Origin of the sequence: Paenarthrobacter sp. Y-19 (genome assembly GCF_029223985.1) — a bacterium.
Classification (GTDB): Bacteria; Actinomycetota; Actinomycetes; order Actinomycetales; family Micrococcaceae; genus Arthrobacter; species Arthrobacter nicotinovorans.
The window spans coordinates 852,632-1,083,317 of record NZ_CP119414.1; the positions used below are offsets into that span (position 1 = coordinate 852,632).

The window sequence follows — 230,686 nt, forward strand, 5'->3', positions numbered from 1 at the left end:
GGCAAGGCAATGAGCTACAACAACTTCGTCGACGCCGATGCCGCCCTCCGCGCAGCGTTCGACTTCGCCGAGCCGGCTGTCGCAGTGGTCAAGCACGCCAACCCGTGCGGTGTCGCCGTCGGTTCCGCTGACGCGGCCGACCCGATCGCTGACGCCCACGCCAAGGCACACGCCTGCGACCCCGTCTCCGCTTTCGGTGGCGTCATCGCTGCCAACCGCACCGTGACTGCAGGCATGGCCCGCACCGTTGCCGACATCTTCACCGAGGTCGTCATCGCACCTGACTTCGAGCCCGAAGCCGTGGAGATCCTCTCCAAGAAGAAGAACATACGCCTGCTCGCCCTGCCCGAGGGCTATGGCCGCTACCCGTCCGAGATGCGCCAGGTTTCCGGTGGTGTCCTGGTCCAGATGAGCGACAAAGTGGACGCCGAGGGCGACAACCCCGCCAACTGGACCCTCGCTGCCGGCGAAGCCGCTGACGCCGCCACCCTCGCGGATCTCGCATTTGCCTGGACTGCCTGCCGCGCTGCGAAGTCCAACGCCATCCTGATCGCCAACCACGGTGCTGCCGTGGGCATCGGCATGGGCCAGGTCAACCGCCTGGACTCCTGCCGCCTTGCCGTGGAGCGCGCCAACACGCTGGGCGTCCAGGTGGAGTCCGACGTCGAAGGTGCCGGCGGCGCGTCCAACGCCAGCGGTGCCAACGCACCGGAACGCGCACGCGGCGCGGTTGCGGCCTCCGACGCGTTCTTCCCGTTCGCTGACGGCCTGCAGATCCTGATCGACGCCGGTGTCCGCGCCGTCGTCCAGCCCGGTGGCTCGGTCCGCGACGAGGAAGTCATCGCCGCAGCCAACGCTGCCGGCATCACGATGTACTTCACCGGCGCACGCCACTTCTTCCACTAGTCCCCACCGCCGCCCTAACCTCGCTGCGCTTCGGCCAGGGAACCCGGGCGGCGTGGGCCCACAACGGAAACGGCGGCCGCCCCCGGAAGGGGACGGCCGCCGTCGTTGTTAACAGGGACTTGCTACATCAGTTACGAAGCCGCAGCGGTGTTGTAGGTGGACTGGATTACTGTGCCCCAGTAGGGCCCGTACATGGTGCTGGAGTTGCTGCCGTAGCCGTAGCTGTTGACGGAGTTCTGGTAGCCGCTGGAGCTGTTGCCGATGAACCACGGACCGCCCGAGGAACCACCGGTCATGTTGCAGGGGATGCCCTGCGTGGCGAACTGCGGGTTGTAGGGATCGTTGGTGGCGGTGCCGGAGCAGCTCTTCAGCGATTCGCCGTTGAAGGGTGAGGCTGCCGGGTAGCCGAAGGACTTGTAGCTCAGGCCGCGGGCGGCGTTGAACTGGACACCGGAGGAGCCCACGACGTCGGCGAGCTTCTGGCCGTTGAGGGTGTTCATGACGGCGAAGGCGGTGTCGTACTGCATGTTGCCGTTCGATGCCCACTGGGTGGGGGCGTACAGCGCCTTTGCCGTCCACTTCCCGTAGGGTGCTGCACCGTTGAGGTAGGCGGGCACGAAGACGAAGTTGGTTGCGTAGGCGCCCGGACCTTCGTTGAGGCAGTGGCCGGCGGTGGACACTGTGCTCTTGTTGGCCGCTGTCACGGAGTTGCCGGAGCAGACGTAGTTGGAGCCGCCCAGGGTGAAGAAGATCTTGCCGATGTGCTTGACCGGCGTTTCGCTTTGGTTGACCTTCCGGTCGATCGTGGTGGAGTCGGTGGCCGCAGGCTGGCCGGCGATGCTGCTGATGGCGCCCGGGGCTTCGGTGGCTGGCGCTTTGCCCAGGTTGAGGAGCCGGCCGCGTTCCAGTGCCTTTGCGGCCAGGATGTCGCCGGACTTGGCGTTCTTCATGCGTTCCGGTGTCCAGTAATCTGCAGCGCCGGCGTCGGAGACTGCATGGCTGCTGACCGCTGCGCCGCTGGTGTCCGCGTCCTTTGACGGTGCTGCGTTGGCGCTGGTTGTTCCTACCAGCGCCAGGATTGCGGCAGCGGACAGACTCAGCAGGCTTGTGGCCAGGGTCTTGGTTTTTGTCACGTTGTTCCTACCTATCGAGGGAGTGAGGCGGCCAGTGATGGCGACCGCCGACTGACGGAATCGAAGCTACCCAACGTATGACAAGTTTGTAAAGAGATGTTTCAGAGTTTGTGATAATTTGCTGTCATTTCCTTGTCGTGCTGTGGGGGGGAGTACACGACGGCGGCAGGCAGCTGCGGCGGTCAGGTCGCCGTCGGGGGTAAATCGCTTTCCCGGGCGGTAACCCACAGAGTGATCCCGGACACGAAGGGCCGCCAAAACGGTCTACTCGGGTAAGTTAGGAGTGTTGAAATCTGCAGACTTTCAGGGAGAACCCCGCCAATGGCCAAGATTATCTATACCCACACAGACGAAGCGCCGATGCTGGCAACCTACTCATTCCTGCCGATTGTGGAAGCGTATGCCTCGACCGCAGGTGTAGAGGTGGAGACCCGCGATATTTCGCTGGCCGGCCGCATCATCGCCGTCTTCGGCGATTTCCTGACCGAAGAGCAGCGCACGGGCAACGCCCTTGCCGAACTTGGTGAACTGGCAAAGCAGCCGGAAGCCAACATCATCAAGCTGCCCAACATCAGCGCCTCCGTGCCGCAGCTCAAGGCTGCCATCGCCGAGCTCCAGGCCCAGGGCTTCGCCCTCCCGGACTACCCGGACAACCCCTCCTCGGACACCGAGACGGACATCCGCTCGCGCTACGACAAGATCAAGGGTTCCGCCGTGAACCCGGTGCTGCGCGAAGGCAACTCCGACCGCCGCGCACCCCTGTCGGTCAAGAACTACGCCCGCCAGAACCCGCACTCCATGGGTGCCTGGTCCGCTGACTCCAAGACCAACGTCGCCACCATGGGCCAGAACGACTTCCGCTCCAACGAGAAATCCGTCGTCCTCGACGCCGCCGACTCCCTCAGCGTCCAGCTGGTCCGTGAAGACGGCACCACCAAGGTCCTCAAGAAGGACTTCCCGGTCCTGGCCGGCGAAGTTGTTGACGCCACCGTCCTGCGCGCCGACGCCCTGGACGAGTTCCTCAAAGCACAGGTTGCCCGCGCCAAGGAAGAGGGCATCCTCTTCTCCGCACACCTGAAGGCCACCATGATGAAGGTCTCCGACCCCATCATCTTCGGCCACGTGGTCAAGGCTTACTTCTCCGAGCTGTTCGACACCTACGGCAAGCAGCTGGCAGCCGCCGGCATCAGCCCGAACAACGGCCTCGCCGCCATCCTGAGCGGCCTGGAAGACCTGCCGGAGGACGTCCGCGAAGGCGTCAAGGCAGCCATCACCAAGGGCCTCGAAGAGGGTCCCGCGCTGGCAATGGTTGATTCCGACAAGGGCATCACCAGCCTCCACGTTCCCTCGGACATCATCGTTGACGCCTCCATGCCGGCCATGATCCGTTCCTCCGGCCACATGTGGGGCCCGGACGGCAAGGAAGCCGACACCCTGGCCGTCATCCCGGACAGCTCCTACGCCGGCGTGTACCAGGTTGTGCTGGACGACTGCCGTGCCAACGGTGCGTTCGACCCCACCACCATGGGCACTGTCCCCAACGTGGGCCTCATGGCGCAGGCAGCCGAGGAATATGGCAGCCACGACAAGACCTTCGAGATCCAGGCAGCGGGCACCGTCCAGCTCGTGGACAGCAAGGGCAACGTCCTGACCGAACACCAGGTCTTCCCCGGTGACATCTGGCGCGCTTGCCAGACCAAGGACATCCCCGTCCGCGACTGGGTCAAGCTGGCTGTCACCCGTGCACGTGCTTCCCAGACCCCGGCAGTGTTCTGGCTGGACGAGGGCCGTGCACACGACGCCAACCTCATCGCCAAGGTCAACGAGTACCTCAAGGACCACGACACCGAGGGCCTTGAAATCAAGATTCTCTCCCCGGTTGAGGCCACGGCCTTCACCCTGGAGCGCATCCGCAAGGGCGAGGACACCATCTCCGTCACGGGCAACGTCCTCCGCGACTACCTCACGGACCTGTTCCCGATCCTCGAGCTCGGCACCAGTGCCAAGATGCTCTCCATCGTTCCGCTCATCAACGGTGGCGGCCTGTTCGAGACCGGCGCCGGCGGCTCCGCTCCCAAGCACGTCCAGCAGCTGGTCAAGGAAAACCACCTCCGCTGGGACAGCCTGGGCGAGTTCCTGGCCCTGGCCGTGAGCTTCGAGCACCTGGCCACCACCACCGGCAACGCGCGGGCACAGGTTCTTGCTGACACGCTGGACCGCGCCACGGGCACGTTCCTGCTGGAGAACAAGTCCCCGCGCCGCAGCGTCGGCGAGCTCGACAACCGTGGAAGCCACTTCTACCTGGCCATGTACTGGGCACAGGAACTGGCCAAGCAGACCGAGGACGCCGAGTTGGCCAAGGACTTCGCCGGTATCGCCGAAGCCCTGACCTCCAACGAGGAGACCATCGTCGGTGAGCTGGCAGCCGTGCAGGGTCCCGCCGTCGACCTCGGCGGTTACTACCGTCCGGACGCCGCCAAGGCTGCCGAGATCATGCGCCCGTCGGCTACGTTCAACAAGGTCGTTGCGACCCTGAAGTAGTCACCGCGAAAAGACCCCGCGAGCATCACGCTTGCGGGGTCTTTTTCGTCCACATTGGAGTTTTTGTACACATAGCGACCTTAAAAGCCCCTCTAAAGGGCATTAGGTGTACAAAAACTCCTAGCGGTCGGCCAGGAACCGGTCAGGTGCCACGCCGCCGTCGACGATGTCCTTCAGCACCCGGCCAATGGCCGGCGTGAACTTGAAACCGTGCCCCGAGAATCCGGCGCCCACCACCAACGGGCCGAAACCGTCCAGGACGAAGTCCTCCGTGGGGGTGGTGGTGTAGGTGCAGCTGATGGGAACCGCAGTGGAAGGATCGACGCCGGGGAGCCACTCTTCCGCGTACCGCACCAGGGCTTCGAGCTGCTGGGGGATGGGCTCGAACGTGCGCTCATCAGGGTCCATGACGGGCCCGACGCCGTGCCAGCCGGCCTTGACGCCCTCTCCAGGGGTGAGCATGCCGTAGACCGGGCTGAACCAGTATTCGTAGAGTTCGTTGTTCGGGTCGGGGTCCGGATTGTGGTTGAAGCTCGGCCACACCAAGGTGTTATCGGTCGGGGTGAAGTGGGCGGGCTGCTCCTGGGTGACCACCAGTGCGGGCAGCTTGACGAGGTCCTTCAGGACTTTGGGGGTCCAGGCTCCGGCCGTCACCACCACGCGGTTGGCTGTGTACTCGGTTTCCTCCGTCACCACCACCACCGAATCGGCGCCGTCCACCCGGATGTCCCGGACCGGCGTCGAATACTTGAAGACCGCGCCGTGCGACTCCGCCGATTTCCGCAGCGCCACCAAGGCGTCAGCCGAGCGGATCCGGCCGGATCCTGGCACAAAGAGGACATCGGTGGAGAAGTTCATGCCCCGCCAACGGTCCGCGGCCTCGTCGGCGGACATGAAGTAGCTCTCGATGCCGCGTTCCTGGTGTGCTTCCCGCACCAGTTCCAGCTTGGGGATGTTGCCATGGTTGGCCAAGCCCACGAGGTCCAGCAGCGGCGCCCCGTTTTCTGCCGCGAGCTCGTCCCAGAGGGTCTTGGACTCTGCGAGGAGGTCAAGGTAGTCGGCCTCGGCGTAGGCGGTGTTGAAGTTGCGGGTTGCTCCGTGGGAGGCGCCGATGTGGTGGCCGGCCTCGAACTGTTCCAGCAGGACCACCGAACGTCCGGAGCGGGACAACTGCCATGCAGCGGCCGATCCCATGGCTCCTCCGCCAACAACTACAACATCAACCTGCATGCCTGCTCCATCCACAACGTCCGCGAGACCAACCGTGGCTCCAAGAAGAGCCACCTCCCATTCTGCCCCCAGTTGGGTTGGAACGTGGATTGGGCCGGAATGCGGGTTACGCAGCCAACCGCCGGCGGATCCACGCGGAGAACTGGTCCACCACGACGATCAGCACCAGCACGATCAGGATGTGCGTGAGCATGGAATCGAACTGGAAGGACTTGATGGACTGGTTGATCAGCAACCCGATGCCACCGGCGCCCACCAGGCCAAGGACCAGCGAGGACCGCACGTTCACGTCGAAGCGGTACAGCAGCAGGCCCACGAATTGCGGGATCACCATGGGCAGCGTGGCATTGGCTGCCTGGTGGATCCGGTTGGCGCCGGCGGTCCGCAGTGCCTCCTGCGGCCCGGCGTCGATCTCTTCCATGGACTCGGCCCACAGCTTCCCCATGACACCGGTGTTGTGGCAGATCAACGCGAGGACGCCCGCGAACGGACCCAGGCCCACGGCGGTGACAAAGATCAGGGCAAACACTATGTCCGGAACCGCCCTGAAGAAGGACAACACAGCCCGGGCAGCTTGGTACACCGAAGGATGCGGACTGGTGTTCCTTGCCGCAAGCGAGGCCAGGAGCAAGGCGAACGGCACGGAAAACGTGGTGCCGAGCAAGCCGATCCACAGGGTCACGAGCGTCGCTTCCAGTCCGGGCTTCACGGTCCGTTCCCAGCTCAGGTCCGGCGGGAAGGCATCGCCGATGAACGCCGCCATGCCTCTCCAACCGTCCACCAGCAACTCGGGTTTGAAGCCCGTCCCTTGGATGGCCACAGCGTGAAGTCCGACGACGACGGCCGCCACTGCCGCCGTCGTGATCCACCGCAGGGGCTTCTTCGGGCGGACCAGAGCCACGCGGCTTTTGCTTGTTGAGTCCCGGCGCGCGACGGCGGGAGTCAAGGTATGGGGTGTCATGCTGCGATGTTCCTGTCCGGGGCATACAACGTGTTGAGGTGTTCGGCGGTGACTTCCGTGGAGGGAAGGTCGAAGTTCACGGAGCCGTGCAGCAGCCCGATGGACCTGTCCGCGTAACGCAGTGCAAGGTCCGGCTGGTGCAACACGGCCGCGACGGCAAGGCCTTCGGTGTGTGCGAGTTCGCGCAGCAGTGCCATGACTTGTTCGGCGGCGTGCGGGTCCAGTGCGGAGACCGGCTCGTCAGCGAGTACGACGTCGGCACGCTGGCACAGTGCCCGGGCTACTGCCACGCGTTGCTGCTGTCCGCCGGAAAGCCGGCCAACTCGGTCGAAGGCACGGTCCGCCATGCCAACGCGGTCCAGGCAGTCCAGGGCTTCCTGCTGGACTTCGGCGGGGAACAGCAGCGGAGTGAGGGAACGGACTGTGGGGATGCGTGCCAGGGCTCCGGCGCAGACGTTATCCAGGGCCGTGCGGCGCGGAATCAGGTGGATCTTCTGGAAGATCATGGCCATCCGCTGCCGCGCCTGCAGGAGTTCGCGGCCCTGGAGACGGTCCAGTGCCATGCCGTCAATGCTGATGCTTCCGGCATCGGGAGCGGTGATGCCCATGACGCAACGCAGCGTGGTGGACTTGCCCGAGCCGTTGGCGCCGAGGAAGGCAACCAGTTCACCGGGGGCGACGGAGAAGTCGACACCCTGAAGGACGGTCCTGCCGTTGAAGGACTTACCCAGCCCTTGGACGGAGAGCGGCATTACAGATCCTTCTCCGTGAGGTGCATGGTCTTGGCGAGCTCGAACAGGGGCGTGTAGTTGTCCTTGGTGACCTCCAGCAACGGGCCGGGAGGGGTCACGTCCAGGAACTCTCCAACCTTGGCAACGTCGGCGGGCTCCAGTGACAGGAACGCCTCCTTGACGGCTTGTTTGAAGGCGGGATCGGCGTCGCCGCGAACGGTGATGGGATCGTTCGGGATGGGGTTGGACGTCCAGACCTGGCGGAAATCGTCCCTGGCGAAGGTTCCCGCGGCGATCGCCGTGGCCAGCGTCTGCGAGTTGATCTCGGCCGCGTCCACCTTCCCGTTGGTCAGGGCAAGGAGTGCCTCCGGGTGGCCGCCGGTGTAGTCCATGGTGAGGTCGGCGTCAGCGATGCCTGCCTCACGGAGACCGAACCGGGGCAGGACATCGCCGCTGGTGGATCCGACGCTGCCCAGGGCCAGGGACTTGCCCTTGAGATCGCCGATTGCCTGGATGGGGCTGTCCTTGGGTACCCAGATTCCGGCCGTGTAGCTGCTGAGCTCCTTTTCTGCCGTGCCGAATGAAACCAGTGGTTCTGCGCCTGCCTTGGTGTCGGCGAACACGTAGCCCAGCGGCCCGAACTGCCCCAGGTCCAGCTTGCCGTTGCGCATGGCGAGGACTTCGGCTGCGTAGTCCTCCACCACCTGGACTGTGACCGGGCATTCGAGCTTTTTGGAAAGGGCAGCGGCCAGGACGTCGTAGGCGGGCTTCAGCTTGGCCGGGTCCTCGTAGGGCTCGATGCCGAACTTGATCCCGCCGTTGGGGCAGGTGGCCGACGCCGTCCCGGGGGAGGACTGGTCTGGAGAGGACTGGGCGAGCCGCCGCATGCGGTCAATGCCAAAGCAGCGGCGAGGGCAAGCGCGGAGCCGGTGAAGAGCGTGGTTTTCATGGGAATCCTTAGGCGAAGGGAGGGGTGGGGGAACGGAGGAACTCAGGACAGACGCGACACATTGCGGTGTGCCAGGCCAAAGGACAGGGTCATGCCGACGCCGGAGGTCACGGACACCACGGTGACGCCCGGTTGGATGTTGCGGACCAGGATCGGGGCAACGTCCGAGGACGCGTAAATGCCTTGCCAGCGTTCGATGATTTCCAGGGGCCGGCCGATCCTGCCGCTGATGTCGTTGTTCAGGGCGTCGGTGACTGCCTCGTCCAGGAACGGGTCGGCGGTGCGGTGGTAGTGGTGCGAGTCGCCCAGGATGATGGTGCCGTCGGGGCGTTGGGTGAACATGACGTTGGCGCCGATGTCCAACAGTTCCGGCTGCTTGGCTTCCACTTCGGAGCGCAGGGCCTCCGCCGCGGGCATATCGGTGAAAGCCGGGTAGCGGAGCATGGACGTTGCGGTGAGCACAGCCGGTGTGAAGCGGACTCCGGCTGGCCCGGCAGCCAATGACATCTGGAGCGCGCACCGCTGGATCCTGTGTTCCGCAGCGAGGTCCGGGAACAGGTAGTCGACGTCGTGGCCCACGCACACGAACACTTGCTTCGCCTGCAGCGCGCCGCGCGATGTCTGCACGGTCACGCCGTCCGGCGATTGGCTGAAGCCCAGTGCCGCGGTGTTCCAGTGAAGTTCGACGCCGGACTGCCGGCTCAGCCATTCGGCCAACTTTGCGACGGCGGTCCGGGGATCGACGCGGAGGTCGTCGCGGAGGAAGGCTCCACCGACCAGGCCGGGCCAAACGCTTTGGCGGGTGCCGCCGTCGGGCAGTCCGGCCGCAACCGGGTCCAGGCGCTCCCGTGTCGCGGCAGGGGAGAGCAGTTGAACTTGGCCGGGCTCCCGGGCTGCGGAGAGTTCGCGCAGGACAGCCATTTCTGCATCGGTACGGGCAAGGACCACTGCTCCGGATTCAACGGCCCAAAAACCTGCCTGCTCGGCGAACTCGAGCCAGTACTTCCGGGACGTCCTTGCGAGCTCGTACAGATCGCCGGACTGCGCCGTGATGCAGCAGTGGCCGAAGTTCCGTACCGAGGCGCCGGCGGCGTGGTGGTCGCGTTCGATGATGGTGACAGTCAGTCCGTTGGCAACAGCGTGGGCGGCATGCGCCAGGCCGATGATGCCGGCGCCGACGACGACGACGTCGACGGCTTGGCCGGGGCTGTTGCCGGTGGCTGAGGTGGGGTTGCTTGCGTTGTTCACACTATCGACCTTGACGGCACGCAAGAAGCGAATCAAGCTACATCGCCACTTGTATATACAAGTTAATCAGAATTTAACCTCCGTTCATGTTTGTTCACGCCGGATTCATGTGGAATGTGGCGAAAGAGGCCTTTTTGGTACTGGCAACTTGTATTATCAACTGGTGAGTACTCAGCAAAACGCACCCCTCCATGTCCGGCTCAGCGAGGAATTCATGCGCCGCATCACTGACGGTGAGTGGCCGCCCGGTTTCCAGCTTCCAAGCGAGGCGGAGCTGTGCCGGGAGTTCGGAACCTCCCGCGGACCGATCCGCCAGGCGCTCGCCTTCCTCCGTTCCGAAGGCGCGGTTACAGGTGGCCGCGGCCGTCCCCCGATGGTCCGCTCGTCCGTGCCGTCGCAGTCGTTCTCCACCTTCAACTCGTTCACCGAGTGGGCGCTGGGGATCGGCAAGAAGCCCGGCCAGCGAACCCTGGAGGTGGCACGACGCGAAGCGAGCCCGGAAGCTGCGGAAGCGCTCGGACTGGTGCCGGGTACAACGGTTGTGGAAGTCCTGCGGGTCCGCTATCTGGATGAAGCTCCGGCCATGATTGAGCGCACCACGTTCGTCCTGGACGTAGGCCGGAAACTGTTCGACTTCGACACCGACTCGGGATCCATTTTTGCGTTCCTCAAGGACCAAGGCGTGGATCTGCACAGCGCACGGCACACCATCGACGCAGTAGCGGCCAGCGACGAGGACGCCGAACTCCTGGAGCAACCCGAAGGAATTCCGCTCCTGCGCGAACGCCGCATCACCCGTTCCGGTGACGGCCAGCCCCTTGAATACTCAGAGGACCGCTACCTGCCGGCCCTTACCAACTTCACCATCGACAACACCGTGGAGCGCAGGGCAGCCCTGGTCCGCATCCACACCGAAGGAGCCACCCCATGATCAAGCTCGTAGCCTGCGATATGGCCGGAACCACCATCGACGAACACGGTGACGTCTATGTTGCCCTGGCCCGCTGCGTCGAAGAAACCGGAGCCGCCACCAGCCCCGAGGCCGTCCAGGAGTGGATGAGTGCGGACAAAGTGGAGGCCATTACCGCTTTGATCGAAGCCGGGGGAGGAGCCGCAACGGAGGACGCAGTGACCGCAGCGTTCGCGCGGTTCAAGGAAATCCTGGGCGGGTTCTACGATGCCAACCCGCCCGTCCCGCTGGAAGGCGTCGAAGACGCGTTCCGCGAACTCCGCCGCCAGGGCGTCAAGGTGGCCCTGACGACAGGCTTTTCACGCGACGTCGCCGAGCCGCTTCTTGAGCGGCTGGGGTGGGGCGTCGGCGACGGCAACCTGCTGGACGCCGTCGTGTGCTCCGACGAAGTAGCCGCCGGGCGTCCGGCGCCGTTCATGATCCACCGCGCCATGGAGCTGACGGGAGTCCAGGATGTCCGCTCGGTCATGGCAGCGGGCGACACTGTCAACGACCTCGCTGCGGCCAACAACGCAGGGGTCCTGGCCGTCGGCGTACTAACCGGCAAGCTCGGGCGCGACGAGCTTGCCGCGCACCCGCATCACCACATACTGGCCGGAGTGAAGGACATCCCGGCGCTGCTGTCCTAGCTTCTCTTTCCAAGGTCGCCGGATTGCGGGCGTTTGGCCGGGAGCGCCGGGCATGGAAGATTGGACTGCGTGAAATTTCTTCACCCTTCACCCAAGTCCTCCGCCCGTGGCGTCACGATACTCCGCGTGGTCTTCGGCGCGCTCATCATGGTCCACGGCTTCCAGAAGTTCATGGCCGGCCATGCCGCGTTCGCAGCATCCGTTGCTGCCATGGGTGTGCAGAAGCCGGAAATCGTTGCGTGGCTGGTGATCGCCGGTGAGCTGGGGCTGGGGCTGCTGCTGGTCCTCGGAGCGCTGACCCGCGTGGCAGGGTTCCTGTCGGCTTTGATGTTCGCCTCGATCTGGTTCGTGACGGAAGCGGGCAAGCCCCTGCTCACGGACAAAGCGGGCGTGACGGCGGAGCTGCTCATCATCTACTTCGCCGTGTCCGTGGCCTTCGTTTTCCTGGGCTCCGGGGCCTTCTCGCTGGACCGCAAACTGGCCAGGCAGCCAGGCCGCAAGGGGTCTTAACCCGTCCTGGTTAAATCACCGGGCGTCATTGGGGTAACGGACGCCCAGCTGGGAACGGACGCCGTCGAAGAGGCGCATCACATTGATGGAGTCTTCCAGCGGCATCACCGGGCTCTCGAGGAGTCCTTGCTGAACACAGCGGGTCACCTCGCGCAGTTCATAGGTGTAGCCGATGCCTGCAACGTCGAAGTGCTCGTGACGGGGCTCGTCCCAGCCGACCCTGACCAGCAGCTCACGCGGATTGTTTACCGATCCCACTGTCTGCAAGTAGCCAAGGCCGCCGGCAACAGTGGCTGTCCTTGGCCCATGGGCCATCAGGGACGACGTCAATTGCGCCTGTGCGCCCGTGTCATATCCCAGCGTCAGTGCGTTCTGCGTGTCCACGCCGTCCTCATTCAGCGATCCGATCGCCGTGACCGACTGCGGGAAGCCCAGCGTCCCCAAGGCCCAGAGCAAGGGATACACCGTGATGTCCAAGAGCGCTCCGCCGCCGTCGTTCAGGGCCCAGATGCGGGCCGAAGGATCGTACGGTGCCGGGAATCCGAGATCCGCGGTAACCCACTGGATTTGCCCCAGCTCACCGGACGCTGCGATCTCGAAAGCCCGCTGCATGCTCGGCAGGAAGCGGCTCCACACCGCCTCCATGAAGAACACGTTCTGCTCACGCGCGATCTTCACCAGTTCCATGGCCTCACGGGCATTGATGGTGAGGGCCTTCTCGCATAAGACGTGCTTCCCGGCCCGCAACGCCGCAGAGGCGATCTGGAAGTGCTGGGCGTGAGGTGTCGCCACGTAGACCACGTCCACCGCAGGATCCTCGAACAGACGCTGGTAGCCGGGAACACCGGCGTCGTTCCCATATCCCTTGGCGAAACCCGAAGCGTTGGCGAAGGCATCCGCGGCAGCCTGGGTCCGGGAACTCACGGCGTAGAGTTCCGCGTCCTCCAAGAGGGCCAGGTCCTGAGAGACGCTCTTGGCGATATTGCCCGTGGACACCACGCCCCACCGCAAAGGTTGCCCGGTGGCAGCGCGAGGATCCTGGTTGTCCTGGGTTGTGAGCCACGGCACGGCAATAGGAAGAGTCATGCCAGCCATCCTCTCATTCCGCGCAGGCGTTGGCGGCCAGGGGCACAGCCGTCCTTGTGGGCGCACTCGCCGGAGCCATTCCGGCGCTCGTGGCGGTGCGCGTCAAGGTCATCGACGCGATCCGGTTCTGAGCTCCTCGGTCAGCCGGCCCTGCTGGAGGCGGAAGCAGCGTTCGGTTTTCTGAGCCAGGCTGCGGTCGTGCGTGACCACCAGGATGGTGGTGTTGTAGTCGCGGCTCAGGGAGCTCAGGAGTTCGATGATGTGCTCGCCGGTCTGCTCATCGAGGTTTCCGGTGGGCTCATCGGCGAGGATCAGCTTGGGCTCGTTGGCCAGCGCCCGGGCAATCGCCACACGCTGCTGCTCCCCACCGGACAACCGGTTGGTCCGCCGCGAATGCTTCTCCGGATCCAGCTGAACCTGCTCAAGCAGTTCCTTAGCCCGCTTCAGCCTGGCCGCTTTACGGACTCCGGCGAACTCCATGGGCAGCATGACATTGTCCACGGCACTGAGGTTGGGGATCAGGTTGAATTGCTGGAAGACGAAACCGATGTCGCGGCGGCGGTACTCGGTCAGCTTGCCGTCCGGCAGCCCCGCCAGGCTCACGCCATCGACAACGACGTCCCCTGAGGTGGGCTTGTCCAATGCGCCCAGGAGGGACAACAGTGTGCTCTTGCCGCTGCCGCTCTTGCCCACGATGGACGACAACGAACCCTTTTCGAGCTCGAAGCTCACGCCGTTGACGGGCTTGATGGTCCGGTCACCGGACTTGAACTGACGGACCAGGTCCTTGACTTCAATCACGGCTATTCTCCTCGGAGTACTTCGATGGGACGGATGCGGGCGGTCAGCAGCGCCGGAACCAGCGCACCGATGATGGCGACGGCGAACACCGCGGCGATGCCGGCCGCGAGGACGCCGGGGGAGACGCTGGCCGTGACGGAGCTGAGCAACTGTGAGGCCCCGCCAAACGGACCTCCCTGCCCGCCGCCGGGGAAGCCGCCACCACCGGGTACCGCCCCGTTTGGCATGGCGCCGGCAAGGCCGCCGCCGCGCTGGTTGGTGGGGGCCGCCGTCGTGGTTGTGTTTGAACTGATCAGTGCCGAGGCGATGCCGCCACTGGCGAACGATGCAATCACCGCGCCCACTACGCTGCCCATGGCAACGAGAACCAGGGACTCGAGGACAAATTGCAGGCCGATGGTGCGGTTGGGAGCACCGATGGCCTTCAGCACGCCGATTTCGCGGCGGCGTTCACGGACCAGCATGACCATGATGAGCAGGATGATGATCCCCGCCGTGGCGAGGGCCGCAATGAAGGCGACCATGGAAATGTTCTTCACGCTGTCCAAGGAGCTGACGGCTGTTTCAAGGTTGCGCTGGCCTTGGGTGACGTCGGCTTTATCCGTGCCGAGAGCCGATTGGACGGCCGTTTTGGTGCTGTCGACGTTCTCCATGCTGTTGACCGTGACGATTATGCTGGAGAGCTCGTCCGGTGTTGACGCCAGGGTCTGGGCTTCGGGGAGCGTCAGGTAGACGGCATTGTTGCCGAACGCGGTGCCGGCGTCGAAGATACCGGCCACTGTGAACGTCTTGTCCTGCACGGTGAAGGTGGACCCGACACTCAGGCTGTTCTTTTCTGCCAAGGACTTGCCTACCAGGGCCTTCCCACCGGCAGCCGTGTATTCGCCCAGCCCGGTGCCGCTGGTGATATTCAGTGCTTTGCCGGTGCTGTCGACCTCCGCACCGATGCCCGTTGCCGTGATCGGAAGGGCCCGGGCGGGCAGGGCGGTGGTGCCCGTTCCCGAATTTCCGTTGGCATTGTTGCGGTTGCCCAGGGTGCCGGCGTCGATGGCCGCTGTCAGGTTGGTGCTGACCGTAGCCTGCTGGCCGCCAGGGCCGAAGCCGCCTCCAGGACCCGCCTGCTGCGTGGTTCCTGTGGTTCCTGTCGTTGCAGTCTGCAGGCGCAGGGCCTTGGTTCCGACTACCGAGGTGACATTGGCGACCGACGCCACGGTCCCGGCTTCCGCCGTCGTGAGGGGTTCGCCGCCGCCTTCGAAGCCTTGCCCGCCGGCCGGGTTGACCGTCAGGGTGGTGCCTACGGAGGCGTTGAGCTCCTGCACTTTGGCGCCCACCGCCTGGTTCGCAACGAGCATGGCCAAAGCCAGCCCGATCGCTACGGCGAGGACGGCGACCACCGCCGCTGTTCTGATTTTGTTGCGGAAGGCATTGCCTACGCTTCGGGCAAGGACGCTCACGTTTCTCCTCTGGACCTGCAAGTTCGTGGCCCACGGGACGCGGGCTGCAGGTCCAACATTGCTGAGCGCTGCTGTGCGGCACTCCAGCCGAAGCTATGTGTGGGCTGTGAAAGCCTGGGGTCACGAATTCTGCTGGATCATTCACTTTCGCTGTTACCCGGAACCCCGAATTCCGGAGCTCTGGCCCGCCCCGGGGGCTCGATGATCCAGCAGAACCTGAGCAAGCAAAAGCCCCGGCCCGCCTGCTGGCGGACCGGGGCTTGCTGTATTACTTGGTGCTCGGGTGTTACTTGGTGATCGGGCCGAGTACCGGATCGTCGACGTAAGCCGTCTTGACGTTCTCAGCCGTAACGATCTGCGGCGGCAGGAGGAACGCAGGAACGGTCTTGACGCCGTTGTTGTAGGAGTCCTTGTCGTTGATCTCCAGCTGCTTGCCGGCCTGGAGGTCCTTCACCATGGTGATGGCGTGCTCAACGAGCTTGCGGGTGTCCTTATTGATGGTGGAGTACTGCTCGCCGGCCATGATGGACTTCACGGACTCAACTTCGGAGTCCTGGCCGGTGACCACGGGCAGCGGCTTGCCGGCGGCCTTGACGGACGTCAGCACTGCACGGGCCAGGGTGTCGTTCGGGGACAGGACGCCGTCGAGCGAAGCGGTGCCGTAGCTGCCGGTGAGCAGCGTGTCAGCGCGACGCTGTGCGTTTTCTGCCTTCCAGCCCTGGGTAACGGCCTGCTCGAAGGAGGTCTGGCCGGAGACAACCTTGAGGGTGCCGTCGTCGATCTTCGGCTTCAGGACGCTCATGGCGCCGTCGAAGAAGACCTTGGCGTTGGCGTCATCAGGGGAACCAGCGAAGAGCTCGATGTTGTACGGGCCGGAAGGCTTCTTGGCCTTCAGTCCGTCCAGCAACGCCTGGCCCTGCAGGACACCGACCTTGAAGTTGTCGTATGCCACGTAGTAGTCCACGTTGTCCGTGTTCAGGAGCAGCCGGTCGTAGGCGATAACGGTGGCGCCGGAGTCCTTGGCCTGCTGAAGCTGGGTACCCAGCTGGGCGCCGTCGATGGCTCCCACGATGATGACCTTGGCACCCTTGGTGACCATGGCGCTGATCTGGTTCTGCTGCTCGGACACGCCGCCGTTGGCGAACTGGACGTCGGCCTTGAAGCCGGCGCCGGAGAGGCCATCGTTGAACAGCTTCTCCGCGAGGACCCAGTTTTCACTGGTCTTCTGCGGAAGTGCGACGCCGATCAGCGAGTCCTTGGGGAACGCTTCCCCGCCTGCCGTGCTGCTGCTTGAGCCGCTGTCAGTGCGGCCGCAGGCTGTCAGCGCCAGTGCCGCGATGGCAGCGACTGCTGCTGCCTTTCCTGCTTTACCAAACATTCGCATATCTTGGTTCACTTTCTGTGTGGGTGGGGTGGAGCGAGTCGAGCGGAAGCGGGATTACGCTTCCTTGGAGATGACCTCTTTGGTGGAGGTGGTTTCGTCGGGCTTGAGTTCGTTGTTGTTGCGCTGGAAGTTCTTCAGCAGCAAACCGGTGATCGAACGCTTTCCCTGGGACTTGTTGTAGACGTCGAAGGCAACTGCGGCCAGGAGCACCAGGCCCTTGATGATCTGGGTGAGGTCGGCGCCGACGCCCAGAAGCTGCAGGCCGTTGTTGAGGACGGCCATGACAAGGCCACCGACGATCGAGCCGATCACGGTACCGACGCCACCGGTAACGGCTGCGCCACCGATGAAGACGGCTGCGATGGCATCCAGTTCCCAGCCAACGCCATCGAACGGGCCCGATGCCGTGGAGCGGCCAACGAAGATCATGCCGGCCAGGCCTGCCAGGACGGACATGTTCATCATGACCATGAAGTTGACCTTCTTGGACTGCACGCCGGACAGCTCGGCTGCGTGGCGGTTGCCACCCACAGCGTAGACGTGGCGGCCAAGGACCGTCTTGTCTGCGATGAAACCGTAGATGAGGACCAGGACGGCCAGGATCAGGCCGGGGATGGGGAAGGACGTTCCGGGGCGGCCGGTGGCGAACAAGTACGTGGCGTAGAGGATCGCTCCGCAGATGAGGACCAGCTTGGTGACCTCAACCCAGAGCTCGGGAACGTCTGCGCCCAAAGCCTTGTTGGCAGCGCGGGCACGCAGCGACATGATGACGACGAATGCCGCAGCAACGATGCCCAGGAGCAAGGTGAGGTTGTTGAAGCCGGTGTTCGGGCCGATCTCCGGAAGGTAGCCGGAACCGAGGTACTGGAAGTCCTTGGAGACCGGGATGGTGTTGGACTTGCCGACAAACTGGTTGAAGCCGCGGAACAGGAGCATGCCGGCCAGCGTCACGATGAAAGCGGGTATGCCGACGTATGCCACCCAGAACCCTTGCCAGGCACCGATCACGGCACCAAGGAGCAGCCCGAAGAGCACACCGGCCCACCAGGGCAGGCCCCAGTCACGCATTGCGAGGGCCACGAACACGCCCACGAATGCTGCCACTGATCCCACGGAGAGGTCGATGTGGCCGGCGATGATAACCAGGACCATGCCGATGGCCAGGATGAGGATGTAAGAGTTGCCGTTGAACAGGTTGATCACGTTGCCGGGCGTCAACGTGCGGCCGTCCGTGAAGATCTGGAAGAAGACGATAAGTGCCACCAGGGCGAAGATCATGCCGAACTGGCGGGTATTGCCACCAAATAGCTTCTTGAGCGCGTTCATTGTTTTGGTCCTTGTGTCAGGAAGGGGCGGGGCTGGGCCAAAGGGTCAGGCTGCTTTGCGGGAGGAAGTCATCAGCTTCATGAGGCTTTCCTGGCTTGCTTCGTTCTTGTCCAGGACGCCGGTGATGGCGCCTTCGAAGATGGTGTAGATACGGTCGGACAGGCCCAGGAGCTCCGGAAGCTCCGAGGAAATGACAATCACTCCCTTGCCCTGGTCGGCCAGCCTTTGGATGATGCCGTAGATCTCGTATTTGGCGCCCACGTCAATGCCGCGGGTGGGTTCATCCAGGATCAGGAGGTCCGGGTCGGTGAACATCCACTTGGCCAGCACCACCTTTTGCTGGTTGCCACCGGAGAGTTTGGCTACGCCCTCTTCAACCGATGGGGTCTTGGTCCGAAGCGACTTCCGGTATTCCTCCGCGACGCTGAACTCCTTGCGGTCATCAACTACGGTGTAGTTGCTGATGGCGCGAAGGTTGGCCGCAACGGTGGTCGTCTTGATGTCGTCCAGCAGGTTCAGCCCGAGCGACTTCCGGTCTTCGGTCACGTAGCCGAGTCCGGCGTCGATCGCGGCCCTGACGCTGCGGAGCTGGATCGGCTTGCCGTCCTTGAAGATCTGGCCCTTGATGAACCGGCCGTAGGAGTGGCCGAAGACCGACCTGGCAAGTTCCGTGCGGCCGGCACCCATAAGGCCCGCGAAGCCGACGATCTCACCGCGGCGTACAAAGAAGTTGGATCCCTTGCAGATGAGGCGGTCCTGGATCTGGGGGTGACCCACTGTCCAGTCCTTGACCTCGAAGAAGACTTCGCCGATTTTGGGCTCGTGGTCCGGGAAGCGGGACTCGAGCGTCCGGCCGACCATGCCTTTGATGATGCGGTCCTCATCCACGCCATCGCGTTTGACGTTCAGCGTTTCGATCGACTTGCCGTCGCGGATGATGGTGATCTCGTCCGCGATCTGTTCGATCTCGTTGAGCTTGTGGGAAATGATGATCGAGGTGATGCCGCGGCCTTTGAGGCCAAGGATCAGGTCCAACAGGTGCTGGGAGTCCGATTCGTTCAGTGCTGCGGTGGGCTCGTCCAGGATCAGGAGCTTCACGGACTTGTTCAGCGCCTTGGCGATTTCCACCAGCTGCTGCTTGCCGACACCGATTTCCTTGATGGGGGTGTCGGGGTCTTCACGGAGGCCTACCCGAGCAAGGAGTTCGAGGGACCGCTTACGGGCCTCGGCCCAGTCAATGACACCCCACTTAGTCGGTTCGTTGCCCAGGAAGATGTTCTCCATGATGGACAGTTCCGGGATCAGTGCCAGTTCCTGGTGGATGATCACGATGCCGGCCGCTTCACTGGCGCGGATGTCCTTGAACTGCTGCGTTTCGGCCTGGTACACGATGTCGCCGGTGTAGCTGCCGTAGGGGTAGACCCCGGACAGGACCTTCATCAGCGTGGATTTGCCTGCACCGTTCTCACCACAGATTGCGTGGATCTCGCCGGCCATTACGCGCAGGCTTACGTTCGACAAGGCTTTCACTCCAGGGAATTCCTTGGTGATGGAGCGCATCTCCAAAAGGATGGGCTCGCCTTGCGTGTCGAGGGTTGTCATCAGCCCTTACGCCTCCAATGCATGACTTCGTTGTCGGCCCCGCAAACGGCGGAGCTGTCTGATGAAAAAGTAAACTGGATCACCTATCTTGTCGTCAAGACTTGAACGCATGATCCAGCTAACGATTTCGTTACCTACCAGTAATACCGGCGTGCTGGAACACCAAAGCGGCCGCTCCGAGGGCCTCTGCCCGGGCGCCGAGGGAGGACATTGCCAGGTGCGTCGTTTCGCCCACCACGGGCACGGCATGGCGTACCAGGCCCCTGCGGATGGGGTCCAGGAGCAGGTCGCCAAGACCAGCCAGCGGGCCACCGACAACAATGACCTCGGGGTTGATCAGGTTGGAAACGTTCCCCAGTGCACGTCCCACGGCCAGGCCGGCGTCGTCCACGACGCGCTGTGTCGCGGAGTCCCCGGCGAGGCAATTGCGCACGATGTCCTGGGGCGTCAGCAATGTCTCCTGGCCGCGGCCCAACAGCTCGATCATGGTGGTGGTGGACGCTATCGTTTCCAGGCAACCCCGGTTCCCGCAGCGGCACACGAGGCCGTGTTCATGGATCGTCGCGTGGCCGATTTCACCGGTGATGCCGACGTTGCCGTAGTACGGGAATCCGTTGAGGATCAGGCCGGCGCCAATGCCCGAACCGATCTTGAGGAACATGAGGTTGGAGACCCCGCTGTGCGGTCCCCAGGTCACTTCGGACAGCGCGCCAAGATTGGCGTCGTTGTCAACAAAGACGGGGCAATTCAGTGCTTCCTCCAGCCTGTGGAGGATGTCGATGCCCACCCATTCGGGAAGGATGGCGCCTTGCGCGACGGTGCCGGATCTGCGGTCGATCGGGCCGGGAATGCCGGCTCCTGCGCCGACTACGGCCGTTCGGTCGATGCCGTTCTCACGGAGCAGTTTCTCCAGCAGGCGGACCGCAGCGGCGATGCCCTCTTCCGCCTGGTGACCCAAGGGCAACTCGATGTAGTCCTCGGCAATAACGTGGTAACCCAGCGAGGCCAGAACCACCCGCAGGTGGCGGCGTCCGAAGTCGATTCCGACGGCGACAGCCCCGTTGCTGTTGAGCCGTACGTTGGTTGCGCGGCGGCCGGAGCTCGTGGTCGGTTCGGTGGACACCAGGCCGGCGTCCTGCATGATTTTGACGATGTTCGAGATCGTGGCGGTGGAGAGGCCGGTCTGCCGCGAAAGCTCGGCTTGCGTGGACGGTCCGCTCAGCAAGCACTCGATGATGCGCTGCTGATTGAGGTGGCGGAGCGCGGACTGCGAGCCGGGTTTTCTTGGGTGGCTCTTCGTTGAGCGCTGCGTAGCGGGCATGACAAGAAGATTGCCCCAGAAGATGCGTTGTAGTCAAGAAGTGAACACAGCGAGTCAAGCATCACTGACATACTCCAACGCAAGGACACTCTCTAAGTACCCCTTGTGAGGCCCGATATGCGCCCTATCCCCAACTTTTTAGGCGCAGAGCGGGCTCGGCAACGGGGGAGGCGCGTGCAATGCGTCCCGGGTTCGCGGCCCGCAGGTCCAATTGCATCGCCGCATGCAACGGAGCGAAGCCTAGGCTTGAACCAAGAAGATGTCCCATGCCCACGGACGGCAGGGATCAGGTGAAACAAGGTGGTAATGATGCTGCTCGCAATCCTGCAGGCGAACGCCTCCGTCATGGACGTGGACGCCAACCTGCGCACAATCGAGGACGCAGCCCAGCGTGCTTCCAGCGCGGGAGCTGCTCTGCTGCTCACCCCGGAGCTGTTCCCTGTTGGTTACGCGCCACTGCGCCTGCATGCCGAGTTGGACCCCGCCACTTTGCCGGCAGTTCGCGAACGCTTGGCCGGGATCGCGCGCACTCACGGCATTGGCTTGGTCTACAGCCTGCCGGCCGTCGCCCCCAAGGAGGCAGCACACGACGACGCCGCGCAGCCGGCTTTGGCCGGCGACGCCTGGCACATCACGGCCACTTTGCTGGACGCTTCGGGCGATGAAATCCTCAATTACGCCAAGGTCCACCTCTTCGGTCCGGAGGAACACAAGGCGTTCGTCGGCGCCCAGGTACCTCCCGCCGTCGTGGATTTCAACGGAATCCGCACGTCGATGCTGATCTGCTACGACGTCGAGTTCCCTGAAGCAGTGCGTGCCGCGGCCACCCGCGGTGCTGAACTCCTGCTGGTGCCGACAGCCCTTTCCGCCGGGTTCGAGAACGTGCCGCAAGTCCTCATCCGCGCCAGAGCGTTGGAAAGCCAGCTCAACGTGGCCTACGCCAACCATTCCGGCCACGAGGACATCTACAACTTCCTGGGCGGCAGCGTGGTGGCCGGTCCTGACGGTTCGCTGCTCGCCGCCGCGGGGGAGGGCGCAGCGTTGTTGTTCGCGGAGGTCGGTACGGAAACGGTCAAGGCCGCCCGTGACGAAGTCCCGTACCTGCGCGAACGCAGGCCGGAACTGTACAGCGAGTGGGAGCAGCAGGCCTAGGCAGTGGCCTCCCGGTCCGCCGTCACCAATCCGTCCACGTACTGCAGCGCGAACCACAACTCTGCCCGTACCTGCGCCTGGTTGAGGTCCATGTCCAGCAGCTCCCCGAGGACGCCGATCTGCCGGCGCACACTGTTCCGGTGCAGGCCGAGCAATTTGGCGGAGCCGTCCCAACTTCCGTTTTCGCTGAGCCATCCCCGCAGCACGGACAGCAGCGGATCCCTGCGGTCCGGTTCCAACGCCAGCACGGGCGCCAGAAGCCGCTCGGCCAGCATGGTCCCCGCTTCGCGTCCCAGAAGGCCGGTGACCGACCACGTCACCTCGTCCACGCGTGCGCTCATGCCACTGGAGACAACCCGGGACCGCAGGGAGCTTGCCCGCTGGTAGGCCGCTGAGAGCCCGTGAAGTTCCGTCGGTTCGCCAATCACCAGGCGCCAGCCCAGTTTTTCGATGTCGGCCAGCAGCGAATCATCGACCCTCAAACGGGTGATCGCCGCGAAACCGTACTCGGTGATCTCCACCAGCTTGGTGTCGAGCAGACGCCGCCATTGGAGCACCTCGCGGACGGGACCGTCGTCGGCCGCCCCATCCACCCGGACACCCTGCACCACCCGCATCTGCGCCGACCTGGTGGACGACAAACTCTGTGCCAGCAGGTCCTTGAGGCCGTTGACGTGCTTGGTCCCGCCGGTAGCCAGGGAGTCCGGATGAAGCAACACCGCGGTGGCGAGCTGGCTCGGAGCCAGGGATCCGCTGGTTCGTTGCCGCACCAGCAGTTCCAGCAATCCCACGGCCGACTGCACCACGTTGTTCTGCGCAGGTGTCAGCGGCGCGTCCGAACCGAGGATCAACGCGCCAAGGTTCGCGTCTTTGGTACTCCGCAGGGGGTGCCCAAACACCAGCGCCGATCCCGGCTGCTCAAAGCCGTCCATCTCCACGCGGGGACCGCTGCCGGACAGCAGCCGCTCCAGCATCGGTGCCAGCAGTGAATGCTCGACGCCGTTGCTGCCGCCGGCATTGTGCCCGCGTGCCCTGACCCGCCCGTCCGCCCCCACCAGCAGCGCCCACACCGGTACGCGCTGGACGAGGGCTGCCAGCAGTTCGTGTTCCGGCCTGGGGGAGAGGACCGCGCGCATGAGCTGCCGGTTGGTCTCGGCGAGCTGCCGGAAAACGCGTGCGTTGTCTGTCTCCAGAAGCTGCGAGAATTCAAGACCGATCGCGGCGAACGGGACGGACTCCGGTACCTCGAAAAGGGTGAGGTCGTGGGTGCGGCACGCTTCGACCAAGGCCTCAGGTACGGCGTCGAAGTAGGGCCTGATGCCGAACCCCAGTGCAGCGACCTTGGCGTCCACGAGCCGGCGGACGTAGGCGTCAACCTTCGCCGCCGTGCCGCCCTCCCCAAGGAAGGGCAGCCCGGCGGTGAGGAGGAATTCGCCCTCGGGCAGGTAGGGCGTGGGGTCTTCGAGCTCACTGGGTTCCACCCACCGCAGCAGCGAGCCGCCGCTGCCGCCGTCGTGAATCATTTTCAACTCGGGCGGCAGCTGCTCCAGGAACTGCTCAAGCGTGACGAAGCTCAGGCGGGCGGTGGCGGGTTCAGGCGACATTGCCTTGCCCGGCGGCTGCCGGCTCCTGGTAGTCGGGGCATTGGTAGGCGGTAGTCGAGTAGGCACGGGGGAGGCGCGGTGCGATCCTGTTGATGATCTCGTCTCCATGGCTGCCGATCGCGGCACCCCAGTCGTCGGCGCTCGCCGCTCCGCTGGAGGGATCGCCGAACAGCACGGCGGTGTCTCCCACTGCGATTCCGGACGCATCCGGCCCGAGGTCCACCATGAACTGGTCCATGCAGACCTTGCCGATTACCGGCACGCTGCGGCCAGCGATGTTCACCACCGAGCGTCCGCTGATGCCCTTGGGAATGCCGTCCGCGTAACCGAGCGGGATGAGCCCCAGATACCGGGGTTCGTAGGTGATGGCCTGGTGTTCGTAGCTGACCCCGGTGCCCGCTGGGACCTTTTTCACCATGACCAGCGGCGCAGTCACGCTCAGCGCCGGGCGCAGCCCGAAGTCCGCCGGGTTGAGGTGGTCCGCCGGAGCGAGGCCATAGATTGCCAGCCCTGCGCGGACCATGTCGAAGTGGAATTCGGGGCGGTCCAGGATGTTGGCGGAGCTGGAAACGTGCCGCAGTTCCGGGGTCAGCCCGGCGTCACGGGCTTCACGGACGGCGTCCTCGAACTCGGCGACGGCGGCTGCGTTGCCAGGGTGTGCCGGGACATCGGCCCAGGCCAGGTGGGTCCAGAGGCCGCGGACGCGGAGGGTTCCGTCGATTTCGGCTTGCCGCGCGTGCGCCACGAGTTCCGCCCAGTCTTCCTTGCGCGCGCCGCCACGGCTGAGGCCGCTGTCCAGTTCGAGATGGACGACGGCGGGGCGGCCAAGGCGGCCGGCGATACCCGCCAGGACCTCCAGTTGGCCAACGCTCCCGAGGGACACGTCGATGTCGTTTTCCAGCGCCTCGAGAATGGTGGCACTTGTCTGGGATGCCAGATAGAGCCAGGAAAGGATGGGTAGGGTGATGCCTGCTTTGCGGAGGGCGATGGCTTCCGTGAGTTGGGCTGTTCCCAACCAATCGGCCCCGGCATCGGCAGCAGTTTGGGCGACTTCCACCAGGCCGTGCCCATAGGCGTTGCCCTTCACCACGGCCATGAAGAACGGCGCCTCGGTGCGCTGTTTCAGGGCCTTGACGTTGTCTGAAATGGCGGACAGGTCAACGGTGACCTGTCCGGAGAGGGCTGCTGCAGCAGCCTCTTGATAGTGTGCATTACGTCTCATGGTTGAACACTATAGGTCATTTTGCACCGTGGTGAGAGGTGGCTCACATGCCAGTCTTGTGGAGGGGAAATCGAAACTACTTTGAAGGGACGTCAAGGGTGACTGTGCCTGTGAACACCGAAAATCCAGCGGCGGTGGGCGCTGCGAGGCCGAGCCTCGGAGCCCAGTTGCTGCGCCGAAAGCCCATTGGGCAGATGGTCAGCGAGTCCGGCAGCGGCGAAGGCGGCACTCCGCTGGTCCGCAGCTTCGGCGTGCTGCAGCTGACCATGATCAGCGTTGGTGCCACGCTCGGCACCGGCATCCTCGTCATTCTCGGCGAATCCGTTCCGCTGGCAGGTCCGGCCATCTGGATCTCCTTTGTCATCGCCGGCCTTGCTGCGCTCCTCTCCGCTGTTTCGTATGCCGAGATGGCGGGCCTCGTGCCGGTTGCCGGGTCAAGCTACTCGTACTCCTACGCCACCATGGGTGAGGGCATGGCGTGGATCTGCGGCTGGTGCCTGGTGCTGGAGTATGCCGTCTCCGTGGCAGCAGTTGCCGTCGGCGCCGGACAGTACGTCAATGAGACCCTGGCCGCCTTTGGGCAGGTCCTTCCGGACGCGTTGTCCCAACCTCCGGGGGATGGCGGGCTGGTCAACATACCGGCCGTGGTGATCGTGGTCTTCGCCATGATCCTGCTGGTCAGGGGTGCCCGCGAGAGTGCGTGGATCAACACAGCGATTGTCATCATCAAGGTGGGCATCCTGATCTTCTTCTGCGCAGTGGCTTTCACGGCTTTCAATGCCGGCAACTTCGAGCCCCTGCTGCCCATGGGCGCCGCAGGTGTTTCGGCAGCGGCCTCCAGCGTCTTCTTCTCCTACATCGGCTTTGACGCCGCCTCCACGGCAGGGGAAGAGGCCAGGAACCCCAAGCGTGACCTTCCCAGGGCCATCATGCTGTCCATGGTGATCGTCACCAGCATCTACGTCCTCGTATCCGTGGCCGCCATCGGCGCCCGCCCGTGGGGATGGTTCGACGGTACAGAAGCGGCCCTGGTGCAGATCCTGCACGAGATCACCGGCCAGCCTTGGATCGCCCTGGTCTTCTCCATCGGTGCTGTGCTCGCCATCGCCAGCATCGTCCTGACGGTCCTCTACGGCCAGACGCGCATCATGCTGTCCATGTCCCGCGACGGCATGGTGCCCAAAATCTTCGGCCGCGTCTCCCCGCGGACCGGCACTCCGGTGGCGGGAACGCTCATCATCGGCACCGCCGTCGCCCTCACTGCGGGCCTTGTCCCGCTGGGCGCGCTGGCGGACGCCACCAGCATCGGCACGCTGTTTGCCTTTGCCCTGGTCAACGTCGCCGTGATCTACCTGCGACGCAACCGCCCGGACCTCGAGCGAAGCTTCCGCGTTCCCCTATACCCGGTCACGCCGATCCTGGGCGCCCTGATGTGCGCCTACCTGATGCTCAACCTCGGCGCAGATACCTGGATCACCTTTGGGGTGTGGATGCTGGTGGGCATCGCCGTCTACTTCGGCTATGGACGCCGGAACTCCAAGGTAGCCGCGCTCAGCGAGCAGGACTACCGTGAAATGACCACCAGGGCCATGAGCCCGGAACCTGTGAAAGCAGCAAAACCATGACCATCGCCACCGAACTTCCCCTCGCCGGGGAACCCGCAGCACCCGGCGCCAGTGAAGCGCCGATCACCATGCTGAACCCGGACTTCCCCTTCAGCTACGACCACTACCTGGCACACCCGGACGGGCTTGGCTCCGTCCCGGAGGAAATGTACGGCACCGAAGTCGCCGTCATCGGTGCGGGCCTCTCCGGACTCGTGACCGCCTACGAACTCATGAAGCTTGGCCTCAAACCGGTCATTTACGAGGCCGACCAGATCGGTGGCCGGCTCCGGACCGCGAGCTTCCCGTCCGCGCCCGGCGTCGTAGCCGACCTCGGCGGCATGCGCTTCCCGGTTTCCGGCAAGGCGTTCTACCACTACGTGGACCTCCTGGGGCTGGACACCAACGAATTCCCCAACCCCATGGCACCGGCAACATCCAGCACCGTGATCGAGCTCGCCGGTAAGAAGCATTACGCCACCACCGCCGACGAACTGCCCGTGTTCTTCCGCGAAGTTGCCGATGCCTGGAAAGCCGCGATCAACGACGGCGCAGCCTTCGCGGAGATGCAGGAAGCCATCAAGGCCCGTGACACCAAGCGGATCAAGGAACTGTGGAACGCGCTCCTGCCCGAACTCGACGAGCAGACCTTCTACGGCTTCATCGCTGCCAGCAAGTCCTTCAAGGAAGCCGGCTTCGCCCACCGCGAGGCATTCGGCCAGGTCGGCTTCGGCACGGGCGGTTGGGACACCGACTTCCCCAACTCCATCCTTGAGATCCTGCGCGTCGTGTACACCGACGCCGACGACCAGCACCGCTCCATTTCGGGAGGTGCGCAAAGGCTCCCGGAGGCACTTTGGAACCACGCGCCGTCGGGCCTGAAGCACTGGCCGGAAGGAACCTCGCTGGCCTCCCTGCACTCAGGTTCGCCGCGCGGTGCCGTGGACAACATCCGCCGGGCAGAGAACGGCGACCTCGTGGTGCGGGAAAACTGGGGACGTGAAGCCAGCTACCAGGCCGTGGTCACCACATGCCAGTCGTGGCTGCTCTCCACCCGTATCCACACCGAAGAGGCACTGTTCCCCGCGGAGATGTGGACCGCGATTGAACGCTCGCACTACATGCAGTCGTCCAAGACCTTCGTGATGGTGGACCGGCCGTTCTGGAAGGACATCGACCCGGAGACCGGGCGTGAAGTCTTGTCAATGACCCTCACCGACCGCCTCAACCGGGCAACGTACTTGCTCGACGACGGCCCGGACAAGCCCGCCGTCATCCTCTTGTCCTACACGTGGAACGACGACGCCCTGAAGTGGCTCGCCCTCACTGCGGAGGAGCGCGTCAAGTTGATGCTCCACTCGCTGGAGCAGATCTATCCGGGCGTTGACATCGCGAGCCACATTGTGGGGCAGCCGATCACCGTCTCCTGGGAAGCGGACCCCAACTTCATGGGGGCCTTCAAGGCCAACCTGCCCGGACACTACCGCTACCAGCAGCGGCTGTTCACGCACTTCAAGCAGGACAAACTGCCCGGGAACCAGCGCGGCATCTTCCTCGCCGGTGATGACGTGTCCTTCACCGCCGGCTGGGCCGAGGGCGCCGTCACCACGGGCCTGAATGCCGTCTGGGGCGTGGTGAACCACCTGGGTGGCTCGTCCGCCGCCGGAAACCCCGGCCCGGGTGACCTGCTGGACGAGCTCGGCCCGATCAGCTTGGACTAGTCCCTTTTGCATTGCGAGGCCCGCTCTACGCCCCAAACCCACCGCAGGGGACGCAGAGCGGGCCTCGCATTCGGCGTTAAGCGTGCATGTCCCGGTGCGCCGCTGCGAGTTCCTTGTAGTGGGCGGCGTTGTGCTTCACGCCCTCCAATTCTTCGTCCGTCAATTCGCGGCGGACTTTGGCAGGAACGCCCGCTACGAGGGAGCGCGGGGGAATGACGGTGCCTTCCAACACGACGGCGCCGGCAGCAATGAGGGAACCCGTGCCGATCACCGCGCCGTTGAGGATGGTGGCACTCATGCCGATGAGACAGTCGTCCTCCACTGTGCAGCCGTGGACCACAGCGCTGTGCCCCACGGAGACGCGCTCGCCGACGGTGCAGGGAAAACCGGGATCGGCGTGAAGGACCACGTTGTCCTGCAGGTTGGAACCCGCCCCCACCTTGATCGCGGCTGTATCAGCGCGGACGGAGACGCCGTAGAAAGCGCTGGAATCCTGGGCCAAGGTGGCCTTGCCGATGATGGACGCGGTGGGCGCCACGAAGGCGGTTTCATGGATGTCCGGAGTGTCCCCGGCAAAAGTGTAAGAAGGAGCCATGAAGCCCAGCCTAGTTGGCTGAAGGGGTGCGGAGCACCAGGAATTGGTAGTGCTGCTCCCAGTTTCCCGCGCCGGGGCCGGACTCAACGCCCACACCTTCCGGCCACGTTCGGAAATGCTCCACCACGCCGTGTTCCCCAAAAATCCGCTGCACGGTTTCGTCACTGCGGCGGCTGAAGAAACGCCGCGGTTCTTCCAGGTCCTCCGGGTTCAGAACTTCGTCGTCGTCACCGGACCAGAGTCCGACGGCGATTGGCGCACCCGGTGCGGTGACCCGCACGAGTTCGCGGACGACGTCGTGAATCCCGCTGTTGGGGACATGTAACAGCGTGCTCATGGTCCACGCCGCTTCGAAGGCCGAATCCGCAAACGGCAGGTCCCGCCCGCTCGCAACCGAGGCGTCGAGTCCTGCGGCGCGGGCCACGTGGACGCTCTCCGGCGACAGGTCCACACCCGTGTAGTGCAGCCCGGCGCGGACGAACTCCACGCCTTCAACACCGGTGCCACAGCCGAGCTCCAGCAAGGAACGACGGTGTTCGGACTTGAGCAGCCGGATGAACCACTCCCGGCACTCAACCCGGTGGGGAGTCAGCGAGCGGGTATTCCGTGCGGCGGCATGGCGGTCGTAATAGACGGCGAGGTCGCGCTCCGGATCAGGAAGGCCCTGCATACCCCCAGCTTAGGAGTGGTGTTAGTTGAACACCACGGTCCGGGTGCCATCCAGGAGGACGCGGTGCTCGGCGTGCCACTGCACTGCCTGGGCCAGCGTGCGGCCCTCCACGTCGCGGCCCATCTGGACGAACTGGGCCGCCGTGCGCGCATGGTCCACTCGGATGACCTCCTGTTCGATGATCGGCCCCTCGTCCAGGTCTGCGGTCACGTAATGTGCCGTGGCGCCGATGATTTTCACTCCGCGGGCGTGCGCCTGGTGGTAGGGCTTTGCGCCCTTGAAAGAGGGGAGGAACGAGTGGTGGATGTTGATGGCTTTGCCGTTCAACTCCGTGCAGAGATCGTTGGAGAGGACCTGCATGTACCGGGCCAGGACGGTCAATTCGACGTCGTGCTCGGCGATCAGCTTCAGCAGCTCAGCCTCGGCCTGCGGCTTGGTTTCCGGTGTTACGGGGATGTGGTGGAACGGGATGCCGTAGAAGTTGGCCAGTTCCTCCAGGTCGCGGTGGTTGGAGACGATGGCCGGAACCTCGATGGGCAGGGTGCCTGTGCGCTGCTGGAACAGCAGGTCGTTGAGGCAGTGGGCGTCCTTGGAGCACAGGATGATGGTGCGCACCTTCCGGCCAACGGGGTTGATCTGCCACGTCATGCCGAAGGTATCGGCCACCGGCTGCAAGGCGGCGGCCAGTTCCGTCTGGGTGCTCGACGTCGTCGCCTCCACGCGCATGAAGAAGTTGCCGGTGGTGGGGCTTCCGTATTGTTGCGAATCGGCGATATTGCACCCGGCGTCAAGGAGTGCGCCGGCAACAGCGTGCACGATGCCGGGGCGGTCGGGGCAGGAGAGGGTCACAACAAAAGCGGTGGAGTCAGTCACACGGACAAGCCTACCGGTGCTGCCTTGTTGTACTGTTAACGGGTCGCAACTGGCGTTGGGTGGACTACCACCAGGGAGCGGCAATCACGAAGACCACGGATCGTACGCCTGGGCCGAGGGTCATGTCTTACCGTCGCACGCAAGTGACCGATGCCTCCTGTCATCAAGGGGACGCGGGAATGCTGCTGCCGGTAGCCTGACCTGTAGCACCACCCGTTCCCTAGCCAGGAGATCTCCGTGACTACCACCACTTCAGCGTCTGTCAGCAACCAGTCGCTCGCCGAACTCGATCCCGAGATCGCAGCAGTCCTCGACCAGGAGCTTGGCCGCCAGCGCGGCACCCTGGAAATGATTGCCTCCGAAAACTTCGCCCCCCGCGCCGTGATGGAAGCCCAGGGCTCCGTCCTGACCAACAAGTATGCCGAGGGTTACCCGGGCCGCCGCTACTACGGCGGTTGCGAATACGTCGACGTCGCTGAGCAGCTCGCCATCGACCGGGTCAAGGAACTCTTCGGCGCCGAATACGCCAACGTCCAGCCCCACTCCGGTGCCCAGGCAAACGCTGCAGCACTGTCCGCCATGATCAACCCGGGCGACAAGATCCTCGGCCTGTCCCTGGCCCACGGCGGACACCTGACCCACGGCATGAAGCTCAACTTCTCCGGCAAGCTCTACAACGTAGCGGCTTACCAGGTGGAAGAGGACAACTTCCGCATCGACATGGACAAGCTCCGCGAGCAGGCCATCGCCGAGAAGCCGCAGGTCATCATCGCAGGCTGGTCCGCCTACCCGCGCCACCTCGATTTCGCAGCTTTCCGTTCCATCGCCGACGAAGTCGGTGCGCTCCTGTGGACCGACATGGCGCACTTCGCAGGTCTTGTAGCAGCAGGACTGCACCCGAGCCCGGTGCCGCACTCCGACGTCGTCACCTCCACGGTCCACAAGACCCTGGCAGGTCCGCGTTCCGGCGTGATCCTGGGCAAGCAGGAGTGGGCCAAGAAGCTCAACTCCAGCGTCTTCCCGGGCCAGCAGGGCGGCCCGCTCATGCACGTCATCGCAGCCAAGGCCGTTGCCTTCAAGATCGCCGGCGGCGAAGAGTTCAAGGAACGCCAGGAGCGCGTCCTTGAGGGCGCCAAGATCATCGCTGACCGCCTCAACCAGGCCGACGTCGCCGAAGCCGGCGTCTCGGTCCTGACCGGCGGCACCGACGTCCACCTGGTCCTGGTTGACCTGCGCAACTCCCAGCTGGACGGCCAGCAGGCCGAAGACCTCCTGCACTCGGTGGGCATCACCGTGAACCGGAACTCCGTTCCGTTCGATCCCCGCCCGCCGATGGTCACCTCCGGCCTCCGCATCGGTACGCCCGCCCTGGCTACCCGCGGTTTCGGTGCCGACGAGTTCACCGAGGTTGCCGACATCATCGCCACCGCACTCGTAAAGGGCGCCGCCGGCAGCGTTGATGCAGAGGCCCTCCAGGCACGCGTCGACAAGCTCGCCGACAACTTCCCGCTGTACCCGCAGCACGAGCAGTGGTAACCAGCGGTTCCTGCGACAACAAGCGCTGAACACGCATTACCCCGGCACTGAACCGGAGCCAACGGGATCCGCCGCCACACCTACGGCGGCGGGTCCCGTTGGCATGAGCCTCCCAGCAGAAAGAGCAGATGGAATGACACAGTCCACCGCACAGATCCTTGACGGCAAGGCCACCGCCGCTGCCATCAAGGCAGAACTGACCACCCGCGTTTCTGCCCTTGCCGCCAAGGGCATCGTCCCCGGCCTGGGCACCATCCTGGTGGGCTCCGACCCCGGCAGCACCTGGTATGTCGGCGGCAAGCACAAGGACTGCGCAGAGGTGGGCATCCAGTCCATCCGCCGCGACCTCCCCGAGGACATCTCCCAGGAAGACCTCCTGAAGGTCGTCCAGGAACTCAACGAGAACCCCGAGTGCACCGGCTACATCGTCCAGCTCCCGCTTCCCAAGCACATCGACCAGGACGTCATCCTGGAAGCCATGGACCCGGAGAAGGACGCCGACGGCCTGCACCCCATGAACCTTGGCCGCCTGGTGGCCAACGTGAACGGTGAAATGAAGTCGCCGCTGCCCTGCACGCCCAAGGGCTGTGTGGAGCTGCTTCGCCGCCACGACATCGACCTCAAGGGCAAGCGCGTCCTGGTGGTTGGCCGCGGCGTGACCATCGGCCGTCCCATCGGACTGCTGCTGACCCGCAAGGAAGTCAACGCAACGGTGATCCTGGCCCACACCGGAACCGTGGACCTGCCCGCGGAACTCAAGCAGGCCGACGTCGTGATTGCCGCCGCCGGCGTGCCGCACATGATCAAGGCGGAAGACCTCAAGCCGGGCGCAATCGTGCTCGACGTCGGCGTCAGCCGCGTGGACGACGGCAACGGCAAGGCTGTTGTCACCGGCGATGTGGACCCGGCAGCTGCCGACGTCGCCGCCTGGTTGTCCCCGAACCCGGGCGGCGTGGGTCCGATGACCCGCGCCATGCTGCTTGCCAACGTCGTGGAGAGCGCCGAGCGCCAGGCCGGCATCGCGTAACCTCGCTGAATGCAGAAAGGGCGCCTGCTCCCGTTGGGAGCAGGCGCCCTTTTCCGTCCCGCGGGGAGCGCCCCAATGGACCTCGGTCATGGTGTTTTCGCTGCGAAGACGACGCGGTACAGGGCGGCTGCAGCGATGGCTCCGGCGATGGGGGCAACGATGAAGACCCAGAGCTGGCCCAGCGCCCAGTTGTCGGCATACAGGGCCGTGGCGATGGAACGGGCCGGGTTCACCGAGGTGTTGGTCACGGGAATGCTGATGAGGTGGATGAGGGTCAGGCTGAACCCGATGGCAAGTGCGGCGAATCCGGCCTGTGCACGCCGGTCAGTGACGCCAAGGATGACCAGGACGAAGACAGCGGTCAGGACGAATTCGGTCATCAGCGCCGAACCAAGGCCAAAGCCCCCGGGGGAGTGGTCGCCGAAACCATTGGAGGCGAATCCGGCTGCCCGGGCGGCAGTGAAGAAGCCGTCGGAGCCGCCGGCAGCGATGACGGCCAGCACACTGGAGCCTGCCGCGCCGCCCACAAGCTGCGCCCCAATGTAGGCCGCTATGTCCTTGGCCGGAAAACGCCCGGCGACTGCCAGGCCGATCGTCACCGCAGGGTTGAAGTGCCCGCCTGAGACGTGACCGAAAGCGTAGGCACCGGCGACGACCGTCAGGCCGAAAGCCAGGGACACGCCCAGGAATCCAACCCCCAAGGCGTTAGCAGGATCCGGGAAGCTTGCTGCGAACAGCGCAGTTCCCACGCCACCGAAAACCAAAATAAATGTGCCCAAAGCTTCAGCGCCGAGCCTGGAGACCAAAGCCGGGCCGGCACCGGGATCCGTGGGTCGTGGGATGGTCTTGGTATTGCGGCTGGCCATGCTGAGCCTTTCAGTTTTGGAGGTTGTTTGCGTTGGGGGCGGTTCACCCCAAGAACGTCGTGCGGCTGCTCGCGCGTTTGTGACGCGATTCCGGGCCTGTCTTTCGGGAAGGACAGCTGGTTGCGGGCGCAGGTCCCCGGTGCCTGCATCGGCTAAATCCAGAAAGTTGCGGAACACATCTTTCACATGTCGACGGGCGCTACTAGTCTGCTGAGGGTGCACAATGAAGCAATCCGTTCCCCGTCACCGTCACCGACACCGTCACCAACACAGTCACCAACACAGTCAGAATCACTGCAACCCGGCTTCGACATGAACCGACCCACCGTCATCAGTGCCCGGAACCTCACCAAGGCCTACGGTGACCTCACCGCCGTCGACAACATCTCCTTCGACGTTCCGGCGGGGGAGTCCTTCGGCCTGCTCGGGCCCAACGGCGCAGGCAAGTCCACCACCATGAAAATGATCGGTGGCGTCTCCCAGCGCACGTCGGGCTCGCTGAGCATCATGGGCCTGGACCCCGAAACGCACGGCCCCGAGGTACGGGCGCATCTGGGCGTGGTGCCGCAGCAGGACAACCTGGACGAAGAACTCAAAGTCCGCGAGAACCTGATTGTGTACGGCCGCTATTTCGGCCTGCCCCTGCGCTACCTGCGTCCGAAGGCGGACGAGTTGCTCGAGTTCGCGCAATTGACGGACAAAGCCAATTCCAAGGTGGACGCGCTCTCCGGCGGCATGAAGCGGCGATTGACCATCGCCCGCTCGCTGATCAACGAGCCCCGCATACTCCTCCTGGACGAACCCACCACCGGCCTTGATCCGCAGGCCCGCCACATCCTCTGGGACCGGTTGTTCCGGCTCAAGGAAAGCGGCGTCACCCTCATCCTGACCACCCACTACATGGACGAGGCGGAGCAACTCTGTGACCGTCTGATCGTGGTGGACAAGGGCCGGATCATGGCGGAGGGGTCGCCTGCCAACCTCATCCGCGAGCACTCGTCGCGAGAAGTACTCGAGCTCAGGTTCGGGTCCGAGCGGAACGCGACCATCGGCGTCGAACTTGAAGGCATCGGTGAGCGGCTGGAGACCCTCCCGGACCGCGTACTGATCTACGCGCACGACGGCGAGGCCGCGCTGGAGCAGGTGTCCGCCCGCGGACTGCGGCCCATGACCTCGCTGGTCCGCCGCTCGTCGCTGGAGGACGTGTTCCTGCGGCTGACCGGCAGGAGCCTCGTTGACTGAGAAGCAAAGCACGACGACGGAGCAGCCTTTGCGGGCCCACTCGCCGCAGGTTTCGGCCGCCAGGGCTCGCCGCTGGGGTTCCTTCTACTATGCGGAGCAAGTCCTCCGCGTGATGCGCAACTACGGCTGGTCCGTGGTCCTCTACAGCGTGGGGCAGCCCGTTGCGTACTTGTTCGCCATGGGAGTCGGGCTGGCCACGTTGGTGGACGCCAACAGCGTGTCGGCGTTCGGCGGCGTCAGCTACCTGGAATTCGTTGCGCCGGCGCTGCTGGTCTCCGCAGCGGTGATGACGGCGTCCGGGGAGTTCTCGTACCCCGTCATGGATGGCTTCAAATGGCGCCGGGTGTTCTATGGCCCGCACGCCTCGCCGTTGATTCCGCAGCAAATCGCCAGCGGGCACATCATGGCGAGCTCCCTGCGCTTCCTCCTCCAATCAGTGGTCTACTTCGCGGTAGTGGCCATCTTTGGAGCTTCACCGAGTCCGTGGGGCTGGGTCTCTGCGCTGGTGGCGACCGTGGCGGCGCTGTCCTTTGGCCTGCCCCTGATGGCCTATGCGGCAAGCATCACTCAGGACAAAGGGCAGTTCGCGCTGGTGCAGCGGTTCATTGTGATGCCCTTGTTCCTGTTCTCCGGGACCTTCTTCCCGCTGGATACCCTGCCGTTGGCTGTCCGCTGGATCGGCTGGATTTCGCCGGTCTGGCATGGAACCGAGCTGGGCAGGGTGTTCACGTACGGACTGGATGAACCGCCGTTGCTGACCATCACCCACGTGGTGTTCCTGGTGGCGGCTGCCGTTGGGGGCTGGGTGCTCGTGCGCCGGCAGTTCGTGAAAAGGATGGGTTCATGAGTGTCCTCACGGGTGGCCACAGCGCCACCGACCTTGCCCGCGAACGCAAGTTTGGTTCCCTGTACTCCCGCAACGCAAGGGCTGTTGTGGGCCGTGGGCTGATGGCGGCCAAGAGCAGTACTTGGCTGGTCCTGGTGTCCGGGTTCTTTGAGCCCGTGCTGTTCCTGCTGGCCATGGGCGTGGGCATGGGCTCGATCGTCGGAACAGTCGAAGGCCCAGGCGGCCAGGAAATCAGTTACGCGGCCTACATCGCACCGGCGCTCCTCGCCGTGTCCGCCATGAACGGCGCCATTTACGACTCCACCTGGAACGTCTTCTTCAAGATGAACTTCGCAAAGCTCTACCAGGGGATGCTCTACACCTCCTTGGGGCCGCTGGATGTCGCCATTGGCGAGATCTTCCTGGCGTTGCTGCGGGGACTTCTCTATGCCACAGGGTTCACCGCGGTCATGGGTGTCATGGGCCTGCTCACCAGTTGGTGGTCCCTCCTGGTCATCCCGGCGTCGGTGCTGATCGCCTTCGGATTCGCAAGCTTCGGCATGGGCATCACCAGCTTCATGAAGACGTTCCAGCAAATGGACTGGATCAACTTCTTCCTGCTGCCCATGTTCCTGTTCAGCGCCACGTTCTACCCGCTCAGCGTCTACCCGCAGGTCATCCAGTGGTTTATCCAGGCCATGCCGTTGTGGCACGGTGTGGAGTTGCTGCGGCAGATCAGCGTGGGGTCTTTCAGCCCGGCCACGGCCATCCATGTGGGCTACTACGTCGTGATGATTGCGCTCGGCATCATGCTGACCACCGGAAGGCTGCGCCGGCTGTTCCTCAAGTGATGGAGTTTTTGTACACCTCCTGCCCGTAAAAGGGCGCGTTGAGGGCATCTGGTGTACAAAAACTCCCACGGAAGGGGGCTCGTGTTCGCCGTCCGTGGAAGAGTCCCGGGCACCTTTCGGGGTTTGAGAGAATGGGCTCATGCAATCTCTCGGTGACCCGCACCCGTCCACGTCCCCCGCCGGCAAAGGCATGTTCAAGGGCTTCCGCATCGGCGGCCTGGGGATGACCGTTGTCATCATCGCCTTCCTGGTGGCCGTCATCTTCGCGGCAAACCAGAACGACGTGGTGGGCTGGGTAGTTGCCGTCGTCGCCTTCGGTTGGCTGGCCCTTGCCACCTTCGTGGTGTTGAGCATCCGCAGGGCTGCACAGCGGGCCGGGGCAAAGCTGAGCGAAGCCCAAGCCGCCTTCAACTCGGCAACCGGCCGCGCGCCGTCGTCGAACGTTGCGGACAACGGTGGCACGCGGGTGGTGGCCGAGCGCAGCCAGGCCGATGAGGTTCGTGACCTCAAGCTGGACCACTCGTTCAAGATCGTGCAGGTGCAGGTGCGCGTGGTTGACGGGGAGCGTGCAAAGGGCGCTGCCGCGGACCAGGACACCATCGACCGCGCGTTGGAAACCATCGCCATTACGGCCACCAACGCCAGGGATATGATCAAGTCTTCCGGCGGCTCGGACGAGCCCGTTGCCGGCACCATCATCGACTAGAGTAGAGCGGGTGAGTACGGCATTGAAGAAGGACTTCCTTCGCATCGCATCAGTCAACGTAAACGGCCTCAGGGCTGCCTACAAGAACGGCATGGCGGAATGGCTGGAGCCCCGCGAGGTTGACATTCTCTGCCTGCAGGAAGTCCGCGCCCCCGATGACATCGTCCGGAAGCTGATCGGCGAAGGCTGGCACATCCTCCACACCGAAGCTGAAGCCAAGGGCCGTGCCGGTGTTGCCGTTGCATCCCGCGAAGAGCCCACGGCCACCCGGATCGGCATCGGAGATTCCTACTTCGACACTTCCGGTCGTTGGGTCGAAGCGGACTTCAACGTCAAGAACAGTGCGGGGGAGTCCACCACCCTCTCCGTGGTCAGCGCCTATGTGCACTCCGGCGAAGTGGGAACCCCCAAGCAGGACGACAAATTCCGTTTCCTGGACGCCATGATCACCCGGCTCCCTGAGCTCGCCAAGCACAGCGACCACGCCTTGGTGGTCGGCGACCTCAACGTCGGACACACGGAACTCGACATCAAGAACTGGAAGGGCAACGTCAAGCGTGCCGGCTTCCTCCCGGAGGAGCGCGCCTACTTTGACCGCTTCCTCGGCGAAGAAATCGGATGGAGGGATGTCCACAGGGGCCTGGCAGGAAATGTCGCCGGCCCCTACACCTGGTGGTCCCAGCGCGGTAAGGCCTTTGACACTGACACTGGCTGGCGCATCGACTACCACCTGGCTACGCCGGACCTTGCTGCAGCTGCTTTCTCCGCTGTGGTGGACCGGGCGCCTTCGTGGGACACCCGTTTCTCCGACCACGCACCGCTGGTAGTCGACTACCGGCTCTGAGCTCCCTAAGGTATTTCTCCATGACAAGTTCCACCACGACTGAAACCGATCCGGTGGCCGCACCGGAAGCCGCCACGTCCACCAAACCGGCAGTCGGCGCCAAGCACCGTGTCCTGTCCGGCATGCAGCCCTCCGCGGACTCCCTGCACCTGGGCAATTATCTCGGCGCCTTGGTCAACTGGGTCCGCATGCAGGATGAGTACGACGCCGTCTTCTTCATTCCGGACCTGCACGCCATCACCGTGCCCCAGGATCCTGCGGAACTCGCACGACGCACCCGCGTTACTGCCGCCCAGTACATCGCCGGTGGCGTGGACGTGGACAAGTGCACCTTGTTCGTCCAGTCACAGGTACCCGAGCATGCGCAGCTGGCATGGGTCCTGAACTGCATCACGGGCATGGGCGAGGCCGCCCGGATGACCCAGTTCAAGGACAAAGCCCAGAAGCAGGGATCAGACCACGCCAGTGTAGGTCTGTTCACCTACCCCATCCTGCAGGCGGCCGACATCCTCCTGTACCAGCCGCACGGCGTACCGGTGGGCGAAGACCAGCGCCAGCACGTGGAACTCAGCCGCGACCTCGCCAACCGCTTCAACAGCCGGTTCGGGGAAACGTTCCAGGTCCCCGAGGCCTTCATCCAGAAGGAATCGGCCAAGATCTACGATCTCCAGAACCCCACGGCCAAGATGTCCAAGTCCGCGGAATCACCGGCGGGACTCATTAACCTGCTGGACGACCCCAAGACCGTGGCCAAGCGGATCAAATCCGCCGTCACGGACACCGAAACTGAGATCCGCTATGACCGCGAGAACAAGCCCGGCGTTTCCAACCTGCTGACCATCTACTCGGCCATCAGTGGTACGCCGGTGGAGAAGATCGTGGCCGACTACCAGGGCAAGATGTACGGCCACCTGAAGGTCGACCTCGCGGAACTGGTCTCGGGGCACCTCGCTCCCATCCGTGAACGCGCCAACGAACTCCTGGCCGATCCCGCGGAACTGGACCGGCTCCTGGCACACGGCGCGGACAAGGCACGGGAAATCGCCTCAGCCACCCTGACTGACGTCTACTCCAAGGTCGGCTTCCTGCCGTACCGCGGGACTGCCAACGGTGAGCAAGGGGTCCGCTAACTCCATGTGCTCTGCTGGCCAGCTCAACGTCAAGACCGACACCCGTAAGGGTGTTGGTCCTGACGACTCTCGCCAGCCTGCTGTCACCGGCGCCGACTGCGGCGCCGGTGACGCCATGTGCGTTGGAGTGATCCTTGGCTTCCCCCCGGAGATAGCCCGCGAACTCCAGCAATGGCGGGCTTCCTTCGGCGATCCCATGGCCGAAGTCATCCCGGCCCACATCACCTTGATCACCACCACTCCCACCCAGGACTGGGACGCCACCCGGGAACACGTCAGGGAAGTAGCCCGCACACAGGAGCCGTTCCACATTACGATTTCCGGCACTGGTTCGTTCCGTCCGGTGTCGCCGGTAGTGTTCGTCAACGTCGAACAAGGCTTTGAAGAATGCGTGCAGTTGCACGAGAAACTTCAAACCGGTCCCCTCGAGCGGCGGCTGCCCTTCCCCTATCACCCGCACGTCACTGTGGCTCACGATGTCGCCCAGGAAAATCTTGATGAGGCCGAAACGGTCCTCAGAGATTACCGGGCCACCTTCCCTGTGGTTAGCATGGGACTTTACGAGCACGACACCAACGGAATATGGCAGCTACGGGAAGAGCTCGACTTTGGCGGCGATACTGACGAAGAACAGCAAGCGGATTCAGGCCACGGAGGCGGACACTCCTCCACTGCCAACTGAGCTGGCAAAGCTCAAGCTTGAGCTGCTCCGGAAGCGGCAGGACTGGGGCCATGCCAAGCGTGCCGGCGACGGCGCACTGAAGAAGGCCGGCGCCTTCTTTGCGTTGTTCATGGCGCGGCTGAACACCAATCGCGTCATGCGCTCCTTCCAGCACTACACCCGACAGCACGGGCCCCTGTTGAGTGCGGGCATCGGTTTCAACATGTTCTTCTCGGTGACAGGTTTGCTCACCACGGGCTTTGCCGTCGCAGGGATTGTCCTGGGCGGAAATCCGATTTTGGAGGACGCCGTGATCGGCAGCGTTGCCTCCGCGGCGCCCGGCTTGCTTCAGGTCAATGGCGGTGAGGGCTTGGTGGATCCGCAGTCCCTGCTGAACCCCTCCGGCCTGGGCTGGACCGCGGTCATCGCCGCCGCCGTCACGATCTTCACGTCGCTGGGCTGGATCGCAAGCGTCAGGGAGGGGCTGCGCGGAGTCATGGGTTTGGGCCCCTTGGTCCGCAACGCCATCCTTCAAAAACTCATCGACGCCGGAACCCTGCTGCTCCTTGGCGTGATCCTGGTGGTCAGCGCCGGGGCATCCCTGATTTTCGGCACCGCGGCCGACTGGTTCTTCGACCTCCTGAAGCTCGACGAAACCGTCGCGGCCCCCATCGCGGCGGTTGTCAAGATCGTCGTCCCCCTCCTTCTGAACTGCGCGACGGCGGCCGTCCTGTTCCGCGTCGCCGGCAGCCTGGCGTTGACGCGCCGGGCGTTCCTCGAAGGCGTGGTGCTGGCCGGCGTCGGGACAACGGTTCTGCAATTCTTCAGTACGGAACTTCTGGCCCGCTCCGGCAACAACCCTGTCCTGGCTTCGTTCGCCATCATCATCGGCTTGCTGATCTGGTTCAACCTGGTGAGCCAGGTCTACCTCGTTTCAGCGTCCTGGTCAGCCATCCGCGAGGCCGACCTCGCATCGGGGGAGACCCCGCGCAAGAAAGTCCTCGGTTCGCGTCGCGTAGCACCGCGTACCTGAGCATCCAGTGGAGGCGCAATGAACAATCAGCTGTGGATCGCCTGCCTCCTGGGCGCTGCCGCGGGCTTGATAACAGGGCAGCTGATCTTCAATTCGCCTTTCCTGGGCATCCTGATCGGCGTTGGCCTCGGAGCGCTCGTGGGCGCAGCAGTGGGCCCCCGCCGCGGTTAGGAGCAGTGCCCTCCAGCTAGGGCGATTGCACCAGCCCTTCCCACGTCACGGTCCAGTCTTCGGGGAACCCGGGAGCGTTCCGCTCGGGTCCGTTGTCCCAGCCGGCCGCCATCAGTGCCACGGCGGCCAGGAGACCGCCGTTGCCCGGCAAGTACAGCGGCAACGAATCAGTCTGGCGGTTGTGGCCGTTGGGAAGCACGGTGTTCTTTCCCGCATCAAACAGCAGCGCCTCCACCGCGGCCTCGGGATCTCCCAAGCGCGCAGCGGTCATCGCCATCACCGGATAGTCCCACCCCCAGGTACTCGCCCAGTCCCAATCCGCCAGCACGTCCTTCAAGGTGGCCCGCATGATGTCAGGATCGATCAGCTCGGTCCGGGGGAGGACACCCAGTGCGCACAGCATTGACGGGTGGTCTGTGCGGATGGTGAAGGGTTCCACGTCGATGGCTGCGTAGACGCCGTCCACCACCCTGGGTTTCACCATCGCCTTCGCTACGACGGACCATTCCTCCACAGGGTCCAATCCCAGCCGTTCGCGCCAGGCAGCAGCTGTTTCCAGGCCCCATTGCCAGTACGCCAGCTCAAAAGTTGGGTTGGTGACCGATGCCCTGATGGAGCCGTAACTCTCCTGTGCCGGGATCAGGGGTGGACCCAGCTCGAAGCCCCGCTGGGTCGGGTGTGCGAAGCCGGCCATGAACGCGGCCGACTCGAACACGATCTCCGCGAACTCCTCCAGCACATCACGGCTGGGATTGGCCCGGTACACCAGTTCGGCAAGGTAGATCGGATGCGGCTGCTGCCAGATCAGGAAGGTGCCGATCGGGCTGGGGCTCTCCCGCCCGTCCGGACCTACCTGCTTGGGCCAGCGGACGCCGTCGAATCCTTGTGCCTTGGCCGTTTGCCGCGACACCTCCAGGATGCTTGCGTACCAGCGCAGGGAAGGCAGAAGCAGCTCCACCCGGTTCCAGTGCGCGAAATGCGCCGCATGCCACCAGTGCATTTCCAGGTGGAAGCGGCCGCGCCAGGAATTACAGACGAGTCCCGTCTCCTGCGGCGGCAGCGAACCTGAACAGTTGATCGCCGTCAGGTACTGGGACAGCACGATCCTGCGTTCCAGCTCCGTGGCCCGTGGATCCGCCGTGGCATGGAGTTCCACGGCACCTCCCGTGGACCAGAACCCGGGCCAATGGGCCGAGGAGGCCACGGCAACGCTGCTGCCCGGAGAAAGCACGACGCCGGTACGTGCCGTGGCGGTGCCGCCCGGGTCCGGCGCATGGTCACCGGAGCTGTGGTCACCCCGCGGAAGGCAGTCGCCGTCGCCCGAAGAGCGGAAGGAAATGCTGAAGTCGAGGACGCCGTTGGTGACGGGGTGGGCTGGACTTCCCGGGAGCACACGCAGCCGGTGCTCTTCCGTTTGCTCCACGGTGAGGTCCGGGCCGGTGATTAGGACCTGGTAGCGCGATTCGTCCAGCTCCCGGTCAGCCGTCCACACAGTGGAACCAGCATGTAGATCGGATGGCGTCCCACCAGCCAGGACGGTCCGGTGTGCCCCCGGGTTGTTCCAATCGGCCGCGTCATGCCATGCACCCGAGCCGTAAGGGAAGGCGACGCCTACCACCAAACCGGCCCCGAGGGCAGGCGACTCCACACGGAAGCCGAGCTCGTCGCGGTCCGGGTGGCACGCCGTCGTGACCTTGACGGGGTGCCCGGCGAGGAAGAAGCGGCTGGTGACCACTCCGGTCCACAGGTCCAGCGTCTGCACGGTACGCGTGAGTTCCCCGGGCTGTACCTCGCGCTCCACACCGTTCTCGAGCCAGCGGAGGCTGATGCGGCCCAGATCGAGCCTGTGGGAGTTGGCACGGAGCCAATCTTCGGCTGCGGATGTGTTGGTCTCGCGGTCGTTGACGATGTCGCCCACCATGTCGACGTAAGGGACGGGCCCGCGCGGCGAATCGTAGAGGACGGTGGACCCGGCGAGGTCGTAGGGTTCCGCCGGCGGAATGGTGTGCCAGCCCCACTGCGATTGCGTGCCCAGTAGTGTGCCCGCCGGAAGATTATCGCGGGAAGCAACCGGGTAGGCATCGGGCAGCGTCTGGAAACCGGTGAGGTCCATGGTGAAGGCAAATTCGCCGTTGCCCACGGATACGGGGCTCCGGGAATCCAGTTCCTGTTGGTGGACGTTATGGCGCCGCACCAGTGATTTCCGGTCGATACCGCCGGGGGAGTGCGGCCCACCCACAGGCTCCAGCACCACTGTGTTTTCCAGTTCCCGCAGCGGGAAGAACGCCGCCCGTTCGTGGGGGTTCTTGTTGGGCTGGTGCAATGTCAGGAACAGGCTGCCGTCCAGTTTCCGGCCGATCATGCCGTGGCCGCCGTCGGTGCTCCACAGGGGTTCCACCTCCTGGATCCAGGGGCCAGGGACGGTCCCGGATTCGCTGCGCGCGATGCCCATGGCATATCCGTTGTGGGCAAAGCTGGACCACAACATGATGAGCTTGCCGGTGGCGAGCCTGTGGAGGAACGGACCGTCGGTGACGTAGACGGGGCCTTCCTTGGCTGCGCTGGATGCCTGCTCCAAGGCTCGCGACCATGGAGCCTCGGAGGCGGTGAACAGCACCACCGGTTCTCCCTCGGATGTACGCAGGTCCGGACTGAGGCGTTGGGCGACCATCCCGCCGTCGTTGACCTGCTTCCATTCGTGGCAGAAAACCATCCAGGGGACGCCGTCGTCATCAACATGAAGCGTCCCGTCGAGGCACTCCCAATCCCGGGGCGTGACGGGGCCGTCGCTCCATGGTTCATAGGGTCCGTGCGGGGCCGCAGCCGACAGTATTTGGGTCCCACGGGTGTGACCCGGAGCGGTGAAGGTGGCGAACATGAAGTAGCGGCCCTTGTACTCATGGACTTCCGGCGCCCAGTACTGCTCCTTGCTCCAGAAGTCCGGAGCAGGACGGAAAGCCGGGTACGGGCCCTCCCAGTCCACGAGGTTGCTGCTTCGGTAACAGTCGAACCCGGTAGCTGGTCCGGACCAGATGTTCCGGTCCGTGCTGCCGAAGAGCAGATACTCCTGCGAGCCGGGCAGCGTCAGGACGTAGGGATCCCGGATCTGGATCTGTTCCAAGGGCTGTGACACGGCGGGCTCCTCTGGGAATGAATAGTTCAAGCTCAAAACTATTGACGAATATACACCGCCTTGATACGTTTCAGGAACCGTTTTCTCAAGGTTGAAAGAAGCTTACCCAATGACGCGTAAATCCCTCCGAAGTATTCGCAAATCCCTGGCCTTCGTGACGGCCGTGGGCATGCTGGGCCTGACCGCGGCCTGCTCCAGCCCCTCATCAAACCAGCCCGAGGACGGGCCCGTGGAGATCCGCTTTTCGTGGTGGGGCAATGCGTCCCGCGCCGAACTGACCAACAAGGCAATCCAGGAATTCGAGGCCGCCAACCCCAATATCAAGGTCAAGCCCGAATACGGCGACATCAGTGGCTACTTCGACAAACTGGCCACGCAAGTGGCTGCCAACGATGCTCCCGATGTGATCACCATGGGTGGTGCCTACCCGGCCGAATACGCCAACCGGGGTGCTCTCCTGGATCTGTCAAAGGTCCAAGGCTCGCTGGATCTGTCGAAGCTGGACCAAGGCGCCCTGGAAAACGGCCAGGTCCAGGGCAAGCAGTACGGTGTCTCCACAGGTGCCAACGCGCTGGCGGTTGTAGTGAATCCTGCTGTCTTCCAGGCAGCCGGCGTAGCCGTCCCGGATGACAGCAGCTGGTCCTGGGACGACTTCGCCAAGACCGCCTCGGAAGTGACGGCTAAAAGTCCCAAGGGAACGTACGGCACGGCCACCGTCCTCACGCACGACTCCCTGGACGCCTTCGCCCGTCAACGCGGCAAGTCCCTCCACACCCAGGATGGCCAGCTGGGGCTCGACAAGGACACTGTGCAGGACTACTTCGACTTCTCGCTGAAGCTCAGCGAGTCCGGCGCGGCCCCCAGCGCTTCGGAGACCGTGGAGAAGCTCAATGTCAGCACGGAGCAGACGCTGATGGGCATGGGGCAGGCTGGCATGATGCTTACCTGGAGCAACTCCCTTTCAGCACTGAGCAAGGCTTCCGGCGCGGAGCTGAAGCTGCTCAAGCTCCCGGGCGAAGCTCCCACCCCGGGCATCTGGCTCCAGTCTTCGCAGTTCTACACGATTTCGGCCCGCAGCAAGCACACTGATGCCGCCGCCAAACTGGTGAGCTTCCTGGTCAACAACGAGGCCGCCGCCAAGATCATCCAGAGCGACCGCGGGGTGCCCAGCAACCCGGGCATGCGCACGGCCATCCAGGACCTGCTCACTCCCCAAGGCAAGGTTGAGGCCGCCTACATTGACCAGATCGGCAAGATGGACTTCGCGCCGACGTTCATCGGCCCCACCGGTTCCACGGCGGTTTCGGAGATCACTGCGCGCATCAACACCGATGTCCTGTTCAAACGCCTGACTCCTGAGAAGGCTGCCGAGCAGTGGCTCAGCGAGAGCAAAGCGGCCATCGGCAAGTAGCCAGGAGCAACGCGGGGTCACTTTTGGCCCGTCCAGGGGTGGAACATGGGCCACAGGTGACCCCGCGTTGCTTTAGGAGACTTCCAGGTAGGGGTCGGCCCACGCGCCGATGATCCGCGCCACGCGCGCAGCCTGGCCCTTCCCCGTGAGGAGGTGCTCGCTGCCCTCCAGGGAGATGAAACTCCGCGGGTGCCGGGCGGTTTGGAAGATCTCGCTGGCGTTGTCGATACCCACCGTATTGTCCGTGGGGGAGTGCATCACCATCAGCGGCTTGTGAAGCGTCCGGATGCAGTCGCGCAGGTCAGCGCTTTCGACGTCCTCCACAAAGTGGCGGCGAACCTCCATCGGACGCCCTCCCAGGTCAACCACGGCGCTGCCGTCGCGCAGGATGGAGTCGATCTCAGTGTCGAACATGTGCTCCACGTGCTTGGGCTCGTAGGGCGCCGCCACGGTCACGACAGCGTTGAGGCCGGGGATGTCGCGGGCAGCGGCGAGGACGGCTGCGCCACCGAAGGAATGACCCACCAGCAGGGAAATCGCGCGTCCCTGCTCACGCATGAAGGCTGCGGCCAGGATCGTGTCGGCCACCTTGACGCTGAACGAGCCGGCGGACCATTCGCCACCCGAGCCGCCAAGGCCGAGGTTGTCGAACCGGAGCATCCCTACTCCCTGCTCAGCCAGGCCCTTGCAGATCCGTGAAGCGGCCGGGCTGTCCTTACCCAGGGTGAGACCATGCGAGTAGAGGCCCCAGCCGCGTACCGGTCCCTCGGGCATGTCCACGATTCCGGCCAGCGTATCGCCGGTGCTTCCCGTGAAGGTGATCTTCTCAGAGCGTGACACGCTGGTCTCCTTGCGTTGCGATGTGTGGTTGCGGGAGTTGATTAACGACGACGGCGCCCCTCACCTGCAGAGGTGAGCGGCGCCGTCGACGTGCTGTTCTTCGAGGAACGGCTGGTTAGATCTTGCGGGCCAGGATGGCTTGCTTGACCTCAGCGATTGCCTTGGTCACCTGGATGCCGCGGGGGCATGCTTCCGAGCAGTTGAAGGTGGTACGGCAGCGCCACACGCCTTCTTTGTCGTTGAGGATCTCAAGGCGCATGTCGCCGGCGTCATCACGGGAATCGAAGATGAAGCGGTGTGCGTTGACGATTGCTGCCGGGCCGAAGTACTGGCCATCGGTCCAGAAGACCGGGCAGGACGAGGTGCAGGCTGCGCAGAGGATGCACTTGGTGGTGTCGTCAAAACGCTCACGGTCCTCAACGGACTGCAGGCGCTCCTTGGTGGGCTCGTGGCCCTTGTTGATCAGGAAGGGCATGACCTCGCGGAAGGACTGGAAGAAGGGTTCCATGTCCACGATCAGGTCCTTCTCCACCGGGAGGCCCTTGATCGGCTCGACGGTGATGGGCTTGGACGTGTCCAGGTCCTTCAGCAGCGTCTTGCAGGCGAGGCGGTTGCGGCCGTTGATGCGCATGGCGTCGGATCCACAGACGCCGTGGGCGCAGGAGCGACGGAAGGAGACGCTGCCGTCGATTTCCCACTTGACCTTGTGCAGGGCGTCCAGCACACGGTCCGTGCCGTACATGGTCAGCTTGTAGTCGTCCCAGCGCGCTTCTTCCGAGATCTCGGGGTCGTAGCGGCGCACGCGGAGCGTGATGTGGAACGTGGGAATTTCACCGTCGCCGGCAACACTCGCCGGAAGCTCGATCTTTGATGCGGGCTCTGCCATTTCGGTCGTCATTAGTACTTACGCTCCATCGGCTCGTAACGGGTGAAGATCACGGGCTTCGTCTCCAGACGGATGCCCGCAACGGATTCCGCCGAGGAGGCGGCAGTGACGGACGTGTCCAGGTAAGCCATGGAGTGCTTCATGAACTTTTCGTCGTCGCGGTCCGGGAAGTCCTCGCGGTAGTGGCCACCGCGGGACTCTTCACGGTGCAGAGCACCGACGGTCATGACCTTGGCCATGTCCAGCAGGAAGCCCAGCTCCACTGCTTCCAAGAGGTCCAGGTTGAAGCGCTTGCCCTTGTCCTGGACGGTGACGTTCTTGTACCGCTCTTCGAAGGATGCGATGTCGCGAAGGACCTGCTCCAGGGATTCCTTGGTACGGAATACCTGCATGTTGGCGTCCATGGTGTCCTGCAGTTCCTTGCGGATCTGGGCAACACGCTCGGTGCCGGTGCCGCTGAGCAGGCCATCCAGGATGCCGCGGGTCATTGCTTCCGGGTCCTCGGGCAACTCGACGAAGTCGGCCGTCTTGGAGTACTCGGCAGCTGCAATGCCTGCACGCTTGCCGAAGACATTGATGTCCAGGAGCGAGTTGGTGCCAAGGCGGTTGGAGCCGTGCACGGAAACACAGGCAACCTCACCGGCGGCGTACAGTCCGGGAACGATCGTGTCGTTGTCTTGGAGTACCTCGGTGGTGATGTTGGTGGGAATGCCGCCCATGGCGTAGTGCGCTGTGGGGAACACGGGGACGGGATCGGTGAACGGTTCCACACCCAGGTAGGTGCGGGCGAACTCCGTGATGTCCGGGAGCTTGGCTTCGATGTGGGCCGGCTCGAGGTGGGTCAGGTCCAGGAGGACGTAGTCCTTGTTCGGACCACAACCGCGGCCCTCACGCACCTCGTTGGCCATGGCGCGGGCCACGATGTCACGGGGAGCGAGGTCCTTGATGGTGGGGGCGTAGCGCTCCATGAAGCGCTCACCTTCCGAGTTACGCAGGATGGCACCTTCACCGCGTGCACCTTCGGTGAGGAGGATGCCCAGGCCTGCAAGACCTGTCGGGTGGAACTGGAAGAACTCCATGTCTTCCAGCGGAATGCCGCGGCGGAAGGCGATGCCCATGCCGTCGCCCGTGAGGGTGTGTGCGTTGGATGTGGTCTTGAAGACCTTGCCCGCGCCACCGGAGGCAAACACCACGGACTTGGCCTGGAAGACGTGCAGCTCGCCCGAGGCGAGGTCGTAGGAGACCACACCGGCGACACGCTTCTGCTTGTACGGCGTGCCGTCTTCGCGGACGGCGTCTTCCTCGACGATCAGCAGGTCAAGGACGTAGTACTCGTTGTAGAACTCAACGTTGTGCTTGACGCAGTTTTGGTACAGGGTCTGCAGGATCATGTGGCCCGTGCGGTCGGCTGCATAGCAAGCGCGACGGACAGGAGCCTTGCCGTGGTCACGGGTGTGGCCACCGAAGCGGCGCTGGTCGATGCGCCCTTCAGGCGTGCGGTTGAATGGCAGACCCATCTTTTCCAGGTCCAGCACGGCGTCAATGGCTTCCTTCGCCATGACCTCGGCTGCGTCCTGGTCAACCAGGTAGTCGCCACCCTTGATGGTGTCGAAGGTGTGCCATTCCCAGTTGTCTTCTTCGACGTTGGCCAGTGCTGCGCACATACCACCCTGGGCCGCACCGGTGTGCGAGCGGGTGGGGTAGAGCTTGGTCAGTACCGCTGTGCGTGCACGCTGACCGGACTCGATCGCGGCGCGCATGCCGGCGCCACCTGCACCGACAATGACGACGTCGTACTTATGGACCTGCATACCAGATGCTCTCTCTTTCAAAAATTCAGATGGTCGGCGGAGGCTGCTCCGCTACGTCAGGCGGGCCGGCAAGCCGGCCACGCCAATGCGGCACGGGCCGCTACGGGGCCGGGCAGAATCCGCCAGGAAGCTGAACGCCGTCGACGACGGGGCACGGGTTGAACGTGAAGATCACCAGGGTGCCGAGGATGATGATGACCAGCGTGGCTGCGTAGAGAACCATCTTGAGCCAGAAGCGCGTGGAATCCTTCTCGGCGTAATCGTTGATGATGGTGCGGACACCGTTGGTGCCGTGCAGCATGGCAAGCCACAGCATGGCCAGGTCCCAGAACTGCCAGAAGGGATCGGCCCACTTGCCGGCGACGAAACCGAAATCGATGGCGTGGATGCCTTCGCCTACCAGCAGGTTAACGAAGAGGTGGCCGAAGATCAGCACCACCAGGACGATGCCGGAGAGGCGCATGAAGAGCCAGGCGATCATCTCGAAGTTGCCACGGCTGGAGCCGGTGCGGTTGTACTTCGGGGCGATCTTTCCGCTGCGCGGAGATTCGATGGTTGTCATGGCTTAGTGGCCTCCCAGCGCGAGGGAAAGGTGGCGGATGGCGAAGCCGGCGAACGTGACCAGCCACAGCGCAAGCACGACCCAGAGCATCTGGCGCTGGTACTTTGCGCCCTTCTTCCAGAAGTCGATCGCGATCACACGCAGGCCATTGAAGGCGTGGAAGATGATCGCGGCGACCAGGCCCGTTTCCCCCAGGGCCATGAGGGGGTTCTTGTAAGCACCAATGACGGCCGTGTAGGCCTCAGGGGACACGCGCACCAATGAGGTGTCCAACACATGGACCAACAAGAAGAAAAAGATCACTACACCGGTAATACGATGTCCAACCCAGGACCACATGCCTTCACGGCCGCGGTACAAGGTGCCAGCTGGTTTTGTCGGCACTGATTAAACCTTCCTGCAACACAGCGGCGCTGGCATGGGATCCACGCGGGGGGAACGCCTGCTGCGAGAGCACTCGTAGCTCACGCCTAAATCTAGGCTTCGCTCACAGCATATTCAATTTAGGACGGGCTTCTCTGCTTGTTAATTCCATGTTTCCTGCCCGGATTCAGGCGATTTTGGATACTGTCTGAGACGAACGCCACATGCGTGGCGTTCTGCGGAGCTTACCGCTTGCGTCGGATAAAGTGTTGCGGTGAGTACAGAAGACGCGAAATACCCGGAATCGCCCATGAACCGCTTCCATGCGGTTATTCCGGCGGGCGGTGTGGGGACCCGGCTATGGCCGCTCTCGCGTGCCGCCGCGCCTAAGTTCCTGCACGACCTGACCGGGTCCGGCAGCACCTTGTTGAGGGCTACCTACGACCGCCTGGAGCCACTGGCCGGCGAACGCGTACTGGTAGTGACGGGCGAGGCCCACCGTGCGGCTGTCTGCCGCCAGCTCCCGGAAGTAGGGGATGACGAATTGGTGCTCGAAAGCGAGCCCAAGGATTCGGGTGCGGCGATCGGCCTGGCCGCTGCCATCCTTTACCGCCGCGACCCGGAGACCATCATGGGGTCCTTCGCCGCTGACCACGTGATCAGCCCCGACGACCTGTTCCAGGAGACTGTCCGGGAGGCGATCTACACGGCAGCCACGGGCAAGATTGTCACCATCGGCATCAAGCCCACCCACGCCTCCACGGGCTTCGGCTACATCCGTTCGGGCGCTGCGCTCAACGTTGACGGCGCTCCGAACGCGCTGGCGGTGGCCGAATTCGTGGAGAAGCCCAGCCAGGAAGTTGCCAATAAGTACGTCGAAGCAGGGGACTACGTTTGGAACGCAGGCATGTTCGTGGCTCCCGTCGCGTTGATGCTCAAGCACCTCGAGGCCAACCAGCCCGTACTCTTCGCCGGCCTCCAGGAGATCGCCGAGGCCTGGGACACCCCGCAGCGGGCTGAGGTTACCGCCCGTGTGTGGCCCACCCTGCCCAAGATTGCGATTGACTATGCAGTAGCCGAGCCCGCAGCGGCAGCCGGCGACGTCGCCGTCGTGCCTGGCACCTTCCGGTGGGACGACGTTGGCGACTTTGCCGCGATCGGTCGCCTGAACAACGCCGGCGACGTCGACGAAGTGACGGTTCTCGGCGAGGGCGCACGCGTGTTCGCGGAGGATGCCAGCGGTGTGGTGGTCTCGGACACCAAGCGTGTGATCGCCCTGATCGGTATCAAAGACGTGGTCATCGTGGACACCCCGGATGCCCTGCTGGTCACCACGAAAGAGCATGCCCAACTGGTGAAAGGCACCGTTGACGCCCTGAAAGCCAGCGGCGACACGGACGTCCTGTAGCCCGAGCCTTATACCGTGAGCCACCTCTTTGCTTGTCCTGCGTCTGAACGCGGCGTAACCAAGAGGTGGCTTTCGGTCTTCGGGAGCCCCGGATGGCTAGAGTTGTGACGTGCGCAATTACACGACTGAAACCGAGCCCGCCCCCGTTGTGAGTCCCTGGGTTGATGAACTGCTCCCCGGGCTCATTGAGTTCCGCCGGGACCTCCATGCGCACCCGGAACTGTCGTTCAAGGAATTCCGCACCACGGACAAACTGGTGGAGCGGCTCGAAGCAGCCGGACTCAAGCCGCGCCGGCTCGAAGGAACCGGGCTCACCGTCGACGTGGGGGAGGGGCCCATCGCCACGGCTCTTCGCGGGGACATTGACGCTTTGCCGATCATCGAGGAAACCGGCCTGCCGTTCGCCTCCAAGAACCACGGCGTGACGCATGCCTGCGGACATGATGTCCACACCACTGCGATGCTGGGCATTGCCCTGACACTCCAGCGGATGCACAAGAACAACCCGCTGGGCGGCACTGTGCGGATCATTTTCCAGCCCGCCGAGGAAACGATGCCAGGCGGCGCGTTGTCCTGCATCGAGCAGGGGGTGCTTGAGGGCGTGCCGCGCATCCTGGCACTGCACTGCGACCCGAGGATCAACGTGGGCCAGATCGGCACGCGCATCGGCGCCATCACGTCAGCGTCGGACACCATCAAAATCGAGCTTTCCGGCCGCGGCGGCCACACCTCCAGGCCGCACCTGACCGAGGATCTGGTGTTCGCGTTGGCCCAGATAGCGGTGAATGTTCCCGCAGTGCTGTCCCGCAGGGTGGACGTCCGCAGCGGCGTCTCCGTGGTGTGGGGACAGATTTCGGCAGGCTCGGCGCCGAACGCCATTCCCGGTACGGGCTACATGGCCGGCACCATGCGTTGCCTGGACCGCGATGCCTGGCACAGTGCGGGCGAGTTGCTGGACGACGTCGTCAGGCAGGTCGCTGCGCCGTACGGCGTGGACGTGCACCTGGAACACACCCGCGGCGTGCCTCCCGTGGTGAACTCCGAGCATGAGACGGCCCTCATCGAAGCCTCTGCCCGCGCGGAACTGGGGGAGAACGCTGTTGTGCTCACCCCGCAGTCCATGGGCGGCGAAGACTTTGCGTGGTTCCTGGCGGACCTGCCCGGCGCCATGATGCGCCTGGGTACGCACACCCCCGGCGGCGAGGAATACGATCTTCACCGCGGCGACTTCATCGTTGATGAGCGCGCCCTTGGCTACGCTGTCCGCGTCCTCACTGCGGCTGCACTCCGTACCATCCGCGACCTTCCCCAGTAGTCCAACCGGGGGACAGCAGATGTCCCGTTGAGCCCTCTTTGGAGCATTCGCTGTCCCTTGCTTGGGCAGCCTGCCTCCAATTGAGTTGTGCACAATTGAATTGTGCACTATCGTTTTATCCATGAGTGATGCACCCCGCCTCCGCCACCAGGTCTGCTTTGCGCTGTACTCGGCATCAAAGGCCGCGACGGCGGTCTACCGCCCCGTCCTCGACGACCTCGGCCTGACCTACCCGCAGTACCTGGTGATGCTGGTGTTGTGGGAGCAGGAGCCGCGAAGCGTCCGGGAACTCGGTGCCGAACTGGGGCTGGATTCCGGAACATTGTCGCCGTTGCTAAAACGGCTTGAAGGCCTGGGGCTCGTTGAGCGGAAACGCTCCGCCGAGGACGAACGCCGCGTGGATGTGGTCCTGACCGACGCCGGAACAGCGCTGAGCGCCAAGGCCCAGGCAGTGCCCCAACGGTTGGCCGACGCCGCCGGACTTTCCGCAGCCGAAATCGAGCAGCTCCACGCAACCCTCGGCAAGCTCACCGCAGCCCTGAACAGCTCACTTTGAGGCCCTGAACAGCTCACTCTGGATTTTTCCATGCCATCCCATTCCCGAAGAGAAACGGAAACACCATGAAGACTCTCTACACAGCGGAGGCGCTTGCCTCCGGCGAAGGCCGTGACGGCAACGCCCGCACCAAGGACGGCAAGCTGGATGTAGCCCTCGCCAGCCCGGTGGAACTCGGTGGCAACGGCCAGGGAACCAACCCCGAGCAGCTGTTCGCGGCCGGCTATGCAGCCTGCTTCCACTCGGCGCTGCGGCTGGTTGGCCGCAAGGAGCGTGCCGACGTCAGCGACTCTGCCGTTGCGGCGAAGATCCACTTTGGCGCGCTGACCGACAGCGAAGGCTACGGCCTCGCTGCCGAACTCGAGATCGCCTTGCCTGCCCTGGACCGCGAAACCGCCGAAGCCCTGATGGCCAAGGCGCACCAGATCTGCCCCTACTCCAACGCCACCCGCGGCAACATGAACGTTGACCTCAAGCTCGTGGAGTTCGCAGCATGAGCGCCGTAGCAGGCACCCCGGTGCAGACCCGCGAAATCCACCTTGCCTCCCGCCCCGTCGGCCGTCCGGCGCCGGAGAACTTCCGTCTGGCACAGGCTGAACTGCCGGAGCTCGCTGAAGGCCAGCTCCTGGTGAAGAACCAGTTCATGTCCGTGGATCCTTACATGCGCGGCCGGATGAACGACGTCAAGTCGTACTCGGCACCGTTCCGCCTCGATGCAGCGCTCGACGGCGGTGCCGTAGGCGAGGTGATCGCGTCCCGTTCGGACGCGCACAAGGTGGGTGACGTCGTCGTGCATCAACTGGGGTGGCGCGAACACGCGGTGGTTGACGCTGCGGCCACCACGCCGGTGCCGGGCGGACTCGCTCCCACCTCGGCCTTCCTCGGCGCGCTGGGCATGACCGGCCTCACGGCCTATGCCGGCCTGCTGAAGGTTGCCGAGTTCAAAGAGGGCGACGTCGTGTTCGTCTCCGGAGCGGCCGGTGCCGTCGGTTCCATGGTGGGCCAGATTGCCAAGGCCATGGGCGCCTCCAAGGTCATCGGCAGCGCCGGTTCGCCGGAAAAGGTCGCACGGCTGCTGGAACTGGGCTTCGACTCCGCGTTCAACTACAACGATGGTCCCGTCCTCGAGCAGCTCCAGGAAGCTGCAGGGGAGCGCGGCATCGATGTGTACTTCGACAACGTTGGCGGGGAACACCTCGAGGCCGCCCTGGCAACGCTCACGGTAGGCGGACGCGTGGCAATGTGCGGTGCGATCGCCCAGTACAACTCCACTGAACCTCCGGCAGCGCCGCGGAACATGGCAGTGGCGATCGGCAAGCAGCTGACCCTTCGCGGGTTCCTCGTCGGCGGGCAGCGCCAGCATGCTGCCGAGTTTGCCCAAAAGATGGCCGGATGGCTTGCCGACGGCACCATCAGCTACGACGAGACGATCGTTGACGGCTTGGAAAATGCGCCCCAGGCGTTCATTGATTTGCTGGATGGAGCGAACACGGGAAAGATGCTCGTCCGCCTGTGATGCGACAGTAGCCGGGTGTGACTTGCACACCCGGCTACTGCTTGGTAACAAAAAGTCAACAATCTGAGCGGCAGGCCGCCTTTGTGCTATCCGGGTGTGTTCCAGGCCACTAGGGTGGTGTCATCAATGCGCTTCGGCGCAGCTGCGAGCATCAGTGAAAACAGAATTTCTGCCTCAGGTATAGGAAACGGACACTCATTGACCATCCGTCGTAGCGCCAATCACTTTCTTCCTGGAGGAAAATTGAAGAAACCACTGCGTGCCACCCTGAAGCGCGGTTCAATGGCCGGTGTTGCAACCGTCGGCGCAGCAGCGCTCCTGCTGACCGGCTGTGGCCAGGCCCCCGACGCCGGATCCGGCGCCGCCACCAAGAGCGACTTCCTCGGATGCATCGTTTCCGACTCCGGCGGATTCGACGACCAGTCGTTTAACCAGTCCTCCTTCGAGGGACTGAAGAAGGCCGAAGCAGATCTGGGCATCCAGACCAAGTCGGCCGAATCCAAGGCGAACAGCGACTTTGAGACCAACCTCAACGGCATGGTCTCCGCAGGCTGCAACCTGACTGTCACGGTGGGCTTCCTCCTGGGCGACGCCACCAAGGCCGCTGCCGAAAAGAACACCGATAAGCACTTCGCGATCATCGACTTCGCGTACGACGCCCCGATCGCCAACGTCAAGCCCGTCGTCTACGACACCGCCCAGGCTGCATACCTTGCGGGCTACGCCGCTGCTGCAACCACCAAGACCGGCAAGGTGGGAACCTTCGGCGGCATCAAGATCCCCACGGTGACGATCTTCATGGATGGTTTCTACGACGGCGTCCAGGCCTACAACAAGGCCAAGAACAAGAACGTCCAGGTTGTCGGCTGGGACAAGAACACCCAGGACGGCTCCTTCACCGGCGATTTCGAGAAGCAGGACACCGGCAAGCAGGTCACCATCAACCTCCTGGACCAGGGCGCGGACATCGTCATGCCCGTCGCCGGTCCGGTTGGCAAGGGTGCCGGTGCCGCGCTTAAGGAAGCCAAAGCCGCCGGTAAGGACGTCAAGCTGATCTGGGTTGACTCCGACGGCTACCTGACGGCTCCCGAATACAAGGACCTCATGCTGACCTCCGTGGTCAAGCAGATGGGCGAGGCCGTCGAAACCGTGGTGAAGGACGACAAGGACGGCAAGTTCAGCAACAAAGCCTACGTTGGCACGTTGGAGAACGACGGCGTGGCCATTGCCCCGTTCCACGATCTCGACTCGGCTGTTTCTGCAGAAACCAAGTCCGAACTTGACGCTCTGAAGGCGGATATCGTCTCCGGCAAGCTCGTGGTCGAATCGAAGGCAAGCCCCAAGAAGTAAGCAATTCCTGGACGCGCCGCCAGTACCGAGCCCCGGTACTGGCGGCGCGTTTTTGCCCTGACTAGGCTGAACCCAAAGCTCGTAGCTTTGGAGCTGTTCAGCTGTCCCTCGGACTCACAGAACGGTGGGAGTTGTGAAACTCGAATTGAAGGGGATCTCGAAAGCGTTCGGGACCTTCTACGCCAACCAAGACATCGACCTCGTGGTCGAATCCGGCCAGATCCACTGCCTTCTAGGCGAAAACGGTGCCGGCAAATCAACCCTCATGAACGTGCTGTACGGGCTCTACGAGCCCACCGCCGGCCAGATCCTGGTAGATGACCAGCCCGTCAACTTCCGCGGCCCCGGCGATGCCATGGCGGCGGGCATCGGCATGGTGCACCAGCACTTCATGCTGGTCCCGGTCTTCACGGTCGCCGAGAACGTTGCGCTCGGTGCTGAACCGACGTCGTTCGGCGGTGTCCTCAGCATCGATGAAACCCGGAAGAAGATCCGGGAAATCTCCGACAAGTACGGCTTCGACGTCGATCCCGATGCCCTGGTGGAGGACCTCCCCGTGGGCGTCCAGCAGCGCGTGGAGATCATCAAGGCGCTGGTACGGGAAGCCAAGGTCCTCATCTTGGACGAGCCCACAGCCGTGCTCACCCCGCAGGAAACCGATGAGCTCCTGGACATCATGCGCCAGCTCAAAGCCGGCGGCACGTCCATCGTCTTCATTTCGCACAAGCTGCGGGAAGTGAAGGCAGTTTCCGACGTCATTACCGTGGTCCGCCGCGGCAAAGTGGTAGGCGACGCCCCTCCTACGGCATCGGCCACGGAGCTTGCCTCCATGATGGTGGGCCGGCCGGTCAGCCTGAGCCTGAACAAGGCTGCCGCGCAGCCGAAGGAAACCACGTTCGTCGTTGAAAACCTCACTGTCCGCGCCGCCAACGGCACCAACGTCGTGGACGGCATCAGCTTCGATATCGCCCAAGGTGAGATCCTCGCCGTCGCCGGTGTCCAGGGCAACGGCCAAACGGAACTGACGGAAGCCATCCTCGGCATCCAGGAACATGTCACAGGTTCGGTGGTCCTGGACGGGAAGCAGCTTCTCGGCCTGCCCGTCAAGGAAGTCCTGCGTTCCGGCGTCGGCTTCGTTCCCGAAGACCGCACCGTGGACGGCCTGGTGGGCCCGTTCTCCGTGGCCGAAAACCTGGTGCTTGACCTCTACGACCAAGCACCGTTTGCCAGCGGCATCAGCATGAAGCCTGCCAAGGTTGCAGAGCATGCCAAGGCCAAGATCGCGGAATTCGATATCCGTACCCCCTCCGCGGGGTCGGCTGCGGGGACCCTGTCCGGCGGTAACCAGCAAAAAGTGGTCATGGCCAGGGAGCTTTCGCGTCCGCTGCGGTTGTTCATTGCAAGCCAACCCACACGCGGTGTGGACGTCGGTTCCATCGAGTTCCTGCATAAGCGCATCGTCGCCGAGCGGGATGTCGGAACGCCGGTCATGATCGTTTCCACAGAGCTTGATGAAGTCATTGAGCTCGCAGACAGGATAGCCGTGCTGTACAAGGGCAAACTCGTGGGCATCGTCCCGGCGGGAACACCACGCGACACGCTCGGCTTGATGATGGCCGGCGTCGGCCCCGAAGGAGGCTCCGATGACCAGTAGCAGCGACGGGTCCGCCAAGGACCAGAGACCTGAAGAATCCACCGCGGAAGTCCGGGCAGCTGACGTTGCCTTGGATACTGCCGGCGGTGCGCTGGAGCCGTCGATCGTTCCTGTCTCCTCCCAGAGCGGCGAACCGGGGCACCAACAAGGCCACGTCATGCGTCGGATCGTGATGGGCAATGGCTTCGTTTCGGTCCTGGCCGTGATCGTGGCCCTTTTCCTCGGTGGACTGTTGATTGCCAGTACGGACACCCAGGTAGCCAAGACCGCAGGGTACCTGTTCGCCCGCCCCAGCGACTTCCTGAGTGCGCTGTGGTCTGCCATGACGGACAGCTACGTGGCCCTCTTCCAAGGTGCGGTGTTCAACACCCGCCAGGGGTTCGCTCCGCTGCTTGAAACCATGACAGTGGCGACGCCGCTCATTTGCGCGGGCCTGGGCGTGGCCCTGGCGTTCCGCGCAGGCCTGTTCAACATCGGTGCGCAGGGGCAGATCATCATCAGTGCCACCCTGGCCGCCTATGTTGGTTTCACCTGGCACCTGCCGTTTGGCCTGCACCTCCTCCTGGTGATCATCATGGGTGTCCTCGGTGGCGCCGCATGGGGCGCAATCGTTGGGATCCTTAAGGCCAGGACCGGCGCGCACGAGGTCATCGTGACCATCATGCTGAACTACGTGGCGCTGTTCCTGCTGGACTTCCTCCTGAACACCGCCGCCTTCCGGCGCCCTGGGGACAACAGCCCCATTTCGCCGCGTCTGGATGAATCGGCCACCTATCCGGTGCTGATCCCGGGATCCCGGCTCCACCTGGGCTTCCTGGTGGCCATCGCGCTGACCTATGGCGTGTGGTGGCTGCTGAACCGCTCCACCATCGGTTTCGAATTCCGTGCCGTCGGCGCCAACCCCGTGGCCGCGCGTACGGCCGGGGTGAAGGTGCCACGCGCCACCATCATGGTGATGGCTTTGGCCGGTGCCCTGGCGGCGTTCGGCGGTGTCGCACAGGTTGCGGGCACGGAGAAAGTCCTCACCGGCGGCGTGGCTGCACAGATCGGATTCGACTCCATCACTGTTGCCCTGCTGGGCCGCAGTACACCGTGGGGCACGTTCTTCGCCGGACTGTTGTTCGGGGCTTTCCGTGCCGGTGCCGTGCAGATGCAGATCCAGACGGGAACCCCCATCGACATCGTGCTCGTGGTCCAATCCCTGATCGTCCTGTTCATCGCCGCACCGCCCCTGATCAGGTCGATCTTCCGGCTCGAGGGCAAGAAAAAGAAGAAGAACAAGACACCGAAGGCGGCTCCTGAAGCTGCCCTTGCCAATGCCACCGGAGGTGCCAAATGAGCGCGACAACCACCGCTCCAACGCCCGGGTCCACGGCCCTGCCGGGGTTCCGGCCCTCACTGAAGGTTCCGGTTTCGCTGGGCGTCCTCGCCCTCATCGCGCTGGTGTTCTTCGGCTTCCTGGGCTCGGACAAGACCGCGGAGATGAAAATCAGCGACGCCGGTGACGCCGTTGCCGTTCCTGCCCTCATGATTCCGGGACAGGTGGGCGGCATTGTCTTCGGCATCCTGCTGCTGGCCATGGCTGCCTACTCGATCTACCTCTGGACGCAGGGGGAAAAATCGCCGAAGTGGCTCCCCATTGCCTTTGCCGTGGTCTTTGTCTTCGCCCTCCTGGTGTGGATCGTGGCCGGGGCCCGCCAGCCATCCATCTCATTGGCGGGCCTGGTCGCCGGGTCGGTGACCCTCGCTGTTCCGTTGGTTTTCGGCTCGCTGTCCGGTGTTTTGTGTGAGCGCGTCGGCGTCGTCAACATCGCCATCGAAGGCCAACTTCTGGGCGGCGCTTTCACGGCGGCGCTCGTCGCCACCATGACCGGCAGCCCGTACATCGGCCTGATTGCGGCTGCTGCCGCCGGCGCGGTGGTGTCCATGGTCCTCGCGGTCTTCAGCATCAAGTACCTCGTCAACCAGATCATCGTCGGCGTGGTGCTCAACGTCCTGGTCTCGGGCCTCACGGGCTTCCTGTACGGCACCCTCATGGTTCCCAACAAGGAGCAGTTCAACACCCCGGGCCGCCTGGACATCCTGCCGATCCCGCTGCTCTCGGATATCCCCATCATCGGGCCCATCCTGTTCGAGCAGTCCATCGCGGGCTACCTCATGTACATCGCAGTGGCCGTGGTGTGGTTCGGCTTGTTCAAGACCCGCTGGGGCTTGCGCGTCCGCGCTGTCGGTGAGCACCCGCAAGCGGCCGATACCCTGGGCATCAACGTCAACGCCACCCGATTCTGGAATGTCACCCTGGGCGGTGCGATCGCCGGTATCGGCGGGGCTGTGTTCACCCTGGTGACCATCGATTCCTTCACCAAGGACATCTCTGGTGGCCGCGGCTTCATTGCCCTCGCTGCCCTGATCTTTGGCCGTTGGAATCCGATCGGCGCGTTCCTGGCGTCGCTGCTCTTTGGTTTCGCGTACAACCTGCAGTCGATCCTGGGCATCATCGGTACCCCGGTGCCCAGCCAGTTCATGGCCATGCTGCCGTACCTGGTGACCATCTTCGCCGTCGCCGGTTTGGTGGGTAAGTCGCGGCCACCGGCCGCAAGCGGCATACCGTACGTGAAGGGTTGACGATGCCGGAAAACGACGTCGACTGGCCCGCCCTGGAAGCAGCCGCGAAACAGGCCATGGAAAACGCCTACGCTCCGTACTCGAAGTTCCCGGTGGGGGCTGCTGCCCTCACCGACGACGGCAGGATCGTCAGCGGCTGCAACGTCGAGAACGCCAGCTACGGGCTGACCCTCTGTGCCGAGTGCGCGCTGGTGGGCCAACTCCACATGACCGGTGGCGGAAGGCTTGCCGCGTTCTATTGCGTGGACGGGCAAGGCAACATCCTCATGCCGTGTGGCCGCTGCCGCCAGTTGCTTTATGAATTCAGGGCCCCCGGCATGCAGCTCATGACCACCCAAGGCATCAAAACCATGGACCAGGTACTGCCCGACGCCTTTGGTCCGGAACACCTGGAGGAAACCACGTGACCAGTACCGAAGCGTTCGACGCCGTTCAGATCATCACCATCAAGCGGGACAAGGGCACGCTCACGCCTGAGCAGATCGATTGGACAATCGACGCGTACACCCGTGGCGTGATCGCCGAGGAACAGATGGCAGCGCTCAACATGGCCATCCTCCTCAACGGCATGGACCGCGCCGAAATATCGCGGTGGACTTCCGCCATGATCGCCTCGGGCGAGCGGATGGACTTTTCGTCCCTCACAAGGCCCGACGGCGGCATGAAGGCTACGAGCGACAAGCACTCCACCGGCGGGGTCGGGGACAAGATCACGCTGCCGCTGGCACCTCTCGTGGCCGTCTTCGGCGTCGCGGTACCGCAGTTGTCGGGCCGCGGACTTGGCCACACCGGCGGGACCCTGGACAAGCTTGAGGCCATTCCCGGATGGCGGGCCAACCTCAGCAATGACGAGATCATGTCCCAGCTCCAGGACGTGGGAGCGGTCATTTGCGCGGCAGGTTCGGGGCTGGCGCCTGCGGACAAGAAGCTGTACGCACTCCGCGACGTCACCGGAACGGTGGAGGCGATTCCGCTGATTGCTTCCTCGATCATGAGCAAGAAGATCGCGGAGGGCACGGGATCGCTGGTGTTGGACGTCAAGGTTGGTTCGGGTGCTTTCATGAAGGATGAAGCCAGGGCCCGGGAGCTTGCCGAAACCATGGTGGCCCTGGGCAAGGACGCCGGCGTGCACACCGTGGCGCTGATAACGGACATGTCCACCCCGCTCGGATTGACGGCCGGAAACGCCATCGAGGTAGAGGAATCCGTGGAGGTCCTGGCCGGCGGCGGTCCGGAAGACGTCGTCGAACTGACGGTCCGCCTGGCTGAGGAAATGCTGGCCGGTGCCGGTATCCACGATGCTGATCCGGCAGCGGCGCTGAAGGACGGCAGGGCCATGGATGTCTGGAACCGGATGATCGAAGCCCAGGGCGGCGATCCCCGGGCCGCACTGCCGGTAGCCAAGGAATCCGAGGTTGTCTACGCCCCGGCAGATGGGGTCCTGGTGGAACTGGACGCTCTTTCCGTGGGCGTCGCAGCCTGGCGCTTGGGCGCCGGCAGGGCACGTAAAGAGGACCAGGTCCAGGCCGGGGCGGGCGTGCGCATGCACGCCAAGCCCGGCGCTTTGGTCCGCGCCGGCGAGCCGCTCATGACGCTCCTGACGGACACTCCGGAGAAGTTTGATCGTGCCAAGGAAGCCCTGCAGGACGCGGTGGTCATTGCCCCTGAGGGTTCACGTCCCGCCCGTCAGCTAATTATCAGCCGCATCGCCTAGGCTGGATTATTCCGGGCCGTCCTGCGGATGGCCCGGAATAATCGTCGTCCGGCGCCTGTGGGGGAGCCGCTACTCGAAGGAAACCGTGCAGGGCATCAACGACTTCATCCTCGCCGCGGCGGAACAGCCGTGGGTGTTGTTCCTGGTGCTCGCCTGTTGCCTCATTGACGGCTTCTTCCCACCGATCCCCAGTGAGTCCGTGGTGGTGGGCCTGAGCGCGGTCTCGGGCAGCAGCGGTTCGCCGAACATCTGGCTGCTGGGCTTGATGGCGGCACTGGGGGCTTTCGCCGGCGACAACATTGCCTACATCATCGGCCAGCGGATCGGCACGCAGCGCTGGCGCTGGATGCGGAGGCAACGGATGCAGGGCGCCTTCCGCTGGGCCGGCAAGGAACTGCGCAGGCGTGCTGCTTCGCTCATCATGGTCGCCAGGTTCATTCCCATCGGCAGGGTGGCGGTCAACCTCACCGCCGGAGCCACGCATTTCAATCACCGCCGCTTTGTTCTCCTGACCGCAGCCTCGGCAGTTCTCTGGGCCAGCTACTCAGTGGTGCTCGGATACTTCTTCGGCGTCTGGTTCGAGCACAACCATCTGCTGGGTGCCGTTATAGCGATTGTGGTGGCAGTGATCCTCGGCATCATCATTGACCGCATCATCAGCCGGGTGCGCGGATCCGTGCCCCTGGACGGCAAGAACATTCCCGGGCAGGACGTCCCGCCTCCACCCACGGTATGACACTCACGGCCTCCCAAGATCAGTCCGCCGGTTGACGCCTCCACGAAGGGTGACCGATAGCGTTAAGCGTGTGATCCCGGGGCTGGGGCGTAGCGAACGACGTCCCGGCCATGGGACACTAAGAGCGACTTCGGTCACACTGTCAAGTCATATTCATCTAGGAGCTACCGCCGCGTGGAGTTTTTGAACCAAATGCTCGAGCATGCAGCCGGGCAGCCCTGGATATATCCGGTCCTTCTGGTCTTTTTCTTCATCGACGGATTTGCCACCATCCTTCCCAGCGAAACAGCCATCGTTGGCCTCTCGGCGCTGTCCCTTCACAGCGGAGAGCCCAACCTGTGGATACTGGGGGCAACCGCCCTGGTGGGAGCCATGGCGGGCGACAACATGGCCTACATGCTCGGCCGCAAGATCGGGCTCACACGGTGGAAGTGGATGCGCCGCCCCAAGGTGCAGAAGATGTTCGCGTGGGCCCAGTACGAACTGGACAAGCGCGGCGCGGTGCTCATCTTCACGGCACGCTACATCCCGTGGGGCCGCGTAGCTGTCAACTACGTCGCCGGGCAGACCGGATTCCGGCACCGGACCTTCTTCCTGCTGGACGCCTTCGCCTGCATCACGTGGGTGGCCTATTCCATCGGGATCGGTCTGCTCGCCGGGCAGTGGGTCCACAACAACCCGCTCCTGGGCGTTGGCATTGCGGTTGCCTTTGCCGTGGTCCTGGGTATCGTCGTCGATCACGCGCTCCGCTGGTGGCACAAGTACCTCGAGAAGAAGGATCACTCCAAGGACGCCGCCGCGAGTGCCGAGGCACCTGCGGTGGAAAAGTCCCAAAAGGCGGTTGTCGGCGTCGACCGTTCAAAGCCTGCTGGCTAAGGTCCCGCCGTCGCCCTAGTCTTAGTACGTGACTGAGCCCATACTTGACGCCGCCCCTGCCCTCGACTTCGATCTGAAGAGCCTCCCCAAAGTTTCCCTCCACGACCACCTGGATGGAGGCCTGCGCCCCGCCACCATCATCGAACTGGCCGAAGCCGTAGGCCACACGCTGCCATCCACCGATGCTGTCGCCCTCGGTGAATGGTTCCGCGAGTCCGCCGACTCCGGCTCGCTGGTCCGTTACTTGGAAACGTTCGACCACACCATCGCCGTCATGCAGACCAAGGAAGGCCTGTTCCGGGTCGCCAAGGAATTCGTTGAGGACCTGGCTGAAGACGGCGTGGTGTACGGCGAAGTCCGTTGGGCCCCGGAACAGCACCTCCAGAAGGGCCTGACCCTGGACGAAGTGGTGGAAGCCGTCCAGACCGGCCTCGAAGCGGGCGTGGATGCAGCAGAAGAGCGTGGCCAGCAGATCCAGGTCGGGCAACTCATCACCGCCATGCGCCACGCCGACCGTGGCCAGGAAATCGCTGAGCTCGCCGTCCGTCACCGGGCCAATGGAGCCGTCGGCTTCGATATCGCCGGGGCCGAGGACGGTTTCCTGCCCTCGCGCTTCAAGGATGCGTTCACCTACCTGGCGGAGAACAACTTCCCCGCCACAGTCCACGCAGGAGAGGCAGCCGGACTCGAAAGCATCCAGTCCGCACTCGTGGACGGCCGGGCACTGCGCCTTGGCCATGGCGTGCGGATCGCCGAGGACATCTCGGTTGAGTTCGAGGACAACTCGGACGACGACGGCGAAGACACCGTGGGCATGGTGACCATCGGCAGCGTGGCTGCCTGGGTCCGCGACCGCGGCATCGCCCTGGAGATCTGCCCGTCGTCCAACCTCCAGACCGGCGCCATTTCCGGTTTTGGCGAGGGCATTGAAAGCCACCCGGTGGACATGCTCTTCCAGCTCGGCTTCAACGTGACCATCAACACCGATAACCGCCTCATGAGCGGCGTCACCCTGACGGATGAGTTCGAGCTCCTGGTGGAGACGTTCGACTATGACCTCGATGACCTGCTGGAACTGACACTCAACGCAGCCGAAGCGGCCTTCCTGCCGCTGGATGAGCGCGAGGCGCTGGTCGAGTACATCAACGATGCCTACGCCAACCTCGGCTGACAATTGCTACGGGCTCACAGAGCTCATCGGGACGATCGCCGCACTGCGTGAGCATTGCCCCTGGATGGGTGCCCTGACTCATGAGTCGCTGGTGGAGTACCTGATCGAGGAAGCCTATGAAGTGGTGGACTCGATCGAGGCGGGTGCTGTTGACGATGAGCTTCGCGGCGAGCTGGGCGATGTACTGCTTCAGGTAGTACTTCACGCCCGGCTCGCCGAGGAGCGCGGCAGCTTCGACTTCGAGGCCGTGGCCGCGGACATCAATGCCAAAATGATCCGGCGGAACCGGCACGTCTTCAAGCCCGACGGTTCCCTCCAGGAAAGCTTTCCGGCTAGTGTCGAGGAAATAATCCTCAAGTGGGACGCGGCCAAGCGTGCGGAGAAACCGGAGCGGGAGGACCCCTTCGAGGGCATTCCGCCCCACCTTCCGGCGTTGGCGGCGGCGCAGAAGTCCCTGGACCGGGCGGTCCGTGCAGGCTTGGACGTCGACGCGCAAGGCGCACCGGCCGGCGTCGTTGTTCCCGTCATCCCTGCCACGGAAGAGGCGCTCGGCGAGTTGCTGCTGGCGGTCGTCGCCGGGGCCAGGGAGCAGGGACTCGACGCCGAACGCGCCCTTCGCGCCGCAGTTCGATCGTTTCAGAACAGCCAGGCCCGGCCTTCATGACGTGAAAGGTTGGAAGTCGTTCCGTAACCTGAGCCACTCTGGACTACGCTAGTAGCGACGAGGACGTTGAGAATTTCCCTCCTCATTCCTGTAATTTGCCCATAAGGAGCACATCCATGGCGCTTATCGATGCCATCCACGCACGCGAGATCCTTGATTCCCGCGGAAACCCGACCGTAGAAGTTGAGGTCCTGCTCTCCGACGGCCAGATCGGCCGCGCAGCAGTTCCCTCCGGTGCTTCCACCGGCGAGCACGAAGCTGTCGAACTCCGCGACGGAGACAAAGGCCGTTACCTCGGCAAGGGTGTCCAGAAGGCCGTAGACGCCGTCATCGACGAGATCTCCCCGGCACTCATTGGCTTCGACGCCACTGACCAGCGCAGCATCGACCAGGCCATGATCGACCTCGACGGCACGCCCAACAAGGGCAAGCTGGGCGCCAACGCCATCCTTGGTGTTTCCCTGGCCGTGGCCAACGCTGCAGCAGCTTCGGCTGACCTGCCGCTGTACAAGTACCTCGGCGGCCCGAACGCCCACGTGCTTCCGGTTCCCCTGATGAACATCCTCAACGGTGGCTCGCACGCCGACTCGGACGTCGACATCCAGGAATTCATGATCGCCCCGATCGGCGCCGAAACCTTCTCCGAAGGCCTCCGCTGGGGCGTTGAGGTCTACCACAACCTCAAGGCTGTCCTCCAGGAAAAGGGCCTCTCCACGGGCCTCGGCGACGAAGGCGGCTTCGCCCCCAACCTGCCGTCCAACCGCGCTGCACTGGACCTGATCCAGGAAGCCATCAAGAACGCCGGCTACACCCCGGGTACGGACATCGCACTGGCCCTGGACGTTGCCTCCTCCGAGTTCTTCAAGGACGGCGCCTACCAGTTCGAAGGCAAGGCACTCTCCGCCACCGAGATGAGCGCCTACTACGCCGAACTCGTTGCCGACTACCCGCTGGTCTCCATCGAGGACCCGCTGGACGAGAACGACTGGGAAGGCTGGAAGACCCTTACCGACACCATCGGTGACAAGGTCCAGCTGGTGGGCGACGACCTCTTCGTCACCAACCCGGTCCGCCTGCAGCAGGGCATCGACGCCGCCACGGCCAACTCCCTGCTCGTCAAGGTCAACCAGATCGGTTCCCTGACCGAGACGCTGGACGCCGTTTCCCTGGCCCAGCGCTCCGGCTACACCACCATCACCTCGCACCGCTCCGGCGAAACCGAGGACACCACGATCGCCGATATCGCCGTTGCCACCAACGCCGGCCAGATCAAGACCGGTGCCCCGGCCCGCTCCGAGCGTGTCGCAAAGTACAACCAGCTGCTGCGCATCGAAGAAGAACTCGACGACGCCGCACGCTACGCCGGCCGCAGCGCTTTCCCGCGTTTCAAGGGCTAGCCTTCAGCGAAATCAGTTGACCGGTGGCTATGGTGGAAAGACCATGGCCACCGGTTCTGTTTAAAGCTGGCCAGATTCGACAAGCAAGTTTCGACAAGCAAGTGCAGCAACCCCGCCAGGCAAGCACCGGGCATTACAGGAGTGTCATGGCCACCCGTCGTCCAAAAGTACCCAGGGCCGACGCCCTTGGCCGTCCTTCAGGCACAGCCCGCCCCGCAGGCGCAACACGCCCTCCCGGTACGTCCGCTGGCGGCCATGCCACCCCGCAGGCCTCCGAGGACGCCGACGTCATTTCCCTGGGTGCCTCACGCGCTGCTGATAAGCCGCGCACCTCTGACAAACCGACGGCGCCACGCACCACAGCGCCCGGCACCCCCGCGCCCGGCACCGGCAAGGCCGGAACAGGTTCCGGCAAAGCAGGCGGCAGCAAGACGGGCTCCGGCGGCAAAGGTGCGTCAGCAAAGGCGGGCGACACCGCAGGCAAGACGGACAAGGACGCCGACAATCTCGATCCCGTGCCCGCAAAAGCCTTCTCAGGCAGGATGCTGGCGCTGGCCGTGGTGATGATTGCCATCACCATCCTGTTGGCGCCCACCGTGAAGATCTTCCTGGAGAAGCGTGCTGAAATCTCAGCCCTGGAGGCCGAAATTGCCAGCCGCAAGGCGGAGCAAACTGAGCTGAACAAGCAGATCTCACGGTGGCAGGATCCCAACTATGTGAAACAGCAGGCCCGCGACCGCATTAACATGGTTATGCCGGGTGAAACAGGTTACTGGGTGTTTGGCGGGGAAGATGCCGCCGGCACGCCGGGTGGCCGCACCGGCTCCGGATCAACTGCAAACCCGGAGAATCTGCCATGGGTGGATGCTCTCTGGGAGTCCATCAGACGATCGGCAACAGACTAGACGCGGCGCCCACCGCCGTCGTGTCCGCATGGGACACGGCAACAAGGGCAGGAAGGTTGGCAGCGCAAGTGGAAGAGAACACGGCAGCCGTGCCGCAGGAATCCCGCCAGCCATCAGCACACGACCTCGAGGTCCTCAGCCGCCAGCTCGGCAGGCCGGTCCGGGACGTCGTGGAGATCCCGGCACGCTGTGTGTGCGGCAACCCGCTGGTGGCGGCGACCGCGCCGCGGCTCAGCAACGGGACCCCGTTTCCCACCACGTTCTACCTGACCCACCCGGTCATCACCTCCGCTGTTTCGCGGCTTGAAGCAGGTGGGCTCATGAACGAAATGAACCAGCGCCTGACCGGTGAGCAGGACCTTGCTGACGCCTACCGGGGCGCCCATGAGGCGTATCTGCAGGCTCGAAACGACATCGCCGGCCGCTCCGGCACCGGTGCCGTCCCCGAGATCGACGGAATCTCCGCCGGGGGCATGCCGACCCGCGTGAAATGCCTGCACGTGCTGGTGGGCCACTCCCTGGCCGCTGGTCCGGGCGTCAATCCGCTCGGCGACGAGGCCATCGAAGCCATCTCCGAGTGGTGGACCAAGGACCGTTGTTACTGCGACGGAGCATGGGACACCGCGGGGGAGGCGCCCTCCCGGGACTTGAGCCGACACGGCCCCCAGGGTCTTCCGGAGATCGTGGGACGCCCGGCGCCGGTGCGCAAGGTCCAGTCCACAACCCCTGCAGAAGAGGGAAACGCATGAGCCGTGTGGCCGCCATCGACTGCGGAACCAACTCCATCCGGCTCCTCATCGCCGACGCTTCGGCGAGCGGCGCACCGGGGCCGCTGACCGACGTCGTGCGTGAGATGCGTGTGGTGCGGCTGGGCCAGGGCGTGGATGCCACCGGCGAGCTTGCTCCGGAGGCCCTTGAGCGTACCTTCGCAGCCGCCCGCGATTACGCGCGCCTGATCGAGAACCATGGCGCCCGGCGGGTCCGTTTCGCAGCAACTTCGGCTACCCGCGATGCCCGTAACCGCCAGGTTTTCGTGGACGGGATCCGGGACCTGCTGGGAGTTGAGCCCGAGGTCATCTCCGGTGACGAGGAAGCTGCCTTGTCCTTCGCCGGCGCAAGCAGCGTCCTGCCCGTCACGGGGGAGGACGCCATCCTGGTGGTGGACCTCGGCGGCGGGAGCACGGAGTTTGTCCTGGGCGACTCTGGCGGCGTGATCGCCGCCCGATCCGTGGACATCGGCTGCGTGCGGCTCACCGAACGCCACCTTCGCAACGATCCGCCCACTGCCGCTCAAATCGCTGCCGCAGAGGCCGACGTCGATGCCGCGATCAACCTCGCGGCCCGGACGGTCCCGTTTGACCGCGCCACAGCCGTGGTTGGAGTGGCGGGCTCCATCACCACCATCACCGCGCACGCGTTGGGCCTGAGCGAATACCAGCCCGAGCGGATCCACGGCGCATCCCTGGACCTTGTGACCATCAGCGACGCCTGCACCAGCCTGCTGGAAATGACCCGGGCCGAACGCGCAGCGCTTCCCTACATGCATCCCGGACGCGTGGATGTCATCGGGGCCGGAGCCTTGGTGTGGCGCCGGATCCTGGCCCGGCTGGCTGAGGCCGGCAACGGCAGGATCCGTGGAGCCGTTTCGAGCGAGCACGACATCCTGGACGGCATTGCCCTGAGCATCCGGGACGCTGAATGACGGTGCTGCGCCGCGGTACCCTCTCCGCCGCCCTTGCCTCCGTGCTGGCCGGCGGTGCGCTGCTGGGTGCCGTCGTGACGGCTCCGGCCGCGGTGGCGGACGCCTGGCGTGACAAGGAGTTCTGGATCAAGGATTCCGGGGTTGCCAACGCCTGGCAGGTCTCCAAGGGGGCAGGGGTCAAAGTGGCGATCATCGACAGCGGCGTCGATGGGAACCACCCCGACCTCAAGGGTGCCGTGGTGGGCGGTACGGATGTCTCCGGAGCCGGTACCCCCGACGGGCAAAAGAGCATCGGTGCCAAGACCGAGCACGGAACGCTGGTGGCTACCATGCTGGCAGGGCGAGGGCATGCGACGCCGACGCCCCCACCGTCGGCGTCGGCTTCGGCTTCCGCGACACCCTCGTCCCCGCCTGTCCCCACGACTCCTCCTGCCGGGGGACCGGACGGGATCACCGGCGTGGCACCGGAAGCCCAGATCCTGTCGGTGTCCACCTGGCTTGGTTCGCCCAACCCCGGCGGGAAGACCGATCAGGAGCAAATTCCCGACGCCGTTCGCTGGGCCGTGGACAACGGCGCGAAGGTCATCAACATTTCCCTCGGCAGTACGTCACCGGACTGGCCGCAGAGCTGGGACGCGGCTTTCCTCTATGCGGAGCAGAAGGATGTCGTTATTGTCGCTGCCGCAGGCAACCGCGTGGGCGGAAACGTCCAGGTAGGGGCCCCGGCCACCATCCCGGGCGTCCTTACCGTCGCCGGGCTCGACGGCGAAGGCCGCGCCAGCGTGGACTCGTCGTCACAGGGCATCAGCATCGGGGTGGCCGCACCGGCGGAGAACCTTGTGGGAGGCATTCCCGGCGGCGGCTACGCCGAATGGGCCGGAACCTCGGGCGCCGCTCCCATCGTTTCCGGCGTGGCGGCCCTCATCCGCTCCAAATGGCCGGAGATGAGTGCCAGCCAGGTCATCAACCGGATTGTCAGTACGGCCAAGGATGCCGGAGCGCCTGGGAAGGATCCGCTGTACGGCTATGGCGTCCTCGACGCCGAGGCTGCGCTCAAGGCCGATGTTCCCACCACCAGCAGCAATCCGCTGGGATCCATCGCGGACTGGATCCGGGTGCATCGCCGCGGGGTGCTCAGTGAGCCTTCACAAGCACCAGTAGCCAGCCCGACCAGTGCTGTGCCCACCCTGGCCGACCCCACCGTTCCTGTCGCCAAGTCTCCGGCGACCGTCGACGATGCCTTGCCCGCCGCCGTCGTACTGGGCTTTGGCGCGCTTTTCATCGCCTTGGTGGCCGGCGCCGCCATCCAGCTGCGGCGGGTGTCGAAGTATCCTCCCGCCGTGCCTGAAGAGGTTGAAACCGGCATTTTGGAGACGGTGGATCCGCCCGGCAAAACGTAGTTAGTGAAGATTTTCACAAAGTGTTGTACTCTGGATCCATGGCAACCACCCCAGAGCTCATTGACCGTCCCCGGGTTCTCGTCGTCGGCGGCGGCTACGTCGGCCTGTACGTAGCACTCAAACTGCAGAAGAAGATCGCGAATGCCGGTGGCATCGTCACCGTCGTGGATCCGCTGCCCTACATGACTTACCAGCCGTTCCTCCCCGAGGTGGCAGGTGGCAACATCGAGGCACGCCACGCCGTCGTCTCCCACCGTCAGCACCTGAAGCAGACTGAGCTCATCCAGGGCCGCGTCACCAGCATCGACCACGCCAACCGCACTGCGGTCGTGGCTCCTTCCGATGGCGGCGAGCCTTTCGAGATCCCGTACTTCGACGTCGTGATCGCAGCCGGCGCCATCACCCGCACCTTCCCCATCAAGGGCCTCGCGGACAAGGGCATCGGCCTGAAGACCATCGAAGAAGCCGTTGCGCTGCGCAACAAGGTCCTGGAGCGCATTGAAGCCGCTTCCACCATGACCGACCCCGCAGAGCGCGCCAAGGCACTGACCTTCGTAGTGGTCGGTGGCGGCTTCGCAGGCATCGAGTGCCTCACCGAAATGGAAGACCTCGCCCGCGCAGCAGTCCGCAACAACCCGCGCGTCCGCCAGGAAGAAGTCCGCTTCATCCTGGTTGAAGCCATGGGCCGCATCATGCCCGAGGTCACCGCCTCGCAGGCCGAGTGGGTCGTGGAGCACCTCCGCAGCCGTGGCATCGAAGTTCTGCTCAACACCTCCTTGGACAGCGCCGAGGGCAACCTCAAGCTCATCAACCTGCCGGACAAGACCTCTGCCGGTGAAGTCGAAGCAGACACGCTCGTTTGGGCTGCCGGTGTGCAGGCCAACCCGATGATCCGGTCCACCGACTTCCCGCTGGAACCGCGCGGCCGCGTCCGCGTCCTCCCGGACCTGCGCATCGCAGGCGACGAAGGCATCGTGGAGAACGCCTGGGCGGCCGGCGACATCGCCGCTGTTCCGGACCTCACGGGGAAGGGCCTGCCGGACGGCACCTGCGTCCCCAACGCCCAGCACGCACTCCGCCAGGCCAAGAAGCTTGCCAAGAACCTGTGGGCTTCCCGCTGGGACAAGCCGCTCCACGACTACAAGCACAAGAACCTTGGTGCTGTTGCCGGCTTCGGCGAGTGGAAGGGCGTTGCCAACATCAACCTACTGGGCCGCATCGGCCTCAAGGGCGGCCTCGCCTGGCTTGCACACCGTGGCTACCACGGCATGGCCATGCCGACGGTTGAGCGCAAGTTCCGCGTGATCTTTGGCTGGATCCTGTCCTTCTTCGCAGGCCGCGACACCACCCAGCTGATCGACCTCGACAACCCGCGCGGTGCGTTCGTGGCCGCAGCAACGCCGGCTCCCAAGCCTGCCGCAGCTCCGGCGCCCGCTCCTGCGCCCGGGAAGCCTGTCGAGGACAAGACCCCGGTGACTGCTGACGCCAAGTAGTACAAGCACCAATTAGTACAAGCACGACGGCGGCCGCCCCCTGCGGGGAGTGGCCGCCGTCGTCGTTTAATCCGTCTTCTAGACTGAAGCCATGCCCGGTGAAACAGATCTGACCACCCTGCTGGAATCCCTGCACCCCGTGTTCCGCGACGGTGACTATGTGTACGCGCTCTGGCCGCACGGGCGTCCATTGGAAGGCGCCATTGAGGCCGCTGTCCGGGAGGCTGAGGGCCTGACGGTGGTGCTGCACCGGGATGAGGCGGACAGGCTCGGACTCAGTTACGACTTTGTGGCCTCGTGGATTACGCTGCAGGTCCACTCCGCGCTGGAAGCCGTGGGATTGACCGCTGCAGTCAGCGCAGCGCTCACGCACGCGGGCATCAGCTGCAACGTCCTTGCCGGTTTCCACCACGACCACCTGCTGGTGCCGGTGGCGGACGCGCCGCGGGCGATGGGTGTGTTGCGGCTGCTGGCGCAGGGTCTGGTCCTGCGCACTGAGCGGCCGGCAGACCGCCCGGAGATCCTGGAACTGACCGCGCGCGCTTTCGCCATTTCGCCGGTGACGGGCGAGCCGGTGGAGGGCGTTCCGATTGAAGCAGGGCTGCTCCGGGAACTCTTTGACTGCAGCGGGTACCTTCCGGAACTCAGTGTGGTGGCTGAGGCAGGCGGCGAAATAGTGGGCCATGCGATCTCAACCCGGGGGTGGGTGGGAGACTTGGAGCTCCTTGGGCTGGGGCCGATCGGCGTGCTTCCGCAGTTCCAGGGCCGTGGCGTCGGTTCTGCCCTCATGCGCGAGACGGTGGCCCGTGCCACCGCCATGGGGGAACCGGGGATCGCGCTGCTGGGAAGCCCGGGCTACTATCAGCGGTTCGGCTTTGTGCCGGCAAGGCCCCTGGGCGTGGCACCACCGGAAGCGGGGTGGGGAGATCACTTCCAGCTGCTGGCACTGCCGGACTGGCCCGACGGCGTTCACGGCACCTTCCGGTACGCCGAACCCTTCAACCGGCTGTAGCTGGGATACCATGGTCCGGGCGCCCCAGTAGCCCAATTGGCAGAGGCAGCGGACTTAAAATCCGCGTGTTGTGGGTTCGAGTCCCACCTGGGGCACACAGGGCAAGTGGGTGCCCGCTCCGCAACATTGTTGCAAATAGGCTGGTCAGAGGGCTTTCCCGTGGGTGCACGAAGGTGATGCTGGAGCGTTGGGTGGTGGTGCGGACTGGTGCGCACGATTGCGCCGTGCAACCCCGGAGTTGCGGATGCAACCCTTAACGCAACCGGTGCAGGGTCGTCGTGTGAGCCACGCTGCAATAGCGGGTCCCGTCAACCTTCACCTGCACGTCTCGCCTGACGAAAGGTTTGCCTTCACTGCAGTGATGCACACTCGCTCGCCGCAGTAGACGCGATCGCTGCCGGCCAGCACGACCGCGGTTGCTCGCGACCAGCGGGCACGGCGTCGCGTCGCGTCAATGACATGCTCGGCAAAACTATGCATGAGATCCCGCAAATCGGGCTCGGCGGACGCCATAATCGCCACATGGCTTCCAAAACCAAGCATCTATTGGCCGGTGCGATGGGGATCGCCTCGTGGAAGGCACGGGCGACCTTGCGCGAGTACGAAGATGCGTCGAACTAACAGGCGCGGTACTCAAAATGAAAAATTCCGTGGTGGCATCGGGAAAACCGGTTGCCTGGTCCTTGAACGAGGTCGGTGTCACGGACACCGTGATGACCGCTCTCTGGCGCCATGCTGGAGAAAATGCGGTATATGCCGTGACGTCCGCGGCGGAGAAGGCCGTTTTTGGTGGCGATCTTGCAATCGTCGACAGAGCGAAGACGATCCGCGTCTACCAGGCCAAGCTCGTCAAGGAAATTGATTTCGCCGCCAACAAGTACGTCCTAAAATCTGCGCTCACTCAGAAACATTTAGGCCACCTCAACACGGCCTCGTTCGTTTGGGATGGCGACACCTATGAGAAACACGGTTACCTTGCCCTGTACCAGCGAGAGCTTCAAGTTATTCGCGGCAACTGGACGCCTTGCCGGTCCGACTGGTGGGAGCAGACAGCGATGTCGGTGAATGCTCCGCGGCTCGGCGGGGTCTACTACTGGCACATGATGGAAGGAAAACAAAACAGCCCCGCGCGTTCCGCGTCTGCCCGAGGCATTATGGCCGTTCGTGCGCCGGCCCAAGGTGTCAGCAAGCTGCCAGTCAGCAGGCTGCCAATCGACAGCAGCTGGCCCTGGGAGTACAACGTGGCAAACGTCTGGTCCGGGCCGACAGGCCCGGACCCCAAGCCGGACCATGCGGACAGCTTTGAGATCCCGAAACCTTTAGACGAGTCCGGTAACCAACTCTCCAGCCAAGAGCGCGAGGCCTTCGTCTCCGCGCTCTTCGAAGACATCCATGGAGACACGCCAGGGACTCTGACAGTAGTTTTCCTGTAACCCTGCCGACCCTGGTGACCACGATCGACGAGACATTCGGGCGACGCGAGCGCCGCACCCTGGTGGGATCAGAGGGTGGACACCCAATCGCGCTTCGCGTACGTCATCCTGTCCCTCCGTGGGGAGCAACGTGCATGTAGCTGTCGGCACGTCTACGAGACGGACGGACCACCCAGCCCGAGAGGACCGCCTTCGATGGATAGCGTGCCAACAGACACGGATAGCCAAGCAAATCGCGGCCAGGCGATCCCGGTCGCACCGCTGGTCGAGCGAACTCACAGTTGGTATCCGCCTCGGCGGCCGCGCGGGCGGGTTGTCCTGCCCGCGGTCGATACCGCCCGACGGGCTGAACCCTGGCTGACTCCAAAGTGCAGTCCGATCTCTGTCAGCGTCATCCCGCTCTCGTAGAGATTCCGGGCCTCGGGCACATGCTCATCTGCCAGCCCTCTTGTCCGCTGCGGCACCGTCCGGCGAACGAGATGCGCCGTGGCAGTCCGATGGTGTACGCCGAATCTCTCGCCTAGTTCCGGCAGAGTCATGCCTTGCACATACAGAGCCACCAGTTCATCGATCTGGCCAGCACTCAGAAAGGTGTGCACCATCCCAACCGCTCGCACCAACCGGCCTCGCGTATCCGTGATTGATGGCTCCGACGGCCTCCGACTACTCTGGTAAACGCCCCGAGACAGGCGGGAGGCCACGGTCTTCAGGGCCGGGCCAGGGTTCTCGAACTGTCTACGGAGGTGCACATCGGCCTTTTGTCATGGAGTTTTATTCGCCTCCCAGCAGGACCGGCGCGCGAGGGCCGCGCTCACGTTGTGAGCGGGAAGAATACTGTGGCCCGCAATCCTCCCTCGGGTCGCGCCTTCAGGTCGAGGTCTGCGTCGAGGCGCACTGCTATGGCGGAAACAATGGACAAGCCAAGGCCGCGACCAGTCGACCCTGAGCCGGTTGATCGGGTACGACCTTCGGCACGGGTGAACGGTTCGGTCAGCTTCGCGAGTGTCTGCTCGTCGACCACCGGGCCACTGTTGAGAATCTCCAAACGGGGAAGCGCGTCGGCCGTGCTCGCCGCGACGCTCACCTGCACAAATCCACCCGGCTCATTGTGACGAATTGCGTTCTGCAGAAGGTTCGAGATGAGCTGCACGAGGAGCGCCTGGTTCGCATAGATGACAACCGGGTCCAGATACAGTTCGATTGCAACACCGCGGGACCGGGCCTCGTCTGCACAGCTGGCGAGTGCCTCGTGTGTGGCCGTTGACAGTTCGGTCGGCGTCAGCGGTGCACTCGTGGCCTCGATCTCGGCCAGATCCAAAAGTGCCTCAACGATGGTGATGCTGCGCTCGTTAGTGAGCCGGAGACGGCTCAGCAGGCTCAGTTCTGCGGGATCGGTTACCCGCGCGACGGCTGCGTCGAGCATCGCCCGGTTGGTGGCAAGGGGCGTGCGGAGCTCGTGGGAGGCATTCGCGGCGAAGCGACCGGTCATTGTCATTGAGTGTTGCAGCCGGTCAAGCATATGGTCGAAAGCCGCGGCAAGGTCCGAGATCTCATCGCGGGGCCCCAGCAAATTTACACGCTGGTCAAGTGTACCGGTGGCTGCCCGCAGGGCCGCTGCGTTGATGGCCAGGAGCGGAGAGACCATTCGCCCGGCTATCCACCAACCTGTTGCGATCCCCGCGACAATGAGGATAAGCAGGACCACGGCCGAGGTCGCAAGCAGTACGTTGAAGAGGGTTTCGGTTGAGGAAATGAGAAAGGGAGCGGCCGCACCACTGGTGACGCTGTTACCACCATCGGGTGGTACCGACGGGCCAACCTGCAGCGTTTTGCCGTCGAACACAGCGAAGTCGTAGTTCGGCACATAACGCATGAACAGGTAGATCATCGTCAGCATGAGGGTGCCGGTGGCAATGGATAGTCCGGCGTAGGTGAGTGCGAAGCGCGTTCGAATGGTCAGCCGACGGCGGCGGGACCGGGAAGCGGGTCGGACGGGCATATCAGCGGCCAGGGTCAGTGATGGAATAACCGACACCAATCACAGTGGTGATGGGATCCGGAGACCCGAGTTTCCGCCGGAGGTTGCTCACTGTGACTTTGACGGTTCCAGTGAATGGGTTGCTGTTTTCATCCCAAGCCTTCTCCAGAATCGTTTCTGCGCTGATGATTCCCCCGCCTGCGCGGAGCAAAAGTTCCAAGACAGCGAACTCTTTGCGGGTGAGATTCACAGCCCGGCCATTTCGAGTCACATCACGGCGGAACGGGTCCAGCGAGATCCCGCCGGAACGGAGGACGGGTGGGTGGGACACAAACTGCCTTCGGTGGACCGCACGGAGTCTGGCTATCAGTTCGGTGAACTCAAACGGCTTGGTGAGGTAGTCATCTGCACCGAGCCCGAGTCCGCCAACCCTGTCATCCAGATGCCCGGACGCCGTCAGCATGATGACAGCCGGTCCCTCCGGGTTCGAGGACAGCAATTGACATAGCTCGTCTCCGTGGATGCCTGGAATATCGCGGTCCAACAGAACAACGTCGTACTGTGTGTGCGTCGTCGCCTCCAGCGCAGCGTCACCATCAAAGGCGATATCCCCGGCAATAGCGTCGACTTCAAGACGGTCGCGGATGGCCTCGGCCAGGAAAGCTTCATCTTCCACGATCAGAACCCGCATGCGCGAACCCTCCTCTCTTCCCGGAAACAGTTAAGCAGAGCCGGGGTTACTTCCTGGTAAAGCCGCTGACGAGGGATGATCCAACGCCGGGTCCGGCCCCGGTCTCCCGGGGCCCTCGTTTGAGGCAACGCTGGTGACGTCTTGACGGCAAATTCGACTATGCCCGGCCCGAAAGCCGATCTCTTTACGCTAACAAAACCTGCTCCTTGATGTGCTTCATCCAGACGGTGACACAAGGTCTCCGTCAAAGCAGAAGTATCGAGGACCCGGATTGTTGAGAACCCGAACCCATTCAAAACCGTTTTTTGCATGTTCACTGCTGGGCACGGCCGCTGTGGCGCTGATATTGTCGCTTGCTGCGTGCTCCCCTGAACCGGATACGGACCCTGGCACGGCGCCGAGTGCTGGAAACGGGCAAGCACTGATGGCGGATTGGCAGACGAAGCTCAACGACTGCCTCGCAGCAGAGGGGGTGGATCCCAACCGTAAGAGACAGCCGAATGGTGGTTCCCAGGCCGCCTACACGAAGTGCTACGCCGAGGTCGGCCCGCCCCCGCAGGTCGACGGTCCGCCGCGACCGTCCAGGGAGGAAAGCCTGAAGATGGACCTTGCTTTTGCAAAGTGCATGCGCGAAGCCGGATACGACTACCCGGACCCGGACCCCGACGCGGACGACACCTCGGCCGGACAAGCCGTCAGCCCGGGGGACTTTGACCGCACAATCCTCACCGACTGCATGTCCAAGGCTTATGGCGAGAACTTCCTTAATGGTTTCGGAGGAAGCAAGTGACCTCGACAACGACTGAACCCGCAGGCCCGGCGCCGGTACATTCCCGAAGGTTGCGGCGCATCAGGGCTTTCACCGGCGCAGGGCTGGCGGTCGCTGCGACACTGGCCCTTGTTGGGGTCCTCATGGAACCGACGCCGGAGTCGAAGGCGACGACGGTCACTCTTGAGTCGGTCGCGGTGACCCGGGGAGACCTCACCGAACAGGTTCGGGCTTCCGGCACCCTGGCTTACGCCGGGATGAGGTCAATAGGCACCCCTCTTCCCGGCGTCCTAACAGCGCTACCGGACTTGGCGTCCGTAATTGGCGCAGGGCGGGAGCTGTTTCGAGTCGATGACCAGCCTGTTGTTCTCATGCACGGCGCCTTACCGGTGTGGCGCGGGTTCGCATCCGGGATGGAGGCTGGAACGGATGTACTCCAGTTGGAGCAAAATCTGGCGGCTCTGGGGTATTTTACTGGTCAGCCCGACCGCGAATTCAGCTGGCAAACAGCCGATGCGATCAAAGCCTGGCAAATGTCAATCGGCTTGGAAGTCACTGGTACCATCCCCGTAGGCCGTATTGTCTTTGCGGGCGGCGATGTGCGGGTATCGGCCATCAATGCATCGGTCGGCGACCCTTCGGGCCCTGCACTGCTCACTGTGTCCGCGCTCGGCAAAGAAGTAGTCGCAGCCCTGGACCCGTCGCTTCAGTCTGTGGCCGTGGCAGGGGCAGAGGTCACCATTGCCCTGCCGAACGGTTCCAAGTCGACAGGAACGATCTCCAAAGTCGGACTTCCGAAAGAAATGGAGGATAAGTCCCTCAAGATCCAGGCCACTGTTACCCTGAACGACCCTTCCGCGGCGAACGACTTCGACAACGTCACCGTGACCGTGGGCCTTACCCAGGTCAGGAGCCGGAACGTGCTGATTGTTCCGGTACTCGCGTTGCTCGCCCAAAGCGGCGGTGGATATGCCGTCGATGTTCTTGAGGAGCCGGGAAAGACCCGTTCCGTTCCAGTGACGTTGGGCGCCTTCGCCAGCGGCAATGTTGAAGTGACCGACGGAGAGCTCACCGAAGGCGACAACGTGGTGGTCGGACGATGACGACTGACATCGTCGCCCTTCAGGGGGTAACGCGCGTCTACGGTTCTCCGCCCACCCAGGCGCTCAAAGGGGTCGACCTGCGCATTACCCAGGGGGAGTACCTTGCAATCGTTGGCCCCAGTGGGTCAGGAAAATCCACCCTGCTCAATCTGATCGGCACGCTTGATCGCGCGTCCTCAGGCACGACGTCCATTGCGGGCAGGGACGTGGAAGGGATGACCGACGCACAGCTCTCAGCGTTGCGCGCCTACACCATCGGATTTGTGTTTCAGCAGTTCCACCTCTTTGACGGGGTGAGTGCGGTCGACAACGTCGCTATGGGCTTGCTTTACACGGGTGCTCCCGCCCGTCAACGTCGGGCCAGGGCCGCGATCGCACTCGAACGTGTGGGACTTAGCCGGCGAATGCGTCATCAGCCCAAGCAAATGTCCGGAGGAGAACGCCAGCGGGTGGCCATCGCCCGCGCCATCGTCGGGGAACCGCCGTTGCTCCTTGCGGACGAACCTACTGGCAGCCTCGACACCAAGTCCGGTCGCACCGTGATGGAAATCCTTGACGAACTCAACAATACGGGCACTACGGTGGCGATAATCACCCATGACGAATCGCTTGCCGCGAAAGTACCGCGACGGGTGGCCATTCGCGACGGCGAAATCATCCACGATACGAAGAACGGAACCGCATGAGTGCGCCGCTTACCTCCCGTCTACGACTCAGTGATGTCCTGGTATTGGGCGTTCATGGCCTTAAGGCCCACCCTATGCGCATCGTTCTCTCCTCGCTGGGCATCGCAATTGGCATCGCTGCGATGGTAGCTGTTATCGGCATCTCCTCATCAAGCCAAGCCTTGGTTCAACGCGAACTGGCTTCTTTGGGCACGAACCTTTTGACAGTGACAAGCGGCGAGGACGCCTTTGGCAAAGAGACCTCACTTCCAAGTAACTCGGTAGCGGCCGTCCGCCGTATCGAGGGCGTCGACTCTGCGAGTTCGACGTCGACGATAAAGAACGTCCCCCTTCTGCGCAATGCAGAGGTACCGAAGAGCCACTCCGGCGGATTCACGGTAGTTGCCGCGGACGTCAACCTACTCGAAGCTACGAGTGCTACCTTGCTGAGCGGTACGTGGTTGAATTCAGCGACCATCGAGCTTCCGGCCGTAGTTTTGGGGTTCGATACCGCACAACGTCTGGGCCTCAACGCGCCGGGGGCGTTGGTTGATGTTGGCGGCAACACCTTTTCCGTCGTCGGAATCCTGAATCGTTCACCGCTGGCTCCTGAACTGGACATGTCAGCGCTGATCGGCGAGCCTGTTGCCGCATCGATGTTCGGCTATGACGGCGCCCCTACCACCATCTACCAACGTTCCGCCGATTCCGAAGTCAATCGCATTCGTCAATTGGTCCCCGCCACCATCAACCCTGAAGCACCAAATGAAGTGCTGGTCAGCCGACCGTCGGATGCGCTCGCGGCGAAGAACACCGTCGATCTAGCTTTCACGGGGCTGCTCGTAGGCGTCGGTTCAATCGCACTGTTGGTCGGGGGCATCGGGGTGGCTAACACTATGGTCATCTCCGTACTGGAACGACGCCGTGAGATCGGCCTTCGACGCGCCCTTGGTGCAACCCGCCGGCACATCAAAGCACAATTCCTCGTTGAAGCCATGCTGCTCGCCGCCTACGGCGGGATTGCGGGCGTCACTCTCGGGTGGTTCATTACCGCGATCGTTTCCCGCAGCAACGGATGGCTCACCGACATACCTGGTGAAGTGCTCGTGGCTGGAGTTGGCGCCACGGTGGCCATAGGCGCCGTGGCAGGTGTTGTCCCCGCAGTTCGGGCCGCGAGAACACCGCCTACTGCCGCGTTGAACAGTTGACGGGCACCGGTACGGCCGTCGACGGCTCCCCCTGCCACAGGAAGCAGGGGGAGCACATTCCCTCTTCAGTGAAAATTCCCAGTGACCTCGTAGATTCCCCACAGGCAACGAGTGTTATAGGGATGTGACCTGAATCACTTATGTTCGCCGATCAATTGCACTAGTTTGAGTCTTAATCAGGAACACCTGAGTAATCGCATCAAAGGCAGTTCGCACCTTTCGATCGAGGAGACAACGAATGTTTGATCTTTCCCCAGCGGCGCCCCGAGCCGCCAAGCTAACAGCGCTTGGCATTGGGGTCGCCCTTTTGGCCACAGCTTGTGGCGGGTCTTCGACGCCGACACAGACTGGGTCTTCCTCCGCTTCCGCGGCGGCAGGCATCTCCTGCCCGGCACCGAGCGGCGGAGCGGGAGCCGGCAACAGCCAGGCTGCCACCAACACGGGACCTGTACCCCCCTCGACCACCACAACGTCCACACCGCTCAAGATTGGTTCGCTCCTGCCGACAACGGGGTCGCTGGCGTTCCTCGGCCCACCCGAAATCGCTGGTGTGAACCTTGGTATCAAGGAAGTCAATGATGCCGGCGGCGTCCTTGGCGCTCCGGTTTCCGTAGTTCACCGTGACTCCGGCGACACCAAGACCGACATCGCGACGCAGTCCACCACGGCACTTCTGGGCCAGGGGGTCAGTGCGGTCATCGGTGCGGCGTCTTCGGGTGTTTCCAAGACTGTCATCAACCAGATCACGGGTGCCGGCGTCATCCAGTTCTCGCCCGCGAACACCTCGCCCGACTTCACCACCTGGGATGACAAGGGTCTGTACTGGCGTACTGCACCGTCAGACGTCCTGCAGGGCAAGGTCCTCGGTAACTACATGGCTACCTGTGGCGCCCAGACCGTTGGCATGATCGTTCTCAACGACGCTTACGGCACCGGCCTGCAGAAGAACGTCAAGGAGGCCTTCGAGGCCGCCGGCGGCAAGGTTGTAGCTGAGGAACTCTTCAACGAAGGCGACTCGCAGTTCAGCAGCCAGGTTGACAAGGTCCTGGCCGCAAAGCCGGATGCCATTGCCCTGATCACCTTTGACCAGGCCAAGAGCATCGTCCCCCTGATCACCGGCAAGGGCATCAAGCCCACGCAGCTGTTCATGGTCGACGGCAACACCTCGGACTACAGCAAGGACTTCCAGGCAGGCACCTTGAAGGGTGCACAGGGAACGATTCCCGGTACGTTCGCCAAGGACGACTTCAAGAAGAAGCTCCTGGCCATCGATCCCGCGCTGAAGGACTACAGCTACGCAGGTGAATCCTACGACGCCGTGAACCTGATCGCGCTGGCTTCCGAAGCCGCAAAGAGCACCAAGGGCACGGATATCGCAGCCAAGCTGAAGGAAGTCTCTGAAGGTGGCGAGAAGTGCACCAGCTACCCCGCCTGCGTCACTCTGCTCCGCGAGGGCAAGGACATCGACTATGACGGCCAGTCGGGTCCGGTGACGTTCTCCGACGCCGGTGACCCCACCGAGGCGTACATCGGTATCTACGAGTACCAGGACGACAACACCTACAAGCCGGTTCGTGAGGAGTTCGGCAAGCTCTAAGCCGAACACCGACAGACCACGGTCTGCAACAGGTCCCCTTCCACACCAGGAAGGGGGCCTGTTCCGCGTCAACCCGGATTTGCTGCGTCAACCGGGATAGGGTTCGAAACCGTCAAGCACTCTTTCCACCATCCGAACGCCCTGTTGTTCAAAGTCCCGGTCTCCCACGTGGTGTGCCCAGACCACTGTTCCGACCGCCTGGTTGAGGTTCTCCAGCCGCCACGACTGCCATTCCTCTTCTGTGTCCACAAGCCTGCCCAAACCCTCATGGAAGGGCGCTGACAGCCCGGGTTGCTCCAGGAACTGCTGATGGCCGAGACGAACCAGGTCATGGACCCAAGGGCGCAGCTCGGCCCGCCCGAAGTCGATGACGCGGATGGTCCCGGCATCGTGGAGCCAGTTCCGGGGCTGATAGTCGCCATGGGTGGTCACCACCTCGACGGGAAGATGTTCGACGGCGGCAATCGCCGAAGCCAGGGCGCGCAGCACGGGCCGCGCCAACAGCCCGTGCGCCTTGTCCAGCATCGAGCTGGTTCTGATGCTGAGTGACCTCAGATAGCTGCCCGACGTTCCTGCCGGCTGATGCAAAAGGCGCAGGAGTTCCCCGGCCTGCCGATAGGTCTGCGCATCGTCCTCTGCCGGCGTACCTGCCACCACCGCCCCCGGAAGGTAGCGCGTGACCAGGAGACCGGCGCCAGGGGCGGCGTGGAGCATGACAGGGACGTTGCCATCAAGCCCGGGTAATCCACGGGAATAGGCTGCAATCTCGCGGCGGATATGGTGGCTGGTCTCACTCGCCTTGATGATGACCTGGTCTCCGTAGGCGGTTTCCAACTGCAGCACGGTGGTGTCCTGGAGTGGCCAGGAATGATCCCGCACCACCCGGTAGTGGCCCAGCCAGGACTCCAGCAAGGCGCGCTGTTCTTCAGTGAGGCCTTCAGTCATCCGTCCAGCATGCCAGCAACAACAAAGCGGGGTCACTTCCGGCCCGTTGGGAGACCCAACATGGGCAGGAAGTGACCCCGCTTTGCTTTTCGCTAGACCTCGTCAGCCAAGGTTCCCAAGTAGAGCTGGATGACTTTGGGGTCCTTCATGAGCTCCCGGCCGGTGCCTGTGTAGGCGTCCTTGCCCTGGTCCAGGACGTAGCCGCGGTCGCAGATCTGGAGACAGCGGCGGGCGTTCTGCTCCACCATGATCACGGACACTCCGGCCCGGTTGATTTCGTGGACCCGAAGGAAGGTCTCGTCCTGTTTGACGGGGGAGAGGCCAGCGGATGGCTCGTCCAGGAGCAGCACTGCGGGATCTATCATCAGTGCCCGGCCCATGGCCACCATCTGGCGTTCACCTCCGGAAAGTGACCCTGCACGCTGGGCGCGCCGCTTGGCCAACTCCGGGAAGAGGCTGGTGACGAAGTCAAAGCGTTCGGCGAACACCTTGGGCCGCTGGAACATACCCATCTGGAGGTTTTCCTCGATGGTCAGCGTGGCAAAAACGTTGTTGGTCTGCGGTACGAAACCAACGCCCTGGGTGACCAGCTTGTTGGCCTTCAACCCGGTGAGGTCCTGTCCTCGCACCACAACGGTGCCCGAGTGGACCTTGACCAAACCGAACATGGCTTTCAGCAGCGTGGACTTGCCGGCGCCGTTGGGGCCAATGATGCCGATGAGTTCACCTTTGCGGGCTTCGATGCTGCAGCCGTTCAGGATGTTGACGCCCGGGATGTAACCTGCAACGAGGTTGGTGACCTTCACCACTGAATCGCCTGTGGGGGCCGGAGCCGGAGCCGGCATGGCGCTGGTGCTGCTCATTTCCCCTCCTCATTCCTGGGTTCAACATGATTGGGTTCAACGTGTTTCGGTTCAGCGTGGCTGGGTTCAGCGTGTTTCGGTTCAACGATCCTGGGTTCGACGATGTCCGACAGAATGCCGGCGTCTTCCGTGCCGACCACCGACTCGTCGTCGGCCTCCAGCTCGGCCTCGAGTTCCTTGATGCCTTCAGCGTCGCCAAGATCGACGTCGTGGTGGGCACCAAGGTAGGCATCGATGACGGCAGGGTTCTTCATCACTTCGCCAGGAGGTCCCTCGGCCACTACCTTGCCTTCGGCCATGACCACCACCCAGTCAGCGATGTGGCGGACCATGTTCATGTCGTGCTCGACGAAGAGAACGGTCATGCCCTCGGCCTTAAGGTTCTTGATGTGGTCCAGCAGCGACTGCGTCAGTGCCGGGTTCACGCCTGCCATCGGCTCATCGAGCATGACCAGTTTGGGCTTGACCATCAAGGAGCGGGCCATCTCCAGGAGCTTGCGCTGGCCGCCGGAAAGCGACGCAGCATAATCGTCCTTCTTGGCATCCAGCTTGAACTTCTCCAGCAGGATGTTGGCCTGGGCGGTGATCTCCTTTTCACGGCCGCCCCACATGCCCTTGAACAGAGCCCTGGAGAGCCGCTCGCCCGGTTGGTCTGCTGCCCCCAGGCGCATGTTTTCCATAACCGTCAGCTTGCCCATGACCTTGGTGAGCTGGAAGGTCCGGACCATGCCCATGCGGGCCACTTTGTAGGAGGAAACTCCGGCAAGGCTGTTGCCTTCGAACTGCCACTTCCCGGAGTTGGGAGTGTCAAAGCCCGTCAGCAGGTTGAACAGGGTGGTTTTGCCCGCACCGTTGGGTCCGATCAATGCGGTGATCTTGTGGCGGGGAATTTCGAGGTACTCGACATCCACAGCATTGATGCCGCCAAAGGAGCGGGTCACGTCCTCTGCCACCACGATCGGATCGCGTTTCTTGCAACCGGGTGTGTTTTCCCCAACTGCGATCGGGCGCGAATCTGTCATGTAATCAATATTTTCGCTGTTGCCGATATTGCTGTCGTTGGTCTCACTCATGCGAAAGCAAGCTCCTTCTTATTGCCGAACACGCCTTGTGGGCGGAAGATCATCAGGAGCATCAGCGCCACGCCCACAAGGATGTAGCGCAGCTGGCCCGCCTGGACCGTTGTCAGCCAGGTGACCGCCCCTGATTCGATGAGGCCATAGAGCAGGCTCTGGGTCAGGGAGAGGACAACCCAGAAGATCATTGCTCCGATAACGGGCCCCAGTACGGTGGCCATGCCGCCGAGCAGGAGGCATGTCCAGAGGAAGAACGTCAGTTCTGTTCCGTAGTTGGACGGCTGGACAGCACCGCGGGGGAGCGTGAAGATCATGCCGGCCAGGGCGCCAAGGACACCACCGATGACGAGTGCCTGCATCTTGTAGGCGTAAACGTTCTTGCCCAGGGACCGGACAGCGTTCTCATCCTCACGAATGCCCTTCAGGACGCGGCCCCACGGGCTGCGCATCAGCAGCCACACCAGGACGCAGCAGACGATAACCAGGCCCCAGCCCACGACGCGGATGAAGAAATCGCGGTTGTTCATTCCCATGTAGGACCCTTCGGGGAAGGGATTCATGGCGTAGAACGTGTTCTCGAAGGCAGCCAGGCCGTTGGCGGAACCGGTGACTTTGGTGAGCTGGTTGGTGGTGACCACGTAGCGGACAATTTCCGCGGCTGCGATGGTGACGATTGCCAGATAGTCGGCTCGAAGCCGCAGCGTTGGGATACCCAGAATGAAGGCGAAGATGACCGAACAGATGACCGAAACGAGCAGGGCTAAAAAGAACGGGGCATCGAAGGTGAGAGTGGAGATGGCGAAACCGTAGGCGCCGACAGCCATGAAGCCTGCCTGGCCGAAGTTCAGGAGGCCCGAGTAGCCGAAGTGCACGGCAAGGCCCAAAGCGGCAAGCGCGTAGGCCGCCGTCGTCGGGCTGAACAATTCACCAAGGGCGCTGGAGAAAATAAATCCGAAATCCATGGCCCGCTCCTAACCCACACGCTCACGCCGGCCGAGGATACCCTGCGGTCGGAACAGAAGAACAACGATCATGATGAAAAGGGCACCGACGTATTTGAGGTCGGCGGGAAGGCCGAAGACTGTTGTCAGTTCCACGAAGATGCCTACGACGATCGAACCGATCAGCGCACCGAATACTGTGCCCAATCCACCGAGCGTCACACCCGCAAAGATGAGCAGCAGGATCTGCGAACCCATATCGAAGGTGACACCAGGGCGGTAGTAGGCCCAGAGGATGCCGCCCAGGGAGGCCAGGACGCCGCCGACGATCCACACGATCCGGATGACGGAGTCGACGTCGATGCCGGAGGCTGCTGCCAGCGCCGGGTTGTCGGCGACCGCGCGGGTTGCCTTGCCCAGCCGGGTCTTCAACAGGATGAACCCGATCAAGGCGATCACCACGGCACTGATGAGCAACGACCACAGGTTGTTGGGGGAGATGGACACGGGGCCGATCTGGATCTCAGCGCTCTGTGCTCCCGGCAGCTGCTGTGTAGCACCGCCAAAGAAGAACTGGATGACGTACCGGATGGCAAGGGCGAGGCCGATGCTGACGATCATCATGGGGACCAGTCCGGAACCGCGCCGCCTCAGGGGACGCCAAAGTCCTGCGTCCTGGACGTAGCCGAAGAGCCCACCGCCTACGAGGGCCAGCAGGATCGCCAGCCAGAAGGGGAGGCCGAAGCCGTTGAACATGAAGACGAGGACTGCGCCGAGGGTCACCATCTCGCCGTGGGCGAAGTTGGTGAGGCCGGTGGTTCCGAAGATCAGCGAAAGTCCCACTGCAGCCAATGCGAGGAGGAGGCCGAAGCTCAAACCCGCCACCAGGCGGTTCAAGAGGTTCTGGCCGAAGTCCTGTTGCTGGACCACGATGCCTTTGCCGAAGGCGAAGATCACCGACAAGTTGGACGTCTGGCTGAAGGTGACATCCCTGGGGTTGTCCTGGCCATCCGCGAGCTTGATGCCATCGGGCAAGGTCGAGGTATCGAGCTCAACGGTATAGGTGCCTTGGACTGGTACGCCGATGCTCCACGCACCGTTGGCTCCGGAGGTGGCTTCACCTTCGAATCCGTTGCCCGAGGCTTTGATCTTGACGCCGGGTATGGGGGCCCGGGCGTCATCGCGGAGGAACCCGCTGATGTTGTTTTGGAAATTGGTGGGTGATGGCGAAGGCGAGGGGGTGGTTGCCTGTGCCGAAGGGGCGGCGATCAACAGAGTTGCGATCAGGGCTGCGAACAGTGCCCCCACGACTCTCTGCAGTCCCTTGGACCGTCTCTTGGACGGGTCGCGCAGTGTGCTTCTCAAAATGGAAACCTCCACAGTGGGGGTGGTCCCGACTGCGCCATTGCAGCCGGTGCGAACGGGTCATGGGGCTTGTGAACAGTTCTTGCCTAGCTGCCTCGATTGTGATCTAAGTCACCCATGTGTGGCCTATGTTACCGCTCGACGGACCGAATGAATGCCCAGTTCGGGGGTGCGAAGATCGCGATCAGATAACAACTGTGAAGCTATAGGCAACTATTAATGCAGGATTCCTAAACAAAAAATTTGTTGTGTGGCAGTGTCACTTAAGTTTCGCGGGCCGAAACGCGTCCCGGATTCGTCCCCTGCCTTGTCACGGTTGCGTTTCGTCTCGGTGAACAGGGGAACTTTCCCTGCCGCGCACGCGTGGTAATTGGTACCGTGAACTATCACTTAGCCCTTTTTCAGGAGGACACCCGTAATGGCACTTGGCGGAAACCCAGTCTTCAACGGAAAGAATTTCCGTGGAGCAAAGCAGGCCCCGCCTGTACCGCAAAATCCGTACGGCCAGCAATTTAACCAGGCTGGCCGGGCGCCCGGACAGGTCATGGACGGCCAGGCCGCATGGTCAGCCCAGCAGCAGGGCATGACCAACGAACAACTGCAGCAGATGTACAACCAGCCGGCAGCAGGCCCCGCTGACACCGGCCGCATGACTTATGACGATGTCATCATGAAGACCGTTGCCTGCTTGGTGGTCCTCGTGATCGGCGCAGCCGTGACGCTGTTTGTGGCACCTGGCCTGTCCAGCCTGCTGATGATCGTTGGCGCCTTGGGCGGATTCGTCCTGGCCCTGGTCAACACCTTCAAGAAGCAGCCGTCACCGGCCCTGATCCTGGCCTATGCCGGACTCGAGGGCCTGTTCCTCGGTGGCCTGACCCGGATCCTCGATGGCATGTACCCGGGCGTCGGCCTGCAGGCCGTCATCGGTACCCTTGCAGTCTTCGGTGTGACACTCGTGCTGTTCAAGAGCGGCAAGGTTCGCGCTACGCCGAAGATGGTGCGCTTCTTCATGATCGCGACCATCGGCTATGCGGTCTTCGCGCTGATCAACCTGGTCATGATGTGGACGGGTGCCGTGCAGGAGCCCTTCGGCCTTCGCACCAGCATCACCATTGCCGGCATCCCGCTGGGTGTCTTCATCGGTATCCTGGCCATCGGCCTGGCAGCGTTCTCGCTCATCATGGACTTCACCAGCATCGAAGAAGGCGTCCGCGCCGGTGCCCCGGAGCGTTACTCCTGGGTTGCAGCATTCGGCCTGACAGTCACGCTGGTCTGGCTCTACGTCGAGATCATTCGACTGCTCGCCATCCTGCGAGGCGACGACTAGCTACACAGCAAAAAGCCCCGAAGATTCGTCTTCGGGGCTTTTTCGTGTCTTCGAGGGGTGAGGTTTCGGGGGAAAGGGTGTGTCAAAGGGGTGGGATCCAACCCCTCGCGTCAGCTCAGGCGTTCGAAGACCACGGCCATGCCCTGGCCGCCACCCACGCAGAGTGTTGCCAGCCCCAGTGTCCCGTCCCGTTCCTTCAAACCGTTCAGCAGAGTGCTGGTCATGCGTGCGCCAGTCATGCCGAACGGATGTCCCAGGGCGATGGCGCCGCCGTGAACGTTGAGTTTGGCAGGATCGATGTCCAACTCCCTGGCACTTGCCACCACCTGCACGGCGAAGGCCTCGTTAAGCTCCACCAGATCGATGTCGTCCATCGTCAGGCCAGCGAGGGAAAGTGCCCGCCGGGTGGACTCCACCGGCCCCATGCCCATTAGTTCGGGTGAGAGTGCGCTGACGCCTGTTGATACCACCCGCGCCAAGGGTTCCAGGCTGAGTTCGCGTGCCCGGGTATCACTCATGACCACCACGGCCGCCGCGCCGTCGTTGAGGGGACAGGCATTACCTGCCGTCACAGTGCCCCCTGGGCGGAACACGGGCTGCAGTGCCGACACCGCCTCCAGTGTCACCCCCGGCCGGGGAGAGTCGTCACGGTCAACCACCACTCCGTCCTTGCGCGTGAAGGGTGTGATGTCCCGGGCGTAGAACCCGGAGGCAATTGCAGCCTCGGCACGATTCTGGCTCAGGACGCCCCATTCGTCCTGCTCGGCGCGGCTGATGCCGTAGCTCGTGGCGACGTTCTCCGCGGTCTGGCCCATGGAGATGTAGATGTCCGGCAAGCGGCCGCCAAAACGGGGGTCCGTCCACGGGATGTTGGAAGCGGCGCGGGCTGCGGTGCGCTGGGCGGCTGCTTCGAAGCGGGGATTGTGGTCGGCGGTGTCGGTTTCGCCGGCGCCCACCCAGTTCCGGTAGCGCGAGACGCTCTCCACCCCGGCGGAAACCACCGCGTGGGCCTCCCCGGATTTGATGGCATGGAAGGCCATCCTCAGGGTTTGGAGGCTCGATGCGCAGAAGCGGTTGATGGTGGCTGCCGGAACCTGGTCCAATCCGGCCAGCACCGCCACGACGCGGGCCATGTTCGAGCCTGCTTCGCCGCTGGGTTCCGCGCAGCCCAGGAGGATGTCGTCCAGGCCGCGTCCGTCCTCCGAGCCCGGGTCGAAGCCAGGAACCTTGGCCAGTGCCGCCTGCACCATGGCAGTGGCGAGGTCGTCGGGTCGTTCATCCTTCAAGGACCCTTTGAAGGCGCGCCCGATCGGGCTTCTGGCAGTGGAAACAATGACAGCCTCAGTCATGGCCCCAGCTTACGCCCGGCATCGCTGTGCTTACCGGGCGCAGGCCGGGCGCGTCAGGCCAGGCGGAAGGCGCCTGCAGCGGGGGTGACAGTGAAGATGTCCGGTGCGGTGAAGCCCGCCTCCGCAAAGGAACGCACGACGGCGTCCCTCACCTGCTGTTCCTGGCCCACCGGCGTCAGGGCGATGGCAGAACCACCGAAACCGCCGCCGGTCATTCGCGCACCGATTGCGCCGCTGGCACGGGAGGTATCCACGGCCAGATCGAGCTCCGGGCAGGAGATCTCGAAGTCGTCGCGCATGGACACGTGGCTGGCGTCCAGCAGGGCTCCAATGCTCGCAGGTCCCCGGCTGCCAAGTATCTCGACGGTTTGGAGAACGCGGTCGTTTTCGGTGACCACGTGACGCACCCGCCGAAGCGTGGTCTCATCCAACAGCCCGGAAGCTTCCTCCAAATCCTCGACGCCGACGTCGCGCAGTGCTTTAACGCCGAGGATTTCGGCTCCCAGCTCGCAGGACGCGCGGCGCGAGGCGTATCCGCCGTCGGCGTGTGAGTGTGAGACCTTGGTGTCGATAACCAGCAGGACCAGGCCCGAGGCCTCGGCGTCGAACGGGACCAACTCAACGTGTTGGTCGCGGCAATCGAGGAAGACAGCGTGTCCCTTGGCGCCACGCAGGGATGCCGACTGGTCCATGATTCCCGTGGGAGCCCCGACAAAGATGTTTTCGGCGCGCTGGGTGGCCAGAACAAGCTCCTCCGCCGCAAAGCCGGCACCCGTGAGTTCGTTGAGTGCGGAGATGACGGCGCACTCGATGGCGTGGGAGGAAGACAGCCCGGCGCCCGAGGGGACATCGGAATCGAGCAGCAGGTCAAAGCCGGGTACGGTGATGCCGCGCTCCTGCAGAGCCCAGGCGACTCCCAGGGGATAACGGGACCAGCCTTCGCCCGAGCCGGGTTCCAGCTCCACGAGACTGGCTTCCACCATCCCGTGGCCGCCGAATGTGGACAGCATGCGCACCGTCGAATCGTCGCGGACGCGCAGGGCCACCTTCGCCGTCCTGTCGATGGCGAAGGGAAGCACAAAGCCTTCGTTGTAATCGGTATGTTCGCCGATCAGGTTGACGCGTCCCGGTGCCTGCCACACGCCGTCGGGAGCTGCTCCGAACGTTTCCTGGAAACGGGCGGTGAGGACGCTGGCGTCCGTGGTGGTGGTCATGCTCGGATGCCTTCCATGGTTTTGTCGGTGGCCGGTGCAGCGGCGACGTTGCGGAGCCGCTCGGCCACGGCTTCGGGGGTGGTGTCGTTGATGAACGCTCCCATGGCCGCTTCCGATCCGGCCAGGTACTTGAGCTTATCGGCCGCGCGCCGGGGGGAGGTGAGCTGCAGGTGCAGTTGCCCCGCCGGACGAAGCGAGGGATCCAGCGGGGCCTGGTGCCACGCGGAGATGTACGGCATGGGAGTGGGGTACAGGGCGTCGAGGCGCTTGAGCAGGTCCAGGTAGACGTGCGAGAGCTCGTCCCGCTCGGCCCCTGTGAGCGCCGCAAGGTCAGGCACGCTGCGGTGGGGCACCAGGTGGATTTCCAAGGGCCAGCGCGCAGCGAAGGGAACATAGGCGCTGAAGTGCTCGGCCTCCAGGACCATGCGGCTGCCGTCTTCACGTTCCGCCTTCAGGAGCGAGGCCCCGAGCGTTTCCTTCGCGTCGACGTCGTCGTAATACTTGCGGGCTACGGCGCCGAGTTGGGCGGCCCGCGGCGTCACGTACGGGTAGGCGTAGATCTGGCCGTGCGGGTGGTGCAGGGTGACGCCGATGTCGGCGCCGCGGTTCTCGAAGGGGAAGACCTGCTTGATGCCGGGCAGGGCGCTCAGCGCCTCGGTCCGCTGTGCCCACGCTTCGATCACTGTCCGGGCGCGGGTCTCGCCCAACCCTGCGAAGGAGCCAGTATGCTGCGGCGTGAAAGCCACGACCTCACAGCGGCCAAAAGCGGGACCTGTGATGCCGCGGGCGTTCTGTCCCGCTGCAGGCAGCGGAGGGATGTCGCCCAGGGCCGGTCCCAGGGACGGGAAGCGGTTTTCAAACACCACGACGTCGTAGTCCGGCGCCGGAATCTCCGAGGGGTTTGCGGCAGTGGTGGGGCAGATGGGGCACTGATCGGCCGGAGGGAGATGCGTCCGTGTTTGCCGGTGGGCTGCCACAGCCACCCAGTCTCCTGACAATGCGTCGTACCTGACTTCGCCGGGCTCGCCCCGTGCGGGGAGCCGGCGATGGTCAACCAGCGATTCCGGTGACCGTTCCGGCGTTCCGGGGTCGTCAAAGTAGATCAGCTCCCGGCTGTCCGCCAGGCGGGTTGTGGTGATGCGGCTCATGACTTCATTGTTCCACAAATGACCAAAAGCGCATAGTTTCTAACAAAAGCAAACATTGCCGGGTCCGGTCCGACCTCCCAAATGCAGTACGGTAATGCCATGCCTGCCTCTTCGATGCCAGCCGACAGCGCCCACCACCCCGAATCCCGCCGTTTCGCCACGGGTCGGCAGTTCGAGCTGCGACGGGACAACGCCGTTGCTGTCGTCACGGAACTGGCTGCGGGACTGCGGCTGTACTCCCGCGGCGGCGTCCAGCTGACCGAGAGCTACGGCGACGCTGAAATCTCTCCAGGGGCCACCGGCATCACCCTTGCGCCGTGGGCCAACCGGGTGGAAGACGGAATCTGGTACCTCGACGGCAAGAAGCAGCAGCTCGACATCACGGAAGTTTCACGCAACAACGCCAGCCACGGACTATTGCGCAACACCGGCTATGCGCTGGTGGATGAGTCCGAATTCTCCGTCACCCTGGAAGCCACTGTTTTTCCCCAGCACGGCTACCCGTTTCTGGTGCTTCACCGGGTGCGCTACGAACTCGACGACGCCCTGGACCTCCGTGTTTCCCAGACCTTGATCAACCAAGCGCAGAGCCCGGCTCCTTTTGTCCTTGGCGCCCACCCTTACTTGCGCTTGGGCGACACTGCCCCCGAAGACCTCATCCTTACCGTCAACGCCCGGACCCGGCTTGTGGCGGATGAGCGCCTGATCCCGCGCAGCACGGCCCCGGCGGACGGGCCGTACGACTTTTCATCAGGCATCCCGGTTGGCACGTCATTGGTGGACGTCGCGTTAACGGACCTGGAGTTCGACGGCGGCGCGGCCCGCCACACGCTCACCGCACCTGATGGCCGCAGTGTAAGCCTGGAGCAGGACACGAACTGCCAGTATGTCCATGTCTTCATCACTGACACCTTTCCTGGACGTTCCAGGGCAGTGGCCATCGAACCGATGACTGGCCCGGCGAACGCCTTCAACAGTGGTGACGGCCTCCGCTGGTTGGCGCCGGGGGAGGCGTTCACCATGAACTGGGGCATTACTGCATCCCTTTAGTCCGCGGCGCTGCCTGCGGGTCGGTTTCCCATACGGAGCGGGCTACGGAATTATGGGTTCATGACGCCAACACCGGACGCCAAGCCCCGTTCTGACCGCCAAATCGCCGAGGACATCCCCTATGGGGTGCGCATTGCTGCAGCCTGGTCGTGGCGGGCAGGTCTGATACTGCTCATGATCGGTGCTCTGGTGTGGCTCCTGGGGAAGGTCAGCTTCCTCATCATCCCCGTCATGGTGGCAGCGCTGCTGGCCGGTCTGCTCTATCCGGTGGTGGCCTGGTTGCGGAGCCGCAAACTTCCCAATGGCGCTGCCGTCGCCATTACCGTAGTCGGGTTCATCGGCGTCATTGCCGGCGCCCTGGCTCTTGTGGGCCGGCAGTTGGTGTCCGGCTTCGGCGCACTGTGGCAGGAAGCCCTCGCCGGAATCCAGCAGATCCAGACCTGGCTGGCCGACGGCCCCCTCCATCTCACCGCCGACCAGATCGACCAGTACATCGCCGATGGTGCCAACGCCCTGCAGAACAACAGCAGCAGCATCCTCAGCGGTGCCTTGTCCTTTGGCAGTACCGCAGGACACTTCGCGGCCGGCCTGGTGCTGGCGCTGTTCATCCTGATCTTCTTCCTGCTGGAGGGAAGCCGAATCTGGGCCTTCCTGGTACGCCTTCTGCCTAAAACGGCGCGGAGGGCAACCGACGGTGCAGGCCGGCGGGGTTGGACCTCGATGGTCAGTTACGTCCGGATCCAGATGTTCGTTGCCTTCGTGGACGCCGTAGGCATTGGTGTCGGTGCTGCGATCATCCAGGTCCCCTTGGCACTGCCCCTCGCCGTCCTTGTTTTCATCGGCTCGTTCATCCCTGTTGTGGGCGCGCTGGTCACCGGTGCCATCGCGGTGCTGCTGGCCCTCGTCGCCAATGGGCCCGTCAATGCCCTGATCATGCTGGCCATCGTCCTGCTGGTGCAGCAGCTTGAGAGTCACATCCTGCAGCCGCTGGTCATGGGCAAGGCTGTTGCCCTGCACCCGGTGGCCGTCATCCTCTCGGTGGCTGCAGGCTCTTATCTGGCAGGCATCCCGGGAGCCCTGTTCGCAGTTCCCCTGCTCGCCGTAGTAAACACGGCAGTTCGCTACATTGCCGGCCGGACGTGGGAACATGATGAAGGATTGGGTGGCGCCGGACTCCAACCGGCGGCCGCTTCCGCGGGTTCCGGCGACGCCAACTTCAAGGAAGTGCACCTTCCAAAGTCCGAATCCCGTCTCGCCAGGGGCGGCGCCGGCACGACCAAGGCTCCGGGGAGCACCTCTGCTGAGGGCCCCGAGGCCGACACCAACAAAGGAGAATAGTCAGTGAATACCCTCGATACCCTGCCCGTCACCCTGGACGATGTCCTCAAGGCGCAGGAGCTGCTCGAGGGCATTATTACCAAGACTCCGGTGGAGTCGTCCCGGGCGCTGGGCCACCTTGTGGGCGGAAATGTCTTCTTCAAGTGTGAGAACCTGCAGCGCGCCGGCTCGTTCAAAGTCCGTGGTGCCTATGTACGCATGGCCCGCCTCACTGCCGACGAAAAGAAGCGCGGTGTAGTGGCGGCCTCCGCCGGCAACCACGCCCAAGGTGTCGCAGTGGCCGCCAAGAGCCTGGGCATCAACGCCCGGATCTACATGCCGCTGGGCGTCGCCCTCCCCAAACTCGCCGCCACGCGCAGCCACGGGGCAGAGGTCATCCTTCACGGCCACAATGTGGACGAGGCACTGGCCGAAGCGCAACGCTACGCCAACGAAACCGGTGCCGTCTTCGTGCACCCCTTTGACAACGTGGATGTCGTAGCGGGTCAAGGCACCATCGGTCTGGAGATCCTGGAACAGATCCCCAATGTGGACACCATCCTTATGGGCGTCGGCGGCGGTGGACTGCTGGCCGGCGTGGCCGTGGCCATCAAAGCCCGCGCCAAGGAGCTTGGCCGTGAGATCAGGGTCATTGGTGTGCAGGCAGAAAACGCCGCGGCGTACCCGCCCTCCCTGGCTGCCGATGCCCTGGTGCCGCTCAAGAAGGTATCCACGATGGCTGACGGCATCGCAGTGGGACGACCGGGACAGCTGCCGTTCAGCATCATCCGAGAGCTTGTGGACGACGTTGTCACCGTCAGCGAAGACTCATTGGCCCGTGCGCTCATTTTCCTGCTGGAACGCGCAAAGATGGTCGTTGAGCCCGCCGGCGCGGTGGGAGTAGCCGCACTGATGGACGGCAAGATCGAAAACCCAGGGAACACCGCCGTCGTGCTTTCCGGCGGCAACATCGATCCCATGCTGATGCTGAAGGTCATCCAGCGCGGTTTGTCGGCTGCAGGCCGCTTCATGACGGTCCGTATGATGCTCGATGACCGTCCCGGCTCATTGGCTACGATCGCCCGGATCATCGCAGAGAACGATGCCAACGTGACCGGTCTGGACCACACGCGCCTGGGCGGTTCCATCAGCATGGGCGATGTCTCCATCACCATCAACCTGGAAACGAAGGGCCACGAACACGGCGAACAGGTCCTTGGCGCCTTGCGGGCCGAGGGCTTCCAGCCGATCGTGGTGCACTGACGGGAGGAGCGCCCATGGTGCTTGGAACGCCTGAAGGATCAAGAGCCGAAGCCGAGGAATCGCTGGCCGGGCGGGCGAAGGGCGGCCTGCTCTTCATGGGCGGTTTCGTGGTCCTGCTCTACGTCATCGAGATTCTCAATACGCTGATGCGGCACGCCCTGAACGCCACTTTCGGACTCCGCCCGCGCTCCATGGACGGTGTCCTGGACATCCTCACCTTTCCTTTGCTTCACGCAAACTTCAACCACCTGATCTCGAACACCTTGCCGCTGATCATCTTCGGTTTCCTGGTGTTCCTGTCCGGCATCCGCGTGTTCATCACGGCCCTGGCGTTCAGTTGGCTGGGGTCGGGGTTGACTGTGTGGCTCATCGGCGGGGGAGGGGTGACGGTTGGGGCCTCCGGGTTGGTGTTCGGCTTCTTCGCGTTCCTGCTGGTCCGGGGTTTCTTCAACCGGAGCTGGTGGCAGATCCTGCTGTCCGTGGTGCTGTTCATGGCCTACGGCAGCATCCTCTTCGGGGTGTTGCCTACGGTGATGGGCTACATCTCCTGGCAGGCCCACCTTGGTGGCGCCATCGGTGGCATCATCGCGGCCCTCTTGCTACGGCCCAAGCCCGCCATCACCCCCTGACCCAACGGGGACAGTAAGTCCCAAAGCTGGGCCGGGCACAAAAAACGCCGGCACCCTCCACAAAGGAGGGGCCGGCGTCGTGCTTGTGGTGCCCGGGCTGATGCCTAGGCGACGTACGGCTTGGCGGAGACGATCTCTACCGCGATTTCCTTGCCGTTGGGAGCGACGTAGCTGAGGCTGTCGCCTTCCTTGTGGCCGATGATGGCTGCACCGAGGGGCGACTTCTCGCTGAAGACATCCAGATCGGAATCTCCGGCGATTTCGCGCGAGCCCAGCAGGAACGTCTCTTCGTCACCGGCGATGCGGGCAACAACCAGCATGCCGGGCTCGACGATTCCGTCGTCGGCCGGGGCCTCGCCCACGTGCGCATCGCGCAGAAGGGCGGTCAGCTGGCGGATACGGGCTTCGATCTTGCCCTGCTCCTCCTTGGCTGCGTGGTAGCCGCCGTTTTCCTTGAGGTCGCCTTCCTGGCGGGCAGCTTCGATCTTCTGGACGATTTCCGCCCGGCCAGCGCCGGAAAGGTGGTCCAGCTCAGCCTTCAAGCGGTCGAAAGCTTCCTGGGTAAGCCAAGCCGCAGTGGCGCTGTTGGTGGTAGACACGGATTTCTCCTCTAGATCTGACAATGCAAAAGACCCCGCCGAGGTGGCCACTCGTAAAACTCAGTAACCAACTTAACGGGGTGAAGGTTTCATCCATTGTAGTAAATCCTCTGGACGAACCCAAACCGGTTGAGCCGTAGGTCACACGTTTGTTATTTGCCGCTGTCCACAATCCAGCAGTTATCCACGACGCCGGAGACAGACGGGGACTCGGTCCTCAGGGTGGTCCGCTGGACAGTGGTCCTCCCGCCGTCGGGGTCGTCCTGGGGCTCGTTGGCGCCGATCTCGACCACCTTCCAACCCACTACTGCGAACTTCGAGTCCAGGGCCTTGATGGCGCATTTCGCGGTGGCGCGAGGGGACTTGGTGACTTGGTAATCGACCTCGGCCTGGGTATCGTCCACCGTGCTGTAGCCAATGTCTTTGAACGTGACCGGAGCCTGCGCGGACCCTGTCGCGACATACCCGGCCAAGCCAATGGCGACCACCAGCGCGGCGATGATGATGTTCCGCTTGGTTTTGCCTGTCATGGCGCGCTTTTGACCGCCGTAGCGATTGGCTAGGCTGGTGCTTGCCGGTACTTGGGTGGCCGAAAGGTCCTCTGAAGTCACCCATCCAGTTTAGTGCCGATCCCGGTGGCACTTTGCCGCCCCTGAAGCAGATCCATGAAAGAGGAGCCGTCACGTGACAGCGTCCAGCAGTTCCGACCAGCAGCTGCGGCTGCTCGCCGTCCACGCCCACCCGGATGATGAGTCCAGCAAGGGTGCAGCAACCATGGCGATGTACGCCGCCGCAGGCGTGGACGTCATGGTCGCCACGTGCACGGACGGATCACGTGGAGACATCCAGAACCCCGCCATGGAGGATGCCCCGCATCCCAAGCGTGACATGGCCGGTGCGCGCCGGCTGGAAATGGCCAACGCGGCAGCGGTGCTGGGAATCAAACAGCGCTGGCTCGGATTCGTGGACTCAGGCCTGCCGGAAGGAGATCCCCTCCCGCCGCTGCCGCCGGGATGCTTCGCGTTGCAGCCGCTGGAACGGGCTTCAGCTCCACTGGTGCGCCTGGTTCGTCAGTTCAAGCCTCACGTCATCCTCAGCTACGACGAAAACGGCGGTTATCCGCATCCGGACCACATCATGGCCCATAAGGTGGCGGTTGAAGCTTATGAAGCCGCGGGCGATCCCGAACGCTATCCCGGCATGGGCGAGCCGTGGGCCCCGGACAAGCTCTACTACGACCGTGCTTTCAGCCCCGCACGTTTCCGTGCGCTCCATTTCGCGTTGGAGGAAGCAGGGCTGCAGTCTCCGTACGCCGAGCGGCTGGCGGCGTGGTTGGAGGCCGACGCCGAGGGACACACGCCACCCGCCGGCGGTCACCAGACCACAACCCAGATCGACTGCGGCGACTACTTCGAGGTCCGCGACGACGCCCTGCGGGCCCACCGCACCCAGATCGACCCTTTGGGCTTCTTCTTTGCCGTATCGCCGGAACTGCAGCGGACCACATGGCCTTGGGAGGACTACACCCTGATCAAGTCCCGTGTGCCTTCCGAGCTGCCGGAAAAGGATCTCTTCGCAGGGATAAGATAAGAACGCCGGTAGTTTCTATCGTTCGTAGAAATTACCGGATGGCCCATCAGCATCCCGGTTACGCTTTGCCGGCCGGCGCGCACCAGTTCCCATAGAAGGTTTGACCGTGCACCACTTGATTCTCGCCCTGACCGTCACTCCGTCGCCCGATCCCACGGGCACGCTGCGGCCCGGCCTGTCCGAGGATCAGGTGACGCCGGGCACGTGGGGTTTCGTCCTCACGGCCTTCATCGTGATCCTCACTACCTTCCTGATCGTGGACATGGTCCGGAGGATCCGACGCGTCCGCTATCGCGCACAGGTAGAGGAAGCCCGTCTGGCTGCTGAAGCGGGTGAGCCGTCCGCGGACGGGAATCCGGCACAAAGCGGCGGTCCCGCTGACGAGATCGGCAATGGCGGCCCCGGAGCCCGCTAAAACGGGCGGAACCGGCTGTCCCGGGGCAAGCGATGCCCTGGGTTCGGAACCCTCTGCCTATCTCCGGCAACACGCGGGCAAACCCGTCCACTGCCGTCCGTTCGGGGATGACGGCTTGGCGTTTGCCGCTGCCGGGTTGCGGCCGCCGTCGCCGGTCCTGGCTCGCGGCATCGCCGCGAACTGTGCGGCGCGTTGCTGACGTCGCCCGCCCAGGGGTGGTGGTCGCCATCAAACGTACGACGACGCGTCCCCGGCCCCCGAAGTGACGTCCCGTTGCTGCCTCCATAACTGGGGCGCGGCTTGCCGCCATGGCTGTGGGCGGTGAACCCGTCTTTCCGGGTTAGCTTCTTTGCGGGCTAGCTCAGGACGGCCATCATGATGGCGATGAAGTGCGCGGCGAAGGCCAGCACGGTAAAGGCGTGGAACAGTTCGTGGAAACCAAAGTTCCGGGCGCTGAAATTTGGCTTCTTGAGGGCGTAGAACACTGCGCCGGCAATGTACAGGGCGCCGCCGACGCAAATGAGGATGGCTGCGGCGGCATTCGCGGCGAAGAACTGCGGCAGGTAGAACAGGGCCCCGCAACCGAGGGCGATGTAAACCGGGACGTAGAGCCAGCGCGGAGCATGGGTCCACAGAATCCGGAACAAGACGCCGACGATCGCCCCGGACCACACAAGCCATAGCAAGGTGACAGCTTCAGAGCGTTCCAGCAGGGACCATGCCAGGGGCGTGTAGCTCCCGGCGATCACCAGCATGATGTTGGTATGGTCCAGCCGTTTGAGGAGCATGCGGACCTTGGGGGACCAGTTTCCCCGGTGGTACACGGCGCTGACGCCAAACAGCAGGAAACCGGTCAGGGCATAAATGGTGGACGTGACTTTGCGGTCCGGAGTGGGAGCAACCGTCACCAGGACTATCCCTGCTGCAAGTGCAAAAGGAGCGGCAACTGCGTGGATCCATCCACGCCAGAGGGGCTTGGTTTCGAGGAGCTCAGCCATGCTCCAAGAATAACCTACGTTTCGGTAAGTTACTTCTGGGTAACAAGTGTTGGGCGGTTTTTGACTGTCCACTGCACCGCCCCGGCAGCTCGGGAAGGTAGCCTTGGATGTGCGTCGTCGTACAAGCAAGGAAGTCAGGTGAGAGTCCGGTGGAGCTGCCCGGTTTCCTCTATGGCTTCTACGAGCGCAAACTCCTGCGCTCACTCAAGCAGGACCAGATCCCACGGCACATCGGCGTCATGGTGGACGGCAACCGGCGCTGGGCGCGCCAGTTCAATGCTCCCACCAGCCAAGGACACCAGGCCGGCGCAGACAAGATCCACGAATTTCTGGGATGGTGCCAGGAACTGGGCGTCAAGGTCGTCACGCTCTACATGCTCTCCACGGACAACATGAACCGCTCCGGTGAGGAGCTGGACCTGCTCATGGGCATCATCGCCAACACCATGGACCGGCTCGACGAAGACGAAGACGTGTCCGTCCACGCCATGGGAGCACCGGAACTTTTGCCGGACTACCTGGCTGACCGGCTGAACAAACTCACGTCCCGGACGCCGGTCCACGAAAAGATCCACGTCAACGTCGCAGTCGGCTACGGTGGCCGCCGCGAAATTGTCGACGCCGTCAGGGAACTCCTGCACGACGCCGCCTCCAAAGGACGCACCATGTCCGAGGTGGCAGATGAACTTTCAGTGGACGACATCTCCCGGTTCCTCTACACCCGGGGCCAACCCGATCCGGACCTGGTGATCCGCACTTCAGGCGAGCAGCGGCTCTCCGGATTCCTCATGTGGCAAAGCGCTTACAGCGAGTTCTACTTCTGCGAAGCCCTGTGGCCGGCCTTCCGCAAGGTCGATTTCCTCCGTGCGCTCAGGGATTATGCCGGGCGGCAGCGCCGCTACGGAACCTAGCCCAGGCGCGGTTCACCGAAAATTAACGAGCCCGACATGCGACTTGCCGACGACGGATTGCGGAAATGAATGTGTCGGGGATTACGTTAATCCCATCAGCAGGCAAAACCGCCCGCTGATCGGGGAGGCCAGTATATGGAGCGGAACATCGCACCAGTTACATGGGAGGCCACGCCCGGCCTTCCGGCCGAGCCGCTTCACCATTAGGCCGGGCGACCGCCCGGGGCTGGAGTCGATGTGGCTATTTCTGAGCAACTGCCCGCAATGGTTTCCGACGGGGAAAGTGCAGCTACCTCTCGCGCCAAGCGGGTCCCACAAAAAGCGCGGGCAACAGCGTCCGCCACGGGCCGCAGCTATGTGATCGATACATCCGTCCTGCTTTCCGATCCCCACGCACTCCTGCGGTTCGCAGAACATGAGGTCATCGTTCCCATCGTGGTCATCAGTGAACTCGAGGGAAAGCGCCACGATCCGGAACTTGGCTACTTCGCCAGGAAAGCCCTGCGTCTCCTCGACGATCTCAGGATCGAACACGGCGGACTGGACCGGGCCATTCCCCTGGGGAACGACGGCGGGCTGCTCAGGGTGGAAATGAACCACATTTCCCCGGACGTGCTTCCTGCGGGCTTCCGCGGTGGCGACAACGACAGCCGGATCCTGGCCGTGGCCAAGAACCTGGCCAACGAGGGCCACAACGTCACGGTGGTCTCCAAAGACCTCCCCATGCGGGTCAAGGCGTCCGCCATGGGACTCCAGGCGGACGAGTACCGCAACGAACTCGTCAAGGACTCCGGCTGGACCGGTATGGCGGAAATAGAAGCCAACGACGACGAAATCACCACGCTCTACGGCCATGAACCTGTCTTCATTCCCGCAGCCGCCGAACTCCCCGTGAACACCGGACTGGTGCTTCTGTCGAACAGGGGATCCGCTCTGGGTCGCGTGGGAGCCGACAAGCAGGTCCGTCTGGTCAAGGGCGACCGGGACGTCTTTGGCCTCCACGGACGCTCCGCCGAACAGCGGCTGGCCATCGACATGCTCATGGACCCTTCCGTGGGCATCGTGTCCATCGGCGGACGGGCAGGCACAGGCAAGTCCGCGCTCGCCCTCTGCGCAGGCCTTGAAGCCGTACTGGAGCGCCGTGAGCACCGGAAGGTGGTCGTCTTCCGGCCCCTGTACGCAGTGGGCGGCCAGGAGCTCGGCTACCTTCCCGGATCCGAATCCGAAAAAATGAACCCGTGGGCCCAGGCCGTGTTCGATACCCTCGGCGCGTTGGTCAGCCAGGAAGTCGTGGAAGAAGTCATGGACCGCGGCATGCTGGAAGTCCTGCCCCTGACCCACATCCGCGGGCGTTCGCTGCACGATGCCTTCGTCATCGTGGATGAAGCCCAGTCGCTCGAAAAGAACGTCCTGCTGACCGTCATGAGCCGCATCGGTCAAAACTCCAAGATCGTCCTCACCCACGATGTTGCCCAGCGCGACAACCTGCGCGTGGGACGGCACGACGGCGTTGCCGCCGTCGTGGAGACCCTCAAGGGGCATCCGCTGTTCGGGCACATCACGCTGACCCGGTCCGAGCGGTCGCCGATTGCTGCCCTTGTTACGGAATTGCTGGAGGGTGCCGAGATCTAAGCATCTCCTTGGAACGTGGTGTCAAGGGCCGTGGTCCGGTTCACCGGGCCACGGCCCTTCGCCGTCGCTTGGACACAACGCAGGTGCGGCTAGAGCTTCAGGTAGTTCTTGAGTTCGTCGTGGCCTTGGACTGTGAGGGTCCAGTCGGGGCGTTTGAAGGTGGTGGGGGTGAGGCGGACTCTTTGGACTTCTTCGACCTTCTCTCCCCAGGCGTCGCGGAAGATGCCGTTGGGTTCGTAGCCGAGGCTGGTGGAGACGCCCAAGGACTTCCGGTTCCAGACGGCGGCGTCGGATTCGGCCACTTCGGCGCCAAGGTAGTCGAAGGCGTAGCTGACGACGGCGGTACGCATCTCCTTGCCGACGCCCTGGCCCTGAGCGGACTGCTTGAGCCAGGAACCCGTGCTTACTGTTTTGAGCGTCGCGAAGTTCCTGGCACCGAGGTCCTGAACGCCGAGGAATTCGTCGTCGCGCCAGACCGCCAGGAGGAGGGTCCAGGAATCCTTGGTGAAGTTTGCACGGCACCGCCAGTACCACTGGGCCATGTTCGGTGCCAGCTCGTCCTCCGGCATCTCAGCCCACGGCATGCTGAAAGGGCTCTTGCCGGGTTCGTGGATCCCTGAGCGGGCCGCGTCCACAGCGGCGGGGATGTCGTCGTCGAGAATCGGACGGAGGGTCAGCCTCGGGGTGGTGAGAATGAGTCCGAACGGGGGCCAGAAGTCTGCCAGCGATGTCATCGCCGTAGTTTAGCCCGAAAAGGCGAGGCGGTCAGGCGGCCGGGCCGATGTCCCACGGAATGTGCCGCCGGACGTCCGTGAGATTCATGGACTCCGCCAGGAACAGGTCATCGAGCATGTACTCGTCCACACCCAGGATCTTCAGCCAATGGCCTGTACCGGAGGTGTCGCCATCCAGGCTCTGACTGGCCACGCAGACCCCTGTTCCGGTGTCGATCCTGATCAGCGTCCGGCCGGGATGGACCAAGGGCTGGGCGGGATCGGAAGGAACGTAGGTCCGGCTGGGCGTAACGATGGTTTCCAGGGCAGGACGGCCCTCGTGGTCCACTTCCCTGGGGGGTTCGAGGAAGACGCGGTTGGTGTCCGGGAATTCGATGGGAACCGGCGCGTTGCCGGCCAACTCCACTGGATCCAAGGCTGCAGCCAGGCGGCCATTGCCGAAGGACGGCTCACCGTACGCCGCCTCGGGACGCCTGCGCACCAGCCCGGCGTCGTCGTAGACAGGCGTCACCAGATGCGCCGGCAGCAGCCAGGACCGTCGCGTGGAGCTGACGTACAGGTCATCCCGGGAGTCGTTGATGCCGGTGGTGCTGTGGAGCAATTGACCCTCAGCCGTCTCAAGTCGGAGGGCGCCCGGGCGCCGCAGCCAGGCACGGACAATATTGGCGCCACTGCCGGGCCGCTCAAGATACTCAAATCGCAGGGTGGTCCATTTCCATGGCGAAGAACGGCATAGATTCCGGAATGTGGAGGACAAGTCAAAGCCCGGTTCGTCTGCACTGTAGCGCCCCATATCCACAGTTTACCCAAGCGTTCAAACGGGTCGGACGAGCAAAACGGGGTAGCATCCGAGGGTGATCCGACGACTCTCCGAGCTCTGGACAGCCAGCCCGCTGGGTTTTTGGCTGGTGGCGGCAGCCTGCCTGTATTTCGTGGTGATGGCTGTCCGGCTCACGGTCATCGACGTCCGCAGCCACTTGCTGCCCAACCGGATTGTGCTTCCGTCCTACGGGGTGGCCGGAGTGCTGTTGCTCGCTGCCGCGATCGCGGCCTCGCTCCCCGGTACCCCTACGCGAGGGGCAGCATCCGCCACTCTGTTGGGGGTGCCAGGGCTGGCGGTTCTGGCCGGCGGCGCGGCCCTCTGGTTCTTCTATTTCGTGCTGCGGTTCATCCATCCACCAGGGATGGGCTTTGGCGACGTGAAGCTGGCCGGGGTGCTGGGCCTCTACCTGGGCTATTTGGGTTGGAGCCACATCTTTGCCGGAACCTTTGCGGCCTTCCTCCTGGGAGGGCTGTGGAGCTTGTTCATCCTTGCCGCACGGCGGGGAACGCTGCGTTCGGCCATTCCGTTCGGTCCTTTCATGCTGGCCGGAGCAGCTGTTGCGATGGTGCTGCTGCCCGCATGAGGCTAGCCTGTCTGCAAGGCTGCAAACCGCGCCGGGACCGACCATTCTTGTGAGGAACGCTGAACCATGGGTGCCCCGGATTTTGTGCTCAGACTGCGGAAGAAGATCGGCCATGACCCCCTCTGGCTGCCGGCCGTCAGGGGAGTGGTCTTCGACGACGAAGGCAGGGTGCTGCTGGGCCAGCGGGCCGACAACGGGCACTGGGCCCTCATCACCGGAATGCTCGAACCGGGCGAACACCCCGCCCCAGGGCTGGTGCGCGAGATCTTCGAGGAGACTGCGGTGGTGGCGGAAACGGAACGGATTGTCGGCGTCGGCGTTGTAGGTCCCGTGACCTTCCCGAACGGCGACGTGTGCGACTTCCTGGACATCACCTTCCGGTGCAGGTACGTCTCGGGAGACGCCAGGGTCAATGACGACGAATCACTGGCCGTGGGCTGGTTCGCCTTGGACGATCTTCCGGAGATGAGCGCCGGCAACCTTGAAGCCATCAGGCTTGCCACGGAGCCCGAAGGCCCCGTGGCTTACCAAATGGAGGATTAGTGCTGTTGGCTTCCGGCGTCGGCTGTCAGGCGATCCGTCCTGAGGTCGTCCTCGTCCGGCGCCGTCTGCGTGGTTTCACGGCGCTCAGCCTCAAGCCTGTCAGCCTCCGCGCCCCCGATTGCTTCACCACGGGCCACCATGCCGGCGGTGTCGGAGAGTGGGATCTGCTTCAGCGTGATGGCCAAAACCAGGGCGATGGCGATGAACGGCACCAGGTACCAGAACACTGGAGCCAAGGAATTGGCGTACGCGTTCACAATCGCATCCCGCAACTGCTCAGGCAGCTGCGCCAGGGCTTGGGGATCAAGCGTGCTGGTGGACTGCGAAGCCTGCTCCGCAGAAGCGCCGGCACCGGTGAATGCCTCCCTGAGTGATTCAGCCAGGCGGTTGGTGAAGATGGAACCGAACACTGCGACACCCAGTGATGCACCGACCTCGCGGAAGTAGTTGTTGGTGCTGGTTGCCGTGCCGATCTGGTCCGCCGGAACGGAGTTCTGCACCACCAGGACGATGACCTGCATGATCAGCCCCAGGCCGGCACCGAAGATGAACAGCTGCACGCAGATGACCCAGATCGGGGTTGCTGCCGTCAGGGTGGTCAGCCACAGCATGGCCGCAATGGTCAACGCCGCACCCAGGATCGGGAACATCTTGTACTTGCCGGTCTTGGAAATACAGATACCGGAGTAGATGGACGTGCCCATCAGGCCAACCATCATCGGCAGCATGAGCAGCCCGGATTCGGCTGCTGAAGTACCGGAAGACATCTGCAGGAAGGTGGGCACGAACGCGATGGCAGCGAACATGCCCAGGCCGAGCGTGAAGCCGATGGCGGTCGCGTTGATGAAGATCGGGTTCTTGAACAGGCTCAGCGGAATGATGGGGTCCTCGGCGCGCCGTTCAACCAAGACGAAGGCAAAGGCGGCCAGCACCATGCCGGCGCCAAAGGCCCAGGTGAGGGGCGAATCCCAGCCTTCGTCCTTCTTGCCGCCGAAGTCGGTGAAGAAGATAAGGCAGGTGGTGGCGGCAGAGAGGAAGATGACTCCCAGGATGTCGATCTTCTTTTCGGCCTTTTTGTTGGGAAGCGTCAAGGTGAACCATGCGGTGATAAACGCCGCGATTCCGATGGGGATGTTGATGTAGAACGCCCATTCCCACGTGAGGTGGTCCACGAAGAAGCCGCCCAGCAGCGGTCCGGCGACGGCGGAGAGACCGAAGATGGCGCCCAGCGGACCCATGTACTTGCCGCGCTCCTTGGCGGGAACGATGTCGGCGATGATGGCCTGCGAGAGGATCATCAGGCCGCCGCCGCCCAGACCCTGGATGGCGCGGAAGATCACGAAGCCCCAGAAGTCGGTGGCGAAAGCGCAGCCCACCGAAGCGAGGGTAAACAGGGCGATGGCAACCAGGAACAGGTTGCGCCGGCCCAGGATGTCACCGAACTTGCCGTAGATGGGCATGACGATCGTGGTGGCCAGGAGATAGGCCGTGGTGATCCAGGCCTGGTGCTCGACACCGCCGAGCTTTCCCACGATGGTGGGCATGGCGGTGGAAACGATGGTTTGGTCGAGGCTGGACAGGAGCATGCCTGCGATCAGCGCCGAGAAGATGATCCAGATCCGTTTCTGGGTCAGCAGCAGTGGTTCTGCCGCCTTCGAGAGTGTACTCATGCGGGGTCCTTCGGTGTCTGTACAGGAGTGGTGTCCAGCGGTTGCGATAAGAGTTTCCGGGCTGCTGCAAGGTTCTGGTCCAGGAGCTCGCGGTAAGGCCGCGTGTTGTCCTCCGAGAAGAACTGATGGGATGTCTTCTTGGAAACAGCGCCGAACACGGCTGAGGCCATGATGATCTCCGGATGTCCGGGGGAGAGGCCCTCACGGGCGGCGATCAGTTCCATGAACTGCCGCTCCCTGGCCTCGCCTTCAAGGGTCATGCGGCCCAGGAGCTGGGGCTCGGCCTTGATGGCAGCAATCAGTTGCTGGATCTCGGTACGGCTGATGGTGGAACGCTCCACGATGTCCACGGTGAGGTGGTACAGCGCAGCGAGCAACGTGGCGGAGATGCCGTCTGGCAGCCGTTCAGGATCCCGGTTGAAGTTATCCAGCGAATCCTGGGGCAGGTCATCGGAGAATGCTCCGATGACTGCGTCTTCCTTGGAGTGGAAGTAGTTGAAGAAGGTCCGGCGGGAGATGCCCGCCTCTTCGCACACCTCTTCCACGGTGTAGCCATTCAGGCCGCGTTCGGCGGTCAGGGTTCGTGCGACTGCCGTGATGGCCAGCCGCGTGGCGGCGCGCTTGCGCTCGCGGAGGCCGCCGTCGATATTTGCACTATTACTCACAAAGTAAAGTTTTGCACTTTCCGCCGAAGGGTGCAAAATCTCGCTCGGGGGTTTTGTACACCTGATGCCGCTAAGGAGGTTTCTTGAGGGCGCCTGCTGTACAAAAACTCCCGGGTACGACGACGGCCGGTACCTCTCGTGCGAAAGGTACCGGCCGTCGTCGTGCTTTGGGTTTAAGCCAAGGGTCAGGCCTTGTGGGCCGGCGACGTCATGGTGGTGACGTCCAAAGCCTTATCGAGGTCGGCCTCGGAGACCTTGCCTTCGCCTTCGCCAACGAAGCCGAGCTGCTCGGTAGCCTGGCGGATGGTCAGGCCCTCCTTGACGGCGGTCTTGGCGATCTTGGCGGCGTTTTCGTAGCCGATGTACTTGTTCAGCGGCGTCACGATCGAGGGGGAGGCCTCGGCCAGGAACCGGGCACGCTCGACGTTGGCGGTGATGCCGTCGATCATCTTGTCGGCCATGACGCGGCTGGTGTTGGCCAGCAGACGGATGGACTCGAGGAGGTTGGCGGCCATGACGGGGATACCGACGTTGAGTTCGAAGGCGCCGTTGGTGCCGGACCAGGCGATGGCGGTGTCGTTGCCGATGACCTGGGCGCACACCATGATGGACGCTTCGCAGATGACCGGGTTGACCTTGCCGGGCATGATCGAGGAGCCGGGCTGGAGGTCCGGAAGGGCGATTTCGCCCAGGCCCGTGTTGGGGCCCGAGCCCATCCAGCGGAGGTCGTTGTTGATCTTCATGAAGGAGATCGCGATGTTGCGCAGCTGGCTGGAGCCCTCGATCAGGCCGTCGCGGTTCGCCTGTGCCTCAAAGTGGTCGCGGGCTTCGGTCAGCGGGAGGCCGGTGTCGGCTGCGAGGAGTTCGATGACGCGCTCCGGGAAGCCTGCCGGGGTGTTGATGCCGGTACCAACAGCGGTACCGCCCAGGGGGACCTCGGCTACGCGGGGGAGAGCGGCGTTGATGCGCTCGATGCCGTAGCGCACCTGCGCTGCGTAACCGCCGAATTCCTGGCCAAGCATGACCGGGGTCGCATCCATGAGGTGCGTACGGCCGGACTTGACGACGTCCTTGAACTCCACGGCCTTGCGGTCCAGGGAAGCTGCCAGGTACTCGAGGGCCGGGATCAGGTCATTGATCAGGGCCGAGGTGGCGGCGACGTGGACGGAAGTCGGGAAGACGTCGTTGGAGGACTGGGAAGCGTTGACGTGGTCGTTGGGGTGGACCACCTTGTCGCTGCCGGCGGCCGAGAGGGCGCGGGAAGCCAGTTCCGCGATGACCTCGTTGGTGTTCATGTTGGACGAGGTACCCGAGCCGGTCTGGAAAACGTCGATCGGGAAGTCGCCGTCGTACTTGCCCGTTGCAACCTCATCGGCAGCTGCGGCGATGGCCTCGGCGAGCTCGCCATCGAGCACCCCCAGTTCGGCGTTCGCCAGTGCGGCGGCCTTCTTGACCCGGGCAAGGGCTTCAATGTGTGTGCGCTCGAGCGTTTTGCCGGAGATGGGGAAGTTCTCCACAGCACGCTGCGTCTGGGCGCGGTACAGGGCGTTCACGGGGACGCGAACTTCGCCCATCGTGTCATGTTCAATACGGAACTCAGTGGTGGAAGTCATGGGGCTAGCTTATGGCGATCCGACGCCTCACAGAAAACCCGGAGGAGAGTGCTACGTGCTCCGGCGTTGCCGCCGGAGCACGTCCCCTTAGAGCTTGCCGATCCCGGAAACGAGGGCCGCGCGGCCCTCATCGAGCTTGTACGACAGGCCGATGACGGCGACGCGGCCGTCGTCGATGGCGTCGGAAATCACACGGGAGCTGTCGGCCAGGCGTGCGGCGGTCTGCTTCACGTGCTCCACCACCATGTCGTTGACGTCTTCCTGCTCGTTGCGCTTGGCAGTCAGGACGGAGGGGGTGATGCGTTCGACGAGGTCCCGGATGAAGCCCGCAGGCATCTCACCGGTCTCGACAGCTGCCTTGGTGGCCTTCACCGCACCACAGCTGTCGTGGCCGAGGATGACGATCAAGGGAACCCGGAGTTGGCTGATGCTGTATTCCAGGGAACCGAGGACGGCATCGTCAATCACCTGGCCGGCAGTCCGCACAACAAAAGCATCACCAAGGCCGAGGTCGAAAATGATCTCTGCAGCGAGCCGGGAATCGGAACAACCGAAGATGACGGCGAAGGGGTTTTGGTCCTCGATGAGGGACGAGCGACGGGCGGCATCCTGGTTGGGGTGCAGGGATTCGCCGGAGACAAAGCGTTCGTTGCCCTCGCGGAGACGGCGCCACGCCAGGGCTGGAGTCAGGTAAGTAGGCACGAACCTTACTTTACGACGCAGAGGCAGCAGTCAGTGAAACTGTTGCGCGCCAATCGGTCAGGCGGACGGGGCAGCTGAGGCCGAAGGTGCGGTGCCCTGGTCCGCTGACTTGACGACGGCGGTGGCCAACGTCGCGAATTCCTCGAGGCTTGCCGTGCCGCTCAGGATGATGGTGGTGCCCTTGTAGTCCAGGACCATGCTGCGCTTTTCCTTGCCCGAATCGCGCAGTTCCCACTCCTGCCCGCCGGCGTTGCGCGTGCCGGTGACCGGGAGGTTGCCCGTCTGCTGCAATACCCAGGTGGGATTGGCCTTATTGGTCTGGGTGAGGCCGATGAAAGCTTCCTTGGGAGTCAGGAAACCGACCTCCCAAGTGGGCACGCCTGTCCCGCTGCCCGATTCCCACCGCGCGTAATTCGGGGTAAATGTGTCGCCGGTATCGGGAGTGACAGGTGTGAATCCCGCCACACCTTCGGCGTTCCTGGCGATGGAGGAGACATCGATGGGAGGCCTGAAGCCGTCGCCCTTCGGAGCCGGATTCATCAGGACGATGGGGAGGAAAGCCAGCACGCAGACCAAAAGGGCAATGACCATGCCAATCACGGACGCGTTGGCCCGTTTGGCAGCTTTCGCCGCGATGACGGGCTTGAAGGGGGCATCCGGGGCACTGGTTGGCTCAGCCGCGGCAGCATCCGGTTGGTTGCCGGCAGCGGGCTTGTCCTGCGTTTCACTCACCCTTCCATGATCCCTTATCGGGGCAGGGAACACACATCGGGCAACCTCACCGCCGGTATTGCGGCCGGTGGTCATTCAACCACCCGGAGTGGACGTGGCGACTATGATCGTTGGTAGAGGAACCCCGGGTTGCCCCGCGCAACCATGTCCGGTCCCGTGAATCGTCACTCGAAGAAGAGGTTCAAGTGTCTCCTGCACCAATGACCCAGCAGTATTCCACGATTTCGCCGTCGCTCGCCGTCGGCATCGACGAACCCGACCGCAACCTTGCGCTTGAACTCGTCCGCGTCACCGAAGCCGCGGCAATTGCCGGCGGCCACTGGGTAGGTTTCGGCGACAAGAACAAAGCCGACGGTGCCGCCGTCGACGCCATGCGTTCGTTCCTTCACACCGTCCACTTCAACGGCGTCGTGGTGATTGGTGAAGGCGAAAAAGACGAAGCCCCCATGCTGTTCAACGGCGAGCAGGTTGGTGACGGCACCGGTCCCGAGTGCGACGTCGCCGTCGATCCCATCGACGGAACCCGCCTCACCGCCCTGGGCATCAACAACGCCCTCGCAGTGCTGGCAGTCGCTGAGCGCGGCTCCATGTTCGACCCCTCCGCCGTCTTCTACATGGAGAAGCTCGTCACGGGTCCCGAGGCCGCCGACATGGTGGATCTGCGCCTGCCCGTCAAGCAGAACCTGCACCTCATCGCCAAGGCCAAGGGCGTCAAGGTCAACCAGCTCAATGTCATGATCCTTGACCGTGACCGCCACCGCCCGCTGGTTGAAGAGATCCGCGAAGCCGGCGCGCGCACCAAGTTCATCATGGATGGCGACGTCGCAGGCGCCATCGCAGCAGCCCGTACCGGCACCGGCGTCGACGCCCTCATGGGCATCGGCGGCACCCCGGAAGGCATCGTTGCGGCCTGCGCCATCAAGTCCCTCGGCGGCGTCATCCAGGGCCGCCTCTGGCCGACGTCGGACGACGAGAAGCAGAAGGCCATCGACGCCGGACACGACCTCGACCGCGTCCTGTCCACCAACGACCTCGTCACCTCGGACAACTGCTACTTCGCAGCCACCGGCATCACCGACGGTGACCTCCTGCACGGCGTCCGCTACCAGAAGGACCGCGTCCTGACCCAGTCCATCGTGATGCGCTCGAAGTCCGGCACCGTCCGCTTCGTTGATGCTGAGCACCACGCATCCAAGTGGGAGACGTACGCGCGCAAGGCGTAATCCCTCCACTGCAGTCGCGTCTTTGACGCGAAAAGCGCCCCATCGCTCTGCGGCTATCTCCTCGTACCTCGTCGATTTGATGCCGCTCCCGCGATTGGGCGCTTTTCGCTGTTTGGATGCGTTGGTGCCGGGGCTTCCGGCTTCGCGCGATTTTTGGGTAGGGGTAGGTCGGGCGCGGGAAAGGCTTAGCGGAGTTTGTCGCGGAGCTTCCTGGCCAGCTGGTAGGCGCCGTAGCGGAGTTTGTTGACCGGGAGGTCCCAGGTGCCGGGGTAGGAGACTTCGCGGCCTCCGAAGGATTTCTTGAACGCCGTGAAGCCCGCCCACTTGTGGTCCGGCTGGTCCTCGGGTGCGACGCCCCAGAGGTCCACGTGCTTGAGGCCCTTTTCCTTGGCGTCTGCCATGAGGGTTACCAGGAGGGGGATGCCTGCGCTGAGCTTGCGGTGCGTGTCATCGAGTGCCGCGTGCGCGTAGACCCGGGTATCTGCCGAATCGTAGGCGAAGGCGGCCGCGATGGGCTCACCTTCCAGTTCGGCGATGAACAAGGTTCCGGCCCCTGCAGGCAGCAATGACGCCGCCACCTGGGTCAGGTATTCATCGCTCTGCGGCTTGAAGCCATTCCGCGCCGCCGTCAGGTGGAGGAAGTGCAGCAGGATGGAGATGTCCGCCGGGTCCTGGGAGGTCCGGAACGTCACTCCCTTTTTGTGGATGTTCCGGTACAAGTTCCGGTTTGTTGGCTTCATGCCCGCGAGGACGTCCTTGAAATCCCCGTCCAGATCCACAATCCAGCTGAGTTCCGGCTGCTGGTTGACCGGCGCGGGCCGTAAGCCCCGCGCGCGGAGCAGGGGACCGGCGTCGGACGCGGTAAAACCTGCCGCAGCAGGTTCCATCCGGACGAAGACGGCGTGCTCCGCCTTGGCCAGCGCCACCAAAGCCGCCGTGGCGGCGTCGAATGCTTCGACGGAATCAGCCACCGGCCCATAGGGGGCATAGATGACTTTGCCGGCGGGGTTCTTCTCCTCAATTGCGAGGAAACTCCATCCGGGGCCGGATTTTTCGTGGACGCGGCGCCCCAGGGAACGCTGGACTGCCGCCCATGCGGGCGTCTGGAGGAAGAATTCCACGGTTCAGTTCCCCAAGCCTGTCGTGACTGCGAAGGCAATGCTGGTGTCCGTCGCGCCCTGGACCGGGTGGACGTTGACCGGGGCTTCGACGTCGGGGATGAACGCTGCAGCGCCACGTCCAAGCTGGAGGTCGCTCTTGGGCGAGTCGAGAAGCACGGCGCCGGAAACAACCACGACGACGGCGGGCCCGGTCTGCGCCAGCGGCACCGGTGCTGCGTCAGGGCCGAGCTCGATGCGCTGGAGCTGGAACTCCTTGAACGGCGGGCGGTACAGCTCCTGTCCGAACTCCGTCCCGCTGGCCTCGACGCGTGGAACCCCGAGGGATTCGAAACGTACGGTCTTCAACAGTTCCGGAACGTCCACGTGCTTGGGCGTGAGCCCACCGCGAAGGACATTGTCCGAGGACGCCATGACCTCGACGCCCAGGCCGTGCAGATAGGCGTGGATGTTCCCCGCAGGGAGGTAGACCACTTCACCGGGTTCGAGGGACAAATGGTTCAGGAGCAGGGAGATGAGGACGCCGGGGTCGCCGGGGAAGGCTTCATTGATGTCCAGCATTGCGGTCAGCGCTTCCCGGTGCGGCTCCAGCGGTGCCCCGGCAGAAAGTACCGCGACTACCTCGTTAATGGCATCGGAGACGTCACTGCCGCCCTGGATGAGCCGGCTGAAGGCAGCCTTCAGCGCAGCGGAAGCATCAGCTTGCGCAAGGTCGGTGACGACGTCGGCGATAACGGCGGGAACGTCGATGGCGGCGGAGTCAAGGACGTGCGCCAGGTGTTCAAAGATGCCGCGGGAGTCAGCAGGGGAGCGGAAGCCGCACAACGCCTTGAAGGGCGTGAGGGCGAAGATCATTTCCGGCTTGTGGTTGTCATCGCGGTAGTTGCGTTCAGCGGCGTAGGGGGCGATCCCGGCGGCGTTCTCGCGGGCAAATCCTTCACGGGCCTGCTCCAGGCTCGGATGGACCTGGAGGGAAAGCGGCTTTTCGGCCGCCAGGAGCTTGGTGAGGAAGGGCAGACGGGGACCAAATCCAGCGAGGCTTTCGGAGCCAAGGAAGCGCTGCGGATCCGAGGCGATCAAGGCGTCCAGGGGCTGGGTGACACCGTTGGGGTGGATGGCCGTCGAAGGGGAGTCCGGGTGGGCCCCGATCCACATTTCAGCCTCCGGGCCGCCCGAGGCCTGCCGGCCCAGCAGTCCGGCGATGGCCGTCGTCGAACCCCACGCATAGGGCCGCAAAACATTCTCAATCTGGTACACGAAAGAAAGTCCTTATCGTTGCGCTGGACGTGGGATGGAGCTCAAAGGGGGAATTTACAGTGGTGCGCACTGGCCGTTGGTGGCCACGAGGTCGCGGATGCCTTGCTCATCGCCCTGGGCTTTGAGACCGTTCAACAACTCAATGGTGATCGGCGTGCCGTCGGGGGTTGTGGTCACCGGAGTGAAGTCCGCAGAGGGTGAAGGCAGTTGGCTTGCGGGCAGCAGGCCAGTAACCGGACCGGCGGCCATGACGGGCCCGGCGCCCGGACGGTCATGGGTCACGACGGCGTCACTTGCCTTGGGGCTGTTGGACGAGGAGGCGAGGACTTCCTGGACCTTGGAGTGGATCAGGTCAAAGTCAGGCACCGTGGAGAAGGATGCGTCGAAGTCCGGTGGCCCGATGGTGAGCCGTTTGACGGGCTGGTTCTTGGACTTCAAGGCGAGGTCCACAAAGCTGCCCAGCTGGTTGGACGAGATGTTGGAATCGACCACCTTGGTCCCGGCATTGGCGATGTCCTCGAACTTGGTCAGGAGAGTGGCGGGGTCCAGCTGCTTGAGCATGGCCTGCTGCACGCATTGCTGGCGTGCAATGCGTGCGTAGTCGTCCACGAATTCGCGGGAGCGGCCGTACCAGAGGGCGTGGAAGCCGTCCAGATGCTGGTCTCCGGCAGGGATCCAGCCGTCGGGCATGCCGTGGATTCCGTTGGCCTCATCGGTGACGGGGCCGCTGATGGGTACCCAACCGCCGGCCTTGATGCGGATGCCGCCCATGGCGTCGATGAGTTTGGCGAACCCGTCCATGTCCACCAGGACATAGGCCTGGACCGTGATTCCGAGGGTGCCGGACACAGCTTCCAGGGTTGCCTGTGCGCCCGGGTCCTGAACGCCCGGATACAGGTCCTGGTACTTGTTGGTGACCTCGGTGTTGACGGCGTTGATGAGGCACTCGTCGCCGCAGTTGTAGCCCTCGGGGTAGATCTTCCGCATGGGCGAACTCTCGCTGAACTGTGCGTTCTGGAGGTTGCGGGGGACCGAAATGATGGCGCTTTCGCCCGTTTTCGCATCGACGCTGATCACGGACAGGCTATCGGGACGGCGTCCCGTCCTGTCGTCGCCGGCGTCGCCACCCATCATCAGGAAGTTGTAACGCCCGTCCACGGGATCGATCGCGGGACCGGCCTCGAAAATACTGCCGATTGCGTTGCGGCTGACGTTCAGGACATAGGCAATGTAGCCCAGCGATCCGCTCGCCAGCACGGTGGTGATGGCCACCACGACGGCAATGATGGGACGCATGCCGGGTGCCAGGAGTGTCGGCCTGATGATCCGCAGGGTGTTGAGGAACAGGTAGGCCCATCCCAGGGCCAGCGCCACGAGGACCACGATAATGAACAGCGACCCCACGGGGTGGGTGACAATGCTCAGCAGCATGGTCCGGTTGGTGACTGCGATGACGATGGTTATCAGCGCCAGCGCCCACACCGTGAGCGTGACGCGCAGCGCGATGCGGCCAAGTTTGCGGTCGCCCGCAACGATTTGTGCGCTGCCGGGGACCAGGAGCGTGAGGAGGACCAGCACGAAGGCGCGTTTGGTCCGCACCGGCGCACTGGCGCCGGATGGATAGCGGACAGGATCAGTCAGGGCGGAACCGGGCTGATTCGTGTTCTTGTGCATGGTAGTCATCCGCTGCCTTCCTAGCGGGGGCTCCGGGCTGACGGGTTGGCAGGGGAGAAGACTTCCTCAACCTTGTGGCGAAGGTTCTCCCCTTTTTTGGTGGCCACATCGTTGAGTTCCTGGGCGAAAGCCAGGAGGTCGCCACGAAGCTTGGCGGCAAGTTCATCAGTACCGGAGGCCAGCATCCGCACGGCCAGGAGGCCGGCGTTGCGGGCCCCTGCAATCGACACCGTGGCGACGGGGACGCCGGCCGGCATCTGCACGATCGACAGCAGGGAGTCCATGCCGTCCAGTGTCTTGAGCGGAACCGGAACGCCGATTACCGGAAGGGGGGTCACCGAGGCCAGCATGCCCGGAAGGTGGGCCGCGCCGCCGGCTCCGGCAATGATGACGCGGAGACCGCGCTGGTGGGCGTTCTGTCCGTAGCTGATCATTTCCGTGGGCATACGGTGGGCCGAAACGACGTCCGCTTCAAAAGGTATGCCGAACTCGGCCAGGGCATCGGCCGCGGCCTCCATGACGGGCCAGTCGGAGTCCGAGCCCATGACGAGTCCTACCAGCGGGGCCTGCGGTGTTGTCGTCATACGGTCTCCTCCAGAGTGGGCTGCTCAGGCTTGCGGCCGTCGCGGATGATGTTGGCCACGGTGGTCGCGCGCTGGCGCACCGAGTCGACGTCGGAGGCAGAGGTGCCCACGAGGTTGACGTGACCGATCTTGCGGCCGGGGCGGACGGACTTGCCGTAGGAATGCACCTTGGCCGCGGGCTCATAGGCCAGCGCCTGGGGGAAGGCCTTGAAGAGGTCCTGGTTTTCGCCCCCGAGGAAGTTTTTCATCACCACTACCGGAGCGAGCGCATCGGTGGCGCCCAGCGGCAGGTCCAGAACTGCACGCAGGTGCTGTTCGAACTGGCTGGTGATGGAACCATCCTGGGTCCAGTGGCCGGTGTTGTGCGGACGCATGGCAAGTTCATTGATCAGGAAGCCCGCGCCGACGCCGGGAGTTTCGAACAACTCTGCCGCCATCACGCCTGTGACGCCGAGCTCATTGGCGATGCGGAGCGCAGCTTCCTCGGCAGCGGCAGCTACTTCCACGGGAATGTTCTGTGCCGGGGCGATGACTTCGTCGCAGACTCCGTCCACCTGGATGGTGTGGACCACCGGCCAGGCCCGGGACTCGCCGCTGGGCGTGCGCGCCACCAGGGCTGAGAGTTCACGGCTGAACTCCACCTTCGCTTCGGCCAGCAGGGGGCTCATGGCCTGGAACCAATCGTTGGTCTCCAGGGCCTCCTGGGCGGAGTCGACAATTCTGACGCCCTTGCCGTCGTAGCCGCCACGAGGTGTCTTCAGCACTACGGGCCAGCCGATCCTTTCACCGAAGGCGACCAGTTCGTCAACCGTGTGCACGGCAGACCATTCGGGGTTGGGCAGGCCCAGACGGTCAATGGCGGCCCGCATCACGAGCTTGTCCTGGGCGTTGACCAGGGCATCGGGGCCGGGCTGGACATTGACGCCTGCGTCCAACAGCGCCCTCAGGTGCCCGGTGGGGACGTGTTCGTGATCGAACGTCAGTACGTCCAGGCCTTTTGAGAACTCAAGGAGGGCCTCGAGGTCCTTGTAGTCGCCAATGGGGGCCGTGGCTACGGCAGCCACAGCCGAAACGTCCTCGCCTTCGGCCAAAACGCGGAGTTCAAAGCCCAGTGCGGTAGCGGGCGGAGCCATCATTCGTGCGAGTTGGCCGCCGCCAACAACGCCAATTACTGGAAAAGTCACAAGGTTCAGCCTACCGAACCGGCAGGGGGATCACTGATTCTGCCGCCCTTTTGGCGCCATTTATCGTCAGTTCCGGCCACTGTATTGGCGTTCTCACAGCGTACTCCCGGGCAGCGCTTGGAAATCGGCGCTAAAATGGTCGAGGCCCATCGGCCCACTTTCAACGGCCATGGAGGGTCATGATCACCACACTCGCAGATCGCATCCGCGGACTTGCTTCGCTTTTTTGGCGCGAAGTAGCCAAGTTCGGCGCTGTTGGTGGTGTTGCGTTCGTTATCGACAACGGCCTTACGTACTACCTGATGCATGGCCCCATGACCGACAGCCCGTCCAAGGCACGTTTTGTCGGTGCCGTGGTGGCGACGATCTTCTCGTGGATTGCCAACCGGTTCTGGACCTTCCGGCACCGCCGGCAGGACAACGTTGTGCGCGAGTTCGTGATGTTCGTCATCATCAACGGTATCGGCATCGGTATCTCCACCGGCTTCACGTTCATTGCCAACTACTGGTTGAACATCACTGACAAGAACATGCTTTTCGCGGCCGGCGTGGTCGGCATCCTGGTGGCGACAGTAGTCCGCTTCTTTGCCTACCGCTTCCTGGTCTTCAACAAGGAACTCGACCAGGAACCCGAGTTCTCGCACGACCACGAACTTCTGGACATGCATCCCAAGGCCAAGGCGGGGGCGGAAGCCGGCGCCGGCAACCCGTCGACCGGCGAGTTTCCTTCGGTCAAGAAACCCTGATAAACGCTAAGGCCGGCACAAACGCTAAGGCCGGCTGACGCGCTCGTTGTCCAGAAGGTGCGCGGTGACCTCGACATCTTCGTGCACCAGCACTACGGAGCCGTCTTCTTTCCATGCTCCCAGGGCGGCCGAGAGGCCTGACTCCAAGCCATCGCCGGCGCGGACCAGGAGGCGGACACCCGGTTCCTGCGCAGCCGCGAATCCCTCGAGGAGATCCGAGTGTGCGTATCCGGCCGTGCCACGTACCGCGGAGTTTTCCGCCCCGGGTTCGTCATGCGCCATGAACACGTCGCCATGGGAGCGGACTTCCGCCGCGTAATCCACGACGCCGGACGGCAGCTCGCCCGGCCAGCGCATCGCAAGCGCTGCGAGCGGCACGGCGACGACCGCGTCGAAGCCCGCCCCGGCGCCGTCGTCGGGCTTGTCGGTTACCAGCAGCTCCGCCGAGGTTCCATCAAGCACCACTTCCATGCCCAACTGCCAGGCGGCAAGGGCCCACACAAAGGACTTCCAGTGCGCGGGGAGGTCCAGCCGGACGGCCATTCCGGGCTCGGCATCTAGCTCGTCCTGCAGCAGGTTGCCAGTCTTGGCCACCCAGTTGTCGAAGACCCGTCCGGAGAGTTCAACACGCTCGGAGCCGGGGCCGTACCAGGTGAGCCTGGGCGAGGTGGAATGCCCGGACCTCAGGGCGGTCATCAAGTTCACTGCCGGAATGCTCATGGATCAATCTTGCCACGCAGGTCCCGCGCCACTCCGGGCAGCAACCCCTTGGATGTGAATTGCGACACATCAAAGTTTGTCCATTCGCTGGGCTTCGGGAGGGGGCCGCTGCTATTTCCGCGGAAATTCAACGAAAGTTAACCTCAACCGATCCTGTGCTTCCATTTCCCGCGGCAATCCGCGGAAGCCGCGGCCTGGATGTTGGGCGTGGCGCATCCCACTTTTCCACAGCTTCTTGATTATTATCCCGGCGCGGCTTGACTGGCGGGTAGTTACACGCGTGTAATTAGTAATCAACGCCGCTGCGCAGACAACCGGGACACCGGGAATCGGAAACACATCCAAGCAGCAGCTGCAAACTCAGGAGGGACGCCATGGGGCAAGCGTTGCGTATCCAGGAAGATGCAGTCGTCGCAGAACATGCGTCGGTGAAATACCGTTCGCGGGAGGTGCCGGGAGACTGGTACGTAGATCCTGCGGATCCGGAAGCGGCAGACCGATACAACCAGAATGTGCAGCAGTCTTTGGAGGATCAGGCGACAGCCCTCCTCGCAGCACATGAGGCGTTGATTGGCGACCTGCCGGCTGGTCCGGAAGAAGACCTCGACGATCCTCCCATGGAGCTGCGCCGTCCGCTTGAGACGCCCGGACAGCCTGTGTGGATCGGTCTCCCCGGCCAAGGGGATTTCGATGACGAAGGTGAACTTGGCTGGCAGACGGACGCGCTGTGCGCGCAGACCGATCCTGAAGCGTTTTTCCCTGAAAAGGGCGGATCGACCCGGGATGCCAAGAAAGTGTGCGGAGCGTGCAACGTTCGCTCGCAGTGCTTGGAGTATGCCCTCGCCAATGACGAGCGGTTCGGTATTTGGGGCGGGCTTTCCGAGCGGGAGCGCCGTCGGCTAAGGAAGCGAGCGGTCTAATTCTCAAGGAAGTGCACGTTACCGCCGTCGTGGTTTCCCACGACGGCGGCAACTATCTGCCCAGGACATTGGCGGCATTGTCGGACCAGACGCGTTCGGCAGATGCCGCCATTGGCGTTGATACAGGTTCCACGGACAACTCCCTGGACCTGCTCCGGGAGGCCTTTGGCCAAGGCAATGCCACCACCTTCCACCAAGCCAAGTCAGGCTTTGGCGCGGCTGTCCGTGCGGGGTTGCAGGAGCTCGCTCCCGCCGCTGCTGCGACCGGTGACAGCCGGACCGTGGAGTGGATCTGGCTCCTGCATGATGATGCGGCGCCCGCGCCTGACGCGTTGGCGGAGCTGCTCCATGCCGTTGAGCGCGCGCCGTCGGTAACCGTCGCTGGTTGCAAGCAGCTCGGCTGGGACAACGACCGGCACTTGGTGGATGTGGGCCTCTCAACGAGCCGCTGGGCTGAGCGACTCACCCTGATTGACGCCGACGAAGTCGACCAAGGGCAGTACGACGCCCGCTCCGACACATTCGCGGTCAATTCGGCGGGCATGCTGATCCGACGCGATGTCTGGGAACAGTTGGACGGGTTCGACCCCGCGCTGCCCGGCAGCGGCGACGACGTCGATTTTTGCTGGCGGAACTGGCTCGCCGGGAACCGCGTGGTGGTTGTGCCCAGCGCCCGGATGTTCCACGTTGAGCACCGTCCCCATGGCCTGGGAACGTCCTCGGCAGCGCGCAAGGCCCAGATCCACCTACGCCTGAAGCACACGCCCTGGTGGAACGTTCCCTTCCAGGCTTTGGGAGCACTTTTTGGCGCGGTTGTCCGCCTGGTGTTGAGCATCCTGGTGAAGGAGCCAGGCTATGGCTTCTCCCAGTTCACTGCCACCCTTGCCGCTTTGATGCGTCCTGTCGCAATCGCGAGGGGGCGCCGCACAGCTGCGAAAACGCGACGGGTCCATCGTTCCGTCGTCCGGGGCCTCCAGACACCAACACGCGAGGTCCGGGCCAACCGGCGGTCCTTGCTGGAAGCCATCCGGCCTGCCGATGACGCCGCGCCCGTGAGCGACCTGCTGGCTCCCGAACCAAGTGGCGACGCCGCCGACGACTTCGCCGCCCTGGCCACGAACGAACGTGGTTGGGTGGGAACGGGTGCTGTTGCCGCCGCATGCGTTGCCCTGGCAGCGGCCCTCGTGGGTTTGCTGGGTCTGCTCCGTTCCGGCGCGATCACCGGTGGTGGGCTTCTCCCGCTTTCCGCGACACCGGCCGGGATCTGGGCCAACGCCTCCACGTGGTGGATTTCCCTGGGCGCCGGACTTCCGGGCCACGGTGATCCGTTTGGCTACGTCTTATGGGTGCTGTCGCTCCTCGGTGGCGGGGATGCGAATGCATCCATGGCGTGGCTCCTCGTCCTGGCCATGCCTTTGTCCGCTGTCGGAGCGTGGTTCGCATCGGGTGCCTTGACCACCAAGCGCCGGTTCCGGACCGTGGCAGCCCTGCTGGTGGCCGGTGCGCCGAGTCTCCTGATCGCCATCAACGAAGGCCGCGTCGGTGCCCTCGTGGCGCACATCATGATGCCGTTGCTGCTCCTGGCCTTGGTGCGGGCGTCCGGATCTGCCATCGGTCAAACGAGCACGGCACAATCAAGCACGGCGGGCGCGCAGCGAAGCGCGTCAGCCGTTGCGGGCCGGTTCCCGGCCCCTCTTCGCGGTAAGCCCGGCATCAACGGGACACCCTCCTGGACGGCTGCAGCGGCCGCCGGCCTGGTGATGGCCGTCGTCACCGCCTCAGCACCATCGTTGCTAGGCCCCATTGCCGTTGCAGTGATCCTCGCTGCCGTACTTCTGGGACAGCGCGGCAAAACCATGTGGTGGTCGTTGCTGCCGACTCTTGCGTTGTTCCTTCCGTACGGCATTTCAGTCCTCGACAGGCCCCGGTCCCTGCTGGCTGATCCTGGACTTCCCCTTGCTTTTGATGCGGCTCCCTTGTGGCAGCAGCTTCTTGGCCAACCGCTGGCTTTCAGTATCGACGGCGGCCTGACAGGACTGTCGGTGTTCGGTCCCGGTGCTGTTCCGTGGGCTTTGATCCTGGCTTTGCTGATTGGTGCTCCGGTGTTGCTGCTTGCGGTGGCCTCGCTGTTCCTCCCCGGCAAACGCACAGCATTGGCCAGGGTGTTCTGGTTGGCTGCGCTGGCCACCTTGGCCAGCGCCTGGTTGGTGGGGCATGTAGCCACCGGCGTCAACAACAACGTCATTGTCGGGCCGTTTACCGGTCCGGCGGTTTCAGCATCAGGCATGTTGCTGCTCGGTGCTGCCCTGCTCGGAGCGGAGAAGCTCTTTTCGGCGAGCCGGCGGACATCCGATCCTGCCCGCCGGAAGTTCCAGGTGCGTCGCGTCGCGTCCGGTGTGGTGGTTGCTCTCCTCGTTGCCGGGCCTGTGGCCGGAATGGGTGCCTGGGCTGCGCAGAACGTCCTGCAGCCCTCGACGTCGACGGATTCACCGGCTGCCCCGGCAGCCCGGCAAGCGGCCTCGTCATTGGGTAGCCCGCGTCAGGTCCGGCCGATGGAATCAGGCACGCTGCCTGCTACCGCCGTCGACCGCGGCCAGGGACCCGAGCGGACGCGGACATTGGTGATCACCAGCGGCGAGCAAGGTGCGTTTACCTCCTCGCTCATGCGAGGGGCCGGAACAACCCTGGACAGCTTGTCCACCATCGCCTCGGCGAGGACCATCATTGGCGCTCCCGGACGCGAGGAAATCACGAGCGATGACGCCGCTACAGCGTCTTTGCGGCGGGCAGTGGCCACTATCGTGGCGAGCACCGGCGTTGACCCGCGTCCCGACCTCGAGCAACTCGGTGCCGGTTTCGTGGTCCTCAAGGCCGCGGACAATGCTGCCCAACTGACGGCAAGCAGAATCGACGCCGTCCCAGGGTTGGTGGCTGTCGGCCAGACCGACGCCGGGTGGTTGTGGCGCGTAACTCCGCGGAACCAGCCCTCGGCGGGCGCCGCAGAAACGGCGCATCGTGTCCGTATCATCGACGCCCAAGGAAGCACTGTGGGCACCTTGCCTTCGGAGGATGTGAACGTCAACGCCAGCGTCCCATCCGGTGATGAGGGCAGGAAAGTGGTCGTGGCTGAGCGATCCGATCCCGGTTGGACGGCCACGTTGGACGGTAAGCAGCTGCAGGCAACAACATCCGGGTGGTCACAGGCGTTCGACCTGCCGGCCGGTGGCGGACAGTTGGAGATCCGCTACACGAACCCGTGGGCCCTGTGGCTCGGGATCCTGCAGGCCGTAGTGATCGCCTTGACGGTCCTGCTGGCGATCCCGATGCCTGCCCGCCGGTCCCGTACCGGCATGTCGAGGGACGAAGTCTCCCTCCGTAAGGAGTACAGCAGTGTCTGACGAGCAGAAGAAAAACGCCGACGACGCACCGCAGACCGCCGGCGAAACGCCGGTCGAGGACAAGCCAACGTTTAAAGGAAAGTCTCGCCGCGGCGAAAAGTCTTCCCGCAACGAACAGTCTTCCCGCAGCGAACAGTCTTCCCGCAGCATGCGGGGGTCCCGAAGCTCCAGCAAAGGCATGGTCACCGGTGTTCTGTCGGCAGTGGTCATCCTGGCAGCCGGGGGAGGCGCTGTGGCTGCCAGCTCGATGGTTCCGGGTCCCTCCGGCGGCACGAGCACCGACGTGCAGCAGGCGGATGTTCCCGCCGGCAGGGCCTTGGGCGTCTGCCCGGAACCGGCCCGCCTGGTCAACGGGACAGTGGTGGGCACGGATGCTGACTTCAGCCCCGTGTCGACGACGGCTACCAGCGCGCTCAACGCTGTGGTGCTGAGCAATCCGGCCGGCACCGTTCCCGGCAGCAAGGTCACTTCCCTTGGAGGCGGGAACGTCGCGGAAATCGCCAAGACTCCCACGAGCACTCCTACGCCGACGGCGGGTCCCCCTGTGCTTGCTGCGGGCGTGGCTTCCATAAGCCCGGTAACCTCGCCCACGGTGGTGGAAGCCGGGCCCATCGGAAACGAGCAAGCATCCTTGGCAGCCCACCTCAGTTACTCGGCAACCGACGGCGACCTCCGTGGCCTCGCTTCCGCACAATGCCAGCCGCCGAGCAACGATGCGTGGGTGCTGGGCGCGAACACGGCTGTCGGCCGCACAGCTGTCCTCAATCTCAGCAATTCATCAGAGACGCCCGCCACGGTGAGCCTTGATCTCTACGGGTACGAAGGTCAGATTCAGGCTCCGGGTGCCAGGGGGCTTCTGGTGGCGCCGGGAACCACCCGCTCCGTGAACCTCGCCGGGCTCGCTCCGGGCCAATCCCAGCTGGGCATCCGCGTGCGCAGCACTGGCGGTCCGGTGGCCGGGACCATCCAGCAGAGCGTACTGCGCGGGCTGGCTCCCGGGGGAGTCGAATACCTCTCACCGGGCGAAGGACCGTCCAACCTCCAGGTGATGTCCGGCGTCGACATCCAGGACTCGGAAGGCATCAAGGCACTCGCCGCCAAGTCAGGATTCGCGGACGCTGTGCCGGCCCTCCAGATCGCTGTTCCGGGCTCAACGGACGCCGTGGTCCAGGTCAAGTTGTATGGTGCGAACGGCGAGCGAAAGCTTCCCAACGGGGGAGTGGTGACGGTCAAGGGTGCATCCGTTGCCTCGCTGAGCCTCGATGGAGTTCCGGCCGGTAGTTACACAATCCGTGCCAGCTCGGACGTTTCCTTCGTGGCATCGGCCAGGGTCACCCGCGGCTCAAAGGCCGAAGAGGCCACCGATTTCGCCTGGTCTCCAGCATCGGCCCGGCTTGGCAGTCAGCACCTGGTGGCCGTTCCCCGCGATGGCCTGCGTTCCCTGAGCTTCGGGGTGCCCGAAGGCCGCGCTACCGTCAGCTACGCCCCGGTCACGGCCGACGGCAAAGTAGGCAAGGCTGTTGACATGGACCTTGCCGGTGGAACCACGTCAGTCATTGAACTCCCTGCAAAGGCCGGGGACGCGGTCATAGCGGGATACGTTGTTTCCGCATCCGGCGATCCCGTCTACGGCGCGCTGGTCCTTGGAAAACAGGGCCGCAACGATGTGTCTGTTGTCGCGATCCAGGATGCTGCGGCGGGACTTGAAAAGGTTCCCGTTTCCGTCGGCTACTAGCGGCGGTTCGGTCCGCTACAGGCCTCACCGGCCAGCCGGGTGACCGGCGTCGTCCTATTGGTACCGGCGCCGGTACACCGGGTCCAGTGTCTCCGGCGGTACGCCCAACATTTCCGCGGTGTATTCCACCACGACGTCATGGACGAGATCCTGCAACTCTTCCCTGGTGTTGGAGCCCTGCTCCACCACCCGGCGGTAGACCGTGATCATCGGCGGTTCGCCACGGCCGCCGGGAGTGTAGGACCCCATGGGTGCAGGGTTGCCGGTGGCAACGAGCTGTTCCAGGTTCGGCGGGATCTCATCAACGGCGAAGAGAACGCCGTCCAATTGTTTGCCCCACATGTCCTGGAGGCGTTCGGCGGAGTCAAGCACCATGTCGTCGAAACGCTCGGAACGCGTCCGGAAACCCGGAAGATTGGGCAGCATCAGCTCGCCACGCAGTCCCCTGCCATGACGGTTGCGGCGGCGTTTCCGGAATCCCCGCACGCTCGGTACGGCGTGTTCCTGTGTCTGATCGCCATCGGCGTCAGTCCACCGGACGGTAAACCCGGGAACATGTGGCTGTGACTGCATATATCGACTTTAGTCCTGAGGAACCGCCAGCGCGACATCATCGTGCGCACCGCGCCGGAGCTGCCGATACCAGCCCCTCCCGGGCAGCCACGGACGCTCAATGCGCGCTACGGGAGCCAAGTGGCGCTAATCTGGGATGTTGTGGGTGCTATTCGTCAGTGTTCAAGATCAGCCTGCCGCCAGTCTGCGGTGGCCACTTTGACGTACGTGTACGCCGATTCAACGGCCGTCCTGGGTCCCCTAGCCACGTACGCCGAACCGCACGCCTACGACCTCTGCACGCAGCACGCCGAGAGCCTCACCGTTCCCCGGGGTTGGGAAGTGCTGCGCCTGGCCATGCCCAGCACGCCACCGCAGCCCGGACCCGACGATCTGCTCGCTCTGGCCAACGCCGTCCGTGAGGCTGCCTCCGCGGCACCCGAAACGCCGGCCCGCCACAACCACACGCAGATGGAGCCGCCCGCAAGCGTCGAAGGTACCCGCCGGGGACACCTGCGGATCCTCCGCGAACCGTCCTAAGCCACCGAAGGTGACTGCACCGGCGTCGTGACTCAAAGCGGCGTCGTGATCAAAACCCTGCGATCTTGCGCGGTAGTCTGGAATCTGCAGATAAATCCGCCAGCGGCGCCAGGCCGGCGCCACCCAGGGAGCATCATTCATGCCAAAGGTCAGTCCTGAACTGTTGTCCATCCTGCGCTGCCCCGTGACGGGTTCACCGCTGGTCCAGGAGGGCGAGGAGCTGGTATCAACAGCTGCCGCCGCGGACGGCGAAAAGCTCCGCTACTCGATCGAGGACGGCATTCCGCTGCTCCTGCCGCCGGAACTCCTGGCAGCGGCCAACGCGGCCGGCTCCAGCCAGCATGATGCCAAGGCCTAGCAGCCCCCTTTTCTTAACACCCGCACGGTACCCCTAAGGACTTCCATGACTTTCGACTACAAAGTGGCTGATATTTCCCTCGCCGAGGCAGGCCGCCACCAGATCCGCCTTGCCGAGCACGAAATGCCCGGCCTCATGTCGCTTCGGGCCGAGTTCGGTGCTTCGCAGCCGCTCAGGGGTGCACGGATCGCGGGTTCGCTGCACATGACGGTCCAGACCGCCGTTCTCATCGAGACCCTCACAGCGTTGGGCGCAGAGGTGCGTTGGGCCTCCTGCAACATCTTCTCCACCCAGGACGAAGCCGCGGCTGCCGTCGTTGTGGGCAAGGGCACCCCGGAAGATCCCCAGGGTGTTCCGGTTTTCGCCTGGAAGGGCGAAACCCTTGAAGAGTACTGGTGGACTGCCGAGCAGATCCTTACCTGGCCCGGCGCTGAGACCAACCCCGAGCTGGGTCCCAACATGATTCTCGACGACGGCGGAGACGCAACACTGCTGCTGCACAAGGGTGTGGACTTCGAGGCAGCCGGCGCAGTTCCTGCCGCCACCGAGGACGATCCCGAAGAGTACGTCCACATCCTGAACCTCCTCCGGAGGACCCTCGCAGCCGACCCGCAGAAGTGGACCCGCCTGGCAGCACGCATCGAGGGTGTCACCGAGGAAACCACCACCGGTGTCCACCGCCTGTACCAGCTCGCCGAGCAGGGCAAGCTGCTGTTCCCGGCCATCAACGTCAACGACTCCGTCACCAAGAGCAAGTTCGACAACAAGTACGGCATCCGCCACTCGCTCCCGGACGGCATCAACAGGGCCACGGACGTGCTGATGGGCGGCAAGGTCGCCGTCGTCTGCGGTTATGGCGACGTCGGCAAGGGCGCCGCCGAGGCGTTGCGTGGCCAGGGTTCGCGGGTCATCGTTACTGAGATCGACCCCATCTGCGCCCTCCAGGCAGCAATGGACGGCTACCAGGTGGCCAGGCTTGAGACGGTGCTGGCGCAGGGCGACATCTTCATCACGACCACCGGCAACAAGGACGTCATCATGGCCGAGCACATGCTTGGCATGAAGAACAAAGCAATCGTGGGCAACATCGGCCACTTCGACAACGAGATCGACATCGCAGGTCTTGCCAAGGTTGCCGGCGTCAAGAAGGTCGAGATCAAGCCGCAGGTCCACGAGTGGGTCTTCGACTCCGGGACAGCCTCCGAGCGGTCCATCATCGTCCTGTCCGAAGGCCGCCTGCTGAACCTGGGCAACGCCACGGGCCACCCGTCCTTCGTGATGAGCAACTCGTTCGCCAACCAGACGATCGCGCAGATCGAACTCTGGACCAAGAAGGACCAGCCAGCCGGGGAGCGCGAGTACCAGAAGCAGGTTTACGTTCTGCCGAAGATTCTGGACGAGAAGGTGGCGCGCCTGCACCTGGACGCCCTGGGAGTGGAATTGACCGAGCTGAGCAAGGACCAGGCAGACTACCTGGACCTGGACGTTGCGGGTCCGTACAAGCCGGAGCACTACCGCTACTAGCAGCCATCCGCAAAGAACATTCGATGGCGAAAGGCCGGACACGCGAACAGCGTGGCCGGCCTTTCGGCTAGAATTGGGTGTTCGGTATAGCTTGCCGGGGGACAGGATGACGGGAACCATGACACAGGCCGCCAAACGGAAAACGGGCAAGGTCCTTGCCATCATAGGGATTTGCGCCGCCATTGTGGCAGGCGGAATCGGCGTGGCCACCGTACCCGGATTGCTCCCCGGTTCTACGCAGAACAACGCTGCTGCACCTTCCCCGACTCCCACCATCGAGGCCAAGCCCGTGGAACTGGGCATCACTCCGCTGGATGGGGCTGTTGAATGGAATCCCGTGGTGGGTCCCCAGATCAAGGCGGTCAACGGCAAGGTCAAGGATGTCGTTTTGACCCCTGCCGGTGGCGGAGCGCCCGTGGTGGGCAAGATCAGTCCTGACGGCTCTACCTGGACTACCCAGGAAGTCCTGAAGTTCAAGACGCAGTACAACTACTCCTTCACCGTCGTGGACACCGCCGGCAAGGAAACCAAGAAGACCCAGACCTTCACCACGGTTTCCGCCGCGTACGAGGCAGACGCGTCCATCTACCCCCGCAACGGCACCACGGCAGGCTCAGGCCAGCCCATCGAAATCAACTTCAGCGAACCCGTCGTGGACAAGGTGGCCATGGAGAAGCGGGTGGCCATCACTGTGTCGTCCGGCCAACCTGTGGCATGGCACTGGTACTCCGACAAGAAAGTGCGGATCCGGCCCGAGGCATTCTGGGCCTCCGGCACTACTGTCACAGTGGACATGAAGCTGCTTGGCGTGGATTTCGGCAACAACATGATCGGTAATGGGGACGTCGTCTCCACCTTTACGACGGGTCCGCAGCGGATTGCCGTGGTGGATGACACCACCAAGACCATGAACGTGTACTCCGACGGCCAACTGCTCCACACCGCGCCCGTGTCTCTCGGCGGCGAAGACTGGCTCTCGCCCACCGGTTACGCAGTGATCCTGGAGCAGGAACGCAAATCCAATTTCAACGCCGGCAGCATCGGCCTGAAGCCCGGCGATAAGGGCTACTACGCCCCAATGGTGGTGGACTACGCCAACCGCCTCACGTGGTCCGGAGTCTACGTCCACCAGGCCCTGGAGTCAGCGTGGGGAGCCATCGGCCGTGTCAACGTCTCGCACGGCTGTGTCGGCCTGCTGCCGGATGATGCCGCTTGGTTCTTCAACAACATGAAGACCGGCGACGTGGTGCAGATCCTGAACACGGGAGCCCCGGCTGTCGAGCCACTGGAGGGTTTCGGCGACTGGAACATTCCCTGGGCCAGCTACGCCCAACGGTAGACCTGCTGTTAAGATGGCCGCAGTGATTATTTCCTGCGCGCTTTGACCCGGACTTCGCTTTGACCCGGACTATTTGTGCCGACCATGTGTTGGCCTCCACTTTGTGCTGCCCTCTGGTGATCACGGGTGTCCCTCAGGGGAACCCGCTGACGGGTTCCCCGGCTCCTTACCCCGGACCCTCTTCATCATTTGGAGCACCGCATGACCATCACACCAATTCTTCGCCCTGACTGCAGCAACTGCTTTGCGCTGTGCTGCACCGCACTGGGATTTACCCGCTCAGCGGACTTTGCCATCGACAAGCCTGCCGCCTCGGCGTGCCCAAACCTGGCCGGGGACTTTTCCTGTGCCATCCACCAACGGCTGCGCCCCCGCGGTTTCCGCGGCTGCACAGTTTTCGATTGCTTCGGCGCCGGCCAGCTCGTTTCCCAGCACACTTTCGGGGGAAACAGCTGGCGGGACAACCCTGCCTCCGCGTCCTCGATGTTCGACGTTTTCAAAAGGGTCAGGCAACTCCACGAGATGCTCTGGTACCTGAACGAGGCCCGGCAACGGACGTTCGACCCCGAGCTCGCCTCTGCAGCCGCCCACCTTGCGGAACAGCTGGCGACCACCGCCGTGGGTGACGCAGCCACGGTCCTGGGTGCCGACGTCGAAACCTACCACGGGCAGGTGCGGGCCCTCCTGATGGAGGTCAGCGAAGAAGTCCGCGCGTCCTACGGCGCGGAAGACCGGCAAAGTCACGACGGCGGCCTCCAGCCGGGTGCCGACCTGATGGGCGCAGACCTGGGGAACCAGCGCCTCTGTGGAGCAGATCTGCGGGGTTCGTACCTGATAGGGGCCAACCTGGCAGGCAGCGACCTGGCTGCCGTGGATCTTCTGGGGGCGGATCTTCGTGGTGCAGAGCTGGCGGGGGCGGACCTGTCCAGGGCCCTCTACCTGACTCAACCGCAGGTCAATGCTGCCGAAGGCGATGCACGGACGCTCCTGCCCACGGAACTCACCAGACCGGATCACTGGCTCCGGCAGCCCGGAACTAGGGCTCCTGGGTAAACGGCAGCTTGCGCAAGCGGGCGCCCACCGTGGCGTTCCGCTGTTCGGCCTGACGCAGGCGCGCCAGCTCCCGGTTGCGTCGTTCCCCGAGGACTGCGCCAATGTAGTCCTCGGGGATCGTGCCGGGCGGCGGTGGCGGTGCGACATAGCGTGCGAGTTCCGTGGCCAGGGACATCGCCATGGCCAGGCGTGAGGCGGGAGCCATCAGGTAAGCCTGCTGTACAAACGTCCCTGCCCGGCGCGCGGTGGCGTCCGGGACCCTGCCGATGTCCGCCATGGCAATCCACCCCTGCAGATAGTGCGGTGCGTTGGGCACGATACGGGGTTTCGAGGGAACGCGCAGGCGGAGCGAATACGTGCCGGCAACGATATCGCCCAGCCGCTTCGATTTCTCGTTGAACAGCGCCACTCCGATGGCCAGTCCGCCGAAGGTCAGGTAGATTTCCAGGAAACCGAGGAGCCCGCGGATAAGGGCGTGCCGGAAACGGATGGAACCGCCGTCGTCACGGACGATCCGCAAACCCGTGGCGAGCTTACCCAGCGACCGGCCGCGGGTGAGGGTTTCCACAGTGACAGGGACGACCACCACAGAGAAAACGACGCTGCTGAGGACCAGAGCCCGGATGGCCGACTCGTCCAGGTCCGAAGAAGCCATCAGGACCAGGGTGATCAGGAGTATCGCGAGGACCACCTGCGAGATGACGTCGAGGATCAGGCCCAGCCCCCGGGCCGCAAAAGACGCTGAGCGCAGCTCGAGGACCACTGCCTCGCCTGTGATGATCGAACTCAAGCCAGCCCCCACGCCTTCCGGACAATGCGGCGCCCAGCAGCGCCTGCACAACGAGTCTAGCGGCGTGACAGGCCAAAACGACGCCGATCAGGCGCTCGCGCGGGCCTCAGGCATTAGGGTGGTGCCGTGGACATCGATGCCTTCTCGGCCGTACATGGGGACAAATGGTCGCGGCTTCATTTCCTGGCGCACAAGCGCCGGTTGACGGGAGACGAGGCGGATGAACTGCTGCGCTTGTACCAAACAGTTTCCGGGCACCTGTCCCTGATCCGTTCGGTGGCTCCTGAAACCGGTCTGTCGTCGTCGTTGTCCGCCGCGTTGGCGCAGGCGCGCACCAGGTTTACCGGTGCCCGCTCGAACTTCATGGAAGACCTGGCCCGCTTCTTCGTCATCTCGTTGCCGGCCGCCTTCTACCGGATCAGGTGGCTGACCCTTTGGTGCGGGCTGGCCTTCACGGTTGTCGGTGCCGCGTATGCCTTCTGGATAGGTACCTCCCCGGATGCGCTTCGAGCCGTCTTCGGCAGCGACGAGAGGGTGCGCAGGTACGTCGAGGAAGACTTCATCGATTACTACTCCGAGAATCCGGCGGCTTCCTTCGCCGGCGCCGTGTGGACCAACAACGCCTGGATTTCCGCCCAAGCCGTAGCCTTCGGCATCACAGGATTCTGGGTGCCCTACATTCTTTTCATGAATGCCCAGGGCGTGGGAGTTGCCGCCGGTGTCTTCCTGGCAACGGGCAAGGTCGACGTCTTCTTCAGCTACATCCTGCCCCACGGTCTGATGGAACTCACGGCTGTGTTCATTGCATGCGCCGCAGGGCTCAGGATTTTCTGGGCCATGGTGCGGCCCGGCCCCAGGACCCGGATGCAGGCCGTTGCGGATGAAGGGCGGTCATTGATCACCATCGCACTGGGCCTGGTGCTGGTCCTCCTGGTTTCCGGCATAGTTGAAGGATTCGTCACTCCGAGCCAGCTCCCCGTCTGGGCCAAGATCACCATGGGCGCGCTGGTGCTGGCCGGCTATTGGACGTACACGCTGCTTGTCGGCGGCCGGGCTGTCCGTGCGGGGGAGACAGGTGACTTGGACGCCAACGATGGCGGTTACAGAAGCATCGCCGCGTAGACCTTACAGTTGCGTTTCAATCTGCTCCAAGGCGGGGTAGTTCCTCGTGTCGGCGCAAAGCCGGGCGGTAGGCTCGAAGGCAGACAAGAGAGCCGGCAGCACGCAATCGCCGGTGGATGCCTACGGAAGTGAACCCCCGCTGTGAGCGACAAGAGCCCAAAACCACAAGAACCGGACACGGACGTCCACGAGGACCCCAACGAACCGGCCTTCGACTGGATGAAGCCAAAGACGTCCAGTGGTGCCTCATCCGCGGCCTCAACCGCCGCGCCTGCACCGGCGTCTGGAGCGCCTGGAAAAGCGTCAGCTGCGCCCGGAACGGCCCAGCCGGAGAGCCGCGCAGACCGCAAGGCTGCAGAAGCCGCCGACGCCGACACGGAGCCGCCGCTGTTCGCTGACACACTTGCGAATGCCTCTTCCGGCAAGCAGCCGTCGCACTATTCCGAACCTCTGCCGACGTCGGCCCTCCAGGTCCGGCCGCCGGAAGATGAGGTGGCCAGGCGCAATGCTGAACGGGAGCAGGCGGCAAAGGTCAAGCCTGTAGGGCCCCGGGTTTTCCAAGTGCTGTTGGCTGTCTTCTACCCCGTGATCCTCCTGGTTCTGGCAGTCAGGGCGGTCACGAGTCCACTGTTCCTGTGGGTGGAGTACAACCGTCCCGGTTTCCCCGGTGACGGCTATGGCTTCAACACTGACGACCGTATGACCTATGGCTCCTATGCCGTTGACTACCTCAGCAACTGGGCGGGTCCCCGGTACCTGGGAGGCTTGGTCAACCAAGACGGCGCCAAGCTGTTCAAGGACAGCGAAGTGGCGCACATGGCGGACGTCAAGATGGTGATTCTGTCCTCATTCGGCGCGGGAGTCCTGCTCATCATCCTCAGCATTATCGCCATTGTGTACCTGCGAAAGCGCAGCAATGGCGGGATCCGCCGCGGCTTGTTCGCCGGCTCCATTGTCACGCTTGTCATCATCATCGGCCTTGCGGTTCTGGCAGCTTTGAGCTGGCAGCAGTTCTTCACCGAATTCCACCGGATCTTCTTTGCCAATGGCACATGGACGTTCTCCTTGGAGGACACCCTGATCCGGCTCTTCCCGGGACAGTTCTGGGTTGACGCGGGCATCGTGATCGGTGCTTTGGTGTTCATCGCGGCGACGTTGACGTTCATCTTCACGTGGCCCACGAAGCGGCGCCGCGGCGTTGCCGTTTCCCAGGAGAAGCTCGATGACGAGGATTCTGATGGTGCGGTTGACGGCGCAGCCGAAGACGATGATGCCCTTTCCAAGGAAACGACGAGCTCAAAGCGCTAGACCTACTGTCCCGGAGGGTGACTTCCGGTCAGAACACAAATGAGCTGTTCAGGGCGGTCCGTGCTGGCGATAACGGCCTTGCCGCTTTTCATCTTGATATGGATCTCGCGACCGCCGACGAGGTAACCGACCATCCCGGGCCCCAGATAGCGGAGTTCTTGAGGACGATCAGCACCGGGCTTAGCGTAATCATGGTGAAACCCATGATTCGCGGTACCAACGTAGACCGGACACGCGAATAGTAGAGCGCGGGTGTTGGTATGCGTGATGGACTTGTCATGAGATCCCTTTTGAACGTTGGTTCGTGAAGGAAACGCTACGGGTGCACCAGGACCACCTAGGCAGAGATTGGCCTGGCTAGGTGGTGATTGGGCAAAATTAGGTGCTGAAAAGGGCAGAACCAGGTGGTGGCCACGAGCTGCTAGGTGGTGGGCCTACTTGGCGTATAGCTTTTCGACAATCGACGCGAAGTCTCCCACCACAGCCGCCCGCTTGAGCTTGAGTGACGGAGTCAGGTGTCCGGACTCGACGCTGAGCTCCGCCGTGATGAAAGCGAACTTCCTGATGGATTCGGCGGCCGAGACGAGCTTGTTGGCCTCATCAACAGCAGACTGCACGGCCGCCTTGACGCGGTCGTCGTGGACTGCTTCTTCGAGGGACAGGGCACCGGTTTTGTTCTCCGAGCACCAATCCGCAAGGCCTTCGGGGTCGAGACTGATCAGGGCTGCCACAAAAGGACGCCCGTCTCCGACCACCACGGCCTGACCCACCAGCGGGTGTTCGCGCAACTTTTCTTCCAGGGGGCCGGGAGCGACGTTCTTGCCGCCGGCCGTCACCAGGAGATCCTTCTTGCGGCCGGTGATGGTCAGGAAGCCGTCGGAGTCGAGCTCGCCCAGGTCCCCTGTGCGGAAGAACCCGTCCACAAAGGCGGCCTCCGTGGCCTCCGGGTTTCCGTGGTAGCCCTTGAACACTCCGATGCCCTTGACCAGCACCTCACCGTCGTCGGCCACGCGGATGGTGGTGCCCGGCAACGGGATGCCCACCGTTCCGATCCGGGACATGGTGGGGGTGTTCACTGTGCAGGGCGCCGTGGTCTCGGTCAGCCCGTAGCCCTCCAGGACGGGCACCCCGGCACCGTGGAAGAAGTGGTTGTCCCGTGGGCTCAGGGGACTGGCGCCGGACACCGTGTAGCCGACATCGCCGCCAAAGACTTCCCGCACCCTGGGATACAGGAGTTTATCGAAGGTCCTGTGCTTGGTTCTCAGCAGCCAACCCGGACCCGGCCCCTCACCGCGGGAGGCGAGGTCCACCGCCGTCGAATATTCCACCGCTGTTGAAGAAGCCGCCGAGAAGAGGGCGGACTTGCCTGACATTGCGGCCTTGTGGCTGGCCCCGGCGTAGACCTTCTCGAAGATCCGGGGAACCGCAAGCAGGAACGTCGGCTTGAACGAACCCAGGTCCGCCATCAGCCCGCTGGCACCGGCGCTGTGCCCCAGGGTGATACCGGCAGTGAGGCAAACAACCTGCACAGCCCTGGCCAGGACATGGGCAAGCGGAAGGAACATGAGGGTCCGCGCGCCGGGCTGCATCAAAAGCTCCGGGAGGAACGGAATAACGTTCCTGGCCACCAGCACAAAGTTGCCGTGGGTGATTTCGCACCCTTTGGGTTTGCCTGTGGTGCCTGAGGTGTAAACGATGGAGGCGATGTCGGCCAGTTTTGCCGTGCTGCGTTGCCGCTCCAGCTCAGCGTCCATGACGCCGATACCGACGGCGGACACACTGGTCAGGTTGGGTGCGTCACCGTCGTGCTCCATCCGGATGATGGCGACGGGGTCCTCGCCGAGGAGGCCTGACTTTTCCACGACGGAATGGACGAGCGCGGCCTTCGCGGCGTCCTCCGCGAAGATGCGGCGGGCTCCGGAATCAGCCAGGATCCATTCGATCTGGCTGGCAGAGGAGGTCTCGTAGATGGGCACCGTGACGCCGCCCGCCATCCAGATGGCGAAGTCCACCAAGGTCCATTCGAAGCTCGAACGTGACAGCACCGCCACAGGGTCACCTGGGGTGAGGCCGCCTGCGATGAGGCCCTTGGCCAGGGCGGTGACGTCCGCCAGGAACCTGGCAGCTGACACGTTCAGCCACCCGTTGGGGGTGTTGTGCGCGTACAGGACGCCGAACGGATCCTTGGCGCACCGCTCCAGAAGGAGGTCGGTGACGTTGGAGTCCGTGTCGGCTTCGAAGAGGAGCTCCGTGCTTGCTTCCCTCACTGCTTGCCTCCTAGATCCACGATGGCATCCACATTCTCATGCGCCATTCCTGGTAACTGATGACTTCTGCCGTGAGCACCGGATAGAAGAAAGCCGTTGCGAGGACAGCCAGCACCAGGACCACGGCCACGACGTAGAGTCCTGACCGTCGCCGCCACGGCGGATCGCTGCTGCGGCCCAGCACCAATCCCAACACGTACGTCAGGCCTAGCACGAGGAAGGGCTCAAAGGAGACCGCATAGAAGATGAACATGGTGCGTTCGGGGTACATGAACCAGGGCAGGTAGCCGGCAGCAACACCGGCGAGGATGGCACCGGCCCGCCAGTCGCGACGTCCCGCCCACCAGAACAAGAGGATGACCAGGGCAATGGTTCCGCCCCACCAGACCACGGGATTTCCCACGGGCAGGATCGCCGAGGAGCAGGTCTCCACGAGGCAACCCGAGGTTCCCTGTTTGGGGGACTGGTAATAGAACGACGTGGGACGGCCCATGACCAGCCACGTCCACGGGCTGGATTCATAGGGGTGGTCTGAGCTGAGCCCCTGGTGGAATTTGTAGGCTTCCAGGTGGTAGTGGGCCAGGGACCTTACCGGGTCAGGCAGCCAGTCCCAGCCAGGTGCCGGGTTGGTGGCGGCCCATTGCCGGTAGTACGCATCCTTGGACAGGAACCAGCCGGTCCAGCTGGCGATATAGGTGACAACGGCAACCGGAATGATGGTGAAGAACGCCGGGATCCCGTCCTTGATGATGCCTGCGCTGAACCAATTCCGGATCCCGGCAATCCGGCGGGCGTTCAGATCCCAGAGCACAGTCATCACGCCGAAGGCGGCCACGAAGAACAGCGCCGACCATTTGGTGCCCACAGCGAGTCCGAGGCAGATACCGGCAACGAGGCGCCACCACCGCATGCCCAGCCAAGGACCTGCCACCAGCTGGCTGGTCAACGGGATGCCGCTTGGTGAAGCAGCCGCCTGCGCGGCGAGCCGGGAAGCCAGACGACGGCGGCCGTCGTCGCGGTCCAACAGCAGGGCACCGAAGGCGGCGAAGATCCAGAACGCGAGGAAGACATCCAGCAGGGCTGTCCGGGAGAGCACCAGGTGGTGTCCGTCAACGGCGAGCAGCAGGCCCGCAACCGCCCCGAGCGTGTGGGAGCGGAAAAGCTTCATGGCGATGAGCGCCACGAGGAATACCGTCAGTGTGCCGGTCAGTGCCGCGCTGAAGCGCCAGCCAAAGGGGTTGTCTCCGCCGAACAGCCACATTCCGAAAGCGATCATCCATTTGCCCACCGGTGGATGGACCACATACTCGGGGGTGTTCAGGAGGACATCGGGATTGCCGGCATTGAAGGAGTCGTTGGCGTTGGAGGGCCAGCTTCGTTCATAGCCGCTCACCAAGTAGGAGTACGCGTCCTTGACGTAGTAGGTTTCGTCAAAAACCAGGCTGTGCGGGGCGTCGAGTCGGAAGAAGCGGAGAATTCCGCCCAGGACGGCCGTGATGGTGGGAATCAGCCAGAACCACAACCGCAGGGACGCAGGGTAGTCGCGCCAGCTCTGGATTCCGCCGATCAGGCGGGTGCGCAGGGCCTCCATGCTGAAAGCCTCTGCGGGCCGCTCTATCCAACGGTGGCGTTCAAGGCCCCGGCCCGGCAGGTATCCGTTGCCGGCCTGCCTGGTGCCGCCGCGCACTGCGTTATGTGCTTTCGCGGCGTCGTCGAGGTGGCCGGCTGGACGTTGGACTGCGGGCTCATCCGTTTCGGCTACGGCGGACGACGCCACAGGAGTGCCGGAAGCGGCGGCAGGAACGGGCGACTGGTTCACCCGCCCATGCTACCTTTCCATGCTTGCCGCAGCGTTGAGGTGAGGCGTTGCAGGCATCGCGGCATTAGGCTTGGCAGGTGGACGAACAGCGCAATACCCCGGACGAGGCCCGCTTCAGCGACGACGAGGACGGGGCGCTTCCTTCGGTAGCCCCGGGTTCCGGTGCGGCACCGGGGGTCGGCAGGATCGTCCTGGCGGCGACTCCCATAGGGAACGTCGGCGATGCGTCCACCCGTTTGGTGGAGCTCCTGGCTACGTCCGACATCGTGGCGGCAGAGGACACCCGCCGCCTGCACCGTCTGGTGACAGCACTGGGCGTAGAGGTTTCCGGACGCGTCATCAGCTACCACGAGCACAATGAAGTAGCCAAGACAGGCGAACTCCTGGACCACGTCCGCGCCGGAAAAACCATCCTGATGGTCAGCGACGCCGGCATGCCGGCAGTCTCGGACCCCGGGTTCCGTTTGGTGGAAGGTGCCGTTGCAGCCGGTTTGACGGTCACTGCGGTCCCTGGTCCTTCGGCCGTTCTGACCGCCCTTGCCCTGTCCGGGCTACCCACGGACCGCTTCTGCTTTGAAGGCTTCCTGCCCCGAAAGTCGGGAGAGCGGAACTCGCGCCTGGCCGACCTCGCTGATGAACGCCGCACCATGGTCTTCTTCGAGGCTCCGCACCGGCTTGAGGTCATGCTGCGCGCGTTGCACGAGCGTTTCGGCGCCGAACGCCGGGTTGCTGTCTGCCGGGAACTCACCAAGACCTACGAGGAAGTCATCCGCGGAACCCTCCGTGAGCTGCTGGAGTGGGCCGAGAACAACGAAGTCCGCGGCGAAATAGCAGTGGTAGTCGGTGGTGCGCCTGAACAGGAGCCCGGCAAACCCGAAGACCACGTCGCGGCAGTCAACGAGCTCATATCGCAGGGGATCCGCCTCAAGGAAGCGGTTGCGGCAGTAGCCGAGGACGCCCGGGTCAGCAAACGGGAGCTGTACTCGGCGGTCCTTGCTGCCCGCTGACATGGCTGTGCACCTGCACAAATTGGCATCCGTATGGCAGTGCGTCAAGGCGTAGACACTGCTTCCGGCCGGGCAGTACCGTGGCAGTAATTCAAGCCACTTCTGGCAAGGAACCCCCAGTGGTGCAAATCTCCAAAGCACCCTAGACGAAGGAGTCGCCATGACTGTCACGGTTGAACGCGAAAGCGAACTGCTGGCTTCCGTTCCCACCGGCCTGCTGATCAACGGTCAGTGGCGTCCGGCCGGATCGGGAAAAACTTTCGATGTTGAGGACCCGGCCACCGGCAAGGTCCTGCTCAGCATCTCCGACGCCGGTGCTGAGGACGGCGCCGCCGCACTCGACGCAGCTGCTGCCGCCCAGGCTGACTGGGCCCGCACGGCCCCGCGCGAACGCGGCGAGATCCTGCGCCGCGCCTTCGAGCTGGTGACTGAGCGCGCCGAGGACTTCGCCCTCCTCATGACCCTGGAAATGGGCAAGCCGTTGGCCGAGGCACGTGGTGAGGTGACCTATGGTGCCGAGTTCCTGCGCTGGTTCTCCGAAGAAGCGGTGCGTGTTTCCGGCCGCTATTCCGCAGCCCCGGACGGCAAGAACCGCCTGCTCGTGCAGAAGAAGCCGGTTGGTCCCTGCCTGCTGATCACCCCGTGGAACTTCCCGCTGGCCATGGCCACCCGCAAGGTTGCCCCCGCCGTCGCCGCCGGTTGCACCATGGTGCTCAAGCCCGCCAACCTGACCCCGCTGACCAGCCTGTTGTTCGCCCAGGTCATGCAGGAAGCAGGCCTCCCGGCCGGCGTCCTGAACGTCATCCAGACCTCCACGGCCGGTGCCGTGACGGGTCCGCTGATCAAGGACGACCGCCTCCGCAAGATCTCCTTCACCGGCTCCACCCCGGTGGGCCAGGCCCTCATCCGTGAAGCTGCGGACAAGGTCCTGCGTACCTCCATGGAACTCGGCGGCAACGCCCCGTTCGTTGTCTTCGAGGACGCGGACCTGGACAAAGCCGTTGAAGGCGCCATCGCCGCGAAGATGCGCAACATGGGCGAGGCATGCACGGCGGCCAACCGCTTCATCGTGCACGAGTCCATCGCGGATTCCTTCGCTGAGAAGTTCGCCGCGAAGATCGGTTCGCTGACCACCGCCCGTGGTACCGAGCCTGAGTCCAAGGTTGGTCCGCTGATTGACGGCAAGGCCCGCGACGGCGTCCACGCCCTCGTCACCGAAGCTGTCGAAGGTGGCGCCACGGCGGTTACCGGTGGTGCGCACGTGGATGGTCCCGGCTACTTCTACAAGCCCACGGTGCTGAAGAACGTTGCTGCTGATGCCCGCATCCTGCAGGAAGAGATCTTCGGACCGGTAGCCCCGATCATCACCTTCTCCACGGAAGACGATGCCGTCCGCCTGGCCAACAACACCGAATATGGCCTGGTGGCCTACGTCTTCACCAAGGACCTGAACCGTGGCCTGCGGATCAGCGAACGCCTCGAGACCGGCATGCTTGGCCTCAACGCCGGCGTGATCTCCAATGCCGCCGCACCGTTCGGTGGCGTCAAGCAGTCCGGCCTGGGCCGCGAAGGCGGCTCCGAAGGCATCGAAGAGTACCTCTACACCCAGTACGTAGGTATCGCGGACCCGTACGCCGACTAGACTGCGCAGGGATCCCGTCCACCGCTCTCGCAACAAGACGGTTGACGATTGAAGGGCCCGGCAGCGGAACCACAAGTTCCGCTGCCGGGCCCTTTAACGTTCAGTGACGTAGACCGCCGGCGCTGCGTCAGCGCCGCTGGGGGAGGACCCCGCGCAGGGACCGCCAGCCGCGGACGGCTGCCCAAGCCAAAGCCTTGCCCAGCGCAGCCACGGCCCGGAACGGCGCACCGAGTACCCGGGCCCAGCGCCGCATCATCGACGGGGGGAGCCACTCCGCGCGGAACCGGACCAGCCAGCGTGCATTGTTCCGCAACGACTCACGCACGACGGCGATGCGGGGCGCGGCCGCCGGGGCCGCCACCGTAAGGCGGCCGTAGCGTTGCCGTTCAAAGTCCGAGGTGAGGGACGCGACGGCCTGGTGCGCGGCGTCGTCGAGCCCTCCCGACTCGCCCAAAGCGGCGCTGGAACGCAATTTGCTGGAGAAGTGCCGGGGCGTCTCGCTGGAGGTCGAAGGAACCCCGTAGTCGCTGGCAAGATCCTGCAGTTCAGCCCATGCCAGTTCCGGGGCGGGATCCTTGAATCCGGGCGGCAGAATGTCCGAGTCAGCCCTGGGTTTGATGCTCAACCGGCGTCGTCGAAGGGCAATCCTGCTGAGCCTCGGCGAGCACAGGAAAGCAAGCAGCAATAACACCCCTGCCGTCGCGGCTGCGATCGCAGGGAAGGGATTGACGCCGGGGGACCCTGCTGCGGGTGTGCCCACCTCCGGGATAGGGACGGGAGCGGTAGCCACCGGGGCGGGAGTGGTGAGGGTTTCTTTCTCGTCAGTGTTGGTGCTGAGGTTGCCGGCAACGGAGCTTTCCGTTGCGTAGTCGGGTACCACGCCGCGCGAGGGTGTGGGCTCGAACGGGACCCAGCCAAGACCTTCAAAGTAGAGTTCAGGCCAAGCGTGGGCGTCCCTGGCGTCCACCTCATATTCAGGGAACGAACCCTGTCCGACCAGGGCAACCGATTCTCCCGTGAGGCGGCCGGGAGCGTAGCCAACCGCGATGCGGCTCGGGATGCCTTCGGCGCGCGCCATGACGGCCATGGCTGAGGAGAAGTGGACGCAATAGCCGCTCTTGACCGTGAGGAAATCGGCCAGGACAGAGAGGCCGTTGCCGTCGTAGCCGTTCTGGACGGGTGCTTGCAGGGAATAGGTGAACGCGCCCGACCTCAGGTACTTCTGGATGGCCAACGCCTTGGCGTAATTGTTGTTGCCCGCGGGCGCCGTAACGGAGTCTGCGGTTTGCCGTACGATGTCCGGCAGGTTGCCGGGAACCCGGAGGAAATCATCGGAGATGGAGCGGGGTGGCGCAGTAGCTTGGGCCAGGGCCGCTGCCGTGACTTTGGGTGCGGCCGAGAAAACCACGTAGCGCTGTGCTCGCGTGGTGGTTTCCGTACTCATGATGCTCAGGGTGTCAGGGTCCCAGGTCCATCGACCGTTGAGGCCGTTGACGGAGGCAGGGGCGAACGGCGCGGGGAGGTAGGGGCTGGTGAACTGGCCGGCGCTGACGGAGGTAACGGCATTAACGATTTCACCCTGGACTGCATAGCCCGTTTCGATCCTGTCCGCACCTGCCCGGCGCTGCGCCGTGCGGTCATCCGGCGCCCAGGTTTCGCCGTCGAAGTGGTCAATGGTGACCGAGCGCAGGTAAAGCGGTGCGCTGGAGCTGGTTGAGTAAGTGATCCGGCCTGATCCGGTGGGGCTCCGAAGGCTGTTGCCCAAGGTGATCATCGGGTTTAGTCCGTTGGAAGCACCCCAGGGACTCAGCCGCGAACCCTCAGGAAACGTTCCCGTTTCGAATCCCGGAATCGCCAGGGGCACCACCATGGTCAAGGCCAGCGCCAGGCCGCCGGTCACCAACGACCGCCGGAACTGCCCGGCGCCCCGCCCCGCCCCGGACTGCAGGCGGGCATCGGGGGCGAACCAGTGGCTGCACCCGAGAATCAGCAGGTATCCCACGGCGGCACCCAGGAAGCCGGCAACGCCCACGCTCTGGGGTTTGATGGTGGCCGGGACCACCATCACCGCCAGGATCCCGATGCCACTGGCAGCAGGCATGGACAAAGGAACCGCCAAAGCGTCAATGAGGATCACCAGGAGCCCCAGGCACGCACACATGACGAATACGATCCCGGCGTTCGGTGCCACCGGCGCGCTCTCCGAGACCACCGTCTCGGCCGCTCGTTTGATCAGGCGCCCGACGGCGGTAAAGGTACTGGTAGTGGGGATGAAGCCGGCCAGGCTGTCCTGGCGGCAGAAAGTGAAGGTGAGCACGGCTGCCAGGGAGACAAAGGATCCAAGCGTGGCCAGCAACGGCTGGGCGCGGAGGGCCCGAAGGACGGCCAGGGTCAGGGAAACCACCAGGACAGTGGTGATCAGCGGCAGGAACCAGGCCCAGCCCCTGAGGACACCGTTCAGCGACAACGCGGCGCCCAGGACGGCTACGGAAATGGCAGCGGCCATGACCCATGGGTAGGGTCCCGGACCCGCAGTCCTTGGGCGGGCCGGTGGTGTTGGCTGCTTCTGGCCGGGCGTTCCGTTCGCTGGGTTTGAGGCCGGGGAGTTCCGGTGGGAAGTAGTCGTCATCGGGGCACCGCCGCTCCACGCCTGACATCCATGGCAGCCCCTGCGGCGGCGACTATTCCACCTTCATCGAAGGAGGACCAGGCAGACGCCAACTGGGTCTTCGAGGTCACGGCGGCAACCCGCCAGCCCGCCTGGCGCAGGATCTCCAGGGCATCCTCGCTGCTTCGCGAAGAATCGCTGACCACCAGGGCGAAGGCGTTGGCGCCATAGGCGGCCGCAGGGGCCAGCGCCCTGGCTTCCGCGGGTGTCAGCGCACCCAACAACGCCAGAAGCGGTCCCCGCAAACGGTGTGCCGCCAGCTTGTCCATAAGCCTGTCGTCGAAGACTGAATCTGCAGCGTCGGCCGGTGCCTGGCCCGTCCTGACGTCGCGTTGCCCTGTTGCCGGATGTTCGGTGCGTGCAGGCCGGGGCCTCGGGCGGCCGGAACCGTTCTCCGGCCGGTGATGCTCCGCCCTGGCGTGCCGGGGACCGCTGAGCTCGATGGCCGCCAACCCTTCCGCGATGGCCTGGAGGCCGCCAACACCGGAGAATTCCTCCGCGTCGGGATCCGGTGCCGAGCGGGAACGGAGGAATGCCGGTGCGCCGAACACATCCAGAATCCGCAGCGAATAGTTCCGCTCCGACAGATGCGCCGCGATCGATACGGCAGCGGTCACCATCCATTCAAAATCCGGGCCAGTCACCAGGTCGGAGTCTTCGTCATGGCCGCCAAAAACGGAACCAGCGCCGGCAGCGAAGGCCGAGAAGCGCTGATCCAGGACAATGGTGGCCTCCGGGGTGGTCACGGATTCCTCTTGGCGGACCATGAGCTGGCCGTGACGTGCCGTGGCAGCCCAATGGACGCGGCGCATGGGGTCGCCGTGCCGGTATTCGCGGGTCATGATGTCGTCGTCGCTGGGGTTGGCGCGGATCCGCGTCGCTGTCACGCCGTCGTTCCCGCGGGCCCCGGCGAGGCCGGTGACCGGAAGCTCGACGGCGGCCGGCGTCACGGTGAGGAGGTCGCCGTCGTCGATTGAGTGCCGCCGCAAGGAAAGGCCGAAGGGATCGCTGAACTCTGCGGTGACCGGACCGATCCGGAACTGTCCGCGCTTACCGGATCGGAGGTGGTACTCGTAGCGGCTTGTGCCTCCCGAAGCGGAACGGGCGGGGAAACGGAAAGCAGGCGGCTGGCCGAAACGGGGCGGCAATTGTTCCTCCATGATCACATGCCCCGTGGAATAGGACGTCCGCGCAACAGCCAGGCGGACTGTGGTGGTGCTGGATGTTTCCACCGTGGACGGATTGAACTCCCTGTACACCTGGAACTTGGGCTTGAGGACCCGTACTCCGGCAAGGGCAACCAGGGGGAGCAGGAGCAGAAGTACCGAAAGGGTCAGAAGATCGCGCCGGCCCATCACGTAGGCGGCCCCAAGGGAGATTGCGCCCGCGGCCAGCAGACCCCAGCCCCGGGAAGTGAACAGGTGTTTGGGAAGCCGGTCCATGAGTGCCATTGCGGGTACCTCCTAAACGGCGTGGCGGTCCCTGCGCCACGCACCGGGCGGGTCCTGGGCCACCGGCAGCGACCCCAGGATTCCACGAAGGACGCTCTGCGGCGTATCACCGGAACTGGCCGCCTTGCGGTCCAGGATGATCCGGTGGGCGAGCACTGATTCAGCGACATCCACCACGTCATCCGGAAGGACGAAATCCCGGCCATCCAGAGCGGCTGTGGCCTTCGCCGCTCGCAGCAGCTGCAACAGGGACCGCGGACTGGCACCCAGGCGAAGGCGGGCACTGTCCCGGGTGGCCCTGCCGATTGCCACCGTATATTCCTTGATCGCAGTGGAGACATGGACCTGTTGGACTGTGGCGATCATTGCCGCGACGTCGCTGGCCGTGACCACCGGGGTCACTTTGGCCAGGGGAGAAGTGGCCTGGTGCGTTTCCAGCATCTCGATTTCTGCGTCCTTGTCCGGATACCCCATCGAGATTCTGGCCATGAACCTGTCGCGCTGGGCCTCGGGCAACGGATAGGTGCCCTCCATCTCGATCGGATTCTGGGTTGCCACCACCATGAACGGCAAACCCAGCTGGTACGAATGGCCGTCCACAGTGACTTGGTGCTCTTCCATGCATTCCAGCAGAGCAGACTGGGTTTTGGCCGATGCCCGGTTGATTTCGTCGCCAATCACGATGTTCGCGAACACCGCTCCGGGACGGAACTCGAACTGCCGTGACGACTGGTTGTAGATGGAAACGCCGGTCACATCCGAGGGCAACAGGTCCGGGGTGAACTGGATACGGGAGACGGTGCAGTCCACGGTGCGGGCCAGCGTCTTCGCCAGCAGGGTCTTTCCGACGCCGGGTACGTCCTCCAGCAGCAGATGGCCTTGGGCGAGCAGGACAGTGAGCGCGAGCTTGGCGGCATCGGCCTTGCCGTCGATGACTTTGTTAATGGATCCAAGGATGCGCTCGCTGGCATCATGGAACCTGTCCTGGTCCAGGACCTGCGGCCTGTGCCCGTTCAGTCCTGCGCCATCACGGGGCAGCGAACTGTAATCCTCGCCCTGAAGAGGCGAGGATTCAACGGTGGCTTGTCGCTTTGACTCCATGGAATGCCCTTCAGCCTTCGCCGCGGCACCGCCGGTGCTGGCCGCCTGTCCGTTCCAGACTACCCAGACTTTGGCCGTCCCTGACATAGTGCTCCCGGAATTTATGTGCCAACTGGAATTTATCCGGACTGCAGGAGGACCGCAGTCCGATTAAGGTGGGAGCATGTGCAATTCCCTTGCTCCTGCCCCTTACCGCGCGTCACCGGGCGCTGACGAAAAACCGGACGCCCGCCGGGAATACCCGCCCGCGCCCGAACCCCTGCCCGTACCGGTGATGGACAACCACACACATCTGGACTTCCGGCACGGATTGATCGAGGTATCGGTCCGGGATGCCATGGACTCCGCAGAGGCAGTTGGCGTGCAGGGAGCTGTGCAGGTTGGCTGCGACCTTGAGTCTTCGCGCTTCACTGTGCAGGCCGTGGACGCTGATCCGCGGCTGCTGGGGGCAGTGGCAATCCACCCCAACGATGCTCCCGTTTATGCGGGCTGCGGTGAATTGGATGCCGCGCTCGCGGAAATTGAGGAACTGGCAGCACATCCCCGTGTCCGGGCCATCGGCGAGACCGGCTTGGACTTTTTCCGCACCCACGGTGAGGGGCTGGCCCACCAGCGCTATTCCTTCCGTCGCCACATCGACATCGCCAAGCGCCTGGGACTGACCTTGCAGATCCATGACCGCGACGCGCACGACGACGTGGTGCAGGTACTGCGGGAAGAAGGAGCACCGGAACGCGTGGTGTTCCATTGCTTCTCGGGGGACGAGGGACTCGCACGGATCTGCAATGACAACGGTTGGTACATGTCCTTCGCCGGCACCATGACCTTCAAGAATGCCGGAAACCTGCGATCGGCGCTGGCCATCGCCGAGCCAAGCCGGATATTGGTTGAAACCGACTCGCCCTTCCTGACGCCCCACCCGCACCGCGGCCGTCCGAACGCGAGCTACATGGTCCCGTACACCGTCCGGTCCATGGCCGAGGTGACAGAAAGTGACTTGGCCGAACTCTGTTCGCGCTTGGCCGAAAATACCTTGGAAGCCTACGGTTCCTGGGACTGAACCAGTAGTGATTTGCGCGCAGCGGCGTTCGGGGATGGATACCCGGTATGCAGAAGTCTTGGTTCGTTTATAACAGATCGGTTACTGTGTTAAACAAGTAGCCGGGGTCGGGGAAGGCCTACGGACAACTGGTCCAGTTGATTCCGGACCGTTCAGTTGAATGTTTTTTGGCGGCACAGATGCCGGCAGCAAGAGTGGGACCAGGCAGTTTTGCCTGGCCCCTCGGTTTTGCGGCTGGCATTATTTCTGTGCTTTTCCCCGTGCCCGGATGGTCTGAGAGTTATGGGCAATCGTGATCAAGTTCTTCACAACGGATGGCAAGTTCAGCTTCCTCAAAGTAGGTGCCCAGTTGCTGGTAGTTGCAGCACTGGTGGTCGGTGTGGTCGCCTTCGTCGGCAACAACAAGACCGTCACCCTCAACGTTGACGGAAAGGTAAGCTCCATCCAGACCTTTGGCGGCACTGTTGACGAAGTAGTCAAGGCAGCCAAGGTCGAGCTGAAGGACGCAGACCGCGTTTCACCGGCCCTGGACGCGCGTGTCGATAACGGCTCCGTGGTGAACATTAACCTGGCCAAGGCGGTCTCCATTGAACTGGACGGCGCCCGCAAGACGGTCAACACCACCGCCTCCGACGTCGCCGGACTGGTCAGTGAACTTGGTGTAGCCAGCTCCTCGCAGGTTTCCCAGCCGAAGGAAGCTGCCCTGGAAGTTACGGGCTCCTTCGTCTCCATTTCCACCCCCAAGACCATCAGCGTGGTTGCCGACGGCAAGAGCACCAGCACCACCACCACAGCTGCTGACGTTGCCACCGTCCTCAAGGACGCCGGTGTCACGGTCGGCGCCAACGACCGCCTGTCCCAGCCCGGCAACGCCCCCGTCATCCAGGACATGGTCATCAAGGTTTCCCGCGTGGACACCAGCAAGACGGCCGAGGCCACTGAAGAAGTGCCGTTCGACAGCGTCAAGACCGAAAGCGCCGATCTCTTCAAGGGTGAGGAAAAAGTCACCCAGGAAGGCGTCGCCGGTTCCCTGGTCAAGACCTTCAAGCTGGTTCTCGTGGATGGGCGCGAAGCGTCGCGAACTCTGGTCTCCAGCAACGTGGCCACCCCGCCGGTCGCAGAAAAGATCAGCGTAGGCACCAAGGCCCGCCCCGTGGCAGCACCCGCAGCCGCTGCTGCTGCAGCAGCCCCTGTATCAAGCGGTCCCACCGGTGCCCCGAACGAGGCCATGTGGGACAGGATCGCCCAGTGCGAGTCCGGTGGAAACTGGGCCATCAACACCGGTAACGGCTACTACGGTGGACTCCAGTTCTCCGGCCCCACCTGGCTTGCCAACGGTGGTGGCGCCTACGCTCCGACCGCAAACCTCGCCACCAAGGCCCAGCAGATCGAGATCGCCAACCGCCTGTACGCCAAGAACGGCCTCAGCGACTGGGGCTGCGCGCACGCAGCCTGACCCCGGACAGGCGATACGATACCTAGGTGACTGAACCGAATTCCGAACCCGCCGCCGTCGCGCCTTTGATGGGCGCAACCGACATCCGACGGCTCGCCGAGGAAATCGGTGTACGCCCCACGAAAACACTGGGGCAGAACTTTGTGATCGATGGAAACACCATCCGCAGGATCGTGACAGCGGCCGCTATCGATGCCGACGAGACCGTACTGGAAGTGGGACCCGGACTGGGTTCCCTGACGCTCGGACTCCTGGATGCGGCCAAGAATGTCGTGGCCGTGGAGATCGACCCCGTCCTGGCAGGAAAACTGCCCGAGACGGTGCGGGAATGGCGCCCCGAGGCCCAGGACAATTTCCACCTGGTCCTCTCCGACGCCATGAAGGTCACGGAGCTGCCCGTCGATCCGACGGCGTTGGTGGCCAACCTCCCGTACAACGTGGCCGTTCCCGTGGTCCTGCACCTCCTCCAGCATTTCCCCACCCTGCAACACGGACTGGTCATGGTGCAGGACGAAGTGGCCGACCGCCTTGCTGCAAGCCCGGGCTCCAAGATCTACGGCGTTCCGTCGGTCAAGGCAGCCTGGTACGGGCACATGCGCAAGGCCGGCGTTATCGGGATGAACGTGTTTTGGCCCGCACCGAAAATCCACTCCGGACTGGTCGCCTTCACCCGGCACGAACCTCCCGTTACGCACGCCACCCGCGAGCAGGTCTTCGCCGTCATCGACGCTGCCTTCGCCCAGCGCAGGAAGACCCTGCGCGCCGCCTTGGCGGGCTGGGCCGGAAGCGCCGCAGAGGCTGAACGCTGCCTCGTGGCGGCCGGCGTCGACCCCACAGCACGCGGCGAAGTCCTGGATATCTCCGCCTATGTCAGGATTGCCGAAGCCCGCCACCCTGTGGGCGCATGAATCCGGGAACCAGCAGACCGGGCGGTCTCCCATTCGCGGGAGACCGCTTCCACGCCCGGACAGTCCGCGTCAAGGCACCCGGCAAGGTCAACGTCTCCCTAAGCGTTGGTCCGCTCAGGCCAGACGGCTACCACTCCGTGGCGAGCGTCTACCTGGCCGTCTCCCTGTACGAAGAAGTTGCGGCCACCAGCACCGAAGGCCCTGGAATCACCGTCAGCATCAGTCCGGACAGCACGCTGGACCTGGACGGCGTGGATATTCCCTTGGACGAACGAAACCTCGCCTACAAGGCTGCAGCAATAATGGCCGAGGTCTCCGAAAAGCCCACGGGTGTGCACCTTGAGATCACCAAGCGGGTCCCGGTCGCCGGCGGTATGGGCGGCGGTTCCGCGGACGCGGCGGCCACGCTCCTGGCCTGCGATGCGCTGTGGAACAGCGGCCTTTCCCGCGAGGAACTCGCGCATCTGGCGGCTGAACTGGGCGCAGACGTGCCGTTTTCGCTCCTTGGCGGCACCGCCGTCGGGCTCGGCGTGGGCGACAAACTGTCGCCGGCTCTGGCCAAGGCCCAAATGGACTGGGTGCTCGTCTTCGCCGATTACGGGCTCTCCACCCCGGACGTCTTCCGTACCCTGGATGGCTTGCGTGACTCCGAAGGTGCGGACATTCCCGAGCCGGTTGCCGTGGATCCCACCATTTTGCAGGCCCTGCGCAACGGGGATCCCGAAACCCTGAGCCGCGTCCTCATCAACGATCTCCAGCGGGCTTCGATCGCCCTTGCGCCGCAACTGCGCGACACCATCGGCTTGGGCGAAGCACGCGGCGCCCTCGCCGGCATGGTCTCTGGTTCCGGCCCTACCATCGCCCTGTTGGCCCGGGACTCCGTCTCCGCCAGCGTCCTCGCCGAGGAGCTGACCCACCGCGGGCACACCGCGGTGGCCGTCCACGGCCCCGTTCCCGGAGCCCGGATCATCTCCGATACCCTCCTTTAGTACCTCTCCGCATTCCCGGCAGTAGAAAGTAGTACCCATTGGCCCACCTGCTTGGCGGCGAAAACCTCACCGTTTCGTTCGCGACCCGCACTGTCCTTGACGGCGTCACCCTCGGTTTGGAGGATGGCGACCGGATTGGCATGGTGGGCCGCAACGGCGACGGCAAGTCCACGCTCATGCGGCTTCTGGCCCTGCGATCCACCCCGGATTCCGGCCGCGTCACCAAGCGCGGTGACGTCACTGTGGGCTACCTGGACCAGGGAGACGTGCTCGACGGCGACCTGACGGTAGGCGCTGCGATTGTCGGTGACCGCGCAGATCACGAATGGGCGGCCAACGCCAAGATCCGCGAAGTCATGGGCGGCCTGGTGGGGGACGTCGACTGGCATGCCAACGTCCATGCCCTCTCCGGTGGCCAGAAGCGCCGTGTGGCCCTGGCCAAGCTCCTTATTGAAGACCATGACGTCATCATGCTGGACGAACCCACCAACCACCTCGACGTCGAAGGGGTCGCCTGGCTTGCCCGGCACCTGAAGACACGGTGGCGCACCAACCAGGGCGCCTTCCTGGTGGTAACCCACGACCGTTGGTTCCTGGATGAAGTCTGCAACTACACCTGGGAAGTCCACGACGCCATGGTGGACATGTTCGACGGCGGTTACGCCGCCTACGTTCTGGCGCGCGCCGAGCGCGACCGCATGGCCGCCGTCGTCGAAGGTAAACGCCAGCAGCTCGTCAAAAAGGAACTTGCCTGGCTGCGCCGCGGTGCGCCCGCCCGGACAGCGAAACCGAAGTTCCGCATCGAAGCTGCCAACGACCTCATCGCCGACGTGCCGGACCCCCGCGACTCCGTGGCGCTCAGCAAGATGGCAACAGCCCGCTTGGGCAAGGACGTGCTGGACCTTGAAAACGTCACCCTGGACTTCGAGGGTGGCCAGAGTGGTCAAAAACTGTTTGACAACATCACCCTCCGGCTCGCACCGGGCGAACGGCTCGGCCTGGTCGGTGTCAACGGAGCCGGCAAGTCCACACTCCTGAAACTGCTCAACGGCGAGATCCAGCCGACTTCCGGCAAGGTCAAACGCGGCAAAACCGTAGTGACGGCAGTGCTGACCCAGGACGTCAAAGAGCTCGATGACGTGTCGGACTTGCGTGTGATCGAAGTCATCGAACGCGAAAAGCGGTCATTCAGTGTTGGCGGCAAGGAGTTTACCGCCGGACAGTTGGTCGAGCAGTTGGGGTTCACGAAGGAGAAGCAGTGGACGCCCGTGAGCGACCTCTCCGGTGGCGAACGGCGGCGGCTCCAACTCCTGCGCCTGCTGGTAGGGGAGCCCAACGTCCTCATGCTCGACGAACCCACCAACGACCTCGATACCGACACCCTTGCCGCCGTCGAAGATGTTCTTGATGGCTGGCCGGGCACCCTGGTGGTCGTCAGCCACGACCGCTACCTCCTGGAACGCGTCACCGACAACCAGATGGCATTGCTGGGTGACGGCAAACTCCGTGGTCTGCCCGGAGGTGTGGACCAGTACCTCGAACTGCGTGAAGCCGCCTTGGCATCGGGCGCCGTTGGTGGGGGATCCGGTGCGCCGACTTCTGCCAGCGGGTCTTCTTCGCCCGCAGCCGCTCCGTCCGGTGCCAGTGAAGCCGAGAAGCGTGAAGCCCGCAAGGACCTCAACAGGATCGACCGGCAGCTCGGCAAGATCGCGCAGCAGGAAGAGAAACTCCACGCCCAGATGGCGGCGAAGTCCGAATCCGGTGACTTCGACGCCCTGGGAGAACTCAATACCAAGCTCCGTGAGTTGCTCGACGAAAAAGAGGGCCTGGAACTGGAGTGGCTCGAGGCCGCTGAGATCCTGGGCGAGTAGTCCGCGCCTTGGTGCGTCCGGCGGCAATCTCGTCGGCTGCGGCGGCGGGGTCCGCCGTCGTGTGTTGCGTCCGGCGGGGTCCCGCCGTCGCTTGGCCACGACGCTCCCTCACATCCCTAGGGTTTGAGCGTGACGCTTGCTCACGTTCCTGGGGTTTGGGCGTGGCGCTTGCTCACATCACGGCGTGGGTTCGTAGCCAATCAGCCAGTGCAAACCATAACGGTCGATGACTTGACCATCGGAAGCTCCCCACGGTTTCTTGGCCAGGGGGTCCACGATGCGGCCGCCGTCGGCGAGCTTGTCGAACCACTCGTGGAGGATCCGAGGCTCCGCCGTGCCCAGCAGCGAGAGCATGGCGCCTTCGATCCGGACAGGCATTTGGTCCGCGGCTGCATCGGCTCCGTATAGGGCAACGACGCCGGTGAGGACTCCGTGGGCGACGGCGTCGGCGGGACCGTCGGTGCGCGAAAAGTCCTCATAGGAGTGAAGAGTAAGTTCTCCACCGAACACTCCTGCGTAGAAACCCAGAGCTTCGCGTGCTGTGCCGGGAAAGCTGAGATAAAGCTGGGGTGCTGTCATGCGCACATCCTACTCATGCCGCGGAGGGATGGGGTGAAGCTTGAGGGGTGTGAGGGAGGGTTGGGGTGAAGCTTGAGGGGTGTGAGGGAGGGATGGGTTGAAGGGCGTGGGGTGTGAGGGAGGGTCAGTCCTCGGAGCGCAGTCCGGGTTCCTTCTGGAGCCCCGTCAACCCGTTCCAGGCAAGGTTCACCAAGTGGGCTGCAACGGCGCGTTTATCGGGCTCGCGGCTGTCGAGCCACCACTGGCCGGTCATCGCTACCATCCCCACCAGCATCTGGGCGTACATTGCTCCATCGGCTGCGCTGAAGCCGCGGCGGGCGAACTCGTCGGAGAGCAGGTGCTCCACCCGTGCGGTGACATGCGATAGCAGAGTGGAGAAAGCTCCCTCGGGCTGCGACGGCGGCGCGTCGCGCATCAGGATCCGGAAGCCGTCCGTGCGGTCCTCGATGTAACCGAGGAGAGCCAAAGCGGCCCGCTCAACCAGCACGCGGGGCTTGGCTTCGGTGCTGAGGGCCTCGGTGATGGAGTCCAGGAGGATCCGGAACTCGGTCTCGACGACTTGCCGGTACAGCCCTTCCTTTGAGCCAAAATGTTCATAGATCACGGGCTTGGAAACACCGGCAGAAGCGGCAATTTCCTCGATGGTGGTGCCGTCCAGGCCCCGGCTGGCAAACAGCGCACGGCCGATGCCGATCAACTGCGACTTGCGCTGTTGGCCCGTCATCCTGACGCGCACTGGCTGGCCTTCGGACGCTTGGTCGAGCGGGGCAGAGGTGCCCACAGGCCGGGAAAGATCAGTGCGCTTGCTCACGTGACCATCATGCCCCAGATGGCCGGTGGTGCGGGTGAACGCACCGTGCAATGGTGCGTCGCGAAGCGTTTGCCGAGGGGTCAAGTCGCGAAGCATGCAAAGGTCATGGCAAACTAGTTTCTTGTGTGTGGAACCCGGTGAGCCGGGAGACCTTACGGGCCGCTGGTCCGAAGGATGAACCATGCACGGTCCGCTCTGGTGTAACGGCAGCACCCCGGCCTTTGGAGCCGTGGAGTATAGGTTCGAATCCTATGGGCGGAACGGTCGGAAAACGCGCTCCTTCTCTGTACCTGCGACGGCTCTAACGGTGCCTGGGTCCATTGTTGGATGGCAGCATTCCGAAGCCGGGTTACCCGGGACATACCGAGCAAGGAGAGCCAGTACGTGAGCCCCGAAACCAACGGTCCCGCAGCGGTGATCGTCTTGGCCGCAGGCGCCGGAACGCGCATGAAGTCGCGCACTCCCAAGATCCTCCACGAAATCGGCGGCCGGTCAATGGTTGGCCACGCCCTCCTCGCAGCCCGGGCCATTAACCCTTTGAAGCTCGCTCTGGTTGTCCGGCACGAGCGGGACCGGGTAGCCGAGCACGTCTCTGCACTGGACCCCGAGGCCCTCATTGTTGACCAGGACGAGGTTCCCGGCACAGGCCGTGCAGTGGAAGTCGCGCTGAACGCCCTGGACACCGAAGGCGAACTCACGGGCACCGTGGTGGTCACTTACGGCGATGTTCCCCTCCTGACCGGCGAGCTCCTGGCCGAACTGGTCACCACTCACGAGTCCGAAGCCAACGCCGTCACCGTTCTCACTGCAGTCCTGGATGACGCCACCGGTTACGGCCGCATTCTTCGCGCCGCTGACGGCACCGTTACGGGCATCCGCGAACACAAGGACGCCAGCGATGCTGAGCGCAGCATCCGCGAGGTGAACTCCGGTATCTACGCCTTCGACGCTGCAGTGCTCCGGACCGCCTTGGCCAAGGTGACCACTGACAACGCCCAAGGCGAGATGTACCTGACCGATGTCCTCGGTTTGGCGCGCGACGCCGGCGGCCGGGTTGCCGCCGTCGTGACCGAAGACCGTTGGCAGGTGGAGGGTGCCAACGACCGCATCCAGCTTTCGGCACTCGGCGCCGAGCACAACCGCCGCATCATCGAAGCCTGGATGCGCGCCGGAGTGACCGTGGTGGACCCCGCCACCACGTGGATCGACTCCACTGTCACCCTCGACGAAGACGTCCGTTTGCTGCCCAACACGCAACTGCACGGTTCCACCACCGTGGCGCGCGACGCCGTCGTGGGTCCTGACACGACGCTCACCGACGTGAACGTGGGGGAGGGTGCCAAGGTGACCCGAACGCACGGTTCCGGTTCCACGATCGGCGCCAAGGCAAGCGTGGGACCTTTCACGTACCTCCGCCCGGGCACCGTGCTGGGCGAGACCGGCAAGATCGGCGCGTTCTACGAAACCAAGAACGTGACCATCGGCCGCGGTTCCAAGCTTTCCCACCTGGGCTACGCAGGCGACGCCGAAATCGGTGAGGACACCAACATCGGGTGCGGCAACATCACCGCAAACTACGACGGCGAGAAGAAGCACCGCACGGTGATCGGCTCGGGCGTCCGCACCGGTTCCAACACCGTCTTCGTCGCCCCTGTCACCGTTGGTGACGGCGCCTACAGCGGTGCCGGGGCAGTCATCCGCAAGGACGTGCCGGCAGGCGCCCTGGCCGTCAGCCTGGCCGCCCAGCGCAACGCTGAAGGCTGGGTCATCGCGAACCGTCCCGGCAGCGGCTCCGCAAAGCTGGCCGAGGCCGCGCAAGAGAAGTCCTCCTCCATTCCCTCACAATCCCCGGCAACCACAGAAGAAGGCAATCAGGCATGAGCGAAATTACCGCACACGGTGAGAAGAAACTGATTCTCGCCGCCGGAAGGGCGCATCCGGAGCTGGCGCAGGAAATCGCGAAGGAGCTGGAGACCGAGCTCCTGCCCATCGACGCCTACGACTTCGCCAACGGTGAAATCTATGTCCGTTCGGCCGAGAGCGTGCGAGGCACCGATGCCTTCGTCATCCAGGCGCACCCGGCACCGCTGAACAACTGGCTCATGGAGCAGTTGATCATGATCGATTCCCTCAAGCGCGCCTCTGCCAAGAGGATCACGGTTGTCTCGCCGTTCTACCCGTACTCCCGCCAGGACAAGAAGGGCCGCGGCCGCGAGCCGATCTCGGCCCGCCTCGTCGCGGACCTGTACAAGACGGCCGGCGCGGACCGCATCATGTCCGTGGACCTGCACACCTCGCAGATCCAGGGCTTCTTCGATGGCCCCGTTGACCACTTGATGGCCATCCCGCTGCTGGCTGATTACATCCGGACCAAGGTTGAAGCCGACAACATCACTGTGGTTTCCCCTGATACCGGACGTGTCCGCGTTGCGGAGCAGTGGGCCGAACGCCTGGGCGGCGCCCCGCTCGCGTTCGTGCACAAGAGCCGCGACCTCACGGTGCCCAACCAGGCTGTCTCCAAGACCGTTGTGGGCCAGGTTGAGGGCCGCACCTGTGTTCTGATCGACGACATGATCGACACCGGTGGAACCATCTCCGGCGCTGTCCAGGTGCTGAAGAACGCCGGCGCCAAGGATGTCATCATTGCCTGCACCCACGCTGTTTTCTCCGATCCCGCAGCGCAGCGCCTGGCCGATTCCGGCGCCCGCGAAGTTGTGGTCACCAACACCCTGCCCATCCCGGCTGAGAAGCGATTCCCGTCGCTCACGGTTCTGTCGATCGCACCCTTGATTGCACGCGCCATCCGTGAAGTGTTCGACGACGGTTCGGTCACCAGCCTGTTCGACGGCAAAGCTTAGGCCTGAAGCCAGCTGACTGAACGGGCCATCCGCCGCCTCCGGGCGAGTGGGTGGCCCGTTTTTTCATGCCCGTTTTCAGAAAGCGGACGTTCCGCTGCTAGACTCTTGGGGATACCTTGGCGAGGGAGAGCACATCCGGTCCGCAGTTCGTGGACCAGATTGCGGGTCTCCGTTATCGACTGGGTCTGCATCTCCTTCAACACAGGCAGAACGGCTGCTCCGCGGCCGGCTTCAGCCGGGCGTAGAAGGTCTCCAGACCTCCGCCCTTGCTGAAATACCAGCCCGGATCCTTCCGGGCGCCACAGTAATCAAGGAGTACACATGTCTGAGCAGAAGCTCACCGCAGAACTGCGCACCGAATTCGGCAAGGGTTTCGCCCGTCGTGCACGCATGGCCGGCCAGATCCCGGCTGTCATCTACGGCCACGGCGCAGAGCCGATCCACATCAACCTGCCGGGCCGCGCCACCACGCTGGCCGTGCGCGTTTCCAACGCCCTCCTCGCAATCGACGTCGACGGCGAGCAGCACCTGACGCTCGTGAAGGACATCCAGCGCGATCCCGTAAAGCAGATCATCGAGCACGTTGACCTCCAGACCGTGAAGGCCGGCGAGAAGGTTACCGTCGACATCGCCATCCACGTCTCCGGTGAAGTTGCTCCGGGTGCTGTTGCCAGCCTCGAAGCCACCACGGTTTCCCTCGAAGCCGAGGCAACCCACGTGCCGACCGCCGTCGAGGTCAACATCGAAGGCCGCAAGGCCGGCGAGAACATCCACGCTTCGGACCTCGAACTGCCGAAGGGTTCCACCCTCCTCACCGAAGGTGACACCCTGGTGGTCCGCGTTGCTGAAGAGGCAAGCACCGAAGAAGAAGAGACCACGGAAGCAGCTGCCGAGTAGTCTTTTGACCGCTTGAGGCTGACGCCGTTCAGTGGCCGGGTCCCTTTGGGTCCCGGCCACTTTCCTTTGCTCCAGCCCTCCGCATCTCCGCTCCTCCCAACTACGTTCCCTAGGATGAGACCCATGACTGACACCTGGCTGATCGTCGGCCTCGGCAACCCCGGCAGTGAGTACAGCAACAACCGGCACAATGTTGGCCAGATGGTGCTGGACGAACTGGCTTCCCGCATGGGTGGAAAGTTCAAGGTCCACAAGGCCCGCGCACAGGTAGTGGAGGGACGCCTGGGCGTCGGCGGTCCCCGCGTGGTGCTGGCCAAACCGATGACTTACATGAACGTTTCCGGAGGTCCCGTGGCGGGGCTGTGCAAGTTTTTCGACATCGCTCCGGACCATGTGATTGCTGTCCATGATGAGATTGACATCCCTTTTAACACAGTCAAGTTAAAAATTGGCGGCGGCGAGGGAGGCCACAACGGTCTCCGGGACATTTCGAAGGCCCTGGCTACAAAGGACTATCTGCGTGTCCGTGTGGGCGTTGGAAGGCCTCCTGGACGGATGGATACGGCCGACTACGTGCTGCGGGATTTCGCCACCGCGGAGAAGAAAGAGCTGCCCTTCCTCCTAGACGAGTCAGCTGACGCTGTGGAGTTGCTTATCAGCCAGGGCCTGTTGGCGGCCCAGCAGAAGCACCACCCGGCCAAAGCTTGAGCAAATCTTGAGTAAAGCCTGATCAAAGACTGACGGTCCGGAGGACCTTAAGGCCTACAAACTGTCGGCGCCCGAAGGTAGTGTGCATGGTACGCAGATGAGCGGTGGGGGACTATCGCGAATGTGTTAGCTAAGGATGCGGATGTCGTCGGAGTTGCTAAACAGGAGCGGTGGAGGCGCAGCGAGGGCTGCGGCTCCCGATCTTGTGGGCGGACCCAGCGATCGCCAGACCTGGTCGCTTCTGGCCCGCAGCCACGACCTGTCCAAGGCCATCAAGTACCTTGAATCGCCCCTGACCTTCGGAGTGGTCCTCACCGGCGAACGGGGGATCGGCAAATCGGGGCTGGCCAGGGCAGTGGTGTCATCACTCGGCCCCAAGGTCCACAGCCTGCAGCTCCGCAATACCGTTGCGAACGGCCAAACCCCCTATGGATGCCTGGGTTTCCTGCTGGCCCGTTTGCCCTCGGAAGCCGTGGGTTCCCCGACAGGCATCCTGCACGCGGTCACCAACCTGATCAGGACTGAAGCCGCCGGACGTGAAACGGTCTTCATCGTTGACAACGCGGGCGGCATGGATCCGATGAGTACCGGCGTGCTGTTGAACCTCATGGCCACGGGCACGGCCAAAGTGGTGGCCACGGTGCAGCGGGCCAGCGATCTCCCGGCGGATTTCCACCGCATGGTCCTGGACGGTGAACTGGGCGAGGTTCACTTGAACACGCTCAGCGAAGAACAGGCAAAGCAGGTGCTTGGTTCGGTTTTGGGCCACTACGTATCAACAACCCTGGCGGGGTCGCTGCACGCGGCCGTAGGCGGCAACCCCATGCTGCTGCATGCGCTCCTGGAGGATCAGCGCCACAGGGGCAACCTGGTTCTCAACGACTCCGTGTGGACCCTCCGTGACCGGATCACGCTGGAGGGAGCCACGGTGGTGGAGGACTTCGTCCGTTCCAGATTGGCGCGCGAACCGCAGGCCAGCAGGACGGTCGTCAAAGTCCTGGCTTGCGCGCAGCGCGCTACTCTGGTGGATCTTGCGGCCATCTTTGGGACACAGGTCCTGGTGGAGATGGAAGAATCCGGGCTGCTCACCGTCCAGAGACATGGTGAACACTGGGTCTCCTTGCGGGATCCCTACGTGGGCGAGGTAGTGCGTAGCTGGCTGAGCACGCGCCGTACCAAGGAACTCAAGACGATGCTGTACGGCCCCAAAGAGCCGGAGCTCAGCGGACTGGCTCCACAGGACCTGTTGAGCTATGCCGCATGGATGCATGCCTGCGAGGACGAACCGCAGCCTTCACCGGCGTTGGCCCTTGCGGCAGGCCGCGCCGCGTTGAACGATTACGACCCCAACTTCGCCATCCAGTGCATCGCATCCCTGGACCCCAAGGACAGTGAATGGGTCCGTGGCCAGCGGCTCAAAGCCGCTGCCTACCTGATGCTGGACCTGCCGCTGCACGCAGCCCAAGCGTTGGATGAGATCTCCGAGTCCCACCTCGCCGGGCTGGACCCATTGGAGTTCGCCGAGGTCACGGCAGCACAATGCCAGGCCATGACCTGGATTGACGGCCGGTCCGGAATGGTTCCGAGTGTCATCGCAGATGCCTTCGAAACGCTCGAGGCGAAGTCCGCCGATTATCCGGCAGAAGAACTGTCAAAGGCCCGTAACCGTCTGCAGCTGTGCAGCTACGAGTACAAGACGTTCATGGGCGAGTACGCGTCCATGATCGAGGACCTGGAACGGGAACTGGCCAAGGACCCCGGCGAGGACCGTGAGCACTGGCTGAGGTCCTCGTTCTTCCTCATGGAAGCGCGGTGCATTCTGGGAAGGGAGCTGGAAGCGCAGGAGCTCGCCCGACGTGTTTCACGGCATCTGGGGGACACGGACAGGCCCGCCCAACTGGAGGAGGCGTTCGCCAAACACGCTTTCCTGGTTCTCCTGCTGTCCGGCCAGTGGCGCAAATGCATCGAACTGATGCGGCGCACACCGTCAAGGCCGTCCCGCCTCCAGTACCGCGGAGCACTTACTGAGCTGGGCGTTGGTTTGGCGTACGCCTACGCCGGCAAGCCCGCCAGCGCGATCGAACCGCTGCGTTCCGCTGTTGCCCAGCTCGAGCTCCGACCCGCCATGAACATGAACAAGGTGGCCTACGCTGCCACCGCGTTCGCTTACGCCCAACTGGGCAATTCCGCCGAAGCAGGCCGCTACCTGGACCTGTACAGGACCTGCCGGGGCGTGGGGATGTACTTCTCCGAGTCCGTGGCGGAGTTTTGCGCCGAGATGGCGGGCAGGTGGATGGGCGACTCCGACGTCAAGGAAAGGCTTCTTGCCAGGGTCCACGACGACATCGGGCAACAGCGGTACACGACGGCGGGCATCTGCCTTTTCGGCGCCACGGTGGAAGGCTCCGATGAGGAGTACAGGCTGCTTGAGGACATTGCCGGCCGCCGCCAAGGGCCGCTCGCGAAAATCTCCGGCGACCTTGCCCGTGGCTCGTTGAGCAAGAGCTCACGGTCCCTGTTGGCAGCCGCCGACGCCGCCGCCTCCTTGGATTTGCTGGTAGTCGAAGCACGGTGCGTGGCCATGGCATTGGACTTCGCACGCGATGCCGGCGAGACGACAACAGCGCGGACGGCCCAGTTGAGGCTGGAACGCCTGGAGCATTCCGTCTCCGCTCTTCCCATCCAGCCAAGAAGCGACGCGCCGGTATTGACCGAGCGGGAACGCCAAATTGCTAAACTCGCCGGAAAGGGTGTCAGTAACCGCGAAATCGCGATGGATATTGGGGTGTCTGTGCGAACAGTAGAAGGCCATTTGTACCAGGTATTCACCAAGCTCGGTGTGTCGTCTCGGGGCGAGCTAAATGGGCTCCTGTGAGGTAGGACGGGCAGTATCCGCAACTCCGGCACGGGCTGCACATGCAGGCTGAGCACCTTGTTGGCCGGGACTCCGAAATGGAGCTGGCCCTGGAGATATTGCGTCAGGAAGGTGCCGGGGCCGTTCTGGTCGTGGCGGATCCCGGCATCGGTAAAACCGCCCTTTCCGATGAGATAGCCGCCCGCCTGGCATCGGAAATGGTGGTGATGCGGGTCCATGGCAGCCCTGCGCTGTCCGCCGTTCCCTATGGTGTCCTGGCGCCCTATTTGCTGGACCTTCCTGTGGAGCAGGCCACATCGCCGGTGGCCATCCTCCGTGAATTCTGGTCGCAGTTCGAGAAGCGGCGTGGCGGCGAAGGTGCGCGCCTTCTGCTCATCGTTGACGACGCCCACGAGCTCGACGAAGGCAGCACGCAGATCCTGGCTGAACTGGTCACTGCAGGCTGGGCCCGGCTGGTCGCAACCAGCAGGCCCAGGCCTGGCCTTCCGGCGGCACTGCTCCAACTTTGGTACGACGGTTTGGCTGAGCGGTTGGAGCTACATCCCCTGGACAAGGAAACAGCCACGGAACTTGTGGAGAAGACCCTGGGCGGGACGGTCATGGCAAGCGCGGTGGACGTGCTGCATGGATTGTCCGAGGGCAATCCGCTGCTGTTGCGCTGTCTCCTGGATGACACCAGGGCGGACGGGAACCTGGTGCGGCGAAACGGCGTCTGGCTCCTGACACGGGAACCCTCGGGCAGTGGCGAAAACCTGGCCGAGGTTGTCCGGAACAGGGTGCTGCGAACCAGTGAGGCCGAACGGGAGGCGATGTTCGTCATTGCCTTGTCCGAGCCCGTCCCTGCCGCTTTGCTGGACGCGGAGGTCGGCAGGGACACTGTTCGGGCTTTGATGGACAACAGGCTCGTGATCCCCACGAACGGCCCCGGCAGCCCATTGAAGATGTGGCATCCGATGTACAGCGAGGCCCTGCGCCAGATCGTTTCGCCTGCCCGCAGCCTCCAGATCCGCCAGCGGATGGTGCAGCATCTTGCGGTGGAACCGGCCACGGCTGAGGGGCTGCTCCGCATGGTGAGCTGGGCGCTGGACTGTGGTGCCGACGTCGCCGATGAACAGCTGCTGCAGGCAGCTTTCCTTGCGGCCAAACTCCTGCAGAATCCTTTGGCGGTTGCCGCCGCCAGCAGAGTCCGCTCAGAGGCGCTGCGGCCGCGGGCTCGCGCTGTGATGGCCATGGTCAGCTATAACGACGGCGATTACAGCAGTGCCGTGCGTCTGCTGGAGGAGGGAAACGGGTTCTTGGACGCCGATCCGCTGGGACCGACGGGCGCGGGCTTGTTGTGGGCTGCCGCCCGCTCGGCCAGAGGCGATTCGGCGTCCAGCATCGCAGCGGACGCCCGCAACGCCGCCAAATCCCTGACGGACGGGTCAGCGTCGTCGGACCCCATGGCCGCGCAGGTCAACAGGCATGCCTCGGCCCTGGAACTGGCCGCACTGGCCCACGAAGGCCGTTACGGTGAACTTCGCGAGGGGCTGGAGCTGTTTGCCGAAGGACTCCGGACCGACGAGCCGGACAGCGTGATGAACCGGATTTTCCTCCTGGCCATGAAATGCGAGCTCCTCACCGTTGAGGGCCAGCCCGAGCAAGCCTTCGACGCCGGCCGCGAAGCCATGGTCCTCGTGGATGAACACAGCGACAACCTGCTGTACTTCGGCGACTTCGTCCTGGTCCGATACGCGTTGGCGGCCTTGGAATCGGGTGACTGGGGTGCAGCCGATGCTGCCCTGGACCGGTATGCGGCAAGCTCAGCCATGGGGCTCATCACCTTCGGCGGAGACATCCAGGCGCTCAAGGGGTTGGCCCTGCTGCGGCAAGGACGCACGGAGCAGGCCACGGAACTCCTGACCCCCGCAGTCGAAGCCCTCCGGGTGAAGGACCCGCAACTGCTCAGGAGCCTGGGGCACGCCCTGGCGTTCTACGCGGCCGGCAAAACCGGAAACACTGCGCTCGCACAACGGCTGGCAAGCGAACAGGTCCCTGGCAGGGGGAGCAACTACGTTGAGGCGCTTGCCGGGCTGTTCACGCTGGCCGGCCAAGAACTCCTCAGCAAAGGATCCGGACTTCCAAAACTGCGGGACCTGCCGGAGGCCGGCCGTTTGCACGCGTTGCCGGGCCTGCACCTGCAGAACCTCATCCTGAGGACTGAACTCGGGGACGTCGCTGCAGTGGAGTCCATCGAGGAGACCGCATCCCTGATGACGGGCGCCTGGGCGGCCGGATGGCAATCGCTCGCCGCAGCCCAATTGAAGGGTGGCGGCCAGGCCTTCGTGAACGCAGGAAACCTGCTGTCCGCGGCCGGGATGCCGGGGCCTGCTGCAGCAGCGTTCGACAAGGCGGCGGCAACCTTCGACGCCGAAGGCAAGCGTCCGGAAGCGCGGCAGGCCGCCGTCATGCGGGACGTCAACCAGGCCAGCCTGGGCGACTCCGTAGTCCATGACCCCAACACCGAGACCGATCACGCCGTGCCCCTGACCCGGCGTGAGCAGGACATTGTGGCGCTGGCCGTATCAGGTCTCACGGATCGCCAGATCGCCGAAAAACTCATGGTCTCGGTTCGCACCGTGGAAGGCCACTTGTACCGCAGCTACGCGAAGCTGGGCATCCGTCGTCGTGAAGATCTTGGCGCTGCTGTCCGTCACTGACGCGGAGCCCGATCGAGTACCCGAAAAACTCCCTTCAGCGCTCTGACGCGGAATCCTGCCCTATTTAACCAATCAATGGAGTAATTCGCGGGTTTTTCGTGTCGGAACCAAGTAGTGCCCCTTCCCCGTACTGAGTACAACACAGTATCCAGCCCTGAAAAGCCCCCCAGTAATCGAGTACCGATTACTGGTGTTTGGCTTTTGCGCCCCCGGCAGTATTGATCTTGGAAGAACGGTTCAGCCCCAAGCATCACCGGGATTCCGAAAGTCGCATCAACCGCATCGGTGGTCTCTTCAGCCGATGCCCCGGCCACCGAAGGGTGGTCCGGCCCTGAACGAAGCCGGCGGCGACAGAGTCTTCTGAGACCGAGACTCTCCCCCCAGCCGCCGCCGGCTTCTAAGCCAGGGACCCCGCGAATCGCGGACATCAAAACTTCCCGGACATGGGACTGCTGCTATTGGAGTGTGCATGCTGCCGGACCCTTGGCTGGACGAAGACACCGTCGCAGCCAGGCTGGGATCTCCGACACTGCCCGATAGGGCGCAATTGCTGGAACTCGTCTTTTCCGCCGTACGGTCATCTTCCAAGAGCGGCATCCTGGTGGCAGGGGAGAAGGGCTCGGGCAAGAGCCACATGTTGCTCTCCCTCAAAGCCGGACTTCCCGGGACCATGGATGTCAGGACCTTCGCCGGAAGCCTGGACCTGACGGCGACCCAATACGGTGTCCTGGGTGCCTCAACAGGCGTCCTGGGTGGCGCCGCGCGTGTCCTGGGGGCCAGCACCGGGGGGACCGGCGAGGGCTTGCTCCCAGGGCTCCATGTCCTGCGCGCCCTGACCAGCACACTCGGACCGGCCAGCTACCTGTATTCGCCTCCCGTCGCCCGGCGAGGCAACAAACGCCGGAACCAGCAGGCCCGTCCCCAGCTGGTGCTGCTGGTGGACGACATCCACTACGTGGATCCTGCCTCCCTGGGTGTGCTGCTCCAGCTCATTCCTGGATTCGGTGCCAAACTCGTTGCCACGGCTGACAGCCGGAGCCCGCTGCCGCAGGATCTCTATCAGCTCTGGGAAGACGGCTTCATGGAGCAGTACCTTCTTCCCCCTTTCACCTTCACGGAGGCGCACGCCCTGTGTGTTTCCCTCCTTGGCGGAAAGGTCCAACGCCGGGCCAGCAGCCTTCTGGCAGTCATCAGCGGCTTCAACGTGGGCATCCTGTGCCTCGCCGTGGAGGACGCACGCCGCGCCGGGCTCCTGGTGCAGAGGGAAGGGTATTGGACGATCAACACCCGGGCGCATTGCCAGTGGCCTGGCGTCGTGGATCGCGTCCAGGCGGAAAACGCTGCCCGGCTGCCTGAGGAGCGGCTGGCATTGGAGCTGACAGCGCTGGCCGAGCCGGTCGCCGTCGAGGTTTTGGAGCGCCATTGCGGTCACAAAGCCGTAGAGAACCTACTGTCCGAAGGCCAGATCAGGCTGTTGCCCGGCAGGTCTCCGATGGTCCGGATGGGCTCGTGGTTGCGGGGGGAGGGCCTCCGGCTTGCAGTTCCGAGGTCCCGGAGCCTTGCCCTTCATCAACGGATCGAGGACCCCGGACTCACGCTTGAGACGGCACCGAGCATGTTGCGGTGGATGACCTGGACCCTGGACTGCGGGCTGGGCCTGCCGGATGAGCTCCTGCTGGCGGCGGCGCCGGCCGCCGACCGGCCCGTAACCGCCGAACTTGCCCTCCAGGCTGCCTCGGCTGTGAAGGCTCCGGGCCACCTGGACGAAGCAGGAATGCTCAGGGCCAGGGCATTGATTGCCGAAGGCCAACTGGCTGAGGCCGCACCTGTCCTCCGTCACTTGGCTACGGCGGCGAGCTCGGCGGAGGTGAAGGCCGACGCCGGTGGGCGGCTCATGGCGCTGGAGCTGCTCGGCGCAGCGCACGGCGGGCTGACTGCAGGGGACGTGGTTGCCGACCCCGCCGCGCGGATCGCAGGAAAGGTGCGGGAGGCCGAACGCTTGCTCCTGTCCGGCGCGGCCGTCGAGGCCCTGGAAAAGACCACTGAGGCAATGAAAGTCGTCGGTGGTGATCCGTCCATGGCGACGTTCCGTGCGGGCGCGGCACTTCGGCACGTGATCTGCCTGCGGCACAATCTGGGGTGGAGTGCCCTGGTCCCGCTCTTGGAGTACTCCGCCTACGGGGTGCCCAGCCACCTGGCCGCATGTTCAGAAACAGCACGGGCCTACGCCCAGCTCGGCCAGGGATTCCCTCGTGCGGCGCGCGTCACGCTTGAGGCGGTACTGGCAGAACTGTCCGACGCCGGGCTGCCGCCGGTGCGATCCTTGGCTGCGGCCATGATGGCCTACTGCGAGGCGCTCAGCGGAAACCCTGGTGAGGCACTGGAACTGGCCGCGCAAAGCACCTCGGGAGCCGAAACAGGGTTGACTGGGGGGTCGCCTGACGATCTCCTGTCGCGGATGAGTGCCCTCTACTGTGCCGCGGCCAGGGACGTTTCGTCCGGTACCTTCACCCACCTGATGGCGCTCGCGGACGAAGCCCAATCCGCGGGAAGTGTCTTGTTGGAAGCTGAGGCGCTGTCCCTCCTGGCGCTCAACGCAGGTCGTGCCGGCGTCGTGGATCCGGCCATCCTGCCGCGGCTGGCGGCCGCGTCTTCCGCCGTCGAAGGTACCGGTGGTGCGGCGTTGCGGACTTTTGCGGCCGCCATGGTGGAAGACGAACCCAAGTCGCTGGAGGCGGCCGGCCGCTCACTGTCAGCAGACCGGCAATTCGCCCACGCAGCACTTTGCTACGCACGTGCGGCTGCCGGTTACCAGGCGAAGGCCCGCACTGCGGCGGCCCGGCGGGTATCCGTCCTCGTTGAGCGGCTCCGCGGTGTCACGGAGAGCGAGGCCGTGCCACCTCTGGGTTGGGTTCCGGGGAGGGCCGGGAACTGACGTGCTGTACGGCACACCGCCCGATCCGGGCCCACGTGGGATAATGAGGAGTCCCTGAAGGATTCCCAAGGAGCGCCCCTTGACTGCCGTATCAACTCCAGCCTCACTGCAACAGTCCATGCATGCCATGGACAACGCGGAGGTGTTGCGGATCCGGAACGACTTCCCGGTGCTGGACCAACTGGTCAACGGTAAACCGCTGATCTACCTTGATTCCGGTGCCACCTCGCAGAATCCGCTCAGCGTCATCGAAGCCGAGCAGGAGTTCTACGAGCAACGCAATGCTGCCGTACACCGTGGCGCCCACCACCTGGCTGTCGAAGCGACCGAAGCCTTTGAAGACGCACGCCAGACCGTGGCGGACTTCATTGGTGCCCGCTACGAGGAAACCGTATGGACCTCCAACGCCACCGAGGGTCTGAACCTCATCAGCTATGCCCTGTCCAACGCGGCGCTGTGGGCAGCCCAGGGTCGCGGCAGCTCCGCCTTGAAGGAACTGGCCATCGGTCCCGGCGACGAAATCGTGGTCACGGAGATGGAACACCACGCCAATCTCATTCCCTGGCAGGAACTCGCCTTCCGCACCGGTGCCACGCTCAAGCACATCCCCATTACCGACGACGGTGCGCTTCGCCTTGATGCCGCCGGAGAGATCATCGGGAACCGGACCAAGCTCCTTGCTTTCACCCACGCCTCGAACGTCCTGGGCACCATCAATCCCGTGGCCGATCTTGTGGCCATGGCGCGCCGCGTCGGGGCGCTGGTGGTGCTGGACGCCTGCCAGTCAGTTCCCCACATGGCGGTGGACGTGAAGAAGCTCGACGTCGACTTCGCCGTGTTCTCCGGGCACAAGATGCTGGCTCCCACCGGAGTCGGGGTGCTGTACGGAAAGCAGGAGCTCCTGGACGTGCTGCCGCCGTTCCTCACCGGTGGCTCCATGATCACCACCGTCACCATGGAACGTGCGGAGTACCTGCCCGCGCCGCAGCGGTTTGAAGCCGGAACGCAGCGCATCTCCCAGGCTGTGGCGTTGGCCACCGCCGTCAACTACCTTTCCGAAACGGGCATCGACCGCATCCATGCCTGGGAAGCCACCCTGGGCCAGCGACTGGTCAAGGGACTCGAGAGCATCGACGGTATCCGCGTCGTTGGCCCTGCGTCCGGCGCTGAGCGGATCGGTTTGGCAGCCTTCGACGTCGCCGGGGTCCACGCCCACGACGTCGGGCAGTTCCTCGACGACCGCGGCATCGCTGTTCGCGTCGGCCATCACTGCGCCCAGCCGCTCCACCGGCGCCTCGGCCTAACGGCCACAACCCGGGCCAGCACCTACCTCTACAACACCACGGACGACGTCGATGCTTTCCTCGACGCCGTCTCGGGCGTGCGGGCCTACTTCCAGGCCTGATCACACTGACTTTGCAAAGAAACGGGCATCAGCACCATGAGTCTTGACCAGCTTTACCAGCAGATCATCCTGGACCATTCCAAGCAGCGGCACGGCAGCGGGCTCGCCGAAACACTGGCCCCTGCGGGTGCCTCCACCGGTCAATCGCACCAGCTGAACCCCGTGTGCGGGGACGAAGTGACGTTGCGGCTCGCCGTCGCGGACGGAACAGTCCAGCAGATCAGTTGGGACGGTGCCGGCTGTTCCATTTCCATGGCCTCGGCCTCCGTGCTCAGCGAGATGGGTGAGGGGATGTCCGTGGCGGAACTGCATTCCGTGATCGACAACTTCCGGGAGGTCCTGCGTTCCCGCGGGAAGGTGCAGGCAGACCCGGAGATCCTGGGCGACGCCGCAGCGTTCGAGGGAGTAGCCCGCTACGCAGCCAGGGTCAAGTGCGCCATGATCTCGTGGGTGGCTGCCGAGGACGCCCTCAACCAGGCAACGGCCTAGCTCCGAGGCACCTCCGCGTCAGCTGCGGGCAAAGACATCAGGTACGCCGTCGCCGTCGTCGTCCCGTTCTTCGTCCGCCTGCACCTGCCGGTACCGCCGGTTACGGGCCTTAAGGACGACGGCGGCCAACAGCGCCGAGATCAAGGAACCCGCCAAGATGGCCACCTTGGCGTGGTCGTTGTGGGCTGAACCTGCACCGAAGCTCAGCTCCCCGATGAGCAGCGAGACGGTGAAGCCGATACCGGCCAGAAGCGCCAGCCCGAAAAGGTCGATCCATGCGATGCCGGAATCCAGGCTGGCGCGCGTGGTCTTGGTGACCAGGAACGTCGTGCCGAAGACGCCCACAGCCTTGCCGAGCACCAACGCGGCCACGATGCCCAGCGCCACGGGATCCCGCAACGCCGCGCCCATGCCGTCCAGCCCGCCCAGGGCCACACCGGCGGAGAAGAACGCGAACACCGGAACGGCAAAACCTGCCGAGAACGGGCGCAGGCGGTGCTCAAAGTGCTCGGCGAGGCCCTCGGCGGGCTCACCCTTCTTCCCACTGGCAAACACAGGGACGGCGAAGCCCAGCAACACCCCTGCCACGGTGGCGTGGATGCCGGATGCGTGAACGAACCCCCACGTCGCCAGGGCCAGCGGCACCAGGAGGTACCAGCTGCGGATCCGCTTCTGTACCAAGAACGTGAAGAGCGCCAACGGGACGAGCGCGGCCAGCAGCATGAGCGGCTGGAGCCCAGTGGAGTAGAAGAAGGCGATGATGCCGATGGCGATGAGGTCGTCCACCACGGCAAGCGTCAGCAGGAACGTCCGGAGCGCGGCGGGAAGGTGCGTGTTGATCACAGCCAGGACCGCCAGTGCGAAGGCAATGTCCGTCGCCGTGGGAATGGCCCAGCCCTTGAGGGTTTCAGGGGAACCGAGGTTGAAGAGAACAAAAATCAGCGCAGGGACTGCGACGCCGCCGATCGCCGCAGCCACAGGAACAACAGCCCGGGCTGGTTTGCGGAGTTCCCCGGCCACGAATTCGCGTTTGAGCTCCAGTCCCGCCAGGAAGAAGAACACCGCCAGCAGTCCGTCGGAGGCCCAGTGGCCCAGACTGAGCTCAAGGTGCCAGGGTTCGTAGCCTATCTTGAGGTCGCGGAGTGCGAAGTAGCCGTCGGCTGCGGGGGAGTTTGCCCAGATGAGGGCTATCACTGTTGCGGCCAGGAGAAGTGCTCCGCCCACGGTTTCCGTACGCAGGATCGAGAGGATCCTGCGATACTCCGGGTAGCTGGAGCGGGTGAAGACTTTGCTGGAGGGGGTTTTGGGCGGGACGGGAGGCAGTTGGGCCACTGAGGGCTCCTAACAGTGGGCGGTCATAGGGCGGGTACAGCAAATACACGCCGACCAGACTTCCCGGCACACCAATGTCCATCTTACCCAACCTGGGGACGGCAAACGCTCCACTGAGGGCTCAGTGGAGCGTTTGCCGTCCCCAGTCGGGTGGGACGAAGCTCAGGCGACGAGGCCCGCGATTCCGATGACCGCCGTCGCCAGTCCCAGCACCATGGAGATGGTGACCAGGACGACGTGGACCGTCAGGAACTTTGTGGCCTTGCCTGCGGCGTCGCGGGCCCGGGGATCCTTCATGACGCGCTTGAGGAACTGCGGCCACACAGCCAGCGACCACACGCCGGCCACAATCAGGACCACCGCAAGGATTGCGGGAATCTGCATGCTAGTGGCTTTCGAGCCAGGCCTGGGCCTGCTGCGACTGGATGCCCAAGGCCTTGCCCACCATGGGCTCGGCAGCGTCAGCGATCTTTCCACCCAGGAACGGAACCGAGGACGTCACATTGCCTTCGAGTTCGATCCGGGTGCTGCCGCCCTCGGCCACGAGCCGTTGGACCGCGGTGACATCCAACGGTGCGCCGGCGATCTTCAGCGCGATGGTGCTGGCGCGCGAGCCGTCGGCAGCCGGGGCTTCCCACTGCTCGGTCTGGGTGACCTTCAAGGTTTCGCCGACGAACTTGCGGGCGATCTCCGGCAGGCGGGTGGTGGGCAACGTGCGGACGGTGGTGGTGGTGAAAGCGCCGGCAGTGTCGCCGTCAACGGTGAACGATTCCAGCGAGCCGCCCACGTATTCGCTCGTGTGGCGCAGGAAATCCTCGTCGACAAAGACGGCCGCTACGCGGTCAACGCTGTGGGGCAGGGTGGTGGATGCACTCAGGGCCATGGGTCCTCCGTGGATGGTGGTGGTGAAGCTTTTTAGCTCCCAACATCCTACGGGGTCCGGGTGGACACACTTGAACCCGATTCCTCCTGAAGGGTGGTCGCGGCTGCCGAAATGTTGCGGGCCATGGACGGAAAGATGAAGCCGTGGAACGGATACACGCCCAGCCAATACAGCCGTCCGGCCAAGCCGCGGGGGAAGAAAATCGCGCGCTGCTTATAGAGGCTCCCGTCGCCGTCGGGCTCCACCGACAACTCAAGCCAGGCACCACCCGGGGCGCGCATTTCGGCGCGCAACCGCAGCAGGTGGCCGCGGTCGATGGCTTCAACCCGCCACCAGTCCACCACTTCGCCGGTGTTCAGCGTCTTGGGGTGCCTGCGGCCGCGCAGCAGCCCCGCGCCGCCCTGCAGCTTGTCCAGCCAGCCGCGCACCCGCCACGCCAAAGGCAGCGAGTACCAGCCGTTCTTGCCGCCAATGCCCTCGATGATGGTCCACACATGCTCCGGCTTGGCTTCGCTATGGAAGGTCCGCTCGTCCAGGAACACTTTGTAGCCGGCCCAATCGGGGTCGCTGGGGAGGGGATCGGCGTCGATACCGGCGTTGGCCCAAGTGGTCTCCACCTGACCGTCCCGTTCCTTGCCCAGCGCCAAGGCTACGGCTCGCCGGTAGGAGGTCAGGCCGCCGTCGGGCTGCTTGATGTAACGGTCGACGTCGTGCTCCCGCGATACGGCGTCGTGCTGCAGTGACTGCACCAGCGGCAGCGACATGGACAGCGGAATCGGTGTTACCAAGGCGACCCACAGTCCGGCGAGTTTCGGCGCGGGAACGGGAAGCGCGATGACCAGCCGGCGAGGCAGGCCACGTTCCACGGCGTACTCGTTCATCATTTCCTTGTACTTCAGGATCTCCCGTGAGCCGATGTCGAACGAGCGGTTCAGCTTGTCCGGCAGGGCCGCCGCCGCCACGAGATAGTGCAGGACGTCGCGCACCGCGATCGCCTCAATCCGGTTGTTGACCCAGCTCGGCGCGGGCATGACCGGGAGGGTGTCTGCCAGGTGCCGGATCATTTCGAAGGATGCGGAGCCGGAGCCAATCACCACGCCCGCCTGGAACACGATCGAGTCCACGGGTGATTCGAGGAAGACTTTGCCCACGGTTTCGCGGGAACGCATGTGTGTGGACAGTTCCGTGTTCTCCGGGTGCAGTCCGCCGAGGTACACGATCCTGTCCACTCCGGCCTCCGCAGCTGCCCCGGCGACGAGGCGGGCCATGGCTTCTTCCTTGGCCTCGAAACCGCTGCCCGAGGCCATGGAATGGACCAGGTAGTACAGAACGTCCACCCCGTTGAGCGCCTCGGAGAGGCCGTCGGCGTCGGACAGGCTGTTCTCAATGATGTCGACGTCGTCATGCCACGGAACGTCTGCGATTTTTTGGGGCGTGCGGACCAGGACTTTGACCTTGTGGCCGGCTTCGAGGAGCCGGGGGACCAGCCGACCGCCGATGTAACCGGTGGCGCCGGTCACCAGCACTGTCCTGGTGTCCTGCGTGGTGTTGGAATGCGTAGCTTCCGAAGGCTGCAAAGGAACTCCTGTGGCTGGGGGTGGAGGTAGGCTGGAATGACCCGGCATTCATCTGAATTTCCGGGCATTTGTGTTGCCTGCCCTTGGACCCACCCTAGGAGTTTCTGCCATGAGCCTCAACGGTCTGCGCCGCGCACTGGCGGAGGACAAGACTTTCGCGCGCGTTCGTACCGAGGCGGCGCGGTCCTTCAGCGACCGGAACGCCGACTACCAGATCAGTGCCCCCACGGGGATGCGTGCGGTGTTGCTCGCCGAAATGGCCGATGCCCTGGCGGACACCGGCGCCGATGACGCGGCAACCCCGGTGGTCCTGGCCGTGACCGCCACCGGCCGTGAAGCCGAAGACCTCACAGCGGCGCTCTGCTCCTACCTCCCCGCGGACTCTGTGGCCACCTTCCCCAGCTGGGAAACCCTCCCGCACGAGCGCCTTTCGCCGCGGTCGGACACCGTGGGACGCCGCCTGTCCGTTCTGCGCCGCCTGACCCATCCGGAAACCTCGACGGCGGCCCCGTTGCGTGTGGTGGTGGCTCCGGTCCGCGCTGTGGTCCAGCCGATCGTGGCCGGCTTGGGTGACCTGGTGCCGGTGACCCTGCAAGTAGGCCAGGAACGCTCCTTCACCGACGTTGTCCGGGCCCTCTCCGACGCCGCCTACGCGCGCGTCGACATGGTGACGCACCGCGGCGAATTCGCCGTCCGTGGCGGAATCCTCGATGTCTTCCCACCCACCGAGGACCACCCGATCCGGGTGGAGTTCTTCGGCGACGAGGTGGATCAGATGCGCTGGTTCGCCGTGGCCGACCAGCGTTCCTTGAGTGCACCCGGGATCCACCACCCCACGGAACTGCATGCCCCTCCGTGCCGGGAAATCCTGATCACACCCTCGGTAATGTCCCGTGCGGCGAAGCTGAAGGCAGACATGCCCGCGGCGGCCGACATGCTGGAGAAGATCGCAGGGGGCATTGCGGTGGAAGGCATGGAATCCCTGGCCCCGGTGCTGGTGGATGCCATGGTTCCGTTCGTGGACCAGCTCCCGGCCGGCTCCCTGTCCGTTGTGATCGAACCCGAGAAGGTGCGCACGCGCGCGCATGACCTCGCGGCGACCAACGAAGAGTTCCTGGAAGCGGCCTGGTCCACGGCGTCCGACGGCGGTGCGGCGCCCCTCGATTTGTCGTCACAGGCCTCCACTGACTTGCACGCCGCGAGTTTCCGCTCACTGACCGATACCCGTTCAGCTGCGCTGGAACACGGCGTGTCCTGGTGGTCCATCACCTCCCTCGCCTCGGACGAGGACCTGGTCCTGGACATCGATGTCCTCAACATGCGTGCCCGCGAACCGCGTGGCTACCAGGGCGATGTGGCCGAGATGCTGGAGTTCATCGGCTCCCGTGTCCGCGAGCAGTGGCGCGTCGTGGTGGTTACGGACGGCCCGGGTCCCGCGCAGCGCCTGGCTGAGCTGTTCCACGACGCAGAGATTCCCTGTTCCCGCGTCGACTCCCTGGATCAGGAACCCCAACCGGGCATCATCGAGGTGACCACTGCCGCCGTCGGACGCGGTTTTGTCCTGGACGGCCTCAAACTGGGGCTGCTGACCGAAGCCGACCTGCTGGGACGGGCGACAGCGAGCTCCACCAAAGACATGCGGCGCATGCCGTCCAAACGGCGCAACGCCGTGGATCCTTTGCAGCTGCACGCGGGTGACTTCGTGGTCCACGAACAGCACGGAATCGGCCGGTTTGTGGAGCTGATCCAGCGCAAGGTGACCGGGACGTCGTCGTCCGACGCCGGGCTGCGCGAGTATCTGGTGCTGGAGTACGCGCCGTCCAAGCGCGGTGCCCCTGGCGACCGGCTGTTCGTACCGACGGACCAGCTGGACCAGGTGACCCGCTACGTGGGCGGGGACACGCCTGCGCTGAGCAAAATGGGCGGCGCGGACTGGGCCAGCACCAAGTCCAGGGCACGCAAGGCCGTCAAGGAAATCGCCGGGGAACTGATCCGGCTGTACTCTGCCCGCATGGCATCCCGCGGCCACGCTTTTGCACCGGACACGCCGTGGCAGCGCGAGCTCGAAGAAGCGTTCCCCTACGTGGAAACACCCGACCAGTTGACCACCATCAACGAGGTCAAAGCCGACATGGAGCGGGAAATCCCCATGGACCGGTTGGTATCGGGTGACGTCGGCTACGGCAAGACCGAAATCGCCGTCCGCGCCGCCTTCAAGGCTGTCCAGGACGGCAAACAGGTGGCGGTGCTCGTACCAACCACCCTGTTGGCGCAGCAGCACTACGAAACCTTCACCGAACGGTTCTCCGGCTTCCCGCTGCGCGTGAAGCCGCTGTCCCGGTTCCAGACCAGCAAGGAAGCCAAGGAAACGGCCGAGGGCGTCAAGAGCGGCGCTGTCGACGTCGTGATCGGTACCCACCGGCTGCTGTCCAAGGACTTCGAGTTCAAGGACCTCGGCCTGGTGATCGTGGACGAAGAGCAGCGCTTCGGCGTGGAACACAAGGAAGCGCTGAAGAAGATGCGCACCAACGTGGACGTCCTGGCGATGAGTGCCACGCCCATTCCGCGAACACTGGAGATGTCCCTGACGGGGATCCGCGAAACGTCCACACTGGCCACACCGCCGGAGGAACGCCACCCGGTGCTGACCTATGTAGGTCCGTACACCAACAAGCAAACCTCCGCCGCGATCCGCCGTGAACTCATGCGCGAAGGGCAGGTGTTCTTCGTCCACAACCGGGTGTCCTCGATTGAACGCATTGCCGCGCAGATCCGTGAACTGGTTCCCGAAGCCCGGGTGGAAGTTGCCCACGGCCAGATGTCCGAGAGCCGCCTGGAAAAAATCATCGTGGACTTCTGGGAAAAACGCTTCGACGTCCTGGTGTGCACCACCATCATCGAAACCGGCCTGGACATCTCCAACGCCAACACCTTGATTGTGGACGGGGCCGACAAGTATGGCCTCTCGCAGCTGCACCAGCTCCGAGGCCGCGTAGGCCGTGGCCGTGAGCGCGCCTACGCCTACTTCCTCTACCCTTCCGAGAAACCCTTGGGTGAGGTGGCGCTGGAACGGCTCAAGGCAGTGGCGGCGCACAACGAGCTCGGCGCCGGCATGCAACTGGCCATGAAGGACCTGGAAATCCGCGGTGCAGGCAACCTGCTCGGCGGAGAACAGTCCGGCCACATCCAAGGTGTCGGCTTCGACCTCTACATCCGGCTTGTGGGCGAGGCCGTGGCCGAGTACCGCGGTGAGGCTGAAGAGAAGGCCGCCGAGATGAAGATCGAGCTGCCGGTCAACGCGCACCTGCCCCATGACTATGTTCCCGGGGAGAGGCTGCGTCTTGAGGCGTACCGGAAGCTCGCTGCCGCCATCACGTATGAGGCCATTGATGAAGTCCTGGCCGAACTCGTGGACCGTTACGGTGAGCCGCCGCTGCCGGCCCAAAACCTCATTGCCGTGGCGCGCTTCCGGGTGGGTGCCCGCGAAGCCGGCCTGTCCGACGTCGCGCTCCAAGGCAACTTCATCCGCTTCTCGCCGGCGCAACTGCCCGAATCCAAAACCATGCGCCTGAACCGCATGTACCCGGGCTCCCAGGTCAAGCCTGCGCTCGACGCCGTGCTGATCCCCAAGCCCAAGACCGCCCGGATCGGCGGCCGTGACCTCCAGGACGCCGAGATCCTGCAGTGGGCCAACAACGTCATTGAAGCGATCTTCGCCGAAGCCCCCGTGAAGGCAGGCTAGGCGAATGATGGGAGGACACCACGCCGCGTCGGGAGCCGCGGCGTGGATAGCTATTGCCTCAACCGGCCCCTACGCGCTCGGCTGGTACCCGCTGGATGCCACTGGAATCCTGATTGGCGCCATGGCGACGGCGGGAACGGCCTTGGTATGCGACTGGGACCACCGGCACAGCACCATCGCCAACTCGCTGCCGCCACTGTCCAACGTGATTGCCGTGGGCATCGAGAAAGCCAGCGGTGGGCACCGGCAAGGGACGCACTCACTGCTCGGCGCCTCGGCCTTCGTGGTGCTGGCCGCCATGGCGGCGCAATTCCAGATGGTGACGCCGGTGGGAAAACTGTCGGTGGGTGCCGGACTCTTGTGCATGTTCATGATCAACCTGGCCGCCAAGGCGCTGAACCTGTTCCCCAAATCCGGGTGGATCACCAACTGGCTGTTCGCCCTGCTCATGGCCGGCCTGGTGACGTGGTTCGCCCCGGCCCAATGGGGTTGGCTCCCGTTGTCCATGCTGACGGGCGTGGTGGTCCACATTGTGGGGGACATGATCACCGTTGGCGGGGTGCCGCTCTTGTGGCCGATCGTCATCAAACCACCGAAATTTTTGCGGAAATCCGTTGTCAGTGGAATCTGGCGGGCGAACGGGGCTTTCTCCCTGCCGCTGTTGGGCAGGGCGGGGTCACGGCGGGAATGGTTGGTGCTGATTCCTGTGAGCGGCTACGCCATGGTGGGGATGGGGGCCGCTGCCTGGACACTGGCGAAGCTGCACTGGCCCGCGTTCCTTGCCGCGCTGGCGCTTTAAAAGCCAAACGCGGTGTGACTTACGGCCCATGGTCCCCTTCGGGATGGGCCGTAAGTCACACCGCGTTGCTGTTTGAGGTTTAGCTTTCGCCGGCGGAGTCCGACCGGCCGAGAATGGTCTGGGGGATCCAGAAAGCCAGGGCGAAGAGGCCAAGGCACACGGCCATCGGCCACGGGTTGTCCAAGCTCAGGAAGGAGAGCGAGTAGATGGCGCCCAGGAAGAGCACGATCATGACCAGGAACAAGACAATGCTCGTGCCGAGATTGTTCTCTTTTTCAATGGGGGCACTTGTGGTGTTCTTGGACATTCATTCCTCCTCGGCCCCGCAGGGCTCAAAAATCTCTGGCGGTAGCGGAAGCCTTAGTAGGCAGATGAACCCTGTTCACCTTTGACGATGGCAATTCCGGAACTCGCTCCGATACGTGTTGCACCAGCAGCAATCATAGCCTGTGCGTCGGCCAGGGAGCGCACGCCACCGGAGGCCTTGACGCCGAGGCCGGGCCCAACGGTCTTGCGCATCAGGGCAACGTCTTCAACCGTGGCACCACCGCCGTTGAATCCCGTGGACGTTTTGACGAAGTCCGCGCCTGCCTCCGCTGCTGCCTCGCAGGCGATGACCTTCTGCTCGTCATTGAGCATGGATGTTTCAATGATCACCTTAAGGATGGCTTCGCCTGCGTGGACCGTTTCGGCCACAGCTCGGATGTCGTCCACCAACGCGCCCTTGTCATTGGCGCGGGCCGAAGCCATGTTGATCACCATGTCGATTTCGTTGGCACCATCCAGCACCGCACCTCGGGCCTCAAACACCTTGACGTCGGTGGGCGTGGCACCCAGCGGGAACCCGATCACCGAACAGGTCAGGACGCCTGAGCCCTTGAGCGCTTTGGTGACGGTCTTGACCCACACGGGGTTCACGCAGACAGATTTGAACCGGTACTCCACGGCCTCCGCGCACACCTTGAGGATGTCTGCCTCGCTGGCCTCGGGCTTCAACAGCGTGTGGTCGATGTAAGAGGCGATGTTTGCAGGGGCGACGGCTTCGTTGCTCATGGGATCCTTCCGTGCAGGGCGTGGCCGGCCCGGTGGCCGCAGGGTTGTCACTGCCCGTCAAAGGACCATCTTGCCACATCCGGCGGGGCTCCCCGCGGCCCCGTGGGGGTCGCTGGTGGGTGGGGCGCGGGGATTTCCGCGGGTGCTGGAGCGGGGTTTTCCACATAGGGGGCTCGGTGTCTTTTGGCTGTTGGTGGTGGCTGGAAGGGTTGCGGTATGGAGTGGATTCGGGAGGGGCGGGAGCCGGTGGAAGGACAGTCGGCGGCGGGGCCGGTTGGTTCTGCTGGGGCGTCGGTGGTTGAGAGTGATCCCGGGCCGGCTGCTCCCGGTTCGGGTGTTGAGGGCCCTGGGTCCCTAAGTGGTGACTTGATTGGGCAGTTGCGGGTGTTGGAGGAGATGAAGTCGGCGATTTGCGGATTGCAGGCCAGGGTTGCGGCGGCGTTTGAGGCAGCCCGGTCTGCTGAGCGGGCCGCGGCCGGGGTGCCGGTGTCCGAACGCGGCGATGATGTGGGAGCCGAGATCGCGTTGGCGCGGCGGGAATCCCCGAACCGGGGAGCGCGGCTTCTGGGGCTGGCGAAGGCGCTGGTGTTCGAGATGCCGCGCACGATGGCGGCCTTGGACTCGGGGATGTTGAATGAGTGGCGGGCGACGTTGTTGGTGAAGGAAACAGCGTGCTTGTCAGTGGAGGACCGGGCTGGGGTAGATGCGGAATTGGCCGCGGATACCGGGACTTTTGAGGGCGTGGGGGATAAGGGCGTGATCGCGGCTGCCAGGGCTGCTGCGTATCAGCGTGATCCGCGCTCGGTTGCCCAGCGTGCGGCCCGTGCAGCCGCGGACCGAACGGTGACTTTGCGACCAGCGCCGGAGACAATGACGGTTTTGACTGCCCTGCTGCCGGCGGCCCAGGGGGTTGCAGCTTACGCGGCGTTGTCTCGTGCCGCGGATTCGGTCCGGGCCCGCGGGGGTGCTGGCTCAGGGGCTGCGGAACGGGGCCGGGGCCAGGTCATGGCAGATACCTTGGTTGAACGTCTCACAGGCAAGGCCGGCGGGATCAGCGGGGTTGAAGTCCAGCTCGTCATGACCGATCGGGCCCTTTTCCAAGGCGACAGTGAACCCGCCCGGTTGCAGGGCTATGGCGTCGTCCCGGCACAATGGGCGCGCGAACTTGCAAACCCGGAGGCGGCGGGGAACACAAGCCATGACGCTGGACAGGCCGGGATTTCAGGACGCAGAAACGGTGGCATGGGTCGGGCAGGAACGCTTTCCCAAACCGTAGCGCCGGTTCGGGATTCCGAGTACGGACTCTGGCTTCGGCGGCTCTACACCGCCCCGACCTCCGGGGAACTTCTCACCACGGACTCCAAATCCAGGCTGTTCCCGCCGCGGCTCCGGCGTTTCATCGAAACCCGTGACTACACCTGCCGAACCCCTTACTGCGACGCGCCCATCAGGCACATCGATCACGTGGTGCCCTGGCAGCACGGCGGACCTACCACTGTGGACAACGGCGCCGGGCTCTGCGAAGCATGCAACCACACCAAAGAACATCCTGGCTGGACCGCAGCAACCACGGAGGCCGGAACCACCCAGCCCATAACAACCGAGGCCGCAAACACCAGGCCCGGTAACCCCACCCCGGCAAATCCCGGCACGAGGACCCGCCACACCCTCAAACTCCGAACACCCAGCGGGCACAACTACGAATCCAAAGCCCCACCGCTGCCAGGGGGCTCGGACAGAATCAGGTCGACCAAGGATGGCCGGGATTAGTTATCGCTGGCGGCCGTGAGTGAAGTTTCCCAGGTGTCAAGGCCGTGAGTCGCACGCGTCGCGCCTGAAGACTGCTTGCGTAGGAATCGTCACCTGCTCTTCCCTGGTTCCCGACACCCGGCGGGAGCTACGGAGTCGGCGAATCACGCAGCCATGGCTGGCTGGGGTTCGCTGCTCACGGCTCCCAGCAGCATGCCGGAAGCGCAGAGCATTGCGGAAGATTCCGCGGACAGGAGCAGGCCCAGGCGAAGGCCGTCGCAGGAAGCGGCATCACCGATCGCCCAGATGCCAGGGACGGACGTGGCGAGGTCGCGCCCCACGGCGATCCCGCCGTCGGACGCGATCCGGAGGCCGGCACTTTCGGCGAGGCCATTGCGTGCGGTGCGTTCCTCGGCCAGGACCACGAGGTCGCCCTTCATGCTGCTGCCGTCCTCAAAGACGATTCCCGTGGGGGACAGGGCTTGCCCGGGGATGGCCGAATCAGCAATGGAGGCAACCACAGCCGTGGGGCGGAGGGTGGTTCGGACGGGACGTACGCCGCGTGCCCGGAGAACCGCTTCGGCCTGGCCCGCTGCTGGACCGTTGCCGACGAGTATTCCCAGCGGACGGCGGCCGACAGACCGGGTGACGTCCTTCACGGCTTCGCCAATGGAGGCGGCATCGTCGATGGTGGAGTAGCTCAGGACCGCCTCGGCACCGTCTACCGGGGGAAGGAGGGGGGCCGAACCCGTGGCGATGACCAGTTGGTCGTAAGCGAACTCCATGCCGTCCACCGTGGTGACTACCTTGGCCTCAGCGTCGATGAAACTGGCGGCCTGGCCGAAGCGCACGGAAACCTGGGGCAGTTCGGCGAGTTCGAGGAGGGCGTCCGGGCAGTCGTCGCGATTGCTGAGCACTGTGATGGTGCCGGCGAAGAGCCGCTGACGGGTGTCGGTCCTGCCAGCCAATCGCCGCACCAGTGCCTGGGCTGCCGGGCCTGCGCCGGCGATGACGATGTGAAGGGAAGTAGAGGACATGGTGGGCCCTTTCGCTGATGACCTGTTTGGTGCTGTTGTTCATCAGCGTAGGATGCCGGTTTTTCGCGGGTGTTTCACCGCTGTTGCCATCTTTGGCGCATTCGTAGCGTGCCGTTTACCCGCCGGTAATAACGTGCATCACATTGAAGCCGGGACGCGGTTAGTATCGGCGCAACAGCTCCCGGAATCCGTTGGCTGTGAAGCGGGCTATTGCTTGTGCCCGCCCGGCCAGGCCGTGTACGCCCACGGGTTCAACAGAAGCCAGGAGGCCGGCCGCATCGATCAGGCTCATAGTGAGATCCACCACCTGTTCGCCCAGGTGGAGCCGGGCGTTCCGGCTGTCTGACCACGCATCTGCTCCGGGATCGTCGTGCAGGGTCCGGATGACGGCCGCATCCCGCCACCCACCGTTCAGCCGCAAACGGAAGCGATAGGCCACGTCATCCCCCACGGTCTCCGCATGACCGCCGGCAAGGAAGACGCGCCCCCACGGCGGGTAGTCCAGGTGGCCGCTGAGCTGCGCCAGTCCTTCTCCGGGCTCGGAGGGCGTCACGACGGCGGCCCGGAATGTCAGCGGTTGACCGTCCAGTTCGCCGTGCAGGACATCGATGAAACGGACTCCTGGCGACGGCTCGGTCATCGCCGTGCAGAGGGGGTCTTTGGCGAGTCCGGTCGGCGACATCGTCCCTATATATGCCCTGGCGTCGCGGTACCCCATGCCGATCAGTGTGTCGGCGTCGATCCGGCCCAGGTAAAACTCCGGATCCAGCGGCAACGGGTGCTCGGGCCGGATTACATGCAGCACAAACTCGCGCCCCGCGGCGGCGGCAGCTTCGAAGTCGGCCAGGAGGGCACCCATGGCACTCATCTCGATCATGTGAACGTACTGTTCCAGCGGCCCGTCCCCCCAGTACGGCGAGTTGCCGATGCACCAAATCAACCAGATTTCCTCGGCCCCCCGCCGCAAGGCTTCGCGAATGTTGGCATCCCTGACCCACACGGCGTCCGTCCAGATTTTCCCGTCCCGGCGCAGCGGCCTGAGGAAGATGGGCAACGACATTCCGGCCGCCATCAGTTCGGCGTCAATGTGCGCGGCATCGATGGCGTGGCATTGTTTCGAAGTGAACTCCACTACGTTGAAGGAGCCTTCGACAGCGTCCGGTCCGGCCGCGCGGTTTCGGATGCTCTTTGCGTTGATGCCGAGGGCCGGGAAGATCTTGCCCAGGATGCCGTCGGCGTCTCCCAGCGCGGGGAGGGACCACGGCCCTTTGACGTAATCAGCAAAGGGCAGGGCGGAGCTGAAGTCTTTGACGTCCACGCCGGACCAGCGGCGGCACATTTCCTCGGCGGGAATTCCGGAGAGCATCATTCCGGCCGTGAGGATGCCGCCGGAGGTGCCATCGATGTGCTGGAATTCCAAACCCTCCTCGGCAAGCGCCTTGACCACGCCTGTCTGCCACGCCACCCGCATCCCTCCGCCGGCAAGGACCAGGGAGCGTTTCACGGTGTTCTTCCTCCGGCGAGCCCAGGGCTGGCTGCAGCGAAGCGGATCCTGCGCCAGTAGACGAACAGGAGTCCCGCCGTCGCGAGGTCAAAGAACGCGACCCAGAGTGCAATGGGAGAAAAGACCCCGTTCAGCACCCCGATGCCCACCGCGCTGAAGGCTCCGGCCTTCTGCAGTCCTGACCAAAGGACTACGTCGGGTGAGGGGGCGCCGCTGAGGAGTGTGTGGAGGAGCAGCCCGCCCACCACCACCATGAACATGCCCACTGTCCCGAACAGTTGGCGGGTAGTTGCAGTGTCCTCGGAGCCCAGCAATTGAAGGATCGGACCGCCGAAGGGCAATTGCGCGGCGCCGGTGAGGACGGTGATGGCGGCAATGAACGCGAGAACCGCACGAAGGGGATCATTCATGTGAAGGACTCCAGCAGCCGGCCACGGTCAACGAGCAGCCACACCATCGAGGCCCAGGCCAGGGTGGAGACGTAGAAACGGATGTCGTTGAGCATCATCCACCGTTTGAGCAGGGACCGGAGTTCGGTGTCATCTGCGAAGTCGCCGCCGCGGATCCTCACGTTGATGGGGATGATGAGGCCTTGCCCGACAAATGTCAGTGCAATGATTCCTGCCAGGCAGATGATGGCGAAGACGACGCGGATGGTTCCCCATTCGGACCACACCAGGATGCCTCCGGAGATGAACATGACAGGCACCACGACGGTAAAGAACTTCGTGGCGGCGCGGGTGGGGATGCCGAAATGCATGTCTACGTTGTCCCGTGCCAGCGAGTGCCAGGTGGGGTAGAGGAAGAACTTGAGAACCCACATGGTGCCGACATACATGGTGGCGCCGAAGAGAAAGTAGAGGGCGTTGATCAGGAGGAGCCAGTTCACGGTGTGCCGCCGGCATGAGGGTTGGAAACGGCGCCCGGTACCCTGCTGCGGTCCGGGGGCGCGAGCCATTCCTGGCTTTGGCCGAGGTCCGTGACGCTGTCCAGCATGTCGCCCCCTTGAAGGGCCGCTGCTTCCAATGGGGTGGGGGCGGTGAGGAACCAGGCTTCGTAGTGGTCGTCCAGGATGCCGTGGGCCTGGGGCAGCCAGGCTGTGAAGACGGGTTTGGTCTCCACTTGCAGTTCCTTTAAGGGTTCGACGCCGGGAACGTCGCCGAGGATGAGGCGCGCCTTGGCTTGTGCTCCCAGGGCGATGTCTCCGATGGCTTCGAAGTAGATATCGGACTTCCACAGCATGTTCCGGAAGACGCAGTAGTTGGATGCGGCGAGTTTCAGGGGCAGCGCCAGTGGACTTGGTGCGGCGGGCCGCTCTATTTCGATGTAACAGCCCAGCTTCCCGTCTTTCTCGTAGAGCGCTGAGACGGTTGAGTCTGTGACGACGAAGTCGAGGTTGGCCTGGTGCTTGGGCATGCCCCAGATTCCCTTGCCGCCCTTGACCGAAACTTCCGTGCTGACTGGCAGGTCCACCACGAACTGGCCCAGCTTGAACGTCCTCTGGAACAGCAACGGCAGGATGGGCGGCGCCGGCCGGCTGCCATGGGTGATGGCAATGGCCAGGGAGTATTCGATGTACTTGCCGATGTCCGTGGATTTGTAGTTGACCACTGTGACTACCAGCAGCCCTTTGCCGCCCAGGCTGAAGGGGCGCATTTCAGTCCCGGGAAGAACCGCTGCGGCCGCGCGTTTGTTGATGGGAAAGGCTGCCATCAGCACTGGTGAGTCATCGGAATTGACCGGCATCACATATTTGATTCCGTCGGCGAAAGCATGCTGGCCGCGAAGGCGTTCCTGTCTGCGGGGAACCGGTGAGGGCATGAGCTTGAGCAGGGGAGTGACCAGTTGGGTGAGGGTTTTCATGTGTTCGGCTCCTTGGTTCCGTTCAGCTCCTGGAGGATGACGGGGAATGTGTCCCGCCAGGCATGGTGGCCAAAGAAGACATCAAGGTGGCCATATCCGGGGATGAGATGGAGCGAATCTTTGCCGGGACGGTGGTGCTGGAAGAAGTTGTAGGTACGTTGCTGGCTTTCGGGAAGGAAGCAGCGGTTGTCCAGACCGGCTATGAAGGCGAACCGGGCATCCGTTTGCGGGGCTTCCGCCACAAGGTTGTCGGGGAGTTCGGCGTGGTTGCCGGCAGCCACCATATGCCCGGCCTTGATGCTTCGGCCCATCTCTTCGAAGAAGGTCACGGGCACCTCTGCGAACTCGCCGCTGAGCCACTGGTGGGTGGCGTCGTCGAGGTTTTCGTGGGACCAGAGGGCCGGCCGCCCGCTGCCGTAGGTAAAGCTGACCATTTTGCAGACGGTGTTGTCGCACTCGTGGTGGGTCGCTTTGACCAGGCCGCGGATGGCCCGGGTGAAGTAGCCCTGGGATTTGTATCCCCAAGCGGGCGAGAGATACGGGGTGAAGACTTTCACCACCGGCGTGAGGTAGTCGATCTTGAGGCGGGAGAAAGGTGGCACTACCGGATGGAGCGAGACGGCGTTGGAGACGATCGTGTCCACCTGGGGCAGCAGCCCGGCGACGGCGGACATGGTGAACGACGTCGAGCCTTGGCAGTGGATGACGGCCTTCATCGTTTCGGCTCCGGTCGCGTTGAGGACGTGTTCGACGGCGGCAGGGTGGTCGTACACGGCGGCGTCGGCGAGCGTCCAGGACAGGGGGTCGAGGTCGATGGAGGCCCTCCAGTTCAGCATCCACACGTCCCAGCCGTCTTCGAGGAGTACATCGACAATGGTGGTCCTGACCGGTGGCCTGAACAGTTCTGCCCTGACGCCGGATCCGTGGACCAGCAGCACCGGCCCTTTGGTGGTTTCCGCCGGCGAAGTCACGTGGACCAGGCTGAGCGGAGTGTTGTCCCGGGCACGGAACGGGATGACCTCGGTCCGGTGTCCTGCACGGGTGATGATCATGATGCGGGTCCCTCCTGTGCGATGGTGATGGGCTGTTCAAGCAGCCGGACGGCAGGAAGGCCGGCCTTGGGAAGCAACCGCGCGCCGTCGTCGTTTCCGGTCAGCTGCCAGTCGCGGCAGATGGTGTCCACGGCCAGGGGGTAGACGGTCAATGAGCCGTCCGAGTCCAGGTGGAGGCGGAGGAAGCCTTTGTGGTCCTCGATGGATTGTCCTGACATTTTCCAGGTGGACACTTCCCCGCTTGGGGTAGCCAGGATGTACAGTGCGAAGGCTTCGCTGCCCAGCACCCACCCGCCAACGTGGACCAATGCCAGCGCCAGGAGCACCACCACCACGTCCGGCCAATTGCCGGGCCACGGAACAAGGATGACGACGCCGGCACTCACCGCGAGCGCCGCGAGTTGGAAGAGCGCTCCCCGGGCGAAGACGACAACGCCGGAACTGGCGATACGGAAGGTCCGGGCCGCCAGGGTGGTCACGCCCAGCAGCACGGGGACGACAAGGACCAGCACGGCAAGAAGGAGAAGGGTGTTTCCGCGCGTGAGCCCGTGGAGCCCGTCCACGAACGATTCACCGCGGAAAGCACTGAACACCGTCCATGCCGTGAGAGCGGCAACCACATGGAGCAGGCCAATGGACAATCCGAAGCCCGGGTTACGCACCGGTAGCCATGAAGGGGACAAGGGGTTGGCCAGGCGTGGTCCCAGGAGGTGTGAGTCGGACTGGTCAGGATAGATGGTGGAGCTTCTGGTGAAACGGCGTCCCGCTGCCGGGTGGCTCCCGGCGGCGGGCACACTGAACGGGTCTCCCGGGACGGCGTGTGCAGGCAGGAGGAGTTCGTCCGGCAGCCAGTGGGCGTCCGACAGGTACGCCCCACCCAGCCCGCACGTGATGAGCTGTGTCTTTCCTGCATCGGCGTCGGAAGTGTCTTGTTCATAGCGGGAGTAGTGGTGGAGGTCCCCGGTGAGCCAGAGCCGGACGTTGGCCCCTGTGTCCTCGAACAGCTGCGTGGCCGGATTGAAGCGGCGGCGCAGATAGTCCTGCTCAAAGAAGCTCACTTGCTGGAATTCAGTGGTTCCTTTGACCCAGAAGGGGGCGGCTACGCAGAGGATGATCGCGTCTCCAGGCTGCAGCTGGGACGTGACGCTGCGGTAGAAGTATTCCAGTTGTGGTTCGTCGATGTACTGGCCCAGTTGGCTGTCCAGGCCCAGCAGCCACCAGCCCGGAACGCCGTGATGGCCGGGCCGTGGTGGTTGTCCGGTGAGCCGCAGGCCGAAGTAGCTGCGGGTCTGGATGGTCCGCCATCCGCCGATGCTTCGTTGCCGCGTGAAGACCCGGATGAAGGAGGTCAGGCCGTCGTACCAATCGTGGTTTCCGGGGAGGGCCAGCATGATCGGCGCCAGGTTTGGTGGCATGCCGGGAGATGGCGCCTGGTTTCGTGGCAACGCCATCCGGTACGGCCCGACCATCCGGTCCTTATATCCGGCCGGGGACGCCACGGGGTAGACCTCGTCGCCGCCCAGGACCAGGACGCGGCCCCTCGGGAGGACCAGGCCCCCGACGCTGAGGGCATCCTGGGCCAGCAGGGAGGCAACCGTGTACGTGGCATCGAATCCGTCGCCGAGGTCCGCCGCGAAGTCGAGCCACAGTTCGGCGGGTTGATCCGGGCTGCCTGGATCCGGGCCAGCGGGATCCGGCAGGCCGCGCTCGCTGACCACCGGTTGCGCAGGCTGGCCAGCGTCGGGCAGCTTGTCCAGGCTCAGCGGATCGTCCGGGAAGCTGCCCTCCAACTCTCGTTTGTCGCCAAAATCGGCGAAGACGGTGGCGGCCATGACCTTCAGGGCGGTACGCGCCAGCGACATGGGCGAGAGCCAGCGGACCGCGGTCCGTGGAGTGAAACCCAGGACGGCGTGGTGTTGCGCGAGCTCCCGGATCTTCATTGCTTCGGCGTGAATGGAAAGGATATGCGTCGGGGTGTTCGCCCGTAAACCTGCCAGAGTTCGCCCCCGAACAGCTTCCCGAACGTCAGCAGTCCAGCGGCCGGCTCAGCGCCCTCGGCCCGGAAGGTGGTCAGTTGCCGGGCGAAGTCCAAAGGCCGGATGTAGAGGATGCCGGCGCCCACGGTGCCCTCCTGCCGCACCCTTGGGGGTTCAGCAGGGACTTCAGGTGGCGCGTCCCTTTCAGGTGGCGGGACATGGCCCCGGGCGATGGTTGCGTAGAGAGTGGTCGTGTCCGGCCAGAGATCGAATCCCGCTTCATTGTGGATGAGCTTGTGACCCGTGAACGTGAACGGCGTACCGCCGGGGTCGCGCAGCCACAACCTGTACAGCATGCGCCTGGCCGGCCCGCCGTCGTCGGAGGTGTCCGCGACGAACAGGTTGAACCATCCACGTTCCACCGGCATCCGGCCGCCGAAATAATCAGCCAGCACATACCCTTCGGCCTTGGCCGGATGCTCAGGATCCGCAGCGAACTGATCGATGTCTTCGGCAGTAATCGTGAGCTCGAACATGATCCGCCGGGACCGGTCCCTGCCCAGGCTGCGCCCCTTCTCCGGATCACTGACTCCTGGACTGAACCACCCATGCATCTGCTCGGTGAACCGAACGGAGGTCGCTTCCTTCCTTGAGCTCCCGGGCTTTGCCAGGCCACGGGTGCCGGGCCCCTCCGGACGCTGCGCTGTGCCCGGGGCAACGGCGCTCGCAGGCCGTTCCGGGAGTGCGGACTTGCCCTTGGTGGCGTCGGGGGCCAAAGCGCGCGGAGCCACACTTCCGACGTCGACGACGGCGCCGGCCGCCTCCTGCTGAACGGCCACCGCATCGCTGGGGCTGATGCCCCTGTGGCGGGCTTTGTCACTGGTCTCGACGATGTGGGCGCACGTGCGCTCAGCGAAGGCGGCGATGGTCAGCGAGGGGTTGGCGCCTACCGGTCCGGGCATTGCGGCGCCATCCACCACGAACAGCCCGGGGTAGCCGAAAACTTCACCGTAGGAGTCGCACACTGCCTCGCCCGGGTGGCGCCCGGCGGGGGCTCCGCCAATGGGGTGGACGGTGATGACGCGTTTGGCCCACCAGAGCGGGTTGTCGATGAAGTTGCCGTCGAGGTCCTTGGCAATATCCGACATCGTTCGGCGGACACGGTCGAAATACGCGGTGGACGTCGCCATGGTCCAGGCGATGGCGAGGCGTCCGTCGCGCAGTGTCATGACGCCGTCGGGTATGTCGCGCCCCATGCCGAGCAAGGGGATGGAACTGGATGACAGGCGCCCGTCTCCCAGGGCGGCGGCGAGGTCTGCCGAGACGTTGGAGCGGCCGGCGTCGAACAGTCGGTCCTTGAACAACTGACCCGCCACCTTCGCCGTGCGTTTTACAGCGGTTTTCAGCTGGGCCGTCTCGATGAGCCAGTTCATGAAGGCCGGGTACCCGGCGTCCTCCACGTAGTAGCCGCGGCCGTCGCCGCCGTCGTCGTTCCCATCCGGGACCCTGACCGCTGTGGTGATCACCGGCCCCTTGCTCCCGGAGAGTGCCCTGACTCCTGGCCGCGAGCCGTTGCTTGCGGGTGTCTTGGCTTCCATGATGAACGTCAGGAGGTCACCGTTGCCGCTGAAGCGGGTGCCCAGGGCGTCGCTGAGCGCGGGCAGGGAGCCGTGGTTGCGCAGCAGGAGGAAGTTGGTGCCGAAGGTGCCCGCTCCCAGGATGAGCCGGCGGCAATGGATGATGCGTTCGGTGAGCAGTCCGCCCCCACGATCCGGTTCGTGGATGACGTAGCGGAGTTCGTAGCCGCCGCCGTCCCGGTCCAGGGGCCGGATGCCGCGGACGTCATGGAAGGTACGGATATCGGCGCCTTTGAAGGCAGCCGCCGAGAGGTAGTTGTGGTCGAGGGTGTTCTTGGCGCCGGCGTTGCAGCCGATGTCGCATTCGCCGCTGAGCGTGCAGGTGGTCCGCACGGTGTTGGGGCCGTGGATGCTGCCGTAGTGGGGCAGCGGGAGCGCCTGGTTGGTCCGGGGTGCCGCTCCTGGTTCCGCGGCGAAGGTGACCGCAATGGGTGGCCGGGTGATGGACAGTCCCAGGTTTGCTGCCGTCTTTTCCATGGCCACGGTCTTGGCGGTGTCCTGGTAGGGGTAGGGAACGGGTTGAAGTATGGCTTCGGCGGCGTCGTAGTAGGGGTCCAGGTCGGCCCGGGTAAACGGCCAATTCTCGTAGCCGCCGCCCGGGATGGGGGATTCGTTGACGAACCACTTCTCGTCCTTGCGCAAGAGCACGTTGGCGTAGATGAGGGAGCCGCCGCCGAGTCCGCTGGATACCAGCCCCTCTGTCCCGCGGAAGGTCCAGGCGTCGAAGAGGCCGTACAGCCCACGGTCGGGGTCCCAGAAGTTCTTGCCCATCTCCGACGGCGTACGGGCGAAACTTCCGGGCGGGTACGGTTTGCCGCGTTCCATGAGCACCACGGACTGTCCGGCTTCGGCGAGCCGCAAGGCTGCCACCGAGCCGCCGAACCCCGATCCGACAACCACCGCGTCCACCTTTTCGATGCGGTCCAGGCTGTGGCGTCGGGGATCATCAGCGGGTTCGGGACCCGCATCCCCACTGTTCCCGGTCCCCAGACGACCCATGGCCGTTCCTCTCAGAGGAGAGCTGACTACATGGCAGCGGCAGAGGATGCCGGGCGTGGCCGGGCGTTGCCTCCGCGGACTATGGGCCTTATGTTCCCACCGGGCAAGGGATCTGTAAATGAGGTGGAGTAATGCTGTTGGTGCACAGGGTTCAATGAATCCGCGAGTAAACCATGTCGAAGTCGTGCTCCAGTGGGCCTCCGGGATAGGTGCCGCGCTCCAGGCGGGCGGTGATGGTGTTGCCGTCCGGGCTGATGTGGCCAACAAAGCGCTGCGGCCAGTCCGGTCCGTCCCTGAAAAGCGTCCATACATTGTCCCTGAGCGTCATGTCGTAGATGCGGGCAACGCCGCGTGAGTCGAAGTAGTGCTGTTGGAATGCCCGGTCCGAGCCCGTTGCACCGATGACGCTGACTGCGTTGGGGTATTCGGGCCTTGCCACGGTGGAACGCTGGATGAGGAAGCCGCCACCTTCCAGCCATTCAAAAGTGGTCCGTCCCTGTGTTCCGGCACTGGGGATGGTGGTCTCCCACGAACCCACGAGGATGTTCAGTTGCTCAAGCGTGGGTCCTGGTTTCCGTGCCATGGCCGCCTTCTTTCCGCGGTGCTGATTCGTGGGTGCTAAGAGGTCCAGCGTAGAACCCGCCGGGGCCGCGGCATAGGGTCAAGGGATGACGTTGGAAAAAGAAACCAAGGTTGCCGTTGTCACAGGCGTAGGCAGGCGCCGCTCCATCGGGGCAGCACTGGCCAGGGGCCTGGCAGCCGACGGCTGGTCCCTTGTCCTGAACCACTGGAAGCCCTACGACGACCGGCTTGGCCTCGAATCGTCACCTGGCGATGCCGCCGCCATAGCCGCCGGGTGCCGCGCGGAGGGTGTCGCCGTCGAACTCGTATCCGGGGACCTCAGCGACCCTGGTGTACCGGCGGCACTCGTTGCAGCGGGACGGAAACTGGGCCCCGTGACCGGGCTGGTGGTCTCGCACTGCGAATCTGTGGACAGCAGTATCCTCACTACTTCGGTGGAAAGCTGGGACCGCCATTTTGCCGTCAATGCCAGGGCCCCATGGCTGCTCATCAAGGCGTTTGCAGAGCAGCTGCCCGCCGTACCTCCCGGCGAAGTGGCCGGCAGGATCGTGGCGTTGACCAGCGACCACACCGTCCATAACCTGCCATATGGTGCGAGCAAGGGTGCCCTGGACCGGATCGTAACGGCGGCCGCCGTCGAACTCGGGGACAAAGGGGTGCGGGCCAACGTGATCAATCCCGGGCCGATTGACACCGGCTGGATGGACGACGACGTACGCGGCTGGACGACCCGGGCGACCCCGACCGGACGCCTGGGTACACCCACGGACACCGCGAACCTGGTGCGGTTCCTGTTCTCGGACGCGGGTTCCTGGATCAACGGCCAGGTCCTGCACAGCAATGGCGGATTCAACGTCTCCTGAGGCCGGCGTGCTCTGGTGGCCCCGGTGCGCCGATGGCAGGATGGGCGCATGACCCTCGTTACGTGTGACCTCACTGTGTCCCTTGATGGCTTTGTTGCCGGACCGAACCAGAGTATGGAACAACCGCTCGGCGAAGGGGGAGAGAAGCTGCACCGTTGGCAGTTCAAGGAACGGGATACCAACGCCGCCGAGGTCGCCGGGATCCTCGAAGCCGGCGCCTACATCATGGGCCGGAACATGTTCGCTGGACCGGGCGAGCACTTGTGGCCGGAGCAGTGGCGCGGCTGGTGGGGCGAAGAACCCCCGTATCACGCGCCGGTGTTCGTTCTCAGCTCGCACCCGCACAAACCCATGGTGATGGAGGGCGGCACCACTTTCCATTTCGTCAATGACGACATCGGCTCAGTGCTCTCGCGCGCCAAGGAAGCTGCGGGCGGGAAGAACGTTGCCATCGCCGGTGGAGCCTCAACCGCCAGACAATTCCTGTCCGCTGGCCTCATTGACGAGTTGCGGCTCCATATCGCGCCGATCGTCCTGGGCGCAGGTGAGCGTTTGCTGGACGGTGTAGGCGAGCTGAAGCTTGAACCCCTTCAGGTCCGTGGTACCAGCCTGGTCTCGCATCTGCGGTACAAGGTGGGCTGAACCCGTCCCTTCTTGGATCAGCCCCGGACCAGGCCGCTGATGATCATCGCAACGCCGGCGAAGGCCGCCACAAACGCCCAGTACTGCATGGGCAGGAAGAAGAGGCTGTGCCGGTTGAAGTACCCGCGCCGGGCGGACTCGGCCTCGTATTTCAGTTGCTCATCCGCGAGGGCACGTGCCTCCTCGAAGGATTGAGGAGCGGGAAGGCCGGGGTGCTGGTAGGCGCCGACCTCTACCATTCTGGACAATTCCTGGCTTCTGGCGTTGACCGCTGCCTCGTAGCCCGCTGTGGGCCTGGTGCGGTTGAACCAGTTTCCGAGATACCAGATCCCGGCTGCACCGGCCAGGAAGCCCACACCTACTGCGATCGGATTGCCGTGCGACAAGCCGCCCGCCAAACCACCGCAAATACCGAACACGACGAGGACCAAAATTCCCCAACCACGCCAAATAATCATTTCATTAGACTAATTCATCCACGACGTGAATGTCCGCAGTTCGCTGTACACTCAGTTATCGAACATATATTCGAATAAAGGTGTGTTGTGGGCGTGATAGTCGGCCCCCGCGTGATAGATGCGGGCTTGTCCTTGATGTCGGTGCTGTTGGCTCCCGTGTCCGTGGCTGCGGGGTATCCCTCGCCGGCGCAGGACTACTTCGATGGCCGCATCGACCTGAACGAGCACCTGATCAAAGACGTCACCAGCACGTTCGTCGTCCGGGTGACCGGCCAATCGATGGAGGCCGCCGGCATCAGCGACGGAGACGAGCTGATCGTCAACCGGGCGCTGGAACCCAAGGATGGGTCCGTCGTCGTGGCTGTCCTGGATGGTGAGCTGACCATCAAACGCTTGCGCATCACCCCGACGGGCGTGGTGCTGCAGGCGGACAACCCTGCATTCCCGGACATCAGGGTGGCTGCCTTGTCGGAGTTGACTATTTGGGGCGTCGCAACCACGTGCCTGCATCACGTCTGAAGGGGCGGCGGTGCTGTTGAGTTGCGGACCACCAGCTCAGGCGTGAGCCTTTCGTCGGCGATGGGGCCCTCCGGGTTTCCGAGCCGTTCCAGCGCTATCGCGCCCGCCCTTTGGCCCAACACTGCGGCATGGAGGTCCACTGTCGTGAGGTCAATGCCGTGAAGCTTGGCGATCCGCGAATTGTCATAGCCCACCAGCGACAGGTCCTGCGGGATGGACAAGCCCAGGGAATAGGCGGCTTCGCGGGCGCCCAGGGCCAGTTGGTCGTTGTGCGTGAAAATCGCCGTCGGGCGCTCGGGTTGTTTGAGGAGGAGCATGGTGGCGCGTTCCCCGGCTTCCTGCGTGAAGTCCTCGGCCGCCAGCGTTTGGGGCTTCAGCCCGGCGTCGCGCATGGCTTGTTGGTAGCTCCGCCTGCGGACGGTGTGTCCGTCGTACACGGGACCCGCCAGATGGGCGATGCGCCGGTGCCCGAGGGTGAGGAGATGTTCAGTCGCGGCCCTGGCCCCGACGACGTCATCCGAATAGACGCTGTCCACGCCCGGTACCGGCCGTGTGACGCTGACCAGCGGCACGATCTGCGCCAGTTCCTGCACGCGTTCGTCCGGATCCAAGAGCGTGGCGGCGATGATGATTCCGGCCCGAGCCTCTATGAGCGACTCCAGCGCGCCCCGGTCAACACCATCAACCGAGCGGGATACGCTCAGGATGAGCCGGTTGCCGTCCTGCGGGAGGGCCACGCGGACGCCGCTGAGAATGTCGGCATAGACCTCGTTGCGGATATCCATCAGGTAAAGCCCGACGGCGGAGCGGTGCTTGCGTGCCAGGTCGGCGGCTACGGCGTTGGGTCGGTATCCGAGACGCCGGGCGGCTTCGAAAATGGCTTCTTTGGTTTCGGCGCTGACTCCAGGAGCGCCCCGGAAGGCGAAAGACACCAATGTTCGGGAAACGCCTACTTCCCGGGCGACATCACTTTGCGTAGCTGGGCGGAGTGGGCGGTCGGGGGCCATGTCCTCCATCTTCCCACGTCACAGAAAGGGTTAATTCGGGTGTTTGTTAGTTTGACCTTACATTTAAGCCTTTCGCGCGTTAGTCTGTACTCAGAGCGGATGAGTATGACCCGCAACACACTGACAAAGGAGTCCTGATGTCTGCAACGCAAATGCAGCGGGAAGGCGCCCAAGCGGCCGCCCTTCCTCCGCTGACCAACGGCCCGCACAGAAAGCGCCTTGGCCTCGTAGCCCTGGTTGCAACCTTCGGCGGACTGCTGTTCGGCTATGACACTGGTGTCATCAACGGTGCCCTGAGGCCCATGACGGCCGATCTCGGCCTGACGCCCCTGACGGAAGGGATCGTGACCAGCTCCCTGTTGTTCGGTGCGGCAGCCGGAGCCGTGGGAGGTGGCCGCCTGTCCGATTCGTGGGGCCGCCGCAAGTCCATCCTCCTGCTCGCGGTGCTGTTCCTGGCCGGCACCATCGCCTGCGTCTTCGCGCCCAACTTTGAAGTGATGGTGCTCGGACGCGTTGTTCTCGGCCTTGCCGTCGGCGGAGCGTCCACCGTGGTGCCTGTCTTCCTTGCCGAACTGGCGCCCTACGAGATCCGGGGCTCGCTGGCCGGCCGGAATGAGCTCATGATCGTTATCGGCCAGCTGGCGGCGTTTGTCGTCAATGCCATCATCGGTAACGTCTGGGGAGAGTTCGGGGGAGTATGGCGCCTCATGCTCGCCGTTGCCGCACTGCCTGCCATCGCGTTGTTCTTCGGCATGCTCCGGATGCCCGAATCGCCGCGCTGGCTGATATCCAAGGGCCGTTGGGAAGAAGCCCTCGTTGTCCTCAAGACGATCCGGTCAGTGGAACGCGCAGAGGCCGAAATGGCCGACGTCAAGCACCTCGCCGACGAAGAGCGGGCGTCGAAGGCGACGTCGTGGGGCGCGCTCAAAGACAAGTGGATCCTTCGCATCATCCTGGTCGGCATCGGCTTGGGTGTGGCCCAGCAGCTGACCGGCATCAACTCGATCATGTACTACGGTCAGTCGGTGCTGGTCGAGGCTGGATTCGACTCCAACGCAGCCCTCATCGCCAACATCGCTCCCGGCGTGATCGCGGTGGTCGGAGGCGTCATTGCCCTGACGTTGATGCAGCGCGTCAACCGCCGCACCACCCTGCTCCTGGGCTTCACCTTGACCACGGCATGCCACTTCCTGATCGGCATCGCCTCCGTCCTCCTTCCCGTAGGAAACGAGGCCCGTCCATTCGTGATCCTGTTCCTGGTGGTGGCGTTCGTCGGCTCGATGCAGACGTTCCTGAATATCGCCGTCTGGGTCATGCTGTCGGAGATCTTCCCGCTTCACGTCCGTGGTTTCGCCATCGGCCTGTCGGTATTCTGCCTGTGGATCGCCAACGCGCTGCTGGGCCTGTTCTTCCCGACCCTGGTGGCCGGCGTGGGGATCACCGGAACCTTTTTCCTGTTCGGCGGCGTGGGCATCGCGGCCCTCATCTTCATCTACACCCAGGTCCCTGAGACCCGTGGGCGCACCCTGGAAGCGCTTGAAGAGGACGTCACTACCGGGGCCATCTATCTGGTGCACAAGAAGGACGCCGCCGCCCGCCCGTAGCCGGGCTCATGGTGTGAATCTCATAGCGCGAAATATCCCGCTCTTCGGACTTTTCCGCAGTCCGGAGGGCGGGATGTTTCGTAACGTGCGCAATAAGGCCTGCGCAAACAGCCCCGGCTCCTCGTTGGCTCCGCTGGCCAAAGCTCCACGATGACGTCAAAAGCGTGGTTGGATGACGGTGTAAGGAAACGGTTGCCAGGCGACGATGTAACGGCGACCCGGTTGGGCGCTTCTCGAGTGGGGACGGAGGTTTCCGCGGAAACGGATTCGGCGCGATCTACCGCAGCGCGGCGGCGCCTCAAGTGGGGCATCGTGTTGGCCCTCGTCTCGGTGCTGCTGGGAGTAGCAGCCCAAGCTTCCGCAGCGTGGGTCAGTGATTCATGGCCTGAGGTTCTGGTCTACTTCGTCATGCCGGGGTGGACGCTCATTCTCTGTTGTCACCTTCTGAGCGGGGCTGCCGCCTTGGCAGCGCTGGTTCTGCTGGTACCGGCGCTGGTCGCGCGGATTCCACGCGGCCGGATCCGTCGGCTGACTGCCGTTCTTGCAGTTCTGGCCAGTGCCACGGCGGCTCTGCCGTGGTCTATATATGCTGCCGGCATGGGGCTAGCCGCCGCGGCGGCAACATACGCCCAAGTGACGGCAAGCAGCGGAGACAGTGTCGTCGTCGAACAATCAGGTTTCGATCCACAAACCTATTCCGTTTACTCACAAAAATCGTGGGGACTCTGGCAACGAACTGTCCCGTGGCTGTCCGCCACAGAGGTCTTCGACCCCAATGACTGCATACTGACGGACGGAAGCAGCGATCTCGTGCTCCACTGCGGAGCCGATGGCATCGTGGTGCCGCGCATGGGTGATTAGCCAAGCCCTTTCCTCCTGAAGCGGGCTCAATTGCTCAAAGAAGTTTCGTTGTCGGTGGGTGGCGGTACAGTTGACTTATTCGAACATATCTTCGAATCAGCGGCGTGTCCTCCTATTTTCCGAGGTCGCGCATGTTAGTGACCAATCGAGGAGGAGCATGTCCAGGCCGGCCCTTATGCACACGATGCAGGAGATCGCCCACGTGGACATCAATTGTTTCTATGCCTCAGCAGAACGGGCCTTCAATCCCGCGTTGGAGGGCAAACCCCTGATCGTGCTCTCCAACAATGACGGTTGCGCCGTGACGAGGTCGCCGGAGGCGAAGCAGCTTGGCATCGGGCTGGGCGACCCATGGTTCAAGCTGGCTCCACGGGCCAAGGAATGGGGGCTCATTGCGCTGTCCAGCAATTACGAACTATACGGAGACATCAGCTCGCGCGTCATGGAGCTATTGCGGCGCTACTCGGCGTGGCAAGAGGTCTATTCGATCGACGAAGCGTTCCTGGGCGTCAAGGGCCGGCCAGAGGAGTTGCTGCAGCTGGGGCGAACCATCAAGGATGCTTGCCGCAGGAACGTTGGAGTTCCGGTGTGCGTCGGAATCGCCCGCACCAAAACGCTTGCCAAGCTGGCCAACAAATGGGCCAAACACAATCCGGCTTTCAACGGCGTGTGCCGTTGGGATTCGGTTCCTGAAGCCCGGCGCGAAGCGCTCATGGCCCGGCTGTCCGTCATCGAGATCTGGGGCGTGGCTACCAGGCTCACCAAGCGGCTGAATGCGATGGGCATCTTTTCAATCCTGGACCTGGTTCGGGCAGATCCCGTGGCCCTCCGGGACAAGTTCTCCATCGTCATGATGCGCACCGTCCTGGAACTGCAGGGAACGCCGTGCATCCCCATGGAAGAGGAAAGGATCGGACGGGACCAGCTGATCTTCTCGCGTTCGTTCTCGACGCCGATTACGACGGCGGCCCAGCTGCGGCAGGTGCTCAGCGTCTACGGGCAGATGGCCAGCGCCAGGCTGGCCAAGCACGACCTCCAAGCCAAGCTGCTGACGGCGTTCGCAGCAACGTCGGTGTACAACCCGAACGACAAATCGTTTCCTGCTGTGAACGTCAAGCTGCCCATGCCCACCGCCGATCCCGTGCTGCTCACCAAGGCTGCGCACGCCCTGGTCCCCAAAATCCAGGAGGGCGTCAGGTACGCCAAGGCCGGAATCATGGTCACCGACCTCCGTCCCAGCGGCAACCAGAAGCCCTTGGAGATCTTCGAGAACCGCCACGAGGAACGGGGTATCGGAAGCTTGCTGGAGGAGGTCAGCAAACGCTATGGCCGCGGCTCCATCGGATTGGGGCATGCCGGCATCAAGGGCGGCCCGGACTGGTCAATGAAGAGGGATATGCTCAGCCCCCGCTACACCACCAACTGGGATGAACTGCCCTTGGTGAAAGCGGCGTAGCAGGGCCGCAACCCTAGGCCCGCAGCCGATATCCGCGTTTGACCACTGTTTCCACGAGCTTGCCGTCCGGGAGCGCGGACCGAAGCCGGCTGACCGTCATGTCCAAGGCGTGCACGGAACCGCGCAGATCCAACAGGTCAGAGAGCGCCTCACGCGACAAGACCGCGCCGCCCGCGCCGAGCAACGCCCGCAACAGCAGGAGGGGAGCGGGGGCCAGCTCCACCACTTCGCCGTTGATCCGCAGGCACCGTCCGCGCAGCTCGATGGTGGCACTCTTCGTCTCCAGGCGGCGGACATGGTTCAAGGACAAGTGCTCGGTCACAAGCCGAATAAGCGCACCCATGCGGTAACGGTCGGGGATCAGGGGCGTCAGCCCGGCGTCGACCAGGGGCTGGGCAGTCACCGGCCCGACCGCGGCGACCGTCACCGGGCCCTTGAGCGCTTCAATGAGCTGTCGGTAGAGGCCCATCTCATGCGCCGTGCTCCACATGGCGTCCACTGCCGGGGCGCTGGTGAAGGTCAGGACGTCCAGGTTCCCATTGACCACGGCCTCGATCAGGCGCGGCAACTTGTCCTCACCATCGGGCTTCACCCACCGGTAGGGAGTTACCGTCAGCACGGTCGCGCCGGACATGCGGAGCCGCTCGAGCTGGCGAACGTCCGTGTACCCGTGCAACTGCACAGCCACGGTCTTGCCGCGAACTCCCTCCACCAGCAGCATGTCCACCAAGGTTGCGGTGGTTTCGTCGCTGCTGATTCCGACGTCGGCAAGCCCGGCCGCGCGGACTGCACCGCGGGCCTTGGGCCCCCTGACGAACATGCGGCAGGCGGACAAGGTCTCCAGGAGCTGCTCGCCGATGCCAAAAGAATCGGCCGCCTCGCACCAGCGGCGCATGCCGTAGGCGGTGGTGGCGATGCAAATATCCGGCTTCGCTTCGATGATGGTCCGGGTGTCCTCTACGAGGATCATGTCCTCCTGGACCGGGGCGATCTTCAGGGCAGGGGCGTGCAGGACACTGGCGCCGCGCCTCTCCAGGGCCTCGATGAGGTCACGGGAACGGCGGTGCGAGGTGACGCCGATGCGGAATCCGTCCAAGGGCGCCTCGGGCGCCTCGGAAGTGTCCGGAGCGGCATTGGGGTCCAGGCTTTCGATGGCACGTGCAACAGTCATGTGTTCTTACCTTCAGGCTTCAAGAAGCGAAGCCGCGAGTCGGCTCAGTTCAGCGGATGCTTCGGCGTGATTCCGGTTGGCCTCGGCCACCCGGACCACCTCGCCGATCACCAGCACGGCAGGGTTGCTGCAGCCGGTCGCTGCTGTTTCGATACTACCGAGGTCGGCAATTGTGGTGCGTTGGCCCGGCCGATACCCACGTTCCACCACAGCCATCGGCATTTCACGATCCATCCCTGCCCGACGCAGTCCGGCGGCCAACTGGGGGAGAGTACCGATGCCCATGAGGACAATGATCGTCCCGCCGAGTCCGGCAAGGTGGGTGTGCTCCTTTTCCGTCAGGGGCGCGTGCCCTGACACTACCGTGAACATGTGGCTCACTTCGCGGTGCGTCACCGGGATGCCCGCGGCAGCAGGCACGGAGATGGCGCTGGTGACGCCGGAAATCACCCGGACCGGAACACCGGCCGCAACACAAGCGGCTACCTCTTCCCCGCCCCGACCGAAGACGTAGGGGTCACCGCCCTTGAGCCTGACCACGTTCTTGCCCAGCAGCGCCGCTTCCACCATGAGCTTCTCAATGTCGCGCTGCGTCACCTTGTGTAGGCCGGGCTGCTTCCCCACATCCACGAGGTCCGCGGAGGTCAGGCCCGCCAGCTCCTGGTAGGGGGCCAGACGGTCGAAGAAGACGACGTCGGCATCCCGCAAAGCATCGACAGCGCCCACGGTAAGCAGCTCAAGGCTTCCAGGACCTCCGCCCACCAATGTCACGTGGCCTTCGGCGCCCGGCTGCGGTTCGAACGCAACAGGGATGCCGGCCTCACGGCACCGGTCCACCAGCGCACCCCAGCCGTCGTCGCCGTCGTCCACTACCGCCACCAGGAACGGACGCTCGGGGAGCTGGCCGTCGGCCGGTGCGCCGTCGGGCGTGCTCAGCCGGTAGACGTTGGCTCCGGCGCTCCGATAGCGGCGGACGGCCTGGCGGGCGGTTTTGTCGGATCCTGTGACCAGGACATCACGGTCGGTCAGGTCAATGGTGAGCTGCATGGGGACCCCTTGTTATTCGCTGCGGACCGGGATGGTGGAGGCGATGAGCACGCCGCCCTTTTCTTCGTTCGTGGCAGGGCGGATCTGGCCGCGCTCCGGAACGAAGGAGATGGACTCGTCCTTTTGGTTGGGGGCGTTGACGAAGGAACGGAAACGGCGGAGGCGCTCCGGATCCTTCAACGTCTCGGCCCACTCGTCCTCGTAGGTGTCGATGTGCTTGGCCATGGCGGCCTCGAGCTCAGCGGCAATGCCCAGGGAGTCGTGGACCACCACGTCCTCGACGTGCTTGATGTCGCCGTCGAGTTCTTCCTGCCAGCGGGCAGTGCGCTGCAGGCGGTCGGCCGTCCGGATGTAGTACATCAGGTAACGGTCGATGTACTTCAGCAGCGTTTCGTCGTCCAGGTCCTTGGCAAGCAGTTTGGCGTGCGCCGGAGTGGCACCACCGTTGCCGCCAACGTAAAGGTTCCAGCCGTCCGCGGTGGCGATCACGCCGACATCCTTGCCCCGGGCTTCGGCGCACTCGCGGGCGCAACCGGAAACACCCATCTTGAGCTTGTGCGGGCTGCGCAGGCCCCGGTAGCGCAGTTCCAGTGCGATGGCCATGGCCACGGAATCCTGGACACCGAAGCGGCACCACGTGGATCCAACACAGGACTTCACCGTGCGCAGGCTCTTGCCGTAAGCCTGGCCGGACTCGAAGCCGGCGTCCACCAGTTCCTTCCAGATATCCGGCAGTTGCTCAAGGCGGGCACCGAACATATCTATGCGCTGGCCGCCGGTGATCTTGGTGTACAGGTTGTACTTCTCAGCCACCGCAGCGATGACACCTAGCCCCTTGGGCGTAATCTCGCCGCCGGCGATGCGGGGAACCACGGAGTAGGTGCCGTCCTTCTGCATGTTCGCAAGGGCGCGGTCGTTGGTGTCCTGCAGGGAACCACGCCCGGCGTCCAGGACGTAGGCGGAGTGCTGGCTGGCCAGGATGGAAGCGATGGTCGGCTTGCAGATGTCGCAACCGGCACCGGTGCCGTACTTGGCCATGATGTCTTCGAAGGACGTGAGCTCCAGGACACGGATGGCATCGAAGAGTTCCTGACGGGAAAGGCTGATGTGCTCGCAGAGGGCCTTGGAGACCTCGATGCCGGACTTGGTGAGTTCGCCTTCCAGGAGCTTCTTCAGCATCGGAACGCAGGAACCGCACTGGGTTCCGGCACGGGTGCAGCCCTTGAGTTCGCTGAGTTCCTGCACGGGGGCGTTGCCTTCACAGGCGCCGCAGCCGTTGATGGTGTCACGGATGGTTCCGGCGGCCACGTTGTTGCACGAGCACAGGATCGCGTCATCGGGAAGTTCGGTCTCCGGAGCCTCGCCACCACCGGCGGCGCTCAGGTAGGCACCCGGTTCGGCGGACAGCTCGCGGCCCAGGAGCGGGCGAAGGCTCATGTAGGGCGAAGCGTCGCCCACGAAGATGCCACCCAGGAGGGTCTTTGCGTCGTCGGTAGTAACGATCTTCTGGTAAACGCCGCGAGCGGGGTCGGCGTAGACGATTTCAAGTGCGTGTTCGGTCCTGGCGAAGGCATCGCCGAAGCTGGCAACGTCCACACCGGACAACTTCAGCTTGGTGGCAGTGTCAAAACCGGGGAATGTCGCCTCACCGCCGTGCAGCCGGTCCGCCACGATCTCGGCCATGGTGTTGGCGGGAGCCACGAGGCCCAGGCACATGCCCTCGAAGTTGGCCACTTCGCCGATGGCCCAGATGCCCTCCACTTCGGTGGCGCAGAAATCGTTGATGACCACGCCGCCGCGCTGGCCCAGGCTGAACAGCTGCTCTTCGCCTTCGGCTGCGCGGAACAGTTCGTCGCGGGGCCTGACACCGATGGCCACAATCACGAGGTCGGCGTCGATGGTGCGTCCGTCAGCCATCAGGACTCCGGTGACCTGGCCGTCGTCGTCCGTTTTCACTTCGGAGGGGAAGACACCGCCGTGCACTTCGAACCCCTTGGCCGCGATCAAGCGGCCCAAAGCCTGGCCGGCGCCTTCGTCCAATTGGGTGTTCATCAGCCACGGCGAGCCGTTGATGACCACAGGCGTCGCCCCGAGTTGCTCCGTGCCGGCAGCCGATTCGAGTCCCAGGAGGCCGCCGCCGATGGTTACCGCGTTGACCTTCCGGCCGAGTTTCGCGGTCAATTCCTCGATGGCCTTGTTGATGGACCAAACGTCCTCGAGCGTGCGGTAAACGTGGGTGTGCTCGGACCCGGGAATGGGGAGCCGGGCGGCATCGGAACCCGTAGCGACCACCAAATGGTCATATCCGTAAACGTTGCCCGCCGCGGTCACCACGTTCCGGGCAACGGGATCAATCCTGACCGCGCGCTCGCCGGTCTTCAACTCCACCGCCTGGTGGTCCCACATGGAGGCGTCGCCCAAGGTGAGGTCGACGTCGGTTTCGGTGAGGGCCTTGCTCAATGCCACGCGGTCGTAGGGGAGGTGTGCCTCCTCGGTCAGTACCGTGAGCTGCCAGCCTTCAAGACCGCGATTGACCATGGCGTCGGTGAAACGGTGGGCAGCAGGTCCGCCGCCGATAACGACGACGCGGCGTGGAGTCACTGTGCTTGAAGTGTGTCCGGTCACTGGTGGGCCTTTCGCAGATGTTGCAGACGGATCTCCGCAACTTGTGATCCCAGCCTAGGGACGGGCAGTTTCGCTTCAGTTTCCCTTTTGTTTCGTGGTCTTAACTTCTGCATCACGAACGCGTTTCAGCTCGTGTGAGGTGTCTTTTACCCGCCGGACACAAACGAGCACCCCGGCTGAAACACCCCGGTCCTAGCGTGGAGGAGTGGCCGCAAGCGTGGCCCGGTCCGGGGAGTGATGACCGAATATGCCAGCACCCGGACACAGTGAGAGGGGCTGAAATGACCGTAATTCTGGACCGTGCCGAGACTCTTGACAGTGCCGGGGGCCCGGCCGCAGCCGCCACCTGGCACCGTGTGTGCCCGCTGGACGAACTTGAGCCCGCCTGGGGAGAAGCAGCACTGATCGAAGGCCGGCAGGTTGCGCTGTTCCGCACCGGGCCTTCGGAAGTCTTCGCCGTAGCCCAGCAGGACCCGGCGACACTCGCCAACGTCATGGCGCGCGGCATCATCGGGTCCCGCGGAAGCCGGCCCACCATCGCCTCGCCGCTTCACAAAGAGGTTTACGACCTTGAAACGGGTGAGTGCTTCACCAATCCCGAGCTCCGCCTTGACGCCTTCGCTACACGCTTGGTGGACGGCTTCGTTGAGGTCGGGCTCTAGGAAGTTACTGTCCCAGTGCTTCGCGGACATCCCTGAGGACATCGTCCAGGGAGGTCCGCGCGGCTTGGCGTGCTTCCGCGAGTTCCGCCGCGGATTCCACGGGGCGGATCACTTCGAGGTAGCACTTGAGCTTCGGTTCGGTGCCGCTGGGCCGGATGATGACACGGCTCTGGTCGCGAGTGATGTACAGCAGCCCATCCGTCGGAGGAAGGTTGTCGCTGCCTTCGGCCAGGTCAACGGAAACCTCCACCGTGGACCCTCCGAACGCTTCCGGCGGGTTAACCCGGAGCCGGTTCATCATGGCGTCGAGAAGACCCAGGTCAGCAACCCGGATGCTCAATTGATCGCTCGCGTGAAGGCCGTGCACGAGGTACAGGTCGTCCAGGGTGTCGAAGATCGTCCTGCCTTCAGCTTTGGCGGCTGCCGCCAGCTCGGCGATCAGCACAGCGGCTGAAATACCGTCCTTGTCCCTGACCAGCTCCGGTGCCACACAGTAGCCCAGGGCTTCCTCGTAACCGTAGGTGAGGCCCGGCACGCGGGAAATCCACTTGAAACCCGTGAGTGTTTCTTCGTGGGCGTAGCCCGCGGCGGCCGCAATCCGCGAGAGCAGCCGTGAAGAAACGATCGAGTTGGCGAATACGCCGGCATGCGGCTCGTCGGGTGCGGCAGCGGCCAAACGCGCCACAATGTGCGCTCCCAGGAGGGCTCCGACTTCATCGCCACGCAGCATGCGCCAGGCATTGGTCGTGGGGTCCAAGGCAGCGACGGCGGCGCGGTCGGCGTCGGGATCATTGGCCAGCACGATGTCCGCGCCGGCAGCAGCCGCCGCAGCGAGTGCCAAGTCCAACGCCCCGGGTTCTTCCGGGTTCGGAAAAGCGACGGTGGGGAAGTCGGGGTCCGGTTCGGCCTGCTCGGCCACCAGGGTGACGTCGCTGAACCCTGCCCCATTCAGGACGGAGACGGCCGTCCCGCCGCCCACCCCGTGCATCGGAGTCAGGACAATCTTCAGCTCCCGCGCCGGGAAGTGTTCACGGTCGACCAGCCCGGCCATTGCGGATTCGTAGTCCGAGGCGATGGACGTCGGCAGTACTGACCAGCCGGAATCGGCCAACTCGATGGACTCCAAGGCACCGACGGCCTCGATCTTCGCCGCGATTTTGGCGTCGTACGGTGCGACGATCTGGGCACCCCGGCCGCTCTCGGACACCGCATGGCGGCCCAAGTAGACCTTGTAGCCGTTGTCCTGCGGCGGGTTGTGGCTGGCAGTGACCATCACGCCGCCGTCGCAGTCGAGCTTCCTGACCGCGTAGGCGAGCAACGGCGTTGGAAGCGCGGCCGGCATGAGGAACGTTTCGATGCCCGCGGCTGTGAATATGGCGGCCGTTTCTTCCGCGAAGATGTCCGAGTTGTGGCGGGCGTCGAAACCGACGACGGCGCGTGGCCGGGTTCCCGGGGCCGCCGCGGCGACGGTTTCGGTGAGGAAGGCCGCCAGGCCCGCTGCTGCCCGGCGGACGACCACGCGGTTCATGCGGTTCGGACCTGGACCGAGGGCTGCGCGGAGGCCTGCCGTGCCGAACTGGAGGGTGCCGTTGAAGCTGTCGCCCAGCTCCTGGGCAGCTCCCGCATCGCCCGCGCCGGCGAGGTCGGCGAGCTCCAGGAGCGCCGCCGTCGTCGTCGGGTCCGGGTCTTGGGAAGCCCAGTGGCGGGCGTCGGTGATCAGCTGTTCAAATGCGGCATCGCTGGATGTCATAGGGTCAAAACTATCCTCATTGCGCACAGCAAGGGCAAGGCGGGGTCGGGTATGGCCCATAAACAGGGTCGTAATGGGCCATATCCGACCCCGCGTTGCCTTTAGAGGGGACGGGATTGCACCGAGATGGTGGATTCGCCGTCCACGCTGAACACTGATGATCCCGTAGCGTCCCAATCCGGGAAGAACGTGTCCGATATGACGGCCACGCCATCCTGGGCGAAGACTTCCACGGACGAGGCATCGAGGAGGATGGTGAGCCGGACTTTCCCGTCGCTCCCGGCAGAAGGAAGCGGGACTTGGTGGTACGGGCTGAATTTCTCGGAGAAGTTGGTGGTTCCCGCCTGCGAACGGTCGACCTTCAGGGTCCGGGTTTCCTTGGTGTAGGAGACGCGCAAGCCGGAGGTGCCGTCGGAGGATTGGCGCAGGGTGACCCCGGCCTCCTTGGACGATCCAAGGTCCAGCTCCAGTTCGATCAGCTGGCTGCGTCCCGTGAAGTCCGCTCCCAGGTCCTGGACTGAGGAGCCGATGGTGAGGTTTTTCCTTCTGACCTCACCGCTGCGGCGTTCCAGGGCCTCCCGGGCTGCGGTGGCGATGGCCGAGCGCAGCTCGTAACGGTGCCCGCCCCGGACCAGGGTCAGCTCCCTGGGAATCGCCATGGAACCCCGCCAGGGTGTCGTGGGAACGTGCTGGGCGTAGTCCCAGTTGCCCATCCAGCCCAGCAGCACGGGCTTTTCCCCTGGCGCGCCGGTAATGGAGTTCGCCGCGTAGTAGTCCGCGCCGTGGTCGAGCCATTGTGAGTCGCTGAGGGGTGCGTCCGGGGCTGCCGCGTTCTCTGCCGTGAAGTGCGTGCCGTCGAATTCGCCCACGAAGTACTGCATGCCCGAACCTCCAGCGATGCCGCCGGGGTTGATGCTCAGCAGCATGACCCACTTCTTGGCGGTTGAGCCTTCCACGTTCATCCTGACAAGCTCGGGCACTTCCCAGAGTCCTCCTTGCGCACCCGCGCCGGAGAAATCGCTGAGGTAGTCCCAGTGGAGCAGGTCGGTGGACTTGAAGAGCTTGACCACCTGGGCGTCTGCCACCACCGTGGTCATCACCCAGTACTGGCCCGGCTCGTACCAGAAGACCTTGGGGTCCCGGAAGTTGTTGTTGGTAGGCGTGAGGTTGAGGACTGGATTGCCCTGGTATTTCTGCCATTTGGTGCCGCCGTCAAGGCTGTAGGCGACGGACTGGGCCTGGGCGCCTTGGGGGAGCGCGCCGTTCTTGCCGTAAGCGCTGGTGTAAAGGGCAACCATGGGCGGGTTTTCCGCCGAACCGAGGCCCGAGGCGTTCTTGGTGTCCATCACCATGCAGCCGGAGAAGATCTCTTCCTCGCCGCTCGCCTCCATGGCCAGAGGCTGCTGCTCCCAGTGCACCAGGTCGGTGCTGGTGGAGTGGCCCCAGGACATGTTGCCCCACGAGTTCGCACGCGGGTTGTACTGGTAGAACGCGTGGTAGGTGCCGTCGTGGTAGACCAGTCCGTTGGGGTCGTTGAGCCAGTTCTTTTCGGCTGTCAGGTGCGCCACGGGACGCCACGGGTCTGAAGGCGTAGGCGTCCGGCCCGCCGGGGTGGGGGACGGCGTCGGGCCGGCTGTGCAGGAGGCAGCAGCGAAAGAGACCACGACGGCGGCACTTGCGGCCAGCATCCGGCGGCGGGACAGGAGGGGGTTGGGGTAAGTCATGGGGAGAAATCCTGAAGGGTTGGGGGTGGCAGGGGTGCCGGCTCTTCTGGAACCGGCACCCCTGCCGTGGCCTGACGGCCGGGGTGTGCCGGCCTACTTGTAGAGGCCTTCACCGCCAACGCGGACGTTGGTGGGCAGGTAGCCGAACGGACCGAGGCCGTTCTGGCCGAAGCTGCGGTCAACCTGGGTCACGCCGCCCTTGAAGTTCATCTTCACGGTGGGTGACAGGGAGCCGCCGCGGACGCCGTCGACGTTGTCGATGAACGACTGGACGAGGCCGCCGGGCTGCACGTAGTGCGAGTAGGCCTGGAACTGCCGCCCGTTCTGGCGGGGGTCGGGACCCTCCGGTGCGTTGGCCGGCATGTTCAGGTCCGTGGGCGAGCCCAGGGCCAGCCCGCTGTTGTTCACCGGCTGGTAGTCGGAGCGGACGCCGTCGCCTACGAAGCCGTAGACGCCGTCGGGGCCACGCATGCCGTCGGCATAGGTGAACTGGTGGCTGATGGTGAACAGGTAGTACTTGTTCTTGCCGTTCTCGTTCTGGATGAAGATCTGCGGACGCTCAGTCTGGTCGTTGACGCAGTTCGCTGACAGGATCGGGGGAAGGAAGGTCCACTTTGTGAGGTCCTTGTTGTCCGCTACTGCCAGGCCCACGTTGGCGGTCTGGTACCAGGCGCCGGTGGTGCTGTTGACCTGGTCGACGGTCTCGGCGTGGGGATCGCCGGGCCGGTAGCCCAGGTCTTCCTGCTTGCACTTGTAGGAGCCGCGGGTGCCGCCGGTGTTGCCTTCGAACACCATGTAGGTTTTGCCCGGGTGCGCAGGGTCGCTGAAGGTGTACGGATCACGGAACGCGAAGCCCGGGTTCTGGGCCTTGTTCTGGTAGAGCTTTCCGTCCGGTTCCAGCAGCTTGGTGTGCTGGAAGCCGTCGAAGGTCACGCCGTTCTTGGTGGCGTGGATGTTGCCCAGGGCTTTGGCGATCGCAGCGTCGGGAGCGATCCCGCCACCGCCTGCGTTCCGTTCGGCGACGTCGTAGAACGTGGTGGCCGTGTAGAACACATTGATCTTGTTGCCCTGCATAAGGCGGGTGGAACCGGACCATTCGGTGTTGCCGATGGAGGTGTTGTCCAGGAACAGGTGTCCGCCGTAGTTCCACTTGTCCTTGGCGGGATCGGCGTTGGTCTTCCGGAAGAAGTAGCCGATCCGGGCGTTCCAGTGGCGTTGGTCGAAGCCGTAGCCGGCGTGCCGGTCGGCAACCAGGGCGAAGATGACATCCCAGCCCTTGTAGCTGATCTGGTTGGCGTTCTCGTCAGTCAATGACCAGGTGTCCCAAACCCAGACGTCGTCGTTCATGGCGGGGAAGTCCTTGGGGATTTCCGGCATGGTGACGTTGGGGCTCATGGAGTTCTGGCCGGGTGTCACATTGGTGTTGCTCTGGGCCATGATCTGTTTGGCGTCGGCGCGCGTCCATTTGGACGTGAAGTCCGCGGCCGGGTCATAGGCCTGCTGGGTGTGCTGGCTCGGCAGCGGGAAGCCGGGCGTGGGCGCCGGCATGGTGCTCGACGGCGGATCGGCCGGCAGGTTTGCCTGTGCCGCCGGCGTGACCAGCAGGATGCTGCCCGCCACGCTGGCTGCTGCTGCGACGGCTACTGCCCGTCGCAGACGGCGCCGCGGCCGTTGAGGGGTTGAGTGCGTGTTCATGCTTGCTCTTCTCGCGGAGTGTTGGACTTCGTGGAGTGGGGCGCATGCCCTGTTCCCCGGTTGGGGATCTCTACTCCGGCGTCCCTCGATCCGCTGGTGGCGTCTTCGAGGGACGCCATCGTTTCGAGGTGGCGGTGAGCCCGTCAGGGCGCTCGCCGCACATGGCTCCGGCACGTCGACTTACCGGAGCACACTCCACGCTAGACACGTGTTAGGCCGCAAATCAAAGGGTGTTTCGTGGGTCGTCCGGGCTACCCGCCGGTAGATGCGCAAGCGCTTACATTGCCAACGGGCGCGCGTGCCACAGGCCAGCGTCAGGAATCAAATGTTGCGCAATAAATCTTATTTAATCTGGGAATTTACTGTGCGTTTACTTTCGGCCGTGCCTGTTAGCGTGCACACTCCATTGACGGTTAAACAACAATGCGCGGGCACCCAGGCGGTGGCCGCGCATTGTTGCTGGTGGATCAGAGCTTGGCGATGATTTCCGCCAGGAGCTTGGAGATACGCTTTCCGGCCGCCTGTCCCGCTTCCAGTACCTCGGCGTGGCTGAGGGGAACCGGGCTGATGCCTGCAGCGAGGTTGGTAACCAAGGAGATACCGAAGACTTCCATGCCCGCGTGCCGGCCGGCAATTGCCTCCAGCGCGGTGGACATTCCTACCAGGTCCGCTCCGATCCGCTTGGCGTACTGCACCTCGGCGGGTGTCTCGTAGTGCGGACCGGTGAACTGCGCGTACACGCCCTCCTGCAGGGAGGAATCAACCTCACGGGCCAGCGTACGGATGCGCGAGGAGTAGAGGTCCGTGAGGTCCACGAACGTGGCGCCCTCCAGCGGCGATGTTGCTGTGAGGTTGATGTGGTCGCTGATGAGTACCGGAGTGCCCGGGGTCCAATCCTCGTTGAGTCCGCCGCAGCCGTTGGTCAGTACCAGCGTCTTGCATCCGGCGGCTGCCGCAGTGCGTACGCCGTGCACGACAGAGCGGACGCCGCGGCCTTCGTAGTAGTGCGTCCTGGCGCCAAGGACCAAGGCTCGCTTGCCCTCCTTGGTGAGGACGGAGCGGATGGTGCCGACGTGCCCCACCACGGCTGGTTTGTGGAAGCCCGGGACCTCCGAGGCGTTCAGTGTGGCCGTCGTTTCGCCGATCAGATCGGCGGCTTCGGCCCAGCCGGATCCGAGCACCAGCGCTACGTCGTGGGACTCGACGCCGGTCTCCGCGGCTATGAAGTCTGCGGCGGCCTGTGCGGCTTCGAAAGGGTCTGTGTTCATCAGCTCAGTGTTACTCACTGGTACAAGCTACCTTGCCGCCAGCTGAATCAGGTAGGGGCGGAGGTGAGGGTGGGCTGACTGGCAGCCACGGAGGCAATGAGCGAGAATTGAGGATTGTGACCACCCAAGTTGACTTCAGTGCCCCCCGTATCGCGATCCTGGGAGGTGGTCCCGGCGGATACGAAGCTGCCATGGTAGCCGCCTCGCTCGGCGCCCACGTCACCATCATTGAGCGTGCCGGCCTCGGCGGATCCGCCGTGCTGACCGACGTCGTGCCTTCCAAGACCCTGATCGCCACCGCCGACCTCATGACCCGCGTGGGTGAGGCGGACGAGCTTGGAGTCAAGTTCGACGGCGACGGCACGGCCTCCAAGCCCCGCGCCGACCTCAAGCACATCAACGACCGCGTCCTGAACCTCGCCCACGGCCAGTCCAACGACATCCGCGCCGGCCTCGAGCGCCTGGGCGTGGAAATCGTCATTGGCTCCGGCCGGCTGCTGGACAACAACACCATTGAGGTCCTGACCCTCGAAGGAACCCGGACCATCGACGCCGACGCCATCCTCCTGGCCGTCGGCGCCCACCCGCGCGAACTTCCCACTGCAAAGCCCGACGGCGAGCGCATCCTCAACTGGGCCCAGATCTACAACCTGGACGAACTGCCCGAGGAACTGATCGTGGTGGGTTCGGGTGTGACCGGCGCCGAATTCGCCTCCGCCTACAACGGCCTGGGCTCCAAGGTCACCCTCATCTCCAGCCGCGACCAGGTCCTCCCCGGCGAGGACACCGACGCCGCCAAACTGCTGGAAGGCGTCTTCGAGCGCCGCGGCGTGCGCGTTTTGTCCAAGTCGCGGGCCAACGCGGTAGAGCGGACGGACGACGGCGTGAAGGTCACCTTGGGTGACGGTTCCGTCGTCACGGGCTCACACTGCCTGGTATGTGTCGGATCCATCCCGAACACGGCCGGCGTCGGACTCGAGGAAGCCGGCGTGACGCTGACCGAATCCGGGCACATCAAGGTTGACGGCGTTTCCCGCACCACGGCCCCCAACATCTACGCTGCCGGCGACTGCACGGGTGTTTTCGCGTTGGCTTCCGTTGCTGCCATGCAGGGCCGCATCGCGATTGCACACTTCATGGGCGACGGCGTGAAGCCGCTCAAGCTCAACCAGGTGGCGTCCAACATCTTCACGTCCCCGGAGATCGCCTCCGTGGGCGTTTCGGAGGCCGACCTCGCATCCGGTAAGTACCAGGGCGATGTCGTGATGCTGTCCCTGCTCAGCAACGCCCGTGCCAAGATGCGCAACACCAAGGACGGCTTCGTCAAGATCATCGCCCGCAAGGGATCCGGCACCGTCATTGGTGGCGTGGTGGTGGGGCCGAACGCTTCGGAACTGATCTTCCCGATCTCCGTGGCCGTGACCCAGAAACTGCATGTTGACGACGTCGCGAGCGCTTTCACCGTGTACCCGTCGCTGACAGGATCCATCTCGGAAGCTGCACGCCGCCTTCACGTGCACATGTAGTTCCAGCGCAGACGCCCGTTTCGGGGCTTCGCTGCGGGCCATGCCGTACGCGCGGCATGATCCGCAGCGAGCCATCGAAACGGGTTTTGCGTTCCTAGGAGTGCAGTTGGTTCACCGCTTCGGCCACGGGCAGGTGCAGCGCGGGTCCGTGCCCCGGGAGGATCACGCGTGCTTGGACTTCCTCCAGCCGGCGGGTTGCTTCGAGGGCGGCCGCAGGATCGTGGTGGAACATCCTGTGCAGCATCTGCGGGCCTTGCCTGCTGCTGATCGGATGCCCGCTGACAAATGTGTCTCCTACGGCAATCGCTCCCGCATCCGGCAGCAGGATCGCTACGTTGCCCGGAGTGTGGCCCGGCACTGCAATCGGCGTGGGTTTGCCCGGAAGACCGGCGAGCCTGTCCTGGGTCCAGGCTTCTGCATGCGTGGCCGGCTCTGCCTGCAGGGCCTTTGCCTTGATGACGTGGAGCATCCAGCGGAACACCTTCGGACGCCACACCCGGGCCAGGACCTGGCCCAGGGTGACCTGGTGCTTCTCCTTGCCTTGGACGTGGGCAAGTTCTTCGGGGGAGCACAGGATGGCTGTGCCGAAAGTCCTTGAGAAGTAGGCGGCCGATCCCGTGTGGTCCACGTGTCCATGGGTGATGAGCATGGCTTTGGCATCGGCAGGGTCCAGGCCGAGTTCGCGGACAGACTGCAGCACCAGGTCGCGGTCGGCGGGGTAGCCGCCGTCGATCAGGATGAAGCCGGAGTCGCCCGTTGGGGCCGGTGCACTACGGACGATGAGCCAGTTGGATGCGGGTCCTTCGACGAAGTGGACGCCGGGCGCGGGTTCGGAGATGTTCACTCCGGAAGTTTAGACCGTCTGTTTCGATGCCTCGCTGCTCACGATGCCGAAGGCGCGGCACTGTGAGCAGCGCGGCCACGAAATGGCGGATTCAGGCGGTTGCGGCCTGGAAGTGCTTTTCGATGATCCCCTTGATGTCCTCATGGCATCCTCCGCAGCCGGTCCCTGCGCGGGTGGCCTTGGAAACCTCGCCCACGGTGCCGCAGCCAGCCAGCACGGAATCCTCAATGCTGGCCGCATTCACGCCAGCACAACGGCACACGGTCCGCTGGGGATCGTTGCTGGAGGCGCCGGCGTCGAGTTGGTCGGGCCCGTCCAGCCGGAGCAGCAGGGAGCGGTCCGCGGGCAGCTCCGAGGAGCGTTCGAAGAGCATCACCAGTTCAGCGGCGGTGCGGGGCATTCCCACAGCCACCAGGCCCTCCAGCACTCCGCCGCGCGTGGTCATCTTGACGTAGCGGCCGTGCTCGGGGTCGGCCCACTGGGAGATCTGGCGTCGTGCACGTCCAGCCGCAGCGCCGGCTTCCAGGACTTCTTCGTCCCAGGGATCGGCTTGGTTGTCGCCTGCCATGGCCAGGTTGATGCCGCGGGCCTTCAGGATCACAACGCCGGGCTTTTCCGAGGGCAGGGGTTCCAGGGAGTCCGCGGCCGACTGGCCATCGCGGGCCAGGACCAACAGGTACTCCGCCAGCCATTCCGCCTGTCGCCAGCCCGGCCCCACCAGTCCTGAAGGGCCGCCCGCGGTCCGGCACTCCTTGCAGGAAGGATCGGCGCAATGGACTTCGGCGCAGTCACCGATCGCGAACATGTGAGGCTCGTGATGGGTCCGGAGGTGGTGGTCCACCAGGATGCCGGACGCCACGGGAAGCCCGCAGCCCTCCGCCAGTTCAAGGCGAGGGCGGACACCACAGGACAACACCAGCAGATCGCCGTCAATCGCGGATCCGTCATCGAGCAGCAGGGCCGAGAATGAGCCACCAGGACCTGCAGTCTCTACCCCGGTGGAGCGGGCATTGCCGGCCATCCGGACGCCACTTGCACGCAGGCTGTTGCTAAGGACGGAGCCGCTGCCTCGGTCGATGCTGCGGGCCAAGGGGAAGGGGCCGTTGTGGACCACGGTGGCCTTGGCGCCCTCCTCCGAGGCTGCCAGTGCTGTTTCCAGGCCGAGGACGCCTCCGCCCAGGACGACAACCCGCTTCTGCTGCATAACCGCCGCACGAAGCACGGCGGCGTCCTGAAGATCGCGAAGCGTGATGACGCCGGGAGGAAGGACGGGGCCGGAAGGATCCGGGTTGAGCCCTGTGAGGTTGGGAATGACGGGTCGTGACCCGGTAGCGAACACCAGGCGGTCATAGTGCTCCGTGGTGCCGTCGGCGAGGACCACGTGCTGCCGGGCACGGTCGATCCTCTTGACCTTGACGCCCAGGCGGAGCTGCACGCCGTCGGCCTCCAGCCCGGGAACATCAGCCATGGCCAGTGCTTCGGCGCTTGTCCGCCCGACACCCAGTTCTGCCACCATCACGCGGTTGTACGCAGGGTCGCTTTCCTGACCGACCACCAGCAACTGCACGAGGCCGGTCCGGACAGCGGGGAGAAGCTCCTCGACGAGCCGGGCAGCCACTGGCCCGAATCCTACGACGACAATGCGCTCGCTCATGAAGCCTCCTTGATGTGCAGTGGAATTCCCGCTCCGGCAGGAACGCCATCCAGGGTTCGTGAAGAGACCGCGCGCCGGACCCACACCCTGCTGGTCTTGAACTCCGGCATGCCGGAGATGGGATCTGTGGCCGACTCCGTCAGGCGGTTGGCATTTTCCTGGCCGGGGAAGTGGAAGGGCAGGAACACAGTGTCGGGGCGGACCGAGGTGCTCAGCTCGGCCCGGCACAGGACTTCTCCCCGCTCATTGGTCACTGTGGCGTAATCGCCGTCGGAAATCCCGCGTGCTGCCGCGGTTCCGGGATGGATGAGGAGCCGTGCCTGGGGTTGGGCCGCCAGCAGCTCGGCAACCCGGCGGGTCTGGGCGCCGGACTGGTAGTGCTCCAGGAGACGACCCGTAGCGAGCGCCAGGGAGTCGTCCGCAAATGAACGCGCAGCCCGTTTCGACGGCGTCACGGGAACCATCACGGCCCGGCCATCAGCGTGGGCAAAGCCGTCACCGAAGAGCCGCGGAGTGCCGGTGCTGCCGGCTGGATACGGCCAATAGGCTGCCTCGCCACGGTCCAGCATGGCGTAGTCGATGCCCGAGTAATCCGCCAGGCCGCCGGCCGAGGCCAGGCGCAGCTCTTCGAAAACGGTCTCAGGGTCATCGCTGAACGTAGAAGGGGCTTCGAGCATCTCGGCGAGCCGGGCCATAAGCCACAACTCGCTGCGCACGCCCGGGGGAGGAGTGAGTGCCTTGCGACGGCGGATCACCCGGCCCTCCAGGTTGGTCAGGGTTCCTTCTTCCTCGGCCCACTGCGTGACAGGCAGGACCAGGTCCGCTTCGGCGGCCGTCTCGGACATGAAGAAGTCGCACACCACCAGGAAATCCAGGCTGCGCAAGCCCTGTGTCACGGCGTTGGTGTCCGGTGCGGAAACCACCACGTTGGCGCCGTGCACGAAAAGGCAGCGGACGCCGTCGGGCTGTCCCAGCGACTTGAGCAGTTCGACGGCGGGCAGGCCGGGTCCGGGGATCAGCGACTCGTCAACGCCCCAGACGCTGGCCACATGGGCACGCGCGGCGGGGTCGGTGATCTTGCGGTAGCCGGGCAGCTGGTCGGCTTTCTGTCCGTGTTCCCGGCCGCCTTGTCCGTTGCCCTGGCCGGTGAGGGTGCCGTAGCCGCTGCGGGCCGAGCCGGGCAGTCCGAGGAGGAGACTTAGATTAATGGCTGCGGTGGCGGTATCGGTGCCGTCCACGTGCTGCTCCACGCCACGGCCGCTAAGGATGTAGCTGCCGCCCGCGCGGGCACCCTGGGCCAGGCGCCGGGCCGTTTCGCGGATGAGGTTGGCAGGGACGCCGGTGATGGACTGGACCCGCTCCGGCCAGAACGCGTTGAGGCTGCGCACCAGGGCTGAATATCCACTGGTGCGTTCGGCGATGTATTCAGCGTCCACGAGCCCTTCGTGGACCACCACGTGCGAGATGCCCAACAGCAGTGCCAAATCGGTGCCGGGCGTCGGCTGCAGGTGGAGGCCGCCGCCGTCGGACGTGAACGCGGCGGTAGCCGAGCGGCGGGGGTCCACCACGATCAGCCCGCCGGCGTCGCGGGCGCCCTGGAGGTGCTGGACGAACGGGGGCATGGTCTCCGCGACGTTGGATCCGAGCATAAGGATGACCGACGCCGAATCGAGGTCGGTCACGGGGAAGGGGAGCCCGCGGTCCACTCCGAACGCCCGGTTGCCGGCGGCCGCGGCCGAGGACATGCAGAACCGGCCGTTGTAGTCGATGCGGGACGTGCGCAGTGCCAGGCGGGCGAATTTACCCAGCAGGTACGCCTTCTCGTTGGTGAGGCCGCCGCCGCCGAAGACCCCAACAGCGTCGTTCCCGTATTGCTGCTGGGTGTCTTTGACGGCTGCGGCGATCAGCATGAGGGCCTGGTCCCAGGAGATGGGCTGGTGGACGCCGTCGGATCCTTTGAGCATCGGCTCCGTGACCCGGCCGCTATGGCGCAACAACGACGCCGATGTCCAGCCTTTGCGGCACAGCCCGCCCCGGTTTGTGGGGAAGTCGCGCCCTGAAACCTCGAGCGGGACGGCGGGGGTGGCCGGTTCTGCGGCGGGCGCTGCCGCTGTCCCTTGGACTGCGTGTGCAGCCGGGGTCAGCGTCATGGCGCACTGGAGCGCGCAGTAGGGGCAGTGGGTATCGGCGCCGTTGGGCATCTAGATGTGTCCGATCGTGTTGCGCTTCCGGGCGGGGCGGATGTAGCAGACCCAGCAGACTGTGAGCATCAGGACGTAGGCTCCGACAAAGCCGTAGAAGGCCGGGGTGTAGGAGCCGCTGGCTGTGTTGGATGCGTTGAGCACCTGCGGGATGACGAAGCCGCCGTAGGCGCCGATCGCCGAGATCAGGCCGAGTGACGATGCTGCGAGGCGTGCTGTGGCGGCGCTGCTGGCGCCGGAGCGGGCAGCACGGCTGGACGTTGCGAAGATGACCGGGATCATGCGGTACGTCGCGCCGTTTCCGAAGCCGCTGGCCAGGAAGAGCAGCAGGAACAGGCTGAGGAAGAGCCAGAAGTTCTTCAGCGGCAGCGTCCAGATCATGGTCAACGTGATGACGGCCATGGAAGCGAACGAGGCGATGGTCATGCGTGCTCCGCCCATGCGGTCGGCCATGCGTCCGCCGTAGGGTCGGGCCAGGGAACCGACCAGTGGGCCGAGGAAAGCCAGGGACAAGGCCACAGCGCCAACGTGGATCGAGGAGAAGTCCGGGAAGTAGTCCTTGATCAGTTTGGGGAAGACGCCCGCGAAGCCGATGAACGAGCCAAAAGTTCCGATGTACAGGAACGCCATGATCCATAGGTGAGGTTCCTTGAGGGCGGCCAGTGAGCCGGCCACATCACCTTTGGCGCTGGTGAGGTTGTTCATGTATTTGTACGCGCCGAAGGCGGCGATGATGATCAGCGGTATCCAGATGATGCCCGCCATGGGCAGGTTGACGGTACCGGCGGCCAGCAGGGTGATGGCGATGGGGACAACAAGCTGTGCGACGGCGGCACCGAGGTTGCCGCCGGCGGCGTTCAGGCCCAGCGCCCAACCCTTTTCGCGCGCCGGGTAGAAGAAGGTGATGTTCGCCATCGAGCTGGCGAAGTTGCCGCCGCCGAAGCCTGCGAGGGCGGCGATGAGGAGCATGACACCGAACGGAGTCTGCGGATTCGACACGCAGATCGCCAGCCCGGTGGTGGGGATCAGGAGCAGGAGGGCCGAGACGATGGTCCAGTTCCGGCCACCGAACTTCGGAACCATGAAGGTGTAGGGAATGCGGAGTGTGGCGCCCACGAGGCTGGGGATGGAGATGAGCCAGAAGATCTGGTTGGAATCGAAGGTGAAGCCTGCCGCGGGGAGCTGGACCACCACGATGGACCACAGCTGCCAGACGACGAAGCCGAGGAATTCGGCAAAGATGGACCAGTACAGATTCCGCTTGGCGATGGACCGGCCTTCGGCTTCCCACTGGCCCTTGTCCTCGGCATCCCAGTTGGCAATCCAGCGGCCGGGGCGGTGCTCAAGGGCGGGGGTGGCAGCAGTGGTGGACTGGATGGGGGCCAGTGCATCTGCGGTGCTATCAACAGTCACGGAGTGCCTCCTTGGTGGGGGACGTTGTTCTTCCAAGGTAGGTTTGGCGCATTTCACGGACGGTCGCTGTTTGTAAACGCCCTGTGACATTTCCCTATCGGCGGGGTCACCAGCGCGTGAGACGGCGGTGAGGTAATGTGGCGCAGACCACATGGTGGGACTTTCTCGTTCGTCCGCATATTGGACTTGGTTGTCCAGTCAATGGACAGCGGGAACTATTATTGAACTCTCAAATAATCCTTCGCCGGGCAAGCTCCGAGGGGCATCGGCCGGTATGAACGAAAGCTGCAACTACATGTCTTCCACCGCACCATCCAAGGAAGGCGAGTCCACTAAACCAGTGAACTCGCGGGGCAAGGTGATCTTCGCGAGCCTGATCGGCACGACGATCGAGTTCTACGACTTCTACGCCTATGCCACCGCGTCGGTACTCGTCTTCCCCAAGCTCTTCTTCCCGGACGCCACCGACATCAACGCGCTGCTCAGCGCCTTCGCCATCTTCGGTGTAGCCTTCTTCGCGCGTCCCATCGGCGCAGTGGTCTTCGGACACTTTGGTGACAAGATCGGCCGCAAGGGCACCCTGGTTGCCTCACTGCTGACCATGGGTATTGCAACCTTCCTCATCGGCCTCCTGCCCACCGCCTCCATGCCGGGTTGGGCCATCCTCGCGCCGATCATGCTGGTCGTGCTTCGCTTCTTCCAAGGCCTCGCCCTGGGTGGCGAGTGGTCCGGTGCTGCCTTGCTCGCAACGGAGAACGCGCCTGAAGGCAAGCGCGCAATTTACGGTACGTTCCCGCAGCTGGGTGCGCCGATCGGTTTCATCATCGCCAACGTGATCTTCATCTGGATGAACGTGGCGCTCAGTGCTGACGAGTTCCTTGCCTGGGGTTGGCGCGTGCCGTTCATCCTCAGCGCCGTGCTGGTCATCGTCGGTCTCTACGTCCGCCTGAAGCTGGTGGAGAGCGTGTCCTTCACCAAGGTCATCGAGCAGGAGAAGGTCCAGAAGCTGCCCCTCGCTGCAACGCTCAAGAGCCACTGGCGCCCGGTCCTCGCTGGTACGTTCATCATGTTCGCCACGTACGTGCTCTTCTACATCATGACCACGTTCACGCTGTCCTACGGCACCAAGCCAACGTTGGCCGGCGCCCAGGCCGCAGCCGAAAAGGCCGGCAAGCCGATGACGGCCGAGCAGGTCGCCGCGTTCGTCCCCGGGCTGGGCATCACCCGCTCCGACTTCCTCTGGATGCTGATCATCGGCGTCGTCTTCTTCGGCATCTTCACTGTGGTTTCAGGCCCGCTGGCCGAGAAGTGGGGCCGCCGGAAGTTCCTGCTGGGCGTCACGGCCGGAATCTTCGTTTTCGGTGCCCTCTGGTTCACCATGTTTGGACCCGGCCAGGCCGCAGCCATGGTGGGCCTGATCGTGGGCTTCACCCTCATGGGCCTGACGTTCGGCCCGATGGCGGCGATCCTGCCGGAGCTCTTCCCGGCGAACGTGCGTTACACCGGCTCGGCTGTCGCCTACAACCTGTCGTCCATGATCGGAGCGGCCCCTGCGTCCTTCGTGGCCATCGCCCTGTGGTCGGCGGCAAACGGCAGCACTTGGTTGGTGGGCGTCTACATGGCCGCCGCTGCCGTGGTCACCTTCATTGCCTTGCTCCTCACCCGGGAGACCAAGGACACGGACTACGAGAACAACGTCGCCTAAGAACCTTAAGAACAAGCTGCCCAATAACGACGCCGGCCCCGCACCGAAAGGTGCGGGGCCGGCGTCGTTAAGCGTCGGTTCCTAGTCCTCGATGGTCGCGATGACCGCACCGGCGGCCACGGTTTCCCCGGCGCTGGCAGACAGGCCGCGGACGGTGCCCGACTTGTGGGCGGTGAGGGGCTGTTCCATCTTCATGGCTTCGAGAACCACGATCAGATCGCCCTCGGCCACCACGTCACCTTCGGAGGCCGCCACCTTGACGATGGTGCCCTGCATGGGCGAGGTCAGTGCATCGCCGCCGGCAGCGGCGGCCGCAGCACCTGCCGAGCGGGAACGCTTCTTGGACTTGCCGGACTTCGTACCCGTCCCGGCGGAGGCGGTGGCGACGCCGGCACCCAGGCCGGACGGCAGAACCACTTCAAGGCGCTTGCCGCCAACCTCGACGACGACGCGCTGGCGCTCACCGGCGTCGGGCGTTCCGGCGTCTGCGCCCGCAGCAGACCAGGCCGGGATGCTGTTGACGAACTCGGTTTCGATCCAGCGGGTGTGGACCGAGAAGGGGCCCTCCGTGGGAGCGAAAGCAGGGTCGGTGACCACTGCGAGGTCGAACGGGATGACGGTGGGGATACCCTCCACCACCATTTCTTCCAGTGCGCGGCGTGAACGCTGGAGTGCTTGCTCGCGGGAAGCGCCGGTGACGACCAGCTTGGACAGCATGGAGTCGAAGTTGCCGCTGATGACGTCGCCCTGCTCGATGCCGGAATCCACGCGGACACCCGGGCCCGTGGGGTTCTTCAGGGTGGTGACCGTACCGGGCGCGGGCATGAAGTTCCGGCCCGGGTCTTCGCCGGTGATGCGGAACTCGAAGGAGTGGCCGCGGACCTCGGGGTCCTCGTAGCCAAGTGCCTCGCCGCGGGCAATGCGGAACTGCTCGCGGACAAGGTCAATGCCGGTGACCTCTTCGGAAACACAGTGCTCCACCTGGAGGCGCGTGTTGACCTCGAGGAAGGAAATGGTGCCGTCCTGGCCCACCAGGAACTCACAGGTTCCGGCACCCAGGTAGTTGGCTTCCTTGAGGATGGCCTTGGAGGATTCGTAGAGGCGCTTGTTCTGCTCTTCGCTCAGGTACGGGGCAGGGGCTTCTTCCACGAGCTTCTGGTTGCGGCGCTGCAACGAGCAGTCGCGGGTGGAGACCACTACCACGTTGCCGTAGGCGTCGGCCAGGCACTGGGTTTCGACGTGGCGGGGGGCGTCCAGGAACCGCTCAATGAAGCATTCGCCGCGGCCGAAGGCTGCAGTGGCTTCGCGGACGGCGGATTCGTAAAGCTCCGGGATTTCCTCCATGGTGCGCGCAACTTTGATGCCGCGCCCGCCGCCGCCAAACGCAGCCTTGATGGCAACCGGAAGGCCGAATTCTTCGGCAAACTTGAGGATTTCGTCCGCGGATTCCACGGGATCAGCCGTGCCGGGGACCAAGGGTGCGCCCACCTTTTCGGCAATGTGGCGGGCCTGGACCTTGTCGCCCAAAGCCGAAATGGCCTCAGGTGACGGACCGATCCAGTTGATGCCGGCGTCGATGACTTTGGCGGCGAACTCGGCGTTCTCGGCCAGGAAGCCGTAGCCGGGGTGGATGGCATCCGCGCCCGACTGCTTGGCGACGTCGATGATCTTGTCCATCACCAGGTACGACTCAGCGGCCGTGTTCCCACCCAGGGCGTACGCTTCGTCGGCGAGGCGGACGTGGAGGGCGTCGCGGTCCGGGTCTGCGTAGACGGCTACGGAGGCAATGCCTTCGTCCCGGGCGGCTCGGATGATGCGGACCGCGATTTCGCCGCGGTTGGCAATCAAGACCTTGGTAAGAGGGCTGGAAATGGGCTGCGCCGGGTTAGCTGACAAGTTGTTGACTCCTTCTGTCCTTCAGGGAGCCTAGCGCGATTGTGAGGGTTCCGCCCATATTGATGGGGGATTCCGTGTGTGAGGCGATGTTCCTTTGTAGGGTTGCTACAAATTGCCCTACTGGCTGTCCGAGCCCCACAGTTCGGTGATGCCCACCTTGGCATGCACCAGCAAGTCGCGGAGGGTGGAGATGGAAAGACCGACGACGGCGTGCGGGTCCCCGTCCACCTTGCGGATGAAGGCCCCGCCCAATCCGTCGATGGTGAACGAGCCAGCGCAGTGGAGCGGTTCACCGGTAGCGATGTAGGCGTTGATCTCGTTCTCGCTCATCGATGCGAAGTGCACCTCGGCGCTCGACACAGCTCCCACCGTAGCGCCCGTGCCTTCGGCGGGTTCATCGTTTTCCACGTTGGCGGCAGTGTCCCGGCAGTCAACCAGCCAGTGTCCTGTGTGCAGCACGCCTTGTGAGCCGCTCATGCGCAGCATCCGCTCGCGGGCAACCTCCGCGGTGTAGGGCTTGCCGTGGGACTCGCCGTCGAACTCGAACACGGAGTCGCAGCCGATCACCAGGGCACCTTCGGCCTCAGGCAGGGCAGCGACGGCCTCCGCCTTGGCCCTGGCCAGCAGGAGCGCGGTGTCGTGGGCGTCGGTCACACCGTACTTTGCCTGCACCGCGTCCTCGTCCACGTCCGAAACCAGGACCTCGTGCCTGATCCCAGCCTCGGCGAGGAGTTTGGTGCGGGCGGGGGACTGGGAGGCAAGGATCAATCGGGTCACGCTCCCCAGCCTAATATGATCCTCCCTCACATCCCGCGTGCTTCCCGTAGAGGCTCCCTCACATCCCGCGTGCTTGCCGTAGACCCTCCCTCACTGGCGAGAAGCAAGTGAGGGAGCGTCCGTGGTTATCAGTGGTGATGTGAGGAAGGGTTAGTGCACCAGTTCCTCGGCGCCGTCCTTTGAGCGGTCGCTGCGGTTCAGCTTTGCGCCCTCAACATCAACGTCCGGCAGGATCCGGCCAAGCCACTTGGGGAGCCACCAGGCCTTTTCGCCGAGCAGGTACATGATGGCCGGGACGATTGTCATGCGCACAACGAACGCATCGATCAGCACGCCAAATGCCATCGCGAAGCCGAGCGGCCGGACCATGGTCAAGTGGCTGAAGATGAAGCCGGAGAACACACTGACCATGATGATGGCGGCCGCGGTCACCACTGCGGCGGCGTGGCTGAAGCCGGAGCGGACGGCGTGCTTGGCTGACTCACCGTGCATGAAGGACTCCCGCATGCCGGACGTAATGAACACCTGGTAGTCCATGGCCAGGCCGAACAGCACGCCGATCAGGATGATGGGCAGGAAGCTCAGGACGGCACCCGGATTGGCGACGTCGAAGATTCCTCCCAGCCAGCCCCACTGGTAAACGGCGACCACTGCGCCGAAGGCGGCGGCGAGGGAGAGCAGGAATCCACCCGTGGCCAGCAGCGGCACCACGATGGAGCGGAACACCAGGAGCAGCAGGATCAGGGAGAGTCCCACCACGATCGCGAGGTACGGCGGCAGGGCCGCGCCGAGCTTGGCGGAGACGTCGATGTTGCCTGCCGTCTGGCCTGTCAGGCCGATGGTCACGCCAAGGTCGTCGTGGATGGCCGTGCCCTTGGCCCGCAGATCAGAGACAACCTGGACGGTCCCGGCGCTGGCCGGGCCTTCCTTGGGGATGACCTGGAAGACTGCGGTGCGGTGGTCGTCGCTCAGCGCAACCGGAACGGCCGCAACCACGTTGTCGACGCTCCGGAGCTGGTCGGCGACGTCGTACTGCTTGTTCTTGGCGTCGTTGTCGTTCAATCCCTCGGGGAATTCGCCCACCACGATGATCGGGCCGGTCATGCCTTCGCCGAAGCTGCTGCGGGTGAGGTCGTAGGCCTTGTATGCCTGCGAATCGACAGGTTCCGATCCGCCGTCGGGCAGGGCCAGGCGGAGCTGCGAAGCCGGCAGCGCCAAAGCGCCCAACAGCACGACGCTTGCGATCAGGGAAACCCATGGGTGGCGCGTCACAAGGCCGCCCCAACCGCCGCTGCTCCGCTTCTCTTCGAGTTCGCGGTCGGCAGCTTCGTGGCCGGGTTCGGCGTTGTGCTTGGCGGCCTTGGCCCAGGCGCGCTTGGAGATGAGCCTGCGGCCAATTAGGCCGAGGACGGCGGGCGTCAGGGTCAAAGCCACGACGACGGCGACAGCAACTGTCGCTGCGGCGGCAACACCCATGACAGCAAGGAACGGCAGGCCCGGAACCACGAGGGCCGCCAGGGCGATGATCACGGTGAGGCCCGCGAAGAGCACCGCGTTGCCGGACGTGCCGGTAGCCAGTGCGGCCGATTCTTCTCCGTCCATGCCGGCGAGGAGTTGGGTGCGGTGTCGGTTGACGATGAAGAGGGAGTAGTCGATGCCCACTGCGAGGCCGAGCATCAGCGCGAGCATGGGGGAGATGGAGCTCATGTCGATGACGCCGGTAAGCGCGAACGTTCCACCGACGCCCACTGCCACGCCGATCAGGGCCATCAGCAACGGCAGGCCGGCGGCGATAAGGGTGCCCAGCATGAGGATCAGGACGAGGGCCGCAACCGCGACGCCGACGATTTCAGCGATGCCGAAGATTTCCGAGACGTCCTCGGTGATCTCCTTGCTGGCGTAGGCTGTGACGCCTGCCGAGGAGACGCCGTGCACGATCTCCTGGACTTCTTCGCGAACAGCGGGATCGACGGCATTGATGGAGGTCTTGAACTGGACCTGCGCGACGGCGGCCTTGTTGTCGTTGGAGACGAAACGCAGCCCCTCGGAGGCTTCAGCCTGCCGTTTGCCGAGCGCCAAAGCCGCGGCGCCGTCGGCAGCTTCCTTCGCCCCGGCGTCGAGCTTTTCCTTGGTTGCGGCAAGTTCAGCGCGCTGCGGAGCCAGTTGCGCTTCGATCTGGGCGGGCGTAAGGCCGGATGCTGCAAGCTGCTGCTCCACACCGGCAAGCTGTGCTTCGCCTGCGGTCAGCTGCGCGCGGCCCGCGTCCAGCTGGGCCTTGCCTTCGGCGGCTTTGGCTTCACCGGCGGCGATGTCGCCGGGTGCCTTGTCCAGCTGCTCCTGCGTGGTGAAGGGGTTGACCGTTCCCTGGACGTCCGGCAGGCTCTTGAGCTTCTCAAGGGCTGCGGACACTGCGTCCTTCTTGGCCTGGTCGAATCCGGCATCCCCGGCGTCGAAGACCACGGAGGCTGACCCGCCGGAAGCGTCAGGCAGTGCTTCTTTGAGCTTGTCGGCCATCCGTTGGGTTTCGGTGCCCGGGATGGTGAAGTTGTTGGACATGGTGCCGTGGAAGGCTGCGGCCGAGCCGCCCACTGCCACCAGGACGGCCAGCCATATCGAGATGACCAGCCAGCGGCGGCGGTATGAAAACTTGCCGAGACGGTAGAGGAACGAAGCCATGTCAGAACCGATCTGTGGTGGTTGCGGCGGAGGTGGGGACGGGATGGCGGGAGGCGCCCGACGGCGGCGCGAAGCCGGCGCCGAGGAGGCCCATCGCATCGATGAGGTGCTGGCGCAGGGTCGCCAGTGATTCGGAGGAGAGGTCCGGTCCGCGTTCGGCGAACCAGACATTCATGGCGGCTTTGCCGCAGGAGATGACCGAGCCCGCCAGTGCGTGGAGGTACAGCTCGCTGACGCCGGAACCCAATCTGGTGCGGGCGGCGTCGATGATCTGCTCCGTGCAGTGGTCCCAGGCTTCAAGCTCGGAGCGGGCCAGCGAACGGTTGTCCTGGGTGAGGCTGAACAACTCGGCCATGGGGGCAACGGACATCGGGTCAGCGAGGGCCATCAGTGCGGCCCGTGCTGATTCGAGGATGGACTCGTCGGCCGGGCGCAGCCGGAACTGCTCCAATGCGTGGTCCATGAAGCCGTCCGCCACGGAGGCGAGGGCGGCTTCGAGGGTGGGGAAGTAGTTGAAGAATGTGCGCCGCGATACACCTGCGGCGGCAGCGATGTCTTCGACGGTGAAGTTGCCGGACCCTTGGCTGCGCAGAAGGTCCAGGGCTGCGGCCGCGATGGAGCTGCGGGTGGCCGCTTTGTTCAGCTCGCGCCGTGATGGGGTGCCGGCACCGGAGAGGGCAGGGGAATCGGCGGCGGGATCGTGGGTGTTGCTTTGGGTCACGTAATTACACTAAGTGCAAGTTTGCACTCTGCGCAATTTGAAGGTGGTGAATGTGGAAAGTCCCGCCCTCGTTCGAACGAGGGCGGGACTATCGGAGCTTCAGATCAGAACTGCTGAGGCGGGGCTGGCGGAGTCGGCTGCTGCGGCGGAGTCGGCTGCTGCGGCGGGGCCGCGGGGGCTGGCTGCTGCTGGGAGGCCGTCTTTGTCAGGTACACCGACTGTCCCGTGGCGCCGGGCTCGCCCTCGCCCAGGGGCAGGACGTAGACGGCCGTGCCGTAGGCGCAGACTTCGGTCCAGTTGGTGCCCATTTCGGAGGTGTCAAAGCGCATGGCAACGATGGCATTGGCGCCGCGCTGCTGTGCCTCGTTGACCATTCTCGCCATGACTTCCTGGCGGCTTTCGTAGAGTGCCTTGGTCATTTCGGGCAGCTCGCCGCCGCCGAGGGAACGGAAACCGGCAAGCATCTGGGAACCGATGTCCCGCGAGCGGACGGTGAGGCCCATGACTTCGCCGAAAACGGCGTCGATCCGGTGGCCCGGGATTTCATTGGAGGTGACGATCAACATGGTCAGAGCCTATCCAGCTTTCCGTCCTTTAACGGGGAAATCCCCCGGGGAGATCTCCCCGGGGGATTTCCGTCAGTCCGTACTGGCACTGAGGACGGCAGGCGTTAGGCCTTGGAACCGGCCAGTTCACGCTCGTCGGCTTCAGCTGCTGCCTTGTCTGCCGCGTACTCATCGGCGAAGGCGGCACCGTTGCGCGGCGCGTTGTACAGCGACTCGTCCAGGATGCCCTGGCGCTTGGCCACGATGGCGGGGATCAAGGCCTGGCCTGCCACGTTGACGGCCGTGCGGCCCATGTCCAGGATGGGGTCGATGGCCAACAGGAGGCCGACGCCGGCCAGCGGCAGTCCCAGCGTGGACAGGGTCAGCGTCAGCATGACGACGGCGCCGGTGGTACCTGCCGTAGCGGCGGAACCGAGGACGGAGACCAGCACGATGAGCAGGTACTGGGTGAAGTCCAGGTTGATGCCGAAGAACTGCGCTACGAAGATTGCGGCAACGGCCGGGTAGATGGCAGCGCAACCGTCCATCTTGGTGGTGGCGCCCAGGGGCACTGCGAAGGAAGCGTAACCGGAGGGCACGCCTAGGTTCCGTTCAGTGACGCGCTGCGTGAGCGGCAGCGTGCCGATGGAGGAGCGGGAGACGAACGCCAGTTGCACTGCCGGCCAGACGCCGGAGAAGTACTGCTTGATGGAGAGTCCGTGAGCCCGTACCAGGATGGGGTAAAGGACGAACAGCACCAGGGCCAGGCCGATGTAGATGGCGGCGGTGAACTTGCCCAGCGAGCCGATGGTGTCCCAGCCGTAGATTGCAACGGCGTTGCCGATCAGGCCGATGGTGCCCAGCGGGGCGATGCGGATGATCCACCACAGGACCTTCTGGATGACGGCCAGTGCGGAGGCGTTGAAGGTCAGGAAGGCCTCAGCCTGCTTGCCCACCTTGAGGGCTGCGATGCCGACGGCGATCGCGACCACCAGGATCTGGAGGACGTTGAAGCTGACGGAAGTGCTCACTGTGGTGGCTGCGTTGGCGCTTTCCGTGACGGTGGAGCTCGCACCAAGGCCCAGGAAGTTCTTCGGGAACAGGCCGATCAGGAAGGCCCACCAGTCACCGGTCTTGCCGGCGTATTCGGCTTTCTCGGTGATGCCCGTGGCGGCGCCGGGCTGCAGGAGCACGCCCAGGCCGATGCCGATGAGCACCGAAACCAGCGAGGTGATGGCGAACCACAGCAGCGTGTTCCATGCGAGGCGCGCGGCGTTGGAGACCTGGCGCAGGTTCGCGATGGAGCTCACCACGGCGGTGAAAATCAAGGGAACGACGGCGGTCTGCAGCAACGAGACGTAGCTGGAGCCGATCGTCTGGAGGGTTGCGCCGAGACCGTTGGGGGCTGTCTTGGTGCTGCCCGTGTACTTGGCGATCAGGCCGAGAACGAGGCCGATGATGAGGGCTGCGATGATCTGGACGCCGAAGGATCCGGCCCACTTGGGGAGCCGGAAGCCGGATTTTCCAGCTGAAGGGGAGGTGTTGGTTGAGGTGCTCACCGGAACACGGTAGGTGCACCTCAAATAACATAGCGAACGGACGTTGAGAAATGTTACGTGCGTGAAAGTTATTCCCGCCCGGGACGTGGCGTGCGTCTCGCCGGACGCCCGTCCCGGGCGGGTTTTGGCTAACCCAGCAGTGCCCGGCGCAGGACGTCCAGCCCCACCGAGCCGATGTTCAATGCTTTGCTGTGGAACGATTTCAGGTCAAAATCCTCCTGCGACTCGAGTTCAGCGCGGATCTGTTCCCAGAGGCGCTGCCCCACCTTGTATGACGGAGCCTGTCCGGGCCAGCCGAGGTAGCGCGCGAATTCGAACTGGAGTTGGCCTTCGCTGATATCGAGGTTGGCCTTGAGGAAGTCGAAGCCCTTTTCCGGGGTCCAGGTTCCGGTGCCCCAGCGTTCGGGGACGGGCAGTTCCAGGTGGACGCCGATGTCGAACACCACGCGGGCTGCACGCATGCGCTGGCCATCGAGCATGCCCATGTGGTCGCCCGGGTCTTTCAGGTAGCCCAGTTCCAGCATGAGCTGCTCGGCGTAGAGAGCCCAGCCCTCGCCGTGCCCGGAGACCCAGCACACGTTGCGGCGCCAGTTGTTCAGGAGTTCGCGCCGGTACGTTGCCGTCGCTACCTGGAGGTGGTGGCCGGGGACGCCCTCGTGGAACACCGTGGTGGTTTCGGACCAGGTGGTGAAAGTGTCTTCGCCGGCCGGTACGGACCACCACATGCGGCCGGGCCGGGAGAAATCATCGGACGGGCCGGTGTAGTAGATGCCGCCTTCATCGGTAGGGGCGATCATGCACTCAAGCGTCTTCATGACGTCGGGGATGTCGAAATGGACGTCGGCGAGTTCCGAGACGGCGCGATCGGAGAGCTCCTGCATCCAGGCCTTGAGAGCGTCGGTGCCCTTGATCTGGCGGGCAGGATCGTTGTTGAGGATGTTCTTGGCTTCCTCGATCGACGCGCCGGGCTTGATCTGTCCGGCTACCTTCTCCTGCTCGCCGATGAGCCTCTCAAGCTCCTGGACACCCCACACGTAGGTTTCTTCGAGATCCACTTCGGCGCCGATGAAGGACCGGGATGCGAGGGCGTAGCGTTCGCGTCCCACTGCGTCCTTTTCCGGGGCTGCGGGGAGCAGTTCGTCCCGCAGGAAAGCACCCAAAGAGCTGTAGGCAGCGCGTGCCGCGGCGGTGCCGGCATCGAGCTTGTCCTGGACCCCGGCGGGCAGCGGCGAGCCATGAATGGCCGCGTTGGCAGCCATCTTGGCGAAGAATCCGTCCCCGGCGGCGTACCGGCCGGTCTGCTCGATGACAATCCGGACCTGGCGGGCTGCGGCCACCCTGCCGTCTTCCTTGGCCGCGCGCAGGGACGAAATGTAGCCCTCGATGGCCCCGGGAACGTTGGCCGCGCGGCCGGCGATGTGTTCCCACTGCTCCACGGTGTCCGTGGGCATGAGGTCGAAAACGGCGCGGATGTCCTGGGCGGGAGAGGCGATGTTGTTCAGGTCCGCGGCATCCCAGCCGGACTCGTGGATCTCAAGGTCCAGGCCCAGCCGCTCGCGCATGGCGTCGAGGGTGACGGCGTCCACATCATCGGAGGGCTCAAGGCCTGCCAGGGCGTCCAAGGCCAACCTTGTGGCCTCCGCATGGGCTGCGGCCCCGGCAGGCGAGTAGTCCTGGTACTCCGTTTCGTGCCCTGGCAAGCCCAGCGTGGTGGCGAAACCGGGATTGAGTTCGATCAGCTTTTCTGTGTACGCGTCAGCGACGGCATCAATGGCGGACTTCGGGCGTACGGGGGTGTTTGCAGTAGTCACCCACAGAGCCTAACCGCGTCCGCGTCTACGTGAAAGGGTTGTTGAACTCTTGGGCGGTAGGAAAACTACCCCCGGCTGCGCCGCCACGCGCCGGGACCCGGGCTGGGGTCCAGGCGCAGTTGTTGGCGACGGACCCAGTGCCGGACGTTCGGCTTGGTTGGAGCCGCTTCCTGCGGAGCGTTGAGGGAAACCACGACGGCGGCAATCGCCGCGAGTTCCTCGGCCGTCGGTTCGCCCTTGACCACTGAGAACAGGGGCTCGGCGGCTGCTTCGGCGGGCAACTGGTCCGGCGCGGAATCGGCGCGGTGCTTGGGTGCGGTCACAGCGGGATGTTTCCGTGCTTCTTGGTGGGCAGGCTGGCGCGCTTGTCGCGGAGGGCCCGCAGGCCGCGGATGATCTGCAGGCGGGTGTCCGAGGGGGCGATCACTGCGTCAACGTAGCCCAGCTGTGCAGCCTGGTAAGGATTGAGGAGTTCTTCCTCGTAGCCCTGGATGATCTCGGCGCGCTTGGCCTCTACGTCTCCACCGGCCTCGGCGACGGCAGCGAGATCGCGGCGGTAGAGGATGTTGACGGCACCCTGGGCGCCCATGACGCCGATCTGTGCCGTGGGCCAGGCAAGGTTGAGGTCGGCTCCGAGCTTCTTGGAACCCATCACGATGTAGGCGCCACCGTAGGCCTTGCGGGTGATAACGGTGAGCTTGGGGACCGTGGCTTCGGCGTAGGCGTAGAGGAGCTTGGCGCCGCGGCGGATGATGCCCTGGAATTCCTGGTCCTTGCCGGGCAGGAAGCCGGGGACGTCAACCAGCGTGATGATGGGGACGTTG

At 64.1% G+C, this 230,686-nt stretch carries 196 protein-coding genes and 2 tRNA genes (2 of these 198 cut by a window edge); 101 read left to right on the forward strand and 97 right to left on the reverse strand.

All coding sequences use genetic code 11. The features are described 5' to 3' along the window. Window positions 1-906 carry the 3' portion of a bifunctional phosphoribosylaminoimidazolecarboxamide formyltransferase/IMP cyclohydrolase gene (gene purH, locus PYR64_RS04060; protein WP_018777211.1) on the forward strand. Its footprint begins 765 nt before the window's first position, so only the last 906 of its 1,671 coding nucleotides appear in the window; the start codon falls outside the window, past its left edge; the stop codon is at window positions 904-906. Window positions 907-1,037: 131 nt separating this feature from the next. Here the strand turns inward: purH and PYR64_RS04065 are convergent, their stop codons facing one another. Next, window positions 1,038-2,039 (reverse strand): hypothetical protein, encoded by a 1,002-nt coding sequence (locus tag PYR64_RS04065; RefSeq protein ID WP_018777212.1) that lies wholly within the window; start codon window positions 2,037-2,039, stop codon window positions 1,038-1,040. A gap of 321 nt (window positions 2,040-2,360) precedes the next feature. Between PYR64_RS04065 and PYR64_RS04070 the strand changes: the two genes are divergently transcribed. After that, on the forward strand, window positions 2,361-4,580 hold the full coding sequence (locus tag PYR64_RS04070) for an NADP-dependent isocitrate dehydrogenase (protein WP_110504319.1): 2,220 nt from the start codon (window positions 2,361-2,363) through the stop codon (window positions 4,578-4,580). Window positions 4,581-4,700: 120 nt separating this feature from the next. Here the strand turns inward: PYR64_RS04070 and PYR64_RS04075 are convergent, their stop codons facing one another. From PYR64_RS04075 to PYR64_RS04095, 5 genes are all read right to left on the reverse strand, one after another. Further along, on the reverse strand, window positions 4,701-5,810 hold the full coding sequence (locus PYR64_RS04075) for an FAD-dependent oxidoreductase (RefSeq protein WP_018777214.1): 1,110 nt from the start codon (window positions 5,808-5,810) through the stop codon (window positions 4,701-4,703). Between the two features lie 106 nt (window positions 5,811-5,916). After that, on the reverse strand, window positions 5,917-6,771 hold the full coding sequence (gene phnE, locus PYR64_RS04080; RefSeq protein WP_275778527.1) for a phosphonate ABC transporter, permease protein PhnE: 855 nt from the start codon (window positions 6,769-6,771) through the stop codon (window positions 5,917-5,919). After that, complete coding sequence (locus tag PYR64_RS04085) at window positions 6,768-7,523, reverse strand: phosphonate ABC transporter ATP-binding protein (RefSeq protein ID WP_275778529.1); 756 nt, start codon at window positions 7,521-7,523, stop codon at window positions 6,768-6,770. The genes phnE and PYR64_RS04085 overlap by 4 nt, the downstream gene beginning before the upstream one ends. Next, window positions 7,523-8,389 (reverse strand): phosphate/phosphite/phosphonate ABC transporter substrate-binding protein, encoded by an 867-nt coding sequence (locus PYR64_RS04090; protein ID WP_275778531.1) that lies wholly within the window; start codon window positions 8,387-8,389, stop codon window positions 7,523-7,525. The genes PYR64_RS04085 and PYR64_RS04090 overlap by 1 nt, the downstream gene beginning before the upstream one ends. A gap of 104 nt (window positions 8,390-8,493) precedes the next feature. Continuing rightward, window positions 8,494-9,699, reverse strand: a complete 1,206-nt coding sequence (locus PYR64_RS04095; protein ID WP_275778533.1) for a TIGR03364 family FAD-dependent oxidoreductase — start codon at window positions 9,697-9,699, stop codon at window positions 8,494-8,496. A 163-nt stretch (window positions 9,700-9,862) separates the two neighbouring features. On the opposite strand from PYR64_RS04095, the gene PYR64_RS04100 reads away from it, so the two are divergent. From PYR64_RS04100 to PYR64_RS04110, 3 genes are all read left to right on the forward strand, one after another. Further along, entirely contained in the window at window positions 9,863-10,630 is a 768-nt protein-coding gene (locus PYR64_RS04100) for a GntR family transcriptional regulator (protein ID WP_026267088.1), read from the forward strand. Further along, on the forward strand, window positions 10,627-11,298 hold the full coding sequence (locus tag PYR64_RS04105; protein WP_275778537.1) for a phosphonatase-like hydrolase: 672 nt from the start codon (window positions 10,627-10,629) through the stop codon (window positions 11,296-11,298). Before PYR64_RS04100 ends, PYR64_RS04105 begins: the two co-directional genes overlap by 4 nt. A gap of 69 nt (window positions 11,299-11,367) precedes the next feature. Continuing rightward, the gene (locus PYR64_RS04110) at window positions 11,368-11,808 is read left to right on the forward strand and encodes a DoxX family protein (protein ID WP_018777221.1); all 441 of its coding nucleotides are present in this window, start codon (window positions 11,368-11,370) and stop codon (window positions 11,806-11,808) included. 15 nt (window positions 11,809-11,823) lie between these two features. Here PYR64_RS04110 and PYR64_RS04115 read toward each other — a convergent pair whose 3' ends face one another. From PYR64_RS04115 to PYR64_RS04145, 7 genes are all read right to left on the reverse strand, one after another. Next, entirely contained in the window at window positions 11,824-12,894 is a 1,071-nt protein-coding gene (locus PYR64_RS04115) for a Gfo/Idh/MocA family oxidoreductase (RefSeq protein WP_275778539.1), read from the reverse strand. A gap of 108 nt (window positions 12,895-13,002) precedes the next feature. Beyond that, complete coding sequence (locus PYR64_RS04120) at window positions 13,003-13,695, reverse strand: ABC transporter ATP-binding protein (protein WP_275778540.1); 693 nt, start codon at window positions 13,693-13,695, stop codon at window positions 13,003-13,005. A 2-nt stretch (window positions 13,696-13,697) separates the two neighbouring features. Next, window positions 13,698-15,149 carry an FtsX-like permease family protein gene (locus tag PYR64_RS04125; RefSeq protein ID WP_275778542.1) on the reverse strand — a complete coding sequence of 484 codons (1,452 nt, stop codon included), beginning with the start codon at window positions 15,147-15,149 and terminating at the stop codon, window positions 13,698-13,700. 286 nt (window positions 15,150-15,435) lie between these two features. Further along, window positions 15,436-16,533, reverse strand: a complete 1,098-nt coding sequence (locus PYR64_RS04130) for a sugar-binding protein (protein ID WP_035733403.1) — start codon at window positions 16,531-16,533, stop codon at window positions 15,436-15,438. 54 nt (window positions 16,534-16,587) lie between these two features. Further along, a complete protein-coding gene (gene mmsB / locus PYR64_RS04135; protein WP_018777226.1) occupies window positions 16,588-17,859 on the reverse strand; it encodes a multiple monosaccharide ABC transporter permease in 1,272 nt (423 codons plus the stop codon). Between the two features lie 45 nt (window positions 17,860-17,904). After that, window positions 17,905-19,461 carry a multiple monosaccharide ABC transporter ATP-binding protein gene (gene mmsA, locus PYR64_RS04140; protein ID WP_275778546.1) on the reverse strand — a complete coding sequence of 519 codons (1,557 nt, stop codon included), beginning with the start codon at window positions 19,459-19,461 and terminating at the stop codon, window positions 17,905-17,907. Between the two features lie 130 nt (window positions 19,462-19,591). Further along, entirely contained in the window at window positions 19,592-20,782 is a 1,191-nt protein-coding gene (locus PYR64_RS04145) for an ROK family transcriptional regulator (protein ID WP_018777228.1), read from the reverse strand. A gap of 306 nt (window positions 20,783-21,088) precedes the next feature. Here PYR64_RS04145 and PYR64_RS04150 point away from each other — a divergent pair, with 306 nt between their 5' ends. Then, complete coding sequence (locus PYR64_RS04150; RefSeq protein ID WP_229778610.1) at window positions 21,089-21,934, forward strand: carbon-nitrogen hydrolase family protein; 846 nt, start codon at window positions 21,089-21,091, stop codon at window positions 21,932-21,934. Here the strand turns inward: PYR64_RS04150 and PYR64_RS04155 are convergent. Then, window positions 21,931-23,538 (reverse strand): PucR family transcriptional regulator, encoded by a 1,608-nt coding sequence (locus PYR64_RS04155; RefSeq protein ID WP_055974637.1) that lies wholly within the window; start codon window positions 23,536-23,538, stop codon window positions 21,931-21,933. The genes PYR64_RS04150 and PYR64_RS04155 overlap by 4 nt on opposite strands. Next, entirely contained in the window at window positions 23,528-24,760 is a 1,233-nt protein-coding gene (gene alr / locus PYR64_RS04160; RefSeq protein ID WP_275778549.1) for an alanine racemase, read from the reverse strand. The genes PYR64_RS04155 and alr overlap by 11 nt, the downstream gene beginning before the upstream one ends. Window positions 24,761-24,870: 110 nt before the next feature. Between alr and PYR64_RS04165 the strand changes: the two genes are divergently transcribed. Together PYR64_RS04165 and PYR64_RS04170 are read left to right on the forward strand one after the other, a co-directional pair. Next, window positions 24,871-26,385 (forward strand): amino acid permease, encoded by a 1,515-nt coding sequence (locus tag PYR64_RS04165; RefSeq protein ID WP_064722074.1) that lies wholly within the window; start codon window positions 24,871-24,873, stop codon window positions 26,383-26,385. Next, entirely contained in the window at window positions 26,382-28,085 is a 1,704-nt protein-coding gene (locus PYR64_RS04170) for an NAD(P)/FAD-dependent oxidoreductase (protein ID WP_275778551.1), read from the forward strand. Before PYR64_RS04165 ends, PYR64_RS04170 begins: the two co-directional genes overlap by 4 nt. A gap of 76 nt (window positions 28,086-28,161) precedes the next feature. Here the strand turns inward: PYR64_RS04170 and PYR64_RS04175 are convergent, their stop codons facing one another. From PYR64_RS04175 to purU, 3 genes are read right to left on the reverse strand one after another with little or no spacing between them, the layout of a single operon-like run. Further along, the gene (locus PYR64_RS04175) at window positions 28,162-28,680 is read right to left on the reverse strand and encodes a gamma carbonic anhydrase family protein (protein ID WP_275778553.1); all 519 of its coding nucleotides are present in this window, start codon (window positions 28,678-28,680) and stop codon (window positions 28,162-28,164) included. Between the two features lie 10 nt (window positions 28,681-28,690). Further along, window positions 28,691-29,350, reverse strand: coding sequence for a class I SAM-dependent methyltransferase (locus tag PYR64_RS04180; RefSeq protein ID WP_055974646.1), 660 nt, complete (start codon window positions 29,348-29,350; stop codon window positions 28,691-28,693). A 21-nt stretch (window positions 29,351-29,371) separates the two neighbouring features. Beyond that, complete coding sequence (gene purU, locus PYR64_RS04185) at window positions 29,372-30,223, reverse strand: formyltetrahydrofolate deformylase (RefSeq protein WP_018777236.1); 852 nt, start codon at window positions 30,221-30,223, stop codon at window positions 29,372-29,374. 231 nt (window positions 30,224-30,454) lie between these two features. On the opposite strand from purU, the gene glyA reads away from it, so the two are divergent. Continuing rightward, a complete protein-coding gene (glyA, locus tag PYR64_RS04190) occupies window positions 30,455-31,759 on the forward strand; it encodes a serine hydroxymethyltransferase (protein ID WP_064721935.1) in 1,305 nt (434 codons plus the stop codon). A 133-nt stretch (window positions 31,760-31,892) separates the two neighbouring features. Beyond that, a complete protein-coding gene (locus tag PYR64_RS04195; RefSeq protein WP_018777238.1) occupies window positions 31,893-32,786 on the forward strand; it encodes a bifunctional methylenetetrahydrofolate dehydrogenase/methenyltetrahydrofolate cyclohydrolase in 894 nt (297 codons plus the stop codon). 86 nt (window positions 32,787-32,872) lie between these two features. Here PYR64_RS04195 and aqpZ read toward each other — a convergent pair whose 3' ends face one another. Then, window positions 32,873-33,652: an aquaporin Z gene (aqpZ, locus tag PYR64_RS04200; RefSeq protein ID WP_275778556.1), complete on the reverse strand. Its 780-nt coding sequence runs from the start codon at window positions 33,650-33,652 to the stop codon at window positions 32,873-32,875. A gap of 312 nt (window positions 33,653-33,964) precedes the next feature. Between aqpZ and PYR64_RS04205 the strand changes: the two genes are divergently transcribed. The 9 genes from PYR64_RS04205 (at window position 33,965) to PYR64_RS04245 (ending at window position 41,116) form a co-directional block, all read left to right on the forward strand. Next, window positions 33,965-34,894 carry an ABC transporter ATP-binding protein gene (locus PYR64_RS04205; RefSeq protein ID WP_039240273.1) on the forward strand — a complete coding sequence of 310 codons (930 nt, stop codon included), beginning with the start codon at window positions 33,965-33,967 and terminating at the stop codon, window positions 34,892-34,894. Beyond that, complete coding sequence (locus tag PYR64_RS04210) at window positions 34,887-35,741, forward strand: ABC transporter permease (RefSeq protein WP_079581105.1); 855 nt, start codon at window positions 34,887-34,889, stop codon at window positions 35,739-35,741. Before PYR64_RS04205 ends, PYR64_RS04210 begins: the two co-directional genes overlap by 8 nt. Further along, the gene (locus tag PYR64_RS04215; protein WP_018777242.1) at window positions 35,738-36,571 is read left to right on the forward strand and encodes an ABC transporter permease; all 834 of its coding nucleotides are present in this window, start codon (window positions 35,738-35,740) and stop codon (window positions 36,569-36,571) included. The genes PYR64_RS04210 and PYR64_RS04215 overlap by 4 nt, the downstream gene beginning before the upstream one ends. 139 nt (window positions 36,572-36,710) lie before the next feature. Continuing rightward, on the forward strand, window positions 36,711-37,277 hold the full coding sequence (locus PYR64_RS04220; protein ID WP_018777243.1) for a hypothetical protein: 567 nt from the start codon (window positions 36,711-36,713) through the stop codon (window positions 37,275-37,277). A gap of 10 nt (window positions 37,278-37,287) precedes the next feature. After that, window positions 37,288-38,121 (forward strand): exodeoxyribonuclease III, encoded by an 834-nt coding sequence (locus PYR64_RS04225; protein ID WP_275778559.1) that lies wholly within the window; start codon window positions 37,288-37,290, stop codon window positions 38,119-38,121. A 20-nt stretch (window positions 38,122-38,141) separates the two neighbouring features. Continuing rightward, the gene (trpS, locus tag PYR64_RS04230; protein WP_039240278.1) at window positions 38,142-39,251 is read left to right on the forward strand and encodes a tryptophan--tRNA ligase; all 1,110 of its coding nucleotides are present in this window, start codon (window positions 38,142-38,144) and stop codon (window positions 39,249-39,251) included. Between the two features lie 4 nt (window positions 39,252-39,255). Next, a complete protein-coding gene (locus PYR64_RS04235; protein ID WP_189075915.1) occupies window positions 39,256-39,933 on the forward strand; it encodes a 2'-5' RNA ligase family protein in 678 nt (225 codons plus the stop codon). Further along, the gene (locus PYR64_RS04240) at window positions 39,860-40,945 is read left to right on the forward strand and encodes a YihY/virulence factor BrkB family protein (RefSeq protein WP_189075914.1); all 1,086 of its coding nucleotides are present in this window, start codon (window positions 39,860-39,862) and stop codon (window positions 40,943-40,945) included. The genes PYR64_RS04235 and PYR64_RS04240 overlap by 74 nt, the downstream gene beginning before the upstream one ends. A gap of 18 nt (window positions 40,946-40,963) precedes the next feature. Beyond that, a complete protein-coding gene (locus PYR64_RS04245; RefSeq protein WP_018777248.1) occupies window positions 40,964-41,116 on the forward strand; it encodes a hypothetical protein in 153 nt (50 codons plus the stop codon). 16 nt (window positions 41,117-41,132) lie between these two features. Here PYR64_RS04245 and PYR64_RS04250 read toward each other — a convergent pair whose 3' ends face one another. After that, window positions 41,133-44,249 carry a glycoside hydrolase family 43 protein gene (locus PYR64_RS04250; protein ID WP_275778562.1) on the reverse strand — a complete coding sequence of 1,039 codons (3,117 nt, stop codon included), beginning with the start codon at window positions 44,247-44,249 and terminating at the stop codon, window positions 41,133-41,135. A 109-nt stretch (window positions 44,250-44,358) separates the two neighbouring features. Between PYR64_RS04250 and PYR64_RS04255 the strand changes: the two genes are divergently transcribed. Next, window positions 44,359-45,660, forward strand: coding sequence for an extracellular solute-binding protein (locus PYR64_RS04255; protein ID WP_275778563.1), 1,302 nt, complete (start codon window positions 44,359-44,361; stop codon window positions 45,658-45,660). A 72-nt stretch (window positions 45,661-45,732) separates the two neighbouring features. Here PYR64_RS04255 and PYR64_RS04260 read toward each other — a convergent pair whose 3' ends face one another. The 5 genes from PYR64_RS04260 to sdhC all read right to left on the reverse strand — a co-directional run bounded on the left by PYR64_RS04260 (window position 45,733) and on the right by sdhC (window position 50,143). Next, entirely contained in the window at window positions 45,733-46,500 is a 768-nt protein-coding gene (locus tag PYR64_RS04260; RefSeq protein WP_039240280.1) for an alpha/beta fold hydrolase, read from the reverse strand. A gap of 115 nt (window positions 46,501-46,615) precedes the next feature. Next, entirely contained in the window at window positions 46,616-47,398 is a 783-nt protein-coding gene (locus tag PYR64_RS04265) for a succinate dehydrogenase iron-sulfur subunit (protein ID WP_018777252.1), read from the reverse strand. After that, window positions 47,398-49,197: a succinate dehydrogenase flavoprotein subunit gene (sdhA, locus tag PYR64_RS04270; protein ID WP_018777253.1), complete on the reverse strand. Its 1,800-nt coding sequence runs from the start codon at window positions 49,195-49,197 to the stop codon at window positions 47,398-47,400. Before sdhA ends, PYR64_RS04265 begins: the two co-directional genes overlap by 1 nt. 100 nt (window positions 49,198-49,297) lie before the next feature. Continuing rightward, on the reverse strand, window positions 49,298-49,759 hold the full coding sequence (locus PYR64_RS04275) for a succinate dehydrogenase hydrophobic membrane anchor subunit (protein WP_017197835.1): 462 nt from the start codon (window positions 49,757-49,759) through the stop codon (window positions 49,298-49,300). A 3-nt stretch (window positions 49,760-49,762) separates the two neighbouring features. Then, complete coding sequence (gene sdhC, locus PYR64_RS04280) at window positions 49,763-50,143, reverse strand: succinate dehydrogenase, cytochrome b556 subunit (RefSeq protein WP_018777254.1); 381 nt, start codon at window positions 50,141-50,143, stop codon at window positions 49,763-49,765. A gap of 253 nt (window positions 50,144-50,396) precedes the next feature. On the opposite strand from sdhC, the gene PYR64_RS04285 reads away from it, so the two are divergent. The 24 genes from PYR64_RS04285 to PYR64_RS04400 all read left to right on the forward strand — a co-directional run bounded on the left by PYR64_RS04285 (window position 50,397) and on the right by PYR64_RS04400 (window position 75,049). Then, window positions 50,397-51,530 (forward strand): sugar phosphate nucleotidyltransferase, encoded by a 1,134-nt coding sequence (locus PYR64_RS04285; RefSeq protein ID WP_026267096.1) that lies wholly within the window; start codon window positions 50,397-50,399, stop codon window positions 51,528-51,530. Window positions 51,531-51,639: 109 nt separating this feature from the next. Then, on the forward strand, window positions 51,640-52,845 hold the full coding sequence (locus tag PYR64_RS04290) for an amidohydrolase (RefSeq protein WP_018777256.1): 1,206 nt from the start codon (window positions 51,640-51,642) through the stop codon (window positions 52,843-52,845). A gap of 121 nt (window positions 52,846-52,966) precedes the next feature. Beyond that, entirely contained in the window at window positions 52,967-53,401 is a 435-nt protein-coding gene (locus tag PYR64_RS04295; RefSeq protein WP_039240284.1) for a MarR family transcriptional regulator, read from the forward strand. Between the two features lie 65 nt (window positions 53,402-53,466). After that, on the forward strand, window positions 53,467-53,898 hold the full coding sequence (locus PYR64_RS04300; RefSeq protein WP_018777258.1) for an organic hydroperoxide resistance protein: 432 nt from the start codon (window positions 53,467-53,469) through the stop codon (window positions 53,896-53,898). Then, complete coding sequence (locus PYR64_RS04305; protein ID WP_018777259.1) at window positions 53,895-54,917, forward strand: NADP-dependent oxidoreductase; 1,023 nt, start codon at window positions 53,895-53,897, stop codon at window positions 54,915-54,917. Before PYR64_RS04300 ends, PYR64_RS04305 begins: the two co-directional genes overlap by 4 nt. Before the next feature lie 282 nt (window positions 54,918-55,199). Then, the gene (locus tag PYR64_RS04310) at window positions 55,200-56,267 is read left to right on the forward strand and encodes a BMP family ABC transporter substrate-binding protein (protein WP_179128338.1); all 1,068 of its coding nucleotides are present in this window, start codon (window positions 55,200-55,202) and stop codon (window positions 56,265-56,267) included. 133 nt (window positions 56,268-56,400) lie between these two features. Next, on the forward strand, window positions 56,401-57,921 hold the full coding sequence (locus PYR64_RS04315; protein ID WP_026267097.1) for an ABC transporter ATP-binding protein: 1,521 nt from the start codon (window positions 56,401-56,403) through the stop codon (window positions 57,919-57,921). Further along, window positions 57,911-59,260, forward strand: a complete 1,350-nt coding sequence (locus PYR64_RS04320; RefSeq protein ID WP_275778577.1) for an ABC transporter permease — start codon at window positions 57,911-57,913, stop codon at window positions 59,258-59,260. The genes PYR64_RS04315 and PYR64_RS04320 overlap by 11 nt, the downstream gene beginning before the upstream one ends. Beyond that, on the forward strand, window positions 59,257-60,546 hold the full coding sequence (locus tag PYR64_RS04325; protein WP_018777263.1) for an ABC transporter permease: 1,290 nt from the start codon (window positions 59,257-59,259) through the stop codon (window positions 60,544-60,546). Before PYR64_RS04320 ends, PYR64_RS04325 begins: the two co-directional genes overlap by 4 nt. Before the next feature lie 2 nt (window positions 60,547-60,548). Further along, entirely contained in the window at window positions 60,549-60,953 is a 405-nt protein-coding gene (locus PYR64_RS04330) for a cytidine deaminase (protein ID WP_018777264.1), read from the forward strand. After that, the gene (locus PYR64_RS04335; RefSeq protein ID WP_018777265.1) at window positions 60,950-62,260 is read left to right on the forward strand and encodes a thymidine phosphorylase; all 1,311 of its coding nucleotides are present in this window, start codon (window positions 60,950-60,952) and stop codon (window positions 62,258-62,260) included. The genes PYR64_RS04330 and PYR64_RS04335 overlap by 4 nt, the downstream gene beginning before the upstream one ends. Before the next feature lie 85 nt (window positions 62,261-62,345). Continuing rightward, on the forward strand, window positions 62,346-62,996 hold the full coding sequence (locus tag PYR64_RS04340) for a DedA family protein (protein WP_018777266.1): 651 nt from the start codon (window positions 62,346-62,348) through the stop codon (window positions 62,994-62,996). Window positions 62,997-63,188: 192 nt separating this feature from the next. Further along, window positions 63,189-63,872 (forward strand): DedA family protein, encoded by a 684-nt coding sequence (locus PYR64_RS04345; RefSeq protein ID WP_035733481.1) that lies wholly within the window; start codon window positions 63,189-63,191, stop codon window positions 63,870-63,872. Window positions 63,873-63,900: 28 nt separating this feature from the next. Continuing rightward, on the forward strand, window positions 63,901-65,043 hold the full coding sequence (locus PYR64_RS04350; RefSeq protein ID WP_018777268.1) for an adenosine deaminase: 1,143 nt from the start codon (window positions 63,901-63,903) through the stop codon (window positions 65,041-65,043). Next, window positions 65,021-65,707, forward strand: coding sequence for a MazG nucleotide pyrophosphohydrolase domain-containing protein (locus PYR64_RS04355; RefSeq protein ID WP_275778582.1), 687 nt, complete (start codon window positions 65,021-65,023; stop codon window positions 65,705-65,707). The genes PYR64_RS04350 and PYR64_RS04355 overlap by 23 nt, the downstream gene beginning before the upstream one ends. Window positions 65,708-65,823: 116 nt before the next feature. Beyond that, window positions 65,824-67,104 carry a phosphopyruvate hydratase gene (gene eno, locus PYR64_RS04360; RefSeq protein WP_039240289.1) on the forward strand — a complete coding sequence of 427 codons (1,281 nt, stop codon included), beginning with the start codon at window positions 65,824-65,826 and terminating at the stop codon, window positions 67,102-67,104. 146 nt (window positions 67,105-67,250) lie between these two features. Next, window positions 67,251-68,009, forward strand: a complete 759-nt coding sequence (locus PYR64_RS04365) for a septum formation initiator family protein (RefSeq protein WP_275778584.1) — start codon at window positions 67,251-67,253, stop codon at window positions 68,007-68,009. A 68-nt stretch (window positions 68,010-68,077) separates the two neighbouring features. Further along, entirely contained in the window at window positions 68,078-68,758 is a 681-nt protein-coding gene (locus tag PYR64_RS04370; RefSeq protein ID WP_275778586.1) for a DUF501 domain-containing protein, read from the forward strand. After that, on the forward strand, window positions 68,755-69,711 hold the full coding sequence (locus PYR64_RS04375) for a Ppx/GppA phosphatase family protein (RefSeq protein ID WP_275778588.1): 957 nt from the start codon (window positions 68,755-68,757) through the stop codon (window positions 69,709-69,711). Before PYR64_RS04370 ends, PYR64_RS04375 begins: the two co-directional genes overlap by 4 nt. Then, a complete protein-coding gene (locus PYR64_RS04380; protein ID WP_275778590.1) occupies window positions 69,708-71,111 on the forward strand; it encodes a S8 family serine peptidase in 1,404 nt (467 codons plus the stop codon). The genes PYR64_RS04375 and PYR64_RS04380 overlap by 4 nt, the downstream gene beginning before the upstream one ends. A 38-nt stretch (window positions 71,112-71,149) precedes the next feature. Further along, window positions 71,150-72,604, forward strand: a complete 1,455-nt coding sequence (locus PYR64_RS04385; RefSeq protein WP_018777275.1) for an FAD-dependent oxidoreductase — start codon at window positions 71,150-71,152, stop codon at window positions 72,602-72,604. 91 nt (window positions 72,605-72,695) lie between these two features. Continuing rightward, on the forward strand, window positions 72,696-73,616 hold the full coding sequence (locus PYR64_RS04390) for an N-acetyltransferase (RefSeq protein ID WP_018777276.1): 921 nt from the start codon (window positions 72,696-72,698) through the stop codon (window positions 73,614-73,616). Between the two features lie 21 nt (window positions 73,617-73,637). After that, window positions 73,638-73,711: transfer RNA gene (locus PYR64_RS04395), tRNA-Leu, on the forward strand. A 543-nt stretch (window positions 73,712-74,254) separates the two neighbouring features. Further along, window positions 74,255-75,049 carry a hypothetical protein gene (locus tag PYR64_RS04400; protein ID WP_275778592.1) on the forward strand — a complete coding sequence of 265 codons (795 nt, stop codon included), beginning with the start codon at window positions 74,255-74,257 and terminating at the stop codon, window positions 75,047-75,049. Between the two features lie 811 nt (window positions 75,050-75,860). On the opposite strand, the gene PYR64_RS04405 is transcribed toward PYR64_RS04400, so the two are convergent. Both PYR64_RS04405 and PYR64_RS04410 read right to left on the reverse strand, forming a co-directional pair. Then, the gene (locus tag PYR64_RS04405) at window positions 75,861-77,048 is read right to left on the reverse strand and encodes a HAMP domain-containing sensor histidine kinase (RefSeq protein ID WP_275778594.1); all 1,188 of its coding nucleotides are present in this window, start codon (window positions 77,046-77,048) and stop codon (window positions 75,861-75,863) included. Between the two features lies 1 nt (window position 77,049). Then, window positions 77,050-77,718, reverse strand: coding sequence for a response regulator transcription factor (locus tag PYR64_RS04410; RefSeq protein WP_110504372.1), 669 nt, complete (start codon window positions 77,716-77,718; stop codon window positions 77,050-77,052). A 424-nt stretch (window positions 77,719-78,142) separates the two neighbouring features. Between PYR64_RS04410 and PYR64_RS04415 the strand changes: the two genes are divergently transcribed. The 5 genes from PYR64_RS04415 (at window position 78,143) to PYR64_RS04435 (ending at window position 83,060) form a co-directional block, all read left to right on the forward strand. Next, a complete protein-coding gene (locus PYR64_RS04415) occupies window positions 78,143-78,508 on the forward strand; it encodes a hypothetical protein (protein ID WP_110504374.1) in 366 nt (121 codons plus the stop codon). Beyond that, complete coding sequence (locus tag PYR64_RS04420) at window positions 78,505-79,590, forward strand: peptidoglycan-binding protein (protein ID WP_146230285.1); 1,086 nt, start codon at window positions 78,505-78,507, stop codon at window positions 79,588-79,590. The genes PYR64_RS04415 and PYR64_RS04420 overlap by 4 nt, the downstream gene beginning before the upstream one ends. Further along, window positions 79,587-80,276 carry an ABC transporter ATP-binding protein gene (locus PYR64_RS04425; RefSeq protein WP_189075902.1) on the forward strand — a complete coding sequence of 230 codons (690 nt, stop codon included), beginning with the start codon at window positions 79,587-79,589 and terminating at the stop codon, window positions 80,274-80,276. The genes PYR64_RS04420 and PYR64_RS04425 overlap by 4 nt, the downstream gene beginning before the upstream one ends. 74 nt (window positions 80,277-80,350) lie before the next feature. Beyond that, complete coding sequence (locus PYR64_RS04430; protein WP_227453702.1) at window positions 80,351-81,463, forward strand: ABC transporter permease; 1,113 nt, start codon at window positions 80,351-80,353, stop codon at window positions 81,461-81,463. Between the two features lie 238 nt (window positions 81,464-81,701). Further along, a complete protein-coding gene (locus PYR64_RS04435; RefSeq protein ID WP_018777277.1) occupies window positions 81,702-83,060 on the forward strand; it encodes an ABC transporter substrate-binding protein in 1,359 nt (452 codons plus the stop codon). 87 nt (window positions 83,061-83,147) lie between these two features. Here PYR64_RS04435 and PYR64_RS04440 read toward each other — a convergent pair whose 3' ends face one another. The 5 genes from PYR64_RS04440 to PYR64_RS04460 form a co-directional block, all read right to left on the reverse strand. Continuing rightward, the gene (locus tag PYR64_RS04440) at window positions 83,148-84,005 is read right to left on the reverse strand and encodes a phosphotransferase (RefSeq protein WP_064721921.1); all 858 of its coding nucleotides are present in this window, start codon (window positions 84,003-84,005) and stop codon (window positions 83,148-83,150) included. 92 nt (window positions 84,006-84,097) lie between these two features. Next, window positions 84,098-84,868 carry an ABC transporter ATP-binding protein gene (locus PYR64_RS04445; protein ID WP_275778601.1) on the reverse strand — a complete coding sequence of 257 codons (771 nt, stop codon included), beginning with the start codon at window positions 84,866-84,868 and terminating at the stop codon, window positions 84,098-84,100. Beyond that, window positions 84,865-85,941 (reverse strand): ABC transporter ATP-binding protein, encoded by a 1,077-nt coding sequence (locus tag PYR64_RS04450; protein ID WP_275778603.1) that lies wholly within the window; start codon window positions 85,939-85,941, stop codon window positions 84,865-84,867. Before PYR64_RS04450 ends, PYR64_RS04445 begins: the two co-directional genes overlap by 4 nt. Beyond that, on the reverse strand, window positions 85,938-86,906 hold the full coding sequence (locus PYR64_RS04455) for a branched-chain amino acid ABC transporter permease (RefSeq protein ID WP_275778605.1): 969 nt from the start codon (window positions 86,904-86,906) through the stop codon (window positions 85,938-85,940). The genes PYR64_RS04450 and PYR64_RS04455 overlap by 4 nt, the downstream gene beginning before the upstream one ends. Window positions 86,907-86,915: 9 nt before the next feature. Then, window positions 86,916-88,250: a branched-chain amino acid ABC transporter permease gene (locus PYR64_RS04460; protein ID WP_227453511.1), complete on the reverse strand. Its 1,335-nt coding sequence runs from the start codon at window positions 88,248-88,250 to the stop codon at window positions 86,916-86,918. A 418-nt stretch (window positions 88,251-88,668) separates the two neighbouring features. On the opposite strand from PYR64_RS04460, the gene PYR64_RS04465 reads away from it, so the two are divergent. Further along, on the forward strand, window positions 88,669-89,577 hold the full coding sequence (locus PYR64_RS04465) for a Bax inhibitor-1/YccA family protein (protein WP_018777283.1): 909 nt from the start codon (window positions 88,669-88,671) through the stop codon (window positions 89,575-89,577). Between the two features lie 110 nt (window positions 89,578-89,687). On the opposite strand, the gene PYR64_RS04470 is transcribed toward PYR64_RS04465, so the two are convergent. Genes PYR64_RS04470 through galT form a run of 3 tightly spaced genes read right to left on the reverse strand, consistent with a single transcriptional unit; the run spans window position 89,688 to window position 93,288 of the window. Beyond that, window positions 89,688-90,926 carry an acetyl-CoA C-acetyltransferase gene (locus PYR64_RS04470; RefSeq protein ID WP_275778608.1) on the reverse strand — a complete coding sequence of 413 codons (1,239 nt, stop codon included), beginning with the start codon at window positions 90,924-90,926 and terminating at the stop codon, window positions 89,688-89,690. A gap of 53 nt (window positions 90,927-90,979) precedes the next feature. Beyond that, window positions 90,980-92,140, reverse strand: coding sequence for a galactokinase (gene galK / locus PYR64_RS04475; RefSeq protein WP_275778610.1), 1,161 nt, complete (start codon window positions 92,138-92,140; stop codon window positions 90,980-90,982). Then, window positions 92,137-93,288 carry a galactose-1-phosphate uridylyltransferase gene (galT, locus tag PYR64_RS04480; protein ID WP_275778612.1) on the reverse strand — a complete coding sequence of 384 codons (1,152 nt, stop codon included), beginning with the start codon at window positions 93,286-93,288 and terminating at the stop codon, window positions 92,137-92,139. Before galT ends, galK begins: the two co-directional genes overlap by 4 nt. Before the next feature lie 99 nt (window positions 93,289-93,387). Here galT and PYR64_RS04485 point away from each other — a divergent pair, with 99 nt between their 5' ends. The 4 genes from PYR64_RS04485 to PYR64_RS04500 are packed head-to-tail and all read left to right on the forward strand — an operon-like array spanning window position 93,388 to window position 97,547. Beyond that, entirely contained in the window at window positions 93,388-94,338 is a 951-nt protein-coding gene (locus PYR64_RS04485) for an aldose 1-epimerase family protein (RefSeq protein WP_275778614.1), read from the forward strand. 60 nt (window positions 94,339-94,398) lie between these two features. Then, window positions 94,399-95,676, forward strand: coding sequence for an AI-2E family transporter (locus PYR64_RS04490; protein ID WP_018777288.1), 1,278 nt, complete (start codon window positions 94,399-94,401; stop codon window positions 95,674-95,676). 3 nt (window positions 95,677-95,679) lie between these two features. After that, window positions 95,680-96,918, forward strand: a complete 1,239-nt coding sequence (ilvA, locus tag PYR64_RS04495; RefSeq protein WP_018777289.1) for a threonine ammonia-lyase — start codon at window positions 95,680-95,682, stop codon at window positions 96,916-96,918. A 14-nt stretch (window positions 96,919-96,932) separates the two neighbouring features. After that, on the forward strand, window positions 96,933-97,547 hold the full coding sequence (locus PYR64_RS04500) for a rhomboid family intramembrane serine protease (protein ID WP_018777290.1): 615 nt from the start codon (window positions 96,933-96,935) through the stop codon (window positions 97,545-97,547). A gap of 104 nt (window positions 97,548-97,651) precedes the next feature. Here the strand turns inward: PYR64_RS04500 and greA are convergent, their stop codons facing one another. Beyond that, a complete protein-coding gene (gene greA / locus PYR64_RS04505; RefSeq protein ID WP_018777291.1) occupies window positions 97,652-98,146 on the reverse strand; it encodes a transcription elongation factor GreA in 495 nt (164 codons plus the stop codon). Window positions 98,147-98,298: 152 nt separating this feature from the next. Continuing rightward, the gene (locus tag PYR64_RS04510; RefSeq protein ID WP_018777292.1) at window positions 98,299-98,757 is read right to left on the reverse strand and encodes a DUF4307 domain-containing protein; all 459 of its coding nucleotides are present in this window, start codon (window positions 98,755-98,757) and stop codon (window positions 98,299-98,301) included. A 73-nt stretch (window positions 98,758-98,830) separates the two neighbouring features. Between PYR64_RS04510 and mca the strand changes: the two genes are divergently transcribed. Together mca and PYR64_RS04520 are read left to right on the forward strand one after the other, a co-directional pair. Further along, complete coding sequence (gene mca, locus PYR64_RS04515; protein ID WP_039240309.1) at window positions 98,831-99,736, forward strand: mycothiol conjugate amidase Mca; 906 nt, start codon at window positions 98,831-98,833, stop codon at window positions 99,734-99,736. Between the two features lie 106 nt (window positions 99,737-99,842). Then, window positions 99,843-100,151: a hypothetical protein gene (locus tag PYR64_RS04520; RefSeq protein ID WP_039240527.1), complete on the forward strand. Its 309-nt coding sequence runs from the start codon at window positions 99,843-99,845 to the stop codon at window positions 100,149-100,151. A gap of 356 nt (window positions 100,152-100,507) precedes the next feature. Here the strand turns inward: PYR64_RS04520 and PYR64_RS04525 are convergent, their stop codons facing one another. Then, a complete protein-coding gene (locus PYR64_RS04525; RefSeq protein WP_039240310.1) occupies window positions 100,508-101,149 on the reverse strand; it encodes a hemolysin III family protein in 642 nt (213 codons plus the stop codon). Window positions 101,150-101,256: 107 nt separating this feature from the next. Here PYR64_RS04525 and PYR64_RS04530 point away from each other — a divergent pair, with 107 nt between their 5' ends. Together PYR64_RS04530 and PYR64_RS04535 are read left to right on the forward strand one after the other, a co-directional pair. Next, window positions 101,257-102,060 carry an isoprenyl transferase gene (locus PYR64_RS04530; RefSeq protein WP_052247135.1) on the forward strand — a complete coding sequence of 268 codons (804 nt, stop codon included), beginning with the start codon at window positions 101,257-101,259 and terminating at the stop codon, window positions 102,058-102,060. Window positions 102,061-102,297: 237 nt separating this feature from the next. Beyond that, a complete protein-coding gene (locus tag PYR64_RS04535) occupies window positions 102,298-103,692 on the forward strand; it encodes a PhoH family protein (RefSeq protein ID WP_026267103.1) in 1,395 nt (464 codons plus the stop codon). A gap of 89 nt (window positions 103,693-103,781) precedes the next feature. On the opposite strand, the gene PYR64_RS04540 is transcribed toward PYR64_RS04535, so the two are convergent. Together PYR64_RS04540 and PYR64_RS04545 are read right to left on the reverse strand one after the other, a co-directional pair. Beyond that, on the reverse strand, window positions 103,782-104,426 hold the full coding sequence (locus PYR64_RS04540; protein WP_275778620.1) for a GNAT family protein: 645 nt from the start codon (window positions 104,424-104,426) through the stop codon (window positions 103,782-103,784). Window positions 104,427-104,457: 31 nt separating this feature from the next. After that, on the reverse strand, window positions 104,458-105,219 hold the full coding sequence (locus PYR64_RS04545; RefSeq protein WP_275778622.1) for a hypothetical protein: 762 nt from the start codon (window positions 105,217-105,219) through the stop codon (window positions 104,458-104,460). 61 nt (window positions 105,220-105,280) lie between these two features. Between PYR64_RS04545 and PYR64_RS04550 the strand changes: the two genes are divergently transcribed. Both PYR64_RS04550 and PYR64_RS04555 read left to right on the forward strand, forming a co-directional pair. After that, window positions 105,281-105,832: an A24 family peptidase gene (locus PYR64_RS04550; RefSeq protein ID WP_018777300.1), complete on the forward strand. Its 552-nt coding sequence runs from the start codon at window positions 105,281-105,283 to the stop codon at window positions 105,830-105,832. Window positions 105,833-105,898: 66 nt separating this feature from the next. Continuing rightward, a complete protein-coding gene (locus PYR64_RS04555; RefSeq protein ID WP_275778624.1) occupies window positions 105,899-106,375 on the forward strand; it encodes an NUDIX domain-containing protein in 477 nt (158 codons plus the stop codon). Here PYR64_RS04555 and PYR64_RS04560 read toward each other — a convergent pair. The 5 genes from PYR64_RS04560 to PYR64_RS04580 all read right to left on the reverse strand — a co-directional run bounded on the left by PYR64_RS04560 (window position 106,372) and on the right by PYR64_RS04580 (window position 111,757). Next, the gene (locus tag PYR64_RS04560) at window positions 106,372-108,045 is read right to left on the reverse strand and encodes an MDR family MFS transporter (protein WP_275778626.1); all 1,674 of its coding nucleotides are present in this window, start codon (window positions 108,043-108,045) and stop codon (window positions 106,372-106,374) included. The two genes, PYR64_RS04555 and PYR64_RS04560, sit on opposite strands and share 4 nt — an antisense overlap. After that, entirely contained in the window at window positions 108,042-108,710 is a 669-nt protein-coding gene (locus PYR64_RS04565; RefSeq protein WP_275778628.1) for a TetR/AcrR family transcriptional regulator, read from the reverse strand. The genes PYR64_RS04560 and PYR64_RS04565 overlap by 4 nt, the downstream gene beginning before the upstream one ends. Window positions 108,711-108,895: 185 nt before the next feature. Further along, complete coding sequence (locus PYR64_RS04570) at window positions 108,896-110,323, reverse strand: class II fumarate hydratase (RefSeq protein WP_055974872.1); 1,428 nt, start codon at window positions 110,321-110,323, stop codon at window positions 108,896-108,898. An 87-nt stretch (window positions 110,324-110,410) separates the two neighbouring features. Then, the gene (locus PYR64_RS04575; RefSeq protein ID WP_018777305.1) at window positions 110,411-111,025 is read right to left on the reverse strand and encodes a carbonic anhydrase; all 615 of its coding nucleotides are present in this window, start codon (window positions 111,023-111,025) and stop codon (window positions 110,411-110,413) included. Window positions 111,026-111,082: 57 nt separating this feature from the next. After that, window positions 111,083-111,757 (reverse strand): DUF4245 domain-containing protein, encoded by a 675-nt coding sequence (locus tag PYR64_RS04580; protein WP_018777306.1) that lies wholly within the window; start codon window positions 111,755-111,757, stop codon window positions 111,083-111,085. A gap of 200 nt (window positions 111,758-111,957) precedes the next feature. On the opposite strand from PYR64_RS04580, the gene glpX reads away from it, so the two are divergent. Continuing rightward, window positions 111,958-112,980 carry a class II fructose-bisphosphatase gene (gene glpX / locus PYR64_RS04585; RefSeq protein WP_018777307.1) on the forward strand — a complete coding sequence of 341 codons (1,023 nt, stop codon included), beginning with the start codon at window positions 111,958-111,960 and terminating at the stop codon, window positions 112,978-112,980. Window positions 112,981-113,165: 185 nt separating this feature from the next. On the opposite strand, the gene PYR64_RS04590 is transcribed toward glpX, so the two are convergent. The 5 genes from PYR64_RS04590 to PYR64_RS04610 are packed head-to-tail and all read right to left on the reverse strand — an operon-like array spanning window position 113,166 to window position 118,797. Continuing rightward, on the reverse strand, window positions 113,166-114,101 hold the full coding sequence (locus PYR64_RS04590; RefSeq protein WP_189075890.1) for a peptidoglycan bridge formation glycyltransferase FemA/FemB family protein: 936 nt from the start codon (window positions 114,099-114,101) through the stop codon (window positions 113,166-113,168). A gap of 3 nt (window positions 114,102-114,104) precedes the next feature. After that, window positions 114,105-115,355, reverse strand: a complete 1,251-nt coding sequence (gene manA, locus PYR64_RS04595; protein ID WP_275778631.1) for a mannose-6-phosphate isomerase, class I — start codon at window positions 115,353-115,355, stop codon at window positions 114,105-114,107. Window positions 115,356-115,409: 54 nt separating this feature from the next. After that, window positions 115,410-117,038 carry an LCP family protein gene (locus tag PYR64_RS04600; protein WP_275778632.1) on the reverse strand — a complete coding sequence of 543 codons (1,629 nt, stop codon included), beginning with the start codon at window positions 117,036-117,038 and terminating at the stop codon, window positions 115,410-115,412. A gap of 11 nt (window positions 117,039-117,049) precedes the next feature. Then, complete coding sequence (purE, locus tag PYR64_RS04605; protein ID WP_018777311.1) at window positions 117,050-117,613, reverse strand: 5-(carboxyamino)imidazole ribonucleotide mutase; 564 nt, start codon at window positions 117,611-117,613, stop codon at window positions 117,050-117,052. After that, window positions 117,610-118,797, reverse strand: coding sequence for a 5-(carboxyamino)imidazole ribonucleotide synthase (locus PYR64_RS04610; protein WP_275778634.1), 1,188 nt, complete (start codon window positions 118,795-118,797; stop codon window positions 117,610-117,612). Before PYR64_RS04610 ends, purE begins: the two co-directional genes overlap by 4 nt. A gap of 179 nt (window positions 118,798-118,976) precedes the next feature. Here PYR64_RS04610 and PYR64_RS04615 point away from each other — a divergent pair, with 179 nt between their 5' ends. Beyond that, window positions 118,977-119,543, forward strand: coding sequence for a GtrA family protein (locus tag PYR64_RS04615; protein ID WP_018777313.1), 567 nt, complete (start codon window positions 118,977-118,979; stop codon window positions 119,541-119,543). Window positions 119,544-119,567: 24 nt separating this feature from the next. Here the strand turns inward: PYR64_RS04615 and PYR64_RS04620 are convergent, their stop codons facing one another. Next, a complete protein-coding gene (locus tag PYR64_RS04620) occupies window positions 119,568-120,263 on the reverse strand; it encodes a TIGR03089 family protein (protein ID WP_079581088.1) in 696 nt (231 codons plus the stop codon). A gap of 374 nt (window positions 120,264-120,637) precedes the next feature. Here PYR64_RS04620 and PYR64_RS04625 point away from each other — a divergent pair, with 374 nt between their 5' ends. From PYR64_RS04625 to PYR64_RS04635, 3 genes are read left to right on the forward strand one after another with little or no spacing between them, the layout of a single operon-like run. After that, window positions 120,638-121,183, forward strand: coding sequence for a WhiB family transcriptional regulator (locus PYR64_RS04625; protein WP_018777315.1), 546 nt, complete (start codon window positions 120,638-120,640; stop codon window positions 121,181-121,183). A gap of 11 nt (window positions 121,184-121,194) precedes the next feature. Next, window positions 121,195-124,581: a glycosyltransferase family 2 protein gene (locus PYR64_RS04630; RefSeq protein WP_275778638.1), complete on the forward strand. Its 3,387-nt coding sequence runs from the start codon at window positions 121,195-121,197 to the stop codon at window positions 124,579-124,581. Then, window positions 124,574-126,316: a DUF5719 family protein gene (locus tag PYR64_RS04635; RefSeq protein ID WP_275778640.1), complete on the forward strand. Its 1,743-nt coding sequence runs from the start codon at window positions 124,574-124,576 to the stop codon at window positions 126,314-126,316. The genes PYR64_RS04630 and PYR64_RS04635 overlap by 8 nt, the downstream gene beginning before the upstream one ends. Before the next feature lie 54 nt (window positions 126,317-126,370). Here the strand turns inward: PYR64_RS04635 and PYR64_RS04640 are convergent, their stop codons facing one another. Continuing rightward, window positions 126,371-126,889: a metallopeptidase family protein gene (locus PYR64_RS04640; RefSeq protein WP_275778642.1), complete on the reverse strand. Its 519-nt coding sequence runs from the start codon at window positions 126,887-126,889 to the stop codon at window positions 126,371-126,373. A gap of 141 nt (window positions 126,890-127,030) precedes the next feature. On the opposite strand from PYR64_RS04640, the gene PYR64_RS04645 reads away from it, so the two are divergent. The 5 genes from PYR64_RS04645 (at window position 127,031) to PYR64_RS04665 (ending at window position 131,682) form a co-directional block, all read left to right on the forward strand. Continuing rightward, entirely contained in the window at window positions 127,031-127,408 is a 378-nt protein-coding gene (locus PYR64_RS04645; RefSeq protein ID WP_026267105.1) for a DUF3499 domain-containing protein, read from the forward strand. Between the two features lie 139 nt (window positions 127,409-127,547). Then, complete coding sequence (locus PYR64_RS04650) at window positions 127,548-127,766, forward strand: Trm112 family protein (RefSeq protein WP_018777320.1); 219 nt, start codon at window positions 127,548-127,550, stop codon at window positions 127,764-127,766. Window positions 127,767-127,811: 45 nt separating this feature from the next. Continuing rightward, window positions 127,812-129,290 (forward strand): adenosylhomocysteinase, encoded by a 1,479-nt coding sequence (gene ahcY / locus PYR64_RS04655; RefSeq protein ID WP_039240331.1) that lies wholly within the window; start codon window positions 127,812-127,814, stop codon window positions 129,288-129,290. Window positions 129,291-129,408: 118 nt separating this feature from the next. Further along, window positions 129,409-130,629 (forward strand): Ig-like domain-containing protein, encoded by a 1,221-nt coding sequence (locus PYR64_RS04660; RefSeq protein WP_018777322.1) that lies wholly within the window; start codon window positions 129,409-129,411, stop codon window positions 130,627-130,629. 201 nt (window positions 130,630-130,830) lie between these two features. Further along, complete coding sequence (locus PYR64_RS04665) at window positions 130,831-131,682, forward strand: pentapeptide repeat-containing protein (protein ID WP_275778645.1); 852 nt, start codon at window positions 130,831-130,833, stop codon at window positions 131,680-131,682. On the opposite strand, the gene PYR64_RS04670 is transcribed toward PYR64_RS04665, so the two are convergent. Then, window positions 131,666-132,472, reverse strand: coding sequence for an RDD family protein (locus tag PYR64_RS04670; protein ID WP_275778647.1), 807 nt, complete (start codon window positions 132,470-132,472; stop codon window positions 131,666-131,668). The genes PYR64_RS04665 and PYR64_RS04670 overlap by 17 nt on opposite strands. 126 nt (window positions 132,473-132,598) lie before the next feature. Between PYR64_RS04670 and PYR64_RS04675 the strand changes: the two genes are divergently transcribed. Continuing rightward, on the forward strand, window positions 132,599-133,594 hold the full coding sequence (locus tag PYR64_RS04675) for a stage II sporulation protein M (protein ID WP_275778649.1): 996 nt from the start codon (window positions 132,599-132,601) through the stop codon (window positions 133,592-133,594). Window positions 133,595-133,735: 141 nt separating this feature from the next. Further along, entirely contained in the window at window positions 133,736-134,902 is a 1,167-nt protein-coding gene (locus tag PYR64_RS04680) for a TIGR01906 family membrane protein (RefSeq protein WP_018777326.1), read from the forward strand. Between the two features lie 434 nt (window positions 134,903-135,336). Here PYR64_RS04680 and PYR64_RS04685 read toward each other — a convergent pair whose 3' ends face one another. Next, the gene (locus PYR64_RS04685) at window positions 135,337-137,169 is read right to left on the reverse strand and encodes an AMP-dependent synthetase/ligase (protein ID WP_275778651.1); all 1,833 of its coding nucleotides are present in this window, start codon (window positions 137,167-137,169) and stop codon (window positions 135,337-135,339) included. Between the two features lie 10 nt (window positions 137,170-137,179). Next, a complete protein-coding gene (locus PYR64_RS04690) occupies window positions 137,180-138,988 on the reverse strand; it encodes a phospholipid carrier-dependent glycosyltransferase (protein ID WP_275778653.1) in 1,809 nt (602 codons plus the stop codon). Window positions 138,989-139,173: 185 nt separating this feature from the next. Here PYR64_RS04690 and rsmI point away from each other — a divergent pair, with 185 nt between their 5' ends. Further along, window positions 139,174-139,995 carry a 16S rRNA (cytidine(1402)-2'-O)-methyltransferase gene (gene rsmI / locus PYR64_RS04695; RefSeq protein ID WP_035733488.1) on the forward strand — a complete coding sequence of 274 codons (822 nt, stop codon included), beginning with the start codon at window positions 139,174-139,176 and terminating at the stop codon, window positions 139,993-139,995. 160 nt (window positions 139,996-140,155) lie between these two features. Then, window positions 140,156-141,637: an NAD-dependent succinate-semialdehyde dehydrogenase gene (locus tag PYR64_RS04700; protein ID WP_018777331.1), complete on the forward strand. Its 1,482-nt coding sequence runs from the start codon at window positions 140,156-140,158 to the stop codon at window positions 141,635-141,637. A gap of 127 nt (window positions 141,638-141,764) precedes the next feature. On the opposite strand, the gene PYR64_RS04705 is transcribed toward PYR64_RS04700, so the two are convergent. From PYR64_RS04705 to PYR64_RS04715, 3 genes are read right to left on the reverse strand one after another with little or no spacing between them, the layout of a single operon-like run. Continuing rightward, entirely contained in the window at window positions 141,765-144,266 is a 2,502-nt protein-coding gene (locus PYR64_RS04705) for a DUF3488 and transglutaminase-like domain-containing protein (protein WP_275778656.1), read from the reverse strand. Beyond that, complete coding sequence (locus PYR64_RS04710; RefSeq protein ID WP_193589607.1) at window positions 144,263-145,756, reverse strand: DUF58 domain-containing protein; 1,494 nt, start codon at window positions 145,754-145,756, stop codon at window positions 144,263-144,265. Before PYR64_RS04710 ends, PYR64_RS04705 begins: the two co-directional genes overlap by 4 nt. 12 nt (window positions 145,757-145,768) lie before the next feature. Next, window positions 145,769-146,857: a MoxR family ATPase gene (locus PYR64_RS04715; RefSeq protein WP_039240530.1), complete on the reverse strand. Its 1,089-nt coding sequence runs from the start codon at window positions 146,855-146,857 to the stop codon at window positions 145,769-145,771. A 163-nt stretch (window positions 146,858-147,020) separates the two neighbouring features. On the opposite strand from PYR64_RS04715, the gene PYR64_RS04720 reads away from it, so the two are divergent. The 5 genes from PYR64_RS04720 to PYR64_RS04740 all read left to right on the forward strand — a co-directional run bounded on the left by PYR64_RS04720 (window position 147,021) and on the right by PYR64_RS04740 (window position 153,141). Next, the gene (locus PYR64_RS04720; protein ID WP_275778659.1) at window positions 147,021-147,917 is read left to right on the forward strand and encodes a TatD family hydrolase; all 897 of its coding nucleotides are present in this window, start codon (window positions 147,021-147,023) and stop codon (window positions 147,915-147,917) included. Between the two features lie 292 nt (window positions 147,918-148,209). Next, window positions 148,210-149,373, forward strand: a complete 1,164-nt coding sequence (locus PYR64_RS04725; RefSeq protein ID WP_039240342.1) for a resuscitation-promoting factor — start codon at window positions 148,210-148,212, stop codon at window positions 149,371-149,373. 26 nt (window positions 149,374-149,399) lie between these two features. Then, window positions 149,400-150,281 carry a 16S rRNA (adenine(1518)-N(6)/adenine(1519)-N(6))-dimethyltransferase RsmA gene (gene rsmA, locus PYR64_RS04730; protein WP_039240344.1) on the forward strand — a complete coding sequence of 294 codons (882 nt, stop codon included), beginning with the start codon at window positions 149,400-149,402 and terminating at the stop codon, window positions 150,279-150,281. Further along, window positions 150,278-151,270, forward strand: coding sequence for a 4-(cytidine 5'-diphospho)-2-C-methyl-D-erythritol kinase (locus PYR64_RS04735; RefSeq protein WP_064721898.1), 993 nt, complete (start codon window positions 150,278-150,280; stop codon window positions 151,268-151,270). Before rsmA ends, PYR64_RS04735 begins: the two co-directional genes overlap by 4 nt. 38 nt (window positions 151,271-151,308) lie before the next feature. Then, complete coding sequence (locus PYR64_RS04740; protein ID WP_193589610.1) at window positions 151,309-153,141, forward strand: ABC-F family ATP-binding cassette domain-containing protein; 1,833 nt, start codon at window positions 151,309-151,311, stop codon at window positions 153,139-153,141. A gap of 177 nt (window positions 153,142-153,318) precedes the next feature. On the opposite strand, the gene PYR64_RS04745 is transcribed toward PYR64_RS04740, so the two are convergent. Together PYR64_RS04745 and PYR64_RS04750 are read right to left on the reverse strand one after the other, a co-directional pair. Beyond that, complete coding sequence (locus PYR64_RS04745; protein ID WP_039240347.1) at window positions 153,319-153,720, reverse strand: VOC family protein; 402 nt, start codon at window positions 153,718-153,720, stop codon at window positions 153,319-153,321. A gap of 124 nt (window positions 153,721-153,844) precedes the next feature. Continuing rightward, window positions 153,845-154,444, reverse strand: coding sequence for a TetR/AcrR family transcriptional regulator (locus PYR64_RS04750; protein WP_026267111.1), 600 nt, complete (start codon window positions 154,442-154,444; stop codon window positions 153,845-153,847). 276 nt (window positions 154,445-154,720) lie between these two features. Here PYR64_RS04750 and PYR64_RS04755 point away from each other — a divergent pair. The 10 genes from PYR64_RS04755 (at window position 154,721) to sufU (ending at window position 169,397) form a co-directional block, all read left to right on the forward strand. Continuing rightward, window positions 154,721-154,792, forward strand: a tRNA-Gln gene (locus PYR64_RS04755). 123 nt (window positions 154,793-154,915) lie between these two features. Beyond that, on the forward strand, window positions 154,916-156,412 hold the full coding sequence (glmU, locus tag PYR64_RS04760; RefSeq protein WP_018777342.1) for a bifunctional UDP-N-acetylglucosamine diphosphorylase/glucosamine-1-phosphate N-acetyltransferase GlmU: 1,497 nt from the start codon (window positions 154,916-154,918) through the stop codon (window positions 156,410-156,412). After that, window positions 156,409-157,389, forward strand: a complete 981-nt coding sequence (locus tag PYR64_RS04765) for a ribose-phosphate diphosphokinase (protein ID WP_011774071.1) — start codon at window positions 156,409-156,411, stop codon at window positions 157,387-157,389. The genes glmU and PYR64_RS04765 overlap by 4 nt, the downstream gene beginning before the upstream one ends. Before the next feature lie 321 nt (window positions 157,390-157,710). Next, on the forward strand, window positions 157,711-158,286 hold the full coding sequence (locus PYR64_RS04770; RefSeq protein ID WP_018777343.1) for a 50S ribosomal protein L25/general stress protein Ctc: 576 nt from the start codon (window positions 157,711-157,713) through the stop codon (window positions 158,284-158,286). Window positions 158,287-158,409: 123 nt separating this feature from the next. Then, complete coding sequence (gene pth, locus PYR64_RS04775; protein ID WP_275778670.1) at window positions 158,410-158,994, forward strand: aminoacyl-tRNA hydrolase; 585 nt, start codon at window positions 158,410-158,412, stop codon at window positions 158,992-158,994. A gap of 142 nt (window positions 158,995-159,136) precedes the next feature. Then, the gene (locus tag PYR64_RS04780; protein WP_275778672.1) at window positions 159,137-161,869 is read left to right on the forward strand and encodes a LuxR C-terminal-related transcriptional regulator; all 2,733 of its coding nucleotides are present in this window, start codon (window positions 159,137-159,139) and stop codon (window positions 161,867-161,869) included. Window positions 161,870-161,910: 41 nt separating this feature from the next. Further along, the gene (locus PYR64_RS04785) at window positions 161,911-164,568 is read left to right on the forward strand and encodes a LuxR family transcriptional regulator (RefSeq protein ID WP_275778674.1); all 2,658 of its coding nucleotides are present in this window, start codon (window positions 161,911-161,913) and stop codon (window positions 164,566-164,568) included. A 469-nt stretch (window positions 164,569-165,037) separates the two neighbouring features. After that, window positions 165,038-167,503 carry an ATP-binding protein gene (locus tag PYR64_RS04790; RefSeq protein ID WP_275778676.1) on the forward strand — a complete coding sequence of 822 codons (2,466 nt, stop codon included), beginning with the start codon at window positions 165,038-165,040 and terminating at the stop codon, window positions 167,501-167,503. A gap of 79 nt (window positions 167,504-167,582) precedes the next feature. Beyond that, window positions 167,583-168,908: a cysteine desulfurase gene (locus tag PYR64_RS04795; RefSeq protein WP_275778678.1), complete on the forward strand. Its 1,326-nt coding sequence runs from the start codon at window positions 167,583-167,585 to the stop codon at window positions 168,906-168,908. A gap of 36 nt (window positions 168,909-168,944) precedes the next feature. Continuing rightward, the gene (gene sufU / locus PYR64_RS04800) at window positions 168,945-169,397 is read left to right on the forward strand and encodes a Fe-S cluster assembly sulfur transfer protein SufU (protein WP_055974938.1); all 453 of its coding nucleotides are present in this window, start codon (window positions 168,945-168,947) and stop codon (window positions 169,395-169,397) included. A gap of 18 nt (window positions 169,398-169,415) precedes the next feature. Here sufU and nhaA read toward each other — a convergent pair whose 3' ends face one another. The 4 genes from nhaA to PYR64_RS04820 form a co-directional block, all read right to left on the reverse strand. Further along, complete coding sequence (nhaA, locus tag PYR64_RS04805; RefSeq protein WP_018777350.1) at window positions 169,416-170,729, reverse strand: Na+/H+ antiporter NhaA; 1,314 nt, start codon at window positions 170,727-170,729, stop codon at window positions 169,416-169,418. A 162-nt stretch (window positions 170,730-170,891) separates the two neighbouring features. Continuing rightward, a complete protein-coding gene (locus tag PYR64_RS04810; protein WP_018777351.1) occupies window positions 170,892-171,113 on the reverse strand; it encodes a hypothetical protein in 222 nt (73 codons plus the stop codon). A 1-nt stretch (window position 171,114) separates the two neighbouring features. Further along, on the reverse strand, window positions 171,115-171,612 hold the full coding sequence (locus tag PYR64_RS04815; protein WP_018777352.1) for a DUF2505 domain-containing protein: 498 nt from the start codon (window positions 171,610-171,612) through the stop codon (window positions 171,115-171,117). Window positions 171,613-171,659: 47 nt separating this feature from the next. Continuing rightward, window positions 171,660-173,189, reverse strand: coding sequence for an SDR family oxidoreductase (locus PYR64_RS04820; RefSeq protein WP_079581070.1), 1,530 nt, complete (start codon window positions 173,187-173,189; stop codon window positions 171,660-171,662). A 109-nt stretch (window positions 173,190-173,298) separates the two neighbouring features. On the opposite strand from PYR64_RS04820, the gene mfd reads away from it, so the two are divergent. Then, complete coding sequence (gene mfd / locus PYR64_RS04825) at window positions 173,299-176,931, forward strand: transcription-repair coupling factor (protein ID WP_275778682.1); 3,633 nt, start codon at window positions 173,299-173,301, stop codon at window positions 176,929-176,931. Window positions 176,932-176,935: 4 nt separating this feature from the next. Beyond that, the gene (locus tag PYR64_RS04830) at window positions 176,936-177,730 is read left to right on the forward strand and encodes a metal-dependent hydrolase (RefSeq protein ID WP_079581068.1); all 795 of its coding nucleotides are present in this window, start codon (window positions 176,936-176,938) and stop codon (window positions 177,728-177,730) included. Between the two features lie 79 nt (window positions 177,731-177,809). On the opposite strand, the gene PYR64_RS04835 is transcribed toward PYR64_RS04830, so the two are convergent. Both PYR64_RS04835 and deoC read right to left on the reverse strand, forming a co-directional pair. Then, complete coding sequence (locus tag PYR64_RS04835; protein ID WP_018777356.1) at window positions 177,810-178,037, reverse strand: hypothetical protein; 228 nt, start codon at window positions 178,035-178,037, stop codon at window positions 177,810-177,812. Window positions 178,038-178,090: 53 nt separating this feature from the next. Beyond that, window positions 178,091-178,783, reverse strand: a complete 693-nt coding sequence (gene deoC / locus PYR64_RS04840) for a deoxyribose-phosphate aldolase (protein WP_064721888.1) — start codon at window positions 178,781-178,783, stop codon at window positions 178,091-178,093. Between the two features lie 216 nt (window positions 178,784-178,999). Between deoC and PYR64_RS04845 the strand changes: the two genes are divergently transcribed. Further along, a complete protein-coding gene (locus PYR64_RS04845) occupies window positions 179,000-180,553 on the forward strand; it encodes an HNH endonuclease signature motif containing protein (RefSeq protein WP_181423283.1) in 1,554 nt (517 codons plus the stop codon). A gap of 143 nt (window positions 180,554-180,696) precedes the next feature. On the opposite strand, the gene PYR64_RS04850 is transcribed toward PYR64_RS04845, so the two are convergent. The 9 genes from PYR64_RS04850 to PYR64_RS04890 form a co-directional block, all read right to left on the reverse strand. Then, window positions 180,697-181,569, reverse strand: a complete 873-nt coding sequence (locus PYR64_RS04850) for an FAD-dependent oxidoreductase (protein ID WP_275778686.1) — start codon at window positions 181,567-181,569, stop codon at window positions 180,697-180,699. A gap of 160 nt (window positions 181,570-181,729) precedes the next feature. After that, complete coding sequence (locus PYR64_RS04855) at window positions 181,730-183,073, reverse strand: patatin-like phospholipase family protein (protein WP_275778688.1); 1,344 nt, start codon at window positions 183,071-183,073, stop codon at window positions 181,730-181,732. Continuing rightward, complete coding sequence (locus tag PYR64_RS04860; protein ID WP_275778689.1) at window positions 183,070-183,483, reverse strand: hypothetical protein; 414 nt, start codon at window positions 183,481-183,483, stop codon at window positions 183,070-183,072. Before PYR64_RS04860 ends, PYR64_RS04855 begins: the two co-directional genes overlap by 4 nt. After that, window positions 183,480-183,962, reverse strand: coding sequence for a DUF1772 domain-containing protein (locus PYR64_RS04865; protein ID WP_275778691.1), 483 nt, complete (start codon window positions 183,960-183,962; stop codon window positions 183,480-183,482). The genes PYR64_RS04860 and PYR64_RS04865 overlap by 4 nt, the downstream gene beginning before the upstream one ends. After that, a complete protein-coding gene (locus PYR64_RS04870; protein WP_018777363.1) occupies window positions 183,959-184,936 on the reverse strand; it encodes an acetoacetate decarboxylase family protein in 978 nt (325 codons plus the stop codon). The genes PYR64_RS04865 and PYR64_RS04870 overlap by 4 nt, the downstream gene beginning before the upstream one ends. After that, window positions 184,933-185,988 (reverse strand): alpha/beta fold hydrolase, encoded by a 1,056-nt coding sequence (locus tag PYR64_RS04875; RefSeq protein ID WP_055974950.1) that lies wholly within the window; start codon window positions 185,986-185,988, stop codon window positions 184,933-184,935. The genes PYR64_RS04870 and PYR64_RS04875 overlap by 4 nt, the downstream gene beginning before the upstream one ends. After that, window positions 185,985-187,928 carry a hypothetical protein gene (locus PYR64_RS04880; protein WP_275778694.1) on the reverse strand — a complete coding sequence of 648 codons (1,944 nt, stop codon included), beginning with the start codon at window positions 187,926-187,928 and terminating at the stop codon, window positions 185,985-185,987. The genes PYR64_RS04875 and PYR64_RS04880 overlap by 4 nt, the downstream gene beginning before the upstream one ends. After that, on the reverse strand, window positions 187,925-190,600 hold the full coding sequence (locus PYR64_RS04885; protein WP_197493537.1) for a GMC oxidoreductase: 2,676 nt from the start codon (window positions 190,598-190,600) through the stop codon (window positions 187,925-187,927). The genes PYR64_RS04880 and PYR64_RS04885 overlap by 4 nt, the downstream gene beginning before the upstream one ends. A gap of 151 nt (window positions 190,601-190,751) precedes the next feature. Beyond that, a complete protein-coding gene (locus tag PYR64_RS04890; RefSeq protein WP_039240369.1) occupies window positions 190,752-191,183 on the reverse strand; it encodes a hypothetical protein in 432 nt (143 codons plus the stop codon). 85 nt (window positions 191,184-191,268) lie between these two features. Here PYR64_RS04890 and PYR64_RS04895 point away from each other — a divergent pair, with 85 nt between their 5' ends. Beyond that, window positions 191,269-192,045 carry an SDR family oxidoreductase gene (locus PYR64_RS04895; protein WP_018777368.1) on the forward strand — a complete coding sequence of 259 codons (777 nt, stop codon included), beginning with the start codon at window positions 191,269-191,271 and terminating at the stop codon, window positions 192,043-192,045. A 48-nt stretch (window positions 192,046-192,093) separates the two neighbouring features. Further along, window positions 192,094-192,687: a dihydrofolate reductase family protein gene (locus PYR64_RS04900; RefSeq protein ID WP_018777369.1), complete on the forward strand. Its 594-nt coding sequence runs from the start codon at window positions 192,094-192,096 to the stop codon at window positions 192,685-192,687. A 17-nt stretch (window positions 192,688-192,704) separates the two neighbouring features. On the opposite strand, the gene PYR64_RS04905 is transcribed toward PYR64_RS04900, so the two are convergent. Next, a complete protein-coding gene (locus tag PYR64_RS04905) occupies window positions 192,705-193,145 on the reverse strand; it encodes a hypothetical protein (RefSeq protein WP_039240372.1) in 441 nt (146 codons plus the stop codon). 87 nt (window positions 193,146-193,232) lie between these two features. Between PYR64_RS04905 and umuD the strand changes: the two genes are divergently transcribed. Beyond that, window positions 193,233-193,664 carry a translesion error-prone DNA polymerase V autoproteolytic subunit gene (umuD, locus tag PYR64_RS04910; protein WP_018777371.1) on the forward strand — a complete coding sequence of 144 codons (432 nt, stop codon included), beginning with the start codon at window positions 193,233-193,235 and terminating at the stop codon, window positions 193,662-193,664. Here umuD and PYR64_RS04915 read toward each other — a convergent pair. Then, window positions 193,655-194,671: a LacI family DNA-binding transcriptional regulator gene (locus PYR64_RS04915; protein WP_018777372.1), complete on the reverse strand. Its 1,017-nt coding sequence runs from the start codon at window positions 194,669-194,671 to the stop codon at window positions 193,655-193,657. The two genes, umuD and PYR64_RS04915, sit on opposite strands and share 10 nt — an antisense overlap. A 134-nt stretch (window positions 194,672-194,805) precedes the next feature. Between PYR64_RS04915 and PYR64_RS04920 the strand changes: the two genes are divergently transcribed. The 3 genes from PYR64_RS04920 to PYR64_RS04930 all read left to right on the forward strand — a co-directional run bounded on the left by PYR64_RS04920 (window position 194,806) and on the right by PYR64_RS04930 (window position 198,592). Continuing rightward, window positions 194,806-196,275 carry a sugar porter family MFS transporter gene (locus PYR64_RS04920; RefSeq protein ID WP_255520268.1) on the forward strand — a complete coding sequence of 490 codons (1,470 nt, stop codon included), beginning with the start codon at window positions 194,806-194,808 and terminating at the stop codon, window positions 196,273-196,275. A gap of 237 nt (window positions 196,276-196,512) precedes the next feature. Further along, window positions 196,513-197,136 (forward strand): hypothetical protein, encoded by a 624-nt coding sequence (locus PYR64_RS04925; protein WP_275778695.1) that lies wholly within the window; start codon window positions 196,513-196,515, stop codon window positions 197,134-197,136. Between the two features lie 157 nt (window positions 197,137-197,293). Beyond that, window positions 197,294-198,592: a Y-family DNA polymerase gene (locus tag PYR64_RS04930; RefSeq protein ID WP_020608514.1), complete on the forward strand. Its 1,299-nt coding sequence runs from the start codon at window positions 197,294-197,296 to the stop codon at window positions 198,590-198,592. A gap of 13 nt (window positions 198,593-198,605) precedes the next feature. Here PYR64_RS04930 and PYR64_RS04935 read toward each other — a convergent pair whose 3' ends face one another. The 3 genes from PYR64_RS04935 to nirB are packed head-to-tail and all read right to left on the reverse strand — an operon-like array spanning window position 198,606 to window position 203,435. Then, on the reverse strand, window positions 198,606-199,763 hold the full coding sequence (locus tag PYR64_RS04935; RefSeq protein ID WP_055974960.1) for a uroporphyrinogen-III synthase: 1,158 nt from the start codon (window positions 199,761-199,763) through the stop codon (window positions 198,606-198,608). 12 nt (window positions 199,764-199,775) lie between these two features. Continuing rightward, on the reverse strand, window positions 199,776-200,810 hold the full coding sequence (cobA, locus tag PYR64_RS04940; RefSeq protein WP_275778696.1) for a uroporphyrinogen-III C-methyltransferase: 1,035 nt from the start codon (window positions 200,808-200,810) through the stop codon (window positions 199,776-199,778). A 12-nt stretch (window positions 200,811-200,822) separates the two neighbouring features. Continuing rightward, window positions 200,823-203,435, reverse strand: coding sequence for a nitrite reductase large subunit NirB (gene nirB, locus PYR64_RS04945; RefSeq protein ID WP_055974963.1), 2,613 nt, complete (start codon window positions 203,433-203,435; stop codon window positions 200,823-200,825). 281 nt (window positions 203,436-203,716) lie between these two features. Here nirB and nirD point away from each other — a divergent pair, with 281 nt between their 5' ends. Further along, entirely contained in the window at window positions 203,717-204,097 is a 381-nt protein-coding gene (gene nirD / locus PYR64_RS04950; RefSeq protein WP_018777379.1) for a nitrite reductase small subunit NirD, read from the forward strand. Between the two features lie 4 nt (window positions 204,098-204,101). Here nirD and PYR64_RS04955 read toward each other — a convergent pair whose 3' ends face one another. The 4 genes from PYR64_RS04955 to PYR64_RS04970 all read right to left on the reverse strand — a co-directional run bounded on the left by PYR64_RS04955 (window position 204,102) and on the right by PYR64_RS04970 (window position 210,534). Continuing rightward, a complete protein-coding gene (locus PYR64_RS04955) occupies window positions 204,102-205,847 on the reverse strand; it encodes a phospho-sugar mutase (RefSeq protein ID WP_275778698.1) in 1,746 nt (581 codons plus the stop codon). Window positions 205,848-205,948: 101 nt separating this feature from the next. Then, a complete protein-coding gene (locus PYR64_RS04960; RefSeq protein WP_275778700.1) occupies window positions 205,949-207,571 on the reverse strand; it encodes a glycoside hydrolase family 32 protein in 1,623 nt (540 codons plus the stop codon). A gap of 93 nt (window positions 207,572-207,664) precedes the next feature. After that, window positions 207,665-209,266, reverse strand: coding sequence for a glycoside hydrolase family 68 protein (locus tag PYR64_RS04965; RefSeq protein WP_018777382.1), 1,602 nt, complete (start codon window positions 209,264-209,266; stop codon window positions 207,665-207,667). A 467-nt stretch (window positions 209,267-209,733) separates the two neighbouring features. Continuing rightward, window positions 209,734-210,534, reverse strand: a complete 801-nt coding sequence (locus PYR64_RS04970; protein WP_018777383.1) for a purine-nucleoside phosphorylase — start codon at window positions 210,532-210,534, stop codon at window positions 209,734-209,736. 116 nt (window positions 210,535-210,650) lie between these two features. Between PYR64_RS04970 and PYR64_RS04975 the strand changes: the two genes are divergently transcribed. Continuing rightward, entirely contained in the window at window positions 210,651-212,060 is a 1,410-nt protein-coding gene (locus PYR64_RS04975; protein ID WP_026267116.1) for an NAD(P)H-quinone dehydrogenase, read from the forward strand. Between the two features lie 94 nt (window positions 212,061-212,154). Here PYR64_RS04975 and PYR64_RS04980 read toward each other — a convergent pair whose 3' ends face one another. The 4 genes from PYR64_RS04980 to PYR64_RS04995 all read right to left on the reverse strand — a co-directional run bounded on the left by PYR64_RS04980 (window position 212,155) and on the right by PYR64_RS04995 (window position 218,172). Then, window positions 212,155-212,904 (reverse strand): MBL fold metallo-hydrolase, encoded by a 750-nt coding sequence (locus PYR64_RS04980; RefSeq protein ID WP_275778703.1) that lies wholly within the window; start codon window positions 212,902-212,904, stop codon window positions 212,155-212,157. Window positions 212,905-212,995: 91 nt separating this feature from the next. Continuing rightward, on the reverse strand, window positions 212,996-214,558 hold the full coding sequence (locus PYR64_RS04985; protein ID WP_275778705.1) for an FAD-dependent oxidoreductase: 1,563 nt from the start codon (window positions 214,556-214,558) through the stop codon (window positions 212,996-212,998). After that, entirely contained in the window at window positions 214,555-216,759 is a 2,205-nt protein-coding gene (locus tag PYR64_RS04990) for a molybdopterin oxidoreductase family protein (protein ID WP_275778707.1), read from the reverse strand. The genes PYR64_RS04985 and PYR64_RS04990 overlap by 4 nt, the downstream gene beginning before the upstream one ends. Then, the gene (locus PYR64_RS04995) at window positions 216,760-218,172 is read right to left on the reverse strand and encodes an MFS transporter (RefSeq protein ID WP_055974983.1); all 1,413 of its coding nucleotides are present in this window, start codon (window positions 218,170-218,172) and stop codon (window positions 216,760-216,762) included. Window positions 218,173-218,467: 295 nt separating this feature from the next. Between PYR64_RS04995 and PYR64_RS05000 the strand changes: the two genes are divergently transcribed. Then, window positions 218,468-219,877, forward strand: coding sequence for an MFS transporter (locus tag PYR64_RS05000; protein WP_026267117.1), 1,410 nt, complete (start codon window positions 218,468-218,470; stop codon window positions 219,875-219,877). 81 nt (window positions 219,878-219,958) lie between these two features. Here the strand turns inward: PYR64_RS05000 and PYR64_RS05005 are convergent, their stop codons facing one another. The 9 genes from PYR64_RS05005 to PYR64_RS05045 form a co-directional block, all read right to left on the reverse strand. Next, window positions 219,959-221,773 carry a biotin carboxylase N-terminal domain-containing protein gene (locus tag PYR64_RS05005; RefSeq protein WP_018777390.1) on the reverse strand — a complete coding sequence of 605 codons (1,815 nt, stop codon included), beginning with the start codon at window positions 221,771-221,773 and terminating at the stop codon, window positions 219,959-219,961. Window positions 221,774-221,890: 117 nt separating this feature from the next. Further along, window positions 221,891-222,550 (reverse strand): nucleoside triphosphate pyrophosphatase, encoded by a 660-nt coding sequence (locus PYR64_RS05010; RefSeq protein WP_275778711.1) that lies wholly within the window; start codon window positions 222,548-222,550, stop codon window positions 221,891-221,893. Between the two features lie 150 nt (window positions 222,551-222,700). Beyond that, on the reverse strand, window positions 222,701-225,226 hold the full coding sequence (locus tag PYR64_RS05015) for an MMPL family transporter (RefSeq protein WP_193589638.1): 2,526 nt from the start codon (window positions 225,224-225,226) through the stop codon (window positions 222,701-222,703). Between the two features lies 1 nt (window position 225,227). Further along, the gene (locus PYR64_RS05020) at window positions 225,228-225,947 is read right to left on the reverse strand and encodes a TetR family transcriptional regulator (RefSeq protein ID WP_275778713.1); all 720 of its coding nucleotides are present in this window, start codon (window positions 225,945-225,947) and stop codon (window positions 225,228-225,230) included. Between the two features lie 104 nt (window positions 225,948-226,051). Further along, the gene (locus PYR64_RS05025; RefSeq protein WP_039240400.1) at window positions 226,052-226,513 is read right to left on the reverse strand and encodes a YbjQ family protein; all 462 of its coding nucleotides are present in this window, start codon (window positions 226,511-226,513) and stop codon (window positions 226,052-226,054) included. Window positions 226,514-226,617: 104 nt separating this feature from the next. Then, the gene (locus tag PYR64_RS05030) at window positions 226,618-228,051 is read right to left on the reverse strand and encodes a dicarboxylate/amino acid:cation symporter (protein ID WP_275778716.1); all 1,434 of its coding nucleotides are present in this window, start codon (window positions 228,049-228,051) and stop codon (window positions 226,618-226,620) included. A 128-nt stretch (window positions 228,052-228,179) separates the two neighbouring features. Then, entirely contained in the window at window positions 228,180-229,862 is a 1,683-nt protein-coding gene (locus PYR64_RS05035) for a DUF885 domain-containing protein (RefSeq protein ID WP_275778718.1), read from the reverse strand. A gap of 65 nt (window positions 229,863-229,927) precedes the next feature. Continuing rightward, complete coding sequence (locus PYR64_RS05040) at window positions 229,928-230,185, reverse strand: acyl-CoA carboxylase subunit epsilon (RefSeq protein ID WP_018777397.1); 258 nt, start codon at window positions 230,183-230,185, stop codon at window positions 229,928-229,930. Beyond that, window positions 230,182-230,686 carry the final stretch of an acyl-CoA carboxylase subunit beta gene (locus tag PYR64_RS05045; protein WP_018777398.1) on the reverse strand. Its footprint extends 1,079 nt past the window's final position, so the window shows 505 of its 1,584 coding nt (coding positions 1,080-1,584); its start codon lies off the right edge, out of view; its stop codon occupies window positions 230,182-230,184. Before PYR64_RS05045 ends, PYR64_RS05040 begins: the two co-directional genes overlap by 4 nt.

What these genes read in the sequence shown, in the direction of transcription:
- PYR64_RS04735 (WP_064721898.1), top strand. Translation starts at nt 150,278, where the DNA reads ATGAATCCGGGAACCAGCAGACCGGGCGGTCTCCCATTCGCGGGAGAC.
- PYR64_RS04130 (WP_035733403.1), bottom strand. Translation starts at nt 16,533, where the DNA reads ATGCGAATGTTTGGTAAAGCAGGAAAGGCAGCAGCAGTCGCTGCCATC.
- PYR64_RS04220 (WP_018777243.1), top strand. Translation starts at nt 36,711, where the DNA reads ATGCAATCTCTCGGTGACCCGCACCCGTCCACGTCCCCCGCCGGCAAA.
- PYR64_RS04900 (WP_018777369.1), top strand. Translation starts at nt 192,094, where the DNA reads ATGACCCTCGTTACGTGTGACCTCACTGTGTCCCTTGATGGCTTTGTT.
- PYR64_RS04530 (WP_052247135.1), top strand. Translation starts at nt 101,257, where the DNA reads ATGTGCGTCGTCGTACAAGCAAGGAAGTCAGGTGAGAGTCCGGTGGAG.
- PYR64_RS04930 (WP_020608514.1), top strand. Translation starts at nt 197,294, where the DNA reads ATGTCCAGGCCGGCCCTTATGCACACGATGCAGGAGATCGCCCACGTG.
- PYR64_RS04880 (WP_275778694.1), bottom strand. Translation starts at nt 187,928, where the DNA reads ATGAAGATCCGGGAGCTCGCGCAACACCACGCCGTCCTGGGTTTCACT.
- purE (WP_018777311.1), bottom strand. Translation starts at nt 117,613, where the DNA reads ATGACGACAACACCGCAGGCCCCGCTGGTAGGACTCGTCATGGGCTCG.
- sufU (WP_055974938.1), top strand. Translation starts at nt 168,945, where the DNA reads ATGAGTCTTGACCAGCTTTACCAGCAGATCATCCTGGACCATTCCAAG.
- PYR64_RS04915 (WP_018777372.1), bottom strand. Translation starts at nt 194,671, where the DNA reads ATGGCCCCCGACCGCCCACTCCGCCCAGCTACGCAAAGTGATGTCGCC.
- PYR64_RS04985 (WP_275778705.1), bottom strand. Translation starts at nt 214,558, where the DNA reads ATGAGCGAGCGCATTGTCGTCGTAGGATTCGGGCCAGTGGCTGCCCGG.
- PYR64_RS04345 (WP_035733481.1), top strand. Translation starts at nt 63,189, where the DNA reads ATGCTCGAGCATGCAGCCGGGCAGCCCTGGATATATCCGGTCCTTCTG.
- PYR64_RS04890 (WP_039240369.1), bottom strand. Translation starts at nt 191,183, where the DNA reads ATGGCACGGAAACCAGGACCCACGCTTGAGCAACTGAACATCCTCGTG.
- PYR64_RS04150 (WP_229778610.1), top strand. Translation starts at nt 21,089, where the DNA reads ATGATGCTGCTCGCAATCCTGCAGGCGAACGCCTCCGTCATGGACGTG.
- PYR64_RS04525 (WP_039240310.1), bottom strand. Translation starts at nt 101,149, where the DNA reads ATGGCTGAGCTCCTCGAAACCAAGCCCCTCTGGCGTGGATGGATCCAC.
- PYR64_RS04390 (WP_018777276.1), top strand. Translation starts at nt 72,696, where the DNA reads ATGCCCGGTGAAACAGATCTGACCACCCTGCTGGAATCCCTGCACCCC.
- PYR64_RS04180 (WP_055974646.1), bottom strand. Translation starts at nt 29,350, where the DNA reads ATGCAGGGCCTTCCTGATCCGGAGCGCGACCTCGCCGTCTATTACGAC.
- ahcY (WP_039240331.1), top strand. Translation starts at nt 127,812, where the DNA reads ATGACTTTCGACTACAAAGTGGCTGATATTTCCCTCGCCGAGGCAGGC.
- mfd (WP_275778682.1), top strand. Translation starts at nt 173,299, where the DNA reads ATGAGCCTCAACGGTCTGCGCCGCGCACTGGCGGAGGACAAGACTTTC.
- PYR64_RS04935 (WP_055974960.1), bottom strand. Translation starts at nt 199,763, where the DNA reads ATGACTGTTGCACGTGCCATCGAAAGCCTGGACCCCAATGCCGCTCCG.
- PYR64_RS04435 (WP_018777277.1), top strand. Translation starts at nt 81,702, where the DNA reads ATGTTTGATCTTTCCCCAGCGGCGCCCCGAGCCGCCAAGCTAACAGCG.
- PYR64_RS04305 (WP_018777259.1), top strand. Translation starts at nt 53,895, where the DNA reads ATGAGCGCCGTAGCAGGCACCCCGGTGCAGACCCGCGAAATCCACCTT.
- deoC (WP_064721888.1), bottom strand. Translation starts at nt 178,783, where the DNA reads ATGAGCAACGAAGCCGTCGCCCCTGCAAACATCGCCTCTTACATCGAC.
- PYR64_RS04355 (WP_275778582.1), top strand. Translation starts at nt 65,021, where the DNA reads ATGCCTACGCCAACCTCGGCTGACAATTGCTACGGGCTCACAGAGCTC.
- PYR64_RS05000 (WP_026267117.1), top strand. Translation starts at nt 218,468, where the DNA reads ATGTCTTCCACCGCACCATCCAAGGAAGGCGAGTCCACTAAACCAGTG.
- PYR64_RS04090 (WP_275778531.1), bottom strand. Translation starts at nt 8,389, where the DNA reads ATGCGGCGGCTCGCCCAGTCCTCTCCAGACCAGTCCTCCCCCGGGACG.
- PYR64_RS04440 (WP_064721921.1), bottom strand. Translation starts at nt 84,005, where the DNA reads ATGACTGAAGGCCTCACTGAAGAACAGCGCGCCTTGCTGGAGTCCTGG.
- PYR64_RS04700 (WP_018777331.1), top strand. Translation starts at nt 140,156, where the DNA reads ATGACTGTCACGGTTGAACGCGAAAGCGAACTGCTGGCTTCCGTTCCC.
- aqpZ (WP_275778556.1), bottom strand. Translation starts at nt 33,652, where the DNA reads ATGGCCAGCCGCAATACCAAGACCATCCCACGACCCACGGATCCCGGT.
- PYR64_RS04500 (WP_018777290.1), top strand. Translation starts at nt 96,933, where the DNA reads ATGGTGCTTGGAACGCCTGAAGGATCAAGAGCCGAAGCCGAGGAATCG.
- PYR64_RS04665 (WP_275778645.1), top strand. Translation starts at nt 130,831, where the DNA reads ATGACCATCACACCAATTCTTCGCCCTGACTGCAGCAACTGCTTTGCG.
- PYR64_RS04105 (WP_275778537.1), top strand. Translation starts at nt 10,627, where the DNA reads ATGATCAAGCTCGTAGCCTGCGATATGGCCGGAACCACCATCGACGAA.
- PYR64_RS04415 (WP_110504374.1), top strand. Translation starts at nt 78,143, where the DNA reads ATGGCGGATTGGCAGACGAAGCTCAACGACTGCCTCGCAGCAGAGGGG.
- PYR64_RS04205 (WP_039240273.1), top strand. Translation starts at nt 33,965, where the DNA reads ATGAACCGACCCACCGTCATCAGTGCCCGGAACCTCACCAAGGCCTAC.
- PYR64_RS04295 (WP_039240284.1), top strand. Translation starts at nt 52,967, where the DNA reads ATGAGTGATGCACCCCGCCTCCGCCACCAGGTCTGCTTTGCGCTGTAC.
- PYR64_RS04380 (WP_275778590.1), top strand. Translation starts at nt 69,708, where the DNA reads ATGACGGTGCTGCGCCGCGGTACCCTCTCCGCCGCCCTTGCCTCCGTG.
- eno (WP_039240289.1), top strand. Translation starts at nt 65,824, where the DNA reads ATGGCGCTTATCGATGCCATCCACGCACGCGAGATCCTTGATTCCCGC.
- pth (WP_275778670.1), top strand. Translation starts at nt 158,410, where the DNA reads ATGACTGACACCTGGCTGATCGTCGGCCTCGGCAACCCCGGCAGTGAG.
- PYR64_RS04815 (WP_018777352.1), bottom strand. Translation starts at nt 171,612, where the DNA reads ATGGCCCTGAGTGCATCCACCACCCTGCCCCACAGCGTTGACCGCGTA.
- PYR64_RS04445 (WP_275778601.1), bottom strand. Translation starts at nt 84,868, where the DNA reads ATGAGCAGCACCAGCGCCATGCCGGCTCCGGCTCCGGCCCCCACAGGC.
- PYR64_RS04830 (WP_079581068.1), top strand. Translation starts at nt 176,936, where the DNA reads ATGATGGGAGGACACCACGCCGCGTCGGGAGCCGCGGCGTGGATAGCT.
- PYR64_RS04075 (WP_018777214.1), bottom strand. Translation starts at nt 5,810, where the DNA reads ATGCAGGTTGATGTTGTAGTTGTTGGCGGAGGAGCCATGGGATCGGCC.
- PYR64_RS04625 (WP_018777315.1), top strand. Translation starts at nt 120,638, where the DNA reads ATGGGGCAAGCGTTGCGTATCCAGGAAGATGCAGTCGTCGCAGAACAT.
- PYR64_RS04560 (WP_275778626.1), bottom strand. Translation starts at nt 108,045, where the DNA reads ATGAGTACACTCTCGAAGGCGGCAGAACCACTGCTGCTGACCCAGAAA.
- PYR64_RS04990 (WP_275778707.1), bottom strand. Translation starts at nt 216,759, where the DNA reads ATGCCCAACGGCGCCGATACCCACTGCCCCTACTGCGCGCTCCAGTGC.
- PYR64_RS04780 (WP_275778672.1), top strand. Translation starts at nt 159,137, where the DNA reads ATGTCGTCGGAGTTGCTAAACAGGAGCGGTGGAGGCGCAGCGAGGGCT.
- PYR64_RS04485 (WP_275778614.1), top strand. Translation starts at nt 93,388, where the DNA reads ATGCCTGCCTCTTCGATGCCAGCCGACAGCGCCCACCACCCCGAATCC.
- PYR64_RS04600 (WP_275778632.1), bottom strand. Translation starts at nt 117,038, where the DNA reads ATGACTACCATGCACAAGAACACGAATCAGCCCGGTTCCGCCCTGACT.
- PYR64_RS04385 (WP_018777275.1), top strand. Translation starts at nt 71,150, where the DNA reads ATGGCAACCACCCCAGAGCTCATTGACCGTCCCCGGGTTCTCGTCGTC.
- PYR64_RS04155 (WP_055974637.1), bottom strand. Translation starts at nt 23,538, where the DNA reads ATGTCGCCTGAACCCGCCACCGCCCGCCTGAGCTTCGTCACGCTTGAG.
- PYR64_RS04265 (WP_018777252.1), bottom strand. Translation starts at nt 47,398, where the DNA reads ATGACGACCGAAATGGCAGAGCCCGCATCAAAGATCGAGCTTCCGGCG.
- PYR64_RS04455 (WP_275778605.1), bottom strand. Translation starts at nt 86,906, where the DNA reads ATGGATTTCGGATTTATTTTCTCCAGCGCCCTTGGTGAATTGTTCAGC.
- PYR64_RS04615 (WP_018777313.1), top strand. Translation starts at nt 118,977, where the DNA reads ATGATCACCACACTCGCAGATCGCATCCGCGGACTTGCTTCGCTTTTT.
- PYR64_RS04660 (WP_018777322.1), top strand. Translation starts at nt 129,409, where the DNA reads ATGACACAGGCCGCCAAACGGAAAACGGGCAAGGTCCTTGCCATCATA.
- PYR64_RS04275 (WP_017197835.1), bottom strand. Translation starts at nt 49,759, where the DNA reads ATGACAACCATCGAATCTCCGCGCAGCGGAAAGATCGCCCCGAAGTAC.
- PYR64_RS04750 (WP_026267111.1), bottom strand. Translation starts at nt 154,444, where the DNA reads ATGACGGGCCAACAGCGCAAGTCGCAGTTGATCGGCATCGGCCGTGCG.
- galT (WP_275778612.1), bottom strand. Translation starts at nt 93,288, where the DNA reads ATGAGCCGCATCACCACAACCCGCCTGGCGGACAGCCGGGAGCTGATC.
- PYR64_RS04195 (WP_018777238.1), top strand. Translation starts at nt 31,893, where the DNA reads ATGACACAGTCCACCGCACAGATCCTTGACGGCAAGGCCACCGCCGCT.
- PYR64_RS04375 (WP_275778588.1), top strand. Translation starts at nt 68,755, where the DNA reads ATGAGCCGTGTGGCCGCCATCGACTGCGGAACCAACTCCATCCGGCTC.
- PYR64_RS04745 (WP_039240347.1), bottom strand. Translation starts at nt 153,720, where the DNA reads ATGACAGCACCCCAGCTTTATCTCAGCTTTCCCGGCACAGCACGCGAA.
- PYR64_RS04620 (WP_079581088.1), bottom strand. Translation starts at nt 120,263, where the DNA reads ATGAGCATTCCGGCAGTGAACTTGATGACCGCCCTGAGGTCCGGGCAT.
- PYR64_RS04955 (WP_275778698.1), bottom strand. Translation starts at nt 205,847, where the DNA reads ATGACATCCAGCGATGCCGCATTTGAACAGCTGATCACCGACGCCCGC.
- PYR64_RS04835 (WP_018777356.1), bottom strand. Translation starts at nt 178,037, where the DNA reads ATGTCCAAGAACACCACAAGTGCCCCCATTGAAAAAGAGAACAATCTC.
- PYR64_RS04965 (WP_018777382.1), bottom strand. Translation starts at nt 209,266, where the DNA reads ATGAACACGCACTCAACCCCTCAACGGCCGCGGCGCCGTCTGCGACGG.
- PYR64_RS04785 (WP_275778674.1), top strand. Translation starts at nt 161,911, where the DNA reads ATGCAGGCTGAGCACCTTGTTGGCCGGGACTCCGAAATGGAGCTGGCC.
- PYR64_RS04640 (WP_275778642.1), bottom strand. Translation starts at nt 126,889, where the DNA reads ATGCAGTCACAGCCACATGTTCCCGGGTTTACCGTCCGGTGGACTGAC.
- PYR64_RS04810 (WP_018777351.1), bottom strand. Translation starts at nt 171,113, where the DNA reads ATGCAGATTCCCGCAATCCTTGCGGTGGTCCTGATTGTGGCCGGCGTG.
- PYR64_RS04255 (WP_275778563.1), top strand. Translation starts at nt 44,359, where the DNA reads ATGACGCGTAAATCCCTCCGAAGTATTCGCAAATCCCTGGCCTTCGTG.
- PYR64_RS04235 (WP_189075915.1), top strand. Translation starts at nt 39,256, where the DNA reads ATGTGCTCTGCTGGCCAGCTCAACGTCAAGACCGACACCCGTAAGGGT.
- PYR64_RS04555 (WP_275778624.1), top strand. Translation starts at nt 105,899, where the DNA reads ATGGGTGCCCCGGATTTTGTGCTCAGACTGCGGAAGAAGATCGGCCAT.
- PYR64_RS04845 (WP_181423283.1), top strand. Translation starts at nt 179,000, where the DNA reads ATGGAGTGGATTCGGGAGGGGCGGGAGCCGGTGGAAGGACAGTCGGCG.
- PYR64_RS04085 (WP_275778529.1), bottom strand. Translation starts at nt 7,523, where the DNA reads ATGCCGCTCTCCGTCCAAGGGCTGGGTAAGTCCTTCAACGGCAGGACC.
- PYR64_RS04430 (WP_227453702.1), top strand. Translation starts at nt 80,351, where the DNA reads ATGCGCATCGTTCTCTCCTCGCTGGGCATCGCAATTGGCATCGCTGCG.
- mmsB (WP_018777226.1), bottom strand. Translation starts at nt 17,859, where the DNA reads ATGAACGCGCTCAAGAAGCTATTTGGTGGCAATACCCGCCAGTTCGGC.
- PYR64_RS04400 (WP_275778592.1), top strand. Translation starts at nt 74,255, where the DNA reads ATGAAAAATTCCGTGGTGGCATCGGGAAAACCGGTTGCCTGGTCCTTG.
- PYR64_RS04720 (WP_275778659.1), top strand. Translation starts at nt 147,021, where the DNA reads ATGTGCAATTCCCTTGCTCCTGCCCCTTACCGCGCGTCACCGGGCGCT.
- nirD (WP_018777379.1), top strand. Translation starts at nt 203,717, where the DNA reads ATGACCGTAATTCTGGACCGTGCCGAGACTCTTGACAGTGCCGGGGGC.
- PYR64_RS04170 (WP_275778551.1), top strand. Translation starts at nt 26,382, where the DNA reads ATGACCATCGCCACCGAACTTCCCCTCGCCGGGGAACCCGCAGCACCC.
- alr (WP_275778549.1), bottom strand. Translation starts at nt 24,760, where the DNA reads ATGAGACGTAATGCACACTATCAAGAGGCTGCTGCAGCAGCCCTCTCC.
- PYR64_RS04300 (WP_018777258.1), top strand. Translation starts at nt 53,467, where the DNA reads ATGAAGACTCTCTACACAGCGGAGGCGCTTGCCTCCGGCGAAGGCCGT.
- PYR64_RS04320 (WP_275778577.1), top strand. Translation starts at nt 57,911, where the DNA reads ATGACCAGTAGCAGCGACGGGTCCGCCAAGGACCAGAGACCTGAAGAA.
- PYR64_RS04175 (WP_275778553.1), bottom strand. Translation starts at nt 28,680, where the DNA reads ATGGCTCCTTCTTACACTTTTGCCGGGGACACTCCGGACATCCATGAA.
- PYR64_RS05025 (WP_039240400.1), bottom strand. Translation starts at nt 226,513, where the DNA reads ATGTTGATCGTCACCTCCAATGAAATCCCGGGCCACCGGATCGACGCC.
- PYR64_RS04490 (WP_018777288.1), top strand. Translation starts at nt 94,399, where the DNA reads ATGACGCCAACACCGGACGCCAAGCCCCGTTCTGACCGCCAAATCGCC.
- PYR64_RS04710 (WP_193589607.1), bottom strand. Translation starts at nt 145,756, where the DNA reads ATGGCACTCATGGACCGGCTTCCCAAACACCTGTTCACTTCCCGGGGC.
- PYR64_RS04310 (WP_179128338.1), top strand. Translation starts at nt 55,200, where the DNA reads ATGGCCGGTGTTGCAACCGTCGGCGCAGCAGCGCTCCTGCTGACCGGC.
- PYR64_RS04450 (WP_275778603.1), bottom strand. Translation starts at nt 85,941, where the DNA reads ATGAGTGAGACCAACGACAGCAATATCGGCAACAGCGAAAATATTGAT.
- PYR64_RS04470 (WP_275778608.1), bottom strand. Translation starts at nt 90,926, where the DNA reads ATGACTGAGGCTGTCATTGTTTCCACTGCCAGAAGCCCGATCGGGCGC.
- PYR64_RS04330 (WP_018777264.1), top strand. Translation starts at nt 60,549, where the DNA reads ATGCCGGAAAACGACGTCGACTGGCCCGCCCTGGAAGCAGCCGCGAAA.
- cobA (WP_275778696.1), bottom strand. Translation starts at nt 200,810, where the DNA reads ATGCAGCTCACCATTGACCTGACCGACCGTGATGTCCTGGTCACAGGA.
- PYR64_RS04405 (WP_275778594.1), bottom strand. Translation starts at nt 77,048, where the DNA reads ATGCCCGTCCGACCCGCTTCCCGGTCCCGCCGCCGTCGGCTGACCATT.
- PYR64_RS04540 (WP_275778620.1), bottom strand. Translation starts at nt 104,426, where the DNA reads ATGACATCGCTGGCAGACTTCTGGCCCCCGTTCGGACTCATTCTCACC.
- galK (WP_275778610.1), bottom strand. Translation starts at nt 92,140, where the DNA reads ATGACCACCACCACGGACGCCAGCGTCCTCACCGCCCGTTTCCAGGAA.
- PYR64_RS04770 (WP_018777343.1), top strand. Translation starts at nt 157,711, where the DNA reads ATGTCTGAGCAGAAGCTCACCGCAGAACTGCGCACCGAATTCGGCAAG.
- PYR64_RS04705 (WP_275778656.1), bottom strand. Translation starts at nt 144,266, where the DNA reads ATGACGACTACTTCCCACCGGAACTCCCCGGCCTCAAACCCAGCGAAC.
- PYR64_RS04070 (WP_110504319.1), top strand. Translation starts at nt 2,361, where the DNA reads ATGGCCAAGATTATCTATACCCACACAGACGAAGCGCCGATGCTGGCA.
- PYR64_RS04215 (WP_018777242.1), top strand. Translation starts at nt 35,738, where the DNA reads ATGAGTGTCCTCACGGGTGGCCACAGCGCCACCGACCTTGCCCGCGAA.
- sdhA (WP_018777253.1), bottom strand. Translation starts at nt 49,197, where the DNA reads ATGCAGGTCCATAAGTACGACGTCGTCATTGTCGGTGCAGGTGGCGCC.
- trpS (WP_039240278.1), top strand. Translation starts at nt 38,142, where the DNA reads ATGACAAGTTCCACCACGACTGAAACCGATCCGGTGGCCGCACCGGAA.
- PYR64_RS04465 (WP_018777283.1), top strand. Translation starts at nt 88,669, where the DNA reads ATGGCACTTGGCGGAAACCCAGTCTTCAACGGAAAGAATTTCCGTGGA.
- PYR64_RS04425 (WP_189075902.1), top strand. Translation starts at nt 79,587, where the DNA reads ATGACGACTGACATCGTCGCCCTTCAGGGGGTAACGCGCGTCTACGGT.
- glpX (WP_018777307.1), top strand. Translation starts at nt 111,958, where the DNA reads ATGACCCAGCAGTATTCCACGATTTCGCCGTCGCTCGCCGTCGGCATC.
- PYR64_RS04960 (WP_275778700.1), bottom strand. Translation starts at nt 207,571, where the DNA reads ATGACTTACCCCAACCCCCTCCTGTCCCGCCGCCGGATGCTGGCCGCA.
- PYR64_RS04325 (WP_018777263.1), top strand. Translation starts at nt 59,257, where the DNA reads ATGAGCGCGACAACCACCGCTCCAACGCCCGGGTCCACGGCCCTGCCG.
- PYR64_RS04850 (WP_275778686.1), bottom strand. Translation starts at nt 181,569, where the DNA reads ATGTCCTCTACTTCCCTTCACATCGTCATCGCCGGCGCAGGCCCGGCA.
- PYR64_RS05015 (WP_193589638.1), bottom strand. Translation starts at nt 225,226, where the DNA reads ATGGCTTCGTTCCTCTACCGTCTCGGCAAGTTTTCATACCGCCGCCGC.
- PYR64_RS04650 (WP_018777320.1), top strand. Translation starts at nt 127,548, where the DNA reads ATGCCAAAGGTCAGTCCTGAACTGTTGTCCATCCTGCGCTGCCCCGTG.
- PYR64_RS04115 (WP_275778539.1), bottom strand. Translation starts at nt 12,894, where the DNA reads ATGACTCTTCCTATTGCCGTGCCGTGGCTCACAACCCAGGACAACCAG.
- PYR64_RS04545 (WP_275778622.1), bottom strand. Translation starts at nt 105,219, where the DNA reads ATGGGGCGCTACAGTGCAGACGAACCGGGCTTTGACTTGTCCTCCACA.
- PYR64_RS04895 (WP_018777368.1), top strand. Translation starts at nt 191,269, where the DNA reads ATGACGTTGGAAAAAGAAACCAAGGTTGCCGTTGTCACAGGCGTAGGC.
- PYR64_RS04715 (WP_039240530.1), bottom strand. Translation starts at nt 146,857, where the DNA reads ATGGAGTCAAAGCGACAAGCCACCGTTGAATCCTCGCCTCTTCAGGGC.
- PYR64_RS04145 (WP_018777228.1), bottom strand. Translation starts at nt 20,782, where the DNA reads ATGCCCGCTACGCAGCGCTCAACGAAGAGCCACCCAAGAAAACCCGGC.
- mmsA (WP_275778546.1), bottom strand. Translation starts at nt 19,461, where the DNA reads ATGACAACCCTCGACACGCAAGGCGAGCCCATCCTTTTGGAGATGCGC.
- PYR64_RS04245 (WP_018777248.1), top strand. Translation starts at nt 40,964, where the DNA reads ATGAACAATCAGCTGTGGATCGCCTGCCTCCTGGGCGCTGCCGCGGGC.
- PYR64_RS04905 (WP_039240372.1), bottom strand. Translation starts at nt 193,145, where the DNA reads ATGATTATTTGGCGTGGTTGGGGAATTTTGGTCCTCGTCGTGTTCGGT.
- PYR64_RS04410 (WP_110504372.1), bottom strand. Translation starts at nt 77,718, where the DNA reads ATGCGGGTTCTGATCGTGGAAGATGAAGCTTTCCTGGCCGAGGCCATC.
- PYR64_RS04365 (WP_275778584.1), top strand. Translation starts at nt 67,251, where the DNA reads ATGGCCACCCGTCGTCCAAAAGTACCCAGGGCCGACGCCCTTGGCCGT.
- PYR64_RS04885 (WP_197493537.1), bottom strand. Translation starts at nt 190,600, where the DNA reads ATGGGTCGTCTGGGGACCGGGAACAGTGGGGATGCGGGTCCCGAACCC.
- PYR64_RS04790 (WP_275778676.1), top strand. Translation starts at nt 165,038, where the DNA reads ATGCTGCCGGACCCTTGGCTGGACGAAGACACCGTCGCAGCCAGGCTG.
- PYR64_RS04870 (WP_018777363.1), bottom strand. Translation starts at nt 184,936, where the DNA reads ATGAAAACCCTCACCCAACTGGTCACTCCCCTGCTCAAGCTCATGCCC.
- PYR64_RS04860 (WP_275778689.1), bottom strand. Translation starts at nt 183,483, where the DNA reads ATGAATGATCCCCTTCGTGCGGTTCTCGCGTTCATTGCCGCCATCACC.
- PYR64_RS04765 (WP_011774071.1), top strand. Translation starts at nt 156,409, where the DNA reads ATGAGCGAAATTACCGCACACGGTGAGAAGAAACTGATTCTCGCCGCC.
- phnE (WP_275778527.1), bottom strand. Translation starts at nt 6,771, where the DNA reads ATGACACCCCATACCTTGACTCCCGCCGTCGCGCGCCGGGACTCAACA.
- PYR64_RS04970 (WP_018777383.1), bottom strand. Translation starts at nt 210,534, where the DNA reads ATGAACACAGACCCTTTCGAAGCCGCACAGGCCGCCGCAGACTTCATA.
- PYR64_RS04875 (WP_055974950.1), bottom strand. Translation starts at nt 185,988, where the DNA reads ATGATCATCACCCGTGCAGGACACCGGACCGAGGTCATCCCGTTCCGT.
- PYR64_RS04570 (WP_055974872.1), bottom strand. Translation starts at nt 110,323, where the DNA reads ATGACTTCCACCACTGAGTTCCGTATTGAACATGACACGATGGGCGAA.